General features: G+C 70.3%; 137 protein-coding genes, 3 tRNA genes and 1 pseudogene. 72 read left to right on the top strand and 69 right to left on the bottom strand.

The window, feature by feature from the left end:
* Window positions 1-857: 857 nt before the first annotated feature.
* The 5 genes from H9622_RS14930 to H9622_RS14910 form a co-directional block, all read right to left on the bottom strand.
* Window positions 858-1,319: a hypothetical protein gene (locus H9622_RS14930; protein WP_191767209.1), complete on the bottom strand. Its 462-nt coding sequence runs from the start codon at window positions 1,317-1,319 to the stop codon at window positions 858-860.
* A gap of 212 nt (window positions 1,320-1,531) precedes the next feature.
* Window positions 1,532-2,515, bottom strand: a complete 984-nt coding sequence (locus H9622_RS14925) for a DUF2971 domain-containing protein (RefSeq protein WP_191767208.1) — start codon at window positions 2,513-2,515, stop codon at window positions 1,532-1,534.
* Window positions 2,516-2,634: 119 nt separating this feature from the next.
* The gene (locus tag H9622_RS14920) at window positions 2,635-2,991 is read right to left on the bottom strand and encodes a hypothetical protein (RefSeq protein WP_191767207.1); all 357 of its coding nucleotides are present in this window, start codon (window positions 2,989-2,991) and stop codon (window positions 2,635-2,637) included.
* Between the two features lie 267 nt (window positions 2,992-3,258).
* Window positions 3,259-3,993 (bottom strand): TIGR02391 family protein, encoded by a 735-nt coding sequence (locus H9622_RS14915; RefSeq protein WP_191767206.1) that lies wholly within the window; start codon window positions 3,991-3,993, stop codon window positions 3,259-3,261.
* 220 nt (window positions 3,994-4,213) lie between these two features.
* Window positions 4,214-5,326 carry a hypothetical protein gene (locus H9622_RS14910; protein ID WP_191767205.1) on the bottom strand — a complete coding sequence of 371 codons (1,113 nt, stop codon included), beginning with the start codon at window positions 5,324-5,326 and terminating at the stop codon, window positions 4,214-4,216.
* Window positions 5,327-5,649: 323 nt separating this feature from the next.
* On the opposite strand from H9622_RS14910, the gene H9622_RS14905 reads away from it, so the two are divergent.
* Together H9622_RS14905 and H9622_RS14900 are read left to right on the top strand one after the other, a co-directional pair.
* Entirely contained in the window at window positions 5,650-6,312 is a 663-nt protein-coding gene (locus H9622_RS14905) for a hypothetical protein (protein WP_191767204.1), read from the top strand.
* Between the two features lie 214 nt (window positions 6,313-6,526).
* Window positions 6,527-7,570, top strand: coding sequence for a hypothetical protein (locus H9622_RS14900; protein WP_191767203.1), 1,044 nt, complete (start codon window positions 6,527-6,529; stop codon window positions 7,568-7,570).
* Window positions 7,571-7,730: 160 nt separating this feature from the next.
* On the opposite strand, the gene H9622_RS14895 is transcribed toward H9622_RS14900, so the two are convergent.
* The 3 genes from H9622_RS14895 to H9622_RS16140 all read right to left on the bottom strand — a co-directional run bounded on the left by H9622_RS14895 (window position 7,731) and on the right by H9622_RS16140 (window position 13,612).
* Entirely contained in the window at window positions 7,731-10,472 is a 2,742-nt protein-coding gene (locus H9622_RS14895; RefSeq protein WP_191767202.1) for an AAA family ATPase, read from the bottom strand.
* A 327-nt stretch (window positions 10,473-10,799) separates the two neighbouring features.
* Window positions 10,800-11,870, bottom strand: coding sequence for a hypothetical protein (locus tag H9622_RS14890; protein ID WP_191767201.1), 1,071 nt, complete (start codon window positions 11,868-11,870; stop codon window positions 10,800-10,802).
* Window positions 11,871-12,037: 167 nt separating this feature from the next.
* Complete coding sequence (locus H9622_RS16140) at window positions 12,038-13,612, bottom strand: AAA family ATPase (protein WP_191767200.1); 1,575 nt, start codon at window positions 13,610-13,612, stop codon at window positions 12,038-12,040.
* Between the two features lie 264 nt (window positions 13,613-13,876).
* Here H9622_RS16140 and H9622_RS14880 point away from each other — a divergent pair, with 264 nt between their 5' ends.
* Together H9622_RS14880 and H9622_RS14875 are read left to right on the top strand one after the other, a co-directional pair.
* On the top strand, window positions 13,877-15,073 hold the full coding sequence (locus H9622_RS14880; protein WP_225222154.1) for a DNA cytosine methyltransferase: 1,197 nt from the start codon (window positions 13,877-13,879) through the stop codon (window positions 15,071-15,073).
* 108 nt (window positions 15,074-15,181) lie between these two features.
* Window positions 15,182-15,592, top strand: a complete 411-nt coding sequence (locus H9622_RS14875) for a very short patch repair endonuclease (RefSeq protein WP_191767199.1) — start codon at window positions 15,182-15,184, stop codon at window positions 15,590-15,592.
* Between the two features lie 3 nt (window positions 15,593-15,595).
* Here the strand turns inward: H9622_RS14875 and H9622_RS16135 are convergent, their stop codons facing one another.
* Window positions 15,596-16,498, bottom strand: coding sequence for an HNH endonuclease (locus H9622_RS16135; protein WP_191767198.1), 903 nt, complete (start codon window positions 16,496-16,498; stop codon window positions 15,596-15,598).
* Window positions 16,499-16,659: 161 nt separating this feature from the next.
* Between H9622_RS16135 and H9622_RS14865 the strand changes: the two genes are divergently transcribed.
* Both H9622_RS14865 and H9622_RS14860 read left to right on the top strand, forming a co-directional pair.
* Window positions 16,660-19,440, top strand: a complete 2,781-nt coding sequence (locus H9622_RS14865) for a GmrSD restriction endonuclease domain-containing protein (RefSeq protein WP_191767197.1) — start codon at window positions 16,660-16,662, stop codon at window positions 19,438-19,440.
* Between the two features lie 339 nt (window positions 19,441-19,779).
* Window positions 19,780-20,910: a site-specific integrase gene (locus tag H9622_RS14860; protein ID WP_191767196.1), complete on the top strand. Its 1,131-nt coding sequence runs from the start codon at window positions 19,780-19,782 to the stop codon at window positions 20,908-20,910.
* A 219-nt stretch (window positions 20,911-21,129) separates the two neighbouring features.
* Here H9622_RS14860 and H9622_RS14855 read toward each other — a convergent pair.
* Window positions 21,130-21,201, bottom strand: a tRNA-Arg gene (locus tag H9622_RS14855).
* 61 nt (window positions 21,202-21,262) lie between these two features.
* Between H9622_RS14855 and H9622_RS14850 the strand changes: the two genes are divergently transcribed.
* Window positions 21,263-22,072: an endo alpha-1,4 polygalactosaminidase gene (locus H9622_RS14850; protein WP_191767195.1), complete on the top strand. Its 810-nt coding sequence runs from the start codon at window positions 21,263-21,265 to the stop codon at window positions 22,070-22,072.
* A gap of 64 nt (window positions 22,073-22,136) precedes the next feature.
* Here the strand turns inward: H9622_RS14850 and H9622_RS14845 are convergent, their stop codons facing one another.
* The gene (locus H9622_RS14845; protein WP_191767194.1) at window positions 22,137-22,418 is read right to left on the bottom strand and encodes a Fe-S cluster assembly protein HesB; all 282 of its coding nucleotides are present in this window, start codon (window positions 22,416-22,418) and stop codon (window positions 22,137-22,139) included.
* 376 nt (window positions 22,419-22,794) lie between these two features.
* On the opposite strand from H9622_RS14845, the gene H9622_RS14840 reads away from it, so the two are divergent.
* Both H9622_RS14840 and pntB read left to right on the top strand, forming a co-directional pair.
* A complete protein-coding gene (locus H9622_RS14840; protein ID WP_191767193.1) occupies window positions 22,795-24,342 on the top strand; it encodes a Re/Si-specific NAD(P)(+) transhydrogenase subunit alpha in 1,548 nt (515 codons plus the stop codon).
* Complete coding sequence (gene pntB, locus H9622_RS14835; protein ID WP_191767192.1) at window positions 24,339-25,763, top strand: Re/Si-specific NAD(P)(+) transhydrogenase subunit beta; 1,425 nt, start codon at window positions 24,339-24,341, stop codon at window positions 25,761-25,763. Before H9622_RS14840 ends, pntB begins: the two co-directional genes overlap by 4 nt.
* Window positions 25,764-25,783: 20 nt before the next feature.
* Here the strand turns inward: pntB and H9622_RS14830 are convergent, their stop codons facing one another.
* Window positions 25,784-26,140: a histone-like nucleoid-structuring protein Lsr2 gene (locus H9622_RS14830; RefSeq protein WP_191767191.1), complete on the bottom strand. Its 357-nt coding sequence runs from the start codon at window positions 26,138-26,140 to the stop codon at window positions 25,784-25,786.
* 132 nt (window positions 26,141-26,272) lie between these two features.
* Window positions 26,273-27,154, bottom strand: a complete 882-nt coding sequence (locus tag H9622_RS14825) for a helix-turn-helix transcriptional regulator (RefSeq protein ID WP_318247141.1) — start codon at window positions 27,152-27,154, stop codon at window positions 26,273-26,275.
* A 142-nt stretch (window positions 27,155-27,296) separates the two neighbouring features.
* Between H9622_RS14825 and H9622_RS14820 the strand changes: the two genes are divergently transcribed.
* Both H9622_RS14820 and H9622_RS14815 read left to right on the top strand, forming a co-directional pair.
* Window positions 27,297-27,650 carry a DUF485 domain-containing protein gene (locus H9622_RS14820; protein WP_191767190.1) on the top strand — a complete coding sequence of 118 codons (354 nt, stop codon included), beginning with the start codon at window positions 27,297-27,299 and terminating at the stop codon, window positions 27,648-27,650.
* On the top strand, window positions 27,647-29,260 hold the full coding sequence (locus tag H9622_RS14815) for a solute symporter family protein (protein WP_191767189.1): 1,614 nt from the start codon (window positions 27,647-27,649) through the stop codon (window positions 29,258-29,260). Before H9622_RS14820 ends, H9622_RS14815 begins: the two co-directional genes overlap by 4 nt.
* A gap of 144 nt (window positions 29,261-29,404) precedes the next feature.
* Here H9622_RS14815 and H9622_RS14810 read toward each other — a convergent pair whose 3' ends face one another.
* Complete coding sequence (locus H9622_RS14810) at window positions 29,405-29,977, bottom strand: methylated-DNA--[protein]-cysteine S-methyltransferase (protein ID WP_191767188.1); 573 nt, start codon at window positions 29,975-29,977, stop codon at window positions 29,405-29,407.
* Between the two features lie 172 nt (window positions 29,978-30,149).
* Between H9622_RS14810 and H9622_RS14805 the strand changes: the two genes are divergently transcribed.
* Both H9622_RS14805 and H9622_RS14800 read left to right on the top strand, forming a co-directional pair.
* On the top strand, window positions 30,150-33,881 hold the full coding sequence (locus H9622_RS14805; RefSeq protein ID WP_318247140.1) for an AAA family ATPase: 3,732 nt from the start codon (window positions 30,150-30,152) through the stop codon (window positions 33,879-33,881).
* Entirely contained in the window at window positions 33,868-34,059 is a 192-nt protein-coding gene (locus H9622_RS14800; protein WP_191767187.1) for a hypothetical protein, read from the top strand. The genes H9622_RS14805 and H9622_RS14800 overlap by 14 nt, the downstream gene beginning before the upstream one ends.
* Before the next feature lie 470 nt (window positions 34,060-34,529).
* On the opposite strand, the gene mscL is transcribed toward H9622_RS14800, so the two are convergent.
* From mscL to H9622_RS14785, 3 genes are read right to left on the bottom strand one after another with little or no spacing between them, the layout of a single operon-like run.
* A complete protein-coding gene (gene mscL / locus H9622_RS14795; RefSeq protein WP_191767186.1) occupies window positions 34,530-34,943 on the bottom strand; it encodes a large conductance mechanosensitive channel protein MscL in 414 nt (137 codons plus the stop codon).
* A gap of 33 nt (window positions 34,944-34,976) precedes the next feature.
* Complete coding sequence (locus H9622_RS14790) at window positions 34,977-35,288, bottom strand: FmdB family zinc ribbon protein (protein WP_191767185.1); 312 nt, start codon at window positions 35,286-35,288, stop codon at window positions 34,977-34,979.
* A 15-nt stretch (window positions 35,289-35,303) separates the two neighbouring features.
* Window positions 35,304-35,900, bottom strand: a complete 597-nt coding sequence (locus H9622_RS14785) for a 5-formyltetrahydrofolate cyclo-ligase (RefSeq protein WP_191767184.1) — start codon at window positions 35,898-35,900, stop codon at window positions 35,304-35,306.
* 115 nt (window positions 35,901-36,015) lie between these two features.
* On the opposite strand from H9622_RS14785, the gene galU reads away from it, so the two are divergent.
* The 3 genes from galU to H9622_RS14770 are packed head-to-tail and all read left to right on the top strand — an operon-like array spanning window position 36,016 to window position 38,656.
* Window positions 36,016-36,903: a UTP--glucose-1-phosphate uridylyltransferase GalU gene (galU, locus tag H9622_RS14780; RefSeq protein ID WP_191767183.1), complete on the top strand. Its 888-nt coding sequence runs from the start codon at window positions 36,016-36,018 to the stop codon at window positions 36,901-36,903.
* 23 nt (window positions 36,904-36,926) lie between these two features.
* Window positions 36,927-37,556, top strand: coding sequence for a GNAT family N-acetyltransferase (locus H9622_RS14775; protein ID WP_191767182.1), 630 nt, complete (start codon window positions 36,927-36,929; stop codon window positions 37,554-37,556).
* A 56-nt stretch (window positions 37,557-37,612) separates the two neighbouring features.
* On the top strand, window positions 37,613-38,656 hold the full coding sequence (locus H9622_RS14770; RefSeq protein ID WP_191767181.1) for a large exoprotein: 1,044 nt from the start codon (window positions 37,613-37,615) through the stop codon (window positions 38,654-38,656).
* 346 nt (window positions 38,657-39,002) lie between these two features.
* Here the strand turns inward: H9622_RS14770 and H9622_RS14765 are convergent, their stop codons facing one another.
* Window positions 39,003-40,208, bottom strand: coding sequence for an amidohydrolase family protein (locus tag H9622_RS14765; RefSeq protein WP_191767180.1), 1,206 nt, complete (start codon window positions 40,206-40,208; stop codon window positions 39,003-39,005).
* Between the two features lie 88 nt (window positions 40,209-40,296).
* Here H9622_RS14765 and H9622_RS14760 point away from each other — a divergent pair.
* Window positions 40,297-40,372: transfer RNA gene (locus H9622_RS14760), tRNA-Ala, on the top strand.
* Between the two features lie 538 nt (window positions 40,373-40,910).
* Here the strand turns inward: H9622_RS14760 and hemL are convergent.
* The 6 genes from hemL to hemE form a co-directional block, all read right to left on the bottom strand.
* Window positions 40,911-42,251 carry a glutamate-1-semialdehyde 2,1-aminomutase gene (gene hemL, locus H9622_RS14755; protein ID WP_404802876.1) on the bottom strand — a complete coding sequence of 447 codons (1,341 nt, stop codon included), beginning with the start codon at window positions 42,249-42,251 and terminating at the stop codon, window positions 40,911-40,913.
* Window positions 42,239-43,165, bottom strand: a complete 927-nt coding sequence (gene hemB, locus H9622_RS14750) for a porphobilinogen synthase (protein WP_404802878.1) — start codon at window positions 43,163-43,165, stop codon at window positions 42,239-42,241. Before hemB ends, hemL begins: the two co-directional genes overlap by 13 nt.
* A 71-nt stretch (window positions 43,166-43,236) precedes the next feature.
* On the bottom strand, window positions 43,237-44,154 hold the full coding sequence (hemC, locus tag H9622_RS14745) for a hydroxymethylbilane synthase (protein ID WP_191767177.1): 918 nt from the start codon (window positions 44,152-44,154) through the stop codon (window positions 43,237-43,239).
* On the bottom strand, window positions 44,151-44,840 hold the full coding sequence (gene hemQ, locus H9622_RS14740; protein ID WP_191767176.1) for a hydrogen peroxide-dependent heme synthase: 690 nt from the start codon (window positions 44,838-44,840) through the stop codon (window positions 44,151-44,153). Before hemQ ends, hemC begins: the two co-directional genes overlap by 4 nt.
* A gap of 277 nt (window positions 44,841-45,117) precedes the next feature.
* Complete coding sequence (locus tag H9622_RS14735; RefSeq protein WP_191767175.1) at window positions 45,118-46,320, bottom strand: protoporphyrinogen/coproporphyrinogen oxidase; 1,203 nt, start codon at window positions 46,318-46,320, stop codon at window positions 45,118-45,120.
* Window positions 46,313-47,371, bottom strand: coding sequence for a uroporphyrinogen decarboxylase (gene hemE, locus H9622_RS14730; protein WP_191767174.1), 1,059 nt, complete (start codon window positions 47,369-47,371; stop codon window positions 46,313-46,315). The genes H9622_RS14735 and hemE overlap by 8 nt, the downstream gene beginning before the upstream one ends.
* A gap of 81 nt (window positions 47,372-47,452) precedes the next feature.
* Here hemE and H9622_RS14725 point away from each other — a divergent pair, with 81 nt between their 5' ends.
* Together H9622_RS14725 and H9622_RS14720 are read left to right on the top strand one after the other, a co-directional pair.
* Window positions 47,453-48,709 (top strand): glutamyl-tRNA reductase, encoded by a 1,257-nt coding sequence (locus H9622_RS14725; protein ID WP_191767173.1) that lies wholly within the window; start codon window positions 47,453-47,455, stop codon window positions 48,707-48,709.
* A 45-nt stretch (window positions 48,710-48,754) separates the two neighbouring features.
* A complete protein-coding gene (locus H9622_RS14720; protein ID WP_318247139.1) occupies window positions 48,755-49,588 on the top strand; it encodes a MerR family transcriptional regulator in 834 nt (277 codons plus the stop codon).
* A 61-nt stretch (window positions 49,589-49,649) separates the two neighbouring features.
* Here H9622_RS14720 and H9622_RS14715 read toward each other — a convergent pair whose 3' ends face one another.
* Together H9622_RS14715 and H9622_RS14710 are read right to left on the bottom strand one after the other, a co-directional pair.
* On the bottom strand, window positions 49,650-50,405 hold the full coding sequence (locus tag H9622_RS14715; protein ID WP_191767172.1) for a ZIP family metal transporter: 756 nt from the start codon (window positions 50,403-50,405) through the stop codon (window positions 49,650-49,652).
* Window positions 50,406-50,561: 156 nt separating this feature from the next.
* The gene (locus tag H9622_RS14710; RefSeq protein ID WP_191767171.1) at window positions 50,562-51,638 is read right to left on the bottom strand and encodes a Glu/Leu/Phe/Val dehydrogenase family protein; all 1,077 of its coding nucleotides are present in this window, start codon (window positions 51,636-51,638) and stop codon (window positions 50,562-50,564) included.
* A 230-nt stretch (window positions 51,639-51,868) separates the two neighbouring features.
* Here H9622_RS14710 and H9622_RS14705 point away from each other — a divergent pair, with 230 nt between their 5' ends.
* Window positions 51,869-52,351 carry a YbaK/EbsC family protein gene (locus H9622_RS14705; protein WP_191767170.1) on the top strand — a complete coding sequence of 161 codons (483 nt, stop codon included), beginning with the start codon at window positions 51,869-51,871 and terminating at the stop codon, window positions 52,349-52,351.
* A 33-nt stretch (window positions 52,352-52,384) separates the two neighbouring features.
* Here the strand turns inward: H9622_RS14705 and H9622_RS14700 are convergent, their stop codons facing one another.
* Window positions 52,385-53,155: an IclR family transcriptional regulator gene (locus H9622_RS14700; protein ID WP_225222153.1), complete on the bottom strand. Its 771-nt coding sequence runs from the start codon at window positions 53,153-53,155 to the stop codon at window positions 52,385-52,387.
* A 61-nt stretch (window positions 53,156-53,216) separates the two neighbouring features.
* Here H9622_RS14700 and hutH point away from each other — a divergent pair, with 61 nt between their 5' ends.
* From hutH to hutI, 3 genes are all read left to right on the top strand, one after another.
* A complete protein-coding gene (hutH, locus tag H9622_RS14695; protein WP_404802875.1) occupies window positions 53,217-54,845 on the top strand; it encodes a histidine ammonia-lyase in 1,629 nt (542 codons plus the stop codon).
* 92 nt (window positions 54,846-54,937) lie between these two features.
* Window positions 54,938-56,614 carry a urocanate hydratase gene (gene hutU / locus H9622_RS14690; RefSeq protein WP_191767169.1) on the top strand — a complete coding sequence of 559 codons (1,677 nt, stop codon included), beginning with the start codon at window positions 54,938-54,940 and terminating at the stop codon, window positions 56,612-56,614.
* Window positions 56,615-56,705: 91 nt separating this feature from the next.
* Complete coding sequence (gene hutI / locus H9622_RS14685; protein ID WP_191767168.1) at window positions 56,706-57,956, top strand: imidazolonepropionase; 1,251 nt, start codon at window positions 56,706-56,708, stop codon at window positions 57,954-57,956.
* Between the two features lie 10 nt (window positions 57,957-57,966).
* Here the strand turns inward: hutI and H9622_RS14680 are convergent, their stop codons facing one another.
* From H9622_RS14680 to H9622_RS14665, 4 genes are all read right to left on the bottom strand, one after another.
* Window positions 57,967-58,437 (bottom strand): SixA phosphatase family protein, encoded by a 471-nt coding sequence (locus tag H9622_RS14680; RefSeq protein ID WP_191767167.1) that lies wholly within the window; start codon window positions 58,435-58,437, stop codon window positions 57,967-57,969.
* On the bottom strand, window positions 58,434-59,324 hold the full coding sequence (locus H9622_RS14675; RefSeq protein WP_191767166.1) for an arginase family protein: 891 nt from the start codon (window positions 59,322-59,324) through the stop codon (window positions 58,434-58,436). The genes H9622_RS14680 and H9622_RS14675 overlap by 4 nt, the downstream gene beginning before the upstream one ends.
* A 27-nt stretch (window positions 59,325-59,351) precedes the next feature.
* The gene (locus H9622_RS14670; RefSeq protein WP_191767165.1) at window positions 59,352-59,702 is read right to left on the bottom strand and encodes a gamma-glutamylcyclotransferase family protein; all 351 of its coding nucleotides are present in this window, start codon (window positions 59,700-59,702) and stop codon (window positions 59,352-59,354) included.
* Between the two features lie 72 nt (window positions 59,703-59,774).
* The gene (locus tag H9622_RS14665) at window positions 59,775-61,046 is read right to left on the bottom strand and encodes a DUF445 domain-containing protein (RefSeq protein WP_191767164.1); all 1,272 of its coding nucleotides are present in this window, start codon (window positions 61,044-61,046) and stop codon (window positions 59,775-59,777) included.
* Between the two features lie 135 nt (window positions 61,047-61,181).
* Between H9622_RS14665 and H9622_RS14660 the strand changes: the two genes are divergently transcribed.
* The gene (locus H9622_RS14660) at window positions 61,182-62,129 is read left to right on the top strand and encodes a helix-turn-helix transcriptional regulator (RefSeq protein ID WP_318247138.1); all 948 of its coding nucleotides are present in this window, start codon (window positions 61,182-61,184) and stop codon (window positions 62,127-62,129) included.
* 1 nt (window position 62,130) lies between these two features.
* Here the strand turns inward: H9622_RS14660 and H9622_RS14655 are convergent, their stop codons facing one another.
* Entirely contained in the window at window positions 62,131-62,433 is a 303-nt protein-coding gene (locus H9622_RS14655) for a DUF7882 family protein (RefSeq protein ID WP_191767162.1), read from the bottom strand.
* Window positions 62,434-62,585: 152 nt separating this feature from the next.
* On the bottom strand, window positions 62,586-63,758 hold the full coding sequence (locus H9622_RS14650; RefSeq protein WP_318247137.1) for an acyl-CoA dehydrogenase family protein: 1,173 nt from the start codon (window positions 63,756-63,758) through the stop codon (window positions 62,586-62,588).
* A gap of 73 nt (window positions 63,759-63,831) precedes the next feature.
* On the opposite strand from H9622_RS14650, the gene H9622_RS14645 reads away from it, so the two are divergent.
* Both H9622_RS14645 and H9622_RS15920 read left to right on the top strand, forming a co-directional pair.
* Entirely contained in the window at window positions 63,832-64,533 is a 702-nt protein-coding gene (locus H9622_RS14645) for a TIGR00341 family protein (protein ID WP_225222152.1), read from the top strand.
* The gene (locus tag H9622_RS15920; RefSeq protein WP_225222151.1) at window positions 64,530-64,829 is read left to right on the top strand and encodes a hypothetical protein; all 300 of its coding nucleotides are present in this window, start codon (window positions 64,530-64,532) and stop codon (window positions 64,827-64,829) included. Before H9622_RS14645 ends, H9622_RS15920 begins: the two co-directional genes overlap by 4 nt.
* Window positions 64,830-64,858: 29 nt before the next feature.
* On the opposite strand, the gene H9622_RS14640 is transcribed toward H9622_RS15920, so the two are convergent.
* The gene (locus tag H9622_RS14640; protein ID WP_191767160.1) at window positions 64,859-65,629 is read right to left on the bottom strand and encodes an alpha/beta fold hydrolase; all 771 of its coding nucleotides are present in this window, start codon (window positions 65,627-65,629) and stop codon (window positions 64,859-64,861) included.
* Window positions 65,630-65,684: 55 nt separating this feature from the next.
* Between H9622_RS14640 and H9622_RS14635 the strand changes: the two genes are divergently transcribed.
* Complete coding sequence (locus H9622_RS14635; protein WP_191767159.1) at window positions 65,685-66,089, top strand: pilus assembly protein CpaE; 405 nt, start codon at window positions 65,685-65,687, stop codon at window positions 66,087-66,089.
* 208 nt (window positions 66,090-66,297) lie between these two features.
* Here H9622_RS14635 and H9622_RS14630 read toward each other — a convergent pair whose 3' ends face one another.
* Window positions 66,298-67,503, bottom strand: coding sequence for an MFS transporter (locus tag H9622_RS14630; RefSeq protein WP_191767158.1), 1,206 nt, complete (start codon window positions 67,501-67,503; stop codon window positions 66,298-66,300).
* Window positions 67,504-67,903: 400 nt separating this feature from the next.
* Here H9622_RS14630 and nrdH point away from each other — a divergent pair, with 400 nt between their 5' ends.
* From nrdH to nrdF, 4 genes are read left to right on the top strand one after another with little or no spacing between them, the layout of a single operon-like run.
* The gene (gene nrdH, locus H9622_RS14625; protein WP_019181042.1) at window positions 67,904-68,137 is read left to right on the top strand and encodes a glutaredoxin-like protein NrdH; all 234 of its coding nucleotides are present in this window, start codon (window positions 67,904-67,906) and stop codon (window positions 68,135-68,137) included.
* Between the two features lie 4 nt (window positions 68,138-68,141).
* Complete coding sequence (gene nrdI, locus H9622_RS14620; RefSeq protein ID WP_191767157.1) at window positions 68,142-68,606, top strand: class Ib ribonucleoside-diphosphate reductase assembly flavoprotein NrdI; 465 nt, start codon at window positions 68,142-68,144, stop codon at window positions 68,604-68,606.
* A complete protein-coding gene (gene nrdE / locus H9622_RS14615; RefSeq protein WP_191767156.1) occupies window positions 68,588-70,744 on the top strand; it encodes a class 1b ribonucleoside-diphosphate reductase subunit alpha in 2,157 nt (718 codons plus the stop codon). Before nrdI ends, nrdE begins: the two co-directional genes overlap by 19 nt.
* A 30-nt stretch (window positions 70,745-70,774) precedes the next feature.
* Window positions 70,775-71,749, top strand: coding sequence for a class 1b ribonucleoside-diphosphate reductase subunit beta (gene nrdF, locus H9622_RS14610; protein ID WP_191767155.1), 975 nt, complete (start codon window positions 70,775-70,777; stop codon window positions 71,747-71,749).
* 55 nt (window positions 71,750-71,804) lie between these two features.
* Here nrdF and H9622_RS14605 read toward each other — a convergent pair whose 3' ends face one another.
* Window positions 71,805-72,488 carry a TetR/AcrR family transcriptional regulator gene (locus H9622_RS14605; protein ID WP_318247136.1) on the bottom strand — a complete coding sequence of 228 codons (684 nt, stop codon included), beginning with the start codon at window positions 72,486-72,488 and terminating at the stop codon, window positions 71,805-71,807.
* 106 nt (window positions 72,489-72,594) lie between these two features.
* Here H9622_RS14605 and H9622_RS14600 point away from each other — a divergent pair, with 106 nt between their 5' ends.
* Both H9622_RS14600 and H9622_RS14595 read left to right on the top strand, forming a co-directional pair.
* Complete coding sequence (locus H9622_RS14600; RefSeq protein WP_191767154.1) at window positions 72,595-73,080, top strand: DUF6326 family protein; 486 nt, start codon at window positions 72,595-72,597, stop codon at window positions 73,078-73,080.
* Window positions 73,081-73,586: 506 nt separating this feature from the next.
* Entirely contained in the window at window positions 73,587-74,291 is a 705-nt protein-coding gene (locus H9622_RS14595) for a hypothetical protein (protein ID WP_191767153.1), read from the top strand.
* A 22-nt stretch (window positions 74,292-74,313) separates the two neighbouring features.
* Here H9622_RS14595 and H9622_RS14590 read toward each other — a convergent pair whose 3' ends face one another.
* A complete protein-coding gene (locus tag H9622_RS14590) occupies window positions 74,314-75,423 on the bottom strand; it encodes a class I SAM-dependent methyltransferase (protein ID WP_191767152.1) in 1,110 nt (369 codons plus the stop codon).
* A 116-nt stretch (window positions 75,424-75,539) separates the two neighbouring features.
* On the opposite strand from H9622_RS14590, the gene H9622_RS14585 reads away from it, so the two are divergent.
* Entirely contained in the window at window positions 75,540-76,004 is a 465-nt protein-coding gene (locus tag H9622_RS14585; protein ID WP_191767151.1) for a DUF3817 domain-containing protein, read from the top strand.
* Between the two features lie 13 nt (window positions 76,005-76,017).
* On the opposite strand, the gene H9622_RS14580 is transcribed toward H9622_RS14585, so the two are convergent.
* The 5 genes from H9622_RS14580 to H9622_RS14560 form a co-directional block, all read right to left on the bottom strand.
* Window positions 76,018-78,924, bottom strand: coding sequence for an aminotransferase (locus H9622_RS14580; protein WP_191767150.1), 2,907 nt, complete (start codon window positions 78,922-78,924; stop codon window positions 76,018-76,020).
* Window positions 78,925-78,986: 62 nt separating this feature from the next.
* A complete protein-coding gene (locus H9622_RS14575; protein WP_191767149.1) occupies window positions 78,987-79,358 on the bottom strand; it encodes a VOC family protein in 372 nt (123 codons plus the stop codon).
* Between the two features lie 101 nt (window positions 79,359-79,459).
* Complete coding sequence (locus H9622_RS14570) at window positions 79,460-81,772, bottom strand: ATP-binding protein (protein ID WP_191767148.1); 2,313 nt, start codon at window positions 81,770-81,772, stop codon at window positions 79,460-79,462.
* Between the two features lie 98 nt (window positions 81,773-81,870).
* Entirely contained in the window at window positions 81,871-82,050 is a 180-nt protein-coding gene (locus tag H9622_RS14565) for a hypothetical protein (RefSeq protein ID WP_191767147.1), read from the bottom strand.
* Between the two features lie 27 nt (window positions 82,051-82,077).
* On the bottom strand, window positions 82,078-82,914 hold the full coding sequence (locus H9622_RS14560; protein ID WP_191767146.1) for a class I SAM-dependent methyltransferase: 837 nt from the start codon (window positions 82,912-82,914) through the stop codon (window positions 82,078-82,080).
* A 215-nt stretch (window positions 82,915-83,129) separates the two neighbouring features.
* Here H9622_RS14560 and H9622_RS14555 point away from each other — a divergent pair, with 215 nt between their 5' ends.
* The 3 genes from H9622_RS14555 to H9622_RS14545 all read left to right on the top strand — a co-directional run bounded on the left by H9622_RS14555 (window position 83,130) and on the right by H9622_RS14545 (window position 87,500).
* A complete protein-coding gene (locus H9622_RS14555) occupies window positions 83,130-85,694 on the top strand; it encodes an ATP-dependent Clp protease ATP-binding subunit (RefSeq protein ID WP_191767145.1) in 2,565 nt (854 codons plus the stop codon).
* A 154-nt stretch (window positions 85,695-85,848) separates the two neighbouring features.
* Window positions 85,849-86,724: an LLM class flavin-dependent oxidoreductase gene (locus H9622_RS14550; RefSeq protein ID WP_191767144.1), complete on the top strand. Its 876-nt coding sequence runs from the start codon at window positions 85,849-85,851 to the stop codon at window positions 86,722-86,724.
* Window positions 86,721-87,500, top strand: a complete 780-nt coding sequence (locus H9622_RS14545) for an LLM class flavin-dependent oxidoreductase (RefSeq protein ID WP_191767143.1) — start codon at window positions 86,721-86,723, stop codon at window positions 87,498-87,500. The genes H9622_RS14550 and H9622_RS14545 overlap by 4 nt, the downstream gene beginning before the upstream one ends.
* 24 nt (window positions 87,501-87,524) lie before the next feature.
* On the opposite strand, the gene H9622_RS14540 is transcribed toward H9622_RS14545, so the two are convergent.
* Window positions 87,525-88,784 (bottom strand): endonuclease/exonuclease/phosphatase family protein, encoded by a 1,260-nt coding sequence (locus H9622_RS14540; protein WP_191767142.1) that lies wholly within the window; start codon window positions 88,782-88,784, stop codon window positions 87,525-87,527.
* 164 nt (window positions 88,785-88,948) lie between these two features.
* Between H9622_RS14540 and H9622_RS15915 the strand changes: the two genes are divergently transcribed.
* From H9622_RS15915 to H9622_RS14500, 9 genes are all read left to right on the top strand, one after another.
* Window positions 88,949-89,395 (top strand): DoxX family protein, encoded by a 447-nt coding sequence (locus tag H9622_RS15915; RefSeq protein ID WP_225222150.1) that lies wholly within the window; start codon window positions 88,949-88,951, stop codon window positions 89,393-89,395.
* The gene (locus tag H9622_RS14535) at window positions 89,392-90,414 is read left to right on the top strand and encodes an epimerase (RefSeq protein WP_318247135.1); all 1,023 of its coding nucleotides are present in this window, start codon (window positions 89,392-89,394) and stop codon (window positions 90,412-90,414) included. The genes H9622_RS15915 and H9622_RS14535 overlap by 4 nt, the downstream gene beginning before the upstream one ends.
* A gap of 26 nt (window positions 90,415-90,440) precedes the next feature.
* The gene (locus H9622_RS14530; RefSeq protein ID WP_191767140.1) at window positions 90,441-93,122 is read left to right on the top strand and encodes an FtsX-like permease family protein; all 2,682 of its coding nucleotides are present in this window, start codon (window positions 90,441-90,443) and stop codon (window positions 93,120-93,122) included.
* Window positions 93,119-95,842, top strand: a complete 2,724-nt coding sequence (locus H9622_RS16130; protein ID WP_191767139.1) for an FtsX-like permease family protein — start codon at window positions 93,119-93,121, stop codon at window positions 95,840-95,842. Before H9622_RS14530 ends, H9622_RS16130 begins: the two co-directional genes overlap by 4 nt.
* Entirely contained in the window at window positions 95,842-96,804 is a 963-nt protein-coding gene (locus tag H9622_RS14520; protein ID WP_191767138.1) for an ABC transporter ATP-binding protein, read from the top strand. The genes H9622_RS16130 and H9622_RS14520 overlap by 1 nt, the downstream gene beginning before the upstream one ends.
* The gene (locus tag H9622_RS14515) at window positions 96,801-97,502 is read left to right on the top strand and encodes an ABC transporter ATP-binding protein (RefSeq protein WP_191767137.1); all 702 of its coding nucleotides are present in this window, start codon (window positions 96,801-96,803) and stop codon (window positions 97,500-97,502) included. Before H9622_RS14520 ends, H9622_RS14515 begins: the two co-directional genes overlap by 4 nt.
* Before the next feature lie 107 nt (window positions 97,503-97,609).
* Entirely contained in the window at window positions 97,610-99,136 is a 1,527-nt protein-coding gene (locus H9622_RS14510) for an ATP-dependent DNA ligase (protein ID WP_191767136.1), read from the top strand.
* A gap of 256 nt (window positions 99,137-99,392) precedes the next feature.
* Window positions 99,393-101,576 (top strand): HYR domain-containing protein, encoded by a 2,184-nt coding sequence (locus H9622_RS14505; RefSeq protein ID WP_191767135.1) that lies wholly within the window; start codon window positions 99,393-99,395, stop codon window positions 101,574-101,576.
* A 77-nt stretch (window positions 101,577-101,653) separates the two neighbouring features.
* Window positions 101,654-102,346: an NAD-dependent deacylase gene (locus H9622_RS14500; protein ID WP_191767134.1), complete on the top strand. Its 693-nt coding sequence runs from the start codon at window positions 101,654-101,656 to the stop codon at window positions 102,344-102,346.
* Window positions 102,347-102,417: 71 nt separating this feature from the next.
* Here the strand turns inward: H9622_RS14500 and H9622_RS14495 are convergent, their stop codons facing one another.
* From H9622_RS14495 to H9622_RS14450, 10 genes are all read right to left on the bottom strand, one after another.
* The gene (locus tag H9622_RS14495; protein ID WP_191767133.1) at window positions 102,418-103,689 is read right to left on the bottom strand and encodes a sugar ABC transporter permease; all 1,272 of its coding nucleotides are present in this window, start codon (window positions 103,687-103,689) and stop codon (window positions 102,418-102,420) included.
* Window positions 103,686-104,495 (bottom strand): ATP-binding cassette domain-containing protein, encoded by an 810-nt coding sequence (locus tag H9622_RS14490; protein ID WP_191767132.1) that lies wholly within the window; start codon window positions 104,493-104,495, stop codon window positions 103,686-103,688. The genes H9622_RS14495 and H9622_RS14490 overlap by 4 nt, the downstream gene beginning before the upstream one ends.
* Window positions 104,496-104,583: 88 nt before the next feature.
* Window positions 104,584-105,669, bottom strand: a complete 1,086-nt coding sequence (locus H9622_RS14485; RefSeq protein WP_191767131.1) for a sugar ABC transporter substrate-binding protein — start codon at window positions 105,667-105,669, stop codon at window positions 104,584-104,586.
* Window positions 105,670-105,956: 287 nt separating this feature from the next.
* Entirely contained in the window at window positions 105,957-107,153 is a 1,197-nt protein-coding gene (locus H9622_RS14480) for a sugar ABC transporter permease (RefSeq protein ID WP_225222165.1), read from the bottom strand.
* Window positions 107,154-107,200: 47 nt separating this feature from the next.
* Window positions 107,201-108,127: an ATP-binding cassette domain-containing protein gene (locus H9622_RS14475; protein ID WP_191767129.1), complete on the bottom strand. Its 927-nt coding sequence runs from the start codon at window positions 108,125-108,127 to the stop codon at window positions 107,201-107,203.
* Between the two features lie 32 nt (window positions 108,128-108,159).
* Window positions 108,160-109,251, bottom strand: coding sequence for a sugar ABC transporter substrate-binding protein (locus tag H9622_RS14470; protein WP_225222149.1), 1,092 nt, complete (start codon window positions 109,249-109,251; stop codon window positions 108,160-108,162).
* Between the two features lie 9 nt (window positions 109,252-109,260).
* Window positions 109,261-110,448 carry an ROK family transcriptional regulator gene (locus tag H9622_RS14465; RefSeq protein ID WP_318247134.1) on the bottom strand — a complete coding sequence of 396 codons (1,188 nt, stop codon included), beginning with the start codon at window positions 110,446-110,448 and terminating at the stop codon, window positions 109,261-109,263.
* A 143-nt stretch (window positions 110,449-110,591) separates the two neighbouring features.
* Window positions 110,592-111,950 carry an MFS transporter gene (locus tag H9622_RS14460; RefSeq protein WP_191767127.1) on the bottom strand — a complete coding sequence of 453 codons (1,359 nt, stop codon included), beginning with the start codon at window positions 111,948-111,950 and terminating at the stop codon, window positions 110,592-110,594.
* Window positions 111,951-112,069: 119 nt separating this feature from the next.
* The gene (locus H9622_RS14455) at window positions 112,070-112,945 is read right to left on the bottom strand and encodes an NYN domain-containing protein (protein WP_191767126.1); all 876 of its coding nucleotides are present in this window, start codon (window positions 112,943-112,945) and stop codon (window positions 112,070-112,072) included.
* A gap of 1 nt (window position 112,946) precedes the next feature.
* Window positions 112,947-113,948 (bottom strand): Gfo/Idh/MocA family protein, encoded by a 1,002-nt coding sequence (locus tag H9622_RS14450; RefSeq protein WP_191767125.1) that lies wholly within the window; start codon window positions 113,946-113,948, stop codon window positions 112,947-112,949.
* Between the two features lie 83 nt (window positions 113,949-114,031).
* Between H9622_RS14450 and H9622_RS14445 the strand changes: the two genes are divergently transcribed.
* Complete coding sequence (locus H9622_RS14445; protein ID WP_191767124.1) at window positions 114,032-115,360, top strand: M20/M25/M40 family metallo-hydrolase; 1,329 nt, start codon at window positions 114,032-114,034, stop codon at window positions 115,358-115,360.
* On the opposite strand, the gene H9622_RS14440 is transcribed toward H9622_RS14445, so the two are convergent.
* Complete coding sequence (locus H9622_RS14440) at window positions 115,333-116,721, bottom strand: O-acetylhomoserine aminocarboxypropyltransferase/cysteine synthase family protein (protein ID WP_404802874.1); 1,389 nt, start codon at window positions 116,719-116,721, stop codon at window positions 115,333-115,335. The two genes, H9622_RS14445 and H9622_RS14440, sit on opposite strands and share 28 nt — an antisense overlap.
* A 73-nt stretch (window positions 116,722-116,794) precedes the next feature.
* Between H9622_RS14440 and H9622_RS14435 the strand changes: the two genes are divergently transcribed.
* Entirely contained in the window at window positions 116,795-117,661 is an 867-nt protein-coding gene (locus H9622_RS14435; RefSeq protein ID WP_318247133.1) for a sulfurtransferase, read from the top strand.
* A 244-nt stretch (window positions 117,662-117,905) separates the two neighbouring features.
* Here the strand turns inward: H9622_RS14435 and H9622_RS14430 are convergent, their stop codons facing one another.
* Both H9622_RS14430 and hrpA read right to left on the bottom strand, forming a co-directional pair.
* Complete coding sequence (locus H9622_RS14430; protein ID WP_191767121.1) at window positions 117,906-118,847, bottom strand: quinone oxidoreductase family protein; 942 nt, start codon at window positions 118,845-118,847, stop codon at window positions 117,906-117,908.
* A gap of 29 nt (window positions 118,848-118,876) precedes the next feature.
* Window positions 118,877-122,791 carry an ATP-dependent RNA helicase HrpA gene (gene hrpA, locus H9622_RS14425; RefSeq protein ID WP_191767120.1) on the bottom strand — a complete coding sequence of 1,305 codons (3,915 nt, stop codon included), beginning with the start codon at window positions 122,789-122,791 and terminating at the stop codon, window positions 118,877-118,879.
* Between the two features lie 165 nt (window positions 122,792-122,956).
* Here hrpA and H9622_RS14420 point away from each other — a divergent pair, with 165 nt between their 5' ends.
* Complete coding sequence (locus H9622_RS14420) at window positions 122,957-123,796, top strand: aldo/keto reductase (protein WP_191767119.1); 840 nt, start codon at window positions 122,957-122,959, stop codon at window positions 123,794-123,796.
* Between the two features lie 10 nt (window positions 123,797-123,806).
* Complete coding sequence (locus H9622_RS14415) at window positions 123,807-125,648, top strand: thioredoxin domain-containing protein (RefSeq protein WP_191767118.1); 1,842 nt, start codon at window positions 123,807-123,809, stop codon at window positions 125,646-125,648.
* 4 nt (window positions 125,649-125,652) lie between these two features.
* Here H9622_RS14415 and H9622_RS14410 read toward each other — a convergent pair whose 3' ends face one another.
* Window positions 125,653-127,311: a dolichyl-phosphate-mannose--protein mannosyltransferase gene (locus H9622_RS14410; RefSeq protein WP_318247132.1), complete on the bottom strand. Its 1,659-nt coding sequence runs from the start codon at window positions 127,309-127,311 to the stop codon at window positions 125,653-125,655.
* 82 nt (window positions 127,312-127,393) lie between these two features.
* On the opposite strand from H9622_RS14410, the gene H9622_RS14405 reads away from it, so the two are divergent.
* The 5 genes from H9622_RS14405 to H9622_RS14385 are packed head-to-tail and all read left to right on the top strand — an operon-like array spanning window position 127,394 to window position 131,804.
* Window positions 127,394-127,909: a MarR family winged helix-turn-helix transcriptional regulator gene (locus tag H9622_RS14405; protein WP_191767117.1), complete on the top strand. Its 516-nt coding sequence runs from the start codon at window positions 127,394-127,396 to the stop codon at window positions 127,907-127,909.
* Window positions 127,910-127,919: 10 nt separating this feature from the next.
* On the top strand, window positions 127,920-128,738 hold the full coding sequence (gene rsmI, locus H9622_RS14400) for a 16S rRNA (cytidine(1402)-2'-O)-methyltransferase (protein WP_191767116.1): 819 nt from the start codon (window positions 127,920-127,922) through the stop codon (window positions 128,736-128,738).
* A gap of 49 nt (window positions 128,739-128,787) precedes the next feature.
* Window positions 128,788-130,368, top strand: a complete 1,581-nt coding sequence (metG, locus tag H9622_RS14395; RefSeq protein WP_191767115.1) for a methionine--tRNA ligase — start codon at window positions 128,788-128,790, stop codon at window positions 130,366-130,368.
* Window positions 130,368-131,279: a TatD family hydrolase gene (locus tag H9622_RS14390; RefSeq protein ID WP_191767114.1), complete on the top strand. Its 912-nt coding sequence runs from the start codon at window positions 130,368-130,370 to the stop codon at window positions 131,277-131,279. Before metG ends, H9622_RS14390 begins: the two co-directional genes overlap by 1 nt.
* Before the next feature lie 3 nt (window positions 131,280-131,282).
* Window positions 131,283-131,804 carry an NUDIX hydrolase gene (locus H9622_RS14385; RefSeq protein ID WP_191767113.1) on the top strand — a complete coding sequence of 174 codons (522 nt, stop codon included), beginning with the start codon at window positions 131,283-131,285 and terminating at the stop codon, window positions 131,802-131,804.
* A 15-nt stretch (window positions 131,805-131,819) separates the two neighbouring features.
* Here H9622_RS14385 and H9622_RS14380 read toward each other — a convergent pair whose 3' ends face one another.
* Entirely contained in the window at window positions 131,820-131,990 is a 171-nt protein-coding gene (locus H9622_RS14380) for a hypothetical protein (RefSeq protein ID WP_225222148.1), read from the bottom strand.
* Between the two features lie 199 nt (window positions 131,991-132,189).
* On the opposite strand from H9622_RS14380, the gene H9622_RS14375 reads away from it, so the two are divergent.
* Together H9622_RS14375 and H9622_RS14370 are read left to right on the top strand one after the other, a co-directional pair.
* Window positions 132,190-133,542 carry an RNA polymerase sigma factor gene (locus H9622_RS14375; protein ID WP_191767111.1) on the top strand — a complete coding sequence of 451 codons (1,353 nt, stop codon included), beginning with the start codon at window positions 132,190-132,192 and terminating at the stop codon, window positions 133,540-133,542.
* On the top strand, window positions 133,539-133,901 hold the full coding sequence (locus H9622_RS14370; protein ID WP_191767110.1) for a YciI family protein: 363 nt from the start codon (window positions 133,539-133,541) through the stop codon (window positions 133,899-133,901). The genes H9622_RS14375 and H9622_RS14370 overlap by 4 nt, the downstream gene beginning before the upstream one ends.
* 123 nt (window positions 133,902-134,024) lie before the next feature.
* On the opposite strand, the gene H9622_RS14365 is transcribed toward H9622_RS14370, so the two are convergent.
* The 5 genes from H9622_RS14365 to H9622_RS14345 form a co-directional block, all read right to left on the bottom strand.
* Window positions 134,025-134,585, bottom strand: coding sequence for a GNAT family N-acetyltransferase (locus tag H9622_RS14365; protein WP_191767109.1), 561 nt, complete (start codon window positions 134,583-134,585; stop codon window positions 134,025-134,027).
* Between the two features lie 13 nt (window positions 134,586-134,598).
* Window positions 134,599-136,110, bottom strand: coding sequence for an HNH endonuclease signature motif containing protein (locus H9622_RS14360; RefSeq protein WP_191767108.1), 1,512 nt, complete (start codon window positions 136,108-136,110; stop codon window positions 134,599-134,601).
* Window positions 136,111-136,167: 57 nt separating this feature from the next.
* Window positions 136,168-137,472, bottom strand: coding sequence for an MFS transporter (locus H9622_RS14355; protein WP_191767107.1), 1,305 nt, complete (start codon window positions 137,470-137,472; stop codon window positions 136,168-136,170).
* Between the two features lie 80 nt (window positions 137,473-137,552).
* Window positions 137,553-138,047 (bottom strand): hypothetical protein, encoded by a 495-nt coding sequence (locus H9622_RS14350; protein ID WP_191767106.1) that lies wholly within the window; start codon window positions 138,045-138,047, stop codon window positions 137,553-137,555.
* Window positions 138,048-138,062: 15 nt separating this feature from the next.
* Entirely contained in the window at window positions 138,063-139,499 is a 1,437-nt protein-coding gene (locus H9622_RS14345) for a sugar porter family MFS transporter (RefSeq protein WP_191767105.1), read from the bottom strand.
* 177 nt (window positions 139,500-139,676) lie between these two features.
* Here H9622_RS14345 and rsmA point away from each other — a divergent pair, with 177 nt between their 5' ends.
* A complete protein-coding gene (gene rsmA, locus H9622_RS14340) occupies window positions 139,677-140,525 on the top strand; it encodes a 16S rRNA (adenine(1518)-N(6)/adenine(1519)-N(6))-dimethyltransferase RsmA (protein WP_191767104.1) in 849 nt (282 codons plus the stop codon).
* A gap of 100 nt (window positions 140,526-140,625) precedes the next feature.
* Complete coding sequence (locus tag H9622_RS14335) at window positions 140,626-141,543, top strand: phosphodiesterase (protein ID WP_191767103.1); 918 nt, start codon at window positions 140,626-140,628, stop codon at window positions 141,541-141,543.
* Here H9622_RS14335 and H9622_RS14330 read toward each other — a convergent pair.
* On the bottom strand, window positions 141,491-143,077 hold the full coding sequence (locus tag H9622_RS14330) for a stealth family protein (protein WP_225222147.1): 1,587 nt from the start codon (window positions 143,075-143,077) through the stop codon (window positions 141,491-141,493). The two genes, H9622_RS14335 and H9622_RS14330, sit on opposite strands and share 53 nt — an antisense overlap.
* A gap of 183 nt (window positions 143,078-143,260) precedes the next feature.
* On the opposite strand from H9622_RS14330, the gene H9622_RS14325 reads away from it, so the two are divergent.
* From H9622_RS14325 to H9622_RS14310, 4 genes are all read left to right on the top strand, one after another.
* A complete protein-coding gene (locus H9622_RS14325) occupies window positions 143,261-144,328 on the top strand; it encodes an aldo/keto reductase (RefSeq protein ID WP_191767102.1) in 1,068 nt (355 codons plus the stop codon).
* On the top strand, window positions 144,325-145,251 hold the full coding sequence (locus tag H9622_RS14320) for a 4-(cytidine 5'-diphospho)-2-C-methyl-D-erythritol kinase (protein WP_191767101.1): 927 nt from the start codon (window positions 144,325-144,327) through the stop codon (window positions 145,249-145,251). Before H9622_RS14325 ends, H9622_RS14320 begins: the two co-directional genes overlap by 4 nt.
* Window positions 145,252-145,296: 45 nt before the next feature.
* Window positions 145,297-146,658, top strand: a complete 1,362-nt coding sequence (locus H9622_RS14315; protein WP_191767100.1) for a GNAT family N-acetyltransferase — start codon at window positions 145,297-145,299, stop codon at window positions 146,656-146,658.
* A gap of 71 nt (window positions 146,659-146,729) precedes the next feature.
* The gene (locus H9622_RS14310; protein WP_191767099.1) at window positions 146,730-148,556 is read left to right on the top strand and encodes an ABC-F family ATP-binding cassette domain-containing protein; all 1,827 of its coding nucleotides are present in this window, start codon (window positions 146,730-146,732) and stop codon (window positions 148,554-148,556) included.
* 6 nt (window positions 148,557-148,562) lie between these two features.
* Here the strand turns inward: H9622_RS14310 and H9622_RS14305 are convergent, their stop codons facing one another.
* On the bottom strand, window positions 148,563-149,060 hold the full coding sequence (locus H9622_RS14305; protein ID WP_191767098.1) for a MarR family winged helix-turn-helix transcriptional regulator: 498 nt from the start codon (window positions 149,058-149,060) through the stop codon (window positions 148,563-148,565).
* 114 nt (window positions 149,061-149,174) lie between these two features.
* Between H9622_RS14305 and H9622_RS14300 the strand changes: the two genes are divergently transcribed.
* From H9622_RS14300 to H9622_RS14265, 8 genes are all read left to right on the top strand, one after another.
* Window positions 149,175-149,246: transfer RNA gene (locus tag H9622_RS14300), tRNA-Gln, on the top strand.
* 1 nt (window position 149,247) lies between these two features.
* The gene (glmU, locus tag H9622_RS14295) at window positions 149,248-150,720 is read left to right on the top strand and encodes a bifunctional UDP-N-acetylglucosamine diphosphorylase/glucosamine-1-phosphate N-acetyltransferase GlmU (protein ID WP_191767097.1); all 1,473 of its coding nucleotides are present in this window, start codon (window positions 149,248-149,250) and stop codon (window positions 150,718-150,720) included.
* Window positions 150,695-151,729, top strand: coding sequence for a ribose-phosphate diphosphokinase (locus H9622_RS14290; RefSeq protein ID WP_191767096.1), 1,035 nt, complete (start codon window positions 150,695-150,697; stop codon window positions 151,727-151,729). Before glmU ends, H9622_RS14290 begins: the two co-directional genes overlap by 26 nt.
* Window positions 151,730-151,737: 8 nt before the next feature.
* Window positions 151,738-154,449 carry a cation-translocating P-type ATPase gene (locus tag H9622_RS14285; RefSeq protein ID WP_191767095.1) on the top strand — a complete coding sequence of 904 codons (2,712 nt, stop codon included), beginning with the start codon at window positions 151,738-151,740 and terminating at the stop codon, window positions 154,447-154,449.
* 88 nt (window positions 154,450-154,537) lie between these two features.
* Window positions 154,538-155,020, top strand: a complete 483-nt coding sequence (locus H9622_RS14280; protein ID WP_191767094.1) for an FMN-binding protein — start codon at window positions 154,538-154,540, stop codon at window positions 155,018-155,020.
* A 1-nt stretch (window position 155,021) separates the two neighbouring features.
* Entirely contained in the window at window positions 155,022-155,927 is a 906-nt protein-coding gene (locus tag H9622_RS14275) for an FAD:protein FMN transferase (RefSeq protein WP_191767093.1), read from the top strand.
* Entirely contained in the window at window positions 155,924-156,481 is a 558-nt protein-coding gene (locus tag H9622_RS14270) for an MOSC domain-containing protein (RefSeq protein WP_191767092.1), read from the top strand. The genes H9622_RS14275 and H9622_RS14270 overlap by 4 nt, the downstream gene beginning before the upstream one ends.
* A gap of 4 nt (window positions 156,482-156,485) precedes the next feature.
* Window positions 156,486-158,054, top strand: coding sequence for an FAD-dependent oxidoreductase (locus H9622_RS14265; RefSeq protein ID WP_404802877.1), 1,569 nt, complete (start codon window positions 156,486-156,488; stop codon window positions 158,052-158,054).
* Between the two features lie 172 nt (window positions 158,055-158,226).
* Here H9622_RS14265 and H9622_RS14260 read toward each other — a convergent pair whose 3' ends face one another.
* From H9622_RS14260 to H9622_RS14250, 3 genes are all read right to left on the bottom strand, one after another.
* Entirely contained in the window at window positions 158,227-159,900 is a 1,674-nt protein-coding gene (locus H9622_RS14260; protein WP_225222146.1) for a sensor histidine kinase, read from the bottom strand.
* Window positions 159,897-160,625 (bottom strand): response regulator transcription factor, encoded by a 729-nt coding sequence (locus H9622_RS14255; RefSeq protein ID WP_191767090.1) that lies wholly within the window; start codon window positions 160,623-160,625, stop codon window positions 159,897-159,899. Before H9622_RS14255 ends, H9622_RS14260 begins: the two co-directional genes overlap by 4 nt.
* 73 nt (window positions 160,626-160,698) lie before the next feature.
* Complete coding sequence (locus tag H9622_RS14250) at window positions 160,699-161,694, bottom strand: NAD-dependent epimerase/dehydratase family protein (protein ID WP_191767089.1); 996 nt, start codon at window positions 161,692-161,694, stop codon at window positions 160,699-160,701.
* Window positions 161,695-161,781: 87 nt separating this feature from the next.
* Between H9622_RS14250 and H9622_RS14245 the strand changes: the two genes are divergently transcribed.
* Window positions 161,782-163,107: an FAD-binding oxidoreductase gene (locus tag H9622_RS14245; RefSeq protein ID WP_318247131.1), complete on the top strand. Its 1,326-nt coding sequence runs from the start codon at window positions 161,782-161,784 to the stop codon at window positions 163,105-163,107.
* A gap of 56 nt (window positions 163,108-163,163) precedes the next feature.
* On the opposite strand, the pseudogene H9622_RS14240 reads toward H9622_RS14245, so the two are convergent.
* Window positions 163,164-163,403, bottom strand: a pseudogene (locus H9622_RS14240) (NADP-dependent phosphogluconate dehydrogenase); the annotation flags it as partial.

Here is a 163,403-nt window from a genome sequence, read left to right as displayed (position 1 = left end):
TACGCTCGCATCGAACCGGTTGAACAAGCCGGCTGACACCAGCAAACCGCTCTCCGGACATGCCGGGGCGAGTCACGTCTCGTCCTTAACAATGCGAACGACCTCGTTCAAGTGGATGGAGCGTCACTCCTTTCGATTCCGCCCCATTGTGTGACCGCAGTGGTCCTTGGCTCGAACGCTGACGCCGAAACGCAGGCTAAACTGCGCTCGTACGCCGCGGATATTGGTTGCGAAGTGTATGAGTGCAGGGTTGGGCGAAACAATATAACCCCATTCTTCTTGGCTTCGGACGGTTCGTCTCGCGTCTTTGCGGAAGGGGCGATCTCAGAACCCGAGCACGCTTGCGAGGTGTGCGGCGAGCCTCTTGAAGAAGGCGATCGCTGCTCATGGTGCAGGATCGAGGATGCTGATCGCGACTTTGCGGCAGCAAGTAACCCTTGGCGATTCCTTGCTGCTCATGGGCTCTTGGAGGATTACATCGATTCCATGAACTCTGTTGGGAAGGAATAGTCGCTCGAGACTGCTGAGGGTCTCGGTGGCTCTCGTTGTGAAGCCGCGGACGTGACCCGTATGGCCACCATCGCTCCGAACTCGATGCGCGTCAACTTGCCGGGGAGTCGTTGCGGACTGTTCGAACGACTGTCCCCACCAAGCTGCGGAGAAGTGATCAACTGTTGCGACACTCCCGCCTTCTAACCCGACGCCGACACCGATCCCTAACCGGGCGGTGCACGCATGCGGCTCCGATGCGGGCCGTCGATGGCTCGGGGGCATGTGCGCTCCGCGGTGCCCTCCCGCGCGTGGACCGGCAGACCCTGTGGATGCGATCCTTACGTTAGCGCGCGGAATTGAGCTCGCTACCCTGACAGCGTGTCTGCTTGCTCGGCGGCGGCGATTGCCGCGCGCTGGCGCTTTGTGTCTCGCTCGATTAGCAGGAACCCGCCCACCGCGGCGAGTCCGAGCGCCACTCCGACTACGTTGCCCACGCCTTCGCCACGGACCCCGGGGACCAGGAAGGCTAGGACAACAGAAGCCGCAAGAACCCACGCAATGACCTTCCACTTTCGGCGGCGTTCACGCTTGAAGAGGGGGTCCAATCGCGCATTCAACTCCGAGCCAGCCTCGCTTACCCGGCGGCCGAACTCTTCCCGGATCGGGCCGTCGGGAAGATTCGGATAGATCGCTGCCAGCCGCTCGAGCTTGATGATCAATCGCGCTTCCTTGCTGAAGCGCCGGGCCAGCCAGCTAATTCCCGCCGCGATCGCTGGCACCGAGAGAACGGTGACCAGCAATTGCAGGAAGTCAGACGCATTGGACATAACGTGACCATATCTGCGTGGGCTGACACGAAGCGCACCCTGCTGGCGCTGCCAGGCGATCCTCCTGCGCGCCATGCACGCCGGTGGTCGGGCTCACGTGAATCAACCTCGGCCGGAGCCTCAGGCAGGCCGCGGGTGGTTCTGCACCTCTCCGCCGGCGCTAGCAAGGCGAAAAAGCAGGGTGTGGTACAGGTCTGGTTTGCCTCGCTGCGTTACCCGACGAAGGCGATGCCTGGATCGAACACTTCGAACCTCGGGCTGCCCGTCTGTCGTGCGTGCCCATGGAGAGCGCGCGCCTTTGCGGTCAAGTCGAGACCGGCGGGCGGTCCGACAAATGCGGTCTCGATGTCTAGTATCGAGTCCGGTCGTGCGGCATGGTCCTGGAGGGCGTCCTGCCCTGCGTTGCTTTCCCAACCAAAGAGAACGACCCCCGGAGCGTTGGGCCACTCGTGTGCGAGTTCGACGTAGGGCACAAGTCCGCGACGGCTGACGCGGTACTTCGGTGCCGACCAAGTCATCCATACCCTTCGCACCTCATGCTCGCTGGCGAACGCGTCGTCCTTCATGGAAAGTGCGGCGAGCGTAAGGATGTGCGTGATGCGTTGATCTAGAAACTCTCGCTCTTGGTCGCGCTCATCCACCAGTCGCGTGAGTGTCGAATCAACCAGTTGAGCTTGTTTGTCCAGGTCGTAGACAACACGTAGCCAAGCGCCTGTTATCAGACCCGTGTTCGGCGCCACGAGTTCTCGACTTGTGTCGAATTCGAGAGAGTAGCCCTGACCGATCGAATAATTCTGGTACTGCGAGAGAACCCTGGGGCTTGTGGAGGTCGAGAAGATGTAAGCGGGCGCCATAGGTCCCGAAGCCGCGAGATTCTCGAGGATCGAGTTGACCTCATCGTGGGCCGCGGCGAAAGCCGCGGTCCGGGGCCGCCTTTCCAGACCGCTCCGAAGTCGTTCCAAGCCATACAGGAACTCGCCTGTGTCGTTGAGAGCGAAGGCCGCTGTTGCGAATATTCGGCGCTTCTCGAGTATCCCGTGGGCGCCGAAGCCGTCGGTGTAGTGGTAAACCTTTCCGCTCCAAGTTGGCCATCCGATGCGGCTGACCATCTCCGTCAGTGTTGCGCCTAGTGGCGGGTCAGTACCGGGCGCGATGGGCTCGTCGGAAGAGGCCATGAGCGAGACGCGATCATCCACGGCTACACCGTATCGATGTCGCGCGGCAGATCCGAGGCTGCCAGGGTCGAACGCGTCGCCGATCCGCATACGCGCAGTGCGCGGAAGCGGGGCCGATGCGTCCGAACGCCAAACAGCGCTCAGTGATGTCCCCCTTCGCGAACATTCGCGAACGGGGTGAGCCCGTAGACAGCCTTGAATTGGTCAATGAGGTCGTCCTCGACTCGGTCAGCAGGGTAGCCGGGAGTTTCTTTCCAGCACACAAGCAGCGAATCGGCTTCCTGCAATTGCCAGATCGCACGACCACCCGAGTGGCTAGCGCTCTTCTTGCTGAAGGGTTTGAGGCGATCCCGGAGTCCCTCTTGTCCCATGGCCTTGCCGATGTAGACAACGGGTGTGCCGGCAACCCAACGACGATTGAGATCATCGAGCGTGTACTTGCGAAGGCGCGCTCGTCTGACCGGGTTCTCCTCAAGGAGGGTGTGGGGGGGGTTCAATGTCGGGACGCAACACGACGTAGACCCCGTGTCCCTGAGGCACTCCGCGAGGATTCAGTCCGACTAGTGGAACGAAGCCCGTGAACCCGAGTGCTTCAAGCCCGGATCGATCCCAAGCGGAGGGGAGTGGATGGTCGGTTCGGCGCACGCAGCTCAGGATAGCCAGATCCGGGTCATAAGCCTGCAGATCCATTGTCATGGATCCCTTTGCGGGCGATGCGAATTAGCGATCGTTGTCGAGTGGAACCGTGCGCGCCTATTCCTACGTCAGCGCGACCCGGCTGCTGGCGTTATCGCGTCGGCGTGCTCGTAGCGGATTTGGGTGAGTAGTAAGCTCGCGAGGCCCAGCACCCCGAGTGCATACTGTTTCGCGTCAGCCCGCTCTTGAATATTGTGACGATCGACGTTGCTGATGGCCGCGACCATTCCCGTTCCGAGGCTGCGCCAGCCCTCCGTCTCGTTGCGCTGGCTCCCCAGCGCGAGCACGCCGTCCGGTCCGAGCGCTTTGGCGAATAGAGTCTGACCGATCAGCTTCCCACCGTCCTGGTTGGTCGGGTTGCCGGCCCATCGACGCACTTTGTCCTCAACGTAGATTGCGGCTGCGCTGGCCACCTGCTCCCACCGCTCTTCTTCCACGGAATGCTTGACGTGGTCCCATAGGCCCGAGTCGTAGCTACCACCTTCGATTGCGGGGGCACCAACGGACAACTCGAGCTCATAAATGGCCGCCTCGATCAGACCAGCGGCATCCTGAACGCGACCACGAAAGTACCGAGCGTCTTCTTCCGCCTCCCCAGGGGCGCCGCTGTAGAAGCCGATGTGATAGCTCAGTTTCTTGAACTGCTGCACGGTAGACGAATCAGCACCGAGGCTGCGTTCGAGCACCGCCACGACTTTGGCCTTCCACTCCTTGTGCTGCGGTGTGGAGGCTTGCACGAGTGGGTCCTCGACCGCCTGTTCCTTCAGCTTCTTCAGCTCGACAACGGCAACTTCCGGCTTCATCAACACCCTCCCGATCTCGGTCTGACGCTATCGGCTCGGTCCGACAGTCCGATCGAATCGATCCCCGAACGTGCGACGCGCGCAAGGGGGGCGTCGACGTTCGCGGCACTTCGGTGAACCTGCGCTCTACAGGTCGTCTTCGGGCAGATTGAGGCTCGTGTGGACCAGACTGCGCGGGCTTGCCATGGGGATCCAAAGTTCTGGCCGCGGCGTGACATCGTCACGATTCTCTCCACTCCCGCAAGGCCATCCTCAGATCAGCGCTGAGACCGCGCACGAGCGCGTCGAGACTCTCGAATGTCTCGTCCGTGAGGCTTTCGATGATTCCGAACATTGGGCGGTCGGGGAACGCGAGCTCTACCTTCCCCCGGATTTCGTAATGCACGCTCCGGTTCCTAACCATCTGCATCCCCTGCGCGGACAGTCGCGTGGCGTCGGTTGAGTTGACAAGGGTATGGAGTCTGTCGCGCCCGGGCGATGTCGCTCCTGGGTGCGCGTCCAAGACCTTGGTCAGAGACGACAACGCGTGCCACAGGCTGATGAGTCGCGCACGGAACCCGGCTGTCACGTGGCCGCCTGTGAGGAGGGGGACGAGAGTGGTCGCGGTGTTGACCTCGGACTCAATGAGGAGCAGGAGGAGCTTCTGGTCCAGGTTTAGAGCGCTGTCGTATGCCCTTTTGAGATAGCGCTTGACGAACTTGTCGTTGTCTTCGACCGCGTCAACGGCGGACAGTTCCACAGTCGTGACTAAAGCGTCCGCACTGCCGGAAAGGCAGGCGTAGATCCGCAAGGAGGTAATCAGGTCTTCGCCAAACTTCTGGAAAAAGTCGGGGTAGTGCTCGGGTGGCACGGCATCGAGGCCGAAGCGCATGTGCAGCGGGATCGTCGCACCGACGACGTATCCGTCGAGCGTGTAGAAACCAAGGTCCGGCTGCAGCCAGGTGAACCCGGGCTTGACGTCCCTGAAGAGCAGGGCCCGCTGCGACATCCACGCTCGATGGATCTCGCCCTCGAACTCTTTGAGCGGTTTGCTCTTGCTGGTTTGATTGTCGAGCATCTTCGTTGCGTGGCGGGCCAAAGCTATGGAGGGGTGCTCCTCGGGCGGCAGGAGGGCAACAAGCCCGGGCAAAGCAACGTCGGGGTTTGAGGAAGCGATGAGTTGTCGTCCCTCGTACACGATGCGCGACACGTGCCCGGACAGGAGAAGCGAAGCCATCACGCGCCCCGGTCCGTCGTGACGGAGCGCGCTCGTCAGAACGTCCCCCATCCACAGTGCGTCCTCGAGAAGCAGTCCGCGGCCGACGGCGATACGAAGTTCATCTCTAGTCGACACTTGGCGACCATATCGGAGTCGCTAGTGTGTCGTTTCGAGCGCTGTCACGGCATGCGGATCTGCCGGTCCGTTAGGGCGCGGCGAACGGATGCGGGGCCTCGACGTGCGGTTCGGTTGAGAGTTCGGGGTCGAGCTGGTCGCCAGATGACGTCGGCGCTGCTTAGGGGCTGACTTCCCAGAACTTGGTATGTGTGACCGCGCATTCGACGCGTACTTCGGACGTCGGTGACCCCACAGCTTCTGCGGTTCCGGGCCCGCTCTAAGTGTCGGCGGCGCTGCAGAACTGGTCGAACGCTCAGTGGCGCTACTTCTATCACGGCTCCATGGATGCCGAGGAGTTCAGGGACCTCATTGCTCCGTTCCTGAATCCCTCTGCCCAAGAGGTACTCGAAGAGCTATTTCGCGATGCGATCAATCGCGAGGGCGATCTCCCGGCACAGCTGCGCCATGCTCGAATCGTTTACTGTCTGCAGCGCTTGGCCAGCGTGAGAGCTACGGGACCGCTCGAAACGATCCTTGGCGCGTTGCGCGATTTCCCCGACGAGACGGATGAGCTTTGCTCCTACCTCCTCAGTATGTGCGAGGCCGACCCGCGTGGCGTGGCCTTGATCTGCGGTGAGTTCCTCATGGGGACGAGCTGTATGACGGATTGGCAGCAGGCTTGGGTCCTTCGCGTTCTCAGCCGATGCGTCTCGTCCGCAAATGAGGCGACGGTCGACGCTGTAACTGGGTACCTCAGTGAGCCCGCGCGAGGTTGGCTCCCGCGGCTTGAGGCAGCACGCGTCCTCGCCGCGAACGGAACGCTCGGTGCCGAAGACGCCCGGGCGCTTAGGACTCAAGCACCCGAGGCGTACAAGAGCGACATCGCAGGCCTCGTAGCTGCGAACCATGATCGACTGCCCTGGTCCGAGAGCTTCCTAGATGGGATCCGGGAAGATCACCTCGCCGACGTGGTTATCAAGGGGATCATCGATTCGAAGGCTTAGGCTTCACCGAATCTGGTCAAGGACAAGTCGGCGATTTAGGCATCCTCAAAGGGTGCGCGCTTATGAGTGGACTTCGAGGGTCCTCGCCCGGGCGCTCGATGTTCGTTCCGCCCAGCAGTGCCTCATGATTACGTTACGGTCCGACCGGCTAGATGATCTTGGGGCCGCAGCGTGGCGAGCAGGAAGTGAGAACCACCTTCGCTTAGATGGGTACGTGCCACCGGTCCAGTACGGAAATCTCTACCGATTCGTGGCGTCGCTCGGGATCATCGCATTGGTCGCCTCCGTGACGGTGCCTTGGCTGTTCATCAACAGCCTGGTTGTGTTGACGATTTCGCAGGAGCAACTCGAAGCGCTGACGCCGACGGCCCGCCAGGTGATTGAGTTAAGGCAGAGCGGCGTTGCTCTAGCTCAGGTGTTTGTTGTCGCGCTCGCGCTCATGTTGTTTTTGATCGGTGTCGCTGCCCTCTGGTGGTCTATTTCTCGGTGGGCAGCCCGCCAGCGCGTCGAGGACGAGAAAGATGACTTCGAGTTGCTCAAGGCGCGCGGCGAATTCGAGGAAGCTCCGACCGCGGAAGTCACGGCCCGGACGGACGAGGAGGCCGCGGAGCTGGCGGGAACGGTTACGGTGACGTCTTCTGTTGAGGGGCACATTGAACCCTCAAGGCCTCTACCGCCAACAAGCACGTCACCGACCAATGCTCAAGAAGGTCGGTTCAGCAGCGCCCTCGCCGTCTATGCCGAGGTCGAGCGAAGACTCGCCGACCTCCTTCGCAGGGCCTTCGATGGCGCGTTCGATGTCTTGACGAATGTGCGACAGAAGGGTCGCTCGGGCAGCACGATTCTGGATTTTCTTGTGGACCCGCGCACTGAGGGCCTGTGGGGTCCATTCGGGATCGAGCTCAAAGTGGTGTCGAGGAACTCAAGCGTGGTGAGAGTGCTACGAGAAGGGATGAGCAGCCTAGCGGAGGCGACCGGGAAGTTCGCCATCCGCTCCGTATACACCGGCCCCACCTCTCATCGATTTCCGCCCGCGAAATGCTCAGGCGTCCTTTTTCTGATTGTCGACGCCGATCGCGGGGAGGCCGAGCGGATCCAAGGCAAAGCTCAAGAGGTTGCAGCCGGGGTCAACGCGACACTAGTCCGTCCGGTCGGAGTTGTTGTGATTTCCAGATCCTCGTTTGATACAGCATCGGCTGAAAGGCTGCGCGCCATGTTTGCCGAAGCTCTACAGGGAAGTGTGGTGGCGTCGGTCTGATCAGGCCGAGTGCGCAGATCGATCTGCCTACGCGTCCGGTTAGCGGTCCTTCACCAAGACAGGCGAGGAGATGTCGCGAGCGCCTTTCATGACGCATCCGACCTCGCCCGAATAGCCGGGCCGAAAGACTGCCCGCTGACGCCCCGCGGATGGGACGCCGCTACATCCCGATGCCGCGTCCCGCACTCGGCGCCCCAACCACCGGCCCCGTACCCATCGCCGCCTCGTGGTTCCGCGCCGCGCGCCGCACCTCCGCCTGGGCCGCGCGCACAGCATCCTGCATCGTCAACTCCGGAGTGCCGCGCTGCATCGATTCGGCGAGGCACTCGCGGGCCGCGGCATCCGTCCGCGCCACGACGATCGCGACGTTGTGCAACCGCCCGCGCGTGAGGCCCACGTAGAGTCCCGCGGCGTCGACATCCGGCCCGACCACCGACGCGTCGGCGGTGTCGCCCTGCACACCGTGCACGGTGGAGGCGTAGGCGAGCTGGAGGTGCTCGCGCGCGTACTCGGTGGACACGCGCGCCACCTCGCCGCTGTCACCCACCGAGACAAGAGTGACGTACTCGTCGCGGATGCTGCGCACGGTCCACTGCGCGCGATTCTCGACCCCCGTGAGCCGGTCGTTGCGACGGGTCTGGACGGTGTCGCCGATGAGGATGCGCTGCTGCCCGATTCCCCACGCGGCGACGCGGACGTCGAGCTCGTCCTGATCGACTCGCCGCTGCTGGATGGCGTCGTTGATCGCATCCGCCTCGGCATTCGTGCCAGATACCAGCGTCACCCGCTTGCCGCGTGCGTGCCAGTCGAAGTACGCGTCGATCATGCGCTCACGCGCCGCGTCGTGATGTTCGACCCGGTCGAGGTGACCGTGTTCGGCAAGCTCGCCCGCAACTACCAGCGCACGCTCGCGATCACCCGCATCGCGGAGCCTCAGCGTGAGCGCCGCGTAGTCGGGATCGCGGAACCGGTGCACCGTGTCGAGCTCGACCGCAGCATTCGCGTGCCGGATCGCGGAACCCATCGCGCCCGCGTGCCCGACCGGTAGCGCCTGATGCGTGTCACCCACGAACGCCAACCCGACGCCCTGCTCGATCGCGAGCTCGACGAGGGCGTTCGCCGTCGGCAGGTCGACCATGCCGGCTTCGTCGACGACGATCCGATCGCGAGAACGCAACACGTACTGGGTTGGTCCGCCGTATACGGCGCCCGTGCTGGGATCGACTTCTCCCACTCGAAGCGTGGTCCACACCTTCGCGCCGGCCTCGTCGGTGCCCCATCGGTAACCGTGATCCGAAAGCAGGGCATGAATGCTGGATGCTGCGGCCCCGACCTCGCGAGACGCCACCGATGCCGCCTTTCGCGTGGGCGCGACAACGAGCATCCGTCGCCGTTGCGACGTGAGCGCGGCGAACGCAGCGCGCAGCATCGTCGTCTTGCCCGTGCCGGCGGGGCCGGTCACCGTCACGAGCCCGTCCGTGCCGGCGATGGCGCACGCGGCAACGGTTTGCGACGCATCCATTGCCGACAGATCCTCGTTCGGCATGAACCGGAGCAACTCGTCCGGCAGCAGGGAACGCCCCGGTTGGGCGAGCACATCCAAACGGCCGGCGAGACGCACCTTGGCGCGTACGGTCTCGGTCGCCATGAACGCCTTCACGTGCGGCGGCGGATCATCCGCAACGAGCCGATAGACGGAACGCATGGCACGCTCCGTGATCTCGGCGATCGCGCCATCAAGCCGGTCGCGCTCGGCAACGACGCCAGTGCGCGAGAGCGCGCGTATCGCGCCGGCGCGGATGTCGAAGATGCTGAATCTCCCGCCGCATGATGTGGACCGTTCGTCCGCGTCGACGACCGCCTGTGCCGCGAGCAGATCCAGGTCGACTGCATGGGGGTCTGTTGCAGAAACCGGAATCGGTGCGCGCGCGATGATCAGACTCGGATCGATCGCGCCGATCTCGTCGCGGACGCGCGCCGCCCACGACGCCTCGTCGAGTTCGGCCGGCTTGTTCGGACGCGACAGCGCCCACGCGTTCCGATCGATGTGCTGCAGCACTTCCACGCTCGGCGCAGATCCTCCTTGCGCCGCCGACCACTCAGCGATCAGGCGCGCGCGGTTGCCTTCGATTTGCGCCGACCGACGCGAGAAGGGTCGGACAGCGCCGGCGAGTTCGGCGATCTCGCCAGTGTCGTCGAGCGTGTACCCGTGGCGGGCGAGCGCGGCGATCCAGGCGGGATCTGTGCGCGCGGCGAGCTCGCCCTCTGCGTTGACGACGGTGTGCAGTTTCATCGCGACACGCGAGTCGAGGTTCGACCACTTGCCGTCCGCGCCGAGCACCTTGACGTTCAGCCAGAGGTGACGGTGGATGTGCGGGTCGAGCGCGCGCGAGCGCCGATGCTGCAGCTCGACGACCTCGATGCGGGCGATCTTCTCGCGGATGAGCCCTCCGTGCCCGCGCCGCGCGTTAAGCTCCGTCTGCCACGTGAGCAGGATGCGGTCACGCAGCCGGTCCTGCAGCGCTTCGAACTCGGCCGCGAGTTCCGGATGCAGCAGCGCGACGATGCTGTACGACTTCGGGTGGTTGAGCGTTCCGTCGAGCAGCAGGTCGGCGTCGGGGCTCAGCCGCTGATGGCCGCGCTCCACTCCCGTGACGGGATCGTGCCCGGTGAGCCAGACACGAAGGCCGCCGGCGGTGAGCTCGTCTTTCCCGATCCTGCCGCTCGCGACGATGAACCGTGAGACCGTCGAATTGGATGCCGCACCATACGCTTCGAGCGCGTCAACGCCGGGGGAGTGGTGCAGGTGAGCATCGCAGATGCCCTCGAGCGCGTAGCCGATCGCCTGTCGAACCCCTCGGGATTCGACCCCTCGCTTCCAACGCTCGAGGCCTCCTCGCATGGCGTCAGAATAGGGTGCGTTTTTGCCATTATCCAGGTATTTTTCTGGTGTGCAGGTATGTGCGGGGGAGTGCTTCTAAAGGCTGTCGCTCACCCTGGGTGCCTGCGTGCATCGATCTTGCATTGTGCTTGTCAGGTGACGGTGATTGTGGTCGCGCATCGATCGGGTGTCGAGTCGCTCCATGCGTATGTAGACCTGGCCAGCTCGGCTCCGACCACGAGGTTCGACTCGCGATTGGTTGCAGGTTAGCCCTGGGACTGGGCGGACGGTTGCGGAGCGGCTCGGCGAAGCTCCGCACGGCGGCTTGCTGGACGAGCCGGCGTAGGTTCATTCGCGGTCGAGCGGTCGCCCGTCCAATGTGTGCCGCTCCGAAACAAGATTTGCCGAGGTCCACTTTGCAACCCGCTCCTCCAGGCCAGAGGCGGCAAGCAGCGATATCGGACCCACGGAAGTGGCGACTTCTGCCTCCCCGTTCACGACTCCGTGCGGGCCGACGACCACGCCTTCGACATCGACCGCTAGTGCCGTGTGGCATTCGGTCATATACGCGACCGCCTGCTCGTATCCGTTGCGAAGCACATACTCCGACTTCGCCGAATACTTGCATTCGAGGAGAAGTGCGCGCTCATTCGATTCGAACAGTCCAATGTCGGCGCCGATCGGACGCCCCTTTGCGCCCAGCTGCTCCAGAGCTTGCGCGTACGGCGACCGGCTGTTGTAGTACCGGAACGCCGCGGCGACCTCGTACCAGATCTCAAGCGTCCGGCGAGAATTGTGGGCTTCGAAGATCGGGCCTGACCCGATGCCGATTGGTCGAAGGTTAGAAATTGCCCAGCCTTGCCCGCGGAGGGCGAGCAGCACTTCGCCGAGACATCCGAGATGAAAGAGCGCGCCGCGAAGCTCAGCCGCGGGAAGTAGCAGCTCACGAGCGACATCGGCCATGTGTGCGCGCTTGGAGATAATCACCTCCGCGACGTCGGCAAGTCCGAACCATGGGCGGCCTGATGCACGCAGAGCCCCCAACTCTTCACGATCCGGTTGGGTGAATTCGCCATACGTGGTCTGAAGCGACTCCCACGCTAGGCGGATCGCCGATAGCTCGGGCCTGACAGATATGTCCACATCCGATGCAACCCTGATGGCGTCCTGCTGGATCGCCATCAGCTCCTCGGCAACCCAGCCGAACACCGAGGTAAGAATGCTGTCCGGCGTCCGCTCCCGTACGACTGTATGGAATTCGCTCGGAGGCCATCCTTGTTGTCGACTTCGGGCCCAATTTACCTTGCCGGTTGGCGCAGCACTCACTTCACGTCGTCGCTCAGACTGCGCGGGCAGCGCATCGATCCACGCGACCGCCGAATCTGGCAATCGGGTGACGAGAGGAATCAGGTGCGCCATAAGAACTCGATTGGCTCGGGTGCGCACCGCTGAGGCACTCCACTCATGCTCCCCGGAGGCTAGCTCAGCCACGGCAGAATACAGCTGGCCCAGTCCACTGAAGCTCGCGAGAGCCTCGTGTAGACCTGCGGTCGGGATCGCTGGGCCCGGATGCGTGATCGAGCTATTCAGCGCAACACCTGCAGCTGTGTCGTCACCCAACTCCATTGGCCCTCAAGTCCTTCGTCAGTAGACAAAGCCGCACCGAGTGCGTCCAGTACGGTGTCGTCGATACGCGCAAGCCATGCCCCGGAGCTGGTCACGTAGGCTTCCGCAACCAGTTCCGTTACGGTCCCCTGGCCGAGCCCGATCCCGGCAGCCACATACCGCGGGATACCAAGGAAGAGGGCGGGACCCAGTGCTGTACTGTGCTTCGCGCGATGGGCTGCGTACAGCGTCACCACCCGAGTCCTCACCTCGGAGCGGAATTCCGGAGGGACTTGCGTAAGTTCAACAGCAAGTGCGCTCTCAAAGCCGAGTGAATCCGGAGGCGCTATCGGCACGTGGGCAAACCTGCGACCAAGCGCCTGCCCGAAGCGAAAAACGCGGACTGCGTCGAGCGCGTTGTAGGTTCCGAGAAGTCGCCATTCGGCACCGGCAAGGAACTCGACCGGCTCAATCGGCGAATCGGCCATCAGTTCGTCGAGTTGCGTGACCTCCGAGATAACGGAGTCGGTCCATCCAAGCGAGATCTCGCCAGCGTTGGGGTCGGCGGATACCCGACCCAGCGATACCGCCTGGCCGGAGAGCCACGTCAGCGCGCCACCGAAAATGCGGTCCATGTCCGCGCGGTTTGCTTCGTCCAGCACCAGCCACTCGTCTCGCGAGACGGCTTCCAATAGATGGCCGATGGCGAAGCGAATTCGTCCTTTGTCGTCGACCGTGTCGCCACCCAGCAGGTCACGCGTGGTCCAGGATTCGTCAGGGGTCACGATCCTGCGGTCGTGCGCCATTGACATCCCAAATGAAGCCGGCGCCTGCGCCACTTCCCGCACGACCTCTTCAATCAGCTGAGTCTTGCCGGTCCCGGGCGGGCCAACCAGCATGGTGGCCGATCTCGATGCGATGGACGTTCTCACCATCCGGAGCGTTCGGTCATCGAGGACGAGCCGCGCTGGTCCAGAAGGCGTCGATGGTGCGGTCGTCGACGACGCCTCCACATGAGGCTGCTCCGACTGGACGATCTCCCACGAGATGCCGTATGCGTTTGATAGTTGGGTGGCAGTCGTCGCAGTGCGTTCGTCGCTAGAACGCACACCCCATCCGAGATCCCAAGTCCCGCTCTCCGATTCATGCATCAAGATGACCGCCTGATGGCCGCCCGTCAGCACGTCCTTGCGCGCGGCGTCCTTGGTGTCCTCCATTACGGTCTCGTCCACGCATACTCCGACGAGGAGCGAGGCCTGCTGCGCGCGTGACGACTGCGTGCTGCGCACCGAGAAGTTGCCCGGCTTCGAGATAGTGACGGACGTCACGGTTCCACGGGATAGCCCCGCAGCCGCCGCCAACACCCCATCCAGTCGGTGGAACTTGTTTACGCTCGGCGCCGAGATGTTTACCGACTCAAGAGCTTCTCGGACGTGTTCAAGGTTTTCCGCAAACGGTGAATCCACGGTCGACACGTTATCGGTGATCTGGACCTGGTCAGAAGCGCCACGAAGCACAGGCCCGTGCACCACGTAGTTACTCGAGCTCGCGCTCACGCGCGCCGTTGATGAAGACCGTCTGCGAGACGAGACGCCCTAGATAGTCGATCGACGGGACCCCTCCGCGTGCGCGATGCACGAGAGGGTTCCAGTAAGCCGCATCTCGCGGTGTCCAGGTCGGTGCAGGGGTATGCTCCCGGCGGCTGGTACTCCCCGAGGGCATGGATCGTCGGTGGGTCGCGATATCGTCGCCAGCGGCCGGTCGACTCGAGCTTCGGGCAGATCAGAGATACCGTTTGATGTTGGTTAGGAGTTAGAAGCATGACGAGTACTTCGTGGAAGGTGGCCGGCCTGTTCGCCGGGATCGGGGGCGTCGAACTCGGTCTTGAGCGCGCACTCGGGAACCAGGTCGAGACGCTTACCTTCTGCGAGTGGTGGGAGCCTGCGCAGTCCGTCCTTCGGGCGCGATTCCACGGGGTGCCCATCGAACCTGACGTTCGCGAGATGAAGCGGCTCCCTGAAGGCACGAACCTCGTTACCGCCGGTTTTCCTTGCACGGATCTGTCGCAGGCTGGCCGGACTGCTGGGATCGGCGGGGTTAACTCCGGCCTTGTAGTGAATGTCTTCCGACTGCTGGAGGATGCGCGGCATCGCGGAGGTGCTCTTCCGACTCTCCTTATAGAGAACGTTCCGAACATGCTCGCTCTCGATCGTGGAAAGGCAATGAGCTACTTGATCTCGGAGATCGAGGCGCTTGGGTACGCGTGGGCCTATCGCGTTGTTGATTCTCGATTCACGGGCGTCCCTCAGCGCCGGCGCAGGGTGATCCTGCTCGCTTCTGTCGATCTGGACCCGCGCCGAATCCTGTTCGCCGACGACGCAGGGGACAGGTCCGAGGACTTCCGCGAGGACATGTTCGGTTTCTACTGGACCGAGGGGCTGCGCGGCCTCGGCTGGGCACAGGACGCGGTCCCTACCCTCAAGGGTGGGTCGACGGTTGGCATACCCTCACCTCCCGCAGTGTGGGTGCGCGACGCTGCACCGGGACGTCGTCTTGTGAAGCCCTCGGTGGAGGACGCGGAGGAAATGCAGGGCTTTGACCGCGGGTGGACCGACGTCGATCATCTTTCACCCAGAAGGAACGGCCCACGATGGAAGCTCATTGGGAACGCTGTAACTGTGGGCGTTTCGCGCTGGGTGGGCAGCAGGCTGAATGATCCTGGCGAGCCGGTTACCGACTTCCGACCGTGGACGCCCGGGAGCGGATCTTGGCCAACTGCTGCCGCGGGTCAGAAGGGCATGATCGCCGTCCCGGAGTCTCTCAGTGAGTTCCCCATGCATGCGGACTACAGCCACCTCGGAGACATCATCGATACCCAGAACGCCGATGCGCTCAGCCTGCGAGGTGCGAAGGGGTTCTGGAGCCGTCTGCAGCGGGGAAACCTGGGTCAGTACCCAGGGTTCCGGGCGGCTGTGCAAGAACACATCAACGACCTTGAGTACGCGCTAGCCGGATAGAGCGAGTGCCTTGGAGAAGGCTACCCAGCGTTGAATCCACCGCTGCGCATCCGCGATCTGCCACGCTGCGACGCGAAGGCGATCATGAATCCGAGCAGTGTGTGACCTATGGCCGAGTCGTGGGCAACATCAGAGGGCACGAGAAAATCGATGCTTGCAAACAAGCGTCGTGACACGTCAACCGAATTGGCAGTGCGCCGGGAGTTGCACTCGCGCGGCCTTCGCTACCGAGTCGACTTCGCGCCGGTGCCGGGCATTCGACGCCGGGCCGACATCACCTTCACCCGAGCGCGAGTCGCGGTGTTCATCGATGGATGCTTCTGGCACGGTTGTCCGTTGCATGGGACTTCTCCGAGGCAGAACGCCGATTACTGGGGCCCGAAGCTCGCGGCGAACATCGAGCGCGACCGCGACACGGATCGGCATCTCGAAGACGCCGGGTGGCGCGTCATGCGCTTCTGGGAGCATCAAGCGCCCAGGGAGACTGCGGATCAGATCGAGGCGGCTGTGCGGGGCTAAGCGTTAGTTCCTAGACGTGCGTCGTGGCCGCATCGCGGAGTGGACATGCTTGAAGTCGAGCTTCCATAGCCATTCGAGCGACTCAGTGCTCGGATGCGCGCGAAGCAACGAGAGGTCGCGCCGCCGGACGCCGATGCTGTCGAGGTCCACTCCAGAACGAGCGATGACGCTGCCTTCCTTCGGGTTGACGCGCCACAGCCCTGCGTCCATCGCGAGATGGTGATTTGCGCAGAGCACAAGTCCGTTCTGTGGATCGTCGGTTCCTTTCGCAAACTTCGGGCGCAGGTGGGCGGACGCGAGGAGAGGACGAGCATTGATGTCGCAGACCGCGCAACACGGCCCATACCGCTCCATAACTTCGAATGCGAACCGACGCTCATTTGCCCGCGAAGCGAGGCGCCTCGCGAGCCACTCCGGAGCCGATTCGTGCGCGAGCATTGGGCGCAAAGGCCCGAGGATCGGCTGAGGCACGAAAACGAGGAGGAACTCGTGCGCCTCATCGTTGCACGCTTCGACATAGGCGAGGCGCACCTCCCGCGTGGGGGCGTCTTTGTGCCCGCTGACGACGAAGATCGGCAGACCGAGGCGCATCGCGGTGCGGGTTGCCTCGATTTCGAGTTCGTCGTGCCCCCTGCGCTCGGTATCAGGGAACTTGTAGATCAGGCCGGTGTCACTGAGACGGTCCGCGTAGCTCGACCCGTCGTGCCGGACTCCAATCGTGATGCCGGAGGGGACCGCGGTCGAGGCTGTGCGTTGCTTGTCGACCCAAACCCCGCGGAACCCGCTGTAGATGCCCAGCGATCGGATCGTGGACGCCGGCGCGGAGGTATTCGGGTGCGCCTCCAATAAGCTGCGCCATCTGGACGCTCGCCACAGCAGTTGCTGCTCAAACGTGCTTGTCGACACGAATTCCCCGTTCCCCGGCGCCCACGGCCGATGATAGGGCCTCTTCGACTCTCAGGGCGGCGCGGGTGGTCCACGACCGGGGCAGAAGCGGTGCGCCTGCAAGTAACTCAGACGGCGCCGTCGCTAGGCTCACAAGCGGAACAACCCAAGCGCGAGGAAACATGCACGTACAAGAGATCCGACTTCAGCAGGTCCTCGAAGGCGCGAAGCAATACCGCGTGCCGTTGTACCAACGGACGTACTCCTGGAGCCTCAAGCAGCTCGGCCGATTGTGGAGTGACGTCGTGGATCTGTCTGATGCGCGCGTCGATGATCCTCGCGCCACCCACTTCACCGGCTCTCTCGTTCTTTCCACAGGCGGCGTGGGCCCGGGCGGCTCGGAGTTCCTGGTCGTCGACGGTCAGCAGCGTCTCACGACGCTCTCGGTTCTGATCGCGGCGATCCGTGACCACATCGCGAAGACCGAGCCGGATGCTCCTCAAAAGGTGGCTCGCCTCCACGAGACGTATCTCACCGACCGCTTCAAGCACGGCGACGATCGGTTGAAGCTCCTCCCGACTCAGGCGGATCGAACGGCGTTCAGGGCACTCGTCGACAACGCGGTTCTCGATGGAATGCACTCCGGCGTCATCGACGCCTATCGCTTCTTCCGAACGCGGCTCGTCGAGGCCGATGACCCCGAGGACCCACACGACATCGACCGCATCGCATCGGCGGTTCTCGACGGACTCGTGTTCGTCGCCATCACGGCCGGCCATGACGATAACGTCTACAGGATTTTCGAGTCGCTCAATAACACGGGGATGAAGCTCACCCAGGGCGACCTGCTCCGCAACTACATCTTCATGCGACTCGGTTCGCGCGGTGAGGACGTGTACGCATCCGTGTGGCTCCCGATGCAAACACTGCTCACCTCCGCCGATCTTGAGGCGCTGTTTTGGATGGACATCACTTGGTCGACGCCTGAGGCGAAGCAGGGTGACATCTATTCGCTGCAGGAGGCCCGTCTCTCTCGCTTGACCGATGCGGAAGTAGAGGCCGAGGTTCGGCGGTACGCCAGGCTAGCCGAACTCCTGACGCAGATCCGTGACCCCGAACGGTGTCGAGAGTCCGCACTACGCGAGCGGCTCGAGCGCCTGAAAGAGTGGGGTTCGATCGCCGCCGACCCGCTAGTCCTCTACATTCTGAGCCTTCAGGATTCCGGGCTCTCCGAAGAGGGGGAAGCTGCTAAGGCCCTGGCGGTTCTCGAGTCGTACTTCGTGCGGCGACTGCTGGTCAATGCGCCGACGAGCGCCCTTTCTCGCATCCTTCTCCGCGCTCCTGGCGAAATGGACTCCGCCGACATCTCAAGTTCGCTGCTTCGCTACTTGTCCACCGGCCGCAAGTTCTATGCCACTGACCGTCAGGTCGCGGACGCCATCATCGCGAAGCCCTTCTACTATTCGGGTCGGCCCACGCAACGGAAGACTCTGCTGACGTGGCTGGAGAGGATCCATGCCGGCAAGGAACCTGCGTCGCTCGCTTCTGCGACGATCGAGCACGTGATGCCCCAGACGCTGACCGACGCGTGGCGCGAAAGCCTCTCGCTCGACCTCGGGGAGTTCGCGACGGTCGACGACCTGCACGAGGCTTATCTTCATACCCTTGCCAACCTGACGCTGACCGGATACAACTCCGAGCTGAGCAACGCACCATTCGCGGCCAAACGAGTGCTTCTCGCCGAAAGCAACATCGCGCTGAATAAGCCGATCGCGGCAGCGGAAACCTGGGGTCGGCAGCAGATCCTCGGTCGCGGAGCTGCGCTGGCCGAGACCGTGCGGACCACGTGGGTCGCACCGCTCGCCGAGACTGATGTTGTGGAGTCCGGCGTGGCTTGGAAGCTCGCAACCGAGGTGATTGAGTCCATCCCCGAAGGACGCTGGACGACATATGGCAATGTCGCAACTATCGCCGGCACCCATCCGGTTCCACTCGGTGTGTTCCTCGGGAAGAACATCGTCTCGAACGCGTGGCGCGTCCTGCAAGCGGCAGGAACCATTTCGCCCGGCTTCCGATGGTCGCCGGGCAGTCCGAACGAGGGTCGCGACCCGAAGGACGTTTTGATCGAGGAAGGGATCGAGTTCGGCGCCGACGGACGAGCTGATGTTCAGTGCAAGCTAGAAGTCGCAGACCTCGCCGGTCTCCTGGGCGTCGAGATCGAGGCGAGTTCTACCGACGGCGAATTCGATGATTCCGATGAGCGAGAGAACGCATATCTGGCCCAGATGGCGGGAAGGTACACTCCGGCGACGATCCACGGGGTTATCGAAGTACTGCGAGCTTGGCGGGGCTTCGGCGGATACGTCACCTTCGGCACTTCGACCGACATCGGCGCGTTCCTTCACGTGCGGGAACCTGGATCGGCGTCTCACATCTGGCCGTTGGTCATCTACAGCTACGGCAGCGTCGAGGTCGTGTTTCAATGGCTGGCGAGTCGGCCACCGTTCGACGACATTCGCATGCGCGAGGAGTTCCGACGTCGCCTCAACCGGGCGCGAGGAGTCGCGATCGAGGACTCGAAGCTGAAAGTGCGGCCGACGTTCTCGGTCGATGTCCTCGCTGACGTCGCGGACCGTCAGAGGGTCATCGACGCACTCGAGTGGTTCATGGAGGTGATGGGCGAACATGATCGTCTCGTCCAGACCGAACCCTCCGGCGAACACGGCACGATCCACTTCACGCTGGACAATGAACATCGCGAACTTTCGCGAGAGATGGTGGTCGAGCGCCTTCAAGGGCACACTCCGGGGAATGTCCTGGCGTATTGGGTCGAGGTGGAGGGCATCCGCTGGCCCGTCAAGCAGGCATTCGGGATCGCGCTCGGTATCGAACCGAAGCAGTTCCAGTCCTGGGACGCGCGACGGCGACTCGAAACTCTCGGATTCGAGATCGGTCGCAGCTGAGTCGAGAACCTTACATCGCGGGGGTAGCGCCGTCTCATACCCATCCTTGCTCCGACAATCAGCCGCCCCAGCGATCGGGCGCGGCGCAGTGCTCGTCGTCGAACGGCTGCTAAGCGGAGCGCGCCAGCGCGGAGTCTGCAAGGAGTGAGCGGCGAGAACGGAGACGCGACCGATCGCTACACTCTCGGCGTCGGAGGGAGGCGCCCCTCGACCCCAACGCCAGTTGACGGCGTCTTCCGTCAACTATCCACATCGGTCATCGGCGGCGTTGACGGCGTCCAACCAGTGTCCGACACTAGGCCGATACTGACCATCGAGCCGGAGTGAGCGGAGGTCGAGATGGGCACCATCACGCCGTACGAAACGGCCAAGGGCCGCCGCTACCGCGTGCGCTACCGCAAGCCTGATCGCACCGAAGGGCAGAAGCGCGGCTTCACGACGATGCGCGAGGCGAAGCTCTACCTGTCCATGGTCACCGTGTCCAAGTCGAAGGGCGAGTACATCGATCCCGTGGCGTCGCGAGTGCCGGTGCGGATGTTCGCCGACAGCTGGCTGCGGTCGAAGCAGCCGCCGATGTCGAAGCCTTCGTACTACATGACGCTTGAGCGGGCGTGGAAGAACCACGTCGCTCCAGTCTGGGCAGACAGGGAGATCTGGTCGATCCGGCGGTCTGAAGTTCAGGACTGGGTGTCGGAGCTCGCGACGGAGAAGTCGCGCACGGTCGTCCTCCGCGCCCTGGGAGTCCTCGCAGGCATCCTCGATGTCGCCATCGATGATCGTCGCCTTGCGAACAATCCGGCGCGACACATCCGCAATCTCCCTCGGAGCGGACCAGGCAAGCGTCGCGTCTACCTCTCGCATGACCAGGTGGCGACGCTGGCGGCATGCTCGGCGCGTCCGACGATGGTCCTGACCTTGGCCTACACCGGTCTGCGCTGGGGCGAGGCGACGGGGCTGCGGGTGCGCAGCGTGAACCGACTGCGTCGGCGCTTCGTCATCGAGGAGAACGCGGTGATGATCGCGTACGAGATCCACGTCGGCACGCCCAAGACGCACGAGAAGCGCTCGGTGCCCTACCCCGAGCGCCTCGCTCCGATGATCGAGCAGGCCTGCGCCGGCAAAGGTCCCGAAGGGCTGCTGTTCGGCGACGGCGTCAACCACATGCGCAACTCAGGCGCACAGGGATGGTTCGCGAACGCGGTCCGCCGCGCGCAGGCTGTGGACCCATCGATCCCGCGGCTGACGCCTCACGACCTCCGCCACACCGCCGCGTCGCTCGCGATCAGCTCCGGCGCCAACGTGAAGGCCGTGCAGCGGATGCTGGGGCACGCGTCGGCGGCCATGACGCTCGACACCTACGCCGACCTCTTCGACGACGATCTGGATGCCGTCGCATCGCGCCTCAACGAGGGCATGCCGCTCGTGGCGCTGCCGGCGGGTCCGCAGACCCGCTACGCCCGACCGACGTAACGCCGGAGAGCAGACTGCTCAACTTTTCGACGAGGCTCAGGACGCCAGAAATGCTCGATTTCGTCGTTCTGAGGCATCGAACGACGCTCCGTGAAGGGCGTCGAATCTGCGTCGGTTTCGGCTCATAGCATTCTCAAATGCGGCCAAAAAGCGGCCAAAAACGCATTCTGAGTGGTCTGACCTCAGAAGAACAACCTGGTCAGAGGCAAAAAGAGGCGGTGCCCCTGGAGGGACTCGAACCCCCAACCGTTTCCTTAGGACGGAACTGCTCTTCCATTGAGCTACAGAGGCTGGCCACGAAAGTCTACCCTCGCCGCCGACCGCGCCCGGGAGGTGGGGTAGCGTCGCACCGGTGAGAGCACCCAGGGGCGCGGCATCCGCTCTCCTCGTTGTCATCGCCGCCGCGACCCTCGCCGGCTGCACGACGAATCCACCGACCGAGATCGCCCTTCCTCCTGCCGGTGCAGCTCCCGACTACCAGCTCGGCGGCGCCTACCCCCCGCCGGCCGGCGTCACGGTCGTCGTGCGCGATCGCACCGACCCTCCCGCCGAGGGCGTGTACTCGATCTGCTACGTCAACGCGTTCCAGACGCAGCCGGGCGAGCTCGCGGACTGGCCCGACGAGCTGCTCCTCAGAGACGCCGACGGTGACACCGTCTTCGACCCGGGGTGGCCCGACGAGGCGCTGCTGGACGCGGCATCCGATCACAAACGCGAAGCGATCGCCGAGGTCGTGCGGCCGTTGATCGAGGGATGCGCGGCCGCAGGCTACGACGCGGTCGAGTTCGACAACCTCGACACCTACGCCCGCAGCGGTGGTGCGCTCACGTTCGACGACAACCTCGCGCTCGCCGGAGTGCTCGTCGCGATCGCGCACGACGCTGGACTCGCGGCTGGCCAGAAGAACGCAGCCGAAGACGCGGCCGCACTGCGCAATGGAGCGGGCTTCGACTTCGCCATCGCCGAGGAATGCGCCGCCTTCGACGAGTGCGACGCCTACACCGACGTCTATGGCGATCTCGTGATCGCCGTCGAGTACTCCGACGCCGGCGAGTTCCGCGAAGCGTGTGAAGACGAGCGGATGCCGCCCTCAGCCGTGCTGCGCGACCGCGAACTCGTCCCGCCCGGGGATCCGGGCTACGTGTTCGAGCTCTGCCGCTGACATCCCCGGAACGGCAGCGGCCCCGACGCCGAAGCGCCGGGGCCGCTGAAAAGCCGAGGGGAACTCAGTCCTGGAGGCCGAGCGCGAAGCGCACCGAGCCGTCCTCCGACAGTTCCGCATCGAGCACGCGGTCGTCGAGCGCCGTTGCGGCGGTCTCGTCGAGGAACACTCGCGCGCCGTCGGTGACGACCACCGTATCGAGCGGCTGCGGATCGCCCGCGACGCTCAGCTCGAACCCGGTGTCGTTGCCCGCGTCGCGGATGCGCACGCCTCCGTCTTCGACCTGCGGAACCCGTGCGACGATCTGCTTGACTGCCTCAGCGGCGGTCTGGGTCATCGTGAGCATGATGTTCTTCCTTCCGTAGCGGACTGCGGACCGGCCACGATTCCGAGAATCGGCGCGAGGGGCAAGGTGAGAGCGGCATTTGGAGGGGAATGCCAGGTTCGGGATGCTGCGGCGTCGGGGCTCCGCGGCGGTTCGGGGGGTTTCGATACGGCGCTTCGCGCCTACTCTACCGGCGGGTGGGATGACGGGAGCGGGGTGGGGTGTTGGTTCGGGGGGTTTCGATACGGCGCTTCGCGCCTACTCAACCGGCGGGGGCAGGGTTTCGCGATCCGCAAAGATCGGGGATTCTTGCCGCGGCGCGGGGTGTAATGCGAGGCTGATCGTCCCTGGCCTCTGCCAGGGTGGACGCGAACCAGCACCTGATCCAGAGGAACGCATGACCCGCATCGGCATCGTCGCCGAGGCCCCCGGTGAGAACCGGGTGGCCGCGACTCCCACCACCGTCCCCAAACTCATCGCACTCGGCTACGACGTCGTCGTCGAATCCGGCGCAGGCGCGGCATCCTCGTTCCCCGACGCGGCGTACCAAGAGTCCGGGGCATCCGTCGTCGACAGCACTGAAGCCTGGGCGAGCCCGATCATCCTCAAGGTCAACGCGCCGACGCCGGCCGAGATCGACCGCCTCGCCGACGGAGCGACCATCGTCGCGACCCTGAGCCCGGCGCTGCGCCCCGATCTCGTCGAGGCACTGGCCACACGCGGCATCACGGCGATCGCGCTCGACGCCGTGCCGCGTATCTCGCGCGCGCAGTCGATGGACGTGCTCAGCTCGATGGCCAACATCTCCGGCTACCGCGCCGTGGTCGAGGCGGCGCACGAGTTCGGCCGCTTCTTCACCGGCCAGGTCACGGCGGCGGGCAAAGTGCCGCCGGCCAAGGTGCTCGTCGCGGGCGCCGGCGTCGCCGGTCTCGCCGCGATCGGCGCAGCGTCGAGCCTCGGCGCGATCGTGCGCGCGACCGACCCGCGGCCGGAGGTCGCCGACCAGGTCGCGTCGATCGGCGGAGAGTACCTCGAGGTCGTCGTGCCCGACGAGCAGAAGGAGGTTTCGTCCGACGGCTACGCCAAGGCCACCAGTGACGCTTACAACCGTCGCGCTGCCGAGCTGTACTCCGAGCAGGCCGCCGACGTCGACATCATCATCACCACGGCGCTCATCCCGGGCCGCGCGGCGCCGCGCCTCATCACGGCGGCCGACGTCGCGAGCATGCGCCCGGGCAGCGTCATCGTCGACATGGCGGCCGGCCAGGGCGGCAACGTGGAGGGCTCGGTCGCGGGGGAGCGGGTCGTAACCGACAACGGCGTCGTCATCCTCGGCTACACCGACCTTCCGGGGCGCCTGCCGCAGCAGGCATCCCAGCTCTTCGCCACCAACCTGGTGAACCTGCTCAAGCTGCTCACTCCCGGCAAGGACGGCGAGCTCAACCTCGACTTCGACGACGTCGTGCAGCGCACGGTCACGGTCGTGCAGGACGGCGCGGTCACCTGGCCGCCGCCGCCTGTGCAGGTCTCGGCCGCGCCCGCGAAGGCCGCAGCCGCACCGTCCGCACCGGTCCTCGAGAAGAAGACCATGTCGCGCGGCACGAAGACCGGGCTCGTCGTCGCGGGCATCGCGGCGCTCTTCGCCATCTGCGCGTTCGCGCCACCACCCCTACCGCAGCACTTCCTCGTGCTCACGCTCGCGGTCGTGGTCGGCTTCTACGTCATCGGCCACGTCGCCCACGCGCTGCACACGCCCCTCATGAGCGTGACGAATGCCATCTCGGGCATCATCGTCGTCGGCGCCATGGTGCAGATCACCGTGCCCGACCTGACGGTGCAGATCCTGGCCGCGGTCGCCGTGCTGCTGGCATCCATCAACATCTTCGGCGGCTTCGCCGTCACGCGGCGCATGCTCGCGATGTTCCAGAAAGGTGAGACCCGATGATCGCCGTCGCGGGCCAGGTGGCCGGCGCCGCCTACATCGTCGCCGCACTCCTTTTCATCCTGAGCCTCGCCGGGCTCAGCAAGCACGAGACGAGCCGCCGCGGCGTCACCTACGGCATCGTCGGCATGACGATCGCGCTGCTTGCGACAGTGTGGCTGGTGGCCGCCGACGCGTGGGCCGACCCGGCGGCGACCCTCGGACTCGTGCTGCTGGTCGCGGCTGTTCTCATCGGCGGTGCGATCGGTCTGTGGCGCGCGCGCATCGTCGAGATGACCGGGATGCCGGAGCTCATCGCCCTGCTCCACTCCTTCGTCGGTCTCGCCGCAGTGCTCGTCGGCTGGAACGGCGCACTGTACGACACCGGCCTCGAAGGTACGCTCGCCGACATCCACCACGCCGAGGTCTTCATCGGCGTCTTCATCGGCGGCGTGACCTTCACCGGCTCGATCGTCGCGTTCCTCAAGCTGTCGGCGCGCATCTCGTCCAAGCCGCTCATGCTGCCGGGCAAGAACGCGCTCAACCTCGGCGCCCTTGCCCTCTTCCTCGTGCTGACGGTCTGGTACGTGATCACGCCCGAGCTGTGGCTGCTCGTCACGGTGACCGCTCTCGCCCTGGCTCTCGGCTGGCACTTGGTCGCCTCGATCGGCGGCGGCGACATGCCCGTCGTCGTCTCGATGCTCAACAGCTACTCGGGCTGGGCGGCCGCCGCGGCGGGATTCCTGCTCAACAACGACCTGCTCATCGTCACCGGCGCGCTCGTCGGCTCGTCGGGTGCGTACCTGAGCTACATCATGTGCAAGGCGATGAACCGCTCGTTCCTCTCCGTCATCGCCGGCGGCTTCGGCATCGAGGCACCCAGTGGGCCCGAGGCGGAGTACGGCGATCACCGCGAGGTCGACGCCGAGACCGCGGCCGACATGCTGACCAGCGCATCGTCGGTCGTCATCACCCCCGGCTACGGCATGGCCGTCGCACAGGCGCAGCACGGGGTCGCTGACCTCGTGCAGCGATTGCGCGACCGGGGGATCGACGTGCGGTTCGGCATCCACCCCGTCGCCGGCCGTCTGCCGGGGCACATGAACGTGCTGCTGGCCGAGGCCAAGGTGCCCTACGACATCGTGCTCGAGATGGACGAGATCAACGACGACCTCGCGCGCACCGACGTCGTGCTCGTCATCGGCGCGAACGACACCGTCAACCCCGCCGCGGCCGAAGACCCGGGCAGCCCGATCGCCGGCATGCCGGTGCTGCGCGTGTGGGAGGCATCGAACGTGATCGTGTTCAAGCGATCCATGGCGTCGGGATACGCGGGCGTGCAGAACCCGCTGTTCTACCGCGAGAACGCGCAGATGCTGTTCGGCGACGCGAAGGACAAGGTCGACGAGATCCTCGGGCTGCTTTCACGCGCGCCCGCGTCGTGACGTCTGCGAGGCGGCGTGCGTCAGTGCGCCGCCTCGTAGGCTTCGAGAACGGATGCCGGCACCCGGCCCCGCTCCGACACCTGGTGGCCGTTCTTCTTCGCCCACTCGCGGATGGCGCCGTAGTCCTGCTGACCGGTGCGGCGCCGCTTGCGCGCGGCGCCTCCGCCGCTGCCGGCACCGCCGCGCGATGAGCCGACGCTGCGTCCGGCGGCGACGTAGGGGGCGAGCGCGTCGCGGAGCGCCGCGGCGTTGCCCTCGGTGAGGTCGATCTCGTAGGCGACGCCGTCGAGAGAGAACAGGACGGTCTCACCCTCTCCGACTTCGAGGACGGAGCCGTCGAGGTCGTCGACGAGCTGATGCACAATTCTGCGAGCCATGAATGGCACTTTACGCGCGTCCATTCCCCTTTCGCACCCGAATTGTGGAGCTGGGGAAATCGGATACCCTACGGAATTCGGGTCGATCTTTCCGAATTCCGCCCCGACTCGGGCATTTTCGCGGGGTTCGCGCTACGGCAGGAGGCCGGCGCGGCGGGCCTTGGCGACCGCGGCGTGGCGGGTCGAGGCATCCAATTTCGCCATTGCCGACTGAAGATACGACTTGACCGTTCCCTCGCGCAGGGAAAGGGTCGCAGCGATCTCGGAATTCGTCGCGCCGAGTGCGGCGCACGCCAGCACGTCGATTTCACGCGGCGAAAGGCGCACGTCGAGTTCGAGCGCCGGCTCTTTCTCGGACTGCGACAATGCCGCGAGGCGCTGCTCGAGCCGCGCGAGCCGATCGCGCAGCGCGGGGTCGTCGACGCCGGCCGCGATGCTGCGCAGTTCCGCATAGGTCTGGCGCAGCTCTTCTCGGGCGGCGGGAGCGAGAACGGATGCCGCGGCCGGCGCGGCCGGGGGAGCCAGAGCCAGCCGGCGGTCGACCTCTTCGCGGATGCGCAGCTCACTGGAGAGCTCCTCGGCGACCGCGAACGCGGGACGCGCCGCGACGTCGCCGACAGGGGCGGACGACCACGAGCCGCAGTAGATGACGCCGCGCGCCCGCGCGCCGACGAGCACCGGGATCGCGATCAGCGTCGAGATGCCCTCGCCCAGCACGGCGCGGTCGTAGTCGTGCGTGATGCTGCGCGACGAGCGGTAGTCGAGGGCGAGCCGGGGGCGCTTCTCGACGAGGGCGCGTCCGCCGAGTCCGCGGGATGCCTGCACCACGAGTCCCTCGAGGCTGCGCGTGCGAGCGCCGGCGATCGAGGTGACGTGGATCGCGTCGCCGCGTTCGAGGCCGCCGAAGGCGACGGGGAAGTGGGTTCGACGCACCAGGTCGTTCACCGCGCGGGCGAGCAGCTGCGTGTCACCGTCGTTGCGGTTCGACTTCTCGCCTGCGGGGGAGCCGCTCACGCGGTACCTACTTCCGGGGGTGACGGCGTCCTCGCCGCTTTTCGTAGCGTCGACCCTACCACCCGGGTTGAGCGCTCGTCCCGCCGCCCGGAGACCCCCACCCGGCGCGAAGAAGCGCCCGTTCATGAGGCAAGGAGGCCACATGTCCGATGCTCGGACAGACACCGCCCCACCCGGCGGAATCGACTACATCGAGGTCGAGGAGTCGCCCCGGTTCACAGAGCTCAAGCGCAAGCAGCGCGGCTTCGTGTTCCCGATGGCGGTCGCATTCCTCGTCTGGTACTTCGCGTACGTGCTCCTCTCGTCGTTCGCGCCGGAGTTCATGGCGCAGCGCGTGTGGGGCGACATCACCGTGGGCCTGATCTTCGGCCTCGGCCAGTTCGTGACGACGTTCGCCATCACGATGACGTACGTCTGGTACGCCAACCGCAAGCTCGACCCCATCGCTGAGGAGATCCGCGAGGAGCTCGAGGCACGTCAGGAGGCCTCCGTATGAACGATGTCTTCGCTGCGATCTCGGCCGCCGTCGACACGGTCGAGAACAACCCCATCCTGAACATCTCGATCTTCGGGGCGTTCGTGGCGGTGACCCTGTTCATCGTCATCCGCGCGAGCCGCAACAACAAGACGGCGGCCGACTACTACGCCGCCGGGCGCTCGTTCACCGGCCCGCAGAACGGCTTCGCCATCTCGGGCGACTACCTGTCGGCGGCATCCTTCCTCGGAATCTGCGGGGCCATCGCCATCAACGGCTACGACGGATTCCTCTACTCCATCGGCTTCCTCGTCGCATGGCTTGTGGCGCTGCTGCTCGTGGCCGAGCTCATGCGCAACACGGGCAAGTTCACGATGGCCGACGTGCTGTCGTTCCGGCTGAAGGAGCGTCCGGTGCGCATGGCCGCGGCCATCACGACGCTGGCGGTGTGCTTCTTCTATCTGCTGGCGCAGATGGCCGGCGCGGGCGGTCTGGTCTCGCTGCTGCTCGGCATCACCGAGACGCTCGGGCAGTCGATCGTCGTCGCCGTGGTCGGCGTGCTGATGATCGTGTACGTGCTCATCGGCGGCATGAAGGGCACGACCTGGGTGCAGATCGTGAAGGCGTTCCTGCTCATCGGCGGCGCGCTCGTCATGACGATCTGGGTGCTGGCGATCAACGGCTTCAGCCTCAACACGCTGCTCGAGAGCGCGGTGGCGGCGTCGCCGCAGGGAGAGGCGGTCCTCGGACCCGGCCTGCAGTACGGCGCGAACCCGTGGGACTTCATCTCGCTGGCGATCGCCCTGGTGCTCGGCACCGCGGGTCTGCCGCACGTGCTGATGCGCTTCTACACGGTGCCGACGGCCAAGGAGGCGCGTCGGTCGGTGGTGTGGGCGATCTGGCTGATCGGCCTCTTCTACCTGCTGACGCTCGTGCTCGGCTACGGTGCCGGCGCCATGGTCGGCCCGGAGGTCATCGCGGCGGCGCCGGGTGGCGTCAACTCGGCTGCACCGCTCCTCGCGCTCGAACTCGGCGGGCCCCTCCTGCTCGGTTTCATCTCGGCGGTCGCGTTCGCGACGATCCTCGCGGTCGTCGCCGGACTCACGATCACCGCCGCGGCCTCATTCGCGCACGACATCTACGCGAACGTCGTGAAGAAGGGCGACGTGCCGCCGGACGGCGAGGTCAAGGTCGCCCGCCGCACGGTCATCGTGATCGGCATCCTCGCGATCATCGGCGGCATCGGCGTGCAGGGGCAGAATGTGGCGTTCCTTGTCGCGCTCGCCTTCGCAGTTGCGGCGTCGGCGAACCTGCCGACGATCCTGTACTCGCTCTTCTGGCGCAAGTTCACCACGCGCGGGGCGGTGTGGAGCATGTACGGCGGTCTGGCCGCCGCGATCATCCTCATCTTCCTGTCGCCGGTGTTCTGGGGTACGGAGACGAGCGTGTTCAAGGTGGGCACGGCGATCTGGCCGCTCAACAACCCGGGCATCGTCTCGATCCCGCTCGGGTTCTTCCTGGGCTGGCTGGGATCGGTGACCTCGACCAGGGCCGAGGACCGGCGCAAGGCGGCCGAGATGGAAGTGCGGTCGCTCACCGGCTTCGGTGCCGAGAAGGCGACCAACCACTAGCCGCGAGTCACCGCAGTGAATCGGCACGGCCCGGGCGGGAACGCCCGGGCCGTGTTTCGCGCGGACGGGGAACGTCTGCGCGGATGCGCCGCGGGCGGCCTACACGCCCGCGGGGCGTTCGGGGACCTCCACGCGTGCGGGGCCCTACACGCCCGCGGGGCGTTCGGGGACCTCCACGCCCGCGGGGCGCTCGAGGTCGATGAGGTACTTCTTCACGTCGGGCCGGCCGCCGTACTCGCCGAGCGAGCCGTCGGCGCGCACCACGCGGTGCACCGGCACCACGATCGAGAACGGCGTCGTCGCGCACGCGGTGCCGACGGCACGCGCCGCGCGCGGGCTGCCCGCCGCGATCGCGACCTCGCCGTAGCCGGCGGTCTCGCCGTAGGGGATCTCGCGCACGGCCTCGAGCGCATCACGCGTGAAACCCCGCACCAGGCGCCAGTCGAGCTCGAGGTCGAACGACCGGCGATCGCCGTCGAAGTACTCGTCGAGCTGCGTGATCGCCGCATCGAGCAGGGCGCTCGTCGCGGCATCCGTCCCCTCGTCGTCATCGGGCAACGGCACCGCCCGGAGGGCGAGGGACACCCACTCGAGCTCGGCACCGAGCGGACCGTCGAAGGGGTGGAGCGTCACGATGCCCTCGTCGGTGGTGACGATGAGGATGTCGCCCACGGGGGAGGGATGGACGCGGAAGCGAGGCGAGTCCGGGGAGGTCATGGGACCATCCTGGCCCCGACCCTCCCCACACCCACCCGGACGACCGCGGACTGTGCACGCCGAGCCCCGGAGCGAGCGTGGGGAGGAAGGGCTGATGACCCGGCGTGTCCAATACCGCGAAACTCGGCTCCGTTGCAAGTGGCATCCGGACACGCCGCTTAGTGTGGCTTGCGTGTGGCGAGCAGAAGGCAGCGTCGTGGCCGGCGCAGAGGACGCCGTGCCCGGGAGCGTCGTGACGCCGGGCGATCTCGGCCTCGCCGAGCCCGATGTGGTCGTGGCGCACATCGCCGACCCCGACCGCGAGCGCCTGCGCGTGCAGTCCGCCGACCTCGGCGGGCGCTCCACGCTGCTGCACTTCACCGACGCCGGCGACTCGTCCATCGAGATCACCAAGGCTCACCCGGGCAGCCTTCCGCAGTTCATCACCGGCCGCTCGACGCTGCTCTCGAACCTCTTCCGCGACGAGGTCGCGCTGCGCAACGCGCGGCTCGCCGCCGAGCGAATCACAGCCAAGAACACCGAGCTGCGCACCACGCGCGGGCTCGAGCCGGTGCATCTCGCGGTCGGGCTCGCGAACTGGCGCATCGGCGGCATGGAGTGCTCGGCCCCGATCCTGCTGCGTCCGCTGGCGATCCGGCGCCACCACTCCGACTTCGAGCTCAAGCTCCACGGCTCGTTCAGCGTCAACCCCGAACTCGTCCGCGCGATGCTCACGCACTTCGGCATCGAGCTCGACGGCGCAGGGCTCGCCGCTCTCGCCTATGACGGCGGCGTCTTCAAGCCGCAGCCGGTCATCGACCACCTGCGTGCCCTCACGTCGTGGATCGAGTCCTACGTCGTCAAGCCGCGCCTGCTGGTGTCGAGCTTCGCCGATGTCGGCGACGCGATGGCGCGGGATGCCGCAGACCTCGACCACCCCGTACTGAATGCGCTCGCTGGCCATCCCGCCGACCGCGAGGCGATCACACTGCGTCGCGTCGCGCCGGAGCCGACCAGCCCCGACGAGCGCCCGCCCGCCGCCGACACGCTGCTGCTCGACGCCGACTCCGAGCAGGAGCGCGTCCTCGCGCGGATCACCGCAGGCCAGTCGCTCGCGGTGCACACGCTGCCCGGCACCGGCGGCACGCAGACCGTCATCAACGCCGTGGGCGCCCTCGTGCGCGACGGCAAGCGCGTGCTCGTCGTGAGTGCGCGCAGCTCGACGCTCGACGGCATCCGTCACCGTCTTGCGGGCATCGGCCTGCCCGGACTCGCCGTCTCGCCGCGCACGCTCCAGCGCGACCTCATCCGCGCCATCGGCCGGAACGAGAAGGCCGAGGCGCCGAAGATCGCCGACATCGACGACGCGCTCGTGAGGCTGCGCGGCGTGCTGCGCGACTATCGCGGAGCCGTGACGGCGCAGCATCCGTCGCTCGGTGTCTCTGTTCTAGAGATCCTGCGTGCGCTCGCGACCCTCGCCGCACACGATCCGGCCCCCTCGACCGCGGCGCGCTTCGACGCCCTCACGCTCGAGCGGCTGGCCGACGGACGCGCCGAGGCCGCCGAGAAGCTCGCCGCCGCCGCGCGGCTGGGGGAGTTCCGCTTCGGACCCGACGACTCGCCCTGGTACGGCGTCTCGTTCGCCAAGCCCGAGCACGCCCGCGCCGCGCACGCGCTCGCCGGCAAGCTGCACCGCAGCGACGTGCCGAGCCTGCTCGAGCGCGGGTACGAGCTGATCGCGCAGACGCGCATGCGGCCGTTCCAGACGATCGCCGAACTGGGCGCGTACCTGCGGCTGCTGCAGGGCATCCGCGACTCGCTCGACCGCTTCAGCCTCACCGTCTTCGAACGCCCGCTGGGCGAGCTCATCCAGGCGCACGCACCGCGCCGCGACGCCCCGAACATGAGCGGCCCGAACCGCCGCCGGCTCAAGCGCCTGTCGCGCGAGTACGTGCGCCCGGGCGTGCACGTGCCCGACATGTACGAGGCGCTCGTGCGCATCCAGCAGCAGCGCACCGAGTGGCAGCGCTTCGTCGATGCGGGCGTGATCCCCGAGGTGCCGCTCGGCCTGGCCGACGTGCACGTCGCGTGGGCGCGCGTCGAAGCCGAGCTCGCCGAGCTCGACGACGTGCTCGGACGCACCGGCGCCGACAAGCTCGCGACGCTTCCCGTGAAGCACCTCGTGCGCACCCTCGCCGGCCTCGCCGCCGACTCCGATGTGTTCGACAACCTCAAGGAGCGCGCGACCCTGCGCACCGACCTCGCCCGCCTCGGGCTCGAGCCGCTGCTCACCGAGCTCTCGGTGCGCCACGTGCCCGAGTCGCAGGTCGCCGACGAGCTCGAGTACGCATGGTGGCAGTCGGCGCTCGAGATGCTGCTGCGCACCGACCGCGCGGTCCTCGGCGCGAACACCGCCGTGGTCGACCGCCTGGAGCGCGACTTCCGGCTCGTCGACGAGGCGCATGCCGCGGCATCCGGCCCTCTTCTCGCCGCTCAGCTGGCCACGCAGTGGCGCATCGGCATCGTCGACCATTCCGGCGAGGCGACGGCGCTCAAGACCGCGCTGAAGAACGGCGGAGTCACCGCGGCCGACCTCGTACACGCCGCCCCGCACCTGTCGCGCGTGCTGGCGCCGGTCTGGCTGTCTTCTCCGTACGACGTGCCCGAGATTCCGGCGTCGCCCGAGTTCGATGTGGTGATCATCGCGGATGCCGCGGCCCTGTGCATCGCCGAAGCCGCTCCCGCTCTGCGGCGCGGCCGGCAGGTCGTCGTGTTCGGCGATCCGGTGACGCAGAAGCCCACGCCGTTCCGCGTCGCCGCCGGCGCACCTCTGGAAGAGGAGCCGGCCGACGGGGCCGAGCCGTTCGACTCGACCAGCGTGTTCGAGCGCCTGGCCGAGCTGCTTCCGGTCGAGACCCTGACCCGCAGCTATCGGGCCGGTGGCGAGGACCTCGCCGAGCTGGTGAACGACGCCTTCTACGGCGGCGAGCTGGTGTCGCTGCCCTGGGCCGGCTCGTACCTCGGCCGCGGAAGCCTCGGCGTCGACTACGTCGAGGGCGGCACCGGAGCGCCCGACCCGATCACCGGCGCGGTCGAGAGCCCCGACGCCGAGGTCAACCGCGTCGTGACGCTCGTCGTCGAGCACGCCGTCAACCGCGGCACCGAATCGCTCATGGTCGTGACGGCCAGCGTGCGGCACGCGGAGCGCATCCGCGCCGCGGTCGAGCGGGCCTTCTCGGGACGCTCCGACGTCGCCGACTTCGTCTCGCGTGACACCGCCGAGCCGTTCGCGGTGCTGACGCTCGAGGAGTCGGTCGCCGAGAGCCGCGACCGCGTGATCTTCTCGCTCGGCTTCGGCCTGACCAAGCACGGCCGCGTGCTGAGCGACTTCGGCGACCTCTCGACGCCCGACGGCGAGCGACTGCTGACGGTCGGGATGACGCGTGCCCGGCGCTCGATGGTGATCGTGTCGTCGATCCGCCCGTCGGCGTTCGACGACGGGCGGCTCGAGCACGGCGCCGCGACGCTCATGTCGATCCTCGGCGGGATCGCCGCGAAGGCGCGCGAGGCCCGCCTCGAAGACCTGGCCGATCCGCTGACGCGCGCGCTCGCCCGCGAGCTGCGCCGCGTCGGCCTGTCGGTGGACGTGCACTACCGCGGGCTGCTGCCGCTGGTCGCGCAGTACGACGGCAAGGCGGTCGTGGTCGAAAGCGACCCCGAGACGACCGGCGAGTCGCTGCGCGAGTCGCTCCGGCTGCGCCCGCAGATCCTCCGCCGGCTCGGCTGGCACTACGTGCGCGTGCACTCGTTCGACCTCTACAGCGACCCCGCGGGCGTCGCCCAGCGGATCGCCGCGATGCTCGGCGTTCCGCCCGAGGCGCCACGCGTCGAGGCCGACACACAGCCGATCGATGTCACCGACTGACCGCCAGCGCGTCGAGCGGGTACCCGGCTCGCGCCGCGTGAAGCTGACGCCCGCGCCCGGAACCGACGCCGAGCCGGTGGTGGGGGATGAGGACCCGGATGCCGGTGGCGCGGCCGACGCGGGTGCCTCGGGGTCGAACGACGAGCGCCTGAAGCGCGACGTCCCCCCGCACTATTGAGGCCGGGGCGCGTGCGGGCGCGCGGCGGCGGGCCCCCACCGGTTGCGCGGGTGTCGGCGCCCCCGCCGGTTGAGTAGGCGCGAAGCGCCGTATCGAAACCCCCTGCACCGCCGGTTGAGTAGGCGCGAAGCGCCGTATCGAAACCCCCGCACCGCCGGGCGACTTCGCCCCCGCCGGTTGCGCGGGTGTCGGCGCCCCCCGCCGGTTGAGTAGGCGCGAAGCGCCGTATCGAAACCCCCTGCACCGCCGGTTGAGTAGGCGCGAGTCGCCGTATCGAAACCCCTGCACCTGCGAGGCGGCGGCTCCTCGCTCGACCGCGCCGAACTGCGCTACACGAATCGGTGCGAGAGCACTTCGGCGCGGTCGAACGTGAGACCCACGAACTCGACCGCGCCGAACTGCGTTACACGGATGCGTGCGAGAGCACCTCGGCGCGGTCGAACGGGGCAGCGCGAGACGAGGCCGCTCCGCTATGCCTTGGGCTGCGCCGACAGGAGGTCCCGGATCTGCACCAGGAGCTCCTGCTCGGTGGGAAGCTCGGCGGCTTCCTCCTCCGAGATGCCGGCACGAGCGGCGGCGCGCTCCTTCCACTTGTTCATCGGGTAGACGAACACGAAGTACACGACGACCGCGACCGCGAGGAAGTTGATGATCGCGCCGATGATCGCTCCGAACGCGAAGAACACCGGGTCACCGTTGAGGTTGGTCGCCGTCCAGCCGACGGCATCCAAACTGCTCGCGTTGAACACGAGCGCGATGAGCGGGTTGATGAGGCCGGCGACGATCGCATTCACGATCAGCGTGAACGCCGCGCCGATGACGACCGCGACCGCCAGGTCGATGACGTTTCCGCGGAGGATGAACTCCTTGAAGCCCTTGATCATGTGATGCTCCTCACTGTCTCCGGCTTCCGCCGGTCACGACCCGGTCGAGGCGGGGGAGGCTTTCGCCTCCGACTTCGATGATGTCGAAGACGGCGAAGACCCGCCACTCGCAGACGAAGAGGACGATGAAGAGGCCGGGGCCGCGGCATCCGTCCCCTTCTTCTCTCCTGCGCGGGAATCGGTGCGGTAGAAGCCGGACCCGTTGAAGGTCACGCCGATCGACCCGTACTCCTTGCGCAGCGGACCGCCGCACTCGGGGCACTCCGTGAGGGCGGGATCGGCGAAGGACTGGACCGCGTCGAAGCGGTGTCCGCACTGCTTGCAGGCGTAGGCGTAGGTGGGCATTTCTCTCTCGGTCGTTCAGCGCCGGGCGGGCGCGAGGACGATGGTCTGCGTCGGTGTCACGACGCCGCTGACGGGCTGGTCGTGGAGGTCGCTCGGAACCTCGTCGAGCACCTCGGAGTCGAAGACCACGGCGTACACGGGCGGGCAGCGCTCCATCGACCCGATCGTCTTGTCGAAGTAGCCGCGGCCCCAGCCCAGGCGCATGCCGGTGCGGTCGACGGCGGCGGCGGGGATCACGAGCAGGTCGACGTCGTTGACGGCGATCGGTCCGAGCAGCTCGCCGACGGGCTCGGGGAGTCCGAACATGCCCTCGGCGATGTCGAGGTCGGGCGTCGCGACCGACCAGTCGAGCAGGCCGTCCGTGCGCGTGACGGGAAGGAGGACCCGGATGCCGCGTGCCACGGCCCCGGCGACGAACTCACGCGTGCCCGGCTCGGTCGTGGTCGAGAGGAAGCACGAGATCGACGTCGCGCCGTGGGTGGCGATCAGCGCATCGAGCTGCTCCGTGATGCCGGCGGCCGCGACCTCGCGGGCCTGCGGGGTCAACAGCTGCCGACGCTCCCGCAACTCTGCTCGGAGCGCGCGCTTCGCATCGGCGATGGCGTCGGACATGCCCTCGATTCTAGGCGTCGCCGGGTGTGCCGTTCGCCGCCTCGATGCATATAGCGGCCGATCATCGGGTGTCAACGCGCGGGGAGCTCGAACCTGAGGACCCTAGAATGCTCGCATGCCCCACACTTCCATCAAGGCTGTCATTCCTGCGGCCGGACTCGGCACGCGCTTCCTCCCCGCAACCAAGGCGATGCCCAAGGAGATGCTGCCGGTCGTCGACAAGCCGGCCATCCAGTACGTCGTGGAGGAGGCGGTGCAGGCGGGGATCGACGACATCCTCGTCATCATCGGCCGAAACAAGAACGCGATCTCGAACCACTTCGACTCGGTGCCCGAACTCGAAGAGAAGCTGAAGGACAAGGGCGACACCGATCGCCTGCACCGTGTGCTCGAGTCGAGCGACCTCGCCGACATCCACTTCGTCCGTCAGGGCGAGCCCAAGGGTCTCGGCCACGCGGTGCTGCGTGCCAAGGCGCACGTGGGCGACTCGTCGTTCGCCGTGATGCTCGGTGACGACCTCATCGACGAGCGCGACGAGCTGCTCACCACGATGATCGCCGAGCACGAGCGCCGCGGCGCGACCGTCATCGCCCTCATGGAGGTCGACCCCGAGCACATCCACATGTACGGCGCCGCCGCCGTCGAGGAGACCGACACCGAGGGCATCGTCCGGGTGACCGGTCTGGTCGAGAAGCCGCAGAAGGAGGACGCGCCGTCCAACCTCGCGATCATCGGCCGGTACGTCCTGAGCCCCGACGTGTTCGAGATCCTCGAGCGCACCGAGCCGGGCAAGGGAGGCGAGATCCAGCTCACCGACGCGCTGCAGGAGCTCGCCGCCGACGAGAACGGCCCCGGCGTGTACGGCGTGGTCTTCCGGGGTCGCCGGTACGACACCGGCGATAGGGTGGACTACATCAAAGCCATCGTGCAGCTCGCCGCCGATCGTGACGATCTCGGACCCGATCTGCGTCCCTGGTTCAAGGAGTTCGCGGCGAAGCTCTAGCGCCGCCCGTACGAGGGGGTCATGTGGACCTGACGGCTCCTCGCAGGCACGGACCGGTATCCATCCGGCTCGTGCGCCAGCGTGACGCCCGGCAGCTGCAGACCGAGCTGCTGTCGAACCGCGAGTGGCTGCGGCCGTGGGAGGCGACGAGCCCCGACGGCCCCGTCTCGTTCGACATGCGACTCGGCGTGCGACGCCTGCTGCAGCAGTACCGCGACGGCGCCGGCGTGCCCTTCGTGATGGAGCACGACGGCAACATCGCCGGTCAGCTGAACGTGTGGGGCATCGCGCGAGGATCCCTCGCCTCGGCCACGATCGGCTACTGGGTGAGCAAGCGGTTCGCCGGACGCAGCATCACCCCGACGGCGGTCGCGATGGCGACCGACATCTGCTTCACCGAGCTCCGCCTGCACCGCATGGAGATCTGCATCCGCCCTGAGAACCAGGCGAGCCTGCGCGTGGTCGAGAAGCTCGGCTTCCGGTACGAAGGCCTGCGCCGCCGGTACATCCACATCGACGGAGACTGGCGCGACCACTACGCCTTCGCGCTCGTGCGCGAGGACGTGCCCGAGGGCGTGCTGCAGCGGTGGGTGTCGGGGCATGCGCCGCACGACGCGGCGACCGTGCCGCCCGCCGATCGTCTGCACGCCTAGAGCGACACGCGACGGGATGCCTCGGCCGAGGCATCCCCTCACATACCGTTGTGCACATGGGCGGGCAAGTGTTGGGTGGCGGGGTCATCGTGCTCGTCGCCGTGCTGTTGTGGCTCGTCTATCTGCTTCCGTCGTGGCACAGCCGCCGGCAGTTCGACGCGGCCGAGCGGAACGCGGTGCGACTGAACCAGGCGCTCCGCGTGCTCGCCGAGACGAGCGAGATGCCGCAGGAGGTCCACCTCGAGCTCAACGCGCGCACGGCGATGGCGCAGCAGCGCCTCGCCCGGCAGGCTCTCGCGCAGCGCGAGTCGGCCGCCCTCGAGCAGGCGAAGGTCGACCTCGAGCGCGCGCGCACCGAGCGCGAGCTTGCCGAGGCCACCGCGCGGGTCGAGCGGGAACGGGAGCGCGCCGAGCGCGAGCGCGCCGAAGCCGCCGCCCGCATCGAGCTCGAGCATGCACGCGCCGACCGCGCCGCCGCACAGGCTCAAGCTCGCGCCGAGGTCGAGGCCGCGGAGGCTGCCGCCCGGGCGGAGGTCTCCGCCGCGCGATCGGCCCCGGCGGCGAGGCGTGCGCGGGCTCGGCGCCGGTTCCGCCTGACGGCCACGCTGCTGTGTGTGCTGGGGCTCGCGGTGGCGGGCTTCGGGGTGTTCGAAGTTCTCTCGTCGGGGATGCAGACCTGGCTCTGGGCGGGTGTGGCCGTGGCCGCGGCATCCGCTCTCGTTCTTCACCGTCTTGCCCGGGTGGCGGCGCGGGCCGCCGTGCACGTCGAGGTGCCTGTCGCGCGGCCCGACGTGCGCGTGCAGGACGTCGCGTTGGAGCCTGCGTCGCGTGCGTGGGCGCCGCGCGAGCTGCCCCGGCCGCTCACTGCGTCGGCGGGGTCGCGGGCCGCGACGATCCTCGACGTCGAGGCCGCCCGGGAGTCGATGCGCCAGGCAGCGCTCGAGGAGGCCATGCGCGAGAGGGCCGAGGCGCAGCGTCCGCCGTCGATCGACACGGCGCGCGTCGCCCGCGCGGACTTCGCGGGAATGGGATACGTCGACGACGCCGAGATCGAGGCCCACGTGCGCGGGCTGCTGGCACGGCGGGCGTCCGGGCAGTAGGGCCGGCGGGGTCTTCGGGGTTACGGCCCGTCGGGCCTGCCGCCGGGGTCGAGTTGCCACTGGTGGTGGGCTGGGCGGCTGTGAACCCGCTGTTTCGGGCAACTCGGCGGGCTTGAGCTGGGCAGGGAGCTGAGGGTCTGGCGCCCGGGTCGCGCCGGTCGCAAGATCGGAGATCGTGCGCGGCGCGCTGGGGCGCGGCATCCGGAACCGGCGTGTCGGGCGCGGGGTCCGATGTTACGGCGCGCGGCCTTGCCCGGTGTGCAGGCTCAGTGCCCCCGTACGGCGAGGTGCCCATCCCGGCGGGCTGGAAGGCGTCGAACCCGCCGGCACCGGCAACTCGGCAGGCTCAGGCTTGGTGGAGCACGCGTCCGCCACCCAGCACGAGCTCGCGCGGGGGCATCCGGACCAGGGCGTCCATCGCGTTCTCGGCGTCGATGAGCACGATGTCGGCCCGGTCGCCGGGGCTGAGGGTGTCGCGTCCGGTGCCGGTGAAGGGGCCGCCGTCGGTCGTGGCGAGTTCGACGACGCGGCGCAGATCCTCGTCGCGCACGAGGCTCGAGGAACGGGCGTACTGCCACGCGATGCCGAGCAGGTCGCCGGTGCCGTACGGACTCCACAGGTCGCGGATGCCGTCGGTGCCGAAGCCGAACCGCACGCCCGCGGCGTCGAGCTCGTGCAGCGGCAGCTGGGGCAGCCGCAGGGGAGCGACGGTCGTGAGGGTGACGTCGAGCTGCGACATCCGCTGCAGGAGATCCCGGCGGCGCGCGGCGTCGACCTGCGCGAGTGCGAACCCGTGGGCGATGTTGACGCGGCCGGTGAGTCCGAGGGCTTCGGTGCGGTCGAGGATCAGGTCGAACTGGAAGGCTCCCAGCTCGGCGGGATCGTGGAGATGGATGTCGATGCCGACGCCCGTGTCGGCGGCGATGTCGAACAGCCCGTCGAGCTGGCCGACGGGGTCGCGGTCGATGCTCGCGGGGTCGAGCCCGCCGATGTGCTCGACGCCGGACTCGGCGGCCGCGCGCAGCAGGTCGAGCACGCCGGGGCGGCGGAGGACGCCGTCCTGCGGGAAGGCGACGATCTCAGCGGTGATCGCGCCGTCGTAGTCGGCGACGGCTTCACGGACGATCTCGATGCCGCGCAGCCCGAGCCCGAGGTCGACGTCGACGTGCGTACGGAGGGCGGTGGTGCCGAAGCGGACGAACTCCGCCAGCACACGACGGGTGATGTCCAGACTCGGGATGCCGAGCTCGTCGCGCCTCGCACGCTCATGGCGGATGCGGCCGTCGGTGCCGCCTTCGCCCCCGTAGGACTGCCAGGGGTGGCCGATCCACGACTTGTCGATGTGCGCGTGGGTGTTCACGAACCCGGGGAGGGCGAGCAGGTCGCGCCCGTAGACCTCGCCGGGGCCGGCCGGGGTGCCGGTGGTCGGTTCGACTGCCGTGATGAGTCCCTGCGCGTCGATGAACACGTCGTATGCGGAGCCGCCGCGGCCGCCCGTCTCGAGCCGGACGCTGCGGACGACGGACACGCGATTCGGTGTGACGGGGAGCATGCCTCCATCCTCTCGTGGGGCGCGGTTCGGGGTGCTCGCGACCCGTCGGGGAGGCCTATCGGAGCGTGATAACCTAACTGAGGTTCACGGGCCTGTAGCGCAGTTGGTAGCGCGCCTCGTTCGCATCGAGGAGGTCAGGGGTTCGATTCCCCTCAGGTCCACCACCACCGAGAAACCCCCGACAGGTCGGGGGTTTCTCTCTGTGCACCCTGCGCGCGGGGCGAGGCCCGGCTGCGTCGGCGTCGGCGTGCACAACGTCGGCGTTCCTGCGCAACACGCCACGACGAGCCGCCCGCAAGCGGCGTTTCGGCCACGATCTCCGACGTTGGGCACCCCGGAGGCCGGCAAGGTGAGCCCGGCGTGGCCTCTGCCGCGGAGGTCAGTCCGACGTTGCGCACCCGGGGCCGAACCCGGCGCGTCGGGCGCAAGATCGGAGATCCTGCGCAACACGCCGTGACCAGCGGCCGGCGAGCGGCGTGGCGCCCAGGAACTCCGCCGTTTGGCACCCCGGAGGCCGGGAAGGTGAGCCCGGCGTGGCCTCTGCCGCGAAGGTCAGTCCGACGTTGCGCACCCGGGGCCGAACCCGGCGCGTCGGGCGCAAGATCGGAGATTCTGCGCAACACGCCGTGACCAGCGGCCGGCGAGCGGCGTGTCGGTCACGATCTCCGACGTTGGGCACCTCGAACCCGGAGCCCGGGACCGTCAGTCCGGCGTGGCCTCCGCCGCAGCCCGCGCGGCGGCGGGAAGCGCGTCGACGATCTGCGCGACGGCCTCGTCGTCGTGCGCGGCCGAGACGAACCACGCCTCGAACACCGACGGCGGCAGCGAGACGCCCTGGTCGAGCATCGCGCGGAAGAACGGCGGGTACCGGAACGCCTCCTGCGCCTTCACCGTCTCGTAGTCCGTCGGCGGCTCGGCCGCGAACTGGATCGAGAACAGGTTGCCCGCGCGCTGGATGACATGCGTGACGCCGGCTTCCGAGAGAGCGGATGCCGCGGCATCCGCTATCCGCTCAGCGCCACGGTCGATCCGCTCGTACGCGTCCGCGTCGAGGTGGTCGAGGGTCGCGCGCCCGGCGGCGACGGCGAGCGGATTGCCGCTCAGCGTGCCGGCCTGGTAGACGGGGCCGAGGGGAGCGAGCAGCTCCATGAGCGCCGCCGAGCCGCCGATCGCGGCGAGCGGCAGCCCGCCGCCGACGACCTTGCCGAACGTGATGAGGTCGGGGACGAAGGGCACCGGGTCGATGCCGTACCAGCCCGCCGTGCCGACGCGGAAGCCGGTCAGCACCTCGTCGAGGATGAGCAGCGCGCCGTAAGCGTGCGCGAGGTCGGCGATCGCGGCGTTGAAGCCGTGCGCCGGCGGCACGATCCCCATGTTGGCGGGGGTGGCCTCGACGATGATCGCGGCGATGTCGTCGCCGCGCGCGTCGAACACCTCGCGCAGCGCGTCGAGGTCGTTGTACGGCACGACGAGCGTCTGCGCGGCGATGGGCGCCGGAACGCCCGCCGAGCCCGGCATCGCGAGCGTCGCGACGCCCGATCCGGCTTCGGCCAGAAGACCATCGGAGTGGCCGTGGTAGTGCCCGGCGAACTTCACGATGAGGTCGCGGCCGGTCGCGCCGCGTGCGAGGCGGATCGCCGTCATCGTCGCCTCGGTGCCCGTCGACACGAGGCGCACGCGCTCGACCGGTCGAGCGCCGTCGCGGGTCACGCGCGCCTCGATGAGCTCGGCCAGAGCGGTCTCGCCGGGGGTCGACGCGCCGAAGCCGAGGCCGTGGGCCGCGGCATCCTGCACCGCCTTCACGACGGCGGGGTGGGCGTGCCCGAGGATCGCAGGACCCCACGAGCCGACGAGGTCAACGTACTCGCGGCCCTCGACGTCGGTCACGCGCGGACCCGAGGCCGACACGAAGAAGCGGGGCGTGGTGCCGACCGAGCCGAAGGCGCGAACGGGGGAGTTGACGCCACCCGGCATGGCTGCGCGGGCGCGGGCGAACTCCTCTGCGTTGGTGGTGTGCGAGGTGTGCGTGGTCATCGGATCCATCCCGCCAGTTCGACCGCCCAGTACGTCAGCACCGCATCGGCGCCGGCACGGCGGATGCCGACCACCGACTCCTCGATCGCCCGGCGGCGGTCGATCCAGCCGTGGGCCGCAGCGGCCTCGATCATCGCGTACTCGCCCGACACCTGGTACGCCCAGACGGGGACGGGGCTGGATGCCGCGGCATCCGCCAGCACGTCGAGATAGCTCATCGCGGGCTTGACCATCACGATGTCGGCGCCCTCGGCCAGGTCGAGCTCGACCTCGCGCAGGCCCTCGCGGCGGTTCGCGGGGTCCTGCTGGTAGGTGCGGCGGTCGCCCTCGAGCGAGGACTGCACGGCCTCGCGGAACGGGCCATAGAAGGCCGACGCGTACTTGGCCGCATAGGCCAGGATCGGCGTGTTGCCGAACCCGGTCGCGTCGAGCGCGTCGCGGACCGCGGCGACCTGGCCGTCCATCATGCCGCTGAGCCCGAGCAGCTGCGACCCGGCCTCGGCCTGGGCGATGCCCATGTCTCGGTAGCGCTCGAGCGTAGCGTCGTTGTCGACGTAGCCGTTCGCGTCGAGCACGCCGCAGTGGCCGTGATCGGTGAACTCGTCGAGGCACAGGTCGGTCTGCACGACGAGCGCATCCCCGGCCTCCGCGACGGCGATGCGCGTCGCGACGTTCAGGATGCCCTCGGGGTCGGTCGCGCCGGATCCGATCGCGTCCTTGTGCTCGGGCACGCCGAACAGCATGATCCCGCCGATGCCGGCGGCCGCGGCATCCGTCACCGCCTTCTTGAGGCTGTCGGTCGTGTGCTGCAGGACGCCCGGCATGGACGAGATCGGCACGGGCTCGCCCGCCCCCTCGCGCACGAAGACGGGCAGGATCAGGTCGGCGGGATGCAGGCGCGTCTCGGCGACGAGCCGGCGCATCGCGGGCGTCGCGCGCAGCCGGCGGGGCCGGGGGTGCCCGAGGGGGCGGGCCCCCTCGGAAGAAGCACTGTTCATGGGCGCTCTCCGGTCAGGCCGGCGGCACCGGCGTCGAGCAGTTCACGGGCGACGGATGCCGCGACCTCGCGCGACGGATCACCGTCGTCGTCCGGCCAGGCGATGGCATGCGACGACGTCAGAGTCGTGGTGCCGTCGAGGCTGTAGACGCTGACCGACAGGAGGAGCAGGCCGGCGTCGACCACGGCGCGGGCGCCGACGGGAGCCGAGCAGCCGGCTTCCAGCAGGGCGAGCACCTCGCGCTCGGCCTCGACGGCGGCGCGGGTCTCGGCGTGGTCGAGCGTCTCGACGAGGTACTCCTCGCCCCGGCGCACCTCGACCCCCAGCGCGCCCTGGCCGGGCGCGGTCGGCCAGCGGTCGGCGTCGAGGTGCTCGGTGATGACGTCGGCGCGCCCGATGCGGTTGAGTCCGGCGGCGGCCAGGACGACGGCATCCAATTCACCGCTCGTCACCTTGCCGAGGCGGGTCTCGACGTTCCCGCGGATGTCGACCACCTCGATGTCGGGCCGCTTCGCACGCAGCTGCGCCATGCGGCGCGGCGAGCCTGTGCCGACGCGCGCACCGGCGGGAAGCTGCTCGAGCGTGAGGCCGTCACGCGCGCACAACGCGTCGCGCGGGTCTTCGCGCGCCGGGATCGCCGCGATGACGATGCGATCATGCGGCGCGGTCGGGAGGTCCTTGAGCGAGTGCACGATGACGTCGCACTTGTCGGCCAGGAGCGCGTCGCGCAGTGCGCCCGTGAAGAGCCCGGCGCCGCCGGCCCGTGACAAGGGCTCGTTCGTGCGATCGCCGTGCGTGGTGATGCGGACGATCTCGGTCTTCACCCCGGTCGCATCGGCGAGGTCGTCGGCGACCATGCCCGTCTGCGTGAGGGCGAGCGTGCTGGCGCGCGTGCCGATGCGCAGGCTGGTCACGCCAGCACCTCGGCGATCTCGTCGAGACCGATGCGACGCCCGGTGAAGAACGGCACCTCCTCGCGCACGTGACGGCGGGCCTCGGTCTGGCGCAGGTGACGCATGAGGTCGACGAGATCGACGAGCTCGGGGGCCTCGAGCGCGAGGATCCACTCGTAGTCGCCGAGCGCGAACGACGCGACCGTGTTGGCGAGCACCTGACGGTACTCGGCGCCCTTGCGACCGTGGTCGGCAAGCATCTGGCGGCGCTCGTCCTCGGGGAGGATGTACCAGTCGTACGACCGCACGAACGGGTACACGGTGAGCCAGGCCTCGGGCTCCTTGTCGCGCATGAACGCCGGCAGATGGCTCGCGGTGAACTCGGCGTCGCGGTGCACGCCCATCGCGTTCCACACCGGCACGAGCGACGCGAGCGGCTCGGCACGGCGCAGCGTGCGCAGCGCGGCCTGGATGGACTCGGGAGCCACGCCCGTGCCGTGCAGCCACACCATCAGGTCGGCATCGGCCCGCAGGCCCGAGACGTCGTAGAACCCGCGGACGGTGACTCCGGATGCCTCGACCTCGGCGACGGCCGGAGCCAGATCGCCCGCGGGGGCGGGGTGGTGCGGGTCACGGCGGAACACGGCCCACAGGGTGTAGCCGAGCGTCTCGCTCTCGGACGGGGGGACAGCCGAGGAATCGCTCATGGCCTCTATTCTTCCACCCGCCCGGGGACGGGGTCGGTCGAGTAGGCACGAAGCGCCGTTTCCCGCCTGTTGAGTAGGCGCGCAGCGCCGTCCCACCCCCCCCGGGCTCTGGACTCGGTGCGGGGCGGCGGCCGGGCACCGGGGCCCGGGGTCAAACGGTCGGGAGAAACGCCGCGGAGGCCGGGCCGTGCGGGCGTGTCGCGCCGGTTCGACCCGACCGTTTGACGGGGAGGGCGCGGCGCGGCGGGTTGCGGTGCCAGTGTCAGCGGCGCCGGCGTCAGCGGGCGAGGAGCTCGGCGGCGGTGCGGTCGGCGTGGGCGATGATCCCGGCGAGCCCCGAGCCCGCGACCGTCTCGCCCACCACGAGGAGGTCGGATGCCTCGGCCGGGGCCGGCCGGGTCCACGTGACCACCGCCGCGTCGACCACCACCGGCAGCTCGACGCCGAGCAGGGTCTCGGCATCCTGCCGCGCGGTCTCGAAAGGGTCGGACGGCGTCACGTCGTAGGAGAGCCGCAGCACGTGCCGGTCGCCGGCGGCCTCGCGCAGCCAGTCCCACTTCGCCGTGGCGTGGGTGAGCGCGCGGGCGGCCACCGGGGCTCCGGCGGCGACGAGCAGTCCGGAGCCGCGGGGCGCCGCATCCAACTCCCGCTGTTCCACCGCCAGGGTGACGAGGTCGATCCGGCGTCCGACGCCGGCCGGAGAGACCAGGCCGGGCGCCGCGGTCACGACGGTGCCGTCGAGCGACGCAGGATCGTCGACACGCGTGCCGAGGCGCACGACGCCGCCGTGACGCTCGAGGTCGGCCGCGAGGGCCGGCACGATGCGGTTGACGCCGCCGCGGATCCCGGCGACCGCCGCACCCGGGGGAGCGTCCGCACGCAGCCGCCCGACCGCGGCGCCGAGCGAGCCCGCCGACACGAGCGCGTCGGGCAGCCCCGGATGGGCTCGCGCCACGGGAAGCTCGTCCGGATGGACCGAGTGCACGCCGTGCACCACGGGCGCCACCAGTCGCTCGAGCACCGCATCGCCGTACCGCTCGCGCACGAGCGCCCCGAGTGACGCCGGCACCGCACCGAGGGGGCCCCGTCCGTCCAGCGCCGAGGCCCGCCGTGCCGCGTCTGCGCCGACCACGCGCACGACGTCGTCGGCGAGCGGGTCGGCCGGGATGCCGAGCAGCGCCGTCGCGGGCAGGGGCACCGCCGGTCCGGTGGCGGGCTGCAGCCAGGCGGGTCCGGGCCGCGGCTCGACGATGTCGTCGGCGAGCCCGAGCTCGGCGAGCAGGGCCGCGACGACGCCGCCGCGCACGGCGAAGCTCTCGGCACCGGCATCCAATCCGATTCCCGCGACGTCCTGGGGCGCGACCGTGCCGCCGAGGCGATCGGATGCCTCGTACACGACCACGTCCGCACCCGACAGCGCGAGCCGCCGCGCGACGACGAGTCCTGCGACGCCGCCGCCGACGACGGAGAAGTCAGCCATGCGCGCGGACGAACTCCACGACGCGCGTCAGCACCGTCGGGTCGGTCTCGGGCGGCACGCCGTGCCCGAGGTTGACGACGTGGGCCTTCGCCGCGCGGCCGCGTTCGAGCACGTCGACGATGTGCGCCTCGAGCACAGGCCAGGGCGCGGCCAGGAGGGCAGGGTCGATGTTGCCCTGCAGGGGCACGTCGGCCCCGAGACGGCGGGATGCCTCGTCCAGCGGGATGCGCCAGTCGACGCCCATCACATCGACGCCCACGCCGTGCATCGCGGCGAGCAGCTCGCCGGTTCCGACGCCGAAGTGCACGAGCGGCACGCCGAGGGCCTTCGCCCGCTCGAGCGCGCGTGCGGAGTGCGGTGCGACGTGCGCGGTGTAGTCCGCGAGGCTCAGTGATCCGGCCCACGAGTCGAACAGCTGGCCGGCCGACGCCCCCGCCTCGAGCTGGGCCTCGAGGAACGCGCCGGTGATGTCGGCGCACCACGACAGCAGCGCCGCCCACGTCTCGGGATCGGAGTGCATCAGCGCGCGCGTGCGCAGTTGCTCCTTCGACGGACCGCCCTCGACGAGGTACGAGGCGAGCGTGTACGGGGCGCCGGCGAAGCCGATGAGCGGCGTGCCGCCGAGCCCGGCGACCGTGAGCCGCACGGCCTCGCGGATCGGCTCGAGCGCCGCAGGGTCGAGCGGGGGCAGACTCGCGACATCCGCCGCCGTCCGCACCGGATGCTCGAGCACCGGACCGCGGCCGGGCACGATGCGCACGTCCACGCCGGCGAGCCTCACCGGGATGACGATGTCGCTGAAGAATATCCCCGCGTCGACGCCGTGACGGCGGACGGGCTGCAGCGTGATCTCGCTCGCGAGCTCGGGATCCAGGCACGCGTCGAGCATGTCGGTGCCCACGCGCAGCTCGCGGTACTCCGGGAGCGACCGCCCGGCCTGCCGCATGAACCACACCGGAGCCGTCTCGGGACGCTCGCCGCGATAGGCGCGGATCAGGGGTGGAACAGCATAGCTGTCGGCAAGAGTGGGGTGGGACGATTCCAGCGGCACGCAGTCAACCTTAGGCTCCCGCTTCGCAGATCATGAGGCCGCACTTCGCTGAAGGTCGGGGACGTGCCTTAAGCTGGTCGGGTGCTCCTCTGTCTGACCGCGAACCATCGGAACGCGAGTCTCGACGTCTTGGAGCGGCTGTCGCAGGGTGCTCCCGCGGCCACCCGGACCCTCGTGGACGACGAGATCTTCGTCGCCGGAGCGGTCGTCCTCGCGACGTGCAACCGGTTCGAGGCCTACCTCGACATCGACGAACCGCTCACGGGCGGCCAGGCCGTCGCGGTGGAATCCGTCGTCGAAGCCATGGCCGAAGCATCCGATATTCCGATCGAGAGCCTGCGCACCTCGGTGACCGTGCATTCGGGAGCGGATGCCGCGGCCCACCTCTTCGCGGTGACCAGCGGGCTCGAGTCCATGGTCGTCGGCGAAGACGAGATCTCGGGTCAGGTGCGACGCGCACTCGACGCCGCGCGGGAGGAGGGCACCACGAGCGGAGAGCTCGAACGCCTCTTCCAGAAGGCCACCCACACCAGCCGCGGGATCCGCAACAACACGGGTCTGCGCGGCACGCACCGCTCCCTCGTGAGATTCGCCCTCGAGCTCGCGTCCAGTCGCATCGCCGACTGGGCCGCGTCGCGCGTCGTGATCGTCGGCACCGGCCGCTACGCCTCGCGCACCGTCGAGGCCGTGCGCGCGCGCGGTGCCGCCGACATCCGGGTGTTCTCACCGTCCGGTCGTGCCGCCGCGTTCGCGGTGAAGTACGGCCTGCAGCCGGTGGAGGACTTCGCGGATGCTGCGGCCGCCGCCGACGTCGTCATCACGTGCACCGCGGACGCCGTCGTGCACGCCGACGCCTTCGTGCCGGGGAGCCGCGTGCTCGTCATCGACCTCGGGCTCCCGCGCAACGTCGACCCCGCAGTGGGTGACGTCGACGGCGTCGAGCTGCTCGACCTCGAGACGATCCGCCTCCACGCCCCGCTCGAGGAGTTCAGCGCCCACGCCGACGCGCGCATCATCGTCGGCGACGCGGCGGCCGAGTTCGCGGCCGACCGTGCCGCGGCACCCGCGATCACGGCGCTGCGCAGCGACGTGCTCGCGATCGTCGACGCCGAGATCGCCCGGGCACGCGCCCGCGGCGCCGGCGAAGAGACCGAGGCGGCGCTGCGGCACCTCGCGGGCGTGCTGCTGCACCGTCCCTCCGTGCGCATCCGCGAGCTCGCCGTGGAGGGTCGCATCGACGAGGTCAACGCCGCGCTCGAGACGCTGCACGGGTTGTCGCTCAGTGCAGCGCCGGCTGAGTCGGTCGACGACGAGCAGGACTGGACAGCCTCGGCCTGAGTCTGCGCTCTTCCGCTTGACTCTCACGCTGTGTCAGGGTCGAACGTGGTCTCCACCATGTACACCATCGGAGAGTTCGCCGCCCATGGGCGAGTGAGCGTGCGGATGCTGCGGCACTACGACGAGATCGGCATTCTGCAGCCCGCCCGGGTCGATCCCCGCACCGGCTACCGCAGCTACGCCGACGCGCAGCTCGGGGCGCTGTTGCGACTGGTCGAGCTTCGCGACCTCGGCTGCGGGCTGGACGAGATCGGCGCCGTGCTGGCTGCGGAAGATCAGGATGCCGCGCTGCGCGACCTGCTCATGCGCCGACGTGCCGCAATCGAGGCGTCGATCGACGCCGACCGCGCGCGGCTCGATCGCCTCGACGAACGTCTCCGTCGTCTGGAAGGAGCCGACGTCATGACTGACGTGGAGTATCGCCCTGTCGAGCCCGTGACCGTCTACGCCGTCGAGGGGCGCGCACCCGGGATGGGGCCCGAGAACGTCTCTCCCGTGATCGATCCGCTGCTGGGGCGGCTGGTCGGCGCGATCCAGGGTGCGGGGAGGGAACCGCGGGAGCCGGGGGTGTTCTGGTACCACGCGGTGCCCGACAGTGAGGACCTCGCTGTGCACGTGTCGTTCACGGCGGATGAGACGCCGGTGGCGGCGGAGGGCTACGACGTCGTGGAGCTGCCCGCGATCGAGACGGCGGCGGTGCTCACCCATCGCGGCGACATGCCGTCGATCGGCCGGTCGTGGATGGCGCTCATGGAGCAGGTCGTCGAGGACGGCTATCGCATCGCCGGTCCCACTCGCGAGGTCTACGTGCACGCCCCCGACGACCGCCCGCAGTCCGAATGGGTGACGGAGCTGGTGGCCCCGGTCGAACGGGCTTGATCCGCCGGTCGACTGCGCGGCCCCCTGCCGGTCGAGTGTGCGACGCACTCAACCGGCAGGGTCAGCCCGCGAGCTCGTGCAGGAGGAATGCGGCGAGGAAGCCGACGGTCGCGTACAGGCCGGTCAGGGTGCGCTGCTCTTCGAACGCCTCGGGGATCATCGTGTTGCACACCATCGCCAGCAGTCCGCCGGCCGCGACCGTCGTGATGAGTGCGACCAGCTGTGCCGGTGCCGCCTGGAAGGCGACGTAACCGAGCACCGCCGCCACGACCGTCACGGCGGCGATGCTGCCCCACAGCAGCGCGATCTTCCGTCCGCTCGAGCCGCTGCTCTTCAGCGCGGCCGTCGAGCCGAGACCCTCGGGGAAGTTGCTGATCGCGATCGCCGCGACGATCGGGATGCTGATGCCGCCCTGCAGTACCGACAGTCCCATCACGATCGACTCCGGGATGCCGTCGATCAGCGCACCGATCGCGATCGCCGCACCGGTGCCACCCGCGAGCGTGGCGCGACGCGCCACGATGTTCGCCGGCAACGACGACGGCGACACCTTCGGCCGAGACACCAGCCAGTCCGCGACGATGTAGATGACCGCGCCGGCGAGGAACCCGATCGACGTCGGGATCAGGCCGCCGACGTCCGCCGCCTCCTCGACCAGCTCGAATGCCAGTGTCGAGATCAGCACGCCCGCGCCGAGAGCCATGATGCCGGCCACGGCCCGCTGCGGTATGTCGACGAACCACGCGACCGCGGCGCCCACGAGCAGAGTTCCGCCGCCGATGAGGCCGCTGATCGCGGCGAGCCACACGCCTGCCATGGCGCAAACCTAGCCCTGCGCGCCCGAATCCACGCCACCCACTCCGCCCGACGCGCGCACGAACGCCCCCGGGCTCTCGGCCGAAGAGAAGAGCCCCGGAGAGGTCCGAAGACCTCCCCGGGGCCCAACCCCCGAACTCCGCTGTGGGCGGTGGCGTCAGACCGCGAGTGCGTGCCCGCGCTCGCCGGCAGCGAGACGCTCGGCCGCGAGGCCCTCGGCGGCCTCGAGCGGCGTCACGCCGCGCGACTCGGCCTCGTCGAAGATGCGGCGAACGGTGTCGCCGATCTGGGCGACGCGCTCCATGACCTCGGTGCGCGTGCCGATCTTCTTCGCCTCGAGGTCGAGGTAGATGACGCCACCCGCGTTCACCACGAAGTCGGGCGCGTACAGGATGCCACGCGAGGCGAGGCGGTCGGCGCCGGAACGGGCCGCGAGCGGGTTGTTCGCGGGACCGCACACGGCCCTCGAGTCGAGGGCGTCGATGACATCGTCGGTGAGGAGTCCGCCGATGCCGGCGGGCACGAACACGTCGGACGGCACGAGGTGCTCCTCGCCCGGCATGGTCCAGTCGGCGCCCAACTCGCGTGCGAGATCGCGCTTCGCCGGGTTCACGTCGGTCACGGTGAGCGTGGCGCCCTCGGCGGCGAGCCGCACGGCGAGGCGGCTGCCGACCTGGCCGAGGCCGGAGATGGTGATGCGGCGGCCTGCGATGGCGCTCGAACCGGTCACGCGCTCGAGCGTCGCGCGCAGCGACTCGTACACGCCGAGGCTCGTCGGGCCGGCGGGCTCTCCCGAACCGCCGACGGCGTCGGGGAGTCCGACCACGTGCTCGGTGCGCTCGCTCACGACGAGCATGTCCTCGGTCGTCGAGCCGACGTCCTCCGCGGTGCGGTACAGGCCGTGCAGGGACTCGACGGCGTCGCCGAGGTCGAGGAAGGCCGCGCGGCGGCGCTCTTCATCGAGCACCGTCCCCTCGGGGAGCGCGATGACCGACTTGCCGCCGCCGGCGTCGAGCCCGGCAGCCGCGTTCTTGAGCGTCATGGCCGCCGACAGGCGCAGGGCGTCGCCGAGCGCGTCGCTCCAGTGCGGGTACGTCCACAGGCGCGCGCCGCCGAGGGCGGAGCCGAGCACGGAGGAGTGAAGCGCGACGGTGATGAACAGACCGCTGCGTCGTCCGGTGATCACCTCCACGCGTTCGTGCGTGAAGTCGGGCAGGGGCAGGGTGTGCGTCATCGCGTTCTTCCTTCGGCGGGCCTTGTGGGCAGTGCGCTGCGGACGCCACGGCGTTGCGGCATCCGCCTCTATTGCACCATCACCTCGCGAAGTGTTCAACCACCCCGCGCACAATGACGCAGATTGCGCCCACAGCGGGCAACTGCGCCCTCTTCCCGCCGCACACTGCGCAGCCTGGTGAGCCCACTCGGTGCGCGGCGACCGGCCGGCTCACCTCCTAGGCTGGGCAGATGACTGCGCCTCATGAGCTGCCCGCGCGCAGCCGCCTCGTCCACGACTCGCTTCGCGCCGTCGGCATCTCCGGTGACATCGTCGTGCTTCCGGATGCCGCGCACACCGCTCCGCTCGCCGCGGCGGCCCTCGGCATCGAGGTCGGCGCGATCGCGAACAGCCTCGTGTTCTGGTCCGACGGTGAGCCGCTCCTCGTCATGACCAGCGGCGCCCACCGGGTCGACACGGGCGCCCTCGCCGAGCGCCTCGGGCGCGAGCGCATCCAGCGCGCGACGCCCGAGCAGGTGCGGGACGCGACCGGTCAGGCCATCGGGGGAGTGGCGCCCACCGGGCATCCGTCCCCCCTCCGCACGATCATCGACGAAGACCTCGCCGCCTTCGACGAGATCTGGGCCGCGGGCGGCACGCCCCACACCGTCTTCCCGCTGACGTTCGACGAGCTGGTGCGCCTCACCGGCGGCACGATCGCGAAGGTCGACTGACCCGCCGGCGCGACGGGCGCCCGGACCCGCTCGCTACGCCCGCCCGATCCGGCGCTCGAGTTCGGCGGCGGCCTCGGAGATGAGCCCCCCGAGCGCGGCCTCGTCGCGCGCGTCGTCGACCGGCCACGTCAGCGCGATCGCGGCCGCGGGCCACCCGGCGTGGTCGCGCACGGCGACGCCGACCGAGCGGAGGCCCAGCGTGACCTCGCCGTCCTCGATCGCCCAGCCGCGCGTGCGCACCTCGCGCAGCACGTCGCGCAGCTCGCTCGGGCGCGACGGACCGCGCCCCGTGCGATCCGCGAAGGCCGAGGCATCCGGGTACAGCGCTCGCACCTGCTCGCGGGGGAGTGCCGCGAGCATCGCGCGGCCGGTCGCGGTGAGGTGGGCCGGCAGACGCACACCGACGTCGGTGACGAGAGCCGGGCGACGTGGTGCGCGCTCCTCGACGATGTAGAGCACGTCGCGACCGGTCATGACGGCGAGGTGCGCGCTCTCGCCCGCGCGGTCGGCCAGCGCCGCGATCAGCGGGCGGCCGAGCCGGGCGAGGGGCTGCTGGCGCGAGTAGCCGCCGGCGAGCTCGAAGGCTGCCGTGCCGAGCCCCCACCGGCGCTCGGTCGGCAGGTGGATGACGAAGCCGTGCGCCTCGAGGGCGGCGAGCAGGTGGTAGGTGCTCGACCTCGGGATGCCGAGGGTCGTCGCGATCGTGCTCGCTGCCACGGGTCCGCGCTGGCGCGCGAGGAACGACAGGATGCGCAGCGTCTGGTCGGCGGCGGGCACCTGGGGCGGGATGGAGTTGTCTGGCATGCCAGACACAGGATCCCACCACGGCCTGTCGCGCGCCACCCCGTCGGTGTGGAATCGACGCATGACCACCGGCATGACCACCGTCACCGACCGCCGTGCGGGCGTCGTCACCGTGGGCGCGGCACCCCTGCGCCCCGAGGACGTCGTCGCCGTCGCCCGCCATGACGCGCTCGTCGTGATCGCCCCCGAGGCGCTCGCGCGCGTCGCCGCCACGCGCGCCCTCGTCGAGGGCCTGGCCGACGACCCCGACCCGCACTACGGCATCTCGACCGGATTCGGCGCTCTCGCGACGACGTTCATCGCTCCCGAGCGCCGCATGCAGCTGCAGGCGAGCCTCATCCGCTCGCACGCCGCCGGCACCGGGCCCGAGGTCGAGCGCGAGGTCGTGCGCGCGCTCCAGCTGCTGCGTCTGCAGACGCTCGCCACTGGCCACACCGGCGTGCGCCCGATGGTCGTCGAGATGTACGCGGGAATGCTCAATGCCGGCATCACGCCGATCGTGCGCGAGTACGGCTCGCTCGGCTGCTCCGGCGACCTCGCCCCGCTCTCGCATGTCGCGCTCGCCGCGATGGGCGAGGGGCGCGTGCGCGACGCCGGCGGCGTCGAGGTCGACGCGGCGGACGCGCTGGGCGCGGCATCCCTCACCCCTCTCGTCCTGCGCGAGAAGGAGGGACTGGCGCTCATCAACGGCACCGACGGCATGCTCGGGATGCTGCTGCTCGCGCTGCACGATTTGTCGGTGCTGCTCGACACGGCCGACGTCGCCGCCGCGATGTCGGTGGAGTCGCAGCTGGGCACCGACGCGGTGTTCGCCGCCGACCTGCAGGCGCTGCGTCCGCAGGCGGGCCAGGCGGTCTCGGCCGCAAACCTGCGCGCGGTGCTCGCCGGATCGCCGATCGTCGCGTCGCACAGGGATCCCGCCGTCTGCACGCGCGTGCAGGACGCGTACTCGCTGCGCTGCTCGCCGCAGGTGCACGGCGCCGCCCGCGACACCGTCGAGCATGCCCGGCTGATCGCCGCACGCGAGCTGGCCGCCGCCGTCGACAACCCCGTCATCACCGACGACGGCCGCGTCGAGTCCAACGGCAACTTCCATGGCGCACCCGTCGCGTACGTGCTCGACTTCCTCGCGATCGCCGTCGCCGACGTCGCATCGATCTCGGAGCGCCGCACCGACCGCGCGCTCGACAAGGCGCGCAGCAACGGCCTGCCGCCGTTCCTCGCGCACGAGGTCGGCGTCGACTCGGGCCTCATGATCGCGCAGTACGCCGCGGCGGGCATCGTCTCGGAGCTGAAGCGCCTCGCGGTGCCGGCATCCGTCGACTCGATCCCCTCGAGCGCGATGCAGGAGGACCACGTCTCGATGGGCTGGGCGGCCGCACGCAAACTGCGCCGCGGCATCGACGGACTCGGCCGCGTGCTCGCGATCGAGGTGCTCACCGGCGCCCGCGCACTCGACCTGCGCGCCCCGCTCCAGCCCGGCGCCGCGACCGGTGCCGTGCGCGACCTCGTCCGCGAGGCCGGCGTCGACGGCCCCGGCGCCGACCGCTTCCTTTCGCCCGACATGGAGACCGTGACCGAGCTCGTCGCCTCGGGCGCCGTCGCCGCGGCCGCCCTCCGGGCCACCGCATCCAGCCCCGCCCGTTCCGCCCCGTCCACCACACCCCTTCCACCTCCCCAGAACAGGTGATCTCAGCCACACAGGACGATCCGACGCAGAACCTCCTGTCCTCGCCAGATCACCTGTTCCGAGCAACTGCAGACCACCGAAAGAGAGCGATCATGACGACGACCGACACCGCCCGCACCGTGCGCGCCGCGCGCGGCAGTGAGCGCACCGCGAAAAGCTGGGGCGCCGAAGCCGCCAAGCGCATGCTCATGAACAACCTCGACCCCGAGGTGGCCGAGCATCCCGAAGACCTCGTCGTCTACGGCGGCACCGGCAAGGCGGCGCGCAGCTGGGAGGCGTTCGACGCGATCGTGCGAACCCTCGACGAGCTCGAGCCCGACGAAACGCTGCTCGTGCAGTCCGGCAAGCCGGTCGGCGTCTTCCGCACCCACGAGTGGGCGCCCCGCGTGCTCATCGCCAACTCGAACCTCGTCGGCGACTGGGCGACGTGGCCCGAGTTCCGCAAGCTCGAGCAGCTCGGCCTCACGATGTACGGCCAGATGACGGCCGGCTCGTGGATCTACATCGGCACGCAGGGCATCCTGCAGGGCACGTACGAGACGTTCGCCGCCGTCGCCGGGTCGCTCGGCCGGGACGACCTCAGCGGCACGCTCACCCTCACCGGCGGCGCCGGCGGCATGGGCGGTGCGCAGCCGCTCGCCGTCACCCTCAACGGGGGAGCGGTGCTCATCGTCGACGTCGACGAGTCGCGCCTCGCCCGACGCGTCGAGCACGGCTACCTCGACGAGTACACGACCGACCTCGACGCCGCCCTCGCGCGCGTCGTCGCCGCCAAGGCCGCGGGCAAGGCGCTCAGCGTCGGCGTCGTCGGCAACGCGGCCGAGGTCTTCGGCGACGTGCTGGCGCGCCACCGCGCAGGCGAGCTCACCGTCGACATCGTCACCGACCAGACGAGCGCCCACGACCCTCTCGCCTACTTGCCGGTGGGCATCGCCTTCGAAGACTGGAAGGCCGAGGCATCCCGCGATCCCGAAGGGTTCACCGCGCGTGCCCGCGGAAGCATGGCGAAGCACGTGGCGGCGATGGTGGGATTCCAGGATGCCGGCGCCGAGGTCTTCGACTACGGCAACTCGATCCGCGCCGAGGCGCAGCTGGGCGGGTTCGACCGCGCGTTCGAGTTTCCCGGATTCGTGCCGGCGTACATCCGCCCGCAGTTCGCCGAGGGGCGCGGGCCGTTCCGCTGGGTCGCGCTCTCGGGCGACCCCGAAGACATCCGTAAGACCGACGAGGCCGTGAAGGCGCTGTTCCCCGACAACGCGGGGCTCGTGCGCTGGCTCGACAAGGCCGGTGACGCCGTGCACTTCGAGGGACTGCCCGCCCGCATCTGCTGGCTGGGCTACCAGGAGCGCCACCTCGCAGGCCTCAAGTTCAACGAGATGGTCGCCTCGGGGGAGCTGTCCGGCCCGATCGTCATCGGCCGCGACCACCTCGACTCGGGGTCGGTCGCGAGCCCGTACCGCGAGACCGAGGCGATGGCCGACGGCTCCGACGCGATCGCCGACTGGCCGCTGCTCAACGCCCTGCTGAACACCGCGAGCGGCGCCGCGTGGGTGTCGATCCACCACGGCGGCGGCGTCGGCATCGGGCGCAGCATCCACGCCGGTCAGGTCACCGTCGCCGACGGCACCGCTCTGGCTGCCGAGAAGCTGGAGCGCGTGCTCACCAACGACCCGGGAACCGGCGTCATGCGACACGTCGACGCCGGCTACGACCGCGCCAAGGAGGTCGCGCGCGAGCGGGGCCTCCAGGTGCCGATGCTCGACGCCTGAGGTCGTCCGGTTCAGTGTCCACAGACGCCGGGTCGCTGCCATTGTCGGCCCTGCACCTGTGGACACTGAACAGCAGGGAGAGAGGGATGCTGTGACCGCAACGCTCATCACGAACATCGGCGAGCTCACCACCAACGTCGAAGGCGACGGCGACCCCACGGGGCTGCGGCGCGATGCGGCGGTGCTGGTGGAGGGCTCGCGCATCGCGTGGGTCGGCTCGGCCGCCGAAGCCGAGACCCATCTTCTGCGACGAGACAGCGCGCCGCAGACGACGTCTCGTGACGGATTCGACGTCTCGCCCAGCAGCGCCGGCGGTGGCGGGCACGTCCAGGTCGTCGACGCGGGCGGGCGGGCCGTCATCCCGGGGTTCGTCGACAGTCACACCCACCTCGTGTTCGGCGGCGACCGGGCCGACGAGTTCGAGGCGCGCATGACCGGGACGCCCTATGCCGCCGGCGGCATACGGCGCACGGTGGCCGCGACGCGCGCCGCGAGCGACGAGCAGCTGCGCACCCGGCTCGCCGGGTTCGTCGCCGAGCTGCACGACCAGGGCACGACGACGTTCGAGGTCAAGACGGGCTACGGGCTCTCGGTGCACGACGAGGCCCGCCTCGCCCGGCTCGCCGCCGAGGTCACGCCCGAGGTCACATTCCTGGGCGCGCACGTCGTGCCCGCCGACTACGCCGACCGCCGCGACGAGTACGTCGACCTCGTCGTGGGGGAGATGCTCCGCGCGTGCGCTCCGCACAGCCGCTGGATCGACGTGTTCTGCGAGCGCGGCGCCTTCACCGCCGACGAGAGCCGGCGCATCCTCGCCGCCGGCGTCGCGCACGGCCTGCTGCCGCGCGTGCACGGCAACCAGCTCGGACCGGGCGACGGCGTGCGGCTCGCGGTCGCCGCGGGCGCGGCATCCGTCGACCACTGCACCTACCTCGACGACGCCGACGTCGCAGCTCTCGCCGGGTCGGACACCGTCGCGACGCTCCTGCCGGGGGTCGAGTTCTCGACGCGGGAGCCCTATCCCGACGCGCGCCGGCTGATCGACGCGGGGGTCACGGTCGCCCTCGCGAGCGACTGCAATCCGGGCTCGAGCTTCACCTCGTCGATGCCACTCATGATCGCGCTCGCCGTGCGCGAGATGGGCATGACGCCGGCGGAGGCGGTGTGGGCGGCGACCGCGGGCGGGGCGCGCGCCCTGCGCCGGGACGACGTCGGCGTGATCGAGCCCGGCCGTCGCGCCGACCTCGTGCTGCTCGACGCTCCGACGCGTGTGCACCTGGCCTACCGACCCGGGGTTCCGCTCATCGACCGCGTGTTCAAGGACGGCGTCGAGGTGGCCTGAGAGACAGCGCTCAGCGCGGCGTGTCGATCGTCCACTCGTCGGGATCCAGCGACGTCGCGACGTCCCAGTCGTCGGTCGCCCACGTGAACGTCGCGACCGCGCACGTCGGCATGGCGGCGATCCCGCCGTCGGACAGCCGCTCGGCGAGGGTGGTCATGCCCGGGTCGTGCGCGACGACCATGACCCACGACGCGCGCGACTCGACGGCCGCGCGAAGGATCCGCGACGCCGGCGCCCCGTAGAGCTCCTCCTGCTGCTCGACGGCGACCTTCGTGCGCTCGCTGAAGAACTGCGCGGTCGTACGCGCTCGCAGCGCGGTGCTCGACAGGATGACCGCCGGACGCCAGCCGCCCGCCGCGAACCGCTCGGCCATGCGCGGCGCGTCACGCAGGCCGCGCTCGTTGAGCGGCCGGTCGTGATCGTCGAGCGACGCATCGCCCCAGTCGGACTTCGCGTGGCGCACGAGTGCGAGCCGGATCATGCCGCGACCGCCTTTCCTGCGAGGAGTTCGAGCACGCAGAGCGCGGCGAGGCGCACGGTGCGTCCGTCGGGAGCGTCCGCCGTCGCGTCGACCTCCACGATGTCAGCGCTGCGAAGACGGGGATCGGATGCTGCGCCCCGCACGAGCGCGCGCAGCTCCCACGCCGCGAGACCACCGGGAACCGAGGCCGGGCAGCCGGGCGCGACGGATCGGTCGCACACGTCGACGTCGATGTCGAGGTGGACGGCGCCGCCGCCCCGGCCGGCGATCTCGAGTGCTTCGGCCATGACGTCGGCGGCGCCACGGCGGCGCACCTCGTCGAGCGTGACGACCGTGATCCCCAGGTCGGTCGCGCGCTGCGCGTAGGCCGCCGAGTTGGCGAAGTCGGCGATGCCGAGCTGCACGATGCGCCGGGGATCGAGGCCGTCCTCGACGAGCCGGCGAACCGGTGAGCCGTTCGAGACGCCGTCGCGCAGGTCGTAGTGCGCGTCGATCGTGATCAGTCCCGCGGCCCCCGCGCCCTGCGCGACCGCGTACGTCGCGGAGTTGTCGCCGCCGAGTGCGATCACGAGCCCGGCGTCGGCGATCAGCCCGCTGACCGCGGTGCGCACGGATGCCTCGCCCTCCGGTCCGTCGGGCGACGCGATGTCGCCGGCGTCGGCGATGCGCAGCGCCTCGGACAGATCGACGGGTGGCGGTCCGATCAGCGTCGGGCTGTAGCGGCGGAGCGCCTCGCGCACCGCCGCGGGCGTCGCGTGGGCGCCCGTCGGCGAGAGCGACGTGCGCCAGGCGGGCACGCCGAGGATCGCGGCATCCCACCCTTCAGCCTCGTCGGGAGAAGGCCAGCCGCCGGCGCGCGGCCACAGCGGATCGTGCGAAAGCGTCACAGGGTCGACGCTACTCCGAAGCGCGGCTCACACCGAGACGTACGCCCAGGCGCGTCGTCCGCTCGCGAGCACGACGGACACCCGCCGATACAGCGCGACCTCGTACTCGTCGGCCGCGTCGAGCTCGTCGGCCGTGACGCGCAGCGTCTTGCCGACGACCTTGTCGAGCGGGCTGCCCGTCTCGCGCACGATCGGGTGCACCGTCTGCTTCGAGAGGTCGACGACGCGGTGGTCCTCGATCTCGGCGTAGTCCACCGTGTACCCGGGAAGGACGTCGTCCTCGGCGTCGAGCAGGCGGCCGAACGTGTCGAGCTGCACCTGGGGATGCTGGAGGGTCCCGTAGCTGAAGAGGAGCTCGGTCGACGGAGCGCTGGCCACGGGACCAGGCTAGCGCCCGCCGCGCCCGACGCCGACGCGCCGCGGCGCCCGACGCCGCGCTCTCCCGCCGCCTCAGCCGAGCAGCGCGTGGGCGATCGTGAAGATCACGAGGCCGGCGAGGGCGCCGACGATCGTGCCGTTGAGGCGGATGTACTGCAGATCCCGGCCCACCATGAGCTCGATCTTCTCCGTCGTCTCGGCAGGGTCCCAGCGCTCGACCGTGTCGGTGATGATCGACGCGATGTCATGGCGGTAGCGCTCCACGAGGAAGACGGCGGCATCGGTGACCCACACGTCCACGCGGCGCTGGAGCGCGGCATCCGTCGTCAACCTCTCCCCGATCTCGGCGAGCGCCGCAGCCGCCCGGATCCGCAGCCCGCTCTGCGGGTCGGCGAGCGATGCGAGGAGCCCGGCCTTCGCGGTGTTCCATGCCTCGGCCGCGAGCTCGCGCACGCGCGGGCTGTCGAACACGCCGGACTTGGCGTCCTCGAGCCGGCCGATCGTGCCGGGGTCGTGCTGGAGGTTGTCGGCGAGCCGGTCGAGGTAGCCGTCGATCGCGCGGCGGGCGGGATGCTGCGCGTCGAGCCGGATGGCGGCGACGAGCTTGACGGCCTCGCTGTACACGGTGTCGTCGACGAGCCGGTGGGCGACGCTCGGCAGCCAGGACGGCAGTCGACGCGAGACGAGTCCCGTGAAAGCCGGCTTGTTGGCGTCGAGCCACGCCGCGACGGTGTCGAACGCGAGGTCGACGGCCCCGTGATGCGCGCCCGACTCGACGATGCGCCCGAGCCAGGCGCCGAGCGGGGGTCCCCACTCCGGCGCGATGAGGTGCTCGCGGGCGAGGTCTTCGATCACGCTCTGGACGTCGTCGTCGCTGAGCGCCTGCAGAACGCCGGAGGCCAGAGCGGATGCCTCGGCCGACACGCGCTCGGCATGTGCGGGCTCGGCCAGCCACTCGCCGAGTCTCGCCGCGATCGCCGTCGCCTCGAGCTTCGTGCGCACGACGTCGCCGCGCAGGAACTCCGTCTCGACGAACTCGCCCAGGTTCTGGCCGATCTCGTCCTTGCGGTTCGGGATGATCGCCGTGTGCGGGATGGGGATGCCGAGCGGATGCCGGAACAGCGCCGTCACCGCGAACCAGTCCGCCAGCGCCCCGACCATGCCGCCTTCGGCGAACGCGCGGAGGTAGGCGAGAGCGGGGATCTGCTGCTGGAACGCGAACGCGAACGCGAAGAGCACGGCCATGAACAGAAGCGCTCCGAGGGCGACGCCCTTCATCAGCCTCAGGCCGCGCCGGCGCTCCTGGTCCGCCGGACTGAGGAGGGCCGTCGGCGTCGGGGACATGCGCACATCCTCGCACGCGGGGTCGGTGCGGTCCGGGGTCTTGACGCTGAGAGCCCGGATCACCGCGGCCTCGCTTACTATCTACTTCGTCAGTGGGGCGCGACGATGATGTCGGGCGCAGGGGGAGGTGGATTCGTGGTCGAAGTGCTGAGCCTGCGCGCCACCGGCTTCGACGCGGTCGAGCAGACCTGGCGGGAGTTCGTGCCGTCGGCTCGGCTGCGCGAGCCGGGTCCCGACGTCAGCGCGGAGCTCGCGTGGCAGTCCGCGGCCGTCGAGGGACTGTCGGCGGTCGCGTATCAGCTCTCCGGCAGCGTGCGCTCGTCGATCGAGCCGCACGGCCAGCTCATGGCCTGCCGCGTCGCGACCGACGACGGCTGGGTGGGAGTGCCTCGGCGCCAGTTCGACACGCGTCTGCCGTGGGCGTCGTCGGGTGCGGCAGCCGAGGCCGCGTGGGACGGAACCGCCACCGTGCGCGCGCTCATCTTCGACTTGGAGAGCGCACAGCACACCGCCCGGCTCATGTCGGGTGACGACGGCCTCGTGCTCGACGTCCTCGACCCCGCACCGCGCAGCGCCGCCCTCGGCGCCCACTGGGAGAGGACCCAGTCATACGTGCTTTCGGCGCTCGTCGCCGCGTCACGGTCGGATGAGTCCGAGGCGCTGCTGGAGGCCGAGCTGAGCCGACATGCGCTCCATGCGACGCTGAGCGCCTTCTCCACGACGTTCGCCGAGGCGCTCGAGCGGTCCGCTCAGCCCGGACCGGCACCGCGGTCGGTGCGCCGCGCGATATCGTTCATGGAGTCCCGCGTGGCCGACCCGATCACGATCGACGACGTGGCGGCCTCGGCCGGCATGTCGACGCGTGGACTGCAGGCCGCCTTCCGCCGGGCGCTCGACACGACGCCGACGGAGTACCTGCGGGGCCTCCGCCTCGCCGGTGCGCACGAGCAGCTGCGCGCAGGTGGTCCCGAGACGGTGGCGGAGGTCGCCCGCACGTGGGGCTTCGCCCACCCGTCGCGATTCGCCGCGTTCTATCGCGAGCGCTACGGACGCAGTCCCAGCGACACCGTGCGCCGCGGCTGAGTCACGCCTGGTGCGGTGCGGGAAGGACGATCCCGCCCGATGCCCCTGCCTGAGCGGCCAGATGGTGGATGAGCGTTCTGTCGAGCTGCGGCTGCTCCGGCTCGTCGAAGTCGAAGCGCAGGGGGATGGCGGGGTGCAGCCAGACCGTGCTGCGGCCCCCGGGCTCACCCTCGACATGGACCCACGAGAGGGTGAAGCTCTCCCGCCGTCGCAGCTTCGTCGCGATCACGACCTTCAGGTGGGCGAGCGTCACGTCGTCGAGACGGATCGGGATTGCGGAATCCCCGTAGTACATGGTGCCCATGACCGTGCTCCTCACACCGCGGCCTCCTCGGGGCACGTAGTCCCGCCGCGTGGGAGTGAGGCTATCCAGCCGTCCGACCCGTGGTGGAGGGGTCCGTCCGAAACACGCACCGGCGGGCCGCTCGGCGCAAGCGCAGCGCGTCGACGCGGGCGTCAGTCCTCGAGCGGGCCGAGCCAGGCGGTCGCGACGGTCGAGTGCGCCGACTCGGGGTCGCTCGGGTGGAACAGGCCCGCGAGCACGTCGCGGTACAGCCTGCCGAGCTCGTTCGAGGCGAAGTACGACGAGCCGCCCGCGACCAGGACGGCGTCGTCGACGATGGTCTTCGCGGCCGTGACGGCGCGGTGCTTCATGCCCGAAAGCAGAGAGAACCAGCGGGTCCCGTGGTCGGCGAGCCCGTCGACGTCGCGCGCGAGCGCGTCGAGCTGCGGCGGCAGGGCATCGTAGGCGAGCGCCATGCCGGCGATCCGCCAGCGGATGTCGGGGTCCTGGCTGTAGGGCTTGCCGGTGCGCTTCGAGGTGCGCTTCGCCGCCGCCGCGACCGCGAGGTCGAGCGCTCGCCGGGCGATGCCGGTGTAGACCGAGGCCAGCAGCAACTCGAACACGCTGAAGATGCCGAAGACGAGCGGATCGGGGTTCGGGCCCGGGTCGATGCGCCGCGCCACGCGCTCAGGCGGTGCGACCGCGCAGTGCAGCTCGGTGGTCCGCGACTGCGTGCCCCGCATGCCGAGCGTGTCCCAGTCGTCGCGGGTCACGATCCGCCCGGCGGATTCCTCCGATCGGGGCACGAACGCGTAGACCATCTTCGGACCGTCAGGAGACGTCGTGTCGAGCCCGTGCAGGCCGAGCTGCGTCCACACCGGGGCGAGCGACGTGAAGATCTTCGTGCCGGTGAACGCGTAGCCGCCGTCGGCCTGCGGCGCGGCATCCGTCCCACTCCCGAACAGCACGAGGTCGTTCCCCGCCTCGCTGATGCCGAACCCGAACACGTCGCCGGCCACGGCGCCCTCCTGCACGAAACGCAGCGCGTCGACGCCCCGGTCGGACAGCACCTTGGCCACCCCGGTCCAGACCAGGTGCATGTTGATCGCGAGGGCGGTCGCAGGTGCGGCGCCCGCGAGTCTCTGCTGGAGAGCGGATGCCTCGGCCAGCCCGAGACCCGCGCCGCCGAGCTCTGCCGGCACGAGGATCGCGAGGTAGCCGGCATCCCGCAGCTCGTCGAGGTCGGCCTCGGGGAACGTGTTCTCGCGGTCGTGCCGCGGCGCCCGCTCGCGGATGCGCTCGAGCAGATCGTCGGGGAGGTACGCGGTCGGGTCGAAGTCGTTCACCCGGCCATTCTCCCGCCTCCCTCCGTTCGCGGGCGCTGCGTGCCACGATGATCGCAGACAGTGAGGAGTCGACATGTCGCGGCTAACCCAGACCCTCATCCCCACCGCTCAGCGGCAGTCCGTCGAGGAGCTCACCGACGCCCTCGACCTCGGCCACGGCGACACGCTCGCCAAACGCAGCGGCTTCCTCATCATGCTCACCCTCGCGGGTCTGATCGCGATCGCGGGCGTGCTGACCGACTCGACGGCGACGGTGATCGGTGCCATGATCATCGCGCCGCTCGGCACTCCGATCCTCGGCATCGGGCTCGGCATCGTCACGGGGCACCTCAGCCTCGTGATCCGCTCGATCCTGTGGGTGCTCGTCGGGCTCGTGATCGTGGTGGTGCTCGGTCTCGTCTTCGCGCTCTTCGTCGCGACGCCCGAGAGCCTCGCCGCGAACTCGCAAGTCGAAGGGCGCACGTCGCCGAGCCTCATGGACCTGGTCGCCGCGCTCGCGACTGGCTTCGCGGGCGGATTCGCGATGTGCCGCAAGGACCTCAGCGCCGTGCTGCCCGGCGTGGCGATCGCGATCTCGCTCGTGCCGCCGCTCGGCGTGGTCGGCGTGTGCGCCGGGCAGGGGCTGTGGGGTGACGCACTCGGGGCGCTCGTGCTGTTCCTCTCGAACGTCCTCGCGCTCGTGATCGCCGGCACGATCGTCTTCACGATGGGCGGCTACGCGCGCGACCCGGATCGTCGACCACCGCCAACCGCCGCCGCGCGTATGCGGTCGTGACGGTGCTCACCGTCGTGGTGACCGTCCCGCTGGCGGCGAACTCGATCGTCGCGGTCGCACTCACGCGCTGGACCTCGACGATCCAGGCCATCACCACCACGTGGCTCGCGGAGGAGCCCGGCGCACGCGTCTACGACGTCTCCTGGAGCGGCGCGGATGCGACGGTCGACGTGACCACCGACGACGGCCAGGTGCCCGACATCGGCGATCTGCAGACTGCCCTGTCGACGGCGATCCCGAGCTGGGTGGGCGTCGTGGTCGACGTCGGACAGGGGAGCGAGTACGTCGTGCAGTGATCCGGTTCCCGGATCGGTCGACGTACCGCTCAGGTATCGAGTGCTTCGAGTGCCTCGAGGAACTGCGCGATCGTCGCCTCGGGCTTGTCGCGGTGCGGCGAGTGACCGGCGCCGGCGACCACCGACATCGTGATGCGCGGGTTGGCCTCGACGACCGACTCGGCAGGCTTCCCGCGGAAGATGCTGTACACCGCGGGGTCGGACGCGATCACGTGGGTGGGCACGGCGAGGGCGGTCGCGGCATCCGTCACATCCCACGCCGCGTTCTGCACGCTCGTCTGCTGGACCGCCCAGCGGCTCGCCTGCTGCGCAGACAGGGCCTTGAGCTCGACGTCGTGCTCGTGCCAGTGCGGGTGCGCCTCGCGCACGGCGCGCGGCGAAGGATCGGCGAACGACTCCTCCTGGCTCGCGCGCACGATCTCGCGGTCGCGGTCGGTGAGGGCGATCGCGGGGTCGATGAGCACGAGCCGGCGCGTCCACGCGGGATCGGCGGCGACCGCCACGGTCGAGGCCGCCGCGCCGAGCGAGTGGCCGACGACCAGCTCCCACGCCGTGCCGTCGGCCGGACGCGTGGCCGCGAGATCGGCGGCGTACGCGGCGATCGTGTAGTCGAGCGCGCGCGGCGCGGTTCCGTGACCGCGCAGGTCGACGGCGTCGGCGCGCCAGCCCGCATCGGCGAGCGCGACGCCGTAACGCCACATCAGCGGTCCGTTCGATCCGAGGCCGTGGACGAGCAGGGCACGGCGCGATGCATCGGGCGCACCCCAGGACAGACGCGGAAGGACGACGGGTGACGGCATGGTCTCCAGCCTAGGAGCGGCCCGCGGGTGCGCCGTGCCGCGGCAGGATGGTGGCATGATCTCGACGGAACTGGCAGTCGCCCTGCGCGACGCCGGGCTGGTGTGGCACCCGCGATCGGGCGACCGGTTCCAGCTCGACGAGCCCGAGTTCGAGGCCGACGTCTTCACGGTCAGCGAGATGACCATCGAGCCGCGCGAGTATCCGACCGGGCGCATCCTCGCCTTCAACGGCACGACGGAGTGGGCGCTGGACTCGGTCGCCCTCGAGGATGCCCTGTGGCTGCCGCACGAGAGCCAGCTGCGCGACATGCTCGGCGCCGCGTTCCGGGCGCTGCGCCGCCTGCCCGACACCTACGAGGTCGAGATCGTGCTCGCGGGGGAGAAGCGCGTGTTCGACTACCCCGATCCCGCCGACGCGTATGCGCTCGCACTGCTGGAGATGCTGCGCCGGATCGCCTGACCCCGTCGTGCGGGTGGGGTGCGTGCCGGGCGTGCGCGCGGTGGGCGGGGTGCGCCGAGACAGCGTGTTTGCGACGAGACGGCGTGTGCGGCGCGACGTCTCGTCGCGGATGCGTCGTCTCGGCGGGGAGGGCGGGCATGGGCGCGGTGGGCGCGCCGGACGGGGCGGGCCGGGCGCGGTGGGCGCGACGGGCGGGGCGGGCCGGGGGCTAAGTGACGGTGGGGACCGGCTCGGTGTCGGGGATCGGGCTCGCGTCGCGGCCGCGCAGGTCGGGGAAGCCGCGTACGAAGGCGACCGCCACGAGGAGGCCCGCCGCGGCGAAGGCGGTCGCGGCGACGTAGGCGCCGGTCGGGCCCAGGTCGTCGATCAGGAAGCCGGCGATGGCGGATCCGGCCGCTGCGCCGATGAGCTGGCCCGTGCCGACCCAGCCGAACGCCTCTGCGGTGTCGCTGAACTTCACGCTCGCCGACGTCATGGCGAACAGCACGGCCAGGGCGGGGGCGATGCCGATGCCGGCCAGCACGAGGGTGCCGCCCAGCCAGAACACGTTGAGCGAGACGATCGTGAGGGCGAGGCCGACGGTGACGATCGCGAGTCGGCGGGCCATCGCCCACGGCCCGATCGGGATGTGCCCGAACCCGAGGCCGCCGGCGAGGCTGCCGACCGAGAAGAGGGCGAGCACGATTCCGGCCTCGAGGCCGCCGTGGTCGAACGTCGCGACGACGCCGGCCTCCACCGCCGAGCAGGCGCCGATGAGGAGGAACCCGACCACGGTCGCGAGCAGCACCGGGGTCTTGGTGAGCACCTTGCCGATGCTGCGGCGGCTGCGCGGGATGCGGACGCGCCCGACCTCGGGGGAGAGGATGAACCACGATCCGCCGCCGATGAGGATCACGACGATCAGCAGCAGCGCCTGCACGGTGCCGATCTGCGTCGCGACGAGCGTGATGACCACGGGCGCGATGATCCAGATGATCTCCTGGAGCGACGCGTCGAGCGAGAAGAGCGGCGTCAGCTGCTTCGAGGTGACGAGCTTCGGATAGATCGTCCGGGCGGCGGACTGGATCGGCGGCGTCGACAGGCCGCTCACGAATCCGAGGGCCATGTACCCGGGCAGCGGCAGTGCGAGCAGGGCGATCGCGGTGATCGACAGCGCGCACACGATCATCGTCGACGTGATGACGAGGCGCATGCCCCACCGGCCCATCCAGCGGCTGGTCACGGGTCCGGCGATCGCCTGCCCGATCGAGGCGGCCGCGAGCACGAGACCCGCCGCGCCGTACGAGCCGGTGACGTGCTCGATGTGCAGCAGGATCGCAAGGCTCGTCATCCCGTTGGGGAAGCGCGCGGTCAGCTGAGCGGCGATGATGCGGCCGACGCCCGGAGTGCGAAGAAGATCCCGGTAGCCCGCCACGGAACAACGTTAGCGCGGCCTCCGGCGGCGGCGAGATCGGGTCGCTCGATCGCTTCGACGGGGGCGCCGACCCGACACGCCGCGACACGCCGAAGACGTCTCTCCACAGGCAGATTTGATGTCGGAGGGGCGATCTAGCGTCAGACCTGTGGAGAGCCGTTGCCGCGGCATCCGAAACGCCTGTGATTCAGGCCTTTTTCAGGTTCCAGATCAGGGGGCGTCCTGTGGATGAAACGGTGGACAACCTGTGTTGTACATGGGGAGAGCGGTGGAAAATCACACGGATGTAACTACTAGCCCTTGTGGTGCTATCCAATGTCGGTACCCATATGTAGTATTGGACTCCCGGCGGGGGGCCTGCCGGAAAATGAGCGGATTTGAGGGGAAAGACACGATCAACATGGCGATCACCGTCTACACGAAGCCCGCGTGCGTGCAGTGCACCGCGACCTACCGAGCCCTTGACTCGAAGGGCATCGAATACGAGATCCACGACCTCTCGGAGGACCCTTCGGCCCTCGAGCAGGTCAAGGCGCTGGGCTACCTCCAGGCGCCCGTCGTCATCACCGATGAAGACCACTGGTCGGGCTTCCGTCCCGACAAGATCGACGAGCTCGCCTCGCGACTCGCGTGACGCCATGGCAACCGCGATCGCACAGCGAGACGCGGTTGCCGGGCGGGCGACCGCGGCACCGCTCCTCGTCTACTTCTCAAGCGTTTCGGGCAACACGGCCCGCTTCATCGAGAAGCTCGGGGCGAGAGCGGTCCGGATCCCGCTGCATCCGACGGATCCGGCCCTCGTGGTCGACGAACCCTTCATCCTCGTCACGCCGACGTATGGCGGAGGCCAGGGCCGGGGCGAGGAGAAGGGCGCCGTTCCCAAACAGGTGATCCGGTTCCTCAACGACGAGCACAACCGGAGCCTGATCCGCGGAGTCATCTCCGCGGGCAACACCAACTTCGGCGAGCACTTCTGCATCGCCGGTGACATCATCAGCCGCAAGTGTCATGTGCCGCACTTGTACCGGCTAGAGGTTTTCGGCACGCCTGAAGACGTGGAACGCGTAAGCGAGGGATTGGAACGATGGCAGACGCTGCAGTGACAGAGAAGGACTTGAAGACAGAGGCGCGCTTCGAGGGCATGGACTACCACGCCCTCAACGCGATGCTGAACCTCTACGACGCCGACGGGAAGATCCAGTTCGACGCCGACAAGCGCGCCGCGCGGGAGTACTTCCTGCAGCACGTGAACCAGAACACCGTCTTCTTCCACTCGCTGAAGGAGCGCCTCGACTACCTCGTCGAGAAGGAGTACTACGAGCCCGAGGTGCTCGCGAAGTACCCGTTCGAGTTCATCCAGGAGCTCGACGACTTCGCCTACGGCAAGAAGTTCCGCTTCGAGACCTTCCTCGGCGCGTTCAAGTACTACACGAGCTACACGCTCAAGACCTTCGACGGCAAGCGCTACCTCGAGCGCTTCGAAGACCGCGTGGTCATGACCGCCCTCGCGCTCGCCGACGGCGACCAGGAGCTCGCGATCTCGCTCGTCGACGAGATCATCAGCGGCCGCTTCCAGCCGGCCACGCCGACCTTCCTCAACGCCGGCAAGGCTCAGCGCGGCGAGCTCGTCTCGTGCTTCCTGCTGCGCATCGAAGACAACATGGAGTCGATCGCCCGCGGCATCAACTCCGCGCTGCAGCTCTCCAAGCGCGGCGGCGGCGTCGCGCTCCTGCTGTCGAACGTCCGCGAGTCGGGTGCGCCGATCAAGCAGATCGAGAACCAGTCGTCGGGCATCATCCCCGTCATGAAGCTCCTCGAAGACAGCTTCAGCTACGCCAACCAGCTCGGCGCGCGTCAGGGCGCCGGCGCGGTGTACCTCAGCGCGCACCACCCCGACATCATGCGCTTCCTCGACACCAAGCGCGAGAACGCCGACGAGAAGATCCGCATCAAGACGCTGTCGCTGGGCGTCGTGGTGCCCGACATCACGTTCGAGCTCGCCAAGAACGACGAAGACATGTACCTCTTCTCGCCGTACGACGTCGAACGCGTCTACGGCGTGCCCTTCGGCGACATCTCGGTCACCGAGAAGTACCGCGAGATGGTCGACGACCCGCGCATCAAGAAGACGAAGATCAACGCGCGCGAGTTCTTCCAGACGCTCGCCGAGATCCAGTTCGAGTCGGGCTACCCGTACATCATGTTCGAGGACACGGTGAACAAGGCCAACCCGATCAAGGGCCGGATCAACATGTCCAACCTGTGCTCCGAGATCCTGCAGGTCAACACGCCGACCACGTACAACGAGGACCTCTCGTACGCGCAGATCGGCAAGGACATCTCCTGCAACCTGGGCTCGCTCAATATCGCCCTCGCGATGGACGGCGGCAACCTCGCCAAGACGGTCGAGGCGAGCATCCGCGCTCTCACCGCCGTCAGCCAGCAGAGCCACATCGCCTCGGTGCGCTCCATCGAGGACGGCAACGACCGCTCGCACGCGATCGGCCTGGGCCAGATGAACCTGCACGGCTACCTCGCCCGCGAGCACGTCTACTACGGCTCGGAAGAGGGCGTCGACTTCACGAACATCTACTTCTACACGATCCTGTTCCACGCGCTGCGGGCCTCGAACAAGATCGCGATCGAGCGCGGCGAGACGTTCGACGGGTTCGAGGACTCGAAGTATGCGTCGGGCGAGTTCTTCGACAAGTACATCGACCAGGAGTGGGTCCCCGCCACCGAGAAGGTCGCCGAGATGTTCGCCGGCCACCACATCCCGACGCAGGACGACTGGCGCGAGCTGAAGGCGTCGATCCAGCAGTACGGCATCTACAACCAGAACCTGCAGGCGGTGCCGCCGACCGGCTCGATCTCGTACATCAACAACTCGACGTCGTCGATCCACCCGATCGCGGCGAAGGTCGAGATCCGCAAGGAAGGCAAGCTCGGCCGCGTCTACTACCCGGCGGCGTTCATGACGAACGACAACCTGGAGTACTACCAGGACGCGTACGAGATCGGCTACGAGAAGGTCATCGACACCTACGCCGCCGCGACCCAGCACGTCGACCAGGGTCTGTCGCTCACGCTGTTCTTCAAGGACACCGCGACCACGCGCGACATCAACAAGGCCCAGATCTACGCCTGGCGCAAGGGCATCAAGACGATCTACTACATCCGCCTGCGTCAGATGGCGCTGGAGGGCACCGACATGACCGAGTGCGTCTCCTGCACGCTGTGACGGCCACGGAACTCTGAGAGAAGAAGGACGATGAGCGAGAAGCTCCAGCTCCTGGACCACGTCCAGGCCATCAACTGGAACCGCATCCAGGACGACAAGGACCTCGAGGTGTGGAACCGCCTCGTGAACAACTTCTGGCTGCCCGAGAAGGTGCCGCTGTCGAACGACATCCAGTCGTGGAACACGCTCACCCCCGAGGAGCAGACCCTCACGATGCGCGTGTTCACAGGCCTGACCCTGCTCGACACGATCCAGGGCACCGTCGGCGCCGTGTCGCTCATCCCCGATGCGCTCACCCCGCACGAGGAGGCCGTCTACACGAACATCGCGTTCATGGAGTCGGTGCACGCGAAGTCGTACTCGTCGATCTTCTCGACGCTGTGCTCCACGAAGGAGATCGACGAGGCGTTCCGCTGGTCGGTCGAGAACCCGAACCTTCAGAAGAAGGCTCAGATCGTCATGGAGTACTACCGCGGCGACGAGCCCCTCAAGCGCAAGGTCGCCTCGACCCTGCTCGAGAGCTTCCTCTTCTACTCGGGCTTCTACCTGCCGATGCACTGGTCGAGCCGCGCCAAGCTCACCAACACGGCGGACCTCATCCGCCTCATCATCCGCGACGAGGCCGTGCACGGGTACTACATCGGCTACAAGTTCCAGCGCGGACTCGAGAAGGTCGACGAGGCCACGCGGAACGACATCAAGGACTACACGTTCTCGCTGCTGTACGAGCTCTACGACAACGAGGTGCAGTACACGCAGGACCTCTACGACGGCGTCGGCCTGACCGAGGACGTGAAGAAGTTCCTGCACTACAACGCCAACAAGGCCCTGATGAACCTCGGCTACGAGGCGATGTTCCCGGCGTCGGTCACCGATGTGAACCCGGCGATCCTGTCGGCGCTCTCGCCGAACGCCGACGAGAACCACGACTTCTTCTCGGGGTCGGGCTCGTCGTACGTGATCGGCAAGGCCGAGGCGACCGAAGACGAGGACTGGGACTTCTGACGCGACGCGCGTGACTCGAGGAGGGGCGGATGCTGCGGCATCCGTCCCTCTTCGTTCATCCGTCCGGCTGTGCCGAGGCTCGCACAGACTCCAGGCCCGCGAGGACGAGTTCGAGCCCGAAGGTGAACTCCTCGTCCGGTCCTTGCCCGGCCGCGGCGAGCGCAGCGGCCGATTCATTCAGGTACGGGAACTCGTCCGGCGGAAGCTGGGGGAGGTAGACGTCCTCGGCCATGTGCGCGAGCTCGTCGGTGGTGTCGAACGGCAGTCCGGCCTCCTGCAGGGCGAACCCGTAGACGTAGCTGTCGAGCAGCCAATTGGCATGCGTCGCCATCGCGACGGAGAAGCCCGCCTTGCGCAGGCACGCGATCACCGCCTCGTGGTAGCGGAGGTTCGCCGGCCCCGGTGATGTCCGCGACTCCAGCAGGCCGATCGCCCACCGATGGCGTGCGAGAACCGATCGGACGGACACCGCCCGCCGTCGCATCGCGGACTGCCAGTCGACGCCGTCGCTCGGCAGTTCGATCTCGTCGAACACCGTGTCGACCATGGCGTCGAGCAGCTCCTCCTTGTTCGCCACGTAGTGGTAGAGCGACATCGCGCCCGCGTCGAGCACACCGGCCAGCCGTCGCATGCTCAGCCCGTCGACCCCCTCGCGGTCGGCGAGCCGGACCGCCTCCGCCACCACCCGCTGCGTGCTCAGCCCCGCATCCGGCGCGTCTTGGCGTTGTTCCGGGGGCACGGGATCTCCTCACTCTGGGGGGACGACTTGACAACCGTACAGCGTACGACCATAGTACAGCGTACGACGTACGGTGTACGAACCGTGTCCTGACGAAAGAAGACCGATGACCGACCACACGAAGAACCCGCTCGACGACCCGCCGATGCCGGTGCGCAGCAAGCTCGCCGCCGCCTGGACGAGCTTCGTCTTCCTCTACGTCTACGTCGACGTGCTGAACTTCTACAAGCCCGGCGTCCTCGACGGAATCCTGGATGGCTTCATCTGGAGGTTCGACATCAGTGCGACGCTGTTGACCGTCTTCCTCGCATCGGTGTCGGTCCCGGCACTCATGGTCGTCCTCTCGATGACGCTCCCTGCCCGAGCGAACCGGACGGTGAATCTCGTCGTGGCAGCGCTCCTCATCCCGTACTCGATCTTCAACGCCGCAGGCGCGGCGTGGGAGTGGGCAGCCTTCTACGGCCTCTCGATCGGAATCGAGGTGCTTCTCCTGGCGTTCATCCTGCGCTCCGCCTGGACCTGGCCTCGCACGCCCGCCCCTCCGGTCGACCCCTACCGCGCCGCGACACGCTCCGTCAACCAGAGCGCGTGATACCCCCTCCGGGTGAGCACGGAGCGATATGGTCGGAATGCGGATGTCCCCAGCATCCGCCGGACGATGGGTGTCCCCACACCCACGTCCCTACATCGCCGGGGCTCGTGGCCTTGGGGGCACGAACCGATAACTCGCGATGGCCGGGCTTCGGGTGTCCCCAGCACCCGGAGCCCGGTTGCGTGTCGGCGGCCCGACATTTCCTCGCATCTCGCGTAATAGATGCAGGGGGACCGTCGTCTCATTGGCAAGACGTCCCCAACCGTCTTCGAGCCGCGACCCTCGGGCTCGGCTCGTGCCGCCTCCTGGCCCCTCCCCGATCGGGTCAGGAGGCGGCACAGATCCCGCCGGGGCGTGGATGATGAGCGGATGCCGCGGGCCGGCCTGCGCCGCGTGGATCATCCTGACCGGGTGAGGCCTGCCGCGTCGGCGCTTCCCTACAGTGGGCACCACACCGCCCGGCGTCGCCGCCGGCGCCCTGGGGAACGGCGAATGGAGACGCGCCCATGAGCAGCGACAGCACACCTCCCATCACCAAGCCGTCGGCTGCCGCGCCGGCGACCCCACCGCCGTCCGCCGGCGTGACCGGTCGGACCCTCATGTGGTTCGGCCTCGCGATCGTCGTCCTGGCCTTCTTCGCGGCCTTCCTCGGCTCGTGGCTGGCGCGTTCCGTCGACACGGCCGATCAGGCGCCGGTCGCGGCATCCACTCCCCAGCCTTCCGCCACCCCCGAGGAGACACCGACCGTCGAGGACTACGAGGCCGCACTCGAAGACATCCTGCCGGCCGGGTCCGCGGTGCGCGCCGGGACCGGCGTGCCCGAGTCGGGCAAGGGCAGTGCGGGCGACGTGTACATCGACATCGCCACCGCCGACGTCTACCTGTTCGAAGACGATTGGACGCGCGTCGGCAACATCCGCGAGTCGGCTGCCGCGAACCTCACCGGAGCCACCGGAGCGACTGGGGCCACGGGAGCGCAGGGGCAGCAGGGCGACCAAGGCGACCAGGGCGACCAGGGCGACCAGGGCGAGCAAGGGGAGCAGGGCGAAGCGGGGGCGCCCGGCACCCAGGTGACCCTCGGTTCGGGTGAGCCCGCCGACCCGGCATGCGAGGGCGACGACATCTTCATCGACACGACGACGCCGATGTTCTACCAGTGCAGCGACGGCGCGTGGGTCGCGTTCTCACCGCCACCGGCGACCGAGGAGTGATGCGCCCTCGCCCTCGGGCGAGTCAGCGCCGCGTCGACGCGGTCACCGTGAACTTCGCGTTGCGCGCGATCTGACGCGTCGGTCCGACGAGCCGCTCGAGGGCGGGCCGGTACTGCAGCGCGGAGTTCCATACCGTCCACAGCTCGCCGCCCGGCTGAAGCACCCGCCCGGCGTCGGCGAACATGCTCGGCGCGACGCCCTCGCTCACTGCCGCTCCGACATGGAACGGCGGATTGAGCGCGATGAAGGACGCGGTGGCGTCGCCCTGCGAGCGCAGCATGTCGTCGCGCACGACCTCGACACGATCGCCGACGCCGTTCGCCTCTGCGGTGGCACGCGCGGACGCCACGGCGGTGGCCGACTGATCGCACGCGATGACGTGGAGCTCGGGATGCCGCAGCGCGAGGGTCGTCGCCACGACACCGGTCCCGCAGGCGAGGTCGATCACGGAGCCCGCCGGCGCGCCCAGCTCGGGGAGGTGCTCCCGCAGCAGCCGGGTGCCGATGTCGATCGATGTGCCGGCGAACGCGCCGCCGAACGCGCACACCACGAGGCCGTCGTGCGTGTCAGTCCGAGGCTCCGGTTCGCGCCCGTCGTGGGGGCCGCGCGCGATCAGCACGCGGGACTTCTGCCGAGCATGGCTCACGTCGACGCGCGCGAAGTGCTCGCGCAGCACGTCGTTCATGGTGGGAGTCATGTGCTTGATCCGGCCGCCGGCGTAGACGGTGACGTCGTCGTCGGCGTGCGCCGCGATCAGCCCTGCGAGGTCGCGCAGCGCGTCGAGAGACCGGGGGAGCCTCAGGAGCACCACCCGCGCACCCGCGACGAGATCGGCGGAGAGGCGGTGCGACGTGACGGCTCCGGCCAGGCCGAACCGCTCGGCGTTCGCCGCCAGCGCCCGTTCACCCGTGAGGGCGTCCTGATGCACCCGGATACCGCGCGCACCCTCGCTCGCCGCACCCAGCGCGATCGCGCCGTAGCCGTCGCCGATGACCACGACGGTCCCGTCGCCGGCATCGCGCCGCGCGTCGGCGGACTCATCGAGGATCAGCCGGTCCGCGGCATCCGCGGCCGGCAGATCGGGACCTTCGAGGTCGGGCCAGCGCCGCAGCGCGGCGGGGGAGTACTCCACCGTCCCACGCTAGCCCGTCGCCCGCGTGCCCGTCCGCCCGGACGGGGACGCTCGTCGTGGCAGGCCCGACCTTCCGGCGAACCTAAGCTGGAAGCATCCCCACCCGAAGGAGACCTGTGTTCCGCACGCCCTTGAACCTCTTCCGAGTCCTGGCCGTCGCGGAGGCGATCTCGTGGACGCTGCTCATCGCCGCGCTCATCCTCCGCGCCACGAGCGACTTCGCGATCGGTGTCACGGTGGGCGGCGCGATCCACGGATTCGTGTTCCTCTCCTACGGGGCGACGGCGATCCTGGTTGCCCTGAATCAGCGCTGGGGCGTGTGGCCGACGGTCGTCGCGGTCGTGAGCGCCGTGATCCCGTATGCCACGATCCCGACCGAGCTGTGGCTGCATCGCTCGGGTCGCCTGACCGGCGCGTGGCGGCTCGCCGCCACGGATGACCCGCGGGACGCCGCGTGGCACGACCGTCTGATGCGCTGGTTCCTCAACCGGGCGTGGCTGCTCGTCGTGCTCATCGCGGCGGCGGTCGTCGTCCTGTACGCGGCGCTGCTGGTGATCGGCCCTCCCGGAGGCCGCCACTGACGCAGTCCTGCGCTCACCAGCCCGTCGTGAGCACCCGGTCGAGCGCGGCGACCACGGCGTCTGCGCTCTCGCGTGAGAAGCACATCGGCGGCTTGAGCTTCAGGATGTTCTGGTGGTCGCCCGTCGGCTGCGCGATCACGCCCAGTTCGCGCAGCCGGGCGCAGATCGCCGCAGTCTCGGCCGTCGCGGGCTCCCACGTGGCGCGGTCGCGCACGAACTCCGGGCCGAGGTAGAAGCCCGAGCCGTGGACGGCGGCGAGGAGCGGATGCCGCTGCCCGAGTTCTTCGAGCCGCGCCTTGAGGTATCCGCCGACCTCGCGCGCGTTCTCCTGCAGTCGCTCGTCTCGGAGGATGTCGAGCACCGCGAGGCCGACCGCGCTCGACACCGGACTGCCACCCGCCGACGAGAAGAAGTAGCCTCCTTCGCGGTAACGGTGGGCGATCTCGCGGGTGGTGATGACGGCGCCGAGCGGATGCCCGCTCCCCATCGCCTTGGCGACGGTCACGATGTCGGGCACCACGCCCTGCTGCTCGAATCCCCAGAACCACTCGCCCAGGCGCCCGTATCCCACCTGCACCTCGTCGGCGATCGCGAGCCCGCCGTGGGCCCGCACCGCTGCGTAGACGGCGGCGAGGTAGCCGTCGGGAAGCGCGACGCCGCCCGCGTTGCCGAAGATCGGCTCGGCGATGAACGCGCCGACCGGGGTTCCCCCGGCTGCGAGCCGCTCGACTTCGGCGACAGCGCCGTCCGCGTACCGCGCAGGCGAGGCGCCGCGGTGGCCGTAGGGCGCCGGCACGGTGTGCACCCACTCCGGGCGGGTCTCGAGCGCGGCGGGATTGTCGGCGACCGACGTCGACACCGCATCCGACAGATAGGTCCACCCGTGGTACGCCTCGCGCACGGCCAGCACGTCGCGTCGCCCCGACCACGCCTGCCCCAGACGCAGCGCCAGATCGACCGCCTCGGAGCCGCTGTTCACGAGGAAGACGGTGTCGAGCGGCTCGGGGAGCAGCGCCGCCAGCCTCTCCGAGAACTCGACCACAGCGGGGTAGTGGAACCGCGAGTTCGTGTTCAGCAACCGCCACTGCTCGGCGACGGCATCGACGAGTCTCGGGTGCGCGTGCCCCACCGACGTGACGTTGTTGAGCGTGTCGAGGTAGACACGGCCGTCGGCGTCGACGAGATGCTCACGCCAGCCGCGCACCATCACGGGCGGGTCGTCGAAGTAGTGCTCCTGCACGTCGGCGAACACGGCCTCGCGGCGAGCGAGCAGCGCCGCCGCATCGACAGTGCCGGGGGAGGAACGTGCCGGATGCCCCGGCACGAGCGGACTCGGATCGGCGACCACCGCCCGCCAGGCGGCGGCGAGGCTGCGGGGCGCGAAGCGCGGTGCGTCGGCGCCCGCGCGCACGACCTGCACCCAGAGCGACCCGTCGGCCTCGCCGAGCAGATCGCCGACCTCGACGGCGCTGCCGTCGGCGAGCGCCGTGCGCACGCCGTCCAGGCGCAGGGTCCAGTTGCCGGTGCCGACGAGCACGCCGTTCGACGTCACCGCGACGACGCCCGCCCAGGGCGCCGCGAGCGGCTGCCGGCCGGCGAACCGCAGCTCGATGCCGAGGGCGACGTTGTGCGGCTCGTCGGGAGCGAGCGGCCGCGAGCGGGTGAGCCGGGCCTCGCCGAACCTCGCCGCGACGACGCGGGCGCGGTCGAGGCATCCGCTCATCACATCGTGCTCGGCGGATGCCGTCAGCCAGCGCCCTTCGTGCAGGTGAGGGCTCGTCGGCGACAGGTCCGCCACGACGACGTCGTCGGCGGTCAGCCACGGCAGGAGCGGCTGAGCCGGCGGGAGCCCCGGCTCGGGCGCGGACTGCCCGAGCGTCCGCAGGACGAGGGCGGTCGCCACGTCGAGCGGCACCGACGTCGCCGCGTCGAAGATCGCACGCTCGTGCAGGAGGTTTCCGGCGGCGTACGCGTTGGCGGGGTCGGTCCGGAGCACGTGGTGGGCGCTCGCGACCAACGTCGCCGCGCGCACGACGACCAGCGGCCACAGTGCGCGGAGCTCGGGCGGGCTGAGCGGCCGCACGCGGTGATAGGCCGTCACCGCGCGCATCGCGGCCGCGAGGTCGACGCCGTCGTGGTGGAGCAGCGACGAGACGGTGATGGCCAGCTCGCCGACGGCCCAGGTGCGGTTGAGGTCGCCCAGGTCGATCACGCCGTCGGGCAGGCGGGTGATGCGGTCGGCGGTGACGACGTTGTCGTCGGTGAGGTCGCCGTGGATGAACTGCGTAGGCAGTTCCGCTGCGACGGCGCCGACCTCGGCCCACGCCGCCGCGGACGCGTCCGCGAGTCGTTCGCGGAGTGCGGCATCGTCGACGAACGGCAGCATCTCGGCGAGCGCGCCCGGCGCCTGGCGGAGGTCCCACTGGTGGCTGCGCTCCGCGGCGGGGGCCTCGAGGTCTTCGAGGGCGAGGGCGACCCGGGCGGCCAAGGCGCCCAGCGACTCGACCGCCGCGCGCGACAGGTGACCGGTGAGGGTCGAGCCCTCGAGGAACTCGAGCACGCGCGCCTGCATCTCGACGCCGTCGACCGTCACCGGCCGGACCGTCGCGCCGTCGGCGACGAGCGCACGCGGGGCGCGGCATCCTGCCCGTTCTGCAATGCGCGCAGCAGCCGCCGACTGCGCCTCGAGCTCGACCGCGGTCACGCTGGGGTTCGCGATCTTCAGCAGCAGCGGGGGCGCGTCGTCGCGCTCGAGGAGGAAGTTGCGATCCTGGTGGCTGCCCAGTGCCCGCGCAGATGCCTCGATGCCCCAGACGTCGCGGGCCAGCCGCGCGGCGAGCGCGTCGGAGATGTCGGGCGGGGCGGGCTGAGTCAAGGTGTCCGTGCTCGGGTCAGGGCTCGCGCTCGGGTCGGCGCTCATCTCGTGCTCCTCGGTGGATCTGGCACGAGGCTACCGGTGGAGCGCGAGCCCTGACGAGCCGATCAGTCGCGACTCGGCAGCTGCTGCAGCGTCCAGGCGTTGCCGTCGGGGTCGGCGAAGGTGACGAACCGGCCCCACGCCTGCTCGTCGACGCCCTGCGCGTCGACACCCCGTTCACGAAGGTGGGCGAGCGCCTCGTCGGCGTCGGGCACCACCACCTGGATCGTGTCCTGCTGACCCGGCTGAAGCGTGCCGCCCAGGCCGGTGCCGAACGCGATGGAGCACGCCGAGCCCGGCGGCGTCAGCTGCACGAACCGCAGCCCTTCGAACGGGGTCTGATCGTGATCGAGGTGGAAGCCGATGCCGACGTAGAAGTCGCGCGCCCGGTCGACGTCGGAGACGGGCACGTGGATGAGTTCGATCTTCCAGTCCATACTGGGTCCTCTCTCTCCGCCGGAAGGCGCGGCGCCTGCCGGCGGCCCTCACGCTACGCCCGGGGCCGGACATTCCGGGGTCGTCCGCATCGCCCGCGCCGTCAGGTGCGAGCACTCTCGCCGAGGAAGGCGCCGAGCTGACCGGGCGGGCACGCGGCGACCGCGGCGCTGCGTCCGGCGAGGTCGGCGAGCGTGTCGAGCGCAGCCAGCACCGCGCCGTCGTCACCGGCGTCGCGGTGCGCCCGGACGAGACCCTCGACCGTCGCGATCTGACGCGCCCTGTCGCCCGCCGCCGTCGCGATCGCCGAGGCTTCGCGCAGTGCGGCGACGCGACTGCGCGGGTCGGCGGCGCGGTTCGCGCGCAGCATGAGGACGCGGTGGACGCACCGCAGATCGCCCAAGTGGCGGAACGACACCAGCAGCTCGCCGAGTTCGCCGCTCTCGTCCAGCCCGAGAGTCGCCTGCACCAGCCGGCCGTGCGCGAGCTCGTGCTCGTTGTCGGTCGACTCGGAGTAGGCCACGCACTCGGCGGCCCAGCGGGCGGCGCGCTCGGAGTCGTAGCCCGACTCGGCCGCGGTGAGGGCCATCATGAACCGCACGTTGTTGACGTGGGTCTCGTCGCCGGCGCGCGCGTACGCGCGCATCGCACCCTCGAAGGCCTCGACGGCGTCGGCGACGTCGCTGCGCCGCCCCTCCTGCACGGCGATGCTGCGGAGCGCGACACCGCGGAACTGGCGTGCGGCCGCAGCATCCCACGGGTCGTCGTGCTCGATCGCGAGACGCTCGGCGGTGTCGAGGTGAGGCAGTGCGGCGGCGGGGTCCGAACCATAGGCGGCGGCGAGCCCGGCGAGCTGATGGGCGGCGCGCAGCTCGTGCGGATCGGCGGGGTCGGCGGCGGCGAGAGCGCGCTCCGCGAGCCTGCTCACCACCTCGATGTCGAAGAACGCGAGGGCGTTGCCCAGCACGAGCAGCTGGGACGGCGTGGCTCGTTCGAGCAGCCAGTCGTCGTGCGCGCCGAGCGACAGAGCCTCGACGCTGTCGGCATCCGATCCGTACTGCTCCACGCCGACGGCGAGCAGCGCCGACAGCCGGACGGCGACCGGGTCGCGCTCCGCGAGCGACCAGCGCAGCGCGGCGTTCACCTCGGGGCACAGCATGACGGATAGCCCCATCGCCTCCTTGCTCGCGTCGGTGCGTGCTCGCGCGATGAAGCCCTCCGACACGATCGTCACCATCTCGGCGTGGCGCCGGAGCACGTCGCGGACCACGTCCGGATCGGTGCGCGCGAGCACGAACTCGCGCATCACCGCGAGCAGGCGCCAGCGGCCGCCGTCGCCGAATGCGGGAACGAGCAGCGACCGGTCGAGCAGGCGCAGCACGATGCGTTCGGCGCCTTCATGGCTGACCGCGACCGCGAGGTCGATGTCGAAGGTGCGGGGAAGTGCGGCGAGCCGCTGCAGCACGTCGCGCTCCTCGTCGTCGAGCAGGTGCCACGTCCACTCGAACGCCGTCTCGAGGCTGCGGTGCCGGCCCTCCGGCGTCGCGCGGTCGAGCATGGCGAAGTCGCGGTCGAGGCGTGCGGACAGTTCGGCGAGGGGCAGGTGGCGTGCGGCGGACGCGGCGAGTTCGAGCGCGAGCGGGAGCCCGTCGAGCCGGGTCGCGATGTGGTCGACGAACGGGTCGTCCTGGGCCGCGGGCGCGTGCCCGTGGGCGGACAGCCGGTCGCGCAGCAGTGCGCTCGCGGGCGCGTCGACGCCGTCGGCGGTGAGCGGGGGCACCAGGTGCACGTGCTCGTCGTCGCCCCCGAGCGGGGTCTGCGAGGTGACGAGGACCTTGAGCCCGGGTGCGAGCGGGCGCAGCCGGGCGATCATCGAGCGCGTCGCGGGCCCGACATGGTCGGCGTTGTCGAGCACGAGCAGGTAGGGCTGCGCGGCGAGGGCGATGCCGACGGAGGCGAGGAGGTCTTCATGGGGGGATGCCTCGAGCCCGAGCACCCTCGAGATGCGGTTGACGACATCGCCGGGGGTGGCGTGCTCGAACTCGACGATCACCGGGGTGCGCGCATCCTGCGCCTTGGCGAACTCGAGTGCGAGGCGGGTCTTGCCGACGCCGCCCGGGCCGACGAGGGTCAGCAGGTCGCCCGCTCGGACGGCCGCCTCCAGCTCGGCGACGTCGCGGCCCCGACCGCGGAACGGATTGGCCGGTACGCGCACCGAGGCATCGCGCAGCTCTCGCGCGGCGGAGACCAGGTCGGCGCGGCTCTCGGCCCCGAGCTTGCGGCGCAGGCTTGCGATGTGGCTCTCGACCGTGCGCACCGAGATGAACAACTCCGAGGCGATCTCGGGGTTGGTGAGCCGTCGCTCCACGGCGGCGAGGACCGCGCTCTCGCGCGGCGTCAGGGGCGGCCCCAGCACGCGCCCAGTGTACTCACGGGCGCGAGCGCGCGGCACCGGTCGGATGGCGCGCTCCGCCGGCAGCGCGCGGAGACGCGCCGCCGGCGGAGCATGTGCGCTCACGCGCGACGCGGGAGGAGGCGGAACAGGATGCCGCCGGGCGCCTTCGCGGTGCGCGCCGAGACGACCGGAGGCTCGAGTTCGGCGCGCTCCTCGGCGCGACGCCGGAGCTCGAGCTCGCGGATCAGCTCGTTCTGAGCTATCGCGTGCAGGGCATAGGCGTCGTGGGCGTACACCACAGCCGCCTCCTCTCGGTCGTGCGGCGGTCAGCGGACCGTCGCGGTGAACAGCAGGAACTCGGAGTCGATGACTCCATCGCGCTCGATGGCGCGGTCGCCGAGGCCGCGCAGGGCCTCGTCGATGGCCGCCACCGCGGCCGGGTCGTCGGCGTTGCGGTTGTAGACCGCGATCGTCGGCCCGTAGTGCGACGCGAAGTAGGCCCGGAACTCCTCGCCTGTCGCGAAGCGGTCGAACCGCACGCTCTCACGCACCGCGCGCACGTCGGTGACGCGATCGCCGAAGAGCTCGCGCACGTGCGCCTCGTCGCCCCACAGGGGCGCCGGCTGAGCGCCCGGAGGAAGCGGCGCGTTGAACGGCTTCAGCGCGGCGAACAGCTGGCCGATGAAGCCCTGCGGCGTCCAGCTGATGAGCCCGATCCGTCCGCCGGGGCGGACGACGCGGATGATCTCGCCGGCGCTGCGCTCGTGGTGCGGTGCGAACATCACGCCGACCGTCGAGATCGCGACGTCGAACTCGTCCTCGCCGAACGGCAGCGCCTCGGCGTCCGCCGGCCGCCACTCCAGCTCCGCGCCCGCGTCCTGCGCGCGGCGGTGGCCGTCGCCGAACAGCTCGGGCGTGAGGTCGGTCGCGACGACGTCGGCTCCGCGCTTCGCGGCGGGGATCGCCGCGTTGCCGCTTCCGGCCGCGATGTCGATCACGCGCTCTCCGGCGCGGACGTCCACGGCCTCGACCACCCGTGGGCCGAGCGACCAGATGAGGTCGTGGGCGAGCGTCGGGTAGTCGCCCGACGCCCACATCGCGCGGTGCTTGGCCTTGAGGGCCTGATCGGCCTCGTCGATCACGATCGTGTTCAGATCCGTCATGATGTGTCCTTCTCCTTCTGGTTCTGTGGACGCATCCCAGGGTTCTCGGGAAGCGCCGCGGCGACATCCGTGCCGTGCACGGAAATCGGCACCGGGAGCGAAGAGCGCGGACCGGGTCTGGGAATACACAGCCCCCGCAGAGTCTTGAAGTTGATACGACTGCGCTCAAGTTCCTAAACTTGACAGTCCTTTCCTCAACTTTCAGGAGAAACGGAATGCCCGAAGACTTCACCCCGTCCGCCGGCGCCGACGACAACGGCGGCTCGTTCGACGAGTTCCTGGCGCGGTATCTGGCAGGGGAGCGCGCTCGCGCCGAGCGGTCCATCGACCTCAGCCGGTTCCTCGGCGCGCGCACCCAGGAGCTGCTCCAGCGCGCAGGCCGGTTCGCGCTCGAGCGCGGCCAGCGCGAGCTCGACGCGCTGCATGTGCTGCGCGTCCTCATCGACGAGGCGCCCGCGCGTGACGCCGTCCAGCACATCGGGGCCGACCCGCGCGCGATCCTCCGCGCGACCGAGGAGCGCCTGCCCGGCGCGAGCGCCCCGGCCGACGTCGACGGTGCCGTCATCACGCCGTCGGTGCAGCGCGCGCTGTTCCACGCGTTCCAGGTGGCCCGCTCGTCGGGCTCGACCTACGTCGACCCCGAGCACCTGTTCTTCGCTCTCGTCCTCGCACAGGACACACCTGCAGGGCAGGTGCTCGCGCGCGCCGGCGTCACCGCCGAGGCCCTCACGCAGGGGCTCCGCGAGACCGTGACCACGGGCGGGGAGCCGCGGACCGAGGAAGAGGCGGATGCCGCGGCATCCGACACCCCCCTGCTCGACACGTACGGCACCGACCTCACCGCGCAGGCTGCAGCCGGAGAACTCGACCCCGTCATCGGGCGCGCCGACGAGATCGAGCAGACGATCGAGATCCTGAGCCGGCGCACCAAGAACAACCCGGTGCTCGTCGGCGAGGCCGGCGTCGGCAAGACCGCCATCGTCGAAGGTCTCGCGCAGGCGATCGTCGAAGGCGGCGTCCCCGAGCAGCTGCTCGGAAAGCGCGTCGTCGCGCTCGACCTGCCCGCGATGCTCGCAGGCACGCGCTACCGCGGCGACTTCGAGGAGCGCCTCACCAAGACGATGGATGAGATCGCCGCCCACAAGGGCGAGCTCATCGTGTTCATCGACGAGGTGCACACGGTCGTCGGCGCAGGTGGCGCCGGTGACGGCGGCATGGACGCCGGCAACATCCTCAAGCCCCGCCTCGCGCGCGGCGACCTGCACCTCGTCGGAGCCACGACGCTCAAGGAGTACCGCGTGATCGAGAAGGATCCCGCGCTCGAGCGCCGGTTCCAGCCTGTGCGGGTCGGCGAGCCCTCGGTCGAGGACGCGGTGCTCATCCTGCGCGGCCTGCAGCCGGCCTACGAGAATCACCACGGCATCGCGTACACCGACGAGGCGATCCGTGCGGCCGTCGAGCTCAGCGACCGGTACCTCACCGAGCGCGTGCTGCCAGACAAGGCGATCGACCTGATCGATCAGGCCGGCGCGCGGCTGCGCCTGCGGCTGGGGGCGAAGGTCGACGTCAGCGCGCTGATGACCGACCTGGCCACGCTCGAGGCCGACAAGAACGCCGCGGTCTCGGCCGAGCACTACGAGGAGGCTTCGCGCATCCGCGACCGCATCGCGGCCGTGCAGGCCCGGCTCGACGACATCACGGCCACCGGAGCCGCCGGTCGCGACGAGGCTGTGGTCGGCGAGCCCGAGATCGCCGCGGTGATCAGCCGTGCCACCGGCATCCCTCTCAACCGCCTCACCGAGTCCGAGCGCGAGCGTCTCGCCGTGCTCGAGGACGAGCTGCACGATCGCGTGATCGGCCAGGACGACGCCGTGGCCGCGGTCGCCAAGGCGGTGCGCCGCAACCGCACCGGCATGGGCGACGCCCGGCGGCCGGTGGGCTCGTTCCTCTTCCTCGGTCCGACCGGCGTCGGCAAGACCGAACTGGCGAAGGCGCTCGCCGCGTCGCTGTTCGACGACGAGGGCGCGGTGATCCGCTTCGACATGAGCGAGTTCGGCGAGCGGCACACGGTGTCGCGTCTCGTGGGGGCGCCTCCCGGATACGTCGGCTACGACGAGGCGGGCCAGCTGACCGAGCGCGTCCGCCGCAATCCGTACTCGATCGTGCTGTTCGACGAGATCGAGAAGGCGCACCCCGACGTGTTCAACCTGCTGCTGCAGGTGCTCGACGACGGGCGCCTGACCGATGGCCAGGGGCGCACCGTCGACTTCCGCAACACGGTGGTCGTGATGACGTCGAACCTCGGCTCGGAGTTCCTCGCTTCGCGCGGAGGCGCGATCGGCTTCATCGCCGACGGCGGCGGATCGACGGGCTTCGGCTCCGAGAAGGACCTGCGCGACCGCGTCATGGCGCGTCTGCGCGAGGCCATGCGACCGGAGTTCCTCAACCGCATCGACGAGATCGTGCTGTTCCGCAAGCTCGACCAGCCGCAGCTGCGTCAGATCGTCGGGCTTCTGCTCGGCGCGTCGGAGGCTCGGCTCGGCAAGCGCGAGGTGGGGCTGGTCGTCACGGACGCCGCGACCGACTGGCTCGCCGAGCACGGGTACGAGCCCGAGTACGGCGCGCGTCCGCTGCGCCGCCTGATCCAGCGCGAGGTCGACGACCGCATCGCCGACCTGTTCGTGACGGGGGCGCTCGTCGACGGCGGATCGGTGACGGTGGATGCCGCGTCCGGCGAGCTCATCGTGAGGGCCGAGGCTCCCGCGATCATCGCCGCCTGACGCCCCTCGCCGCCTGACGCCCTCGCCGCCTGACGCCCCGCACCACCCTGCTCACCTGTCACGATCTGCCGGTCGCGCCGACGCTTCGTGACAGGTGAGCAGGGGTTCGCGCGGCGGCGACAGCAACGTCGTGCGGGCGTGCCAGGCTGGAGCAATGGCACGCATCGGCGCGATCTTCAACCCGTACACGCACGCACCCGAGGAGTTCCGCGACGCGGTGGTCGTCGCCGAGCGCGAGGGGCTGCCCGAGCTGTGGATCTGGGAGGACTGCTTCCGCACGTCGGCGTTCGCGACGGCTGCGGCCGCGCTGGCCTGGACCGAGCAGCTGCGGCTGGGGATCGGCATCTCGCCCATGCCGCTGCGCAACGTCGCCGCCACGGCGATGGAGATCGCCACCGTCGAGCGGCTGTTCCCCGGCCGGCTCCTTCCCGGCGTGGGGCACGGCGTGCTGCCGTGGATGGGGCAGGTGGGCGCGCGCGTCGCCTCGCCGCTGACCCTCATGCGCGAGTACGTCCCGGCCCTGCGGTCGCTGCTCGCCGGCGAGCAGGTCGACACCGCGGGCCGCTACGTCACGCTCGACGCCGTCCGGCTCGACACGCCACCCGCGACGGCACCGCTCGTGTACGCGGCGGCCGAGGGTCCCAAGACGCTGCAGCTGTGCGGCGAGGTCGCCGACGGTGTCGTGCTCGACAGCAACCACACACCGGCCGAAGTGCGCGCGTCGGTCGAGACGATCCGCGGTGCGCGCGCCGCGGCGGGTCGGGAGGGCGACCATGACGTCGTCGCGTTCGTGATCACCGCCTTCGGCCCCGACGCCGAGGCACGGGCGCTCGCCGACGTCGGCGACAAGCCCGATCCGCATCAGCGCGCGGTGTGGGGCGATCCGGCCGCGGTCGCCACGGCGCTCGGCGAATTCTTCGACGCCGGGGTCGACGACGTCGTGCTGCTCCCGGCCTCGCGCGTCGACGCGGCCGCGTTCTACGCGTCGGCAGCCGAGGTGTCGCGTCTCGTCGCGGAGCGCACGGCATGACCGGCACCGGCGCGCTGTCGATCGGCGTCGCCGCCGCCGTCGGACCCGAGCTCGCCGCACGCCTGGCGCCGGCGATCGAGGCCGCCGGGTTCCACGCGCTGTGGGTCAACGACACGCCGGGCAGCGATGCGCTCGCGGTGCTCGCCGCCGCCGCGCGCGAGACCGAGTCCCTCGTGCTCGCGACCGGTGTCGTCCCGGTCGACCGGCGTCCGCCGGCCGAGATCCTCGACCGAGTCTCGGCCCTCGCGCTGCCGGAAGACCGGCTTCTGCTCGGCATCGGCTCCGGCGGTCGCCGCGAAGGAGCGCTGGCGCTGGTGGCGGATGCCGCGGCCGCACTCCGGGCGGGATCGTCGGCGCGCGTCGTGATCGGTGCGCTCGGCCCGAAGATGCGGCGACTCGGGGCCGCGGCATCCGACGGTCTGCTTCTCAGCTGGCTGACGCCCGACGTCGCCGCGCGGCAGACCGATGCGGCCCATGAGGTCGCCGCCGACGCCCACGTCGCGGTCTATGTGCGCACCGCGCTCGACGCCGATGCCGGGCCGCGGCTCGAGCGGGAGGCTGCCGCGTATGCCTCGTACCCGGCATACGCCGCGAACTTCGCCCGCCTGGGCATCGAGGCGCTCGACACGGTGATCCGGCCCGATCAGGGCGCGCGGATCGCCGCGTACCGGGCGTCGGCCGACGAGGTCGTGCTGCGCGCGATCACCGCCGGCGAGACCGCCGACGATTATCTGCGCTTCGTCGACGCGGCGCGGGCGGCCGCCGCGGCCCGATGACCGCGGCGACCCCCGTTTGACGGGTCAGCGCCCGGTGCGCGGCACCTTCACGTCGACCCACACCAGCCGGTGGTCGCTGCTCGGGAACGGGAAGACCCCGGTCAGACGCGACAGCGGGTCGGCCGTCACGGGCCAGAAGACGCCCGACGCGACGGGCTGCAGCGTCCACGACGGCAGGACGTAGTCCGCACGGAGGTTGCCCGGCGCGGTGTCGCTGAAGTCGGCGGTGTCGTACTTCGGGTCGCCCCGGTGCGTGGCGTTCGCCCCGCCCTGCAGCGCGGAGGCCTCGACGGCACCCTGCGACGTCGGTTCCGCGTCGCGGATCCAGTGGCTGCCGAGCAGCTGGTCGATCGCGGCGTCGACGGAGTCGCCGTCGAGGGGGTCTGCATTCTGGTCGCCGACGATGACGAACGACGACGCCGGCCGCAGTCCGCCGCGCAGGCCGTCGTCGTCGTAGATGTAGCGGCCCTTGCCGGGCGCGACGTAGTCGGCCCAGAACCGGATCTCGTCGTGGTTGCGCGTGCCGTTGCGGTCCTCGGGCCCGTCGAAGGTCGGCGGGGTCGGGTGCGAGGCGAGGATGTGCACGGTGTGGTCGCCGACCTTCACCGGCACATCCCAGTGCGACTTGCTCGACAGGCGGAAGACCTCGAGCTCTTCGGCGGAGTACCAATCGGCCGGGAGCACCGTGTCCGGATCGTCCGGCAGCAGGGCGCCGGGCATGTCCTTCCACAGGAACTTCTGGAACGTGCGCACGTCGTCGGTCACGATCGGGTGCTGGGAGAGCACGACCATGCCGTACTGGCCTGGGTAGATGCCGAAGCCGAACGCGTCGTCGCCTCCGCCGACGGTTCCGTTGTTGTTGAGGTCGAACCCGCTCGGGATGCCGGTGTTCGACGGCGCCACGAAGGCGTAGGGGTATTCGACCGCCGGAGCGCCGTTCTGGCTGACCTCGAGGTAGTTGTCGCGGAACAGGTCGACGGCGACCCCGCCCTCGACGTAGTCGAACTCGTTCAGCAGCACGACATCGGGCGCAGCGCGCTGGATCACCTCGGCCACCGTGCGCGCCTGCGCGTTGTCGCCGGTCGACAGGTCGCTCACGAGCTGGCCCTCCGCGTTGCGATTGAGCGACAGGTTGTAGGTCGCGACGCGCAGCGGCTCCTTCTGGTAGAGCACGTCGGGCTTGTGGGGCGAGGGCGGCGCGGCCAGGGCAGGGGCAGCCGAGCCGGCGCCGATGAGGGCGGCGGCGGTGAGGGCGGCGAGAGCGCCGCGGATGCGGGGGGACATCGTTCTCCTTCGAACAGGACGCCGTCTTGTGGACGGCGCAGGGGGATGCAGCGACGCACTCGCGTGATCAGCGGCGAGGTCGACCGCACCTCAACGGTAGGCGGCGAACATGACCAGTGGAAGAACGGCGGTCGTCGGAGTCACGAGATGCCAGACTGGGCGCGATGACCGCTCGATCCGCGACCCGCACCGATTCCGTACCGAAAGTCGTGGCGCGCACCGTGCTCGCGGCACTGCTGCTCATCGCCGGGGCGTCCCACCTCACGTGGGGACGCCGCGGCTACCGCATCGTGGTGCCCGATTGGGCGACGGCGCTGCTGCGCACCGACAAGGACGCGATCGTGGTGGCGTCCGGCGCGGTCGAGCTGATGCTGGGAGGCGCGCTTCTCTCACTCCCGCGCGAGCGCGGGCGGATCGGCTGGATCGTCGCAGGCTTCTTCATCGCCGTGTTCCCCGGGAACGTGCATCAGTGGCGAACCCGCCGCGATGCCCCGCTGATGCGCACCGACCGGGCGCGGTTCGTCCGCCTGCTCCTTCAGCCCGTCCTCGTGGCCTGGGCGCTGTGGAGCACGTGGCCGGAGCGTCGAGCGGGAAGGACGGCCGCGCGGTGACCCGCCCCGTCGCCGTGATCGCCGGCGCCTCCGGGTTCGTGGGCGGCGCGCTGCGCACCGCGCTCGCCGGCGACGGCTACGACATCCGGCTGGTCGGCCGCAGCGGACCGGATGGGCGCTGGTCGGATCCTGCGAGTCTGCAGCGCGCCGTCGACGGAGCCGACCTGCTGATCAATCTCGCGGGCAAGTCGGTGAACTGCCGCTACACCGATGGAAACCGCGACGAGATCCTGCGATCCCGTGTCGAGACGACCCGCCTCCTGCGGGAAGCGGTGACGGATGCTGCTGCCCCGCCTGCACTATGGCTGAATGCCAGCACCGCCACGATCTATCGATACGCGATGGACCGTCCGCAGACGGAGGCGGAGGGCGAGCTCGGGTCGGGCTTCTCGGTCGACGTCGCCCGCACGTGGGAGGACGAGTTCTTCGCCGGCGATCTCCCCGCCACGCGACGTGCTTCGCTGCGCATGGCCATCGTCCTCGGCGACGGACCCGCGACCCGGCTGCTCGTGCGGCTGGCCCGGCTCGGCCTGGGCGGTCCGCAGTACGACGGTCGCTGGTTCCCGCATCGCCGCTATCGCGGCATCGGCCCGCGCCCGACCGGCGACGGCCGAGCGCCGTCGCATCGCTCGCATGGGCGGCAGCGCTTCAGCTGGATCCACATCGACGACGTCGTCGGCAGTGTGCGCTTCATTCGCGACAACCCCGACATCGCCGGACCGGTGAACCTCGCGGCACCCGACCCGATCGACAACGCCACGCTGATGGAGACGCTGCGTCGTCTGGTCGGTGCGCCGGTCGGTCTGCCCGCGTGGCGCTTCATGCTCGAGCCCGCGATGTGGGTGCTGCGCACCGAGCCGGAGCTTGTCCTGAAGAGCCGCTGGGTGCTTCCGGGCGTGCTGGAGGATGCCGGGTACCGCTTCGCGCATGCCGAGGCGGGCCTGGCTCTCGCGGACGTCGTCGGGAGCCTCTCCCCAACGCGTGACAGCGCGGAGGATGCCGCCGCCCGCCTGGGTTAGAGTGCCAGAGTGCAAAGGGCGGCCGCGTGATCGGAGGACTCCGCTTCGCCCTCGCCAGGGCGCGCGCCGCAGCGACCCCGCTCCTCACCCTCGGGGTGGTCTCCGCTCTCGCCGCGCTGCTCCTCGTGGCCGTCGCCGGCCTCATCGGCACCGTCGAGACCCGCGAGGCGCGCTCCGCCCTCGCCGCGGCGACAGGTGATCGCGGTCGCATCGTCCTGACCCTCGACGCCGGGGTCTCGGCCGACGAGGCCGCCGACGCCGCCGCGGACTCGGTCGCGGACGCGGGTGCCGCCGGAGCCCTCGCGATCGCAGCCGACGACGGCGCCGTCGTGCTCACGCCCGACCTCGACAGGATCACCGGGGCGCAGGCCGTCGGACTCGTCGACGGGCTCGCCGGTCTGCGCGACGCCGTCGAGGAGGCGACCGGCGACCGTCCTCAGGAGTCGGGCGGCCTGCGCGACACACTCGCCGAGCTCAGCGACGGCCTCGAGGCCCGCCGCGGGCCGACGGCGGTCGCGCTCGGTCTGCTCGGTCTGCTGACGGCCGTCGTCGTCGGCGCCGTCGCGCTCGAGTCGGTGCGCGCGCGCGAGTCCGAGACGCGGCTGCTGCGCGCGCGCGGCGCGCGCCGGCGCGACCTCGTGTGGCTGGCTGCGCTCGAGTCGGTGATCGTCGCCGTGGTGGGCGGCCTGGCCGGCGCCTTCCTCGGCGTGCTCGTGGCGGGAGTGTGGGGCGCCGCGCCCGCGAGCCCGCTCATGCCCCCGGTCGTCGCAGCGGGCATCGCGGCGGTGGTCGCGACCGTCGTGGCCGTGGCCACGGCACGCGGCGCCGAGCGCGGATCGGCCAGGGCCCGCGCCGTGGCCGACATCGGACTCATCGTGCTCTTGGCGGTCGTCACCGCCCTCGCGGTCTGGCAGTTCGTGCAGTCCGGAACCCCCGTCGTCGAGCGGGGCGACGGCGGCTCGACCCTCGATCCGCTCGTGGCCGTCGCTCCCGCACTCGCTCTCGGACTCGCCGCGCTGATCGCCGTGGCCCTCGCGACGCCCATCGCACGGGCGATAGGCGCGGCCTTCGCGCCCGGTCGGTCCGTATCGCCGGCCACCCCGCTGCGGCTCGCGTCGCGCCGCCCGGCACGCCACGCCCTGTCGATCACGGTCGTCGCGTTCGCGATCGGCACGATCACGGTGGCAGGCGCCTACCAGGCCAGCCTCACCGCCCTCGGGGACGCCCCCGAGGCGCTGCGGGTCGGCGCGGACCTGAAGGTCGGCACGATCCCCGAGGACGTCGCCGCGGCGGATGTCGCGGCCGTCGGCGCACCCGATGCGGCGATGCTCGCGCGCCCGATGAGCGCGCAGGGCGCCGATCAGCGCATCCCCATCCTCGCCGTCCAGGCGCCACAGCTCGGTGCGGTCATGCTCGACGCGGATGGGACGATCGATCCGGCCGCACTCGGCGCGGAGCTCACGCTCCCCGAGACGAGCGCGGCGCTCGAGGGCGACGCGTTCTCCCTCACTCTCGTGGCACCCCCGGGGGAGCCGGTCGAGTTCGACGGAGAGTTCATCCCCCAGGGATCTCCGGCGTTCAACGGCCGGGCGACCGTGGTCTCCTCAGCGGGAGCCGTCGCGACATTCGGCTTCAGCAACGCCGATCTCTCGGTGATCGAGGACGACGACGGCAACACGTTCACCGACCTCGACGTGCGCGACGAGGAGACTTTCACTTTCGAGCTGCCCTCGGACGACGAGTGGTCGCTCGCAGCTCTGGCGATCGCCTACCACCCGCTCGGCCACGTGCCGGGCGGGGGCGAGATCGCCGAGGTCACGAGCGGTGGGGTCGACGTCGATCTGACGGAGTTCCGTCCGGCGGCGGGCACGCCCGGAGTCGTCGAGGTCACCGATGCCGGCATCGCGTTCGCACCGGAGGCGAGCGAGGGTCAGCCCTACAGCCAGGCGGTGGCCGCCGGCATCCCGACCGCGGTTCCGACGGTCATCACCGCGCAGCTCGCCGCCTCGCTGAGCCTCGAGGTGGGCGACTCGATCGCGCTCGAGGTGATCAAGCCCGAATTCGAGGCGGACTTCGAGATCGTCGACGTGATCCCGGTTCTGCCCGGATCGACCACCGGCGAGGGGATGCTCGTCGACCTCGGCACGATCTCGACGGCCAGCCCGTTCGACGTCGTGCCGACCCAGGTGTGGCTGTCCACCGATGACCCCGGGGCGACCGCGGCGGCCGTCTCGGAGGAGTTCCCGCAGACGGTGACGATCGTGGCCGATCCGCGGTCGGCCGAGAACGCGGCAGGCACGGCTGCGGCGTTCTTCCTCGCCGCCGCGGGCGCGGTCGTGCTCGCCGTCGTCGTGCTGGTGCTGCGACGCACCCGCAGCCGCGCCGATTCGCGCGAGCTCGCCCTCTTCGCCGTGATGGGCCTGGGTCGTCGCCGTGCCTCGCGGCTGCGCGCGCAGGAGGACCTGTTCGCGGTGGCGATGGGCGCCGTGGGCGGTATCGCGGCCGGCGCGGCCACGGCATGGCTCATCGTGGCGCCGCTCGTGCGCGCGGCGTACGGCAGCGTGCCGGAGTCCTATCCCATCGTTCTGCGCGCCGACCCGCTGGTGCTCGTCCTGGCGATCCTCGCCGCCGTCGCCGTCTTCGCCGTCATCGTCGCGACAGTGCAGGCCCCCGCCCGCCTCGCGCCGCTCATGAGGGAGGACGAGTGACCAGGTCGCCCGGTCTGTCCGCCCTCACCCGCCGCCGCTTCGCGACGCCTCGCAGCGCCGCGCTCGTCATCATCGCGCTCACCGCCTTCGCGGCCTTCGTGATCGCGGCCGCCCCGCGCGCCCTCGTCGGAGTCGTCCGTGCCGAGGTCGCACACCAGGTCTCCGATATGCCGGCGATCTCGCGCGACCTGTCGGCGAGCCTCATCGGCTCACCCGCCCTCGGCCCGGCGAACGATCCCGAGGTCACCGGGGGCTGGGACGAGGGTGCGGAGAACGTGTTCGGCGCGGTCGGCCGGCTGCTCGCCGACAACCGGGCGTCGCTCGAGCCGGCCCTCGCACCGCTCGTCGGCGAGGCGCAGTTCGCCGCGTACGCGCAGGATCTGCGCGTCGATCCCGAGAACCTTCCTCCGCAGGCGCCCATCTCGATCGTGCAGCTCTTCGCCGAGCCGGCGATGCAGTCGAGCGTCGAGCTCGTCGACGGCGCCTGGCCCCGGCCGTGGAGCGGCACGGGGCCCGTGGAGATCGTGTTGAGCGATGCCGCGGCCGCCACGATGCAGTGGCCGATCGGCGAAGTGCGCAGCGCACCGCCGTCGACCCGGGTCACGTCGGTGGAGGACTGGCTCGAGGGAGCGGTCGAGATCCAGCTCGTGGGAACCGTCGGGGCGATCGATCCCGAGGCCGATCGATGGGCTCACCTGCCCACTTCGCTCACCGCCACCGTGTTCGACGACGGCAACCGGCGCCCCACCGCCACGTCGGTCGCCTGGGTGCATCCGGAGTCGTGGGCTCAGATCGTCCCGGCCCTGCGCGCGGAGCTTCAGGCGTGGTACCCGGTGGACGGCGGCGCGGCACTCGGAGCCGAGCCGGTCGAGCTCCTCTCCGCGCTGCGTGCGGCGACGTCGACGAGCGTCCCCGTCGACGAGACGGGTCAGCTGCGAGTGCGCTTCCAGAGCGAGATCGTCGACGTGCTGTCGACCGCGCTCTCCCGCGCGAACTCCGCGAGCGCGATCCTCGCCGTTGCGGCGGTCGGCCCGCTCGCGGTGAGCGTCTCGCTGGTCGTCCTCGCCGCCGCCCTCATGATCCGCCGCCGCCGGGCGGATCTGTCGCTCATGTCCGCCCGCGGCGCGCCGCTGGGCCGGCTGCGTCGACTGCTGTTCGGCGAGGGTCTCATCCTCGGCATCCCCGCTGCGATCCTCGCGGCGGTCGTCGCGATCGCCGTCACACCCAATGACGCCGGGCCGGTGCCGACGCTCCTCGCGGTCGCGGTCGGCGTCGTGCCGGGTGTCGCGCTCGCCTTCACCCTTCGCCCCGCGCTGCTCGAGCGCGGACGCGCCGACCTCGACGCCCCGGTGCGCAGCAAGGCGGTGCGGATCGTCGAGGCGGTCGTGCTGCTGCTCGCCGCCGTTGCCGTCGTGCAGCTGTTCCTGCGCGGGATCGGATCGGCCACCGACGGGATCGATCCGCTCGTCGTCGCGGCGCCGCTGCTGGCCACGGTCGCCGTGGCGCTCATCGTCGTCCGGCTTCATCCGATCCCGATCGCCGCAGCCCTCCGGGTCGCGCGCCGCGGCCGGGGCGTCGTCGGCCTCGTCGGGGCGGCGCGCAACCTGCGCGACTCCGCGGCGGGCACGACGGCCGTCCTCGCGATGCTCGTCGCCGTCGCCATCGCCGTGTTCTCGTCGCTCGTGCTCGCCACCGTCGACCGCGGTGCGGTCGTGGCCGCGCAGCGTGACGTCGGCGGCGACATCCGACTCGCCGGCCCGTATTTCGACGACGACATGATCGACTCCATGCGCGCGGTGGAGGGGGTCGACGATGCCGTCGGCGTGCTGCGTGGCGACTACGTCACCGTTGCGGGCCCGGGCGGTCGTGAGAGCGTGCAGGTCACGGTGTCCGATGTCGACACGCTCGCCGCCGTGCAACGCGGCATGGTCGGGGCGCTGCCCGCCGGACTCATCACGCCCGGATCCGACCCCGTGCAGATCGTACAGTCGAGCGTGCTCGCGGCCGACCTGGGGGAGGGGCAGACCACCTTCGTGACCTCGCCGGTCGACGTCGTCGGAACGCTCGACCGCGTGCTCGGCGTCACCGGGTCCGAGAAGTTCGTGCTGATGGATCGGGCCGACTACGCAGCCCTCACCGGGTTCGGGTTCTTCCCGCGCACGGTGATGATCGACATCGCATCAGGAGCGGATGCCGCGGCCATCGCCGACGAGCTCGGCGACCTCGTCGGCTCGGCCCACTCGACGCGGATCCTCGAGGAGTCGACGGCCGAGATCCAGGCATCCCCGGCGGTCTCGGCCCTGCGGTTCGTGCTGCTGTCGGCGCTCGCCGTCGCCGTCGCGCTGTCGGTCGTCGCGCTCCTCCTCGTCGCGGGAGTCTCGCGCGATGCGCGCTCGCGCGTGATCGCCCTGTTGCGCAGCATGGGTCTCGACCGGGCCCGATCCCGCGGCGTCGTCGCGTGGGAGTTCGTACCGCTCGGCGTCACCGCGCTCGTGGGCGGCGTGGCGCTCGGCGCCGTGCTGCCGCTGCTCGTCGTGACCTCGATCGACCTGCGGCCGTTCACCGGCGGCGGCGGTCAGCCGAGCATCGCCGTCGACCCCGCCCTGAGCGGCACCCTCATCGCCGTCGTGGTGGTCGCGCTCGCCCTCGCCGTCGTCGGCGGCGTGGCCAGCGCCCGCACGACGTCGATGGCGACCGTGCTCCGAACCGAGGAGGACTGATGACCGAACCCGACATCGTGTGCGAAGGACTCGTGAGGATCTTCGCCGTCGCCGACATCGAGGTGCAGGCGCTGCAGGGCCTCGACCTGGTGATCGACCGCGGTGAGCTCGTCGCCCTCGTCGGCGCGTCCGGCTCGGGGAAGTCGACGCTGCTGTCGATCCTCTCCGCGCTCGACGCTCCCACTGCCGGCTCCGCGCGCGTGGCCGGGCGCGACCTGCCGTCGCTCTCGGCGCGCGACCGCGTGACGTACCGGCGCGAGGTGGTCGGCTTCGTGTGGCAGCAGACCGCACGCAACCTGCTGCCCTACCTGTCCGCCCGCGAGAATGTGCAGCTCGCGCGGGCGATCGGCGGCGATCGCAAACATCCCGAGCGCGCGACCGAGCTGCTCGAGCTCGCCGGCGTGGCCGACGTCGCCGAGCGGCGTCCCGCCGAGCTGTCGGGTGGTCAGCAGCAGCGCGTCGCGATCGCCGTCGCTCTGGCCAACGACCCGCGCGTGCTCCTCGCCGACGAGCCGACCGGCGACCTGGACGAGCATGCGTCGGCGGAGGTGCTGTCGACGTTCGAGACGGTCAACCGCGAGCTCGGAACGACCGCACTCATCGTGACGCACGATCCGGCTGTCTCGGAGCACGTGCAGCGCACGGTGCAGATCCGCGACGGCCGCACCTCCACCGAGGTGCTGCGGTGGACGCACACCGACGACGAGGGTCGCGAGCACGACATGGCCGAGGAGTTCGTCGTGCTCGACAAGGTCGGGCGGCTGCAGCTGCCGACCGAGTACATGCATCAGCTGTCGCTGCGCGAGCGGGTGCGCCTCAAGCTCAATCCCGACCACGTGGGCGTGTGGCCTGGCGACGGTCGGCAGACCCCACCCGCAGCGACTCCGGCGCCCGCTGACGGCGAGGCGCCCGCGACGCGACGGAGTCGTCGCGAGGGATCACACCAGGAGGAGGGATCATGAGCGAGCCCGTGCTCGAGGCATCCGATCTGTCGGTCGTCCACCGCACCCCCGCCGGCGACGTGCACGCGCTGTCCGACGCGTCGCTCGAACTGCACCCCGGTGAGCTCGTCGTGCTCGTGGGACCATCGGGGGCAGGCAAGACGACCCTGCTCCACGTCCTGGGCGGGATCCAGCCGCCGACAACCGGCCGGGTGCGGGTCGGCGACGTCGTGCTCACGGAGGCGCCCGAGAAGCAGGTCGACGCGGTGCGGCGCGACGACATCGGCTACGTCTTCCAGTCCTTCGGGCTGATCGGCGCGCTGTCGGCCGAAGAGAACGTCGAGCTGCCGATGCGCATCCGGGGCACGGAGCCGGCAGAGCGGTCGGAGCGCGTCACGCGGCTGCTCGAGCGCGTCGGCCTGGCCGATCACGCCAAGCAGCGACCGGCGGAGCTCTCGGGCGGTCAGCAGCAGCGCGTCGGCATCGCGCGCGCCCTGGCCGGCTCTCCGCGCATCGTGCTCGCGGACGAGCCCACCGGTCAGCTCGATTCGCACACCGCGGCGACGATGATCGACCTCATCGCCTCGATCGCGCACGAGGACGGCGTCGCTGTGCTCCTGTCGACCCACGACCCGTCGATCATGCTCCGCGCCGACCGCGTTCTCGAGCTGCACGACGGCGTGCTGCGCGCGGGAGTGGTGCCGGCCGCGGTCGTCTAGGCCGGATCGCCCGGGTCCAGGCACCGCGTAGGCGGGGGCTCCTAGCGGGTCGGCCGCGGGTGCGCCAGGGCGTCCGCCGTGTCGCGACCGGGTGCGAGAATTCCCGCATGCTGCTCACCGAGGTCGTCGTCGCGACCGAAGCCGTCGCCGCGACGTCATCGCGCCTTGCGAAGATCGCCGCGCTCGCCGACGTGCTCCGCGGCCTCGCCGCCGACGAGGTGGCGCCGGCGATCGGGTTCCTCACCGCGAGCCCGCGCCAGGGCCGCCTCGGCGTCGGGTGGCGCAGTCTGTCGGCGCTCGAGACGCCGCACGCCGTCGAGCCGTCGCTCACGGTCCTCGACGTCGACGCAGCGCTCGATCGCCTCGCGGTCACCGACGGACCGGGGTCGGTCGCCGCACGTCGCACCGAGCTCACCGCGCTCAGCGAGCGCGCGACGGCGGCCGAGTGGGACTTCATCGCCCGGGTGACGCTCGGCGAACTCCGCACCGGCGCGCTCGAGGGCGTGCTGCTCGACGCGGTCGCGAAGGCATCGGGGAAGGATGCCGCGGCCGTGCGCCGCGCGGCGATGCTGTCGGGCGATCTCGGGGCCACCGCCGAGCTCGCCCTGACGGGGTCGGCCGAGGAACTCGAGGCCGTCGGGCTGCAGGTCGGGCGTCCGGTGATGCCGATGCTCGCCTCGACCGCGGGATCGGCGGGCGAGGCGATCGGGGCGCTCGGGGGAGCGGCATCCGTCGAGTACAAGCTCGACGGCGCGCGGATTCAGGTGCACCGCGACGGCGACGACGTGCGCGTCTACACCCGCAGCCTCGCCGACATCACCCATCGCGTGCCCGAGATCGTCGACGCCGTGCGCGAGCTGCCCGCCGAGCGCATGATCCTCGACGGCGAGACGCTGTCGCTCGACGAGGACGGCGGCCCGCGCCCCTTCCAAGACACGATGGCACGGTTCGGCTCCGAAAGCAGCGCCGCGGTCGTGCTGCGGCCCTGGTTCTTCGACATTCTTCACGTCGACGGGCGCGACCTGCTCGACGAGCCGCTCGCCACGCGGCTCGACGTCCTCGAGCGGGTGGCCGGGCCGTCGCGCATGCCGGGCATCGTCACCGACGACCCCGCCCGTGCTGAGGAGTTCTCGCGCGAGGCGCTCGCCGCGGGGCACGAGGGCGTGATGGTCAAGGGCATCGACTCTGCCTACGCGGCGGGGCGCCGCGGGAAGAGCTGGCTCAAGGTCAAGCCCGTGCTCACGTTCGATCTCGTCGTGCTCGCGGTGGAGTGGGGCTCGGGCCGGCGCACCGGCCAGCTGTCGAACCTGCATCTGGGCGCGAGGGATCCCGAGGGCGCCTACGGCGAGCCCGGTGGCTTCGTCATGGTCGGCAAGACGTTCAAAGGCCTCACCGACGCGCTCCTGCGCTGGCAGACCGAGCACTTCCCGACGATAGAGACGCATCGGTCCGCGTACGCCGTGCACGTGCGGCCCGAAACCGTCGTCGAGATCGCGATCGACGGTGTGCAGCGATCGACGAGATATCCGGGGGGAGTCGCCCTGCGCTTCGCGCGGGTGAAGGGCTATCGGCCCGACAAGGGTCCCGGCGAAGCCGACACGATCGCATCGCTGCGCGCACTCCTGCGCGGCTGAGCCGATGCTGAGCCGACCTTGAGCGCACGCTGAGGCAGACGGACTGGTCGGCGCTGAATCGCCCATGCCACGATGTGCGTTGGGACCGAGTGCGCGCGAACACGCGCCGCCGGTGGGGAGAATGGGGATTCACATGGCGCGTTCTCGTGCGCTCAAAAACATGGTCGCGTTCGGCGTGGCCTGTCTGCTCGTCGCGGGAGGTGGTTCCGCGGCTTTCGCGGATCAGCTCGCGATCGATGGTGACGGATTGTCGCCCGTGCAAGCCGGAGCCGCATCCGTCGAGGCCTGTACCGACAAGCCCGTGGAGTTCACGGTGCTGATCGCGGCGCGGCGCAACGGCAATCCGAACGCCAACGCCAACAACGGCGTCTTCGCCAACGGCTCCACGGTGACGGTCGGGTTCGTGTCGGCGACGGAGGGGATGGCTGCCACGCTGGCGGACACGACTATCACGCTCGAGCCAGAATGGCAGGGGAGCGCGTCCGACAACACGCAGAACGACTTGAGCGACGAGACGCTGGCCGCAGTCGTGACACTGCCGGCCAAGTCCTTGGGCGGATCGGGCAGCGTGACGTTCTCGTACAGCGGCGTCAACAACGCCGGCGGGCCGGTCTCGGGCACTAATGCCGTCGCGGTCACGTGGACGACCGCGCCGTGCATCACGGACGCCACCCCTCCGCAGCTCCAGTTGCCCGGCCCGATCACGGCGGAGGCGACGAGCGCGGCAGGAGCACTCGTCACCTACTCGGCCGCGGCCACCGATGACACGGCACCCGCCGCGCCTGCGGTGACGTGCGCGCCCGCGTCAGGCGCGACCTTCCCGCTCGGGACGACCACCGTGGCGTGCTCTGCGACCGACACCGCCGGCAACACCGGCGCGGGGTCGTTCACCGTCACGGTGCAGGACACCACGGCTCCCGTCGTCGGCTCGATGAGCAACCTGGGGTTCGAGGCATCCGGCCCGCTCACGACTGTGACATGGACCGACCCGACCGCGACCGACGCGGTGTCGGGGTCGCCGGCGGTCAGCTGCTCACCCCCGTCGGGTACGGGCTTTCCCGTGGGGGAGACCACCGTCACGTGCAGCGCGAGCGATGCTGCGGGCAACACGGGCTCACGCTCGTTCATGGTGACCATCGCCGACACCGGCGCACCGGTACTCGTCGTGCCGGAGGACATCACGGCCGAGGCGACCGGCCCGGCAGGTGCCGTCGTCGTGTTCGACGCCTCCGCGTTCGACCTCGTCGACGGCGACGTGGCGGTGAACTGCTCGCGCCAGTCTGGCGACGTCTTCCCGCTCGGAATCACGCCGGTGACGTGCTCGGCGATCGACAGCCGCGGAAACCTGGCCGACGATTCGTTCGACGTCACCGTCCACGACACCACGGCTCCGGCCGTTTCCGTGCCTGCGAGCTTCATCGTCGAGGCGGCTGGGCCGTCCGGCGCGGCTGCGGTCTATGCGGCCACCGCCGCGGATGCCGTGGACGGCGAGATCGCCGCGACGTGCGTGCCGGGCTCGGGCACGACGCTGCCCCTGGGCATCAACACCATCACGTGCTCGGCCACCGACGCCGCGGGCAACACCGGGTCGAACTCGTTCACGGTGACCGTGGTCGACACGACGCCGCCGGCGATCGAGGTTCCCGCCGCCATCACGGCTGAGGCCACCGGACCTGCCGGCGCGGGGATCTCGTACTCGGTCACGGCAACCGACCTGGTCGACGGCCCGGTCGACGTCACGTGCGAGCCGGTCTCGGGTTCGACCTTCGCGCTCGGCGGCCACCAGGTCGACTGCACGGCGATCGACGCAGCGGGCAACGAGGGCTCGGCCTCGTTCGCGGTTACCGTCGTCGACACGACGCCGCCGGCGATCACGTGGGTGGGCGGCCCTGCCAGCGGCGGCACGTACATCTTCGGATCGGTGCCGGCCCCCGGCTCGTGCAACGCGTTCGACCTCGTGGCAGGCCCGGTCGCGTGCGAGGTGACCGGCTACGGCACATCCGTCGGGGCGCACACGCTCACCGCGACGACCGACGAGGACCCGTCGGGCAACTCGGCGACCGAGACCCGGTCGTACTCGGTGTCGGCATGGACCCTGCGGGGCTTCTTCCAGCCGGTCGACATGAACGGCGTCTGGAACAGCGTCAAGGGCGGCTCCACCGTGCCCCTGAAGTTCGAGGTGTTCGCCGGAGCGACCGAGCTCGTCGGCACCTCGGCGGTCCTCTCTTTCACGCAGAAGGAGGTGTCGTGCCAGAGCGGCTCGACGGTCCTCGATGAGATCGAGGTCACGACCACCGGCGGTACGACGCTCCGCTACGACACGACGGGCGGGCAGTTCATCCAGAACTGGCAGAGCCCCAAGAAGCCCGGCGCCTGCTACGTGGTCACGATGACCACGCAGGACGGCTCGAAGCTCACCGCGTCGTTCAAGCTGAAGTAAGCCACCCGGCAGCGGAAGGCCCGGACCGCTCTGTTGGTCCGGGTCTTTCGCGTGCCCCGGCCGGGCACACTGGATCCATGCGCATCGTGGTCCTCACCGGCGCCGGGATCTCGGCCGAGAGCGGCGTGCCCACCTTCCGCGACGCCGACGGGCTGTGGGAGGGCCACCTGATCGAGGACGTCGCGACGCCGGAGGCCTTCGAGCGCGACCCCGACACCGTCCAGGCGTTCTACGACGCGCGGCGGCGCGCCGTGGCATCCGTCCACCCCAACGCCGCCCACGACGCGCTCGCCCGCCTCGAACTCGCGCTGGGGGAGCAGCTCCTGGTCGTCACGCAGAACGTCGACGACCTCCACGAGCGGGCGGGCACGCGCAACCTCGTGCACATGCACGGGGAGCTGCGGCGCGCCCTGTGCCTGGCCTGCGGTGCGCGGCCGGTGTGGGACGCGGACCTTGTGTGGCGACCGCCGTGCCCGGTCTGCGGTGAGCGGATGCTGCGCCCCGACGTCGTCTGGTTCGGCGAGGTGCCATACGAGCTCGACCGCATCGAGCAGGCCGTCGTGGCATGCGACGTCTTCGCCTCGATCGGCACCTCGGGCGCCGTGTATCCCGCGGCCGGGTACGTCGCGCTCGCGTCGGCGTTCGGAGCACGCACCGTCGAGCTGAACCTCGTCGCCAGCGACGCGGTCGTGCCGTTCGATGACGCCCGCGCGGGCCGCGCGGGCGACCTCGTGCCGGCGTGGGTGGACGAGATCATCGCCGCGTCCTGACACGGCCCCCCGGGACGACGAAAGGCGCCGGGGCGGATGCCGCGCCCGGCGCCTTCCGACGGTGAGACCCGCTAGGTGCGCGCGCCGTTGCCGCGCAGGCGGGACACGGCGTCGACGGTGGCTGCGAGGATCAGCACGCCACCCGTGACGAGCAGGTTGACGCCCGCGGGCAGGTTCAGCAGTGCCAGGCCGTTCGTGATGGTCGCGATCACGAGCGCACCGATGGCGGCGTGCATCAGGCGGCCCTTGCCTCCGAAGAGGCTCACGCCGCCGACCACGGCCGCCGCAACGCCGCTCAGCACGATGTCGCGACCGACCGTGGCGTCGACCGTTCCCACGCGCGAGACGCTGAGCAGAGCCGAGAAGACCGCCAGGCTGGAGCAGATCACGAACGCCCACCACTTGATCCAGCGGACCTTGACACCCGACCGGCGTGCAGCCTCGGCGTTGCCGCCGATCGCGTAGATGTAGCGGCCGAACTTCGTCCGGTCCAGTACGAACGTGCCGACCCAGAGGATCACGAGCACGATCGGCACGACGTTGGGCACTCCCTGCACCGCGTTGACGGACTGGCCGCGGTCCTGGTTCAGGATGTACACGACGGTGCCGCCGAGCACCGCGATGACGGCGAGCTTGATGAACACCAGCGAGATCGCCCGATTCGGCACGCCGGCGCGGGCGCGGCGCGCGCGATCCCAGAACGACGTCGCGGCCGAGATGATCAGCATGATCGCGAGCATCGCCCAGCCGCCCCACACCGGGAGGTTGCCGTTCTGCAGAGCGATGAGTTCGGGCACCTCCACCCGGAACAGACCGCCCGGGCCGATGATCACGAGCGCCAGTCCCTGCAGACCCAGGAACAGGCCCAACGTGACGACGAATGACGGGATCCCGACTCTCGCCACGAAGAACCCGATGAAGGCACCGATCAGGAAGCCGAACCCGAAGCCCAGAAGCAGCGCCAGGGGCCACGGGACGTCGAACTGCGAGTTCAGCACGACGAACAGGGCCATCCCGACTCCGCCGGTGACACCCGCCGAGAGGTCGATCTCGCCGAGCAGCAGCACGAAGACGAGTGCCATGCCCAGCACGACCAGCGTCGCCGCCTGATTCAGGAGGTTGGCGAAGTTGCGCTCGGTGAGGAAGAACGGGCTCAGCGCCGTGAACAGGATGCCGAGGACGACGAGACCGCCGATGGCGGGCAGCGCGCCCATGTCGCCGCTGCGCACGCGCTGCCACCAGGCTCGTGCCTGGTCCACCACGCCGCCCTCGACGCCGCTGCCGATCAGGTCGCTCGCGAGCGGGTCGGGAGCGGCCTCCGTGCGTGTCGCATTGCTGCTCATAGCGCCCCCTCCTCGGTGCGAAGCGTGGACGTGTCGACGATGCTGACGCCGCCCAGGGTCTTGGTGCCGGTGATGTACCCGACGACGTCGTCGCGGGTGGTCTCGCTCACCGGGATCTGCGCCACCATCTGGCCCAGATACAGGACGGCGATGTCATCGGCCACCTCGAACACGTCGGCGAGGTTGTGGCTGATGAGGATCACCGCGACCCCCTGTTCGCTGAGCCGCTTGACCAGGTTCAGCACCTGCTCCGTCTGGGCCACGCCGAGGGCGGCCGTCGGCTCGTCGAGGATGACGACCCGCGCCTTCTTCAGCACCGCCCGCGCGATCGCGACGGTCTGCCGCTGTCCGCCCGAGAGGCTCGACACCTTCTGGCGCACCGACTTCACCGTGCGCACCGACAGCGAGCGCAGCGTGTCGGACGCCTCCTTCTCCATGCGCCCCTCGTCGAACGTGCCGATCGAGGTCTCCTCGCGGCCCAGGAACATGTTCTGGACGATGTCGAGGTTGTCGCACAGGGCGAGATCCTGGTAGACGACCTCGATCCCGAGGCCCGAGGCATCCCTCGGGGCGTGGAGGTCGCGGTGGGCACCGTCGATGAGGACTTCGCCCTCGTCGTACGGCTGCACCCCGGCCAGCCCCTTGATGAGTGTGGACTTGCCGGCGCCGTTGTCGCCGACCAAGGCGGTCACCTTGCCTGGGTACACCTTGAGGTCGACGCCCTTGAGGACGCTGACGGGGCCGAACGATTTCTTGACGCCGACCAATTCGATGATCGGCTCTGTGGCTGTGATCGTGTCTGACATACTCGCTTCCTTGCAGAGTGTCGGTGCGAGCGCGCAAGGGCGTCGCGTCCGTGATGACGCGACGCCCTCGCGGCTCTTGCCCGACAGATTACTCGGCGGTGACCCCGAACTCCTCGCACGCGGCCATGACTTCCGGCGTGCACACGTCGTCGTAGGCGGCGTCGCCTGCGGCGATGACGTCCTTGACCTCGTTCGGACCGACGAGCACCGGCGTCACCTGGATGTACGGCGTGCCGTCCTCCAGTTCGGCGTCGGTCTCGACGGTCTCTCCGTTGAGCAGGGCGATGGCGGTGTCGACGGCGGCGCTGGCCTCGTCGGCGACCGGCTTGTAGACCGTGGCGGTCTGCCAGCCGAGCAGGATGTTCTGCAGACCCGCGACGTTCGCGTCCTGACCCGACACGGCGACGCCCTCGAGGTTGTTGTCCTGCAGCACCTTGATGACACCGGCGGCGTTGGTGTCGTTGGCGGCCCACACGCCGTCGACCTGGCCGTTCAGGCTGGTGAGGGCCTGCTCGAAGTTGGTCTGCGACTTCGCCTGGTCCCACGCCCCCGGCGGCTCGGCCGCCGGCTCGATTCCCGCGGCCTCCATGACCTCGACGGCTCCGTCGTGGAACATCTTCGCGTTGCCGTCGGTGGGGTCGCCGCCGATGTACACGACGGTCGCCGCGGCCGGGTCCACGCCAGCGGCTTCCAGGCCGTTGAGGACCGTCTGCCCCTGGAGGCGGCCGACCTCGACGTTGTCGAACGACACGTAGTAGTCCGCGCCGGCGAAGGGGCGGTCGTAGGCGATCACCGGGATGCCCTCGGCCTTGGCCTTGGTGGCCACAGCCTCAGCCGCGCCCTGGTAGTCGACGAGCAGCATGACGCCGCAGCCCTGAGTGAGCTGCTGGTCCGCGATGGTCGCGAACTTGGCGACGTCGCCCTGGGCGTTCTGGATGTCGACCTCGAAGCCCGCGCCTTCCAGACCCTCCTGGAGGTACTTGCGGTCGAAGTTCTCCCAGCGGGGCGAGGACGCCGCGTCGGGAAGGATCACACACGCGCGACCGCCGGTGGCCTCGCCGCCGTCGTCGCCGCCGTCGGTCGGGGTCCCACCGGAGCCGCCGGCACAGCCCGCGAGCATCACCGCGGCGGCGCCCGTGAGGGCGGCCACGGTGAGGAGTGAAGACTTCTTCATCATTCGCCTTTCGTCATTGAAGTGCGCGAGCCCCAGGATCGTCCCTGACGCACTTCGCGCTTGAAGCGATCCTTTCGAGGAGGGTTCTTGGCGTCAAGTCTTGAACGTAACGCTTTGGCAACGCCGTCCGTTCGACCGTTCGAGAAAGCGTTCACCCACCCTCGGATCGAAAAGTTTCGTGCACAATGCCGGTGGGAACGGTCACACCGAGCCATTTCGCACAACGAATCGTCGGGGTGCGTCGAAACGATACGACGACGAATTTGCGCTCTGAACCCAGAGTCGCGTCAGGCGAGGCCCGTGGCTGCCCGCGCGCGACGCGAGATCGAGTCCACGATGACCGCCAGCACGAGCACAACGCCGGTGATCATGAACTGCACCGAGGAGTCCAGGGTCAGCAGCGTGAGGCCCGACGAGATGGACTGGATGACGATGATCCCCAGCAGTGCGGAGAACGCCGACCCGCGGCCGCCGAAGAGGCTCGCACCGCCGATGACCGCCGCGGCGATCGCGTTGAGATTCACATCGCCGGTTCCCGAGCTCTGACCGGCCGAAGCCAGCCGCGCCGCGGCGAGTATGCCCCCGACGGCGGCGAGCATCGAGCACATCGCGAACACCGAGAGATAGATGCGGTCGACCCGGATGCCGGCGCGCCGCGCGGCCTCGACGGAACCGCCGACCGCGTACACCGCGCGGCCCCAGCGGGTGCGCGTGAGCACGAGGTTCATGACCACGACGAGAGCGATGAAGAAGACGAACATCACGCCGACACCGCGGTGGAGGTTCAAGTACCACACGGTCGACAGCAGGAACACCAGCAGCCCACCACTGCGCAATCCGATGTCGAGGTTGCTCTGACTCACGAGGTTGGCCGCCGCGCGTCGTCGCGCGCGGCGCAGCAGCACCCAGGCGTACGCGCCCACCGACAGGACGACGAGAAGATATGCCGCCCAGTGGGGCAGGAACCAGTCCTGCGCGAATTCGACGATCCAGGAATCGAACGGGAGCCCGATCGTGCCCGTGTCGCCGAGCACCCACAGCTGGAGCCCGAGGAACCCCAGGAGCCCCGCGAGTGTGATCACGAAGCTGGGCAGCCCGAAGCGGGTGTACAGGAAGCCGTAGAGGAGGCCGACGAGGCATCCGACGCCGACGGCGGCCACGAGTGCGAGCACGAGAGGCCAGTTCAGCTGCACGAAGGTGACGGCCAGGACGGCGGCGGCGAGGCCCGACACCGACCCCACGGACAGGTCGATCTCGCCCAGCAGCAGCACGAGCACCACCCCGAGCGCGATCGTGCCGATCGCAGCGCATTGCATCGTGAGATTGACGACGTTCTCGCTCGAGAGGAACACCGGGTTGAGCGCCTGGAAGATCAGCCAGATGACGATGAGCCCGCCCACCACGGGCGCTGCCCCGAGGTCGCCTCCGCGGATGCGAGCGAACAGCGACTCGACCGCTCCGCGCAGGCCCTCGACGCTCAGCAGCCGCGGGTCGGCGTCCGCGCCGGGTGCGAGCGGATGCTGATCGCGGCTCACGGACGACCGTCCTTCGGTGGCGACGGACGGCGCGGCCGCGAGCGCGGCATACGGATGATCTCGGCCGCCGGTCCGTCGTCGTCGGCTGACTCGCCTTCGACGGGGGTCTCCGAGGGCGACGCGCTCGTCGCGACCCGCTCGGCGGCCGTGCGCGCAGCCGAGTTGTCGGCGGCGCCGGTGATCGCGGCGATGAGCGTCTGGCTGGTGACCTCGGCGACGTTGTACACCCCGTTGTTGCGGCCCAGGCGCAGCACGACCACGCGATCCGCCACGGCCATGACGTCGGCCATGTTGTGACTGATGAGGATCACCCCGTGCCCGCGCTCGCGCAGACGCTCGATGAGGTTCAGCACCTCGGCGGTCTGTGCCACGCCGAGAGCTGCCGTCGGCTCGTCGAGGATCACGATGCGCGGATCGCCGATGAGCGACCGAGCGATCGCGACGGTCTGGCGCTGGCCGCCCGACAGTGACGCCACGGGGATGCGCACGGAGGGGATCTTGGCGGACAGCTCTCGCAGGAGCGTCCACGTGCGCTGCTCCATGTCGACCTCGTCGAGGCCCAGGCCGTCGCGCAGCTCGCGCCCGAGCCACAGGTTGGCGACGACGTCGAGGTTGTCGCACAGGGCGAGGTCCTGGAAGATCGTGGCGATCCCGAGATCCTGGGCGTCGGCGGGGCTCGGGATGTCGACGAGCGCACCGTCGAACTCGATCGTCCCGGCGTCGGGCGCGTGCACGCCGGCGAGCACCTTCACGAGCGTCGACTTGCCGGCGCCGTTGTCGCCGACGAGCGCGACCACCTCACCCTCGTTGACCCAGAAGTCCACGTCGGTGAGCGCTTTGACCGCGCCGAAGTGCTTCCCGATGCCGCGCATGGTGAGCACGCGCTCGCGCGAGCGCCCCGCCCGCGGTTGTGTCGTCGACATCCGCTCATGCCCTCCTCGCCAAGGTCAGGACCTTACCCGATGCCCGCGGCTTCGCACGCATCGGCGTACTGCGGGGTGCAGATGTCCGCCACGGTCCAGAACCCGTCGGCGACGACGGTCTCGAGGATGTTGTCGACGGTCACCGCCACAGGGTCGAGCAGCGTCGTCGGCACACCGTCGACCCGCATGGGCGCCGTCACCTCCTCGCCGTTCAGCAGGGCGACCGCGACCTCGGCGGCCAGCTCCGCCTGCGGTTTGATCGCCTTGTAGACGGTCATGTGCTGGTCGCCCGTGATGATCCGCTGCAGCGCCGACAGCTCGGCGTCCTGACCGGTCACGACAGGGAACGGATCGACGTTCGCGGCCTTGAGCGCCGCCACCGCGCCGCCGGCCGTGCCGTCGTTGGCCGCGTAGACGCCGACGATCTCGTCGCCGTGCTGCGCGATCTGCGCCGCGACCCACGCCTGCGCCTTGTCGGGACTCCAGTCCGGGGTGTCGTACTCGGCCAGGACGTCGAGCCCGCTCGCGTCGATGAGGCGGTGCGCTCCCTCGCGGAACTGCGCGGCGTTGCTGTCGGTCGGCGAGCCGTTGACCATCAGGATGCCGCCGCCCCCGGCATCCTCGACCGCATCGACGAACTCCGCGGCCTGCAGCTCGCCGACCTTCTCGTTGTCGAACGAGACGTAGTACGCGAGGTCCCCTCCGGCGATCAGCCGGTCGTACGAGATGACGGGCACGCCCTTGGCGTTCGCGGAGCGCACGATGGTGACGGCGGCGTTGGCGTCGACGGCGTCGAGGACGAGCACGCCGGCGCCCGCCGTGAGCGCGGATTCCGCCTGCTGCTGCTGCTTCGCGGCGTCCTGGTCGGCGTTGGAGTACAGCACGTCGTAGTCGCCGAGCTCGGCGACACGCGCCTCGAAGAACGGCCGGTCGAACGTCTCGTAGCGCGCCGTCTTGGCGTCGGGCAGCAGGAGCGCGATGGAGTCCGACCCGCTGCTCGACGAAGGTCCGGGCCGGGAGTCCGCGCACGCGGCCGCGCCACCCGTGACCGCGAGCAGCAGCGCCGTCATGGCCGCCGCGCGCCCGATCGCCTTCCTCAGAACCTCTCGTCCTGATCCCGACATCGCCACGCCCTACGCCGAATGGGGGAGGGCTTGCGCGTCCACCGTCACGTGGTCGAGGGCGATGGCGATGGCGCCGCGGGTCTCGGCCCATTCCCCGAACGAGGCGCCGACGATCTCCGGCAGTCCGCCGGCAGAGGGCAGCGCGGTGCGCTCCAGCGAGTGCCGCATCGGCGCCATGAGGATCTCGCCCGCCTGGGCCAGCTCGCCGCCCATGACGATCAGCTCAGGGTCGAAGAGATTGCACAGGCTCGCGGCGGCGATGCCGATGTGGCGTCCGGCGTCGGCGATGACCCGTCGCGAGCTGCCGTCGCCCGCCTCGGCGGCCTGGAGCAGATCGCCGAGCCGCTGCATGCCTTCACCGGCGGGGAACAGCGACAGCAGCGCGGGACCGCCGGCGTACGTCTCGAGGCACCCGCGGTTGCTGCACCGGCAGATCGGGCCGTTCTCGTCGATCGTGACGTGGCCGATCTGGCCGGCCTTGCCGTTGACGCCGCGGAAGAGGTCGCCGCCCACGATGAGGCCCGCGCTGATGGTGTGCCCGACACGGATGAACACCGACGAGGATGCCTCGCGCCCACTGCCTTCGCGGGCTTCGGCGAGGCCGCCGAGGTTGGCCTCGCTGTCGACATAGACCGGACGCCCGATGCGGGCCGAGAGGCTCTCGGCGACGTCGACGCCCTCCCAGCCGCGCAGCAGCCCGGGCGTCGACACCATGCCGGTTCGGGGATCGATCGGCGCGGGAAGAGCCAGGCCGACCGCGAGCAGGTCGGACAGCGAGCCCCCGAGCGACTCCATCATGTCGCCCAGGAGCAGGCTGAGGCGATCGAGCTCCGCGTCGTGGCGGTGATCGAGGGCGAGCGGAAGCGACGACTGCGTCACGATCGCGCGCGCAGTGTCGGCGATCGCGATGTGCAGCTGACGCGAGCTGAAGTGCACGCCGGCGACGAGTCCGAGCTGGCGGGCGAGCGACACCAGCGTCGCGCGGCGACCGCTGCGCGACGTGAACGAGGTGTGCAGCAGGCCGGAGGCGGTGAGCTCCTTGACGATGTTCGACACCGTCGCGGGGGACAGGCCCGTCGAGCCGGCCAGCTCTACCTGGGTCAGGCGGCCGTGGCGCTTGAGCGACTCGACCAGGCGCGCGCGATTGGCCTCGCGGAGCGAGGTCTGCGAGCCGGGAGGCGGGTTGCGGCGTGCCACGAACCACACTGTACCCGACGCGTGATTCCCCAGATCAGGGGCGGCTCCGGGCATTCGTCAGGGCCCCGCGGCATTCGTCGGGGCCCTTCGGGCAGAGAGGAGCGGATGCCCCGTCGCAAGGGAACGAGGCATCCGCTCGGCTCTCACACCGCGGCGCGATCGGCGGCCAGCCGCTCCTCGTCGACGCGGTCGAGGTCGTGGAGCGATGACCCCTTCGTCTCGCGCATGGAGACGACGGCGACGAGGGTGATCGCCGCGGCGATCGCGAGGTAGACCGCCACCGGCTGCCACGTGCCGTACTGCTGGAGCAGCGCAGTCGCGATGATCGGCGCGAGCGAGCCCGCCACGATCGACGTGACCTGGTAGCCCAGCGAGACCCCGGAGTAGCGCATGCGCGTCGGGAACATCTCCGACATGATCGCCGGCTGCGGGGCATACATGAGCGCGTGGATCATCAGGCCGAGGCAGATCGCCGCGATGATGATGATCGGGTCGCGTGTGTCGAACATCGGGAAGGCGATGAAGCCCCACGCCGCCGCCAGGACGGTTCCTGCGAAGTACACCGGCTTGCGGCCGACGCGGTCGGCGAGCGCGCCGACCAGCGGGATCACCACCATGTGCACGATGTGCGCGATGACGAGGTAGCCGAGGATCGCGGCGACGTCGAGCTGCAGCGCGGTGCGCAGGTAGACGATCGAGAACGTCACGACGAGGTAGTACATGATGTTCTCGGCGAATCGCAGGCCCATGGCGGTGAGCACCCCGCGGGGGTAGCGCTTGATGACCTCGACCACGCCGTAGCGCGTGTGCTTCGACTCCTCGGCCTGCTTCTGCGCCTCGGTGAAGATCGGGGCGTCGGTCACTCGCGTGCGGATGTAGTAGCCGACGGCGACGATCACGACGGAGAGCCAGAAAGCCACACGCCAGCCCCACGAGAGGAACGCCTCGGGCGAGAGCGTGTTGCTCAGGACGAGCAGCACCACGGTGGCGAGCAGGTTGCCGAGCGGCACCGCCGCCTGGGGGAACGACGCCCAGAAGCCGCGCGAGCGGTCGGGGGAGTGCTCGGAGACCAGCAGCACGGCGCCGCCCCACTCGCCGCCGACGGCGAAGCCCTGGGCGAAGCGCAGGAAGAGCAGGAGCCCGACGGCCCAGTACCCGACCTGGTCGAACGTCGGGAGGCAGCCCATCAGGAACGTCGCGACGCCCACGAGGATGATCGCGAGCTGCAGCAGCTTCTTGCGGCCGTACTTGTCGCCGAAGTGCCCGAACACGATGCCGCCGAGCGGACGCGCGACGAAGCCGATGGCGTAGGTCGTGAGCGCGGCGATGATCGGGGTGTACGGGTCGTCCGACGGCGGGAACATGACCACGTTGAAGACCAGAGTCGCCGCTGTCGCGTACAGGAAGAACTCGTACCACTCGACGACGGTGCCCGCCATCGATGCGGTGACGACCCTGCGCAGACTGGACTGCTGGTCGGGGGATGCCGTGGCTGATGCCATGCGCTGATACCTCCTCGTAGAGCGCGATGCGGCCGAGAGGCCGCCGGAGCGACGCTACATGAAGGCGGATTCAGGTTTCAAGGACGCCGGATGAGAATGTCCTCACGTGTGGCGGACGCCTACGCGCGGTCGGCGGCGAGGCGGATGAGCACGATGTTGCCCGAGTCGTCCATCTCGGCGACAGCGGGGTGCGCGCGCACGAACTCCGTGAAGCTCTTGTGGCCCAGCGCCTTCTCGCTGAACGCCGGATCGAGTCGCTTGATCAGGCTCTTCACCTCCGACGCGTGCTGCCACTCGACGTCTTCCTTGTCGCTCTCCAGCCGCAGCGCACGCTCGAGGAGGGCCTCGACCGGATCGGGCGCGGCGGCCTTGCGGGACCGCCGGCGCGACGGCGTCGAGTCGTCCTTGTCCTTCTTCGCCGGCTCGGGCGCGGCGACGCCGGGAAGGGCGTCGTACGAGTCGAACTGGTCGCAGGCCGCGGCGAGCGACTTCGCCGTCGACCCCGCGACGCCCACGCCCACGACGAAGCGGCCGAGGCGCTTGCAGCGCTGGGCGAGCGGCACGTAGTCCGAGTCGCCGGCGACGATCACCACGTGAGTGAGGTCGGGGAGGCGGAACATGTCTTCCACGGCGTCGACGGCGAGCCGGATGTCGGCACCGTTCTTCGCGTACGCCGCGGCGGGGAACAGCTGCACGAGGTCCACCGCGCGCGCGACGAGCTGCGAGCGGTAGACCGCGTTCACCGGCGACGACCAGTCGGCGTACGCGCGGGTGAGCACCAGCGTGCCGAACGACGTGGCGTAGTCGATGATCGCGCCGACGTCGATCATGGCGGCGGCGAGGCGCTCGGCGATGGCCGGGTCCGCGGCATCCGACATGATCTTCTGCCGGTCGCGCGAGTACGAGTTCTTGCCGTGGACGCGGTCGTACCAGCTCATGACGATGTTGTCGAAGTCCAGGTAGACGGCGACGCGGGCGTTCTGCAGGTCGGTCATGTCACTCCTCGCCGGGGTAGCGCACGCCGATGAGCTCGCGGATCTCGTCGAGCGTCGACATGATCGCCACGGTCTCGTCGATCGGCAGCACGTCGCTGTCGGTCAGGCCCGCCGCCACGAGGCGTTCCGCGGCGAGCGCCTGGAACTGCATGCCACGGCCCTTGATCGCGGACGCATACTCCTCGAGAGTCCTGCCGTCGGGCGCGACGAGGCGGAAGGACGTCGCGTTGTACCAGACCGAGGCGATGTCGATGCGGCCCTCGGTGCCGATGATCGAGGCGGTGTTGGGACCCGCGGAGCGCGATCCCGAGATCGAGGTGGACAGGGCGCCGGAGGCGTGCGACATGATCGTCGCGACCTCGGTGTCGGCGCCGGTCTCGCCGAGCCGCGCAGACGCGGTGATGGCGAGCGGTTCGCCCAGGATGTCCCACGCGAACGAGATCGGGTAGATGCCGAGGTCGAGCAGTGCTCCGCCGCCGAGCTCCAGGGCGTTCAGGCGGTGCGCCGGGTCGTCGGAGATCTTCTGGGTGTGATCGGCCATCACGATCCGGATGTCGCCGAGCGCGCCCGAGGCGACGACCTCGCGGATGCGGATCATGTGCGGCAGGTAGCGCGTCCACATCGCCTCCATCGCGAGCAGACCCCGCTCTGCCGCCACGTCGCGCACCGTGGCGGCCTCGACGCCGGTGAGGGTGAACGGCTTCTCGACGAGGACGTGCTTCCCGTGCTCGAGCGCGAGGATCGCCTGCTCCGCGTGGAACGGATGCGGCGTCGCGATGTAGAGGATGTCGACGTCCGGGTCGGAGACGAGGGCATCGTACGACCCGTGCACGTGGGCGACCTCGAAGTCGGACGCGAAGGAGCCTGCCGAGTCGGCGCTGCGGGATCCGACCGCGACGAGGTCGAGGCCGGCGGTGCGCAGATCGGAGGCGAAGGCGCGTGCGATGCCGCCCGGTCCGAGGATGCCCCAGCGCAGGCCGGGCGAGGGGGAGGAAGAGGTCATGGTCCCGAGCGTAGCGACCGTGCGGGCGGCGCGGGGCACGCCCCCGCCTCGGGCGGCGCACCCCGCCGGATTAGGCTCGGGGCGTGGCATCCCCCGTCGATCGCTTCCGCGAGCTCCTGCGCATCCCCACCGTGTCGCACGCCGACGAGTCCGAGACCGACTGGGCGGCGTTCGACGCCTTCCAGGAGACGCTCGAACGGCTGTACCCGGCGGTGCACGCGTCGCTCCGGCGCGAGGTCGTCGACGGCCATTCCCTCTTGTTCCGCTGGAGGGGGGCGGATGCTTCGGCACCGATGGTGCTCATGGCCCACACTGACGTCGTCCCCGTCGTCGAGGCGGAGTGGGACCGCGCCCCGTTCGCCGCGGAGATCGCGGGTGAGGGAGCGGAGGCGGCGATCCACGCTCGCGGCGCGATCGACGACAAGGGTTCCCTCGTCGCGATCCTCGAGGCCGTCGAGCAGCTCGCGGCCGAGGGCTTCGCGCCGGCGCGCGACGTGTATCTCGCGTTCGGTCACAACGAGGAGACGGCCGGGGGCGGGGCCAAGGCCATTGTCGAGGTGCTGCGGGGACGCGGCATCCGTCCGGCTCTCGTGCTCGACGAAGGCGGAGCCGTCGTCGAAGGCGTGATCCCCGGCGTCACCGTGCCGACCGCCATGGTCGGGGTCGCGGAACGCGGCGTGATGACCCTGCTGCTCACCGCCCGCGAGAGCGGCGGGCACGCATCAACGCCGCCCGCGGTGCCGGCGACGGCGCGCCTCGCGCGGGCCATCGACCGGCTGCACCGGCATCCGTTCCCGACGCGTCTCGCCCCGCCGGTGCGCGCGATGCTCTCGACCATCGCCCCGCACGCCCCTCAGCCCCTGCGCTCGCTCTTCCGCAGCCTCGCCGTCACCGGGCCGCTGGTCGCGACCGTGTTCGCGCGGCTGGGACCGGAGATGAACGCGATCGTCCGGACGACGGCCGTCGCGACCGAGCTCAGCGGCGCGCCGGGCGAGAACGTGCTCGCGACCACGGCGAACGCGTCGATCAACGTCCGGCTGCTCACGGGCGACACCGTGTCGGGCGCCACCGAGCGCGTGCGTCGCGTCGTGGGCGACCCCGAGGTCGAGATCGACGTGCGGCACGGCTCCGACCCGTCGCCGGTGTCGCCGTGGCAGGGCGACGCGTGGCGACGCCTCGCGACCGCCGTCGCCTCGTCGCTCGGCGAAGACGTGGTGACGACCCCCTACCTGCAGCTCGGGGCGAGCGACAGCCGCTGGTTCACCGCGATCTCGGAGCACGTGTACCGCTTCACGCCGTTCCACCTCACGCGCGCCGAGCGCGACGCGCTGCACTCGCACAACGAGCGCATCCGCGTGGACGTGTGGCTTCGCGGGATCGGGTTCTACCGGGCGCTGCTCGCCGCGAGCTGAGACGCGGATGCCGCGGCCGCAGCCCGGGCGGCCGGAGAGGTCGTCACGCCGACGAGCGCCTGCGCGAGGTCGGCGACGATGTCGGCCGGGTCTTCGAGGCCGATCGAGAGGCGGATCGTCGTCGGGGTGATCCCGGCGTCGGCGAGCTGCGCGGGTGACAGGTGGCTGTGCGTCATCGACGACGGGTGGGCGACCAGGCTGCGGGCGTCGCCGATGTTGGCGACGAGCTTCACCAGGCGCAGGCGCGCGATGAACGCCTCGACGAGCGCGAAGTCGGCCTCGGCGTCATCGCTGCCCGGCAGATCGAACGCGAAGACCGAGCTCGCGCCGCGCGGCAGATACTCCATCGCGAGGGCGTGCCACCGACTGGACTCCAGCCCGGGGTGGTGCACGCGGGCGACGGCGTCGTGGCCCTCGAGGAACCGCGCGACCTCGAGCGCGCTGGCGGAGTGGCGCGCGATGCGCAGGTCGAGCGTCTCGAGGCCCTGCAGCAACTGGAACGCATTGAACGCCGACAGCGACGGGCCGAGGTCGTGAACGTACTTGGTCTTCACCAGCGCGATGTAGGGCGACCCGGTCGCGCCGAACCGCTCGACGAGGCTGCCGGTGGGCACGCGGGGGTAGGTGCGGGTCAGCTGCGGCCACCGCTCGGGCTCCGCCGTGAAGTCGAAGGTGCCGAGGTCGACGATCACGCCGCCGAGCGACGTGCCGTGTCCGCCGAGGAACTTCGTCGCCGAGTGCACCGTGATGTCCGCCCCGAGGTCCTTGACCCGCTGCAGGTACGGCGTCGCGACGGTGGCGTCGATCACGAGCGGCACCCCGGCGCGATGCGCGAGGTCGGCGACGGCGCGCACGTCGAGCACCTGGGCGATCGGGTTGGTGATCGACTCGGCGAAGAACGCGCGCGTGGTGGGACGCACGGCCGCGGCCCAGGCATCCGTGTCGTCCTGATCCACGAACGTGACCTCGATACCCCAGTCGGCGAAGGTGTCCTGCAGCAGGTCGACGGTGCCGCCGTACAGCTGACGCGCGGCGACGATGTGCTCGCCCTGCCTGGCGAGCGCGAGCAGCGCGATGGCCACGGCCGCCTGCCCCGACGCGACGCCGGCGGCGGCCACCCCGCCCTCGAGCTCGGCGACGCGCTTCTCGAAGACGAGCACGGTCGGGTTCGCGGCGCGACTGTAGATGTTGCCGTCGCGGCGCAGCGCGAAGAGGTCGCGGGCCTCGCTCAGCGACCGGAACTCGAACGCGTTCGACTGGTGGATCGACGGCACGGCGGTGTGCTCGGCGATGCCGGCGTCGTAACCCGCCTGCACCTGTGCCGTCGCGAACGCGCGAGAGGACGGGGACATGCGATCCATTGTCGGGTCGTGCGGCGCCCGGGACCCGCCTGTGTCGAACTGTTGCACGCCGCATGGATGTGAGGATGGAGGCGTGGCCCAGCTGATCACCCCCGCAGAACTCGACCACCGCCTCTCGTCTCGCGACGGAGTGCGCGTGCTCGACGTCCGGTATCGCCTCGACAAGCCGGACGGCCGCCCCGACCATCTCGCCGGTCACATCCCCGGCGCCGTCTACGTCGACCTGGAGTCCGAGCTGTCGCGTCACGGTCGCGCCACGGACGGCCGGCACCCGCTTCCCGCTCTCGACGACCTCCAGGCGGCGGCCCGTCGCTGGGGACTGCGCGCCGGGGACACCGTGGTCGTCTACGACGACGCGCGCTCGCTCGGCGCGTCGCGCGCGTGGTGGCTCCTCACACGGACCGGCGTGGCCGACGTGCGCCTGCTCGACGGGGGGTTCGGCGCCTGGAAGGCAGCCGGGCTCCCGGTCGAGGAGGGCGTGGTCGAGCCTGATCCGGGCGACGTCGTGCTGCAGCCGATCTCCGAGCCCGTGCTGTCGATCGACGAGGCCGCAGCGCTGCCGTCGGAGGGCGTGCTGCTCGACGTGCGCGCGCCCGAGCGCTTCCGCGGCGAGGTCGAGCCGATCGACCCCATCGCCGGGCACATCCCCGGTGCCGTGAACCTGCCGACGACCGACTACGTCGTGGCGGATCGATTCCGGGATGCCGCGGCCCTCCGCACTCTGTTCGCCGAGGCGGGCCTCACGCCCGGCGTCGCGGCGGCGGCGTACTGCGGGTCGGGTGTCACGGCCGCGCAGGCCGTGTTCGCCGCGGAACTCGCGGGGCTCGACCTGCGCATCTACCCGGGTTCGTGGAGCCAGTGGTCGAACACCCCGGGACGCCCGATCGCGACGGGACCGGAGCCGGCCGCACGACCTGCGACGGCACATCAGGACAGGTGAGCCGCGCCCGCTTGGCCCGGGGCTTTCGCTCGCCCGCGCGGCATCTGCTCACCTGTCACGAAGTGCCCCCTGCGGCGGCACATCAGGACAGGTGAGCCGCGCTCGCTTCGCGCGGGCTCTGCTCGCCCGCGCGCGGCATCTGCTCGCCTGTCACGAAGCGCCGCTTGCGCCGGCACATCGCGACAGGTGAGCCGCTCGCGGCTGCGCGGAAGAACGCCACCCGGGACCGGCGGCGGCGGTGCGGCTACGGGACGAGCGTGATCTTGCCGTCGACTCCGGCCTCGACCGCACGATGCGCGTCGACGGCGTCGGCGAGCGGGAACGACGGGCCGAGTTCGACGGTGAAGCGTCCGGCGGCCAGCAGCGCGAGCACGACGGGCACCGCCTCTCCCCGCCACGCCTGCTGCTGAGCGGTGAGGGGCACGGGCGAGCCGCCCGAGAAGGCGCGGATGCCGAGGGAGGCGGCATCCCGACCCCTCACGAGCGTCGCGATGCGGGACCTGTCGGCGACCAGCTCGGTCGAGGTCTGCAGCGCCTCGTCGGTGCCCGCGGCGTCGATCGCGACCGTGATGCCCTGCGGTGCGAGTGCGCGCACGCGGTCGGCGAGTCCGTCGCCGTACGGCACGGGCGTGGCGCCGAGCGCGCGCACCGCCTCGGCGCGCCGGGGCGATGAGGTGGCGATGACGGTGGCGCCCCACAGCACGGCGAGCTGGATCGCGGCCTGTCCCACGGAGCCAGAGCCGGCGTGCAGCAGGAGGGTGTCGCCCGAGCCCACCGAGAGCGAGCGGAGGGTCTGGTAGGCCGTGCCGACGGGTATCCCGAGCGCGGCGCCGGTCGCCGCGTCGACCTGCGGCGGACGGGAGTGCACGCGGTCGGCGGACACAAGGAGGTCGGAGGCGTACGCGCCGGATGCACCGGAGAACACCACGGCGTCGCCCGGCCGGAATCCGTCGACGCCGTCGCCGACGGCGGTGACGATTCCGGCGCCGTCGTTGCCGACGCGGCGCGGCTCGACGATGTCGGCCGACGCGCGCTTGCCGGAGCGGAGCTTGGCATCGATCGGGTTCACCCCCGCCGCCTCGACGCGGATCGCGACCTGGCCGGCCGCAGGGGTGGGCGCGGAGATCTCGACGGCGTGGAGGACCTCGGGTCCTCCGAACTCGGTGTAGACGATCGCAGTGGCCATGGCTGGGGCAACCTCCTCGTTCTGGAACCCTATTCCCGCAGCGCCTTCTGGATGCGCTGCAGCGACACCGGCTCGGCGGTGCCGAGCTGCTGGGCGAACAGGCTGACCCGGTACTCCTCGAGCAGCCAGCGCGTGCGGTCGAGCGCCGGAGCCTGGCCCGCCGGCGGCGGCACCACGCCGCCCGCCTCGGCGAACGCCGCTGCCGCCCGCTCGAATTCCGACATGCGCTGGCGGTCGCGTCCCGGGTTGTCGGCGAGGGCCTTCACACGGTCGAGCGCGCCGCGCAGATAACGCGGCAGGTGCGCGAGCCGGGTGGTGCCGGTGCGCGAGATGAAGCCGGGGAACACCAGGCCCGCCACCTGGCTCTTCACGTCGTTCAGGGCGCCGAGCAGAGTGAGCGAGTTCTGGCCGCGCACGGCTCGCTCGACCTCCCGCGCCGCCGTCAGGATCTTCGCCGTCAGCGACACGGTCTGGAAGAGCTCGTCCACCACGACCGACGAGAGCGCGTCGCGCACCGCATCGAAGCCGGCGCGCGTGCGCACGACGCCGTCGGGCGCGGTGCGCGCGATGACAGCATCGGCGACCGCCACGCGTGCGTCCTCGACGAGCGCCTTCGCGGACGGATAGGGGGATGCCGCGAGCGCGAGCTTCTCCGCCGAGGTGAGGTGGTCGAGCACGTAGGCCGAAGGGGAGGGCACCGCGAGCAGGAGCAGTCGCCGGGCGCCGGCGTGGGTCGCCGTCACCGCGGCCTCGGGGGTCGCCTCGATGCGGAGGGCGACCGTCGCGCCCTCGTCGACGATCGCGGGGTAGCCACGCACCACGCCGCCCGCGACGCGGGTGTCGACGACGTCCGGGAGATCGCCGAACGTCCACTCGGTGAGGCCGGTGCGCTCGGTGAAGGTCGAGGTCGTGCCTGCCGCAGTCGGTGCTGACGGCGACGGTGCGGCGGGCCCGCGGCGGTTCGGCTCGCCCCGCTCGCTCAGCGACCGGGACACGGCCGACCGCGCCCGGTCAGCGAGACGGCTCTGGAGCGCCGTGAGATCGCGGTCGGAATCGACGGCCCTGCCGCGCCCGTCGACGGCGCGGAACGACACGAGCAGGTGGCCGGGCACCCGGTCGAGCTCGAAGTCCGCGGCCGTCACCGGCTGGTTGGCGACGCGCTGGATGCGCGCGGCGAGCGCCTCGCGCAGACCCGTCGGCGGGAGTCCCTCGTGCGACTCGGGGCCGTGACCTGCGAGCTCTGCGCCGAAGGTGGCCGCCCAGTCGGCGGCCGGGACGACGTGCCGGCGGATCGCCTTCGGAAGCGCGCGCAGCAGCGCCGTGATGAGCTCGTCGCGCATCCCGGGCACCTGCCAGTCGAAGCCATCGGGGCGCAGCTGGGCGAGCAGGGCGAGCGGCACGACCGCGGTCACCCCGTCGTCGGGCGCGCCGGGCTCGAACCGGTAGGCGAGCGAGAGCACCTGGTCGCCCTGCTGCCAGCGCGCGGGGAAGTCGCGCTCGTCGCCGCGCGACGCGTCGTCGACGAGGTCGGCCTCGGTCATGTCGAGCAGTCGCGGAGTGCGCTCCGCCGTGTCGCGCCACCACGCCTCGAACGAACGGACGTCGAAGACGTCGCGGGGGATGCGGGCGTCGTAGAAGCGGTACACGGCCTCGTCGCCGACGAGGATGTCACGACGTCGTTCGCGCTCCTCGATCTTCTCGAGGCGGCGGCGCAGTTCGAGGTTGCGCCGCTCGAACGCCGTCAGCCGCTTGTCGAGGGCCGAGACATCCCACTCGCCCTCCACCAGCGCATGCCGCAGGAACAGCTCGCGGGCGAACGGCCGGTCGAACCGCGCCAGCTGCACGCGGCGTCGCGGCACGATGTCGACGCCGAAGAGCGTCACCTTCTCGTAGGCGGATGCCGCGCCCGAGGCCTTCGACCAGTGCGGCTCGCTCAGCTGGCGCTTCGCGAGGTCGCCGGCGAGCGGCTCCGCCCACTCCGGGTCGATCGCCGCCACGGTCCGCGCGAACAGGCGGGACGTCTCGACCACCTCCGCTGCCATGACCGCGGTGGGCCGCTGCTTCTTGAGGCCCGAGCCGGGGAAGATCGCGAAGCGGGTGCCGCGGGCGCCGAGGTATTCGGCGGACCGTCGCTCGGGGCGCTCGGTGCCGCGTCCGCCGCGGTGGGCGGTCTTGGCGGTGGTGCGGTCATCGAGGATGCCGATCTGCGACAGCAGGCCGGAGAGGATCGCGCGGTGGATGTCGTCGGGATCGGCGGTCGGGCCGGTGGCGGCCGACGCCTTGCGTGAAAGGCCGAGGATGGCGCTGAGCTGGCGGTGCACGTCGGCCCACTCGCGCACGCGGACGTAGTTGAGGTGCTCCTGGCGGCAGAGACGCCGGAACGCACTCGAGCCGAGTTCGGCCTGCTTCTCCTGCAGGTGGTTCCAGAGGTTGAGCAGGCTCAGGAAGTCGCTCGTCGGGTCGGCGAAGCGGGCATGCAGCCGGTCGGCCTCTTCGCGGCGCTCCTCGGGGCGCTCGCGCACGTCCTGGATCGACAGGCCCGCGACGATCGCCAGCACGTCGCGCAGCACGTTCGTGCGACGTGCCTGGATGAGCATGCGCGCGAAGCGGGGGTCGATCGGCAGGCGGGCGATCTCGCGACCCAGGTCGGTGAGCGCGGGGGAGCCGCCGCCACGTCCGGCGCGCACGGCGCCGAGTTCGACGAGCAGGTCGAACGCCGCCTTCACGCCCCGGGAATCGGGCGGCATGAGGAAGGGGAACGACGAGATGTCGCCGAAGCCCAGCGACAGCATCTGCAGGATGACCGAGGCCAGGCTCGTGCGCAGGATCTCCGGCTCGGTGAACTCGTCGCGCGCGGTGAAGTCGTCTTCGGCATAGAGGCGGATGGCGACACCCGGGCTCGTGCGACCGGCGCGTCCGGACCGCTGCTGCGCCGACGCCTGCGAGATGGGCTCGATGGGCAGGCGCTGGATCTTGCTGCGGTTGCTGTAGCGCGAGATGCGGGCGGTGCCGGTGTCGACGACGTAGCGGATGCCGGGCACGGTGAGGCTCGTCTCGGCGACGTTGGTCGCGAGGATCACGCGGCGGCGCACGCCGGCGACGGCCGACCGCTCGAACACACGGTGCTGCTCCGCGGCGCTGAGCCGTCCGTAGAGCGGGAGCACCTCGGTGGGAGCGGCATCCTTCGCATACATGCCGCGCACGGCATCCATCGCGTCGCGGATCTCGGCCTCGCCCGGCAGGAACACCAGAACGTCGCCTGCGGGCTCGCGATCGAGCTCGCGCAGCGCGGTGGTGATGCCGTCGACATCGTCGGACTCGTCCTTGCCGGACGGCGACGGCGGGCGGTAGCGCACCTCGACGGGATAGGTGCGGCCCGAGACTTCGATGATCGGGGCGGGGGTGCCGTCGGCTGCGGCGAAATGCTTGGCGAAGCTCTCGGGATCGATCGTCGCGCTGGTGATGACGACCTTGAGGTCGGGGCGGCGGGGGAGCACGCGCCGGAGGTAGCCGATGAGGAAGTCGACGTTGAGCGAGCGCTCGTGCGCCTCGTCGACGATGATCGTGTCGTAGCGCGTCAGCAGCCGGTCGCGGTGGATCTCGTTGAGCAGGATGCCGTCGGTCATCAGCGCGATGCGCGTGTCGTCCGACACCTTGTCGGTGAAGCGCACCTTGTAGCCGACGGTCGTGCCGAGCGGGACCTGGAGCTCCTCGGCGACGCGTTCGGCGATGGTGCGGGCCGCGATGCGCCGCGGCTGCGTGTGGGCGATGCGGGTGCGGCCGAGCTCGAGGCAGATCTTCGGCAGCTGGGTCGTCTTGCCCGAGCCGGTCGCGCCCGCGACGATCACGACCTGGTTCTCGCGGATCGCGCGCGCGATCTCGTCGCGCGCGGTGCTGACGGGCAGCTCCGGCGGGTACGAGATGACGGGTTCGGGCGCAGACATAGCCCTCCATCGTATGACGGCGGTCCGCTCTGGCGCCGACCCGCCGTCGACCGAGTCAGGCGATTCGACCGGAACAGGCGGATTCTGCGCCGATCGGCCTGATCTCGTCTATTCGCCTGAGCTGGTCGCGGCCACGGGTGCTCCGGCGCTCGTAGGCTGGACGTCATGGCATCGACCCCCACTGTGAAGCTCAACGACGGCAACGAGATCCCGCAGCTCGGCTACGGCGTGTTCAAGGTTCCGGCGGACGACACCGAGCGAGCCGTCTCCGAGGCTCTCGAGGTCGGCTACCGGCACATCGACACCGCCGCCATCTACGGCAACGAGGAGGGCGTGGGTGCGGCGATCGCCGCCGGCGGCCTCGCGCGCGACGAGCTCTTCATCACCACCAAGCTCTGGAACGACCGCCACGACGGCGACGAGCCGCACGCCGCGATCCGCGAGAGCCTCGACAAGCTCAGCCTGGAGAAGGTCGACCTGTACCTCGTCCACTGGCCGACCCCCGCCGCCGACAACTACCTGCACGCCTGGGAGAAGATGATCGAGATCCGCGACGCGGGGCTCACGCGCTCCATCGGCGTCTCGAACCACCTCGTTCCCCACCTCGAGAAGATCGTCGGCGCGACCGGAGTGGTCCCCGCCGTCAACCAGATCGAGCTGCACCCCGCCTACCAGCAGCGTGAGATCACCGACTGGGCCGCCGCGAACGGCGTGAAGATCGAGTCGTGGGGTCCGCTCGGTCAGGGCAAGTACGACCTCTTCGGCGCAGAGCCCGTCGCGGCCGCCGCCGCGGCGCACGGCAAGACGCCCGCCCAGGCGGTGCTGCGCTGGCACCTGCAGAAGGGGTTCATCGTCTTCCCCAAGTCGGTGCGGCGCGAGCGACTCGAGGAGAACCTCGACGTGTTCGACTTCGAGCTCACCGAGGCCGAGATCGCGGCGATCGACGCGATGGAGCAGCCCGACGGCGCGGGTCGCGTGAGCGCCCACCCCGACGAGGTGAACTGACCGGATTGCCATGAACCCCCGTCTCGCGGAGTCCACGAGCCCGTATCTGCGTGCCCACGCGGGCAATCCGGTCTCGTGGTTCCCGTGGGGCGAGGAGGCGTTCGCCGAGGCGCGCGCCCGCGACGTGCCGGTGATGGTGTCGATCGGCTACTCGACCTGCCACTGGTGCCACGTCATGGCGCGGGAGTCGTTCGACGACCCGGCCGCCGCGTCCGAGGTCAATGCGGGCTTCGTGGCCGTGAAGGTCGACCGCGAGGAGCATCCCGAGGTCGACGCCGCCTACATGGCGGCCGCCGGCGCCTTCACCGCGAACCTGGGCTGGCCGCTGACCGTCTTCGCGACGCCGGAGGGCCGCCCGTTCTTCGCCGGCACCTACTTCCCGCCGCAGCCGCGCGGCGGCATGCCCGCCTTCCGGCAGGTGCTCGCCGCCGTGCGCGAGGCGTGGGAGGAGCGTCGCGATCAGATCGACGGCACCGCGGACGCGGTGGTGTCGGCGCTCGCCGAGGTGCGAGCCGGCGGGGGCGCGGCATCCGCTCTCCCCTCGATCGAACAGCTGGCAGACGCCGCCCGCGTGCTCGCCTCGCGGGAGGATCGCGAGTTCGGCGGATTCGGCGGTGCGGATCCGAGCGCCCCGAAGTTCCCCGTCGCGACGGCGCTGCGGTTCCTGCAGGCCCGCGCGGTGCGCGAGGCGGCGGCCGAGGCATCCGCTGTCGCCGACCGGGCGCTCGCCGCGATGGCGGCCTCACCGCTGCGCGACGACGTCGAGGGCGGGTTCTTCCGGTACGCCACGCGTCGCGACTGGTCGGTGCCGCACTACGAGCGGATGCTGACCGACAACGCCCAGCTGCTCGAGGTCGCCCTCGACGCGGGTGACGACGAGACGGCGCGCGGAGTCGCGGGATTCCTGCTCGACGTGCTGCAGCAGTCGAGCGGCGGGTTCGGCGCCGCGCAGGATTCGGAGTCGTGGATCGACGGCGCCCGTAGCGAGGGCGGCTACTACGCGCGGGATGCCGCGGCCCGCGGCGACCTCGAGCCTCCTGCCGTCGACGGCAAGGTCGTCACCGGGTGGAACGGCCTCGCGATCGGCGCGCTCGCTCGCGCCGGGGCGCGCCTGGGCGAACCGCGCTGGATCGAAGCGGCGCAGTGGGCCGCCGGCGCCGTGCTCGAGACGAACGTCACCGCGGACGGACGGCTCGTGCGCGCGTCGCTCGACGAGATCCCGTCGCGGGCGTCGGCGACCCTGGCCGACTACGGGCAGCTCGCCGGCGGCCTCGTGCGTCTGGCGCTCGCGACCGGTGACGTGGCCTACGCCGTGCGGGCGCGGGAGCTCGTCGCCGCGTGCGTCGCGCCCGACGGGTCCCTCACCGTGCCGGGCGGAGGAGACCCCGTGCTCGCCGCGCAGGGAGTCGGGGCACCGGATGCCGCGTCCGACGGCGACGAGCCGTCGGGGCCTGCGGCGCTGGCCGATGCCGCGCTCTCGCTGTGGATGCTGGGCGCCGGCGACGCGTGGCGCGAGGCCGCCGAGCGCGTCGTCGGAACGTACGCGTCCGCCGCGCTCGGCCAACCGCTCGCCTACGGTGCGCTGCTGCGCACGGCTGCCGCGCTCGTCGTGGCGCCGCGCCAGGTCGTGGTCGTGAGCGAGGAGGCGAGCGGGCCGCTCGCGACGGCGGCTCGCGGCATCCCTGCCGATGTCGTCGCCGTGGTCGCGCCCGCGCAGGCCGACGCGTTCGCCTCGGCCGGATTCTCGCTCTTCGAGGGCAAGGTGGCGCAGGGCGGCGTCGCCACGGCCTACGACTGCCGTGACTTCGCGTGCCGGCTGCCGGTGACCGACCCGGCCGATCTCTCCGGCTGAGCCGTCAGACCCAGGTCGGCAGCCAGTTGTGCAGCCGCCAGAAGTCGTACGGCACCGGCATCGCCGTGACGACCGGGTACCAGAACGCCGACAGCGCGAGGGCGACCACCAGGAACACGATGACGAGCCGCTGCCCGGTATGGCGGCGGTAGGCGTCGGCGTGCTGCGGGCCGGCGATGTCGCGCAGTGCGAAGGTGAGCGCGAGCAGCATGAACGGCAGCACCAGCACCGTGTAGAACTGGAAGATCGTGCGCTCGGGGTAGAACAGCCACGGCACGTACGTGACGCCGATGCCGGTGAGCACGAGGGCGTGGCGCCAGTCGCGCGCCACGACGAAGCGGTAGGCCAGGTAGATCACCGCGGCGACGCCGGCGTACCAGATGAGCGGGTTAGGGATGCTGGCCACGACCTCCGAGCAGCCGTTCGTGGCCGCGCAGCCGTCGACGCCCAGGGCGTCGTGGTGGTAATACATCCCGGTCGGGCGGACGAGCAGCGGCCACTGCCAGGCAGGGCTCGCGTAGGAGTGGCCCGATGTGATCTGCGAGGCGGAGGTGAACATCGTGACGTGGTCGAGCCACAGGCTCTGCAGCGACAGCGGCACCCACGACCACACGCCGGTCGCGGGGTCGGCGTCGGCGGCGTGGCGGCTGTAGCCGCCGTCGCTCAGCAGCCAGCCCGACCAGGAGGCGACGTACACCGCCACGGCGACCGGCACCAGCAGGAGGAAGGTCGCGACGCCCTGCCGGATCGCGTCGCTGGGCCAGAACAGCACGCCGGCCCGACGGCGCGCGAGGGCGTCGGTCACCACGAGGTACACGCCGAGTCCGGCGAGCACCCACACGCCCGACCATTTGACCGCGGATGCCGCGCCCAGCGCCACTCCCGCGGCGAGGATCCACGGCCGGTTCCACAGGATCGGACCCCACGCCGGCGGTTCGTCGCCGTCGTAGCGCGCGGCGACCGTCTGCGCGATGCGGGTCATCGTGCGTTCTCGGTCGAGCAGCACGAAGAGGAACGCGAGCAGCACGAAGAACATGAGGGGCGTGTCGAGCAGCGCGACGCGGCTCATCGAGATGGCGAGGCCGTCGACGGCCATGAGGAGGCCGGCGATGATCGCGAAGGTCGTCGAGCGCGTGAGCCGCTTCGCGATCACCATGAGCACGAGCACGGCCGCGGTGCCGAGAAGCGCGGTCGTGATGCGCCACCCCCACCCGTTCTCGGGACCGAGCACCATCATTCCGAGCGCGATGATCCACTTGCCGAGGGGAGGGTGGATGACGAACGCGGGATCGGTGGTGAAGATGTTCACGTCGCCGGCGAGGAACCGGGCGTTCGCCTCGGCGGGCCACGCGGCTTCGTATCCGAGCTGCGAGAGGGTCCAGGCGTCCTTCACGTAGTACGTCTCGTCGAACTGGTTCATCAGGTCGTGCGCGGCGGCGAGGTTCCACAGACGCAGGACGGCGGCGAGGAGCACGACGAGCGCAGGACCGAGCCACGCGTACAGGCGCCGCGCGCGCGGGTCGTCGGCGAGGCGCGAGGTGAAGCGCTCGTACAGGCTCGGCCGCACCGGGGGGAGCAGCGGTTCGGTGTGCGCGGCGACGTGCTCGGACCCGGCCGCCGGCTCGGCGGGCGGGTCGGCGTCCAGCCGGGCGGGGTGCGTCACCCGCACATTCTAGGAGTGCGCCACCTGGGGCTTTCGTGCACGGCATGCGCCCGGTGGACAGCACCGCTCGTATGATTCCTGCGTGGAGCACAACAGCGGTTATTGGTACGGCGAGGGCGCCGACGACCGCCGCCGGCGCGCGATCGAGCTGCTGCAGGCCTTCCGTCTCTACCGGGCAGCCGAGGTGGCGATGCGCCGACGCACGCGGGAGTCGATGGCGATGGGCGAGAACGACCTGCTCACCCTCCGGTACCTGCTCAAGGCGCAGCGCGAGGACCGCGTCGTGTCGCCGGCCGAGCTGGCGCGGTACCTCGCCGTGTCGACGGCGTCGGTGACGGCGATCATCGATCGGCTGGAGAAGTCCGACCACGTGCGCCGCGGCCCGCACCCGAGCGACCAGCGCCGGATCATGGTCACGCCGACGGTCGACACCGACGAGGAGGTGCGCCGCACGCTGGGGGCGATGCACAGCCGCATGCTGGAGGCGGTCATCGACCTGTCGCCCGAAGAGACGCGCATCGTGATCGACACGCTGGGCCGCCTGCAGGCCGCCGTGGACCAGGTGGAGCCCGTGCCCGACGACGTGCCCGCGCCGTAGGCTGGGGCGCGTGATCATCCTCGCGGCCACGCCGATCGGAAATCTCGGGGATGCCTCGCGGCGTCTCATCGAGGCCCTCCAGACCGCGACCGTCGTCGCCGCCGAGGACACCCGCACGACGCAGCGGCTGCTGGCGGCGCTCGGCGTCGAGAACCGTCCGCGGCTCATCGCACTGCACGACCACAACGAGAAGGACCGCGCGCCCGAGCTGGTCGAGCTGGCGCGCGATCGCGATGTGCTGGTGCTGAGCGACGCCGGTATGCCGACGGTGAGCGATCCGGGCTACGGTCTCGTCGCGGCTGCGGCGGCGGCGGGAGTGGTCGTCACCGCGATCCCCGGTCCGAGTGCCGTGCTCACGGCGCTCGCCGTCGCGGGGTTGCCGACGGATCGCTTCACGTTCGAGGGCTTCGTGCCGCGCAAACCCGGTGAGCGCGCCGGTGCGTTGCGTGCCCTCGCGAACGAGCCGCGCACGATGGTGTTCTTCGATGCGCCGACGCGCGTGGCCGCGACGCTCGCCGACATGGCGGCCGCGTTCGGCGCCGATCGTCGCGCGGCGGTCTGCCGTGAGCTGACGAAGCTGCACGAGGAGGTCGCACGCGGAACGCTGGACGAACTGGCCGCGTGGGCGGCGGATGGCGTGCGCGGTGAGCTGGTCATCGTCGTCGCGGGTGCCGCGCCGCGTGAGGTCGCGTTCCCGGACGCCGTGACGCAGGTTCTCGAGCTGGTGCGGTCCGGGACGAGATTGAAGGATGCCGCGGGCGAGGTGTCTGCGCACACGGGTCACTCCTCGCGCGAGCTGTACCAGGCGGCACTGGCCGTGCGAGGCTGACGATGTCACGAAGGCCGGGCCGCGGCATCCGCACGACTAGAATCCTCGGGTGACTTCCGGCCGCCAGTCCTTCTACATCACGACGCCGATCTACTATCCGAGCGACGTGCCCCACATCGGCCACGGCTACACGACCGTGGCCGTCGACACGCTCGCGCGCTGGCACCGCCAGGCGGGCGACGACACCTGGATGCTCACGGGCACCGATGAGCACGGCCAGAAGATGATGCGTGCGGCTTCGGCCAACGGTGTCACCCCGCAGGAGTGGGTCGACAAGCTCGTCACCGAGGCGTGGTTTCCGCTCCTCGAGACGCTCGACGTCGCCAACGACGACTTCATCCGCACGACGCAGCCGCGCCACGAGGAGCGCGTGCAGCAGTTCGTGCAGGCGATCTACGACCGCGGCTACATCTACGCGGGCGAGTACGAGGCGCTCTACTGCGTCGGCTGCGAGGAGTTCAAGCCCGAGTCCGAGATCGTCGACGGCACCGGTCCCTTCGAGGGGCTGAAGGTCTGCGCCATCCACTCCAAGCCGCTCGAGCTGCTGCAGGAGAAGAACTACTTCTTCAAGCTCAGCGAGTTCCAGGACAAGCTCCTCGAGCTCTATTCGAGCGTGCCCGACTTCGTGCGCCCCGAGTCGGCCCGCAACGAGGTCGTGTCGTTCGTGAAGAACGGGTTGAAGGACCTGTCGATCTCGCGTTCGGCGTTCGACTGGGGCATCCCGCTTCCGTGGGACGAGTCTCACGTCATCTACGTGTGGGTCGACGCCCTCCTGAACTACGCCACGGCGATCGGCTACGGCACGGACCCCGAGGAGTTCGCCCGTCGCTGGCCGGCGTACCACATCGTCGGCAAGGACATCCTGCGCTTCCACGCCGTCATCTGGCCGGCGATGCTGATGGCCGCAGGACTCGAGGTGCCGCGCGGCGTGTTCGCGCACGGCTGGCTGCTCGTCGGCGGCGAGAAGATGTCGAAGTCGAAGCTCACCGGCATCGCGCCGACCGAGATCACCGACGTGTTCGGCTCGGACGCCTACCGCTTCTACTTCCTGTCGGCGATCGCGTTCGGCCAGGACGGGTCGTTCTCCTGGGAGGACCTGTCGGCCCGCTATCAGGCCGAGCTCGCGAACGGCTTCGGAAATCTCGCGTCGCGCACGACGGCGATGGTCGAGCGCTACTTCGAGGGCGTCGTGCCCCCGGCGGCCGAGTACTCCGAGGCCGATCTGCACATCCAGAAGACGGTGGCGGATGCCGCAGCCGCGGCCGATGCGGCGATGGAGCGGTTCCGCATCGACGAGGCGATCAGCTCGATCTGGACGATCGTCGACGCGCTGAACCTGTACATCACCGAGAACGAGCCGTGGGCGCTGGCCAAGGACGAGGCGCAGCGCACGCGCCTCGGCACCGTGCTCTACACGGCCGCCGAGGGTCTGCGTGCGCTCGCGGTGCTGCTCTCGCCCGTGATGCCCGAGTCGACGGAGAAGCTCTGGATCGCGCTCGGCGCCGCGGAGTCGATCGGTCGTCTGCACGACCAGCCGATCCGTGAGGCCGGCGCCTGGGGCGTGCTGAAGCCCGGCACGTCGGTGAACGGGCTCGCGCCGCTGTTCCCGCGTGTGGAGCAGTCGGTCTGATGTCGTCGCCTGCGGTGCCGTACCCGGCGGAGGGCGCGGATCCGTCGCAGTACGTCCGCACCCGCGAGAAGGGCACGCGCGACGTGAGCTATCCCGCGCCGCCCGAGCCGCTCGCCGTTCCGGCGTACGACAACCACGCGCACCTCGAGATCGAGGACGGCGTCGGGCTGTCGCTCGACGAACAGCTCTCGCGGGCCGACGAGGTGGGCGTGATCGGCGTCGTGCAGGCCGGCGGGGACATCGAGTCGAGCCGCTGGTCGGCGTGGGCCGCGGCATCCCACCCCCGTGTTCTCGCTGCGGTCGCGATCCATCCGAACGAGGCACCGGCGTACGAGGCGGCCGGGCGGCTGGATGAGGCGATCGCCGTGATCGACGAACTGGCCGCGCAGCCGCGCGTGCGTGCGATCGGCGAGACGGGGCTGGACTTCTTCCGCACGGCGGAGGACGGCGTGCCTGCGCAGTTCCGTTCGTTCGAGGCGCACATCGCGTTGGCGAAGAAGCACGGCCTCGCGATGCAGATCCACGATCGTGACGCTCACGACGCCGTGCTCGAGACGCTGGAGCGGGTGGAGGCGCCGGAGCGCACCGTGTTCCACTGCTTCTCGGGCGATGAGGCGATGGCGCGCATCGCGGGGGAGCGCGGCTACTACCTGTCGTTCGCCGGCAACGTGACGTTCAAGAACGCGCAGAATCTGCGGGATGCGCTGGCTGTGATCCCGCGAGATCGGATTCTGGTCGAGACGGATGCTCCGTTCCTCACGCCCGTGCCCCATCGCGGGCGCCCGAACGCGCCGTACCTGATCCCCGTGACGCTGCGGTTCATGTCCGAAGAGCTCGGGGTAGACGTGGACGAGCTGTGCGCGCAGGTCGCCGCGAACACGCTCGAGGTGTACGGCTCGTTCGAGGATTGATCCGTGGACGGTGAACTGTGGGATCTGACGGATGCCGCGGGCAACCCCACCGGTGAGCGGTTCCGTCGCGGTGATCCGGACTTTCCGTCGGGCGTCTTCCACGTCGTTGCGTCGGTGTGCGTCGTGCGGGGTGACGGTCTCGTGCTCATGACGAAGCGAGCCGCGATGAAGGACTGGCCGCTGTGCTGGGAGTTCCCGGCGGGCAGTGCGCTGTCGGGTGAGTCGAGTGCCGAGGGTGCCGTGCGGGAACTCGAGGAGGAAGCGGGGGTGCGCGTCGGCGTCGACGAGCTGGAGTTCGTCGGTCGTCTGGTCGAGCGGCAGGCGCTGTTCGATCTGTACGTCGCGCGGGTGGCGGGTGATCCCGTGCTGACGCTGGATCCGGATGAGGTGTGCGAGAGCGCCTGGGTCCCGTTCGCGGAGGCGCTGCAGCGGGGCGCGGCGGGCGGAGACATGGCCGGCCCGTGGGTGCCGCGCCTGGCGCAGCTCGGCGCGCGCCTCGGCGAGCTGGTGGCTGCGGACGGCTGATCCGACCCCGTTCAGTCAGCCGCCGATGCGGATGCCGACCCCGGCGGGGATCGACAGGAGGAACTCGCTCAGGTTCGTCCAGAAGGCGTGCCGGCGCGCTGTACGCGCCCGGCGGCGCTCCCGCCGGGCCTCGCGGATCCGATCGGCGTACTCGCGCGCGTCGTCGGCGGTCATCGTGCTGTACATGGGGTGCCGTCACCTCTCGTCGTGGCCGATCCGGTGATCCGCCTCTCTCATGCCACGAACGGCGACGGCGCGATTCGACACGTGCGCCGGATCGCGGGTTCTTGGACTTTTCCTCCGCGGCGGTGTCGAATCGGACGAGGTCCGATCGTCGATCTGGTGAGGGTCGCGATCGTGCGATCACGGAGTGGAGAGGTCGGTCATGGTCCGCAGCGAGCCGGCGACGGAGTCGGGCCCTGATCCCGCGCGCGAGCCGGCGGGGGATCGGGCGTTGACCCGGCGCGCCGACGTCGCGGCGGCGATCGCGTCGACCCACCGGAGCGAGTGGGCACGCGTGGTCGCCGGCCTCGCGCGTCGCTTCGGAGACCTCGACATCGCCGAGGAGACGGCGGCCGAGGCCTTCGCCGTCGCGGTCGAGCGGTGGCCGGTCGACGGCGTGCCGCCCAACCCCGGCGCCTGGATCACCACTACGGCGTATCGCAAGGCCATCGACCGGTTGCGGCGTGAGGCTCGGCGAGACGACCTGCACTGGGAGGCGCTCATGCTCGCCGACGATTCGGACGCCGACGACGTCGGCGCGATCGAGGACGACCGGCTGCGACTGGTGTACGTGTGCTGCCATCCGGTGCTGCCGATCGAGGCGCGCGTCGCGCTCACCCTGCGCATCGTCGGCGGGCTCACGGTGACCGAGATCGCCCGTGCCTTCCTCGTTCGCGAAACCACCATGGGGCAGCGGCTGAGTCGCGCCAAGGCCCGGATCCGTGCGGCCCGGGTGCCCTTCGCGATGCCTGAGCGGGGCGATCTGGCCGAGCGCACCGACAGCGTGCTGACGGTGCTCTACCTGATCTTCAACGAGGGGTATCTGGCCACCGATCACGAGTCCGGCCCGCTTCGGCCGGATCTCACGGGCGAAGCGATCCGGCTCACGCGGCTCGTGCGCGACCTGCTCCCGCCCGACTCGGGTGACCGCGCCGAGGCGACCGGCCTGCTCGCGCTCATGCTGCTGACCGAGTCCCGTGCCGCCGCCCGCGTCTCGGCGGAGGGCGCATTGGTGCGCCTCGACGAGCAGGACCGCGGAGCGTGGGACCGCGCGTTGATCGACGAGGGCCTCGCTCTCGTGCGCGAGCGCGTCGATGCCGAGGCCCGCGGGGACGGCCCGATGCGCCGCTACCAGCTGCTGTCGGCGATCAACGCCGTCCACGCGTCTACCGCGCACGCTCGCGACACCGACTGGGCGCGCATCGTGGCGCTGTACGACGCCCTGGAGCGCGTGGACCCGAGCCCGGTCGTGACGCTCAACAAGGCGATCGCCGTGTCGGAGTACGACTCGCCGCAGGTCGCTCTCGCGATGGTCGAGCGTCTGGGCGGCGCGCTGGACCGCCACCACGGCTTCCACACGGCACGAGCGGAACTGCTCGCCCGCGTGGGCCGGTCGGACGACGCGCTCGTCGCCTACGACCGCGCCATCACGCTCGCAGCGAACTCCGCCGAGGCCGCGCACCTGATCCGTCGCCGCAGCGACCTGCGGCACCGCATCGAAGGAGAGACACCATGACCACTCAGCAGTACCTCGTACTCCACCTCACTGACGCCGATGGCTCGGCCCTTGCCGAGGGCGAGGACCGTCGCATGCTCGAGTCGTGGGCGGACGAAGGGGTCGAGGCCGGCACAGTCGGGCTCGGGAGCCCGGTCGCCGGGCGGGATCGCGCCAAGTCGGTCGTCGTCCGCGACGGGCGCACGATCGTGACGGACGGGCCGTTCCCCGAGTTCAAGGAGTGGTTCGCCGGCTACGACATCCTCGAGGCGGAGTCCATCGAGCAGGCGGCGGCGTACATGGCGAAGCATCCCACGGCCCTCGCAGGGCGCGTCCTGATCCTGCCCACCGTCGAACACTCCTGGGAGACGGACGACTGAGCTGCGGCTGCGCAAGCAGCGGCGTCCCTCGTACCTCACGCGAGCGTCCGGTGACCTCGCGCTGACGAAGATTCGAGTGAGGGTCGCGAGAGTGCGTGGACTCGGTTCGCGGCAGCGGGTCGGCTAGGGGGTTCTCGGCGGAGCGAGCAGCGGCAGGGGAGTGATGTTCGGAGCCGGATCGGTGGCCAGTCGTGCGTGGCGTTCGACGTCGTACCGCTGGTCGCCGTACCGGAGCTTCTGACGCTCGATGCCTTCGGCTGCGAAGCCCGCCCGCGTTGCGACTCGGCATGAGGCGGGGTTGTTCACTCGGTGGCCGAGTTCGAGTCGGAAGATCCCGTCGGCGAACGCGCAGGTGCTGACCGAGACGAGTGCTCGAGTGGCCAGTCCGCGGCCGCGGGCGGAGTTCACCAGCCAGTAGTAGGCCCACGCGGTGTCGTGTCGTCGTTCGATCGCAGAGAGCCCGACGTTCCCGACCGCGGTGCCGTCGTCGATGATCGCCCATATGCGGGTTCGCTCGTCGGATCGCAGGTGCGTCTCGATGAACTCGCGGGCTCGTTCGATCGTGCCGAGGTCTGCCCCGCCGGTCTGCGTTGAGAGGTCGGGGGTGGATGCGAACGCTGCATGCAGTGCCTCCGCATCGCTCGCCCGCCACGGGCGGAGGTGGGTCACGGTGAGATCGGGCATCCCTTCGACCCTCTCACGCGGCTGCGGGGCGGAAGCGTCGGGGAGGTGGGGAGAGGTCGGCCCACGCGTAGCGGAGGGCCAGGCGAGGACGCAGCGCGATCGGGTGTCCCCGACCGGGCGGGGGATGCAGCATGAAGTCCGCGCGCCCTTCTCGGGTGATCCGCCAGCCGCCGTGATGCAGCTCCATGTGATGGAAACGGCAGAGCAGGATCCCACGATCGATGTCGGTGCGACCGCCGCCGGCGTACGGGTCGATGTGATGCGCCTCGCAGTACGAGGCGGGACGGTCGCATCCGCGCCACCGGCATCCGCCGTCGCGGGCCGCGAGCGCGATGCGCTGCTTCGGCGTGAAGAGTCGAGCTTCTCTTCCCACGTCGAGCGGGTTCCCGACGCCGTCGATGGTGCAGGTCACGGAACCGCTGTCGCACGCATGCTGCGACATGAGCCAGGCGGGCAGGGCTGTCTGGTCGTCTTCGATGAGACCCACCGCGGGCGCTCCTGCCGTCGCCGCGGCGAGCGACGGATCGGCGATCACCACCCGCACGCCAGCCTGACGCGTGCCGAAGACCTCCTTCCCGTCGGCGAGCGCACCCGCGCGGAAGACATCGAGCAGCAGGTCGTACGCGAGCTGATCGTTCGTGCGCGGGTCTGCGACCAGGGCGTCGGCGTCGGCTTTCTCCTCGGGATCCACGAATCTCGGGCCGCCGCGTCGCGGCCGCAGGGCGGCGTCGAGCACCGTCTGCGCCCACGCTCCGCCGAAGTCGTCGAACACGATCGACCCGCGACGCACACCCTCGGCGTCGCGCCACAGCCGGAACGAGCGCGCGTCGAACCTCTCGTCGAACCGTCTCTGGGCGCCTTCGGGATCGAGCTGATCGCGCACCGTGCGGGCCGTGCGACCGAGCTCTTCCACGGTGCGCTCCCGCGCCTCGTCGATGAGCTGCTCGGCTGCCACCGTCCACGCCTCACGGGCGGCCCGCGCCGCGACGTCGTCGTCGCCGAACGCCGGCGGCTCACCCAGGCCGCGATAGATGGCGTCGTGCTGAGCCGAACCGATCACGCCCGCAAGGAGCGCACGCCCGAGCGGGGCATGCCAGGGTTCTGGCCCCGCGCCGCCGTCGCGCGGATCAGTCGGGGCCGCGGCATCCGTCACCGCCTCCTCCCCAACCGGATCGAGACCCGCCGCGGAGCGCAGCGACTCGCCGAGCCGGACGTGCCTCACCGCCTCGGCCCGGGTCGCGCCGGTGATCTCCTGGATGAGCGTGGCGGGGGAGCGATGGCCTCGCCGCTGGGCGAGTCCGTCGTGGCCCGCTTCGCGCGCGGATCGTGCCGCCGCGACGCCGGCGGCGGCGATGCGAACCTTCTCGCCGGCGCGCACGAACTCGGTGGCCGCGGCGATCACCGCGACGATGTCGTCATCGTCGAGCCGGTCGAGCACGACGGGAAGCCGCTCGGGACGGAGGTCGCCTCCGAGGACCTCGCGCAGCAGAGCGAGCCGCTGATCGAGATCGGAGAAGAACGCCATAGTTCATACTGACATCCCCCTCTGACATTCGAACAAAAAGCCAATGGAGCGACCGGGTCAGTCAGGCAGCGGCATCCCACCCGCACCCGGCTCGCCCTCGGCCTCGACCACGGCCACGGACCCCTCGTCGAGCACCGGCTTGGCGGCGGCGATGTGCGAGATGGAGCGCCAGACCAGCGCGAGCGTGATCAGCGACCCTGCGAAGGCGAACCACCAGGGCGCCGTCAGTCCGAACAGCTGGGCCAGGACACCGCCGATGAACTGCCCGATCACCAGCCCGCCGAAGACGCCGACCATGTTGACCGACGCGATGCGTCCCTGCAGTTCGATCGGCACGAGGCGCTGGCGCACCGTGGTCGAGATCGTCGCCCAGATGAACGCATAGAGCCCGAAGCCGAACATGATGACGAAGGCGACGACGGGCGACGTCGTCAGGGCGAAGCCGAGGTGCATGAGCACTTCCAGCGAGAGGCAGACTCGCATGAGCGTCGAGAACGAGACCCGCTTCTCGAGCCAGCCGAACGCGAAGATCGCGATGAATCCGCCGAGGGCGGACGCGGTGGTCAGCGCTCCGTAGCCGACCGGGCCCATGCCGAGGTACTCCGTCGCGTACAGCACCAGGATTCCCCACGGCGCCGCCCACGTGATGTTGAACACCAGGATGATCACGATGAGGGTGCGGACCGGCGCATTGTGGCGGAGCCATCGCAGCCCCTCGCGGATCGCGTGCATCTTCGACTCGGAATCGGATTCCGGATGCTCGGGAACCGGCGTGCGCGCGATGCGTGAGATGAGCACCACCGCCAGCGCCACGCACAGCACCTGCAGGACGAACGGCCAGAACGAGCCGACGGCGAACAGGAAGGCGCCCAGTGGGGGACCGGCGAGCTGGTTGGCCACGAGGAAGCCCGCCTGCATGCGCGCATTGCCGATGCCGAGGTCGGCGGGCCTGACGAGCATCGGGAGCAGCGTGCTGCCCGCCGAGTCGGCGAACACCTCCGCGGTGCCGTAGAGGAAGGCGGTGGCCAGCACGATCCACACGTTCGCGTACCCGGTCACCAGGAAAGCCACGAGGCCGGCGACGATCACGGCGCGCGTCGCGTTCGCGATGATGACGAGGCGCCGGCGGTCGTGGTGGTCGGCGACGGCCCCCGCGAGCAGGCCGAAGAGGAGCCACGGCAGGTACTGCAGCATGGCTCCCGCGGCGACCAGGATCGGCGACGAGGTGAGTGAGGCGATCAGCAGCGGCGCGGCTGCGAGCGCGATGCCGTCGCCGAGGTTGCTGGTCCACGAGGACGCGAGGAGCCAGCGGAAGTCGCGGCCCATCCGGCGGGGTGCGACGAGGTCGCCGAGCGAAGGCATCCCACGATCCTACGAGCGCCTCCGCAGGCACGCGACCTCACACTACGGCCGCCTGGTGACGGGCAGGTTCCGAGCGGGGATCACGGCCATCGGACGGGACCGTCAGCGCACGCCGCCGTGCTGACGGCCTCGCCCTCGAGACACGCTCCGTCGACCAGCGAGCGATCGCCGAGCGGCTCGGTCAGGGCGACGACCACCTCCACGGCGTCGTTGCCGGGGCATTCGAAGGCTCCGGCGCCGAGCGGCTCGGCGTCGACCTCGATGACCACCTCGTCCGCGCCATAGGACACCCGCGGGCCGCGCAGCTCACCGGTCTTGCCACTGGAGCACCCGAGTCGGGTGGCCGCGATCCGCACTTCGGTGGTGCCGGTCCCGATCGCGGCGGGATCGACGACCACCCATGTCGCCGCGTCGCCCGGCGCGCCGGCGACCGGCGAAGGCGACAGCGAAGAGGGAGCGGGCGGGTCTGGGGCCGGAGTGGCCGCCGCCGGTCCTGGCGTCTCTGCGAGAGCGCAGCCGCTCATCGCGAAGGCGACGACGGCCACGGTCAGCAGCGCCGCACACCGCGTGATCATGACGCCTCGCTGCGCTCAGGTCCGCACTTCGCTGCGGCCGTCGTCCGACATCGACTCGAGCGTGCGGCCCTTGGTCTCGCGCACGAACCTGATGACGAAGAAGATCGCGACGAAGGCGAAGAACGTGTAGACGCCGTAGGCCAGGCCGAGGCCGACGGCTGCCAGCGCGGGGAACGTGGTCGAGATGACGAAGTTCGCCGCCCACTGCGCCGCGGCGGCGACCGACAGTGCGACGGCGCGGATGCGGTTGCTGAACATCTCGCCGAGCAGCACCCAGACCACCGGTCCCCACGAGGCTCCGAAGAACACCACGTACAGGTTCGCAGCCAGCAGGGCGGTGGTGCCCGCGGCTCCCTCCAGAACCGGTTCGCCGTTCACGATGGGCGCCGTCGCGAACACCACGGTGAGCACGGCCAGGCACACGAACTGACCCATCGCCCCGACCAGGAGCAGTGGCCGGCGTCCGATCCTGTCGATCAGCAGGATCGCCACGATCGTGGTGACGATGTTCGTCACGGAAGTGATGACGGTGATCGTCAGGGAGTCCTGCTCGGTGAAGCCGACCGCCTGCCACAGCGTTGACGAGTAGTAGAAGATCACGTTGATGCCGGTGAACTGCTGCAGCACGGAAAGCCCGATTCCGATCCACACGATGGGAAGCAGCCCGAACTTCGAACCGCGCAGGATGGAGAAGCGCGGGCGGTCCGGCTTGCCCTCGACCGTCTTCAGGATGTCGGTCGACGTCTTCTCCACGTTGCCGCCGACGTACCTGGTGAGCACCTCCTTCGCCTTCTTCATCTCGCCGCGCGCGATGAGGTAGCGAGGCGACTCGGGGATCGTGAGGGCGAGGAGCCCATAGATGACGGCGGGGACGAGCTCGGACAGGAACATCCAGCGCCAGGCCTCGAGCCCCAGCAGCCACGGAGCCGTCGCGCTTCCCGCGGCGGCGACGATCGCGGCGTCGGTGAGAAGAGCGACGAAGATGCCGGTGACGATCGCCATCTGCTGGAGCGACCCGAGGCGCCCGCGATGCTCGGGCGGCGACACCTCGGCGATGTAGGCCGGCGCGATCACCGATGCTGCGCCGACGCCGAGTCCGCCCACGATGCGCCAGAAGGACAGGTCCCAGATGCCGAACGCGAATCCGCATCCGAGCGCGCTGATGACGAAGAGCGCGGCGGCGAGAAGCATCACGCGCACGCGCCCGAACCGGTCGGCGATGCGACCGGCGAACCAGGCTCCGATCGCGCAGCCGATCAGCGCCGAGGCGACCGAGAACCCGAGCAGGAAGGGCCCTGCCCCGAACTGCTCGCCGATCGCGCTCACCGCGCCGTTGATGACCGCCGTATCGAAGCCGAAGAGGAAGCCGCCGAGCGCCGCCGTCGCCGCCACGAGGACGACACGCGCGATCGGTACGGAGATGTCGGAACCGGATGCTGGGGCTGAGCTCATGTCGAACCTCCTCGTTCGAGGCAGCCCGACAGCAGAACCGCCCGTGTCCGCCCACCCTGGCGCGACCCGCGCACGGCTGTCAAGGACGTGCGCGGCGCGCTCTCGTGCACTACCGCCCCGCGCGCAGCACCCCCCCGCGCGGCACGCCTCGCGCTCCCCCCTGGGTACAGTGAATCCATGCCCGTGTCCCTGCTCGGAGCCGCCGAGATCCGCGCGCTCGCCGCCGACCTCGACGTCACCCCGACCAAGAAGCTGGGCCAGAACTTCGTCGTCGACGCCAACACGGTCCGCAAGATCGTGCACGTCGCGGAGGTCGTGCCCGGCGATCGGGTGGTCGAAGTGGGTCCCGGGCTCGGGTCCCTCACTCTCGCGATCCTCGAGACCGGTGCCACGGTGACGGCGGTCGAGATCGACCACCGGCTCGCCGAGCGGCTGCCGGCCACGGCGGCCGCGCACGGCGTCGCCGACGGTGCGCTCACCGTGGTCGACGCCGATGCGCTGCGTGTCCGCGAGCTGCCGGGCGACCCCACGGTGCTGGTGGCCAATCTTCCCTACAACGTGAGCGTGCCGGTGCTGCTGCACTTCCTCGAGACCTTCCCCGGCCTCGAGCGCGGTGTGGTCATGGTGCAGGCCGAGGTGGGGGAGCGCCTGGCCGCGCCTCCGGGCTCGAAGGTCTACGGCGCGCCGAGCGTGAAGGCGGCCTGGTACGGACCGTGGCGCCTGGCCGGCACCGTGTCACGTCAGGTCTTCTGGCCCGTGCCCAACGTCGACAGCGTGCTCGTCGGCTTCCACCGCGACCCCAGCCCGCGCGGCGACGAGGACGAGCGCCGGCAGACGTTCTCGATCGTGGACGCCGCGTTCCAGCAGCGCCGGAAGATGCTGCGGCAGGCGCTCGCCGGCGTTCTCGGCGGGACGGCGGCCGAGGCATCCGCTCTCCTCGAATCCGCCGGGGTGGCCCCCACCGCACGGGGCGAGGAGCTGTCGATCGACGATTTCGTGCGCATCGCGAGGGCCCTGCGAGCTTAGATTTCGCTCAACGTTCCCCGCGCCTTCCCCGACGCCCCGAAACACGCCCGTAACATTGCGGGCAGTCCTGACTCGACCGCAGGGCGGGGGAGAAGACGCGATGCGCACCGCCGAGTACCCGGCGCCCGAGCGGATCCTGCTGCACCTCAGCGACACGCACCTGCGTGCCGGAGGATCCTGTCTGTTCGACCTCGTGGACGCCGCCGACCGGCTGTCGCGGGCACTCGCCGTCATCGAGGCGAGCGCCGTGCGTCCCGACGCCGTCGTGTTCACGGGTGACCTCGCCGACCAGGGGGAGCGGGAGGCGTACGCCGACCTGCGCGCACTCGTCGAGCCCTTCGCGGCCCGCGTCGGCGCCCGGGTGATCTGGGTGATGGGCAACCACGACGACCGCGCGACCTTCCGCCGCGCGCTGTGGGACGAGCTGGGCGACGCCGAGCCCGTCGACCGCGTCGACGAGCTGGACGGACTGCGCATCGTCACGCTGGACTCGACCGTCCCCGGGCACCACCACGGCGAACTCGCGGAGGAGCAGCTCGTCTGGCTCGCCGACGTGCTGAAGACCCCGGCGCCGCTCGGCACGATCCTCGCTATGCATCACCCGCCCGTGCCGAGCGTGCTGCCGCTGGCGGCGAGCGTCGAGCTGCGCGACCAGTCGCGGCTGAGGAACGTGCTGCGCGGCAGCGACGTGCGCGCGATCATCGCCGGCCACCTCCACTACTCGACCTTCGCCACGTTCGCCGGCATTCCGGTGTCTGTCGCGTCGTCGACCTGCTACGCCCAGGACCTCACGGTGCCGACGGGCGGCACGCGGCCCCAGGACGGCGCGCAGGCGTTCAACCTCGTGCACCTCTACGACGACACGGTGGTGCACTCGGTCGTGCCGGTCGACGCGCCGCGCACGCTCGAGCACATCGACGCCGACGAGGCGCAGCGGCGCCTGATGCTGGCCGGGGTGGGTCCGTTCAGCGACGTGCGGAGGGATGCGCCGACCGAGCCGATCGCTCTGCCGCGCTGACCTCGTCGCGCTCCCACGGCGCGCGGACGGGGAACATCCGGTCGAGGGACTCGCGCACCACGCGGGTGCGCAGCTGCTCGGGCACCTCGGTCTCGCCGCCGTCGTTGAGGCAGAACATGTCGACGTCGGTGCGCTTGGCGAGTCGCTCCATGCGCCGCAGCGACGCCGCCAGCGTGGTCTGCACATAGCGGGTGCGGGGCTCCCTGGTCGCCACCGCGCGCCCCGTCATGAGCGCGAAATAGTGGTACAGGCTGTTGGTGACCGAGATGTCGGTGGCGGAGCGGAATCGGGATGCCGCGGTGCGCGCGAAGTCGTCGGGGAACGCCTCCTCGAGCTCGGCCATCACGCTGCGCCGCAGCGGCGTGGCGCAGTGCTCCAGGTCGCGGACGATCCGGCGGCCGAAGCGGTCCTGGAGGAGCGCCCGGTTCACGCGGAGCCCGTTGTCGTGTCCGCTGCGATGCGCGGCGGGGTCGCCGGAGCCGATGCGCACCTCGCATTCGACGAACTTCGTCACGCCCGCCGGGGTGAAGAACAGCTCGGGCTCGACGAGGCGGCCGAAGAACATGTCGTCGTTCGAGTAGAGGAAGTGCTCAGCGAGCCCGGGGATGCGGTGCAGCTGCGCCTCGACCGCGTGCGAGTTGTGCGTGGGCAGTGACGACGGGTCCGCGAAGAACTCCTCGCTGCGCACGACGGTCACCTTGGGGTGATCGAGCAGCCATGCGGGCGTGGGCGAGTCGGTGGCGATGAAGATGCGCCGGACCCACGGCGCGTACATGTGCACACTGCGCAGGGCGTAGCGCAGTTCATCCACGTGGCGGTAGCGCGCGGGCCCGTCGTCGCCCTCACCGACGACGTACTCGGCCATGCGCGCCGCGCGCTGGCGCTGGAAGTCGCTCGACGAGCCGTCGACCCATGAGAAGACGATGTCGACGTCCTGCGAGAACTCATGAGGCTGGAGGTCGAACATGCCCGAGATCGTGCGCCAGCTGCGGCCGAAGCGCTCGACCCGGGAGAACGAGAGGTCATCGGCCGGCGTCAGCCGCCGGGTGTACGCGTTGTCGTGCGGCGCCTCGACGAGGTCGCTGCCGAATCGCCAGAACTCGACGCGGGCGCCGAGGGCGGAGCCGTAGCGGAGGCCGCCGGTGCGCGCGATGCGCGGCCGATACACGCGCAGGGCGGAGGGGCCGCTGCGGGACACCTCCACCTCGGTCGCCCGCTGGAGGGGCCGACCTTTCTGCTTGACGTAGAGCGGCTCGAGCTCACCGAGCCCGGCCAGCGCCGCCAGCGCCGCGTCGCGCGCGGCGAGGTCGACGACGATGGCCGGCACGGAGCGACCGTGCCGGATGAGCATCACTCCGATGCCCGCGCCCTCGAGCGTGTCGGCGACCAGGAGCAGGTCGGCCGTGCGGGCCTCCACAGGCGTGACGTCGTCGTGGACGACGTGCAGGATGCCGTCGTGGAGCGCGATGTCGGTGCGGCCGAGGAGCGTCGACCATGTGTCCTGGGGGGTGGGCACGACGGACAGCTGGGGCAAGGGGAACCTCCTTCTTCGAGACCGGGCGAACCGGTCCCTAGCCTCACAGTAAGCACAGTCCGTTACGGGCACGTTTCCGCGCATGACCCTTGACATGCGATGTCTCGATGTGCCTCTGCGAGTCGAGCCGGTCGACGGCTCCGACCCCCTGCGGTCGAGGCGATGCGCCGCTAGCCTTGACCGGTGACCGAAGAGCAGCGATACCGTGCCAACGGCGGAGACCTCCACCGCCCCTACACCGCCGCGGACGACCGCTACGACGGTGCCGTCTACCGCCCCGTCGGCACCTCCGGCCTGACCCTCCCGCCGATCTCGCTGGGCCTGTGGTGGAACTTCGGCGACAACATCCCGTTCGACAACCAGCGGGCTCTGCTGCGCCATGCGTTCGACCGGGGGATCACGCACTTCGATCTGGCGAACAACTACGGCCCGCCGTACGGCTCGGCCGAGACGAACTTCGGCCGCATGATGCGCGAGGACTTCGGCCGCTACCGCGACGAGCTCATCATCTCGTCGAAGGCGGGCTACGACATGTGGCACGGTCCGTACGGGAACGGCGGTGCGCGCAAGTACGTCCTCGCCAGCGCGGAGCAGTCGCTCCGGCGCATGAGCGTCGACTACGTCGACATCTTCTACTCGCACCGCGTCGACCCGGACGTGCCGATCGAGGAGACCGTCGGAGCGCTGGACACCCTGGTGCGCCAGGGCAAGGCGCTCTACGTCGGCATCTCGTCCTACAGCGCCGAGCGCACGGCGGTCGCGGCATCCGTCGCTCGCTCTCTCGGCACGCCCCTCGTCATCCACCAGCCGGCGTACTCGATCCTCAATCGCTGGGTCGAGGACGGACTGACCGGCGTGCTGAAGCAGGAGGGCATGGGCGCGATCGCCTTCACGCCGCTTGCGCAGGGCCTCCTCACCGACAAGTACCTCGGCGACGGCCCCGCCCAGCGCGCGCAGCAGCGCTCGTCCATGCCCGACGGCGCACTGTCGGAGAACGGGCTGGCGAAGCTGCGTGGTCTCGACGTGATCGCGAAGGAGCGCGGCCAGACGCTGGCTCAGATGGCGATCCAGTGGGTGCTGCGCGACCCCGTGGTCACGTCGGCGCTGATCGGGGCATCGCGTCCCGCGCAGCTCGACGAGAACCTGGCGGCGCTCGACGGGCCCGGCTTCACGGCGGAGGAGCTCGAGCAGATCGATGCGCTCTCCGACGGCATCGACGTCGACCTGTGGGCGAGGTCGGCGACCTCGTGAGCGAAGCCGTCGTCACCGACCGCGTCCATGTGCGCGCGCCCGGGAAGCTCAACCTGTTCTTCGAGGTTGGCGGCGTGCAGGAGGACGGCTACCACGACGTCGCGTCCGCGTACCAGGCGGTCTCGCTGTACGAGAACGTCTGGGCGTCGCCCAGTGACGACTTCACGGCGACGATCTCGGGCACCGTCGACGTCGAGGGCGTGCCCGCCGACGACCGCAACCTCGCGGTGCGCGCGGCTCGCATGGTCGCGCAGCGCATCGGCCACCGCGGCGGCGTGCACCTCGACATCGTGAAGAACGTGCCTGTGGCAGGCGGCATGGGCGGCGGATCAGCGGATGCCGCGGCTGCGCTGGTCGCATGCGATGCGCTCTGGGGTGCCGAGCTCGGCACCGCCGAGCTGCACAAGCTCGCCGCGCGGCTCGGGGCCGACGTGCCGTTCGCACTGATGGGCGGAACGGCGATCGGCACGGGCCGCGGCGATCAGCTGAGCCCCGCCCTCGCGCAGGGCCGGTTCGACTGGGTCGTCGTGCCGTCGTCGGAAGGCCTGTCGACGCCCGAGGTGTATGCGCACCTCGACACCCTGCGTGCGGAGCACGGCATCAGCGTGAGCGGCCGCGCCCCCGATGTCGACACGGGCGTGCTCCACGCGCTGCGGGCGGGCGACCCGGCCGCACTCGCCGAGCAGATCCGCAACGACCTGCAGGCCGCGGCGCTCTCGCTCCGGCCCGAGCTGCGCGCCGCGCTCGAGCTGGGGGAGCGCTCGGGGGCCCTTGCGGGGCTCGTGTCCGGGTCCGGGCCTACGCTGGCATTTCTGACCGGAGATCCCGAGTCGGCGCTCGAGCTGCAGGTGACGCTCTCGGCCGCTGGCCTCGAGGCGCTGCATGTTCACGGGCCCGTCGCCGGCGCCCGTGTCATCGGCTGAGCCGCCGCGCACACTCCACAGACGACTTCGATGGAAGGAACGACGATGACGTTCGACACCGACACCCGGCGCGATGCCGACTCGGCGACGGTGGATGCCGCGGCCTACCTGGTGGCGCCCGTGAACGAGCGCTCGCGCGCCCGGCTCGCCGAGAACGGGCTCGACTACCGCCTCGTACCGGTGACGGGTGACGACTACCCGCAGTGGCTGCAGTCGGTGGCGCGCGGTTTCCAGGACGGCGAGCGCAGCGACGAACAGGTCGCGTCGAGCCGGGAGCGCAGCGCGTACCGTCGCGTGACGGGCGTGTACGATGCCGCCGCGCCCGTCGCCGACGCCCCGGTCGCGACGATCGCCTCGTGGATCGGGCAGCTCACGGTGCCCGGCGGCGCCTCGCTGCCGTCGTGCGCGATCTCGGCGGTCACCGTGGCACCCACGCACCGCCGCCGCGGCATCGCGCGCGCGATGCTCGAGGGCGAGCTCGGCGCCGCAGTCTCTGCAGGCGCCCCGCTGGCCATGCTCACGGTCAGCGAGTCGACCCTCTACGGCCGCTATGGCTTCGCCCCAGCGGCGGCGAGCGCGTCGTGGCGCATCGAGACGAAGCGGGCGACGTGGATCGGCCCGCGCCCCGACGGCCGCGTCGACTTCATCCCCCGCCAGCGGTTCCGCGAGCTCGTGGCACCGCTGCACGAGCGCGTGCGGCTGCGCGTCGCGGGCGAGATCGACGTGCAGGGCAGCTTCTGGGACGGCTTCGCAGGCACCACCCCCACCGCAGAGAAGGCGGGCGAGAAGCGCGCCGTGCAGTACACAGACGCGTCCGGAGTGGTGCGCGGCGTCGCGGTCTACACGGTCAAGGAGAACCACGACGACTTCACCAAGGCGAGCGTGCACGTCGGGTACCTCCTGGCCGAGACCGACGACGCGTACGCGGCGCTGTGGCGCTTCCTGCTCGAGCTCGACCTGGTCGCCGAGGTGAACGCCGGCGAGCTGTCCGTCGACGAGCCGCTGCGGTGGATGATCGCCGACCAGCGGGCGGCGACCGTCACCCTGCGCGACCACCAGTACGTCCGCATCCTCGACGTGCCGGCGGCGCTCGAGGGGCGCCGCTACGGGGCACCCGGCGCGCTCGCACTCGACGTGACCGACGTGCTGGGCCACGCGGGCGGCCGCTTCCTCCTGACGGTCGACGACGGCGGTCGCGGCACGGTGAGCACGTGGTCCGACGGCGCAGCGGCGCCCGACGGCGCCGTCGAGGTGTCGCTCGGCATCGAGGAGCTCTCGGCGGCGTACCTCGGCGGAGTGTCGCTCGCGACGCTGGCCGCCGCGGGCCGGGTGCGGTCGACGGATGCCTCGGCTGCCGCACGTGTGTTCTCGTGGCATGTCGCACCGCGCCTGAGCATCTGGTACTGACGCGCGACTGGGGGCGGGGTCGCGGGCGGGCGTGATCGGAGACGCCGGCGCTCGCCTAGCCTTGAAGAGACATGGCACATCTTCTGGGGGCCGAGGCCCTGCACCTGGAGTTCCCGACCAAGGTCGTCTTCGACGGCGTCTCGCTGGGCGTCGACGAGGGCGACCGCATCGGCATCGTCGGTCGCAACGGCGACGGCAAGTCGAGCCTGCTGGCGATGCTCGCGGGACGCCTCGAACCCGACTCCGGACGCGTCACGGTGCGCAGCGGTGTGCGGGTGGGCGTGCTCGATCAGGCTGACACGCTCGACGACACGCTGACCATCGCGCAGTCGGTGGTGGGCGATCGCGCCGAGCATGACTGGGCGGGCGATGCGCGCACGCGCGACGTCCTCGCCGGGCTGCTGCAGGGACTCGACTGGGACGGTCCGGTGACCGGGCTCTCCGGCGGCCAGCGCCGGCGGGTGGCGCTCGCCGCACTCCTGGCCGGCGACCACGACGTCATCTTCCTCGACGAGCCGACGAACCACCTCGACGTCGAGGCGATCGCCTGGCTGGCCGAGCATCTCAAGCGCCGCTGGTCGGCGAACCAGGGCGGTCTGCTCGTCGTGACGCACGACCGGTGGTTCCTCGACGAGGTCTGCACCCGCACGTGGGAGGTGCACGATCAGCTCGTCGAGCCCTTCGAAGGCGGCTACGCGGCGTACATCCTTCAGCGCGTCGAGCGCGACCGTCAGGCGGCGGCCATCGAGGCGCGTCGGCAGAACCTCGCGCGCAAAGAGCTCGCGTGGCTGCGCCGCGGGGCGCCGGCGCGCACGTCGAAGCCGAAGTTCCGCATCGACGCGGCCAACGCCCTCATCGCGGACGTGCCCGAGATCCGCGACAAGACCGAACTCCAGTCCCTCGCCGTCACCCGGCTCGGCAAGGACGTCGTCGACCTGCTCGACGCATCGGTGAGCTACCCGGCGCTCGACGGCGGACCCGACCGCGAAGTGCTCCACCCCGTCGAGTGGCGCATCGCTCCCGGCGAGCGCACCGGCATCCTCGGCGTCAACGGCGCGGGCAAGTCCACGCTCCTCGGCCTCGTCTCGGGCGACGTCGAGCCCACATCGGGTCGCGTCAAGCGCGGCAAGACCGTGCAGGTCGCCACCCTGACGCAGCGCCTGGACGAGCTCGAAGAGCACCTCGACGACCCGGTGCGCGTCGTGATCGCCCGCCTGCGCACGACCTACAGCTTCGGAAGCGGCTCCAGGGCGCAGGAGCTCACCCCCGGTCAGCTCCTCGAGCGCATGGGGTTCGCGAGCGCCCAGCTCTCCACGCCGGTGAAGGATCTCTCGGGCGGCCAGAAGCGCCGTCTGCAGCTGCTGCTGATCCTGCTCGAGCAGCCGAACGTGCTGATCCTCGACGAGCCGACGAACGACCTCGACACCGACATGCTCGCCGCGATGGAGGATCTCCTCGATACGTGGCCGGGCACGCTCCTCGTCGTCTCGCACGACCGCTACTTCATCGAGCGCGTCACCGACCAGCAGTACGCCATCCTCGGCGGTCACCTGCGCCACCTGCCCGGTGGGGTCGACGAGTACCTGCGGCTGCGTGAACGTGAGCGTGCGGCCGCGGCGACGGGAGGAAGGGCGACGGATGCCGCGCCCGCCGCGGCATCGTCCACCCCGGCGCTCAGCGGGGCCGAGCTGCGTGCCGCCCAGAAGGAGATCACGGCCCTCGAGCGCCGGCTCGAGAAGCTCGAGGCGCAGATCACGAAGGCCCGCACGGCGCTGGCCGACCACGCCCAGTCCGACTACGTCGGGCTCGGCGCCGAGATGGCGAAGATCGGCGAGCTGGAGTCCGAGCGGGATGACGTCGAGCTGCGCTGGTTCGAGCTCACCGAGCAGCTCGGCTGACCGCAGTCAGACGTCGAAGCCGAGGCTCAGCTTGCGCAGCAATCCGGCGAGCCGGTCGCGGTCGCTGCGCGACAGTGTGGCGAGGAGCACCGCTTCGGCGTCGACGAGCCGCGTGATCGCGGCATCCACTCGCGTCTTGCCTTCACCGGTGAGGGTGACCAGGATGCTGCGCCCGTCGTCGGGGTCCGCCACGCGGTGCACGAGTCGGCGCCCGACGAGCCGGTCGATCCGGTTGGTCATCGTGCCGCTCGAGACGAGCGTCTGCAGCAGGAGCTGCTTCGGGCTGAGCTGGAACGGCTCCCCGGCGCGGCGCAGCGCCGACAGCACGTCCCACTCCCACGGCTCGAGGTCGCTGCGGCGGAAGGCGTCGCGTCGCGCCCGGTCGAGGTGTCGCGACAGACGGTCGACGCGCGAGAGCACTTCGAGGGGCGAGAAGTCGAGGTCGGGTCGCTGGGCGACCCACGCCTGGACGATGCGATCGACCTCGTCGGTCTCCTTGGCCATGCCCCCATTATCGAGGTCGCGCAGGGCGCACCCGTGACGCCCCGGCGGCAACGCCCGGGGCAGGCGCCCGCGGGCGGGTCTGGCAGACTTGACGACGGCCGCGGACCGCGGCGATCCGCCGTGGTGTAACGGCAGCACGACAGCCTTTGGAGCTGTGAGGCCCAGGTTCGAATCCTGGCGGCGGAGCATGACCCACAACAACGACGACCGCAGTCTCGCCGTGATCGTTCTGGCCGCAGGCCAGGGAACGCGCATGAAGTCGAGCACTCCCAAGGTGCTGCACCGCATCGGCGGGCGCCCGCTCGTGGGTCACGTGATCGACACGGCCCTCGCACTCGGTCCGGATCGGGTGGTCGTGGTCGTGCGCCACGAGCGCGATCTCGTCGCGGGCGCGGTCGTCGACGCGGCGCCCGGCGTCGTGGTCGTCGACCAGGACGAGGTGCCCGGCACCGGCCGTGCGGTCGAGCTGGCGCTCGACGCGCTCGACGACTTCACGGGCGACGTGCTCGTGCTGAGCGGAGACGTGCCCCTGCTGGAGGCCGACACGCTCGCCTCCCTGGTCGCCGCGCACCGCCAGGGTGCCGCCGCTGCGACGGTGCTCAGCGCCGTTCTCGACGACGCCACCGGGTACGGCAGGATCATCCGCGATGCCGACGGCTCGGTCACGCGCATCGTCGAGCAGAAGGACGCCACCGAGGACGAGGCATCCGTCCACGAGATCAATGCCGGCGTCTACGTGTTCGAGGTGCAGGCGCTGCGCGCCCACCTGTCGCTCGTGGGCACTGCCAACGCCCAGGGCGAGAAGTACCTCACCGACGTCGTGGCGCTGCTGCGCGATTCGCGCCTCGTCGTCGCGGCGGCCAGCGCGCCCGACGCCGCCGCGGCGCTGGGCGTGAACGACCGGGTCCAGCTCTCGGAGGCGGCGCGGCTGCTCAACGCGCGCACGGTGCGCCGCTGGCAGCTCGAGGGTGTGACGATCCTCGACCCGGCGACGACCTGGATCGACGTCGATGTGACGCTCGCCCCCGACGTGACGGTGCTGCCGAACACGCACCTGCTGCGTGCGACCTCGGTCGGCGCGGGTGCGCTGATCGGCCCCGACACGAGTCTCGTGACGTGCGAGGTCGGCGAGAACGCCGTCGTCACGCGCGCCGACGCGACGCTCGCGGTCATCGGCGCGGGTGCCAACGTCGGGCCGTTCGCGTACCTGCGCCCGGGCACGTATCTCGGCGACAAGGGCAAGATCGGCACCTTCGTCGAGACCAAGAACTCCACGATCGGCGAGCGCAGCAAGGTGCCCCACCTGTCGTACATCGGCGATACGACCATCGGCAGCGGGGTCAACCTGGGCGCCGGTGCGATCACCGCGAACTACGACGATCTGACCAAGCACCGCACGGAGATCGGCGATGAGGTGCACACCGGCTCGCACAACGTCTTCGTCGCGCCCGTTAGGATCGGAGATGGCGCGAAGACCGGGGCCGGGGCGGTCATCCGCAAGGATGTTCCCGCCGGTGCCCTTGCTCTCAGCGTGGCCCCTCAGCGCAATGTGGAGGGGTGGGTCGAGAAGAACAGACCGGGAACCGGGGCGGCGGATGTCGCCGCCAAGGCTCGGTCCGCACAGAAGGCGGACGATGGGGCGCAAGAAGAAGACCGTTGAGCTCGACCGCGACAAGGACATCGCGCCCGGACTGGTCGCCAAGACCAAGAAGCGCCTCGTCGTCGCCCGCGGCAGCTCGCACCCCGCCCTGGCGACCGACGTCGCCGCACAGCTCGGCACAGAGCTGGTCCCCACCGAATACCGCACCTTCGCCTCGGGTGAGATCCTCACCCGCTTCGAGGTGTCGATCCGCGGGTGCGACTTCTTCCTGATCCAGAGCTTCGGCCCGCCGGTCAACGAGTGGCTCATGGAGACGCTCATCATGCTCGACGCCGCCAAGCGGGCGAGCGCCAAGCGCATCACCGTCGTGGCGCCGTACTACCCGTATTCGCGCCAGGACAAGAAGGGTCGCGGCCGTGAGCCGATCAGCGCACGCCTGGTCGCCGACCTGCTCAAGACCGCCGGCGCCGACCGCGTCATGAGCGTCGACCTGCACGCCGCCCAGATCCAGGGGTTCTTCGACGGCCCGGTCGACCACCTCTTCGCCAAGCCGGTGCTGCTCGAGTACTTCCAGGAGACGCTCTCGCCGGACGACCGCGAGAAGCTGACCGTGGTCTCGCCCGACACCGGACGGGTGCGCGTCGCCGACACGTGGTCCGACAGCCTCGGCGCCCCGCTGGCGATCATCCACAAGCGTCGTGACCCCAACGTCGCCAACCAGGTCACGGTCAACGAGATCGTCGGTGACGTCGATGGCAGGGTCTGCCTGCTCGTCGACGACATGATCGACACCGGCGGCACGATCGTGAAGGCCGCTGAGGCCCTCAAGGCGAACGGCGCCGTGCGCGTCATCGTGGCCGCGACGCACCCGATCTTCAGCGATCCCGCAGCGCAGCGCCTGCAGAGCGACGCCATCGACGAGGTCGTCGTCACCGACACGATCCCGATCCCCGACGAGAAGCGCTTCCCGAGCCTGACGATCCTTCCGATCGCACCTCTGCTCGCGCGGGCGATCCACGAGGTCTTCGAGGACGGCTCGGTGACGAGCATGTTCGACGGGGCGGCCTGAGCCGAGCCATGATCGAGCCGCGCGCGGTCGACGAATACGACGTCGAGCGCCCGCACTCGCTGTCTGTCGGCGAGGTCGAGACGGCGCTCGCGACCAGGACCGCAGGACTCTCGTCGGATGCCGCGGCCGACCGGCTGCGTGAGGTCGGGCCGAACCTCCTGCCCGAGCCCCGGCGCACGCATCCGATCCTGCGCTTCCTCGCGCACTTCAACGACACCCTGATCTACATCCTGCTCGGCGCCGCGGTGATCAAGGCGATCATGGCGGACTGGCTCGAGTTCTGGGTCATCATGGCCGTCGCCGTCATCAATGCCGTGATCGGGTTCGTGCAGGAGGGCCGCGCCGAGAAGGCCCTCGCCGGCATCCGCGGCATGCTGTCCGCCGACGCCCGCGTGCGCCGCGACGGCGCGTGGGCCACGGCGCCCGCCGCCGACCTCGTGCCGGGAGACGTCGTGCGGCTCATGCCCGGCGACAAGGTTCCCGCCGACGTCCGCCTCTTCGAGGCCTTCCAGCTGCGCGTCGAGGAAGCCGCGCTCACCGGCGAGTCGGTGCCGTCGTCGAAGCACACCGATCCCGTCGCGCCCGACGCAGGTGTGGGGGATCGCGCGTCGATGGCGTTCTCGGGGACGATCGTGTCGGCCGGTCAAGGCCGAGGCATCGTGACGGCGACCGGGGAGCGCACGGAGATCGGCAGGATCCAGACGCTCGTCGGCGAGGCGGGGTCGCTCGACACCCCGCTGACGAAGCAGCTCGACTCGTTCGGCCGCGTCCTCACCCTCGTGATCCTGGGGATGGCCGCGATCATGCTCGCGATCGGCCGGTTCCTGCACGCCATGCCGTTCGACGAGCTGATCTCCGCAGCGATCGGCTTCGCGGTCGCCGCGATCCCCGAGGGGCTGCCCGCGCTCGTGACGATCACCCTCGCGATCGGCGTGCAGCAGATGGCCCGGCGCAAGGCGATCACCCGCAAGCTCCCCGCCGTCGAGACGCTGGGCTCCGTAACGACGATCTGCTCCGACAAGACCGGCACCCTCACGAAGAACGAGATGACGGTGGAGCGCATCGTCACGCCTCTGGGCGCCTACGACGTCACCGGGCTCGGGTACGACCCGGAGGGCGATATCAGGGCCCGCGGGCACGCCGGTGACGGCCGCGACCTCGCGGCGATCCTCGGTGTGGCGACCCTGTGCAACGATGCGCACATCGTCGCCGACGAGTCGACTCCGGGGGAGCGCCGGTGGGCACTGGTCGGCGAGCCGACGGAGGGCGCGCTCAAGGTCGTCGCGATGAAGGGCGGCGTGAAGTCCGCCGGCAGCACCCGCGTCGCGGTCGTGCCGTTCGACTCGGCGAACAAGTTCATGGCCACGCTCAACGAGGGCGCCGAGGGGTCCCGCGCGATCCTGGTGAAGGGCGCCCCCGACCGACTGCTCGAGCGCTCGGTGCGTCAGCGCGGCGCGTCGGGTCCGGAGGTCCTCGACATCCGGCTGTGGGAGTCCGTGATCGACGACCTCGGCCGAAGCGGCCTGCGGGTGCTTGCGGCGGCCCGCCGGCCGGTGTCGGCGGAGATGGGCGCGCTGACGGTGGACGACCTCGACGACCTCGAGTTCCTCGGGGTGTGGGGCATCCTCGATCCGCCTCGCCCCGAAGCGGTGGAGGCGATCGCCGACTGCCACACCGCTGGCATCAGCGTGAAGATGATCACCGGCGACCACGCGGGCACCGCGGTGGCGATCAGCCGCGCTCTCGGCCTCGCTCACGACGATGACGTCTCCGTGCTCACGGGCGCGGAGCTCGAGGCCATGAGCCAGGAGCAGCTCAAGGAGGTGGTGCGCGACGTCGACGTGTACGCGCGGGCCAGCCCCGAGCACAAGATCCGCATCGTGCGCGCGCTGCAGGCGCACGACGAGGTCGTCGCGATGACGGGCGACGGCGTCAACGACGCGCCCGCCCTCACGCGTGCGAACGTCGGCATCGCGATGGGGATCAAGGGCACCGAGGCCACGAAGGAGGCCGCCGAGATCGTCCTCGCCGACGACAACTTCGCCACGATCCGCTCCGCGGTGCGCGAGGGGCGCCGGATCTACGACAACCTGCGCAAATCGGTCGTCTTCCTGCTTCCGACGAACGGCGCGCAGTCGCTGGTGATCCTCGTCGCGGTGGTGTTCGGCTTCACGCTTCCGCTCACGCCGGTGCAGGTGCTGTGGATCAACATGGTCACCGCGATCACGCTGTCGCTCGCCCTCGCGTACGAACCCGCCGAGAAGGGCATCATGACCCGCCCGCCGCGCACTCCCGGCGGTCCCCTGATCGACCGGCGAGAGATCGGACTGGTGCTCGTGGTCTCGCTGCTCATCGGCGGAGTGACGCTGGGGGTGTTCGCCGTGGCGCTCGCGGGCGGCGCGGATCTCGCCTACGCCCGCACCGAGGCCGTCGCCATGCTCGCGCTCGGTCAGCTCGCCTACCTGCTCAACTGCCGCTTCCTCCGGATGTCGAGCCTCACCATCGACGTGCTGCGCGGCAACCGCGTGGTGTGGTGGTCCGCCTTCGCGCTCATCGCGCTGCAGCTGTTCTACACGTACGTGCCGTTCATGAACGATCTGTTCGGGTCGCGACCTCTCACCGTTTCGTCCTGGGTGCTTCCGGCGCTGCTCTCGGTCGCCGTGTTCCTGGCCGTGGAGGGCATCAAGGCGGTGCGCCGCCGCACCCTTCCTCAGAGGTGACTCATAGGAAACGTCGCGACGATGCAGGGACGCAGCCGCTAGCGTTTGCGGTGCACCCGCGTCCGAGGCCCGGCAGAAGAAGGACACCATGATCCGTCCCCCCGCATCCCGCCAGACCGCCACCGCCCGCGTCGCGACCGCTCTCGTGGGGATAGCCGGCGCCGTCGTCCTCGCGGGGTGCGCGCCGGCTGCCACCACCGGGCAGAACGGCGGCACCGGCGACACCGGAGACGGGTCGACCGGCTCGACCGGCTCGACCGGCGGCGGCGGAGGCACGTACGCCGACGGCACCTACACCGCCGAGGGGTCCTACCAGACGCCGGAGACCGTCGAGCAGATCTCGGTCACCGTGACGCTCGAGAACGACGTCATCACCGCCGTCGAGGTCGTGGGCGATCCGCAGAAGTCCGAGTCCGAGGAGTACCAGGGCGAGTTCATCGGCGGCATCTCCGACGTCGTGGTCGGCAAGGACATCGACGAGATCTCGGTCAGCCGCGTCGCCGGGTCGTCGCTCACGAGCGGCGGCTTCAACCAGGCGATCGAGACGATCAAGGCCGAAGCGGCCGCCTGACATGTCCGGCTCGGAGCCGGCGCATCCCGCCGTCGTCCCCTGGCGGTTCGACGCGATCGGCACGGGGTGGGAGGTCGTCACCGAGGAGCCCCTCGGCGGCGCCGTGCGCCGCCACGTGCTCTCCCTCGTCGAGCGCTTCGACCAGGAGTGGTCGCGGTTCCGCCCCGATTCGATCGTCTCGGAACTCGGTGCTGCCGGCGGCTCGGTCACCGCGCCGGCGGATGCCGCGGCGATGCTCGACGCCTACGCGGAGCTGTCGGCGGCCACGTCGGGAGCAGTGAACCCGCTCGTGGGGCGGTCGCTCGAGCGACTCGGCTACGGCGCGGACTACGCCCTCACGGCGAGTGAGCCCGTCGCCGCCCCGGCGGACTGGACCGAGGCGCTGACCTGGGACCGGGGCATCCTCACCCTCCATCGCCCTGCGACGATCGACGTCGGTGCCCTCGGCAAGGGGCGGCTCGTCGACCTCGTGGCCGCCGAGGTCGCGGACGCCGTCGACGGATCGATCGTCGTCGACGCCGGGGGAGACATCGCGGTCCGCGGCGCCCCGCAGCGCATCGGACTCGAGCACCCGTTCGACGAACGGCGCGCGATCGGCGTGTGGGCGGTGGCGGATGCTGCGCTCTGCGCGTCGGCGGTCAACCGGCGCGCCTGGGGCGACGGTCTTCATCACGTGCTCGACGCGCGCACCGGCGCACCCGTGAGGACGGTCGCGGCCACGTGGGCCGTGGCGCCGACGGCGATGCGGGCGGACGCCATCGCGACGGCGCTCTTCTTCGACGGCGGCCCGCGGCTCGCGCACACGTGGGGCGTCGAGTGGGTGCGCATGACCACCGACGGGCGCGTGGAGTGGTCGCCCGGCTGCGGTGCCGACCTGTTCACGCGAGAGGCTAGCGTGGAGAGGTGACCCCGTCGCCATCCTCCGCACAGGTCGTCGCCGTCGCGCGCGACGATGCCCACCGCTTCAGCAAGCCGACTCGGGACGAGATCACCCTCATCGCCGGCTACGGCGTCGAAGGCGATGCGCATGCGGGCGCGACGGTGCAGCACGTCTCGCGTGTGAGACGCGACCCCTCGAGCCCGAACCTGCGCCAGGTGCACCTGATCCACTCCGAGCTGTTCGACCTCATGGCCGAACGCGGGCACGGGGTCGAGCCCGGCGCGCTGGGCGAGAACATCACGACCGTCGGGGTCGACCTGCTGGGGCTCCCGCGCGGCGCGCGACTCGAGATCGGTGAGGGGGCGGTGGTCGAGATCACCGGGCTGCGCAACCCGTGCTCGCAGATCAACGGCCTCTCGAATGGCCTGATGAAGGAGCTCGTGTACCTCGACGACGACGGCGAGACCGTGCGCCTGACGGGCGTCATGTCGGTCGTCGTGTCCGGCGGCGTGGTGCGGCCGGGGGACGGCATCCGCGTCATCCTGCCCTCCGGTGCCCACGAGCCCCTCCCGGTGGTGTGACGTGATCACCTCGCTCACCTCGCTCTGGAACCGCGTCTTCGCCCTCCTCGGGCGCGTCTCGATGTACCGCGTCGTGTACGTCGCCCTCGCGACCCTCGCCGTCATCGCGTTCGCGCTGTCGTTCTTCGACCTCGTCGGCCCCGATCCCCTGGAGCTGATCGCGACGCTCGCGGTGCTCTCGATCGTGTGCGGGGGAGTGGATGCCGCGACCCAGCGCATCCTGCACCTGCCGTGGCGCATCGAGTCGTCGCTGATCACCGCGCACATCCTGCTGTTCGTCCTGCGCCCGACGCTCGAGGTCGCCGGCCTCGCCGGCATCGCGATCGCGGGGGCCGCGGCATCCCTCTCCAAGTACGTCCTCGCGTGGCGCGGCCGGCACATCTTCAACCCCGCAGCGGTGGGCGCTACCGTGCTCACGCTGCTGAGCATCGCGTGGCCCGATCTGGGCGCGTCGTCGTGGTGGGTCGGCACGCCGGCGCTCGCCGGCCCCGTGATCGTGCTCGGACTCGCGGTGCTGTGGCGCACCGAGAAGCTGCGCGTCGTCGCGGTCTTCCTCGTGGCCGCGGTCGCGATCGCCGTGCTGCGCACGGCCGCTCAGTCGCAGGCGGCGGGGCTCGACGTCGACGCGATGACGGTGTTCTGGCAGATCCTGTGGTCGTCGCCGTTCCTGTTCCTCGGGGCGTTCATGCTGTCCGAGCCGCTGACCCTCCCGCCTCGCCGCTGGCAGCAGTTCACCGTCGCCGGCATCGTCGGCGTGCTCGCGGGATGGCCGATCCCGCTCGGCGAGATCTCGCTCGGACAGGAGCGTGCGCTCCTCATCGGCAACGCCATCGCGTTCGCGTTCGCGGTGCGCACGGCGGTGCGCCTGACCCTCGCGTCGCGCGCCGACCGGACGCCGACCGTCCGCGAACTGACGTTCCGCGTGCACGACCGGCTCTCGTTCGTGCCCGGTCAGTACCTCGAGCTCGAGGTTCCCCACGCGCACCCCGACGCGCGCGGCACGCGTCGCGAGTTCAGCATCGCGTCGGCGCCCGACGACCTGCCCGAGCTGCGCGTGGCGTTCAAGGAGAACGGCGTCGCGTCGGCCAAGCCGCAGAGCTCGTACAAGAAGGCGCTCGCGCAGGTCGCCGAGGGGCACCGCCTCGCGATCACCGGCGTGTGGGGCGACTTCGTGCTGCCCAAGCGGCCGGCGGCTCCCATCCTGATGGTCGCGGCGGGCATCGGCGTCACGCCGTTCGTTTCGCAGCTGCGCCACGTGCGGGCGTCGGCCGAGGAGCGCGACATCATCCTCGTCTACGTCGCCTCGGACGCGTCGGAGCTCGCGTACCGCGAAGACATCGAGGCATCCGGCATCCCCGTGATCGTCTTCACGCGCGACCGGCCCGCCGATCTTCCCGCGAACTGGATGTGGGCCCGTGGCGTGCGGCTCGACGCCGAGGGCCTCATGCGCGTCGTGCCCGACATCGCGTCCCGCCACGCCTACATCTCGGGTCCAGCGGGGCTGATCGCCGACCTCTCGCCCGCCCTCGAGCGCGCCCGCTCGATCACCACCGACGCCTTCAGCGGGTACTGACCCCCGCGGCATCCGCTTCGACCGCGGCATTCGGCCGTGCCGGCGGTTGCCGACGCGCACTTCGCTGCGGTTGAGACTCGAGGGCGCTCGCTGAACCGCGCCGAGTTGTGGTCGGGATCGCCTCGACCGCGCAGATCGGCGCGGGTGAAGTTGGGGATGCTGCGGCGCGGGGTTACGCGCCGTCCGCAGCCGCGCCGTCCACCGCTTCGCTCGCCGCGGGCCCGGGGTCGCGGGGTCGGGCGGGAAGGCGCACCTCGAAGGTCGTCGAGCCGGGTTCGCTCTCGACGGTGATCGAGCCGCCGTGGGCGTCGACGATCGCGCGGGCGATCGACAGCCCCAAGCCCGTGCCGCCGGTCTGGCGTGCACGCGACCGGTCGGCGCGCGAGAAGCGCTCGAAGAGCTCGTCGCGGAGCGCGGGGTCGATGCCCGGCCCGTCGTCGTGCACGCGCAGCACCGCCGTACCTCGGTCGCGCGCCACGCCGACCGTGACCGTCGTGCCCTCGGGGGTGTGCGTGCGGGCGTTGGCGAGCAGGTTCGCGACCACCTGGTTCAGGCGCCCGGCGTCGCCGGCCACCTGGACGGGCTCATCCGCGAGCTCGAGCACCCAGGTGTGGTCGGGACCCGCCGGCCGCGCGTCTCCGACGGCTTCGAGCGCGAGCCGCGTGAGGTCGACGGCGCCGTAGACGAGCTCCTGCCCCTCGTCCAGGCGGGCCAGCAGCAGCAGGTCCTCGACGAGGCGGGTCATGCGCAGCGACTGCGCCTGGATGCGCTCGAGCGAGGACTCGGTCGTCTCGATCGTCGCGGCCGCGTGGTCCTTCGACAGGGCGCGCAGCGAGAGCTCCGAGTATCCCCGGATCGACGCGAGCGGCGTGCGCAGCTCGTGGCTCGCGTCGGCGACGAAGGTGCGCATGCGCTCCTCGTTGCGCTGACGGGCGGTGAGCGACGTGCCGACGTGATCGAGCAGGGTGTTCAGCGCCTCGCCGACCCGCCCGACCTCGGTGCGGGGGTCAGCCTGGTGCGCGGGCACGCGCTCGGGGATCGACACCTCGCCCTGATCGAGGGGGAGCGCCGACACGCGCTCGGCGGTCGCCGCCACGGCGCGCAACGGCGCGAGGCCGGCGCGGATCGTCCACGCCGTCGCGAGGGCGAGCAGGATGAGGCCGCCCGCGGTGAGCAGTCCGATCGTGGTGAGCATCCGGCCGATCGAGCTCGCGACCTCGTCGCGCGAGATGCCGACGACGACCACCGACGCACCGCTCGGCTGCCCTTCGACGCGGAAGCTGCCGAGCCCGTCGATCGTCACGACCGACGGGGTCTCGCTGCGCAGCCCGTCGGCGAGGTCGCCGATCTGGTCGTCGGTGAGCTCCGTCACGGTGGTGTCGGATTCCACGACCGCCGCAGTGGGGGCATTCGGCGGCGTCTGGATCGCGAGCAGGAACCCGGGCTGCTGCGGCTGCTCCTCGAGGATCTCCTGCGCCGTCCAGCCCTGCGCGATGTAGCCGCGAACCAGCACGGCGGTGCGCTCGGCGGCACTCGTGACCCGGCTGTTGAGGCCGTCCTCGAGCACGCCGCCGAGGATCGCGCTCGTCGCGACACCGACGAGCACCATGATGAACGAGGTGATCGCGACGACGGTCACGATGAGCTTGCGCTGCAGAGTCCAGGGGTGGCGAGCGGATGCCGCGGCCGAGGCATCCGTCCCCGTCCTGTCGTCGGCATCGACAGCGGTTGCGGCGCCGGCACCGGTGGTGCCGTCGCCCGCATCCGGCTCGGCGTCGGGGTCGACCATCGGCGCGGCTGCGGGCGCCGACGACTGCGCGGAGGCGTCGCCCCGCGCGTCGGTCATGACGGCGCCTTGATCATGTAGCCGACTCCCCGCACCGTGTGGATGAGCGGCTCGCGACCCTGATCGATCTTCTTGCGCAGGTACGAGATGTACAGCTCGACGACGCTGGACCGGCCGCCGAAGTCGTAGTTCCACACGCGGTCGAGGATCTGCGCCTTCGAGACGACGCGGCGCTGATTGCGCATGAGGTAGCGGAGCAGTTCGAACTCGGTCGCGGTGAGGTCGATCTCGTCACCGGCGCGCTCGACCTCGTGGCTGTCCTCGTTGAGCGTGAGATCGGCGACGCGAAGGATCGGCTCGGCACCCGAGGCGTGGGCGGTGCCCGCGCGGCGCATGAGTCCGCGCAGACGCGCCACGACCTCTTCGAGCGAGAACGGCTTGGTGACGTAGTCGTCGCCACCCGCGGTGAGTCCGGCGACCCGGTCGCTCACGGCGTCCTTCGCGGTGAGGAAGAGCACGGGCACGTCGTCGCCCGACTGGCGCAGCCGCTGCAGCACGGCCATGCCGTCGAGGTCGGGCATCATGACGTCGAGCACCATCGCGTCGGGGGCGAACTCCCGCGCCGCCTGCAGCGCCTCGAAGCCCGAGCCCGCGGTGCGCACCTCCCACCCCTCCATGCGCAGCGCCATCGACAGCAGGTCGGTGAGCATCTGCTCGTCGTCGACCACGAGCACGCGCAGCGGCGACCCGTCGGGACGCAGGAGGGCAGGGGAGGCGTTGGTCATGCGTCCATTGTGCTCGCGTTCCTATGCACTTCCTATGGAGCGAGCTATGCGCGTGCTGTGAGTGCGGCGCGCCTCAGCCCGCCGAGCGGGCGTGGGCTGCGAGGCGATCGAACAGCGCATCGTGGTCCGCATCGACGCGCTGCTCCTCGGGGTGCGCGTCGTAGTGCGCGAGGATGCGGCGCGCGCCCTCGTCGAACGTGATCGTCGTGCGGAAGTCCGGCACCAGAGCAGTGACCTTGGCGTTGTCGAAGACCATCGAGTGAGCCTTGTCGCCGATGAGCGTGGGGCCGAGCTCGGGCTCGAACGCGGCGATCGTCTCGGAGGCGACGTGGACGAAGTCGGGATGCCGCACCCCGGCCGCGTCGGCGAGCCAGCCGTAGATCTGGTTCCACGTTGGCGCGTGCGAGCCCGTGATCGTGAACGCGTCACCGATCGCGGCGGGATTGCCGAGGAGCCCGGTGAACGCCACGGCGAAGTCGTCGCTGTGCGTGATGGTCCACAGGCTCGTGCCGTCGCCGTGGATGACGACGGGGCGGCCCTCTCGCATGCGGGCGATGTCGGTCCACCCGCCGAGGGTGGGGAGGAGCCGTTCGTCGTAGGTGTGCGACGGGCGGATGATCGTCACGGGCAGACCGCGCTCGCGGTGCGCGGCGACGAGCAGGTCCTCGCACGCGATCTTGTCGCGCGAATACCGCCAGAACGGATTGCGCAGCGGCGTCGACTCGGTCACCGGCAGGCGGCGCGGCGGCTTCTCGTAGGCGGAGGCCGAGCTGATGAAGACGAACTGCGCGGTGCGCCCTTCGAAGAGGTCGAGGTCCTGCTGCACGTGCTCCGGCGTGAACGCGAGGAACTCGGCGACCACATCGAACTCCGCGTCGCCGACGGCATCGCGCACCGACTGCGGGTCGCGGACATCGCCGACCAGCTCGCGGACGCCGTCCGGGAGCGGACGCCGTGCCGAGCCGCGGTTGAGGACGGTCACGTCGTGACCGGCGGCGAGGCTGCGCTTCACGCACGACGCGCTGATCGTTCCGGTTCCGCCGATGTAGAGCACTCGCGTGGGGGTCATCGTCCGACCCTAGCCTGGCGGGCACCCTGCGGTCCGTGGCAGGGACGGGTCTACCGGATGTCGGTGCCGCCCGTTAGCGTGACGCGGGTGACTGATCTCTCTCTGACAGATCTGGCGGCCGGAACGGTCGTCAAGCCCGGCGACGCCGATTGGGATGCCGCCCGTTCCTTCCACTCCGGTGTGGGAGAGCCGACCATCATCGTCCGTGCCTCGACCGTCGACGACGTCCGTGCCGGCGTACGCTACGCCGCCTCCGAACGTCTCGACGTCATGATCCGGTGCGGTGGACACAGCGTGTGGGGTGCCGTCCCCGGCGGCCTCACGCTCGACCTCAGCGGTCTGGATGACATCCGCGTCGACGGCACGCTGGTGCAGGTCGGCGGTGGCGCCACGTGGGGCGCGGTCGCCGCCGAACTCGCCCGGCACGGGCTGGGCGTCAGCTCCGGCGACACCGCCTCCGTCGGTGTCGGCGGCCTCACCCTCGGCGGCGGCATCGGCTGGATGGTGCGCGCGTGGGGGCTCGCCGCCGATCAGCTCGTCGGCGCCCAGGTCGTGACCGCGCGCGGCGACGTGCTCGAGGTGAACGAGGCATCCCACGCCGACCTGCTGTGGGCGCTGCGCGGCGGCGGCGGCAACTTCGGCGTCGTGACACGATTCGACTTCCGCGCCCACCCGCTGACGTCGGTCGTCTTCGCGACCCTCGGGGTGGACGGCGACGCGCGACCGGTGCTGCGTGCGCTGCGCGACACGATGAGCACCGCCCCGCGCGATCTCACGGTCACCTACATGGACGTCCCGGCGATGGATCCGCATGCTCCGGCCGGGGCGACGATCACGGCGTGCTGGATCGGCGACGACGAAGACGCGGCCCGCGCCGCGCTCGCGCCGCTCCTCGCGCTCGACGCTGTCACCGAGACCGAGCTCCGCGCGCGAAGCTACCCCGACATCCTGATGGACGCACCGCCCGCCGACCCCGACCAGCCCATGCCGGGCTTCGTCGGCGGAAACACCCTGCTCGACGCACTGACCGACGACGCCATCGACCGGCTCGTGTCGTTCCGCGAGGCGAACCAGGCGTCCGTGCTCTTCCTCCGTTCCCTGGGCGGCGCCTTCGGCGACGTCGCCCAAGACGACACCCCGTTCCCGGCCCGCACCGCGAGCTGGTTCGCGATGGCCGGCGCCTTCGACATCCCGGGGCTCGTCCATGACGGCAACCGCCCGCTCATCCAGGCCGAGTGGGACGCGATCGAGGCGCTGGGGGCCGGGCTCTACGGCAACTTCACCGTCACGACCGATCCCGCGATCGTGACTCGGATGTACTCACCTGAGACGCGTGCGCGCCTGGCCGAGATCAAGCGCCGGTTCGACCCGCAGAACCGCTTCTGCCGCAACCACAACGTCGCACCGAGCTGACGCAGCCGACGACGAAGGCCCCCGCCGGCTCGGCGAGGGCCTTCGTCGTCACGCGATCAGTGCGTGTCTTCGGCTTCGATCTCGGTGCGGTCGCCGGACCACAGGGTGTGGAAGGTGCCGGGCTTGTCGATGCGCTGGTAGGTGTGCGCGCCGAAGAAGTCGCGCTGTCCCTGCACGAGGGCGGCGGGCAGGCGTTCGGCGCGCAGTCCGTCGTAGTACGCGAGCGAGGACGAGAAGGCAGGGGCGGGGATGCCGGCTGCCGCGGCGGTGGCGACGATGCGGCGCCAGGCGTCTTG

Source organism: Microbacterium gallinarum (genome assembly GCF_014837165.1).
Lineage (GTDB): Bacteria > Actinomycetota > Actinomycetes > Actinomycetales > Microbacteriaceae > Microbacterium > Microbacterium gallinarum.
This window is presented reverse-complemented; position numbering and strand designations above follow the sequence as displayed.

Bases quoted from the DNA above. Each gene is read 5' to 3' on its own strand.
- H9622_RS14930 (WP_191767209.1), bottom strand. From the start codon at position 1,319: ATGTCCAATGCGTCTGACTTCCTGCAATTGCTGGTCACCGTTCTCTCG.
- H9622_RS14915 (WP_191767206.1), bottom strand. From the start codon at position 3,993: ATGAAGCCGGAAGTTGCCGTTGTCGAGCTGAAGAAGCTGAAGGAACAG.
- H9622_RS14905 (WP_191767204.1), top strand. From the start codon at position 5,650: ATGGATGCCGAGGAGTTCAGGGACCTCATTGCTCCGTTCCTGAATCCC.
- H9622_RS14895 (WP_191767202.1), bottom strand. From the start codon at position 10,472: ATGCGAGGAGGCCTCGAGCGTTGGAAGCGAGGGGTCGAATCCCGAGGG.
- H9622_RS14890 (WP_191767201.1), bottom strand. From the start codon at position 11,870: ATGGCGCACCTGATTCCTCTCGTCACCCGATTGCCAGATTCGGCGGTC.
- H9622_RS14880 (WP_225222154.1), top strand. From the start codon at position 13,877: ATGACGAGTACTTCGTGGAAGGTGGCCGGCCTGTTCGCCGGGATCGGG.
- H9622_RS14875 (WP_191767199.1), top strand. From the start codon at position 15,182: ATGGCCGAGTCGTGGGCAACATCAGAGGGCACGAGAAAATCGATGCTT.
- H9622_RS14865 (WP_191767197.1), top strand. From the start codon at position 16,660: ATGCACGTACAAGAGATCCGACTTCAGCAGGTCCTCGAAGGCGCGAAG.
- H9622_RS14860 (WP_191767196.1), top strand. From the start codon at position 19,780: ATGGGCACCATCACGCCGTACGAAACGGCCAAGGGCCGCCGCTACCGC.
- H9622_RS14845 (WP_191767194.1), bottom strand. From the start codon at position 22,418: ATGCTCACGATGACCCAGACCGCCGCTGAGGCAGTCAAGCAGATCGTC.
- H9622_RS14840 (WP_191767193.1), top strand. From the start codon at position 22,795: ATGACCCGCATCGGCATCGTCGCCGAGGCCCCCGGTGAGAACCGGGTG.
- pntB (WP_191767192.1), top strand. From the start codon at position 24,339: ATGATCGCCGTCGCGGGCCAGGTGGCCGGCGCCGCCTACATCGTCGCC.
- H9622_RS14830 (WP_191767191.1), bottom strand. From the start codon at position 26,140: ATGGCTCGCAGAATTGTGCATCAGCTCGTCGACGACCTCGACGGCTCC.
- H9622_RS14820 (WP_191767190.1), top strand. From the start codon at position 27,297: ATGTCCGATGCTCGGACAGACACCGCCCCACCCGGCGGAATCGACTAC.
- H9622_RS14815 (WP_191767189.1), top strand. From the start codon at position 27,647: ATGAACGATGTCTTCGCTGCGATCTCGGCCGCCGTCGACACGGTCGAG.
- H9622_RS14810 (WP_191767188.1), bottom strand. From the start codon at position 29,977: ATGACCTCCCCGGACTCGCCTCGCTTCCGCGTCCATCCCTCCCCCGTG.
- H9622_RS14800 (WP_191767187.1), top strand. From the start codon at position 33,868: ATGTCACCGACTGACCGCCAGCGCGTCGAGCGGGTACCCGGCTCGCGC.
- mscL (WP_191767186.1), bottom strand. From the start codon at position 34,943: ATGATCAAGGGCTTCAAGGAGTTCATCCTCCGCGGAAACGTCATCGAC.
- H9622_RS14790 (WP_191767185.1), bottom strand. From the start codon at position 35,288: ATGCCCACCTACGCCTACGCCTGCAAGCAGTGCGGACACCGCTTCGAC.
- H9622_RS14785 (WP_191767184.1), bottom strand. From the start codon at position 35,900: ATGTCCGACGCCATCGCCGATGCGAAGCGCGCGCTCCGAGCAGAGTTG.
- galU (WP_191767183.1), top strand. From the start codon at position 36,016: ATGCCCCACACTTCCATCAAGGCTGTCATTCCTGCGGCCGGACTCGGC.
- H9622_RS14770 (WP_191767181.1), top strand. From the start codon at position 37,613: ATGGGCGGGCAAGTGTTGGGTGGCGGGGTCATCGTGCTCGTCGCCGTG.
- H9622_RS14765 (WP_191767180.1), bottom strand. From the start codon at position 40,208: ATGCTCCCCGTCACACCGAATCGCGTGTCCGTCGTCCGCAGCGTCCGG.
- hemL (WP_404802876.1), bottom strand. From the start codon at position 42,251: ATGGATCCGATGACCACGCACACCTCGCACACCACCAACGCAGAGGAG.
- hemB (WP_404802878.1), bottom strand. From the start codon at position 43,165: ATGCGCCGGCTCGTCGCCGAGACGCGCCTGCATCCCGCCGACCTGATC.
- hemQ (WP_191767176.1), bottom strand. From the start codon at position 44,840: ATGAGCGATTCCTCGGCTGTCCCCCCGTCCGAGAGCGAGACGCTCGGC.
- H9622_RS14735 (WP_191767175.1), bottom strand. From the start codon at position 46,320: ATGGCTGACTTCTCCGTCGTCGGCGGCGGCGTCGCAGGACTCGTCGTC.
- H9622_RS14715 (WP_191767172.1), bottom strand. From the start codon at position 50,405: ATGGCAGGCGTGTGGCTCGCCGCGATCAGCGGCCTCATCGGCGGCGGA.
- H9622_RS14710 (WP_191767171.1), bottom strand. From the start codon at position 51,638: ATGACGCACACCCTGCCCCTGCCCGACTTCACGCACGAACGCGTGGAG.
- H9622_RS14705 (WP_191767170.1), top strand. From the start codon at position 51,869: ATGACTGCGCCTCATGAGCTGCCCGCGCGCAGCCGCCTCGTCCACGAC.
- H9622_RS14700 (WP_225222153.1), bottom strand. From the start codon at position 53,155: ATGCCAGACAACTCCATCCCGCCCCAGGTGCCCGCCGCCGACCAGACG.
- hutH (WP_404802875.1), top strand. From the start codon at position 53,217: ATGACCACCGGCATGACCACCGTCACCGACCGCCGTGCGGGCGTCGTC.
- hutU (WP_191767169.1), top strand. From the start codon at position 54,938: ATGACGACGACCGACACCGCCCGCACCGTGCGCGCCGCGCGCGGCAGT.
- H9622_RS14680 (WP_191767167.1), bottom strand. From the start codon at position 58,437: ATGATCCGGCTCGCACTCGTGCGCCACGCGAAGTCCGACTGGGGCGAT.
- H9622_RS14665 (WP_191767164.1), bottom strand. From the start codon at position 61,046: ATGTCCCCGACGCCGACGGCCCTCCTCAGTCCGGCGGACCAGGAGCGC.
- H9622_RS14655 (WP_191767162.1), bottom strand. From the start codon at position 62,433: ATGGGCACCATGTACTACGGGGATTCCGCAATCCCGATCCGTCTCGAC.
- H9622_RS14645 (WP_225222152.1), top strand. From the start codon at position 63,832: ATGTCGCGGCTAACCCAGACCCTCATCCCCACCGCTCAGCGGCAGTCC.
- H9622_RS14640 (WP_191767160.1), bottom strand. From the start codon at position 65,629: ATGCCGTCACCCGTCGTCCTTCCGCGTCTGTCCTGGGGTGCGCCCGAT.
- H9622_RS14635 (WP_191767159.1), top strand. From the start codon at position 65,685: ATGATCTCGACGGAACTGGCAGTCGCCCTGCGCGACGCCGGGCTGGTG.
- nrdH (WP_019181042.1), top strand. From the start codon at position 67,904: ATGGCGATCACCGTCTACACGAAGCCCGCGTGCGTGCAGTGCACCGCG.
- nrdI (WP_191767157.1), top strand. From the start codon at position 68,142: ATGGCAACCGCGATCGCACAGCGAGACGCGGTTGCCGGGCGGGCGACC.
- nrdE (WP_191767156.1), top strand. From the start codon at position 68,588: ATGGCAGACGCTGCAGTGACAGAGAAGGACTTGAAGACAGAGGCGCGC.
- nrdF (WP_191767155.1), top strand. From the start codon at position 70,775: ATGAGCGAGAAGCTCCAGCTCCTGGACCACGTCCAGGCCATCAACTGG.
- H9622_RS14600 (WP_191767154.1), top strand. From the start codon at position 72,595: ATGACCGACCACACGAAGAACCCGCTCGACGACCCGCCGATGCCGGTG.
- H9622_RS14595 (WP_191767153.1), top strand. From the start codon at position 73,587: ATGAGCAGCGACAGCACACCTCCCATCACCAAGCCGTCGGCTGCCGCG.
- H9622_RS14580 (WP_191767150.1), bottom strand. From the start codon at position 78,924: ATGAGCGCCGACCCGAGCGCGAGCCCTGACCCGAGCACGGACACCTTG.
- H9622_RS14575 (WP_191767149.1), bottom strand. From the start codon at position 79,358: ATGGACTGGAAGATCGAACTCATCCACGTGCCCGTCTCCGACGTCGAC.
- H9622_RS14560 (WP_191767146.1), bottom strand. From the start codon at position 82,914: ATGACGGATCTGAACACGATCGTGATCGACGAGGCCGATCAGGCCCTC.
- H9622_RS14555 (WP_191767145.1), top strand. From the start codon at position 83,130: ATGCCCGAAGACTTCACCCCGTCCGCCGGCGCCGACGACAACGGCGGC.
- H9622_RS14550 (WP_191767144.1), top strand. From the start codon at position 85,849: ATGGCACGCATCGGCGCGATCTTCAACCCGTACACGCACGCACCCGAG.
- H9622_RS14545 (WP_191767143.1), top strand. From the start codon at position 86,721: ATGACCGGCACCGGCGCGCTGTCGATCGGCGTCGCCGCCGCCGTCGGA.
- H9622_RS14540 (WP_191767142.1), bottom strand. From the start codon at position 88,784: ATGTCCCCCCGCATCCGCGGCGCTCTCGCCGCCCTCACCGCCGCCGCC.
- H9622_RS15915 (WP_225222150.1), top strand. From the start codon at position 88,949: ATGACCGCTCGATCCGCGACCCGCACCGATTCCGTACCGAAAGTCGTG.
- H9622_RS14520 (WP_191767138.1), top strand. From the start codon at position 95,842: ATGACCGAACCCGACATCGTGTGCGAAGGACTCGTGAGGATCTTCGCC.
- H9622_RS14515 (WP_191767137.1), top strand. From the start codon at position 96,801: ATGAGCGAGCCCGTGCTCGAGGCATCCGATCTGTCGGTCGTCCACCGC.
- H9622_RS14510 (WP_191767136.1), top strand. From the start codon at position 97,610: ATGCTGCTCACCGAGGTCGTCGTCGCGACCGAAGCCGTCGCCGCGACG.
- H9622_RS14500 (WP_191767134.1), top strand. From the start codon at position 101,654: ATGCGCATCGTGGTCCTCACCGGCGCCGGGATCTCGGCCGAGAGCGGC.
- H9622_RS14495 (WP_191767133.1), bottom strand. From the start codon at position 103,689: ATGAGCAGCAATGCGACACGCACGGAGGCCGCTCCCGACCCGCTCGCG.
- H9622_RS14490 (WP_191767132.1), bottom strand. From the start codon at position 104,495: ATGTCAGACACGATCACAGCCACAGAGCCGATCATCGAATTGGTCGGC.
- H9622_RS14485 (WP_191767131.1), bottom strand. From the start codon at position 105,669: ATGAAGAAGTCTTCACTCCTCACCGTGGCCGCCCTCACGGGCGCCGCC.
- H9622_RS14475 (WP_191767129.1), bottom strand. From the start codon at position 108,127: ATGTCGACGACACAACCGCGGGCGGGGCGCTCGCGCGAGCGCGTGCTC.
- H9622_RS14470 (WP_225222149.1), bottom strand. From the start codon at position 109,251: ATGTCGGGATCAGGACGAGAGGTTCTGAGGAAGGCGATCGGGCGCGCG.
- H9622_RS14460 (WP_191767127.1), bottom strand. From the start codon at position 111,950: ATGGCATCAGCCACGGCATCCCCCGACCAGCAGTCCAGTCTGCGCAGG.
- H9622_RS14455 (WP_191767126.1), bottom strand. From the start codon at position 112,945: ATGACCGACCTGCAGAACGCCCGCGTCGCCGTCTACCTGGACTTCGAC.
- H9622_RS14450 (WP_191767125.1), bottom strand. From the start codon at position 113,948: ATGACCTCTTCCTCCCCCTCGCCCGGCCTGCGCTGGGGCATCCTCGGA.
- H9622_RS14440 (WP_404802874.1), bottom strand. From the start codon at position 116,721: ATGGATCGCATGTCCCCGTCCTCTCGCGCGTTCGCGACGGCACAGGTG.
- H9622_RS14430 (WP_191767121.1), bottom strand. From the start codon at position 118,847: ATGGCCACTGCGATCGTCTACACCGAGTTCGGAGGACCCGAGGTCCTC.
- hrpA (WP_191767120.1), bottom strand. From the start codon at position 122,791: ATGTCTGCGCCCGAACCCGTCATCTCGTACCCGCCGGAGCTGCCCGTC.
- H9622_RS14420 (WP_191767119.1), top strand. From the start codon at position 122,957: ATGGCATCGACCCCCACTGTGAAGCTCAACGACGGCAACGAGATCCCG.
- H9622_RS14415 (WP_191767118.1), top strand. From the start codon at position 123,807: ATGAACCCCCGTCTCGCGGAGTCCACGAGCCCGTATCTGCGTGCCCAC.
- H9622_RS14390 (WP_191767114.1), top strand. From the start codon at position 130,368: ATGTCGTCGCCTGCGGTGCCGTACCCGGCGGAGGGCGCGGATCCGTCG.
- H9622_RS14380 (WP_225222148.1), bottom strand. From the start codon at position 131,990: ATGTACAGCACGATGACCGCCGACGACGCGCGCGAGTACGCCGATCGG.
- H9622_RS14375 (WP_191767111.1), top strand. From the start codon at position 132,190: ATGGTCCGCAGCGAGCCGGCGACGGAGTCGGGCCCTGATCCCGCGCGC.
- H9622_RS14370 (WP_191767110.1), top strand. From the start codon at position 133,539: ATGACCACTCAGCAGTACCTCGTACTCCACCTCACTGACGCCGATGGC.
- H9622_RS14365 (WP_191767109.1), bottom strand. From the start codon at position 134,585: ATGCCCGATCTCACCGTGACCCACCTCCGCCCGTGGCGGGCGAGCGAT.
- H9622_RS14360 (WP_191767108.1), bottom strand. From the start codon at position 136,110: ATGGCGTTCTTCTCCGATCTCGATCAGCGGCTCGCTCTGCTGCGCGAG.
- H9622_RS14355 (WP_191767107.1), bottom strand. From the start codon at position 137,472: ATGCCTTCGCTCGGCGACCTCGTCGCACCCCGCCGGATGGGCCGCGAC.
- H9622_RS14350 (WP_191767106.1), bottom strand. From the start codon at position 138,047: ATGATCACGCGGTGTGCGGCGCTGCTGACCGTGGCCGTCGTCGCCTTC.
- H9622_RS14345 (WP_191767105.1), bottom strand. From the start codon at position 139,499: ATGAGCTCAGCCCCAGCATCCGGTTCCGACATCTCCGTACCGATCGCG.
- rsmA (WP_191767104.1), top strand. From the start codon at position 139,677: ATGCCCGTGTCCCTGCTCGGAGCCGCCGAGATCCGCGCGCTCGCCGCC.
- H9622_RS14335 (WP_191767103.1), top strand. From the start codon at position 140,626: ATGCGCACCGCCGAGTACCCGGCGCCCGAGCGGATCCTGCTGCACCTC.
- H9622_RS14315 (WP_191767100.1), top strand. From the start codon at position 145,297: ATGACGTTCGACACCGACACCCGGCGCGATGCCGACTCGGCGACGGTG.
- H9622_RS14310 (WP_191767099.1), top strand. From the start codon at position 146,730: ATGGCACATCTTCTGGGGGCCGAGGCCCTGCACCTGGAGTTCCCGACC.
- H9622_RS14305 (WP_191767098.1), bottom strand. From the start codon at position 149,060: ATGGCCAAGGAGACCGACGAGGTCGATCGCATCGTCCAGGCGTGGGTC.
- glmU (WP_191767097.1), top strand. From the start codon at position 149,248: ATGACCCACAACAACGACGACCGCAGTCTCGCCGTGATCGTTCTGGCC.
- H9622_RS14290 (WP_191767096.1), top strand. From the start codon at position 150,695: ATGGGGCGCAAGAAGAAGACCGTTGAGCTCGACCGCGACAAGGACATC.
- H9622_RS14285 (WP_191767095.1), top strand. From the start codon at position 151,738: ATGATCGAGCCGCGCGCGGTCGACGAATACGACGTCGAGCGCCCGCAC.
- H9622_RS14280 (WP_191767094.1), top strand. From the start codon at position 154,538: ATGATCCGTCCCCCCGCATCCCGCCAGACCGCCACCGCCCGCGTCGCG.
- H9622_RS14275 (WP_191767093.1), top strand. From the start codon at position 155,022: ATGTCCGGCTCGGAGCCGGCGCATCCCGCCGTCGTCCCCTGGCGGTTC.
- H9622_RS14260 (WP_225222146.1), bottom strand. From the start codon at position 159,900: ATGACCGACGCGCGGGGCGACGCCTCCGCGCAGTCGTCGGCGCCCGCA.
- H9622_RS14255 (WP_191767090.1), bottom strand. From the start codon at position 160,625: ATGACCAACGCCTCCCCTGCCCTCCTGCGTCCCGACGGGTCGCCGCTG.
- H9622_RS14250 (WP_191767089.1), bottom strand. From the start codon at position 161,694: ATGACCCCCACGCGAGTGCTCTACATCGGCGGAACCGGAACGATCAGC.